At 61.8% G+C, this 230,686-nt stretch carries 211 protein-coding genes, 4 tRNA genes, 5 pseudogenes and 2 riboswitches (1 of these 222 running past the window's edge); of the genes and pseudogenes, 76 read left to right on the plus strand and 144 right to left on the minus strand.

Annotation, left to right across the window (positions count from 1 at the left end; genetic code table 11):
* Window positions 1-13: 13 nt before the first annotated feature.
* The 6 genes from SKP52_RS13820 to SKP52_RS27245 form a co-directional block, all read right to left on the minus strand.
* Window positions 14-250 (minus strand): DUF6117 family protein, encoded by a 237-nt coding sequence (locus SKP52_RS13820; protein ID WP_039575574.1) that lies wholly within the window; start codon window positions 248-250, stop codon window positions 14-16.
* A 5-nt stretch (window positions 251-255) separates the two neighbouring features.
* The gene (locus tag SKP52_RS13825) at window positions 256-1,266 is read right to left on the minus strand and encodes an SLOG family protein (RefSeq protein WP_039575576.1); all 1,011 of its coding nucleotides are present in this window, start codon (window positions 1,264-1,266) and stop codon (window positions 256-258) included.
* Window positions 1,267-1,332: 66 nt separating this feature from the next.
* Window positions 1,333-1,518, minus strand: coding sequence for a hypothetical protein (locus SKP52_RS13830; protein WP_039575578.1), 186 nt, complete (start codon window positions 1,516-1,518; stop codon window positions 1,333-1,335).
* A 69-nt stretch (window positions 1,519-1,587) separates the two neighbouring features.
* Window positions 1,588-2,067 carry a DUF736 domain-containing protein gene (locus SKP52_RS13835; RefSeq protein WP_039575580.1) on the minus strand — a complete coding sequence of 160 codons (480 nt, stop codon included), beginning with the start codon at window positions 2,065-2,067 and terminating at the stop codon, window positions 1,588-1,590.
* Between the two features lie 873 nt (window positions 2,068-2,940).
* A complete protein-coding gene (locus SKP52_RS13845; RefSeq protein WP_039575583.1) occupies window positions 2,941-3,405 on the minus strand; it encodes a MucR family transcriptional regulator in 465 nt (154 codons plus the stop codon).
* Between the two features lie 11 nt (window positions 3,406-3,416).
* Window positions 3,417-3,557: a hypothetical protein gene (locus SKP52_RS27245; RefSeq protein WP_234716212.1), complete on the minus strand. Its 141-nt coding sequence runs from the start codon at window positions 3,555-3,557 to the stop codon at window positions 3,417-3,419.
* Here SKP52_RS27245 and SKP52_RS25475 point away from each other — a divergent pair.
* Both SKP52_RS25475 and SKP52_RS13855 read left to right on the plus strand, forming a co-directional pair.
* A protein-coding gene (locus SKP52_RS25475; RefSeq protein ID WP_234716168.1) for an IS5 family transposase occupies window positions 3,499-4,199 on the plus strand; the annotation gives its coding sequence in 2 pieces (ribosomal slippage) (window positions 3,499-3,775 and window positions 3,775-4,199; 702 coding nt in all). The genes SKP52_RS27245 and SKP52_RS25475 overlap by 59 nt on opposite strands.
* A 105-nt stretch (window positions 4,200-4,304) precedes the next feature.
* Window positions 4,305-5,686: pseudogene (locus SKP52_RS13855) on the plus strand (IS701 family transposase).
* Here SKP52_RS13855 and SKP52_RS13860 read toward each other — a convergent pair.
* Entirely contained in the window at window positions 5,670-6,458 is a 789-nt protein-coding gene (locus tag SKP52_RS13860; RefSeq protein WP_228383650.1) for a GntR family transcriptional regulator, read from the minus strand. The pseudogene SKP52_RS13855 and the gene SKP52_RS13860 overlap by 17 nt on opposite strands.
* Window positions 6,459-6,553: 95 nt before the next feature.
* Complete coding sequence (locus SKP52_RS25480) at window positions 6,554-7,426, minus strand: protein phosphatase 2C domain-containing protein (RefSeq protein ID WP_081997367.1); 873 nt, start codon at window positions 7,424-7,426, stop codon at window positions 6,554-6,556.
* A gap of 122 nt (window positions 7,427-7,548) precedes the next feature.
* On the opposite strand from SKP52_RS25480, the gene SKP52_RS13875 reads away from it, so the two are divergent.
* Window positions 7,549-8,646, plus strand: coding sequence for an anhydro-N-acetylmuramic acid kinase (locus tag SKP52_RS13875; RefSeq protein ID WP_039575593.1), 1,098 nt, complete (start codon window positions 7,549-7,551; stop codon window positions 8,644-8,646).
* Here SKP52_RS13875 and gph read toward each other — a convergent pair.
* Window positions 8,625-9,365, minus strand: coding sequence for a phosphoglycolate phosphatase (gene gph, locus SKP52_RS13880; RefSeq protein ID WP_167702733.1), 741 nt, complete (start codon window positions 9,363-9,365; stop codon window positions 8,625-8,627). The two genes, SKP52_RS13875 and gph, sit on opposite strands and share 22 nt — an antisense overlap.
* A 230-nt stretch (window positions 9,366-9,595) precedes the next feature.
* Between gph and SKP52_RS13885 the strand changes: the two genes are divergently transcribed.
* Both SKP52_RS13885 and SKP52_RS25485 read left to right on the plus strand, forming a co-directional pair.
* Window positions 9,596-9,832, plus strand: coding sequence for a hypothetical protein (locus tag SKP52_RS13885; protein WP_148309128.1), 237 nt, complete (start codon window positions 9,596-9,598; stop codon window positions 9,830-9,832).
* On the plus strand, window positions 9,829-11,292 hold the full coding sequence (locus SKP52_RS25485; protein ID WP_081997368.1) for a ThiF family adenylyltransferase: 1,464 nt from the start codon (window positions 9,829-9,831) through the stop codon (window positions 11,290-11,292). Before SKP52_RS13885 ends, SKP52_RS25485 begins: the two co-directional genes overlap by 4 nt.
* Here SKP52_RS25485 and SKP52_RS13900 read toward each other — a convergent pair.
* Window positions 11,229-12,293, minus strand: a complete 1,065-nt coding sequence (locus tag SKP52_RS13900) for an apurinic/apyrimidinic endonuclease family protein (RefSeq protein WP_039575604.1) — start codon at window positions 12,291-12,293, stop codon at window positions 11,229-11,231. The two genes, SKP52_RS25485 and SKP52_RS13900, sit on opposite strands and share 64 nt — an antisense overlap.
* Before the next feature lie 494 nt (window positions 12,294-12,787).
* On the opposite strand from SKP52_RS13900, the gene SKP52_RS13905 reads away from it, so the two are divergent.
* The 6 genes from SKP52_RS13905 (at window position 12,788) to SKP52_RS13930 (ending at window position 18,146) form a co-directional block, all read left to right on the plus strand.
* Entirely contained in the window at window positions 12,788-13,699 is a 912-nt protein-coding gene (locus SKP52_RS13905; protein WP_228383922.1) for an acyl-CoA dehydrogenase family protein, read from the plus strand.
* Window positions 13,696-14,694 (plus strand): DegT/DnrJ/EryC1/StrS family aminotransferase, encoded by a 999-nt coding sequence (locus SKP52_RS13910; protein WP_039575608.1) that lies wholly within the window; start codon window positions 13,696-13,698, stop codon window positions 14,692-14,694. Before SKP52_RS13905 ends, SKP52_RS13910 begins: the two co-directional genes overlap by 4 nt.
* Window positions 14,695-14,773: 79 nt before the next feature.
* Window positions 14,774-15,763 carry a radical SAM protein gene (locus SKP52_RS13915; protein WP_081997370.1) on the plus strand — a complete coding sequence of 330 codons (990 nt, stop codon included), beginning with the start codon at window positions 14,774-14,776 and terminating at the stop codon, window positions 15,761-15,763.
* Window positions 15,764-15,775: 12 nt separating this feature from the next.
* Window positions 15,776-16,909, plus strand: coding sequence for an anhydro-N-acetylmuramic acid kinase (locus tag SKP52_RS13920; protein WP_039575612.1), 1,134 nt, complete (start codon window positions 15,776-15,778; stop codon window positions 16,907-16,909).
* Window positions 16,906-17,340, plus strand: coding sequence for a SufE family protein (locus SKP52_RS13925; RefSeq protein WP_052208308.1), 435 nt, complete (start codon window positions 16,906-16,908; stop codon window positions 17,338-17,340). The genes SKP52_RS13920 and SKP52_RS13925 overlap by 4 nt, the downstream gene beginning before the upstream one ends.
* Window positions 17,337-18,146 carry a HesA/MoeB/ThiF family protein gene (locus SKP52_RS13930; protein WP_039575614.1) on the plus strand — a complete coding sequence of 270 codons (810 nt, stop codon included), beginning with the start codon at window positions 17,337-17,339 and terminating at the stop codon, window positions 18,144-18,146. The genes SKP52_RS13925 and SKP52_RS13930 overlap by 4 nt, the downstream gene beginning before the upstream one ends.
* Here the strand turns inward: SKP52_RS13930 and SKP52_RS25490 are convergent.
* Window positions 18,098-18,349 (minus strand): MoaD/ThiS family protein, encoded by a 252-nt coding sequence (locus SKP52_RS25490; RefSeq protein WP_081997372.1) that lies wholly within the window; start codon window positions 18,347-18,349, stop codon window positions 18,098-18,100. The genes SKP52_RS13930 and SKP52_RS25490 overlap by 49 nt on opposite strands.
* A 147-nt stretch (window positions 18,350-18,496) precedes the next feature.
* Between SKP52_RS25490 and SKP52_RS13935 the strand changes: the two genes are divergently transcribed.
* Both SKP52_RS13935 and SKP52_RS13940 read left to right on the plus strand, forming a co-directional pair.
* On the plus strand, window positions 18,497-19,651 hold the full coding sequence (locus SKP52_RS13935; RefSeq protein WP_160292419.1) for a CaiB/BaiF CoA transferase family protein: 1,155 nt from the start codon (window positions 18,497-18,499) through the stop codon (window positions 19,649-19,651).
* A 13-nt stretch (window positions 19,652-19,664) separates the two neighbouring features.
* Entirely contained in the window at window positions 19,665-20,906 is a 1,242-nt protein-coding gene (locus SKP52_RS13940; protein ID WP_039581079.1) for a cysteine desulfurase, read from the plus strand.
* Window positions 20,907-20,930: 24 nt separating this feature from the next.
* On the opposite strand, the gene nagA is transcribed toward SKP52_RS13940, so the two are convergent.
* Complete coding sequence (nagA, locus tag SKP52_RS13945) at window positions 20,931-22,061, minus strand: N-acetylglucosamine-6-phosphate deacetylase (protein ID WP_081997373.1); 1,131 nt, start codon at window positions 22,059-22,061, stop codon at window positions 20,931-20,933.
* Entirely contained in the window at window positions 22,058-23,071 is a 1,014-nt protein-coding gene (locus tag SKP52_RS13950) for an SIS domain-containing protein (RefSeq protein ID WP_081997374.1), read from the minus strand. The genes nagA and SKP52_RS13950 overlap by 4 nt, the downstream gene beginning before the upstream one ends.
* A 91-nt stretch (window positions 23,072-23,162) precedes the next feature.
* Here SKP52_RS13950 and SKP52_RS13955 point away from each other — a divergent pair, with 91 nt between their 5' ends.
* Window positions 23,163-24,533, plus strand: a complete 1,371-nt coding sequence (locus tag SKP52_RS13955; protein WP_039575622.1) for an FAD-binding oxidoreductase — start codon at window positions 23,163-23,165, stop codon at window positions 24,531-24,533.
* A gap of 83 nt (window positions 24,534-24,616) precedes the next feature.
* On the opposite strand, the gene SKP52_RS13960 is transcribed toward SKP52_RS13955, so the two are convergent.
* The 5 genes from SKP52_RS13960 to SKP52_RS13980 form a co-directional block, all read right to left on the minus strand.
* A complete protein-coding gene (locus SKP52_RS13960) occupies window positions 24,617-25,690 on the minus strand; it encodes an acyltransferase family protein (RefSeq protein ID WP_052208310.1) in 1,074 nt (357 codons plus the stop codon).
* A 65-nt stretch (window positions 25,691-25,755) separates the two neighbouring features.
* Window positions 25,756-26,643 (minus strand): N-acetylmuramic acid 6-phosphate etherase, encoded by an 888-nt coding sequence (locus SKP52_RS13965; protein WP_039575624.1) that lies wholly within the window; start codon window positions 26,641-26,643, stop codon window positions 25,756-25,758.
* Window positions 26,630-28,189, minus strand: a complete 1,560-nt coding sequence (locus SKP52_RS13970; protein ID WP_039575628.1) for a sodium:solute symporter — start codon at window positions 28,187-28,189, stop codon at window positions 26,630-26,632. The genes SKP52_RS13965 and SKP52_RS13970 overlap by 14 nt, the downstream gene beginning before the upstream one ends.
* 123 nt (window positions 28,190-28,312) lie before the next feature.
* A complete protein-coding gene (locus tag SKP52_RS13975; protein WP_228383651.1) occupies window positions 28,313-30,970 on the minus strand; it encodes a TonB-dependent receptor plug domain-containing protein in 2,658 nt (885 codons plus the stop codon).
* A gap of 429 nt (window positions 30,971-31,399) precedes the next feature.
* The gene (locus tag SKP52_RS13980) at window positions 31,400-32,188 is read right to left on the minus strand and encodes a class I SAM-dependent methyltransferase (RefSeq protein WP_039575630.1); all 789 of its coding nucleotides are present in this window, start codon (window positions 32,186-32,188) and stop codon (window positions 31,400-31,402) included.
* 246 nt (window positions 32,189-32,434) lie between these two features.
* Between SKP52_RS13980 and SKP52_RS27470 the strand changes: the two are divergent.
* The 3 genes and pseudogenes from SKP52_RS27470 to SKP52_RS13990 all read left to right on the plus strand — a co-directional run.
* A pseudogene (locus SKP52_RS27470) lies at window positions 32,435-32,956 on the plus strand (condensation domain-containing protein); the annotation flags it as partial.
* Window positions 32,957-33,325: 369 nt separating this feature from the next.
* Entirely contained in the window at window positions 33,326-33,739 is a 414-nt protein-coding gene (locus SKP52_RS27020; protein WP_039575632.1) for a hypothetical protein, read from the plus strand.
* 38 nt (window positions 33,740-33,777) lie between these two features.
* Window positions 33,778-34,602, plus strand: coding sequence for a protein phosphatase 2C domain-containing protein (locus SKP52_RS13990; RefSeq protein ID WP_039575636.1), 825 nt, complete (start codon window positions 33,778-33,780; stop codon window positions 34,600-34,602).
* Between the two features lie 89 nt (window positions 34,603-34,691).
* Here the strand turns inward: SKP52_RS13990 and SKP52_RS13995 are convergent, their stop codons facing one another.
* The 3 genes from SKP52_RS13995 to SKP52_RS27250 all read right to left on the minus strand — a co-directional run bounded on the left by SKP52_RS13995 (window position 34,692) and on the right by SKP52_RS27250 (window position 36,945).
* Window positions 34,692-35,897, minus strand: a complete 1,206-nt coding sequence (locus SKP52_RS13995) for an MFS transporter (protein WP_148309131.1) — start codon at window positions 35,895-35,897, stop codon at window positions 34,692-34,694.
* A 53-nt stretch (window positions 35,898-35,950) separates the two neighbouring features.
* On the minus strand, window positions 35,951-36,724 hold the full coding sequence (locus SKP52_RS14000; RefSeq protein ID WP_148309132.1) for a cytochrome P450: 774 nt from the start codon (window positions 36,722-36,724) through the stop codon (window positions 35,951-35,953).
* 80 nt (window positions 36,725-36,804) lie between these two features.
* The gene (locus SKP52_RS27250; RefSeq protein ID WP_234716212.1) at window positions 36,805-36,945 is read right to left on the minus strand and encodes a hypothetical protein; all 141 of its coding nucleotides are present in this window, start codon (window positions 36,943-36,945) and stop codon (window positions 36,805-36,807) included.
* Here SKP52_RS27250 and SKP52_RS25495 point away from each other — a divergent pair.
* Window positions 36,887-37,587 (plus strand): IS5 family transposase gene (locus SKP52_RS25495; RefSeq protein WP_234716168.1). Its coding sequence is split into 2 segments (ribosomal slippage): window positions 36,887-37,163 and window positions 37,163-37,587, totalling 702 coding nucleotides; the frame shifts between segments, so codons are not numbered across the junction. The two genes, SKP52_RS27250 and SKP52_RS25495, sit on opposite strands and share 59 nt — an antisense overlap.
* Window positions 37,588-37,745: 158 nt before the next feature.
* Here SKP52_RS25495 and SKP52_RS14010 read toward each other — a convergent pair.
* From SKP52_RS14010 to SKP52_RS14075, 15 genes are all read right to left on the minus strand, one after another.
* The gene (locus SKP52_RS14010) at window positions 37,746-38,033 is read right to left on the minus strand and encodes a DUF5983 family protein (protein WP_039575639.1); all 288 of its coding nucleotides are present in this window, start codon (window positions 38,031-38,033) and stop codon (window positions 37,746-37,748) included.
* Window positions 38,034-38,128: 95 nt separating this feature from the next.
* Window positions 38,129-39,004: a hypothetical protein gene (locus SKP52_RS14015; protein WP_228383923.1), complete on the minus strand. Its 876-nt coding sequence runs from the start codon at window positions 39,002-39,004 to the stop codon at window positions 38,129-38,131.
* A gap of 235 nt (window positions 39,005-39,239) precedes the next feature.
* Window positions 39,240-39,446: a hypothetical protein gene (locus SKP52_RS14020; RefSeq protein WP_039575641.1), complete on the minus strand. Its 207-nt coding sequence runs from the start codon at window positions 39,444-39,446 to the stop codon at window positions 39,240-39,242.
* 39 nt (window positions 39,447-39,485) lie between these two features.
* Complete coding sequence (locus SKP52_RS14025) at window positions 39,486-39,917, minus strand: hypothetical protein (protein WP_039575644.1); 432 nt, start codon at window positions 39,915-39,917, stop codon at window positions 39,486-39,488.
* Window positions 39,918-39,991: 74 nt separating this feature from the next.
* The gene (locus tag SKP52_RS14030; protein WP_039575647.1) at window positions 39,992-41,677 is read right to left on the minus strand and encodes an ATP-binding protein; all 1,686 of its coding nucleotides are present in this window, start codon (window positions 41,675-41,677) and stop codon (window positions 39,992-39,994) included.
* Window positions 41,678-41,787: 110 nt separating this feature from the next.
* A complete protein-coding gene (locus SKP52_RS14035) occupies window positions 41,788-42,270 on the minus strand; it encodes a hypothetical protein (RefSeq protein ID WP_039581098.1) in 483 nt (160 codons plus the stop codon).
* Between the two features lie 68 nt (window positions 42,271-42,338).
* A complete protein-coding gene (locus tag SKP52_RS14040) occupies window positions 42,339-42,800 on the minus strand; it encodes a hypothetical protein (RefSeq protein WP_039575651.1) in 462 nt (153 codons plus the stop codon).
* 11 nt (window positions 42,801-42,811) lie between these two features.
* A complete protein-coding gene (locus SKP52_RS14045) occupies window positions 42,812-43,456 on the minus strand; it encodes a hypothetical protein (protein ID WP_039575653.1) in 645 nt (214 codons plus the stop codon).
* A 66-nt stretch (window positions 43,457-43,522) separates the two neighbouring features.
* The gene (locus SKP52_RS14050; protein WP_039575656.1) at window positions 43,523-43,792 is read right to left on the minus strand and encodes a hypothetical protein; all 270 of its coding nucleotides are present in this window, start codon (window positions 43,790-43,792) and stop codon (window positions 43,523-43,525) included.
* A complete protein-coding gene (locus tag SKP52_RS14055; RefSeq protein WP_158514391.1) occupies window positions 43,789-44,421 on the minus strand; it encodes a hypothetical protein in 633 nt (210 codons plus the stop codon). The genes SKP52_RS14050 and SKP52_RS14055 overlap by 4 nt, the downstream gene beginning before the upstream one ends.
* Window positions 44,363-44,839 (minus strand): hypothetical protein, encoded by a 477-nt coding sequence (locus SKP52_RS14060; protein ID WP_039575661.1) that lies wholly within the window; start codon window positions 44,837-44,839, stop codon window positions 44,363-44,365. The genes SKP52_RS14055 and SKP52_RS14060 overlap by 59 nt, the downstream gene beginning before the upstream one ends.
* Before the next feature lie 132 nt (window positions 44,840-44,971).
* Entirely contained in the window at window positions 44,972-45,211 is a 240-nt protein-coding gene (locus SKP52_RS25500; protein WP_081997376.1) for a hypothetical protein, read from the minus strand.
* A gap of 61 nt (window positions 45,212-45,272) precedes the next feature.
* A complete protein-coding gene (locus SKP52_RS14065; protein WP_039575664.1) occupies window positions 45,273-46,127 on the minus strand; it encodes a Mom family adenine methylcarbamoylation protein in 855 nt (284 codons plus the stop codon).
* The gene (locus tag SKP52_RS24675; protein WP_052208316.1) at window positions 46,124-46,513 is read right to left on the minus strand and encodes a hypothetical protein; all 390 of its coding nucleotides are present in this window, start codon (window positions 46,511-46,513) and stop codon (window positions 46,124-46,126) included. The genes SKP52_RS14065 and SKP52_RS24675 overlap by 4 nt, the downstream gene beginning before the upstream one ends.
* 56 nt (window positions 46,514-46,569) lie before the next feature.
* The gene (locus SKP52_RS14075; RefSeq protein WP_039575666.1) at window positions 46,570-47,763 is read right to left on the minus strand and encodes a hypothetical protein; all 1,194 of its coding nucleotides are present in this window, start codon (window positions 47,761-47,763) and stop codon (window positions 46,570-46,572) included.
* 521 nt (window positions 47,764-48,284) lie between these two features.
* On the opposite strand from SKP52_RS14075, the gene SKP52_RS14080 reads away from it, so the two are divergent.
* The 6 genes from SKP52_RS14080 (at window position 48,285) to SKP52_RS14110 (ending at window position 56,839) form a co-directional block, all read left to right on the plus strand.
* Complete coding sequence (locus tag SKP52_RS14080; protein ID WP_148309133.1) at window positions 48,285-49,523, plus strand: hypothetical protein; 1,239 nt, start codon at window positions 48,285-48,287, stop codon at window positions 49,521-49,523.
* A gap of 524 nt (window positions 49,524-50,047) precedes the next feature.
* Window positions 50,048-50,242 (plus strand): hypothetical protein, encoded by a 195-nt coding sequence (locus tag SKP52_RS27025; protein WP_039575676.1) that lies wholly within the window; start codon window positions 50,048-50,050, stop codon window positions 50,240-50,242.
* Window positions 50,243-50,406: 164 nt separating this feature from the next.
* The gene (locus SKP52_RS14095) at window positions 50,407-52,173 is read left to right on the plus strand and encodes a PIN-like domain-containing protein (RefSeq protein ID WP_039575678.1); all 1,767 of its coding nucleotides are present in this window, start codon (window positions 50,407-50,409) and stop codon (window positions 52,171-52,173) included.
* A gap of 17 nt (window positions 52,174-52,190) precedes the next feature.
* Window positions 52,191-53,777, plus strand: coding sequence for an ATP-binding protein (locus SKP52_RS14100; protein ID WP_039575681.1), 1,587 nt, complete (start codon window positions 52,191-52,193; stop codon window positions 53,775-53,777).
* Between the two features lie 36 nt (window positions 53,778-53,813).
* Complete coding sequence (locus SKP52_RS14105; protein ID WP_039575682.1) at window positions 53,814-55,436, plus strand: radical SAM protein; 1,623 nt, start codon at window positions 53,814-53,816, stop codon at window positions 55,434-55,436.
* On the plus strand, window positions 55,433-56,839 hold the full coding sequence (locus tag SKP52_RS14110; RefSeq protein WP_052208318.1) for an ATP-binding protein: 1,407 nt from the start codon (window positions 55,433-55,435) through the stop codon (window positions 56,837-56,839). The genes SKP52_RS14105 and SKP52_RS14110 overlap by 4 nt, the downstream gene beginning before the upstream one ends.
* A gap of 223 nt (window positions 56,840-57,062) precedes the next feature.
* On the opposite strand, the gene SKP52_RS14115 is transcribed toward SKP52_RS14110, so the two are convergent.
* On the minus strand, window positions 57,063-59,381 hold the full coding sequence (locus SKP52_RS14115; RefSeq protein WP_158514390.1) for a TonB-dependent receptor: 2,319 nt from the start codon (window positions 59,379-59,381) through the stop codon (window positions 57,063-57,065).
* Between the two features lie 144 nt (window positions 59,382-59,525).
* On the opposite strand from SKP52_RS14115, the gene SKP52_RS26150 reads away from it, so the two are divergent.
* From SKP52_RS26150 to SKP52_RS14130, 3 genes are all read left to right on the plus strand, one after another.
* Window positions 59,526-60,227: a Crp/Fnr family transcriptional regulator gene (locus SKP52_RS26150; protein ID WP_039575690.1), complete on the plus strand. Its 702-nt coding sequence runs from the start codon at window positions 59,526-59,528 to the stop codon at window positions 60,225-60,227.
* Window positions 60,228-60,310: 83 nt separating this feature from the next.
* The gene (locus SKP52_RS14125) at window positions 60,311-61,363 is read left to right on the plus strand and encodes a dienelactone hydrolase family protein (protein ID WP_039575692.1); all 1,053 of its coding nucleotides are present in this window, start codon (window positions 60,311-60,313) and stop codon (window positions 61,361-61,363) included.
* A gap of 5 nt (window positions 61,364-61,368) precedes the next feature.
* Window positions 61,369-62,382, plus strand: a complete 1,014-nt coding sequence (locus SKP52_RS14130; protein WP_158514388.1) for a taurine ABC transporter substrate-binding protein — start codon at window positions 61,369-61,371, stop codon at window positions 62,380-62,382.
* 553 nt (window positions 62,383-62,935) lie between these two features.
* Here SKP52_RS14130 and SKP52_RS14135 read toward each other — a convergent pair.
* The 3 genes from SKP52_RS14135 to SKP52_RS27550 all read right to left on the minus strand — a co-directional run bounded on the left by SKP52_RS14135 (window position 62,936) and on the right by SKP52_RS27550 (window position 70,405).
* Window positions 62,936-67,231: a strawberry notch family protein gene (locus tag SKP52_RS14135; protein WP_039575694.1), complete on the minus strand. Its 4,296-nt coding sequence runs from the start codon at window positions 67,229-67,231 to the stop codon at window positions 62,936-62,938.
* Between the two features lie 133 nt (window positions 67,232-67,364).
* Window positions 67,365-69,383 carry a ParB/RepB/Spo0J family partition protein gene (locus tag SKP52_RS14140; RefSeq protein WP_039575697.1) on the minus strand — a complete coding sequence of 673 codons (2,019 nt, stop codon included), beginning with the start codon at window positions 69,381-69,383 and terminating at the stop codon, window positions 67,365-67,367.
* A 32-nt stretch (window positions 69,384-69,415) separates the two neighbouring features.
* Window positions 69,416-70,405, minus strand: coding sequence for a DUF7146 domain-containing protein (locus SKP52_RS27550; protein ID WP_456114829.1), 990 nt, complete (start codon window positions 70,403-70,405; stop codon window positions 69,416-69,418).
* Between the two features lie 150 nt (window positions 70,406-70,555).
* On the opposite strand from SKP52_RS27550, the gene SKP52_RS14150 reads away from it, so the two are divergent.
* Window positions 70,556-70,756 (plus strand): helix-turn-helix domain-containing protein, encoded by a 201-nt coding sequence (locus tag SKP52_RS14150; RefSeq protein WP_039575699.1) that lies wholly within the window; start codon window positions 70,556-70,558, stop codon window positions 70,754-70,756.
* On the opposite strand, the gene SKP52_RS14155 is transcribed toward SKP52_RS14150, so the two are convergent.
* Together SKP52_RS14155 and SKP52_RS14160 are read right to left on the minus strand one after the other, a co-directional pair.
* Complete coding sequence (locus SKP52_RS14155; protein WP_039575702.1) at window positions 70,753-71,988, minus strand: tyrosine-type recombinase/integrase; 1,236 nt, start codon at window positions 71,986-71,988, stop codon at window positions 70,753-70,755. The genes SKP52_RS14150 and SKP52_RS14155 overlap by 4 nt on opposite strands.
* A gap of 173 nt (window positions 71,989-72,161) precedes the next feature.
* A tRNA-Leu gene (locus SKP52_RS14160) sits at window positions 72,162-72,248 on the minus strand.
* 202 nt (window positions 72,249-72,450) lie between these two features.
* Between SKP52_RS14160 and SKP52_RS14165 the strand changes: the two genes are divergently transcribed.
* The 7 genes from SKP52_RS14165 (at window position 72,451) to SKP52_RS14195 (ending at window position 82,953) form a co-directional block, all read left to right on the plus strand.
* Window positions 72,451-73,389: a complex I NDUFA9 subunit family protein gene (locus SKP52_RS14165; RefSeq protein ID WP_039575704.1), complete on the plus strand. Its 939-nt coding sequence runs from the start codon at window positions 72,451-72,453 to the stop codon at window positions 73,387-73,389.
* Complete coding sequence (locus tag SKP52_RS14170; RefSeq protein WP_039575707.1) at window positions 73,389-74,189, plus strand: undecaprenyl-diphosphate phosphatase; 801 nt, start codon at window positions 73,389-73,391, stop codon at window positions 74,187-74,189. The genes SKP52_RS14165 and SKP52_RS14170 overlap by 1 nt, the downstream gene beginning before the upstream one ends.
* A gap of 157 nt (window positions 74,190-74,346) precedes the next feature.
* On the plus strand, window positions 74,347-75,789 hold the full coding sequence (locus tag SKP52_RS14175; RefSeq protein ID WP_039575710.1) for an NAD(P)-dependent oxidoreductase: 1,443 nt from the start codon (window positions 74,347-74,349) through the stop codon (window positions 75,787-75,789).
* Window positions 75,786-76,967 (plus strand): DUF2059 domain-containing protein, encoded by a 1,182-nt coding sequence (locus SKP52_RS14180; RefSeq protein WP_228383653.1) that lies wholly within the window; start codon window positions 75,786-75,788, stop codon window positions 76,965-76,967. The genes SKP52_RS14175 and SKP52_RS14180 overlap by 4 nt, the downstream gene beginning before the upstream one ends.
* Window positions 76,968-76,990: 23 nt before the next feature.
* A complete protein-coding gene (gene gltB / locus SKP52_RS14185; RefSeq protein WP_039575715.1) occupies window positions 76,991-81,520 on the plus strand; it encodes a glutamate synthase large subunit in 4,530 nt (1,509 codons plus the stop codon).
* A 261-nt stretch (window positions 81,521-81,781) separates the two neighbouring features.
* Window positions 81,782-82,207, plus strand: coding sequence for a hypothetical protein (locus SKP52_RS14190; RefSeq protein WP_039575716.1), 426 nt, complete (start codon window positions 81,782-81,784; stop codon window positions 82,205-82,207).
* A 74-nt stretch (window positions 82,208-82,281) separates the two neighbouring features.
* Window positions 82,282-82,953 carry a glutathione S-transferase family protein gene (locus SKP52_RS14195; RefSeq protein ID WP_039575719.1) on the plus strand — a complete coding sequence of 224 codons (672 nt, stop codon included), beginning with the start codon at window positions 82,282-82,284 and terminating at the stop codon, window positions 82,951-82,953.
* Window positions 82,954-82,981: 28 nt separating this feature from the next.
* On the opposite strand, the gene ubiG is transcribed toward SKP52_RS14195, so the two are convergent.
* The gene (ubiG, locus tag SKP52_RS14200) at window positions 82,982-83,812 is read right to left on the minus strand and encodes a bifunctional 2-polyprenyl-6-hydroxyphenol methylase/3-demethylubiquinol 3-O-methyltransferase UbiG (protein WP_081997379.1); all 831 of its coding nucleotides are present in this window, start codon (window positions 83,810-83,812) and stop codon (window positions 82,982-82,984) included.
* A 158-nt stretch (window positions 83,813-83,970) separates the two neighbouring features.
* Here ubiG and SKP52_RS14205 point away from each other — a divergent pair, with 158 nt between their 5' ends.
* A complete protein-coding gene (locus SKP52_RS14205) occupies window positions 83,971-85,218 on the plus strand; it encodes an aspartate kinase (RefSeq protein WP_039575721.1) in 1,248 nt (415 codons plus the stop codon).
* A gap of 196 nt (window positions 85,219-85,414) precedes the next feature.
* On the opposite strand, the gene SKP52_RS27475 is transcribed toward SKP52_RS14205, so the two are convergent.
* Entirely contained in the window at window positions 85,415-85,597 is a 183-nt protein-coding gene (locus tag SKP52_RS27475) for a recombinase zinc beta ribbon domain-containing protein (RefSeq protein ID WP_407695032.1), read from the minus strand.
* A 241-nt stretch (window positions 85,598-85,838) separates the two neighbouring features.
* On the opposite strand from SKP52_RS27475, the gene SKP52_RS14215 reads away from it, so the two are divergent.
* Entirely contained in the window at window positions 85,839-86,480 is a 642-nt protein-coding gene (locus SKP52_RS14215; protein WP_228383654.1) for a Crp/Fnr family transcriptional regulator, read from the plus strand.
* A gap of 113 nt (window positions 86,481-86,593) precedes the next feature.
* Here the strand turns inward: SKP52_RS14215 and SKP52_RS14220 are convergent, their stop codons facing one another.
* The 9 genes from SKP52_RS14220 to SKP52_RS14260 all read right to left on the minus strand — a co-directional run bounded on the left by SKP52_RS14220 (window position 86,594) and on the right by SKP52_RS14260 (window position 94,132).
* Entirely contained in the window at window positions 86,594-87,181 is a 588-nt protein-coding gene (locus SKP52_RS14220) for a bestrophin-like domain (RefSeq protein ID WP_160292424.1), read from the minus strand.
* Between the two features lie 244 nt (window positions 87,182-87,425).
* Complete coding sequence (locus SKP52_RS14225) at window positions 87,426-87,776, minus strand: hypothetical protein (RefSeq protein ID WP_039575731.1); 351 nt, start codon at window positions 87,774-87,776, stop codon at window positions 87,426-87,428.
* A gap of 2 nt (window positions 87,777-87,778) precedes the next feature.
* Window positions 87,779-88,156, minus strand: coding sequence for a hypothetical protein (locus SKP52_RS14230; protein ID WP_039575734.1), 378 nt, complete (start codon window positions 88,154-88,156; stop codon window positions 87,779-87,781).
* 21 nt (window positions 88,157-88,177) lie between these two features.
* Window positions 88,178-89,365, minus strand: a complete 1,188-nt coding sequence (locus SKP52_RS14235) for a carbohydrate porin (RefSeq protein WP_081997380.1) — start codon at window positions 89,363-89,365, stop codon at window positions 88,178-88,180.
* Between the two features lie 59 nt (window positions 89,366-89,424).
* Entirely contained in the window at window positions 89,425-91,182 is a 1,758-nt protein-coding gene (locus tag SKP52_RS14240; RefSeq protein ID WP_228383655.1) for an amidohydrolase, read from the minus strand.
* Between the two features lie 123 nt (window positions 91,183-91,305).
* Entirely contained in the window at window positions 91,306-91,890 is a 585-nt protein-coding gene (locus tag SKP52_RS14245) for a septation protein IspZ (protein ID WP_039575735.1), read from the minus strand.
* A 129-nt stretch (window positions 91,891-92,019) separates the two neighbouring features.
* Window positions 92,020-93,117, minus strand: coding sequence for an HlyD family secretion protein (locus SKP52_RS14250; protein ID WP_228383656.1), 1,098 nt, complete (start codon window positions 93,115-93,117; stop codon window positions 92,020-92,022).
* Window positions 93,118-93,125: 8 nt separating this feature from the next.
* On the minus strand, window positions 93,126-93,542 hold the full coding sequence (locus SKP52_RS14255; RefSeq protein WP_039575741.1) for a PaaI family thioesterase: 417 nt from the start codon (window positions 93,540-93,542) through the stop codon (window positions 93,126-93,128).
* Window positions 93,539-94,132 carry a TetR/AcrR family transcriptional regulator gene (locus tag SKP52_RS14260; protein ID WP_039575743.1) on the minus strand — a complete coding sequence of 198 codons (594 nt, stop codon included), beginning with the start codon at window positions 94,130-94,132 and terminating at the stop codon, window positions 93,539-93,541. The genes SKP52_RS14255 and SKP52_RS14260 overlap by 4 nt, the downstream gene beginning before the upstream one ends.
* Window positions 94,133-94,187: 55 nt before the next feature.
* Between SKP52_RS14260 and SKP52_RS14265 the strand changes: the two genes are divergently transcribed.
* Window positions 94,188-95,789 carry a DHA2 family efflux MFS transporter permease subunit gene (locus tag SKP52_RS14265; RefSeq protein ID WP_039575747.1) on the plus strand — a complete coding sequence of 534 codons (1,602 nt, stop codon included), beginning with the start codon at window positions 94,188-94,190 and terminating at the stop codon, window positions 95,787-95,789.
* 214 nt (window positions 95,790-96,003) lie between these two features.
* Window positions 96,004-96,429 (plus strand): hypothetical protein, encoded by a 426-nt coding sequence (locus SKP52_RS14270; protein WP_052208329.1) that lies wholly within the window; start codon window positions 96,004-96,006, stop codon window positions 96,427-96,429.
* A gap of 108 nt (window positions 96,430-96,537) precedes the next feature.
* On the opposite strand, the gene katG is transcribed toward SKP52_RS14270, so the two are convergent.
* Entirely contained in the window at window positions 96,538-98,730 is a 2,193-nt protein-coding gene (katG, locus tag SKP52_RS14275) for a catalase/peroxidase HPI (protein ID WP_039575750.1), read from the minus strand.
* A 377-nt stretch (window positions 98,731-99,107) separates the two neighbouring features.
* Here katG and SKP52_RS26525 point away from each other — a divergent pair, with 377 nt between their 5' ends.
* The gene (locus SKP52_RS26525; protein WP_160292425.1) at window positions 99,108-99,251 is read left to right on the plus strand and encodes a hypothetical protein; all 144 of its coding nucleotides are present in this window, start codon (window positions 99,108-99,110) and stop codon (window positions 99,249-99,251) included.
* Between the two features lie 70 nt (window positions 99,252-99,321).
* Here the strand turns inward: SKP52_RS26525 and SKP52_RS14285 are convergent, their stop codons facing one another.
* Both SKP52_RS14285 and SKP52_RS25515 read right to left on the minus strand, forming a co-directional pair.
* On the minus strand, window positions 99,322-101,769 hold the full coding sequence (locus SKP52_RS14285) for a TonB-dependent receptor (protein WP_039581130.1): 2,448 nt from the start codon (window positions 101,767-101,769) through the stop codon (window positions 99,322-99,324).
* A gap of 154 nt (window positions 101,770-101,923) precedes the next feature.
* Window positions 101,924-102,094: a YezD family protein gene (locus tag SKP52_RS25515; RefSeq protein ID WP_081997383.1), complete on the minus strand. Its 171-nt coding sequence runs from the start codon at window positions 102,092-102,094 to the stop codon at window positions 101,924-101,926.
* A gap of 204 nt (window positions 102,095-102,298) precedes the next feature.
* On the opposite strand from SKP52_RS25515, the gene SKP52_RS14290 reads away from it, so the two are divergent.
* The 5 genes from SKP52_RS14290 to SKP52_RS14310 all read left to right on the plus strand — a co-directional run bounded on the left by SKP52_RS14290 (window position 102,299) and on the right by SKP52_RS14310 (window position 108,482).
* Window positions 102,299-103,303 carry an NAD(P)H-dependent flavin oxidoreductase gene (locus SKP52_RS14290; RefSeq protein ID WP_039575753.1) on the plus strand — a complete coding sequence of 335 codons (1,005 nt, stop codon included), beginning with the start codon at window positions 102,299-102,301 and terminating at the stop codon, window positions 103,301-103,303.
* Window positions 103,304-103,335: 32 nt separating this feature from the next.
* Complete coding sequence (locus SKP52_RS14295; RefSeq protein WP_039575754.1) at window positions 103,336-104,052, plus strand: hypothetical protein; 717 nt, start codon at window positions 103,336-103,338, stop codon at window positions 104,050-104,052.
* 562 nt (window positions 104,053-104,614) lie between these two features.
* Window positions 104,615-106,915 carry a phosphoenolpyruvate--protein phosphotransferase gene (ptsP, locus tag SKP52_RS14300; protein WP_039575756.1) on the plus strand — a complete coding sequence of 767 codons (2,301 nt, stop codon included), beginning with the start codon at window positions 104,615-104,617 and terminating at the stop codon, window positions 106,913-106,915.
* 84 nt (window positions 106,916-106,999) lie between these two features.
* Window positions 107,000-107,647, plus strand: a complete 648-nt coding sequence (locus SKP52_RS14305; protein WP_039575757.1) for an O-methyltransferase — start codon at window positions 107,000-107,002, stop codon at window positions 107,645-107,647.
* Window positions 107,640-108,482 (plus strand): hypothetical protein, encoded by an 843-nt coding sequence (locus SKP52_RS14310; protein WP_039575761.1) that lies wholly within the window; start codon window positions 107,640-107,642, stop codon window positions 108,480-108,482. Before SKP52_RS14305 ends, SKP52_RS14310 begins: the two co-directional genes overlap by 8 nt.
* A 7-nt stretch (window positions 108,483-108,489) precedes the next feature.
* Here the strand turns inward: SKP52_RS14310 and SKP52_RS14315 are convergent, their stop codons facing one another.
* Window positions 108,490-110,160: a glycosyltransferase family 39 protein gene (locus SKP52_RS14315; protein ID WP_148309135.1), complete on the minus strand. Its 1,671-nt coding sequence runs from the start codon at window positions 110,158-110,160 to the stop codon at window positions 108,490-108,492.
* The gene (locus SKP52_RS14320; protein ID WP_039575765.1) at window positions 110,157-111,155 is read right to left on the minus strand and encodes a glycosyltransferase family 2 protein; all 999 of its coding nucleotides are present in this window, start codon (window positions 111,153-111,155) and stop codon (window positions 110,157-110,159) included. Before SKP52_RS14320 ends, SKP52_RS14315 begins: the two co-directional genes overlap by 4 nt.
* A 185-nt stretch (window positions 111,156-111,340) precedes the next feature.
* On the opposite strand from SKP52_RS14320, the gene SKP52_RS14325 reads away from it, so the two are divergent.
* Complete coding sequence (locus SKP52_RS14325; protein ID WP_039575768.1) at window positions 111,341-111,757, plus strand: GFA family protein; 417 nt, start codon at window positions 111,341-111,343, stop codon at window positions 111,755-111,757.
* A gap of 1 nt (window position 111,758) precedes the next feature.
* Here the strand turns inward: SKP52_RS14325 and SKP52_RS14330 are convergent, their stop codons facing one another.
* The 6 genes from SKP52_RS14330 to SKP52_RS24680 form a co-directional block, all read right to left on the minus strand.
* Complete coding sequence (locus tag SKP52_RS14330; protein WP_228383924.1) at window positions 111,759-112,982, minus strand: serine hydrolase domain-containing protein; 1,224 nt, start codon at window positions 112,980-112,982, stop codon at window positions 111,759-111,761.
* Window positions 112,983-113,118: 136 nt separating this feature from the next.
* A complete protein-coding gene (locus tag SKP52_RS27035) occupies window positions 113,119-113,472 on the minus strand; it encodes an MmcQ/YjbR family DNA-binding protein (protein WP_039575770.1) in 354 nt (117 codons plus the stop codon).
* A 14-nt stretch (window positions 113,473-113,486) separates the two neighbouring features.
* On the minus strand, window positions 113,487-114,233 hold the full coding sequence (locus SKP52_RS14340; protein ID WP_148309136.1) for a hypothetical protein: 747 nt from the start codon (window positions 114,231-114,233) through the stop codon (window positions 113,487-113,489).
* 76 nt (window positions 114,234-114,309) lie between these two features.
* Complete coding sequence (locus tag SKP52_RS14345) at window positions 114,310-115,629, minus strand: replication-associated recombination protein A (RefSeq protein WP_039575777.1); 1,320 nt, start codon at window positions 115,627-115,629, stop codon at window positions 114,310-114,312.
* 7 nt (window positions 115,630-115,636) lie between these two features.
* Window positions 115,637-116,794, minus strand: a complete 1,158-nt coding sequence (locus SKP52_RS14350) for a glycosyltransferase family 4 protein (RefSeq protein WP_039575780.1) — start codon at window positions 116,792-116,794, stop codon at window positions 115,637-115,639.
* 44 nt (window positions 116,795-116,838) lie between these two features.
* Window positions 116,839-117,900 (minus strand): hypothetical protein, encoded by a 1,062-nt coding sequence (locus tag SKP52_RS24680; protein ID WP_148309137.1) that lies wholly within the window; start codon window positions 117,898-117,900, stop codon window positions 116,839-116,841.
* Window positions 117,901-118,076: 176 nt separating this feature from the next.
* Here SKP52_RS24680 and SKP52_RS14360 point away from each other — a divergent pair, with 176 nt between their 5' ends.
* Entirely contained in the window at window positions 118,077-118,796 is a 720-nt protein-coding gene (locus tag SKP52_RS14360) for a COG3904 family protein (protein ID WP_039575782.1), read from the plus strand.
* 8 nt (window positions 118,797-118,804) lie between these two features.
* On the opposite strand, the gene SKP52_RS14365 is transcribed toward SKP52_RS14360, so the two are convergent.
* From SKP52_RS14365 to SKP52_RS14380, 4 genes are all read right to left on the minus strand, one after another.
* Complete coding sequence (locus SKP52_RS14365) at window positions 118,805-119,743, minus strand: hemolysin family protein (protein ID WP_039575785.1); 939 nt, start codon at window positions 119,741-119,743, stop codon at window positions 118,805-118,807.
* Between the two features lie 19 nt (window positions 119,744-119,762).
* A complete protein-coding gene (ybeY, locus tag SKP52_RS14370) occupies window positions 119,763-120,269 on the minus strand; it encodes an rRNA maturation RNase YbeY (RefSeq protein WP_039575789.1) in 507 nt (168 codons plus the stop codon).
* A 391-nt stretch (window positions 120,270-120,660) separates the two neighbouring features.
* Window positions 120,661-121,536 carry a sigma-70 family RNA polymerase sigma factor gene (locus SKP52_RS14375; RefSeq protein ID WP_052208335.1) on the minus strand — a complete coding sequence of 292 codons (876 nt, stop codon included), beginning with the start codon at window positions 121,534-121,536 and terminating at the stop codon, window positions 120,661-120,663.
* Window positions 121,536-121,991, minus strand: coding sequence for a carboxymuconolactone decarboxylase family protein (locus SKP52_RS14380; RefSeq protein WP_039575792.1), 456 nt, complete (start codon window positions 121,989-121,991; stop codon window positions 121,536-121,538). The genes SKP52_RS14375 and SKP52_RS14380 overlap by 1 nt, the downstream gene beginning before the upstream one ends.
* A gap of 139 nt (window positions 121,992-122,130) precedes the next feature.
* Between SKP52_RS14380 and SKP52_RS14385 the strand changes: the two genes are divergently transcribed.
* Together SKP52_RS14385 and SKP52_RS14390 are read left to right on the plus strand one after the other, a co-directional pair.
* Entirely contained in the window at window positions 122,131-122,511 is a 381-nt protein-coding gene (locus SKP52_RS14385; protein WP_039575794.1) for a DoxX family protein, read from the plus strand.
* A 4-nt stretch (window positions 122,512-122,515) separates the two neighbouring features.
* The gene (locus tag SKP52_RS14390; protein WP_039575797.1) at window positions 122,516-122,962 is read left to right on the plus strand and encodes a hypothetical protein; all 447 of its coding nucleotides are present in this window, start codon (window positions 122,516-122,518) and stop codon (window positions 122,960-122,962) included.
* Between the two features lie 53 nt (window positions 122,963-123,015).
* On the opposite strand, the gene SKP52_RS14395 is transcribed toward SKP52_RS14390, so the two are convergent.
* From SKP52_RS14395 to SKP52_RS14445, 11 genes are all read right to left on the minus strand, one after another.
* Window positions 123,016-123,993 carry a DUF6607 family protein gene (locus SKP52_RS14395; RefSeq protein ID WP_039575800.1) on the minus strand — a complete coding sequence of 326 codons (978 nt, stop codon included), beginning with the start codon at window positions 123,991-123,993 and terminating at the stop codon, window positions 123,016-123,018.
* 21 nt (window positions 123,994-124,014) lie between these two features.
* On the minus strand, window positions 124,015-126,279 hold the full coding sequence (locus SKP52_RS14400; RefSeq protein WP_081997385.1) for a TonB-dependent hemoglobin/transferrin/lactoferrin family receptor: 2,265 nt from the start codon (window positions 126,277-126,279) through the stop codon (window positions 124,015-124,017).
* Window positions 126,280-126,691: 412 nt separating this feature from the next.
* Window positions 126,692-127,699, minus strand: coding sequence for a PhoH family protein (locus SKP52_RS14405; protein WP_039575803.1), 1,008 nt, complete (start codon window positions 127,697-127,699; stop codon window positions 126,692-126,694).
* A gap of 130 nt (window positions 127,700-127,829) precedes the next feature.
* Window positions 127,830-129,167 (minus strand): tRNA (N6-isopentenyl adenosine(37)-C2)-methylthiotransferase MiaB, encoded by a 1,338-nt coding sequence (gene miaB / locus SKP52_RS14410; RefSeq protein WP_052208983.1) that lies wholly within the window; start codon window positions 129,165-129,167, stop codon window positions 127,830-127,832.
* 7 nt (window positions 129,168-129,174) lie between these two features.
* Complete coding sequence (locus tag SKP52_RS14415) at window positions 129,175-129,963, minus strand: lysophospholipid acyltransferase family protein (RefSeq protein WP_228383657.1); 789 nt, start codon at window positions 129,961-129,963, stop codon at window positions 129,175-129,177.
* A complete protein-coding gene (locus tag SKP52_RS14420) occupies window positions 129,932-130,357 on the minus strand; it encodes a Fur family transcriptional regulator (RefSeq protein ID WP_039575806.1) in 426 nt (141 codons plus the stop codon). Before SKP52_RS14420 ends, SKP52_RS14415 begins: the two co-directional genes overlap by 32 nt.
* 134 nt (window positions 130,358-130,491) lie before the next feature.
* Window positions 130,492-130,932 (minus strand): MucR family transcriptional regulator, encoded by a 441-nt coding sequence (locus tag SKP52_RS14425; protein WP_039575808.1) that lies wholly within the window; start codon window positions 130,930-130,932, stop codon window positions 130,492-130,494.
* Window positions 130,933-131,041: 109 nt separating this feature from the next.
* Complete coding sequence (locus SKP52_RS14430) at window positions 131,042-131,524, minus strand: GNAT family N-acetyltransferase (protein WP_039575812.1); 483 nt, start codon at window positions 131,522-131,524, stop codon at window positions 131,042-131,044.
* Complete coding sequence (gene tsaB, locus SKP52_RS14435; protein WP_039575815.1) at window positions 131,521-132,138, minus strand: tRNA (adenosine(37)-N6)-threonylcarbamoyltransferase complex dimerization subunit type 1 TsaB; 618 nt, start codon at window positions 132,136-132,138, stop codon at window positions 131,521-131,523. Before tsaB ends, SKP52_RS14430 begins: the two co-directional genes overlap by 4 nt.
* A gap of 14 nt (window positions 132,139-132,152) precedes the next feature.
* Entirely contained in the window at window positions 132,153-132,746 is a 594-nt protein-coding gene (locus SKP52_RS14440) for a malonic semialdehyde reductase (RefSeq protein ID WP_039575818.1), read from the minus strand.
* A 23-nt stretch (window positions 132,747-132,769) separates the two neighbouring features.
* Window positions 132,770-133,342: a NifU family protein gene (locus SKP52_RS14445; protein ID WP_039581155.1), complete on the minus strand. Its 573-nt coding sequence runs from the start codon at window positions 133,340-133,342 to the stop codon at window positions 132,770-132,772.
* A 63-nt stretch (window positions 133,343-133,405) separates the two neighbouring features.
* Here SKP52_RS14445 and SKP52_RS14450 point away from each other — a divergent pair, with 63 nt between their 5' ends.
* Together SKP52_RS14450 and SKP52_RS14455 are read left to right on the plus strand one after the other, a co-directional pair.
* Complete coding sequence (locus tag SKP52_RS14450; RefSeq protein ID WP_039575820.1) at window positions 133,406-134,275, plus strand: hypothetical protein; 870 nt, start codon at window positions 133,406-133,408, stop codon at window positions 134,273-134,275.
* Window positions 134,276-134,292: 17 nt separating this feature from the next.
* Window positions 134,293-134,368: transfer RNA gene (locus tag SKP52_RS14455), tRNA-Thr, on the plus strand.
* A 2-nt stretch (window positions 134,369-134,370) separates the two neighbouring features.
* Here SKP52_RS14455 and SKP52_RS14460 read toward each other — a convergent pair.
* A complete protein-coding gene (locus SKP52_RS14460; protein ID WP_081997569.1) occupies window positions 134,371-135,372 on the minus strand; it encodes an MlaA family lipoprotein in 1,002 nt (333 codons plus the stop codon).
* 182 nt (window positions 135,373-135,554) lie between these two features.
* Here SKP52_RS14460 and SKP52_RS27480 point away from each other — a divergent pair.
* A pseudogene (locus SKP52_RS27480) lies at window positions 135,555-135,698 on the plus strand (hypothetical protein); the annotation flags it as partial.
* Between the two features lie 166 nt (window positions 135,699-135,864).
* Here SKP52_RS27480 and SKP52_RS14465 read toward each other — a convergent pair.
* Window positions 135,865-135,940: transfer RNA gene (locus tag SKP52_RS14465), tRNA-Trp, on the minus strand.
* 92 nt (window positions 135,941-136,032) lie between these two features.
* On the opposite strand from SKP52_RS14465, the gene SKP52_RS14470 reads away from it, so the two are divergent.
* Window positions 136,033-136,965 (plus strand): DMT family transporter, encoded by a 933-nt coding sequence (locus tag SKP52_RS14470; protein ID WP_039575823.1) that lies wholly within the window; start codon window positions 136,033-136,035, stop codon window positions 136,963-136,965.
* Window positions 136,962-137,585, plus strand: coding sequence for a glutathione S-transferase family protein (locus SKP52_RS14475; RefSeq protein WP_039575825.1), 624 nt, complete (start codon window positions 136,962-136,964; stop codon window positions 137,583-137,585). Before SKP52_RS14470 ends, SKP52_RS14475 begins: the two co-directional genes overlap by 4 nt.
* A gap of 227 nt (window positions 137,586-137,812) precedes the next feature.
* Here the strand turns inward: SKP52_RS14475 and SKP52_RS14480 are convergent, their stop codons facing one another.
* From SKP52_RS14480 to SKP52_RS14530, 11 genes and pseudogenes are all read right to left on the minus strand, one after another.
* On the minus strand, window positions 137,813-138,277 hold the full coding sequence (locus tag SKP52_RS14480) for a hypothetical protein (protein WP_039575829.1): 465 nt from the start codon (window positions 138,275-138,277) through the stop codon (window positions 137,813-137,815).
* Between the two features lie 76 nt (window positions 138,278-138,353).
* Entirely contained in the window at window positions 138,354-139,913 is a 1,560-nt protein-coding gene (locus SKP52_RS14485; RefSeq protein ID WP_039575832.1) for a fatty acid--CoA ligase, read from the minus strand.
* Between the two features lie 102 nt (window positions 139,914-140,015).
* Window positions 140,016-140,306, minus strand: a pseudogene (locus SKP52_RS14490) (DUF938 domain-containing protein); the annotation flags it as partial.
* Between the two features lie 213 nt (window positions 140,307-140,519).
* A complete protein-coding gene (locus SKP52_RS14495; protein WP_228383658.1) occupies window positions 140,520-141,869 on the minus strand; it encodes a site-specific integrase in 1,350 nt (449 codons plus the stop codon).
* Window positions 141,870-142,032: 163 nt separating this feature from the next.
* On the minus strand, window positions 142,033-143,157 hold the full coding sequence (locus tag SKP52_RS14500) for an AAA family ATPase (RefSeq protein WP_160292426.1): 1,125 nt from the start codon (window positions 143,155-143,157) through the stop codon (window positions 142,033-142,035).
* Window positions 143,158-143,400: 243 nt separating this feature from the next.
* Complete coding sequence (locus SKP52_RS14505) at window positions 143,401-143,907, minus strand: hypothetical protein (protein ID WP_148309139.1); 507 nt, start codon at window positions 143,905-143,907, stop codon at window positions 143,401-143,403.
* Window positions 143,874-144,269: a hypothetical protein gene (locus SKP52_RS14510; RefSeq protein WP_039575842.1), complete on the minus strand. Its 396-nt coding sequence runs from the start codon at window positions 144,267-144,269 to the stop codon at window positions 143,874-143,876. The genes SKP52_RS14505 and SKP52_RS14510 overlap by 34 nt, the downstream gene beginning before the upstream one ends.
* Window positions 144,270-144,348: 79 nt before the next feature.
* Window positions 144,349-144,744 carry a hypothetical protein gene (locus tag SKP52_RS14515; protein WP_039575845.1) on the minus strand — a complete coding sequence of 132 codons (396 nt, stop codon included), beginning with the start codon at window positions 144,742-144,744 and terminating at the stop codon, window positions 144,349-144,351.
* Between the two features lie 75 nt (window positions 144,745-144,819).
* Complete coding sequence (locus SKP52_RS14520) at window positions 144,820-145,179, minus strand: hypothetical protein (protein WP_039575846.1); 360 nt, start codon at window positions 145,177-145,179, stop codon at window positions 144,820-144,822.
* A 10-nt stretch (window positions 145,180-145,189) separates the two neighbouring features.
* Entirely contained in the window at window positions 145,190-145,819 is a 630-nt protein-coding gene (locus SKP52_RS14525) for a DUF4230 domain-containing protein (RefSeq protein WP_039575848.1), read from the minus strand.
* Window positions 145,816-146,352, minus strand: a complete 537-nt coding sequence (locus SKP52_RS14530; protein WP_039575851.1) for a DUF4352 domain-containing protein — start codon at window positions 146,350-146,352, stop codon at window positions 145,816-145,818. Before SKP52_RS14530 ends, SKP52_RS14525 begins: the two co-directional genes overlap by 4 nt.
* Window positions 146,353-146,497: 145 nt before the next feature.
* Between SKP52_RS14530 and SKP52_RS14535 the strand changes: the two genes are divergently transcribed.
* The 5 genes from SKP52_RS14535 (at window position 146,498) to SKP52_RS25520 (ending at window position 154,735) form a co-directional block, all read left to right on the plus strand.
* Window positions 146,498-146,716 carry a helix-turn-helix domain-containing protein gene (locus SKP52_RS14535; protein ID WP_039575855.1) on the plus strand — a complete coding sequence of 73 codons (219 nt, stop codon included), beginning with the start codon at window positions 146,498-146,500 and terminating at the stop codon, window positions 146,714-146,716.
* A gap of 149 nt (window positions 146,717-146,865) precedes the next feature.
* On the plus strand, window positions 146,866-147,927 hold the full coding sequence (locus SKP52_RS14540) for a type I restriction endonuclease (RefSeq protein ID WP_039575858.1): 1,062 nt from the start codon (window positions 146,866-146,868) through the stop codon (window positions 147,925-147,927).
* A 95-nt stretch (window positions 147,928-148,022) separates the two neighbouring features.
* The gene (locus tag SKP52_RS14545) at window positions 148,023-152,720 is read left to right on the plus strand and encodes a DUF3320 domain-containing protein (protein ID WP_081997387.1); all 4,698 of its coding nucleotides are present in this window, start codon (window positions 148,023-148,025) and stop codon (window positions 152,718-152,720) included.
* 152 nt (window positions 152,721-152,872) lie between these two features.
* On the plus strand, window positions 152,873-153,847 hold the full coding sequence (locus tag SKP52_RS14550; RefSeq protein ID WP_039575862.1) for a ParA family protein: 975 nt from the start codon (window positions 152,873-152,875) through the stop codon (window positions 153,845-153,847).
* Window positions 153,848-153,850: 3 nt separating this feature from the next.
* A complete protein-coding gene (locus tag SKP52_RS25520) occupies window positions 153,851-154,735 on the plus strand; it encodes an SIR2 family NAD-dependent protein deacylase (RefSeq protein WP_081997388.1) in 885 nt (294 codons plus the stop codon).
* Window positions 154,736-154,861: 126 nt separating this feature from the next.
* Here the strand turns inward: SKP52_RS25520 and SKP52_RS14555 are convergent, their stop codons facing one another.
* From SKP52_RS14555 to SKP52_RS14700, 30 genes are all read right to left on the minus strand, one after another.
* Window positions 154,862-155,497, minus strand: coding sequence for a DUF938 domain-containing protein (locus tag SKP52_RS14555; RefSeq protein WP_039575863.1), 636 nt, complete (start codon window positions 155,495-155,497; stop codon window positions 154,862-154,864).
* Window positions 155,494-155,943 (minus strand): ABA4-like family protein, encoded by a 450-nt coding sequence (locus tag SKP52_RS14560; protein WP_039575865.1) that lies wholly within the window; start codon window positions 155,941-155,943, stop codon window positions 155,494-155,496. The genes SKP52_RS14555 and SKP52_RS14560 overlap by 4 nt, the downstream gene beginning before the upstream one ends.
* Before the next feature lie 19 nt (window positions 155,944-155,962).
* Window positions 155,963-156,298 carry a hypothetical protein gene (locus tag SKP52_RS14565; protein WP_039575868.1) on the minus strand — a complete coding sequence of 112 codons (336 nt, stop codon included), beginning with the start codon at window positions 156,296-156,298 and terminating at the stop codon, window positions 155,963-155,965.
* On the minus strand, window positions 156,298-157,806 hold the full coding sequence (gene gcvPB, locus SKP52_RS14570; protein ID WP_228383925.1) for an aminomethyl-transferring glycine dehydrogenase subunit GcvPB: 1,509 nt from the start codon (window positions 157,804-157,806) through the stop codon (window positions 156,298-156,300). Before gcvPB ends, SKP52_RS14565 begins: the two co-directional genes overlap by 1 nt.
* A 32-nt stretch (window positions 157,807-157,838) precedes the next feature.
* Window positions 157,839-159,197, minus strand: a complete 1,359-nt coding sequence (gene gcvPA, locus SKP52_RS14575; RefSeq protein WP_039575873.1) for an aminomethyl-transferring glycine dehydrogenase subunit GcvPA — start codon at window positions 159,195-159,197, stop codon at window positions 157,839-157,841.
* A gap of 3 nt (window positions 159,198-159,200) precedes the next feature.
* On the minus strand, window positions 159,201-159,983 hold the full coding sequence (locus SKP52_RS14580) for a glycosyltransferase family 2 protein (protein WP_052208342.1): 783 nt from the start codon (window positions 159,981-159,983) through the stop codon (window positions 159,201-159,203).
* A gap of 81 nt (window positions 159,984-160,064) precedes the next feature.
* Complete coding sequence (gcvH, locus tag SKP52_RS14585) at window positions 160,065-160,436, minus strand: glycine cleavage system protein GcvH (protein ID WP_039575877.1); 372 nt, start codon at window positions 160,434-160,436, stop codon at window positions 160,065-160,067.
* 3 nt (window positions 160,437-160,439) lie between these two features.
* Window positions 160,440-161,576, minus strand: coding sequence for a glycine cleavage system aminomethyltransferase GcvT (gene gcvT, locus SKP52_RS14590; RefSeq protein ID WP_081997571.1), 1,137 nt, complete (start codon window positions 161,574-161,576; stop codon window positions 160,440-160,442).
* A 54-nt stretch (window positions 161,577-161,630) separates the two neighbouring features.
* A riboswitch (glycine riboswitch) is annotated at window positions 161,631-161,734 on the minus strand.
* A riboswitch (glycine riboswitch) is annotated at window positions 161,735-161,836 on the minus strand. It lies immediately after the preceding riboswitch.
* A 58-nt stretch (window positions 161,837-161,894) separates the two neighbouring features.
* Window positions 161,895-162,542 (minus strand): NAD-dependent epimerase/dehydratase family protein, encoded by a 648-nt coding sequence (locus tag SKP52_RS14595; RefSeq protein ID WP_039575879.1) that lies wholly within the window; start codon window positions 162,540-162,542, stop codon window positions 161,895-161,897.
* Window positions 162,535-163,707: a deoxyguanosinetriphosphate triphosphohydrolase gene (locus SKP52_RS14600; RefSeq protein WP_039575881.1), complete on the minus strand. Its 1,173-nt coding sequence runs from the start codon at window positions 163,705-163,707 to the stop codon at window positions 162,535-162,537. Before SKP52_RS14600 ends, SKP52_RS14595 begins: the two co-directional genes overlap by 8 nt.
* A complete protein-coding gene (locus SKP52_RS27040; protein ID WP_039575884.1) occupies window positions 163,704-165,551 on the minus strand; it encodes a tetratricopeptide repeat protein in 1,848 nt (615 codons plus the stop codon). Before SKP52_RS27040 ends, SKP52_RS14600 begins: the two co-directional genes overlap by 4 nt.
* A gap of 60 nt (window positions 165,552-165,611) precedes the next feature.
* Window positions 165,612-167,066, minus strand: a complete 1,455-nt coding sequence (gene ftsZ / locus SKP52_RS14610) for a cell division protein FtsZ (RefSeq protein WP_039575886.1) — start codon at window positions 167,064-167,066, stop codon at window positions 165,612-165,614.
* 152 nt (window positions 167,067-167,218) lie between these two features.
* Window positions 167,219-168,475, minus strand: a complete 1,257-nt coding sequence (gene ftsA / locus SKP52_RS14615) for a cell division protein FtsA (protein ID WP_039575888.1) — start codon at window positions 168,473-168,475, stop codon at window positions 167,219-167,221.
* 4 nt (window positions 168,476-168,479) lie between these two features.
* Window positions 168,480-169,418 carry a cell division protein FtsQ/DivIB gene (locus SKP52_RS14620; RefSeq protein WP_039575890.1) on the minus strand — a complete coding sequence of 313 codons (939 nt, stop codon included), beginning with the start codon at window positions 169,416-169,418 and terminating at the stop codon, window positions 168,480-168,482.
* The gene (locus SKP52_RS14625) at window positions 169,415-170,341 is read right to left on the minus strand and encodes a D-alanine--D-alanine ligase (protein ID WP_039575892.1); all 927 of its coding nucleotides are present in this window, start codon (window positions 170,339-170,341) and stop codon (window positions 169,415-169,417) included. The genes SKP52_RS14620 and SKP52_RS14625 overlap by 4 nt, the downstream gene beginning before the upstream one ends.
* On the minus strand, window positions 170,338-171,237 hold the full coding sequence (gene murB / locus SKP52_RS14630) for a UDP-N-acetylmuramate dehydrogenase (protein WP_039575894.1): 900 nt from the start codon (window positions 171,235-171,237) through the stop codon (window positions 170,338-170,340). Before murB ends, SKP52_RS14625 begins: the two co-directional genes overlap by 4 nt.
* Window positions 171,234-172,664: a UDP-N-acetylmuramate--L-alanine ligase gene (gene murC / locus SKP52_RS14635; protein ID WP_039575897.1), complete on the minus strand. Its 1,431-nt coding sequence runs from the start codon at window positions 172,662-172,664 to the stop codon at window positions 171,234-171,236. Before murC ends, murB begins: the two co-directional genes overlap by 4 nt.
* Window positions 172,664-173,848, minus strand: coding sequence for an undecaprenyldiphospho-muramoylpentapeptide beta-N-acetylglucosaminyltransferase (murG, locus tag SKP52_RS14640; protein WP_039575900.1), 1,185 nt, complete (start codon window positions 173,846-173,848; stop codon window positions 172,664-172,666). Before murG ends, murC begins: the two co-directional genes overlap by 1 nt.
* Window positions 173,849-173,858: 10 nt before the next feature.
* The gene (locus SKP52_RS14645) at window positions 173,859-175,076 is read right to left on the minus strand and encodes an FtsW/RodA/SpoVE family cell cycle protein (RefSeq protein WP_228383659.1); all 1,218 of its coding nucleotides are present in this window, start codon (window positions 175,074-175,076) and stop codon (window positions 173,859-173,861) included.
* 14 nt (window positions 175,077-175,090) lie between these two features.
* Entirely contained in the window at window positions 175,091-176,395 is a 1,305-nt protein-coding gene (gene murD / locus SKP52_RS14650) for a UDP-N-acetylmuramoyl-L-alanine--D-glutamate ligase (RefSeq protein ID WP_039575905.1), read from the minus strand.
* Window positions 176,392-177,462 (minus strand): phospho-N-acetylmuramoyl-pentapeptide-transferase, encoded by a 1,071-nt coding sequence (mraY, locus tag SKP52_RS14655; RefSeq protein ID WP_039575908.1) that lies wholly within the window; start codon window positions 177,460-177,462, stop codon window positions 176,392-176,394. Before mraY ends, murD begins: the two co-directional genes overlap by 4 nt.
* On the minus strand, window positions 177,462-178,838 hold the full coding sequence (locus SKP52_RS14660) for a UDP-N-acetylmuramoyl-tripeptide--D-alanyl-D-alanine ligase (RefSeq protein ID WP_039575909.1): 1,377 nt from the start codon (window positions 178,836-178,838) through the stop codon (window positions 177,462-177,464). Before SKP52_RS14660 ends, mraY begins: the two co-directional genes overlap by 1 nt.
* Complete coding sequence (locus SKP52_RS14665; protein WP_039575912.1) at window positions 178,835-180,274, minus strand: UDP-N-acetylmuramoyl-L-alanyl-D-glutamate--2,6-diaminopimelate ligase; 1,440 nt, start codon at window positions 180,272-180,274, stop codon at window positions 178,835-178,837. The genes SKP52_RS14660 and SKP52_RS14665 overlap by 4 nt, the downstream gene beginning before the upstream one ends.
* Window positions 180,274-181,965, minus strand: coding sequence for a peptidoglycan D,D-transpeptidase FtsI family protein (locus SKP52_RS14670; RefSeq protein WP_039575914.1), 1,692 nt, complete (start codon window positions 181,963-181,965; stop codon window positions 180,274-180,276). The genes SKP52_RS14665 and SKP52_RS14670 overlap by 1 nt, the downstream gene beginning before the upstream one ends.
* Entirely contained in the window at window positions 181,962-182,576 is a 615-nt protein-coding gene (locus tag SKP52_RS14675; protein WP_052208343.1) for a hypothetical protein, read from the minus strand. The genes SKP52_RS14670 and SKP52_RS14675 overlap by 4 nt, the downstream gene beginning before the upstream one ends.
* A complete protein-coding gene (gene rsmH / locus SKP52_RS14680) occupies window positions 182,570-183,538 on the minus strand; it encodes a 16S rRNA (cytosine(1402)-N(4))-methyltransferase RsmH (RefSeq protein WP_039575917.1) in 969 nt (322 codons plus the stop codon). Before rsmH ends, SKP52_RS14675 begins: the two co-directional genes overlap by 7 nt.
* Window positions 183,535-184,035, minus strand: coding sequence for a division/cell wall cluster transcriptional repressor MraZ (locus SKP52_RS14685; RefSeq protein ID WP_039575919.1), 501 nt, complete (start codon window positions 184,033-184,035; stop codon window positions 183,535-183,537). The genes rsmH and SKP52_RS14685 overlap by 4 nt, the downstream gene beginning before the upstream one ends.
* A gap of 277 nt (window positions 184,036-184,312) precedes the next feature.
* Window positions 184,313-185,452 (minus strand): Gldg family protein, encoded by a 1,140-nt coding sequence (locus SKP52_RS14690; protein ID WP_081997390.1) that lies wholly within the window; start codon window positions 185,450-185,452, stop codon window positions 184,313-184,315.
* A gap of 20 nt (window positions 185,453-185,472) precedes the next feature.
* On the minus strand, window positions 185,473-185,871 hold the full coding sequence (locus SKP52_RS14695) for a hypothetical protein (protein ID WP_039575923.1): 399 nt from the start codon (window positions 185,869-185,871) through the stop codon (window positions 185,473-185,475).
* Complete coding sequence (locus SKP52_RS14700) at window positions 185,868-186,845, minus strand: cysteine synthase A (RefSeq protein WP_039575925.1); 978 nt, start codon at window positions 186,843-186,845, stop codon at window positions 185,868-185,870. The genes SKP52_RS14695 and SKP52_RS14700 overlap by 4 nt, the downstream gene beginning before the upstream one ends.
* A gap of 193 nt (window positions 186,846-187,038) precedes the next feature.
* Between SKP52_RS14700 and SKP52_RS14705 the strand changes: the two genes are divergently transcribed.
* Window positions 187,039-189,165: a TonB-dependent receptor gene (locus tag SKP52_RS14705; RefSeq protein WP_039575927.1), complete on the plus strand. Its 2,127-nt coding sequence runs from the start codon at window positions 187,039-187,041 to the stop codon at window positions 189,163-189,165.
* Between the two features lie 61 nt (window positions 189,166-189,226).
* On the opposite strand, the gene SKP52_RS14710 is transcribed toward SKP52_RS14705, so the two are convergent.
* From SKP52_RS14710 to SKP52_RS14725, 4 genes are read right to left on the minus strand one after another with little or no spacing between them, the layout of a single operon-like run.
* A complete protein-coding gene (locus SKP52_RS14710; protein ID WP_148309140.1) occupies window positions 189,227-189,766 on the minus strand; it encodes a hypothetical protein in 540 nt (179 codons plus the stop codon).
* 33 nt (window positions 189,767-189,799) lie between these two features.
* On the minus strand, window positions 189,800-190,540 hold the full coding sequence (gene fabG / locus SKP52_RS14715; protein ID WP_039575931.1) for a 3-oxoacyl-[acyl-carrier-protein] reductase: 741 nt from the start codon (window positions 190,538-190,540) through the stop codon (window positions 189,800-189,802).
* 25 nt (window positions 190,541-190,565) lie between these two features.
* On the minus strand, window positions 190,566-191,504 hold the full coding sequence (gene fabD / locus SKP52_RS14720; protein ID WP_039575933.1) for an ACP S-malonyltransferase: 939 nt from the start codon (window positions 191,502-191,504) through the stop codon (window positions 190,566-190,568).
* 45 nt (window positions 191,505-191,549) lie between these two features.
* Window positions 191,550-192,377, minus strand: a complete 828-nt coding sequence (locus SKP52_RS14725; protein ID WP_039581168.1) for an LD-carboxypeptidase — start codon at window positions 192,375-192,377, stop codon at window positions 191,550-191,552.
* 153 nt (window positions 192,378-192,530) lie between these two features.
* On the opposite strand from SKP52_RS14725, the gene SKP52_RS14730 reads away from it, so the two are divergent.
* The 6 genes from SKP52_RS14730 (at window position 192,531) to SKP52_RS14755 (ending at window position 197,121) form a co-directional block, all read left to right on the plus strand.
* On the plus strand, window positions 192,531-193,919 hold the full coding sequence (locus SKP52_RS14730; protein ID WP_039575935.1) for a Mur ligase family protein: 1,389 nt from the start codon (window positions 192,531-192,533) through the stop codon (window positions 193,917-193,919).
* Between the two features lie 158 nt (window positions 193,920-194,077).
* Window positions 194,078-194,446, plus strand: a complete 369-nt coding sequence (gene rpsF / locus SKP52_RS14735) for a 30S ribosomal protein S6 (protein ID WP_039575938.1) — start codon at window positions 194,078-194,080, stop codon at window positions 194,444-194,446.
* A gap of 11 nt (window positions 194,447-194,457) precedes the next feature.
* Window positions 194,458-194,682 (plus strand): 30S ribosomal protein S18, encoded by a 225-nt coding sequence (gene rpsR, locus SKP52_RS14740; RefSeq protein ID WP_037517582.1) that lies wholly within the window; start codon window positions 194,458-194,460, stop codon window positions 194,680-194,682.
* 14 nt (window positions 194,683-194,696) lie between these two features.
* Entirely contained in the window at window positions 194,697-195,323 is a 627-nt protein-coding gene (rplI, locus tag SKP52_RS14745; RefSeq protein WP_039575943.1) for a 50S ribosomal protein L9, read from the plus strand.
* A 94-nt stretch (window positions 195,324-195,417) separates the two neighbouring features.
* A complete protein-coding gene (locus tag SKP52_RS14750; RefSeq protein ID WP_148309141.1) occupies window positions 195,418-196,455 on the plus strand; it encodes a hypothetical protein in 1,038 nt (345 codons plus the stop codon).
* 9 nt (window positions 196,456-196,464) lie between these two features.
* A complete protein-coding gene (locus tag SKP52_RS14755; protein WP_039575947.1) occupies window positions 196,465-197,121 on the plus strand; it encodes a Fe2+-dependent dioxygenase in 657 nt (218 codons plus the stop codon).
* A gap of 13 nt (window positions 197,122-197,134) precedes the next feature.
* Here the strand turns inward: SKP52_RS14755 and folE are convergent, their stop codons facing one another.
* A complete protein-coding gene (folE, locus tag SKP52_RS14760; RefSeq protein WP_039575949.1) occupies window positions 197,135-197,737 on the minus strand; it encodes a GTP cyclohydrolase I FolE in 603 nt (200 codons plus the stop codon).
* Between the two features lie 433 nt (window positions 197,738-198,170).
* On the opposite strand from folE, the gene SKP52_RS14765 reads away from it, so the two are divergent.
* The gene (locus tag SKP52_RS14765; RefSeq protein WP_039575950.1) at window positions 198,171-201,212 is read left to right on the plus strand and encodes a TonB-dependent receptor; all 3,042 of its coding nucleotides are present in this window, start codon (window positions 198,171-198,173) and stop codon (window positions 201,210-201,212) included.
* A 124-nt stretch (window positions 201,213-201,336) separates the two neighbouring features.
* On the opposite strand, the gene SKP52_RS14770 is transcribed toward SKP52_RS14765, so the two are convergent.
* Window positions 201,337-203,913, minus strand: a complete 2,577-nt coding sequence (locus tag SKP52_RS14770; RefSeq protein WP_148309142.1) for a TonB-dependent receptor — start codon at window positions 203,911-203,913, stop codon at window positions 201,337-201,339.
* Window positions 203,914-204,159: 246 nt separating this feature from the next.
* On the opposite strand from SKP52_RS14770, the gene SKP52_RS14775 reads away from it, so the two are divergent.
* Entirely contained in the window at window positions 204,160-205,665 is a 1,506-nt protein-coding gene (locus tag SKP52_RS14775; RefSeq protein WP_052208345.1) for a lipopolysaccharide biosynthesis protein, read from the plus strand.
* Here the strand turns inward: SKP52_RS14775 and SKP52_RS14780 are convergent.
* Window positions 205,662-206,582, minus strand: coding sequence for a hypothetical protein (locus SKP52_RS14780; RefSeq protein ID WP_148309143.1), 921 nt, complete (start codon window positions 206,580-206,582; stop codon window positions 205,662-205,664). The two genes, SKP52_RS14775 and SKP52_RS14780, sit on opposite strands and share 4 nt — an antisense overlap.
* Before the next feature lie 457 nt (window positions 206,583-207,039).
* Here SKP52_RS14780 and SKP52_RS26160 point away from each other — a divergent pair, with 457 nt between their 5' ends.
* Window positions 207,040-207,261 (plus strand): hypothetical protein, encoded by a 222-nt coding sequence (locus SKP52_RS26160; RefSeq protein WP_148309144.1) that lies wholly within the window; start codon window positions 207,040-207,042, stop codon window positions 207,259-207,261.
* Window positions 207,262-207,402: 141 nt separating this feature from the next.
* On the opposite strand, the gene SKP52_RS14785 is transcribed toward SKP52_RS26160, so the two are convergent.
* Together SKP52_RS14785 and SKP52_RS25530 are read right to left on the minus strand one after the other, a co-directional pair.
* A complete protein-coding gene (locus SKP52_RS14785; RefSeq protein ID WP_148309145.1) occupies window positions 207,403-211,860 on the minus strand; it encodes a sacsin N-terminal ATP-binding-like domain-containing protein in 4,458 nt (1,485 codons plus the stop codon).
* A 215-nt stretch (window positions 211,861-212,075) separates the two neighbouring features.
* Window positions 212,076-212,699, minus strand: a complete 624-nt coding sequence (locus tag SKP52_RS25530) for an HNH endonuclease (RefSeq protein ID WP_160292428.1) — start codon at window positions 212,697-212,699, stop codon at window positions 212,076-212,078.
* Window positions 212,700-212,764: 65 nt separating this feature from the next.
* Between SKP52_RS25530 and SKP52_RS14795 the strand changes: the two genes are divergently transcribed.
* A complete protein-coding gene (locus SKP52_RS14795) occupies window positions 212,765-215,062 on the plus strand; it encodes a DGQHR domain-containing protein (protein WP_039575956.1) in 2,298 nt (765 codons plus the stop codon).
* Between the two features lie 11 nt (window positions 215,063-215,073).
* On the opposite strand, the gene SKP52_RS24685 is transcribed toward SKP52_RS14795, so the two are convergent.
* From SKP52_RS24685 to SKP52_RS27370, 8 genes are all read right to left on the minus strand, one after another.
* Window positions 215,074-216,258, minus strand: coding sequence for a DNA adenine methylase (locus tag SKP52_RS24685; RefSeq protein WP_052208349.1), 1,185 nt, complete (start codon window positions 216,256-216,258; stop codon window positions 215,074-215,076).
* Between the two features lie 134 nt (window positions 216,259-216,392).
* Window positions 216,393-217,229 carry a phosphoribosyltransferase-like protein gene (locus SKP52_RS26165; protein WP_148309146.1) on the minus strand — a complete coding sequence of 279 codons (837 nt, stop codon included), beginning with the start codon at window positions 217,227-217,229 and terminating at the stop codon, window positions 216,393-216,395.
* On the minus strand, window positions 217,229-218,212 hold the full coding sequence (locus tag SKP52_RS14810; RefSeq protein WP_081997392.1) for a ParB/RepB/Spo0J family partition protein: 984 nt from the start codon (window positions 218,210-218,212) through the stop codon (window positions 217,229-217,231). Before SKP52_RS14810 ends, SKP52_RS26165 begins: the two co-directional genes overlap by 1 nt.
* A gap of 67 nt (window positions 218,213-218,279) precedes the next feature.
* Window positions 218,280-219,176: an abortive infection family protein gene (locus tag SKP52_RS14815; protein WP_039575960.1), complete on the minus strand. Its 897-nt coding sequence runs from the start codon at window positions 219,174-219,176 to the stop codon at window positions 218,280-218,282.
* Window positions 219,173-220,411 (minus strand): hypothetical protein, encoded by a 1,239-nt coding sequence (locus tag SKP52_RS14820; protein ID WP_039575961.1) that lies wholly within the window; start codon window positions 220,409-220,411, stop codon window positions 219,173-219,175. Before SKP52_RS14820 ends, SKP52_RS14815 begins: the two co-directional genes overlap by 4 nt.
* 115 nt (window positions 220,412-220,526) lie before the next feature.
* Complete coding sequence (locus SKP52_RS14825) at window positions 220,527-221,591, minus strand: DUF4917 family protein (protein ID WP_052208351.1); 1,065 nt, start codon at window positions 221,589-221,591, stop codon at window positions 220,527-220,529.
* Window positions 221,572-221,814, minus strand: a complete 243-nt coding sequence (locus tag SKP52_RS26530) for a hypothetical protein (RefSeq protein ID WP_160292429.1) — start codon at window positions 221,812-221,814, stop codon at window positions 221,572-221,574. Before SKP52_RS26530 ends, SKP52_RS14825 begins: the two co-directional genes overlap by 20 nt.
* Window positions 221,815-222,073: 259 nt before the next feature.
* Window positions 222,074-222,244, minus strand: coding sequence for a helix-turn-helix domain-containing protein (locus tag SKP52_RS27370; protein ID WP_321164079.1), 171 nt, complete (start codon window positions 222,242-222,244; stop codon window positions 222,074-222,076).
* Between SKP52_RS27370 and SKP52_RS26170 the strand changes: the two genes are divergently transcribed.
* A complete protein-coding gene (locus tag SKP52_RS26170; protein ID WP_228383660.1) occupies window positions 222,170-222,772 on the plus strand; it encodes a hypothetical protein in 603 nt (200 codons plus the stop codon). The two genes, SKP52_RS27370 and SKP52_RS26170, sit on opposite strands and share 75 nt — an antisense overlap.
* 4 nt (window positions 222,773-222,776) lie before the next feature.
* Here SKP52_RS26170 and SKP52_RS14835 read toward each other — a convergent pair whose 3' ends face one another.
* Together SKP52_RS14835 and SKP52_RS14840 are read right to left on the minus strand one after the other, a co-directional pair.
* Window positions 222,777-222,980 (minus strand): hypothetical protein, encoded by a 204-nt coding sequence (locus SKP52_RS14835; protein WP_039575965.1) that lies wholly within the window; start codon window positions 222,978-222,980, stop codon window positions 222,777-222,779.
* A 65-nt stretch (window positions 222,981-223,045) separates the two neighbouring features.
* The gene (locus tag SKP52_RS14840; protein ID WP_039575966.1) at window positions 223,046-223,615 is read right to left on the minus strand and encodes a hypothetical protein; all 570 of its coding nucleotides are present in this window, start codon (window positions 223,613-223,615) and stop codon (window positions 223,046-223,048) included.
* A 279-nt stretch (window positions 223,616-223,894) separates the two neighbouring features.
* On the opposite strand from SKP52_RS14840, the gene SKP52_RS14845 reads away from it, so the two are divergent.
* Genes SKP52_RS14845 through SKP52_RS26175 form a run of 4 tightly spaced genes read left to right on the plus strand, consistent with a single transcriptional unit; the run spans window position 223,895 to window position 228,832 of the window.
* Window positions 223,895-224,611: a TnsA endonuclease N-terminal domain-containing protein gene (locus tag SKP52_RS14845; protein WP_148309148.1), complete on the plus strand. Its 717-nt coding sequence runs from the start codon at window positions 223,895-223,897 to the stop codon at window positions 224,609-224,611.
* Window positions 224,608-226,695 carry a Mu transposase C-terminal domain-containing protein gene (locus tag SKP52_RS14850; protein WP_081997393.1) on the plus strand — a complete coding sequence of 696 codons (2,088 nt, stop codon included), beginning with the start codon at window positions 224,608-224,610 and terminating at the stop codon, window positions 226,693-226,695. Before SKP52_RS14845 ends, SKP52_RS14850 begins: the two co-directional genes overlap by 4 nt.
* 44 nt (window positions 226,696-226,739) lie before the next feature.
* Window positions 226,740-227,642, plus strand: coding sequence for a TniB family NTP-binding protein (locus SKP52_RS14855; RefSeq protein ID WP_228383661.1), 903 nt, complete (start codon window positions 226,740-226,742; stop codon window positions 227,640-227,642).
* A gap of 44 nt (window positions 227,643-227,686) precedes the next feature.
* Window positions 227,687-228,832, plus strand: a complete 1,146-nt coding sequence (locus tag SKP52_RS26175) for a hypothetical protein (RefSeq protein WP_148309149.1) — start codon at window positions 227,687-227,689, stop codon at window positions 228,830-228,832.
* Here SKP52_RS26175 and SKP52_RS27485 read toward each other — a convergent pair.
* Window positions 228,803-229,548: pseudogene (locus SKP52_RS27485) on the minus strand (IS5 family transposase). The gene SKP52_RS26175 and the pseudogene SKP52_RS27485 overlap by 30 nt on opposite strands.
* A gap of 119 nt (window positions 229,549-229,667) precedes the next feature.
* Here SKP52_RS27485 and SKP52_RS14870 point away from each other — a divergent pair.
* Window positions 229,668-230,396: a hypothetical protein gene (locus tag SKP52_RS14870; RefSeq protein ID WP_039575974.1), complete on the plus strand. Its 729-nt coding sequence runs from the start codon at window positions 229,668-229,670 to the stop codon at window positions 230,394-230,396.
* Window positions 230,397-230,504: 108 nt separating this feature from the next.
* On the opposite strand, the gene SKP52_RS14875 is transcribed toward SKP52_RS14870, so the two are convergent.
* Together SKP52_RS14875 and SKP52_RS14880 are read right to left on the minus strand one after the other, a co-directional pair.
* A tRNA-Phe gene (locus tag SKP52_RS14875) sits at window positions 230,505-230,580 on the minus strand.
* Between the two features lie 95 nt (window positions 230,581-230,675).
* Window positions 230,676-230,686 carry the 3' portion of a DNA gyrase inhibitor YacG gene (locus SKP52_RS14880; RefSeq protein WP_039575976.1) on the minus strand. Its footprint extends 172 nt past the window's final position, so the window shows 11 of its 183 coding nt (coding positions 173-183); its start codon lies beyond the right edge, outside the window; its stop codon occupies window positions 230,676-230,678.

Here is a 230,686-nt window from a genome sequence, read left to right on the forward strand (position 1 = left end):
GCCGCTCATTTCCTTAATCCGGATCAAAGGTTTCTCCGGTCGGCGGCACATAGGCCTCGAACGGGTTTCCGTCATGCAAATGTCCGAACGGGGTCATGACATGGCTGGAACCCTCGCGCCCCACCGCGCAGATGACATAGCGGGGCTCTCCCGACGCGGCGTCGGTGCATTCCATGAGGGCGAGGTCGCCATTTTCCGCCGCGCGGCGGAGCGTCGCGAAGTTCCGCCGATAAGCGTCGGGAATCGCCATCGCCGTCACGCCGTCAGGCGGAGGCCGGGGCCCCGCTGTGCCGCCGGGCGCGCAACACCGTCCGGCTTCTTGAAAGCATGAATCGGCACCCCGGCCTTGCGAAGGAGCTGATAAAGATTTGCCTGAAGCCCCGACCCCTCGCAGAGCAAAGCCTCGACGGGCTTCAACTCGGCGAGCTTGCGGTTGCGGTTGAAGGCGGTTTTCCGTCCCGAACCATAAAGGCCATAGGCGACGAGCGGCACGCTGTTCTCCGGACGCGCCGCCCATGCCGCCGCGATCGCGTCGGCGCCCTTGCGCTGGCCGGTCGTCACCAGCGTCATATGCGGCACGCGGGCCTTGATCTGGTCGAGCCGCGCCCAGAGCGGTTCCCAGTCGGACCAGATGGCCGGACCCGAGAAGACAACGATCGGGCCCTGCGGTAGATGCCGTTCGCGCGCGGCGAGCGCCCGCTCGCGCAGAAAATCCTGCGCCGCGATCTGGCTCGCCATCGAGACGGACGACGCCCGGCTTCCCTTCGCCGGCGACCATGGCCAGCCGGTGAGCGCGCGATACATTTCGGCGGCATAGTCGCGCATGCATTCGATGGCGTCGCGCTGCTCGGCGAGCGAGCGGCAGAGGAGCTGCTTTTCCTCGAGGCTCGTTGCATAGACTTCGCTGAGATCGGGCATGCGCGCGAGATCACCGAGTTCCTGCGCGATTGAATCTTCGCGGCGCGCAAGCTTTCCAGCCGTGAAATGGAACGAATTCACGAAGCCCCATGCGATATCCGGGGCGAACGCTTCGAGGCGGGTGTCGGTGAAGAGGTCGAAGATGGCGGCGATCACGCCGCCGCATTCGGCCTGCGCGGCGAAAGGCTCGGGCATGTCGAGGTCGGTCGGCTCGTCGCCAGCGGAGACGATCGAGAGCGGGATCGGGTCGCCGAAGGCGGCCTGAAATTCAGGGGTGGCGATGGCCTCGGCGTAAAGCTGTTTCAGGTCGGCGAAGCGGTCGACGGACGCGGGGTTGGCGTTGGTCATGATGGACCTCCGGTCAGCAAAAATGAAAAGCGGCCGGAGCGGCTGCGCCGCCCGGCCGCACGGGGATCAGTGGAGCGTTGCGCCCGCAGGCTTCCGCTGCGCCGGACTGGCGGCGATGCCCTCCAGCGGGCGCAGCCCGTTGACGACCTCCCATGCGAGGACGGGCGCGAGCGGTTCGAGCGTGGTTCCGGCAACGATGTCGAAGACAGCGGCGATGACGGCGCCGCATTCGATGAGACGAATCTGGGCCATGACGGCCTCCCAAGCTGGATGAAAAAAATGGGCCGGGAGCCGAAGCCCCCGGCCTGTCAGGCGTGCCCGTCAGAACGGGATCTGATCGTCGACGTCGGCACCGGTATCCGGGCCATTGTCCATCAGTGCGCCGTCAGTGCCCGCGGTGCTGTCACCGAAGCCGCCGCCCTGCTCACCGTCGCCATAGTCGCGGCGCGACGAGCGGATCGCGGGACCAAAGTCATCGCGGCGCTGCGGGCGCCGCCACGCGACGCGGTAGCCATCCCGCTCCGACCCGAAGAGCGCGATCGGGAGCGGCTCGGGGAGGCTCGGGTCGTCGATCGAGCCCTGAAGGAAGACTTCGCCGGTGGTATTTTTGGCGACGGCTTCCCAGAGAGCACCGAGCTGGACCCAGCGATTGCCGACGTTGAGCGCGACGATCTCATAGGCCGGGGCCCGCTCGTGATCGCTCTCGACCGGACGAAGACCGAGACGCGGCAGATCGATGGTGCGGGTCGCGATCGACCCCATCAGACGGCCGTTGTTATTGCTGAACTCACCGATATTCATGGGACTTTCCTTTGACGTTCATCGCTCCGGCCAATCCCGAAGCGACACCCGCCAAGGTCCCCCTCTCCTCTCTGTCCCGGCGCCGCGGTCCCGCGCCGCAGCCCGCGGTCGCTCCCGCCCTCGCGCCCTCACGCACCCGCTCGCTTCAGGCACGCAAATGCGCTATGCAGGGCGCATGGATGCCGAGACGATGAGGACGGTTGCGCGACTTGCGCGTTCTCGCGCGGATCGCGGAAGTTCCGCAACACATGGCGACGGGCTCGAGCGGCTTGGAGCCGCGCGGGCGCTCCGTCAGCTCGCGGTCGATCTCGAAGTCTCGGCCGATGCGTGCGAGGCCAATCCCCGGCCATCCCGCGGGCGCGGCCGACCGACCTTGCCCCGCCCGGCTCCCGCGCATGTTCCTTACGGCAGCCGATCGTTACCCGGCAGGGCCGAGATCCGGCGAAGCCGGAGCTCGGTCGGAGCGGCGCGTAGCGCCGCGGAGATAGAGCGGCGGTGCCCGCGATAGAGGGCAGCCGCCCTACAGCAACGCCCGCCAGCAAACCCGACCATCAGCGGATCAACTGCCGAGACTTGGGGCTTGGGTTCTGGGGGTTTGAGTCTTGGGCATGGCTCGAGTTCGCCGCAGGCGGGCCCCTAATGAGGCGCGCCTACGGTCGGTCGGCAGTATGAAGAATGGAGAGGCGCCCGCCTTGCAAGGCGTCAGAGCGAGCGGCAGCCCGCGGTCCCGGAGCGGCGCGGTCGCGATGCCGCTCGAATAGGCCCGCCGTCCACCGACCAACGGGCGGTCATCCAAGTGGCTAATGGCATCAAAGACTTTGCCCGGAGCCCGAGTGATCGGCGCGGCCGATCTATATGGGAAGAGGCGCCGAGTTATTTTGCCTTGGCACGGCCGCGCGGGGCCGGCTTGCGGCCGCCGCCCCGACCTTTGGTTCCGAGGCCGATAGCCTTGGCCAGGGTGCGACGCGTTTCGGCATAGTTGGGCGCGACCATCGGATAGTCCTTGGGGAGGTTCCACTTCGCGCGATACTCGTCGGGGGTCATGTTATAGGCCGTCATCAGATGGCGGCGGAGCATCTTGAGTTTCTTGCCGTCTTCCAGACACACGATGTAATCGGGTTTCACCGACGCTCGAATCGAGACGGCGGGCTCCTGTTTGACTTCCGGAGCCTCGGACGCGCCAAGACCGGCAAGGGCTTCATGCACCGACCGAATAACGAGCGGAATGTCCGATATCGCCACGCTGTTGTTGCTGACATGCGCAGCGACGATATCGGCGGTCAGCGTTACTAGGGTTAAAACCCAATCAGCCTCTTGAAATTGCTTGTATGTATTGATTCAAAGGGCCTTCACCGCAGCGGGAGGCCCTTCACGATGTCGCGTTCTTTATTCTGGTTGTCGGACGAAGCTTGGCTGGCGATCGAGCCGTACTTGCCCCGGAACCAGCCTGGTGCGCGACGGGTCGATGACCGGCGGGTGATTTCGGGCATCCTTCATGTACTGAAATCCGGCTGCCGGTGGTGCGACTGTCCGGCAGACTATGGACCATCGACGACGGTCTACAACCGCTTCAACCGCTGGTCGCGGCGGGGGTTCTGGACGAAGTTGCTCGATGCCTTGGCAGGGGCGGGTGCGGTGACGAAGAGCACGGCGATCGATAGCACCTACATCAAAGCCCAGCGCTCGGCCTTTGGTGGAAAAGGGGGCGCCAGACGCAGGCGATCGGTCGTTCTCGCGGCGGCTGGACAACCAAGATCCATGCCCTGACCGACGTTCTCGGCCGCCCCTATGCCCTTATGCTGACGGCGGGCAATGTCAGCGATGTGAAGGCTGCACCGGCACTGCTCGAACGCGCCGGACCGATGCGCTACCTGCTCGGCGACAAGGGCTACGACGCAAACCGGCTGCGGACGTCCTTGCGCGAGAATGGCACCAGCCCCGTCATTCCGGGTCGCCGCAACCGCAAGCGAGCCATCCGATACGATCAGCACCGCTACCGTAGCCGGCACCTCATCGAAAATGCCTTCTGCCGGATCAAAGACTTCCGTCGGATCGCCACACGCTACGACAAGCTCGCCGCCAACTTCCTGTCAGCCGTCGCGCTGGTCACTACCTTGGCCTTCTGGCTCTGAATGAGTCTCAGCCCTAGCACTACTTTGGCAGAAGTTTGATTTTGGGGATTCCCATTTTGGTTGATGGGTGATTCATAGGGAGCCGACGTTGGAAGGATGTCGGCGATGGATGGTGATTGGCGTGTTGATCTGGAGCGTTGGCTGGCGCCCTATCTGGAGGGCCTTGGCCACAAGGCTCGGCAACGGATGTGCCCGGCCTATGTCGCGGGCCTGATCGGTCCGGGGGATCGCAAGAGCATCCAGCCGATGGCGGCGCGGACGGGCGAAGTCGGCTATGATCGCCTGCATCACTTCATCGGTGCGGGCCTTTGGGACAGCGGTCCGCTTGAGGCGACCCTGTGGGAACAGGCCGATGCGCTGGTCGGCGGCGACAAGGCATGGCTGATCATCGACGACACCGCGTTGCCGAAGAAAGGGACGGCGTCGGTGGGAGTGGCGCCGCAATATGCATCAGCGCTGGGCAAGAATGCGAACTGCCAGACGCTCGTATCGGTGACGCTGGCGTCGCGAGAGGTGCCGATCATGCTGGGCTTGCGGCTGTTCCTGCCGGAAAGCTGGACGAGCGACGAGGCGCGCATGGTCAAGGCGGGCGTGCCCGAGCCCTTCCGCCCGTATCGCACCAAGCCGGCGATCGCTATCGAGGAAATCGACCGGGTCATTGCCGCCGGGGTGCGCTTTGGCTGTGTGCTCGCGGATGCCGGATACGGCCTCTCGGCTTCTTTCCGCCAGGGGCTGAGCACAAGAGGCTTGCACTGGGCGGTCGGCATCCCACGGCACCAGAAGGTTTATCCCGCTGATGTGCAACTGATCTTCCCCGTGGCGGGACGCGGGCGTCCCCGTCAGCACCACGTTCCGGACACCGCATCGCGCGCCGCCCACGCCGTGCTCGACGACGCAAAATGGCGACAGATCAGTTGGCGTCGGGGAACGAAGGGACGCCTGAGCGCGCGCTTTGCCGTCATGCGCGTCCGCATCGCCGACGGCCCGCCGCAACGCATCGGCGCCTCGGGCGCGCAGCACATGCCCGGGGAAGAAGCATGGCTGGTCGGCGAGCATCGCTCCAGCGGCGAGCGCAAATATTATCTCTCGAACCTGCCCGCAGATACGCCGATCCGGGATATCGCCGGCGCCATCAAGGCGCGCTGGATCTGCGAGCAGGCCCATCAGCAACTCAAGGAAGAACTCGGTCTCGACCATTTTGAAGGGCGATCATGGACAGGTCTTCATCGCCATGCCCTCATGACGATGATCGCATATGCCTACCTGCAATCCCGCCGCCTCGCTCAGGCGGGACGGAAAAAAAAGAATCGCAGGACCACCGCCGCAACCCAGTCTGCCCGCAGTCCGGCAGGCCATCCTTGATCACCTATCCAGGCCGCCGCCTGCCTGTTGCCCCCAATGCGGTCACCGCCTCCGTGAAGAGACAATCAAACTTCTGCCAAAGTAGTGCTAGACGGCCCTGTCAGTGCTTCACGAAAGTCCAGTAGAGTCGCGTCGCGATTTCGGCGCAGCGTTTGCGGCGATATCGGTGACAAATTCATATCGATCGCCGCGATATGCAGACCTCGTGAATTCGACGGGCGTCCCTTTCGCATCACGGGTCAGGCGCTCGATGCGCAATATTTCCGAACTCTGCGCAATCGAAAGCATTCCAGCTTCGGTTGGCGTCGCTAGAGCGGCGCAGATACGTTGTGTTCCGGACACAGGAAAAACCCCCGAGGCCTCAAGCGCTGCGTAGAGCGAGTCGCCGACGGCGTCCAAATTCGGAAGAAACTCCGCGGGGACGACGGCATGCTCTATTGCCAGTGGTTCGCCGTTCGCAAGACGCACACGCGCGAGCCTAGCCACCTTGGTGGCGATCGGAATCTCGAGAGCGACCGCCTCCTCGTCGGTGGCGCTGGCGTAAGCGCGCATCATCCACACAACGCCGGGATTATCGCCCCTCGACCGCGCATCCTCGGAAAAGCTCGTCAGCGTTGCGCCGCGTGCCAGGATGCGTTCGGTGACATATGTCCCCGAACCGTGCCGGCGAAAAAGCAATCCTTCCTCTATGAGCTTCTGGATGCCCTTCCGGATCGTGACCCGGGACATGCCCATTCGTTCCGATAATTCGCGTTCGGATGGAAGTGGTTCGCCCGGTTCCACCCCTCCGCTTTCGATATGCTCGCGAAGATTGCGCGCCAACTGAAGATAGAGCGGTGCATTGCTCTCCTTCAACCCGGCAAGCTTGTCTCGCATTTCCAGTCCTTTCCTGTTCATTGTCAAGGAAGCAGGCGATGAGAGAATCGCTCGCATTTTTCCGTTGCTGCTGGCCCTAACGATGAACACTCATTAGCATTTTTGGGTCGTTCGCTTCAACCATTTGGCACGCTATTGGTATACATGTCGATCCGCATGAAGCTCGCGTCGTCGGAGATTTTCGCGCGCGGATGATTGCGAAGCGACCCATCGACTTGCTCGAGCGTGCGAAGTTGGGAATAGTATTCCTCGAATTCTTCGCGACTGTTGATCGAAAGCAGATCGGACACCCCCAGTCGGCCAAACATATCGGTGAGGCGTAGAAAGCCATCGCTCGCTAAGGCGATCGCCCAGTCGTCGACGGGCAATTCGGCGCGATCGGCGCGCTCGATTGCCTCCATTTGGAGACCAAGCACCCAATAGCCGCCATCGACATTCATAAAAGCTCGATTTCGGACAAGTTGCGGCCGCAACTCCTGAAAAAGCTCGGCCGTGGAGATTCCTGGGTGCTCGGCGACGATCGATCGAGCCAGCGCTATGGTGCGCTGCTCGAAAGGCCCGATATTGCCGCCGTCTCCATGTTCGGCGAATGCTTCGCCGCCAAGGGGCCGGTAAGCAATCCGACAGTCTCCGAGCGTTGCCAGTTCAACTTTTTCGGGCAGGGCGCGGACAAAAGCTATCGCCGCGCAGGGCAATTCATGGCGCCCCGCGGGCGGGCGCCGCGCGAGCGTTGAATAGTCCAACCGGCAGCGGTCGACCACGGTGCCGAACAAATCCTCGAAGGGCATTGTTGGTTCGCTAGCCAGAAGATCGCGCAGCTCCGCATCGACCCGCTGCGCGAACCACTGCGCATCGCTGACTGCTGAGACGACGTTCTCACCAGCGCCAGAGGCTCCATCGATGACCCAAGCCGCGGCGTCCGTATATCCCACCAAATCCTCATTTGCCGTTGCTCCGGATCGGGTTTCCGCCAAACGGACGTTGAACATCTCGGCTCCACTAAATAGACGTGCGGTCGGCCTCGTGCGCGCTGGCCGATATCGTAGCTTGATGATGTGGTATCATGGTGGTAGCAAGCGTGCAACGTCGACTACGGTTAGGGGAGCGAGAGATGCGCATTCTTGGTTTCATGAGCGGGACGTCGCTTGATGGCGTCGATGCGGCCATTTTGAGCTCCGATGGCGAAGAGATTCACGACTTTGGTCCGACGCACCTCACCTCCTTTTCGACTGAAGAGCGCGCCATCGTCAAAGAAGCCACCGAGCAGTTTGTAGCGACCGGCACGGCCGAATCGAAACTTTTGGAGGAGGCCGACGATATCATCGTCGATGCGCACGTTCGCTGTGCGCGTGAACTTCTCTCCAAATCCGGAGCCGGTACGATCGAATTAATCGGTTATCATGGTCAAACTGTCCTGCACCGGCCCGATCGCGGATTGACGATCCAGATTGGCGACCCGAAAAAAATTGCCAATACGCTCGGCGTCGACGTTGTCGCGGACGTTCGCCAAGCCGATATGGCCGTCGGCGGAGAGGGCGCGCCTCTTGTCCCCATCTATCACGCCGCTCTTGCCCAGAAGATCGGCAAGTCGGGCCCGATCGCCTTTCTCAACGTGGGCGGCGTCGCGAATTTCACATTCATCGGCAGCGATAAAGAAATCATCGCACTTGATACCGGGCCGGGCAATGGGATGCTCGATCTTACCGTCCAAAAACGAGGTCTTGGGCGATATGATGATGGCGGAGCGCTGGCCGCGAGCGGAGAGATCAATCAGACTGTGCTGAGCCATTTACTGGCGCATCCCTATTTCGAACGTGAAGGGCCGAAGTCGTTGGATCGCTATGACTTTCCACTCGATATTGTGAATGATCTCTCGGCTGCCGACGCAGCGGCGACGTTGGTCGCGTTCACCGCCCGGTCCGTGGCGCTGGGCGCACAGCAGCTTCCCGAGCGACCGGCACTTTGGATCATTTGTGGCGGCGGGCGACATAATCCCGTTATAATGGAGGCCTTGCGAGAGGTCCTCGGCGACTGCGAAAGCGCGGACGATTTCGGGCTGCGCGGAGACTTCATCGAAGCCGAAGCCATCGGATTCATCGCGGCGCGCTCGGTTCGGGGGTTGCCAGTGACCTTCCCAAAAACGACGGGCGCGCCAAGGCCGACTGCGGCCGGAAAGCTATACAAGGCTCAGACGGCGACAGTCGCCTGACCAGGGCCGAGGTCGAAACTTGCGCGCTGTGCATTCGACCTGGCGGGTGCAATGATAGACCGCACGGCGCTGGGGAGCATGTCGAAATGATCGATGTGCAAATCCGCACCAAGCTGGCTGGCGCACACGTCGGAAAATCCGAAGCCTACCGCAATCGACGGCATCGCAGCCGCTCTCGCTGTCTCGACGTCGACCGCCGAATCTCCAACATAAATGGCCTTGGCCCCTTTCGCCTGCGTAATCGCGGTGAGCAACGGGCGCGGATCGGGTTTTCGGACAGGCAATGTGTCGCCGCCGATAATTGCGTCGAACATACCGGCCCAGCCGAGCGCTTCGACCAGATGATTGGCAAGTTCCTCAGGCTTGTTGGTGCAAATCGCGAGCCTGAAGCCTTCGATTCGCAATTCTTCGAGCGCGAGTTCCAGCCCCGGATAGGGCGCCGAAAAGGTACAAATATTGTCGGCATAATGTTCCAGGAACACCGGAATGGCTCGTGTGATCAGTTCTTCCGGTGCATCTCCGCTAAGCGTGAGTCCTGCGGACAGCAACGCGCGCGCGCCGTGGCCGGCAAGGGACCGAACGAGCATCGGCTCGACGACCGGCCGGCCGAGGACTTCCAGCGAATGATTGAGCGCAGCGATGAGATCGGGGGCCGTGTCGACAAGCGTCCCGTCGAGGTCAAATACCACTGTGTCGATTTTCGCGCCCCGCATCGCCATTCTGATGCCCGGCCCGGGACCGCAACACAAGGGCCAATTATGCGATCCGCCTTCCGTTCCGGCCATTCTGGCGCATCTAATGGATCTTGCGGCGTGACCATCGTGGTTCGGTCGCCGTCGCTGCATTTCCGACGGATTGCGCCGCTGCTAAAATTGGTTACAATCTGGTATTAGGTCAATCCGGGACGTGCGAAAGCAGTCGAATGGACCGACGGAACGGAGGATTCTGCATGCCGTCTGAAAAAACGTATCGAATCCATATTAACAATCACCCTCACGAGATCGGCCCCGCACCCCTACCCGCCGCGCAGGTCGCCAGGATGGCCGGGGTCCCGCTGGATAACGTCGTCATCGAACTCGAGACGCCAGCCGGACTGAAAGAAGTCGCCCTCGAAGAGACATTGGCCGCAGCTGATGGACTGAGTTTTCTTGTGACGCGCCAATTCATCATGGGCGGCGCCGCATGATACATGCGAACGGACGCGCGCTGCTCCGCCTAGCGCAACCCGAACTCGCAAGGTTGATCGCGACCGTTCTCGATGCACCCGACCCCTTGGAAGGCGGCGCATTCGCCTTGTTCGGTATGCGCGATACCGCGGCGTCCACTGTTTTCACCCTCGCCGAATTAATCGCTCCAGAGGTCGGCGAGATCGGCTGGGGGGACGGCAATGTTCGGATCAATCATCCCTACTTGCGGCGAGTCGCGAAGCTGGCGCAATCCGGACAACTCGCGGTCGGATTCATCCATTCCCATCCGCGAGGTCTGCCGCCTCGGCCGAGCAAGGTCGATGAAGAGATGGACGCCTACTTGGCGGACTATCTGGGGAGTCTTCTTACTGGTCGCCCCTTCGTCAGCTTGATCCTTTCGTACGACGGAAGCGATATTGCTGTTGGCGGTAGGGCTCTAATCGATGGAGAATGGCGCGCGATAGATCGCGTTGCGGCCGAGCGGATGCCCCAAGTCGTCGCATGGCCGGGCGGCGAGCGGCCAGCCCCACCACCGCAGCCACCGGAAAGCGTGGCGCGGATGACGAGTGCGTTCGGACTGGAAGCTTATCAGCGCCTCGCCCGTGCTACCGTCGCACTCATCGGCGCTGGCGGCACAGGCTCTGCGGCGATACCAATTCTGGCCCGCGCCGGCGTCGGCCGTCTGATTGTCATAGATGGCGATCATGTCACCATTTCTAATCTTGAACGCTTGCACGGCAGCCGTCCCTCCGACGTTGAGGCGGCCACCCCGAAAGCCCTTGTCGCCAAACGCTCAGTTGCTGAATTCGCACCGCATTGTGAGGTCCGTGCCGTGGTCGGCCGCCTCCCTCAGCGCGAGATCGTCGACCTGGTCGTTGAGGCTGACCTTCTGATGGGCTGCACTGATCAACATTCGAGCCGAATGGCCGTTGCGGACATCGCTTCCCGCTATCTTGTACCGGCGATTGACTGCGGCGGGCTGATCGAGGGAGCCGACGGCGTCGTAACTGGCCAACTGGTGCAGATTGTCCGCTTCTTGGCCGCGGACCCTTGTCCGGTTTGCCGAGGGATGATTTCCCCGCTGCGCGTCGAGCAGGAATTGCTTCCAACTGGCGCGCGTCTCGACGCCGCGACTCAGGTTGCAAAGGCGGCCGCGGCGGGCGTGCGGCACGACCCAATCCTGTCAGCAATTCCCCAGATCGACACTGTCGGCTACATCACGACGACCGCCGGAACTCTCGCCGCCGGATTTGCAATCGGATGGCTGACGGGCCGTTTCGACCCTAAGTTTCAGCGGCTGCAGCTCGACCTAGTCAGCCGCAATCTCGGCGCGGTGGACCGGCCGCAGACGGCAAATCCCGACTGCTATTGCACCCTGTCATATGGCCATGCGGATCAGAGCGATACGGCGGCGCCCATCTCTGCGCCCGCACATTGGCCGCCAGTCCGCTTCCTGTAGATTTCCCGAAGCGCCCCCAATGATCGGCGCTGGGCGCCGTTTTCGATATGGCTTTCTCCCACCGCCGGATCGACCTCCAGCACGATAGTTCCCGTACGGCCAAAGCGGTCCGGGAGCCTCTCGAAGGGCAGCGAGCCCGAACCGACCTCGAGCCCCTCGCTGACTATCGATCGCGTCAACACCGCTTCGTCGAGCGCATCCTTTGCGATCTGGTCGCGGTCGAGCAGGATCGCGTCCGAAGCATGCAGATATGGCATGTCACTGTCCACGAAATCGAAGGGGTGGAGCCACTCGACCTCCTGAAGGTCTTCCTCGCTGATCCACGCGAACCTAGGGTCATCCCGAAGCGAGGAATAGGCCACCCTCTTTCGGTTGAATAGGTTCGAAGACAGCGCGGCGTGCGCGACGTCGACGAACGGTTCCACATTGTCGAGACCCTCCTGCCGCACGAAGTCGCGGAAGCGAGCGATCTCCCAAGGGAAAAAATGGTCCAGGGGACCAGAGAGATAGTTCCTGCCATCGCGCGGCAGCAATGAATAGTGGCCGACATTCTCGACAAGTAGACGCTTGCCGCTTGCAGCGTCGGCCAGATCCCTGATGACCTCGTTGAAGGCTATTTCGGCGGAGGCCTTGTCGACGGCTCGCGGCGCGCCCTCGCCGAATACCAGCCCCCAATAGCGATGGAGGACGATCGCATCCGCACCAACCCGGTCGGCGAACTCGATGCTCCGTAGGCACTGGTCGGCGTCGAAGTCCCGCGAGGTCACCACGGCGACGGATTGCAGCGGGACGTGGACAACGAGTCCATTCACCGAATGGTCTGCTTTGAACCGCTCCACATTCGCGATCGCGGTCTTGAAGCTGTCACGCGAGTCGATGTCGCGCGCGCCGAACGTATGCAGCTCGAGATTCACGGGCAATCCAAGCTCGGTCATGGCTCGACCGCGAGCGCCGAGCTGCTCTTTGTCGATGGCCGCGGCTTTCAGGGAAAAATCGACCATTTGAAAATCCTTCCGCTACCCGCAAGCACCCGGATGAGAAGCCCTTGTCGCGGGATTCGCGAGCGTCAGCTGCAGTTGCGCCGCTTGACTCGAAAGAACAATACCACTTATAGACCGGGTAACAAGTTGTATCAAATGTGGTAACTAACCTGGGGTTAGCCTAGCATTGTGACGCGACGCGCACAAATCGGCGGAGGACATGGATGCCCATGACTTGTCGAGACCGCGAAAGCGGTACAAACAAAGGGTCCGCTTCGGAATTTATTTCCAGCGCGCCTTCGCCGTTTTGCGAGATCGTCGCCGCACACGCCGCCGAAGGCGATGCACTGTGCCGCATCAGTCCGGTCATTCTCGATGCGATGCGGAGCGAGGGCTTGTTTCGCACCCTGCAGCCGCGGCGCTTTGGCGGCGGCGAAGCTGACATCGCAGCATTTTTCGACAAGCAAATCGAGATCTCGGCGACCGACATGTCAACCGGCTGGCTCGCCGGCGTGATGGGCGTCCTCGCTTTCCATCTCGCGCTCTTCCCAGCAAAGGCGCAAACGGATGTCTGGGATGCGAACCCGGGCGCCCTCATGGCGTGCAGCTACATGCAGACCGGAAAAGCAATATTGACCAGCGACGGTTACGAGCTGAGCGGCAGATGGCGATTCGCGAGCGGCGCCGACTATGCAGACTGGTTCCTGCTCGGCGCCCGCCTTGAGCGGGCGGGCGAGATTGAGCCCGTCATCTTCCTCGTGCCGCGGCACGATGTCGAGATCCTGCAGACATGGCGCGCGACCGGATTGCGCGGAACCGGTAGTCAGGACTTGTCAATCGAACGCTGCTTCGTCCCAACCCATCGCATCCACGGCATAAGAGAGCGCTTCCTTGGAATGAGCCCCGGGCTCGAGGTCAATCGAGCGCCGCTCTATCGCATCCCTCTTCCGCAACTGCTTTTCCGCGTGGTGTCGGTCCCGGCGATCGGAGCGCTACGCAGCGGCCTCGCGGCTCTTATCGACCATAATTCGCTACGCACGGACATTACCGGGCAACGCGTCGCCGGGAATCCTGAAGTGCGCCTAACGGTCGGCGAAGTCGCAACGGACATCGAAGAAATGCTGGGCATATTGCGTGACGGCATCCGCCAACTGTCGGCGGCCGCGTCGGAGGGCCGAAACCTCCCGCTCCAAACCCGCATGATATTGCGGCTGCAGGCGTCGCGCACCGCCGAACGCTGCTGTCGACTCATGCACCGGATTTTTGTCGCGGCGGGTGCGAGCGGTCTGACCTCCGATGCGCCGTTCGGCCGCCTGCTTGCCGACATCCAAGCGTCTCGGCAGCACGCCGCCAATCAGTTCCAGCCGTTCGGGCAGTCGCTCGGAGCGAGCCTGCTGGGCATGGAAGCGGAGGACAGTCTACTATGAGTGGCGATATCGCACACCCGTCGCCCCTTCCGTTTAGCGTCGCTTTCGATCCGCGAGACGAGGATGAGGTGATCCGTCGCTGGCGCGGCTTGTTGCGTGGAAATCACTGGAGCCATGGCGCCGAACTTGAAGAGTTCGAGGCGACCTGGAAAGCGTGGAACGAACTGCCAGCGATTGGGTTCGACAACTGGGCCGGCGCCGCGGCCGCCATTCTCGATTTCTTCCAGGTGGCCGGCAAGACCGTCCTGTGTCCTTCCAACACATTTCTTGCGACCCCGCGATCGGCGCTGCGTGCCGGGGCAAGTGTCGAATTCTACGACTGCAATCGCGAAGACTTGTGCGGTTCGTACACGGACTTCGTCGAGAAGGCTGAGCGGCATAAGCCGGCGCTCGCTTACATCGTACACATCGGCGGGCACATCGCATTCGATATTCACCGTATCGCCGAATATTGCCGGGCCAATCAAATCGCGCTCATCGAGGATTGCGCCCATGCGGTCGGAGCCGAGTGGAACGGCGTGAAGCCGGGCGCATTCGGGGATGCCGGCATCTTCTCGCTCTATGCGACGAAGACCATCTCGACCGGAGAAGGCGGCGTCGCGGTCACAGCCAATCCCGATCTCGAGCGGCACGTGCGATCCTTCCGCGATTACGGGCGCGGTTCGCGATATAAAATTCAAGGAATGAACCACAGGCTCGATGAATTTCGGGCCGCACTCGGTGTCGTGCAGATGCGCAGGATGCCCGAAATCGTCAGCTGGAAACAACGATACGCGCGCGAGGTCCTGGACTTGCGCTATCCAAATCGCGTGCAGATGCCCAATGGTATGGAAAGCGGATACTATAAGTATATCGTATTTGACGAGATACCACAGACAACGGGTCGGGTATATGAGTTGCCATGCCATGAAATATTTGATTCTTCGATCAGTCTTCCTAACACTGAATGGGCTACTAATAATCATTGGTGCGTTCCAATATACTATCCGAAATAGTTTATATTCATCAAAATATTTCAAAGTCCCTAGTTAGAAAACGCCAATGCATATTATATAAATAACGAGGAGAAATGCCATGCGTGACGTTCTGGATATCAGAAGTACGACGAACATGGTGCATCCGATCTGGCTTTGGATCGATCCAACCAGCCGGTGCAACCTCGCCTGCCGCCTTTGCTATACAAAGTTCAGTCATGGCAAACTCGATCTCGAGCCGTCGCAACTCGAGGAGACGCTTGGGCGGCTCGCCGCGTCAGATACGCTTGAGGTCAAGGGAATCCATCTCAACTGGCGCGGCGAGCCCTTGATGAATCCGCGTTTCAACGAGCTCCTCGCGATAACCCGTCGGCTGCTTCCTGACGCGCCACTCCAGTGGCACACCAACGGCACGATGCTCACTGCCAAGCGCGTGAAGGAGATTCTGGCGGTCCCTTACACGCACAAAATTTTCGTCTCGCTTGATGGTGGCAATGCCCGCTCGCACGATCTGAACCGGGGGCAAGGCAATTTCCACAAGACAATGGGCGGGCTCCGACGGTTGCTCGACATGCGCGGCGACGATCGCCGTTTTGCGACCATCGGCGTGTATCAGATCGATCTCAACCAAACCGAGGAAGCCTATGACCCCGAGTTTGTCGAACTGCTCGGCCGCGTCGACGACTATGTGAAGGTTACCCCCCTCCTTCCGGGCGGGGCGCACAGCAATGTGACTGAAATCGGCGACCTCGAAAGCGACAAGACCCTCTACGACCGGATGTTGCAGGACATCAACCCGAACCTACCCGTCCCCGGAGGGTCCTGTTTCTGGGCCGGCCATACCCTTTGCCTGGCACCCGACGGCAAGGTCTCGGTTTGTGTCATCAGTCACGGCAGGGCGGGCGTCGTCGGCAATCTCTTCGACGAGACGCCCGAGGCCGTGGTCGACCGCGCGGTGGCATTTCGCCGCATGCTCGAATCCGCGGGGCGCGCATGCGTTGGCCATTGCTCGACCTGTCGCAAGCCGGAAGGCGACGTGCTTCCGAAGCACAAACAGCGCGGACAATCGAAGCTGACGGAAATCGCCTGAGGAGTTGATCGTATGAACAGAAGCGACTGGGCAGTCGGATTGATGACCGGGACGATCATTGACGGCTTCATCGACATTGCGGCGGTTCGAACCGACGGGCGCGACATTGCGGAATTTGGCCCCTGGTCGCTCTCTCCTTATCCCGACTCTCTGCAGGAGTTGATAGCGAAGGCATTCGATGCTGCTCTCGCATGGCGCTTCGACGGAGCCGAACCCGGGATATTCGCAGAGGCGGAAGAGGCGCTGACACTGGCGCAAGCCGATGCTGTGGTGCGTTTTCTCGATGAGCACGGCATCGCGCGGAACTCCGTGCGGGTGATCGGCTTCCACGGCCAGACGGTGCTGCACCAGGCGCCAGACAACGGCCGGAAGGGAAATACCCGCCAACTTGGGAATGGCCGATTGATGGCCGATCGCACCGGCATCGATGTCGTCTATGATTTCAGGACCGACGACATTCGCTCTGGAGGACATGGCGCGCCCATATCTGTTTCCTATCATCACGCGCTCCTGAAGCACTTGGGGGCGGGCTCGGACACGGCCATCATCAACCTCGGCGGCGTCGCCAATCTCAGCTGGGCCGGGACGGACGGCGAGGTCATCGGTTTCGACACTGGACCTGGCGTGGGGCCGATCAACGACTGGATCACCGCGCATGGCGCCGGCGAAATGGATCTGGAAGGCCGGGTTGCCGCTAGAGGCAGTGCGGATGAGGAACGGCTCCAGACGCTGCTGGCTCATCCCTTCCTTTCTGCAACTTGGCCCAAGTCGCTCGACCGGTTCGATTTCACCGGAGCGCTCGCCGACGGGCTCTCACTCGCCGACGGCGCTATGACTCTGACCGCTTTCACCGCCGGAACCGTGGGCAAGGCGCTAGACATGCTACCGGTGCGGCCCGATCGTTTGATCGTCTGCGGTGGCGGTCGGAAAAATCCGACATTGATGGCGGAGCTCGCCAGGCGCGCTGACGTCCAGGCCCTCGCCGCCGAGGCGGTCGGCTTACGCGGTGATGCGATCGAGGCCGAATGTTTTGCCTTTCTGGCGATGCGCAAGATTCACGATCTTCCGATCAGTTTTCCAGAAACGACGGGGGTGCCGAACCCAATGCCCGGCGGCCGCGTCGCCGCAGCCGAGCGCGTGTCGTGACCGAAGCCAGCGAGGACACGGCCTGCAATCCGATCGAGGCCGCCGCACGGGCGCTGACGTGCGAGTTTGCAGCGGCCGGCGACGTGTCGGGGCAAATCGCGCGCCTTATCGATATGGGGCGCGCGTTCGATGGCTTACCAGACGGCGACAAGAACGCGGTCACCCGCATTCACGGCTGTCAATCGCAGCTCTGGCTCAAGGCCCAACTCAACGGCCAGATCATGACGTTTCGCGCCGATTCCGACTCGCTGGTGATGCGCGGACTGCTTGCCGTCATCCTCCAGATTTACGAGGGGAAGCGCCCGGACCAGATCGTCCGGCACGACTCCGGGGCCGTCGATACTCTGATCCTCACACTCGCGCCCAGCCGTGCTTCGGGCCTTCGTTCGTTGAAGCAGCGGATTCGCGAATCGGCGGAGGCAGCGCTTTGAATGCGCAGCGAGAGATTGGCGAATATTATTCGCGGCAGACCGTCCTGCCGGAGATCGGGCTGCTCGGACAGCAAGTGCTCGCCCGATCGAAGGTCCTCGTCATCGGCGCCGGCGGATTGGGGTCTCCCCTCCTCATGTACCTCGCCGGCGCCGGGATAGGGACGCTGGGTATCGTGGATTTCGACGTGGTCGAACCCTCGAACCTGCACAGGCAGATCCTCCATGGCATCGACCGGCTCGATACGCTGAAGACTGCCAGCGCGATCCGGACTCTGACAAATATCAATCCGCACATCGAACTGATCCGGCACGATGAGCCGATCGGCGCAACGAATGCCGACCGTCTTGTTTCGCAATATGATCTGGTCGCCGACGGCAGCGACAATTTCGATACACGCGACGCGGTCCACGCCGCTTGCCGGCGGAGCGGCAAGACGCTCGTCAGCGCGGCAATCCAGCTGACCAGCGGAATATTGACGACCTTCAAATCGCACGAGCCGGGCGAAAACCCATGCTTCCGCTGCCTTTATCCCGACCGGCCGAACGCGGAGGTTACACCAAGCTGCTCCCTGATCGGCGTTCTCGGCCCCGCGGTGGGTGCTATGGGCTCGCTCCAGGCAATCGAGGTGATCAAGGAATTGCTCGAAATCGCGCCCAGTCTGTCGGGCACCTTGGCGATGTACGATGCCTTCGCCTGTGAGATCGAAAAAATCGAACTCCCGCGGCGAACCGGATGTCCCATCTGCGGAGAAGAAGCTTATCCCCCGGTTACCGGGGGGAACAGTCCAACAGTATCGGCCGGCTGAATCGGATGATCGCGCTCAACATAACGCCGGTTCACTGTGAAACGCAGGCTTCCTTCTGCGTTGGCGACCGCAGCGAGATCCGGATGGCGATCAGAAAGAATATCAATGAGCATGGAAATATTTCTACAACCATTTGGCAACTCAATATCCTCCGAAGACAATCCCGTCTTGGATCTAAGCCATGAAAAATAGGTGATTCTCATGTCTGGAACCCTCTGTTACGCCACAATATATCCGAACAATATGCACTTTATCATATTTTTTAAAGGATTCCATCCAATTTTTACTAAAATATTCCGATTGGAGGCGATTAAATGGCCGGTGCTTTAAGCGGACTTAAGGTTATCGATATGTCCCGCTACATCGCGGGGCCTTTTTGCGGACAACTGCTGGGGGATCTTGGCGCGGATGTGGTGAAGGTCGAGCGCATCGATGGCGGCGAGGAAGGACGGCGTGTCGGCGAGGCGATCGCGGGAGACACTTTTTTCTTTCTGTCTGCCAACCGAAACAAGCGTGGCTTCGCCGTCGATTTTCGCGACCCCGAATGTCAAGCCTTGCTTGCCGATCTCGCGGCGCAAGCCGATATCCTGGTCGAGAATTTTCGCCCGGGGACGCTGGAATCAATGGGCATGGACTGGGAAAGCCTGCATGCCCGCAATCCTCGTCTCATTCTGGTCCGGATCACCGGTTTCGGACAGGACGGACCGTTGGCGCAGCATCCATGTTTCGACGGGGCAGCGCAGGCGATCAGCGGGTTGATGTCGATGACGGGTCAACACGACGGACCGCCGACGATGTCCGGCGTGTTCGTCTGCGACTATACGACGGCACTCTACGCGACGATCGCGGCCTTGGCCGCGGTCCGCGCGCGCGACGAGACCGGTGTCGGGCAGGTGGTCGAGGCAACGCTCATGGATAGCGGCCTGGCGCTGATGACTACCGCCATTCCCGAATATCTCGTGAACGGCGAGTTGCCTCCGCGGCTCGGTAATCGCGACCGCTATCTCGCGCCCTCCCACTGTTTTCGCGGTCGTGACGGCGGCTGGGTCTATGTAGTCGCGGGCAATGATCAGCATTTTCACCGCTTCGCGGCCGCGATGGACCAACCCAACATCGCGCAAGACCCGCGCTATGCGACGTTCGTTGCCCGAAACACCAACGTGGACACGCTGGAAATCCTGATCAACGATTGGGCCGCACAGCATGATAGCGCGGATATCCTCGCCAAGCTGCACGCGGCGGACGTGCCTTGCGAGAAAGTCGCGACGATCGCCGATGTCGTCACCAATCCGCAAGTTCTTCACCGCCGACAGATCGTCGATGTGCCGCATCCAATCGCGGGATCAGTGCCCTTTCAGGCGCCCGCATTCAAAATGTGGGGCACGCCGACCGAAATCAGCCGCGGTGCGCCAGGGCTCGGCGAACATAGCGGAGACGTGCTGAAGGAATGGCTCGGCTATTCCGACGCGGACATCGACCGGCTCGAGGAGCATGGGCGGATCTGAGGGAGGTTTCAGTATGCTGCACCCCGAGCCCGCCCAAAAGGCCTGGAATCCCGATGCGATCAGGAGTGACTTCCCATTAATCGCGGGTTTGTCGGGGTATGGAAGGATCACATATCTCGATAATGCGGCGTCGGCACAGAAGCCACGCAGCGTGATGGACAGTATGACCGACGGTGCATTCACCCGTTATGCCAATGTCCATCGTGGAGCCCACCGGCTTAGCGGCCTCGCGACGGCGAGCTACGAAGGCGCGCGCGCCCGGCTGCAGGCCTTTTTGAACGCTCCGGGTGCAGAGCAGGTCATTTTTACGAAATCGGCAACCGAGGCGATCAATCTCGTGGCATCAGCCTTTGCCGCGATCGTTGCACCGGGGGATGAGATTATTGTCTCCTCACTCGATCATCACGCCAATCTGGTGCCGTGGCATATGCTTCGGGAACGGCGTGGCATCGTCTTGCGCTGGGTCGATCCTGACGCATTCGGCAATCTCGATCCCGCCGCTTTCGCTGACGCCATCACGCATCGCACGCGCCTTGTGGCGGTCACGCACATGTCGAATGTTTTCGGGGTATTGACGCCACTCGAGGCAATTGTTCGGCTTGCCCATGAAAGGGGCGTTCCTGTGCTCGCAGATGGAACCCAAGCCGTAGTACACCACGCAATCGACGTCTCGGCTCTCGACGTCGATTTCTATGCTCTCACCGGCCACAAACTTTATGGGCCGACGGGCATTGGGGCTCTCTATGCCAAGCCAGGCTGGCTCGAGCGCATGTCGCCAATGCTCGGCGGCGGCGAGATGGTCGCAACAGTAGGTCGCAATCACGTCGAATATGCGCCCGCGCCGCACAAGTTCGAAGCCGGAACGCCCCCAATTCTCGAAGCGATCGGACTTGTCGCTGCGCTCGACTATATCGAGAGTGTGGGACGTTCGAGTATCGCGGCCCACGAGGCCGCGCTTGGTCGCCACGCGCGGGCCCGATTCGCGGCTATTCCGGGCATCACCGTCTTTGGCGATACCGAAAAGCCCGGTCCGATCCTGACGTTTGCCTCTGCCAGCGCCCATGCCAACGATATAGCGGCAATCCTGGACGGCAAGGGCATCTGCGTCCGTGCCGGAGCGCACTGCACTCAACCGCTTCATCAAATGCTGGGCTTCAGTTCGACATGCCGCGCGTCGTTCGCCATGTACAGTACGCTGGCTGAAGTCGACGCTCTGGCCGATGCGGTCGACGAGGCGTTGACAATTCTAAAGTGAGATCAGCCGACTGCGGCGCACGCACTACTCGCCGCCAATCCAGGTCCGAACGACCTCAATGTCTTCGGAGAGGTGCACGATATCCGCGCGAGCGTGCGGCGCCAGACACCCATAGGTGCCAGCCAGCCCCAGTAAAGCCGCCGGCGTTGCGCTCGCCATCTTGCAGGCGTCCGCAAGTTCGACGCGCATGCTCGAAACAGCGTTCCGAACGGCCCGAGCCATGTCGAGGTCCGAGCCCGCCAAGGTTCCATCTCTCGAACGCAATGCGCCCCGATCGCGAAAAATCTCGGTCTCGCCAAGCAAAAATGTATCGATATCCGTGCCGACCGTCGGCATGGCATCTGTTACGAGCATCAATTCGTCGGGACCCTTTGCGCGGAAAGCGGCCCGCATTGCAGTCGGGTGAACATGGTGCCCATCGGCGATCACGCCACAGATCAACGAAGACGCCAATCCAGCCCCTGCGGCACCCGGCGTGCGGCTAGCTAACGGTGGCATAGCGTTGAACAAATGCGTGATAGCCTGTAGCCCTTCGCTGATCGCGCGGTCCATATCCTCACTTGTCGCCAGCGTGTGCCCGGCAGAGACAATGACGCCCCGAGCCGTCAATTCGGCGATGAGATCGGGCGCGACCGTTTCGGGCGCGAGGGTCACGAGCGTCTTCCCCAAACCGAGCGAGGAAAGCAGATTCACGGCCCGCTCGTCCATTTTGCGGATTTTCGAGGCGTCGTGGATGCCCTTCTTTTCGACATTCAGAAAGGGGCCTTCGATATGGATTCCCAAAATGCCGGGAATACCGATCGCGATCGCGCCGCGCACCGCGGCTATCCCGCGCTCGATCACGTCGAAATCATCGCTGATGAGGGTCGGAAGCATTGCGGTGGTCCCGAATTCCCGGTGCGCCTCCGCGATCGCCCTTATCCCGTCGATCGTCGGGGATTCGTTAAACAGCACGGCGCCCCCGCCGTTCACTTGCGTATCGATAAAGCCTGGAACGAGCATGCCGCCGCCCAATCGAACCGGATCAAACCCAGTCGGGACGCGACTATCGGATACGACATCGACGATCGTCGGTCGGTCGATCAGCAATGCGTGATCTGTTCGCCATCCGCTTTGCGTGAGAATTCTCGCGCCGATCAGAGCCTTTCTTGTCATATCGTTTCGGTTACTTTCTTGAGCAACGGCGGCGTATCGGGATCAAATCCCCGTTCAATCGCGAGTGCATTGGCAAAGCGGTAAAAAGACTGGATCATCGCGATCGGCGCTGTCACCGGATGCATATCTGCGACGACGGGCAACTCGATGGCACCCTTTCCAACCGCTCCGGCTCCCGCCACGATCGCTCCCTTTTCGACGAACAAGCCAAGCAAGGCGTCCATCCCTGCCCGGGCCTCGTCGAGCGGCGGAAAGACCAGAATAGGGAAGTTACGATCGACAACCGCCATCGGGCCGTGCGCTACCTCCGCCGTGCTGAAAGCTTCCGCGTGAATTCCGCATGTCTCCTTAAACTTCAACGCCGCCTCGAGCCCGATCCCGAATGAAGGGCCGCGCCCCAGGACGAAAAGGCTGCGTGCCTGCGTGAAGGGCGCCAGAGCCTCGTCCCATGACGCGGCCCAAGCGTGGCTCAATTGATCGGGCAGCGCAGAAATGACGGGTTCAAATGCTTGTCGGTCGATGCATTCGGACATGATTTGGGCGAAGGCTGCAAGCGTCGCGATGAAGCTTTTGGTTGCTGCGACGCTTCGCTCCGGTCCAGCGCGGAGCGGCATGACGATGTCAGCGAGACGTACAAGAGGTGAGTTTTCGTCATTGACGATCGCGATGACGATCGCCCCAGCCTCTCTCGCCACCTCGGCGGACGCCAGCAGATCGGGGCTCTTCCCCGACTGCGACACGACAATAAACGGTTGCTCCGCCATATGCTCCATAGGTACGCGATATACCGAACCCATCGACGGTGGGTGCGACGATACCGTCTTGCGAAGACGCGTCTCGAAGAGGAATTTTCCATAAGCGGCAGCGTGATCCGAACTGCCGCGGGCGCAGGTGAAAATCGTGTGCGTTGCGGGGCGCATTAGCAGCTTCGCAAGTTCTTTCGCCAACACGGCATTTTCCGACAATTGCTTGGCGACGATCTGGCCTGCCTCGCTGGCCTCGGCAAACATCAGGGTGGAGCTGGGGTGCGCGGCTGGCTGCATGTTAATACCTGTATAATACCAGTTTACCTCCATCCGCAAGCCAGATATATTCGCGGGCATGACACATCTGCGCGACATGCTTTCGAATTTCCTCGGCGACCGGCTAATCACCGCTGAAACCGCTCGCATCGCCTATACACAAAGCGAAGGGCACCATCCGGGTGAGTTACCGGCACTGGTGGCCCAGCCGGTTTCGATCGAGGAGGTTTGCCAGCTCGTCCGAGCTGCCTCGGCGCAGGGCGTCCCGGTTGTGGGCTATGGCGCCGGCACGTCTCTCGAGGGGAACGCCGCTGCCCTCACATCAGATACGCTCGTCATAGACTTTTCGCGCATGAACGAGATCGTAGAGATTGCGTCGGAAGATTTCCTCGCCGTGGTCCAGCCGGGTGTCACGCGAGAGCAGCTCAACGAACAGCTACGCGCCACAGGCCTCTTTTTCCCGGTCGATCCCGGGGCCAACGCAACGATCGGCGGGATGATCGCGACCCGCGCGTCCGGAACGACGACCGTGCGTTATGGCAACATGCGTGACAACCTGCTGGCCCTCAAGGTCGTTTCGGCAACCGGCGAGCTGATCCGGACGGGTACACGGGCCCGCAAATCGGCGGCTGGCTATGACCTTACGCATCTCTTCGCGGGATCCGAAGGCACGCTGGGCCTGATCGTGGAGGCGACCCTGCGCCTTCACGGGCAACCCGAACAGATCGTTTCCGCAAGCTGGGATTTCGCCAACGTGAAGGGTGCGGTCGATACAGTGATCCAGACCATCCAGTCCGGGGTCGCCATCGCACGCATGGAGCTTCTCGACACGAGTGCCATGATGGCGTGCAACCGTCAGAGCCATCTCGGCCTTCCCGAATGTCCGACCCTCTTTCTGGAATTCCACGGCTCCGGTCCCGCCATTGCCGAGCAATTGGAAATCGTTCGCATGCTCGGAGACGCCAACGGCGGCGGGACGCTGAGATCCGCGACAGCGTCGGAAGAGCGAAACGCGCTGTGGAAAGCGCGGCATCATCTACTTTGGGCATCGCGGTCGATGATTCCCGAGGCGCAGGCCTGGATCACCGACATCTGCGTTCCCATTTCTCGATTGGCCGAAGCCATTTCGCGCGCGCAAACGATGATCGAGGAATCGGGACTTTTCGCTCCGATTTTGGGTCATGTCGGCGACGGGAATTTCCACGTGTTCTTCATTCTCCATCCCGACGACAAGCTCTCGTGGCAAAAGGCGTCAGTCATCAACGACGCCATGGTAGACCACGCGCTCTCGGTTGGTGGGACCTGCACAGGTGAACATGGGATCGGCTTGGGCAAGCGCGACGCATTGCTGCGAGAGAATGGCGCAGCCGCCGTCGAGGTCATGCGGCAACTCAAGCAGGCACTCGATCCGCAGGGCGTCTTCAATCCCGGCAAGATATTTGCGGCATAATTCCGGCCGCCCCAACCGGGCTGGGAGTGGATCGGCGGCATCCGCTGGGTCGCAACGGCCAGGCCGGCATCATGCGGACTGTGCTAAACCCGCAGCAAAAGACCGCGGCGCTGAAGCGGTACCAGAAACAACCTGCAAATTGTTACCGCAAGAACCGCAAATAGCACCGACGACCACATGGCCGACAGACCGGCCTCCTGAAGCCCCGCGAGCAGGTGGTCCCGAATCCGCTCCTCGCCACCCGGCGGAAGGCGCAGCAGGGCGATCAGGAGCATATGGATCACATAGATGGTCAGCGCTGCCTGGCCGACCGCGATGAACTGGTTTGCCCAATTATACGGTTGCAGCAGGGGCCATGCGGCGTGGGCCACAGCATAGGCCAGCGCGCCGATCCCCGATGTCACAAGCACGAAGCTCGCAGTCCACAAATTTTTGTTGATCGGGACGATGGTCGCCGCCAACAGCCCGGCCAGTACGAGAATGGCGCCGGCGAACGCGAGGCGCCGGATGTGCCTTGGTGCACCGGCCCAACGCGCGAGCGCGATGCCGAAGAAACCGCTCGCCATCGAGGGCAACGTGGACAATACACCCTCGGGATCCCAACTGCCGCGCAATATCAGTCCCGGGAGGAATTGCCGATCCAGCAATCCGCTAATTCCCGTACCGGGAGCGAGGCTGGCAACATTGCTTCCCGCACCTGTAGCCAGCAGCACGAAAGTATGCGTCGCGATGACTGCCAACGCGAGCCCGAGCGGAATGAGCGCACCGCGCCCAATGGAGATGATTGCGGCGCAGGCGAGGTACACGATGGCGATGCGCTGCAACACGCCTGTCCATCGCAACTGCCCCCAGTCAAGTTCGGGGCGCAGGCACCAGTTGAGCGCGACGCCGATCGCAAAGAGCATCGCGCCGCGCCGGACAACCGCGACCCATGCCATCGGCCGCCGACGTCCATCAAGAGCCAGCGATGTGGAAATGCCGACAATGAGCAGGAAAATCGGAAAGACGATATCAGCAAGCGTCAGGCCGTGCCAAGCGGCATGTCGGAGGATCGCGGGCCCCGCGGCCGTCTGAAAGTTGACAAGCAACATCAGCATCACATCTGCTCCCCGCAGGAAATCGAGCGGCAGGTCGCGGATGCGCGCCGATTGAGTCACGGCGCCCGTCGGTCAGAGCCGACGCATGGTGTCAGGCAGCTCCGTGACATCGGGCCATTTCATTCCTACCCGAGCGCCGCGATTGCCTTGGCCAATATTCCGCCGTGATCTTTGAGAAGTTTGGCGGACTCATTTGGACTATTGCCCATGGCGATGAGGACCGCCCTAGAGATACTGTTTTCGCCCCGTTCCAGGGCATCCACGGCATCATCCTCGGAACATTTTGTAAGCATCTGCACGATTCCGGCCGCGCGTCGCTGCAACTTCGCGTTCGAGACGACCATGTCGACCATCTGGCCGCGATAGACCTTGCCGAGCCGCAACATGATCGTCGTCGAGATGATGTTGATGGCAGCTTTCTGGGCCGTGCCTGCCTTCATGCGCGTCGATCCGCTGATGATTTCGCTTCCGGTCCCGAGGAAGATGGCGTGCTGCGCAGCCTGAAGGACCGGAGTCGACGCATTGTTGGCTATCGCGATTGTCAGCGCCCCGCGGACGCGTGCATCCTCGATGGCACGCAATGTGAATGGAGTGTGCCCGCTTGCTGCCACAGCCACTACAACATCGGTCGCGTCGACAGCATGCTCGGCGATCTGCCTCGCGGCATCAACAACATCATCTTCGGCGCCTTCAGCGCTCTCGACGAGCGCCGGGAGTCCACCCGCGAGGAGATAAAGCAACCTCTCCTGTGGCCAGCCGAAGGTCGGCGTCAGTTCGACGCCGTCCTGAACTGCCACGCGGCCCGATGTTCCAGCGCCGACATAGATCAGGCGCCCTTGCGAAGATAAAAGCCTTTGCGCGGCCGCTTCGCACGCCGTGGCAATCGCCCCTGCCTGGCTGTTTAAGGCTTCGATGGCTTCGCGTTGGCCTTCGATCATAGCGGTTACGGCATCAACCGTTGGCCAGTCGTCTATTTCGGCGTAGCGTGGGTCGACCGCTTCAGTACCCGGCATCTATAACTTCCTTGTTCGCGTTGCCGATGAGGCAAACCAGCGTTGAAACTGTCACGCCAACGCACAAGTGCCATGGAAAGGCGATTTTCTTGAGTGCTTCGGGCAGGCCTAGTACATCGATCGTGAACGGTTGAAACAGCATGACGACGACGAAGCCCACCGCCAAGGCCGCGATGACCGACGCCGTCGACCCGCGCTTTGAAAACACCGCTGTGATGTAGACCCCCAGCAGTCCCGAATAGGCGAACGCCATCACTCCGAGGACAAATTCGAGCAGCGGAATGTCGCTGTACCGCTGCCAATAGAAGCAGACGATGGACATCAGGAAGAGGAGAATGCCCAGAATTACTGTCGCAAGACGCCCAGCAAGGATGAAGTGCCGTTCGTTGCGCGGTCCGTTGCGCTCGACGAAAGGGCGGTAGAAATCGTTGATCGCTACGGCGGCCATCGAGATCAGTCCGGAATTGATAGCGGCGGCGGCGATGACACCAACAGTTACGAACCCGCGCAAGCCCGGCGGGATTTCGCTCAGAATGAAGCTCATAAAGACGGTGATCTTTTCACCTTGGAACGTCGGTGCGATCTGTCCCGGGATGGTCGTCATCAGGTCGGGGCGTTCATAGAAGATGTAGAGCAGCGAGCCGATGAAGAGAAAAATTAGGATGACAGGGATCGATGCCAGCACAGACCAGTAGAGGGCGCGGCTGCCCTGTCTCGCCGAATCGCAAGCGAGCAAGCGTTGCGTCGTATCTTGGTCGAGACCCGAATTCGCCGCGTTAATCAGGACCATTCCCGTCACCGCTGCCAGAACCGAAAAGGGCGTGGCGAGATCGAGTGTCCAGTCAAGGACTTGCAACTTGCTCGCTCCGGAGGGAGGGTATGCAAGCGCAGTGTAGATAGCGGTGGCCGGCGCGGGAATCTTAGACAGTAGGAACAGGACGACGAAGATTGCCGCTCCGACGTAAAGCACGACCTGGACCAGATCGCTCCAGATCACAGAATTGAGGCCGCCCATGAAGGTGAAGGCAAGGCCGAAGACCAGCAAGACGAATGAAGCGACGATAATATGCTCGGGCGCAACGTCGAGGAATAGGATCATCGAAACGGCAATCGCGGCAAGATAGAGCCTAGCCCCACTGGCAAACACGCGCCCGACCAGATACATCGCCCCGGCCGCGCGCCGCGCGGTCGGGCTGAACCGGGCCTCGAGCAGTTCGTAGACGGTGGTGGCGCCCATCGCGTAAAAGCGCGGCATCAGGATGGCGGCGACGAGCCAAGCGCCGATCAGCGCGCCGATCACGCTGGTCAGATAGGTGTAATTTCCCCGGAAGCTATTGTCTGGAACGCCAAGGAAGGTGGCTGTCGATTGCACGGTGGACAGAACAGACACCGCTACAAGCCAGGTCGGCGCACGATGGCTCGCCAGAAAATAGTCGTCCGCATTTTCCATGTTGCGCCGCGTTGACGCATAGCCAGCGATGGCGAGGACCAAGACATATCCGATCAGGATCGACCAATCCAGCGACGTGAATTGTAGCGTGTGCATGTTGTCCCCCGGCGCCAATGGGCGCGATTATCAGACCTAGGTACCCGTCTGAGGAACCGCGCCCCGGGCAAGTCGTCCTGCTGGCATGGAGGCTAAGTGTCCATAAAGCCTCCAATCACGCCCTCACCGCCTCAGGGTCACAGAGAAGCCAAAGGTGGTTCCCAGTACGTCATAGGTGTCCGGGAATGTATTATAGGCTCCTGGATTGACCGGCAGCGGCGGCTTCTTATCAAAGAGATTGTCGATACCAAAGGCTAGGGTCAGCCCCTCCACGGGCGGACGAACTGCCAAGTTCAGGTCGAAATAATCATAAGCGGGAATCCGGCCGACGCTGCCCGCCGTCGAATCGCGAACCGATCCGATACGCCTCCATCCAAACTGGACCGTCAACGGTTTGCTATCCCAGGTAATCGTAGCACGCGACCGGAAGTCAGGCGCAACTAGCGTCACCAAGTCCGACGAACAGGCGGCTCCATAGGTCCCCTTGCAATTGACGGGCGTCAGAGCGGCGTTGCGCTGAATCGAATATTTGGTGACGATGCTCGCCGTATAACCGAGAGTGAGCCGACTCTCCGGCGGGCCGAAATCGAGATCGAACCCATAACGGAAATCGATGTCGATGCCCTGCTGCTTGATGAGCGCAAGATTTCGATCATCGACGAAGGCATTCAAGATGTAACCAGTGGTCGGATCCCGGGTCACCGCGGCGCACAGCGGATTGCCCGGTGTCGGGTCGGTGATGTAGCAGCTCGTGAGCGCGTCGACGGGCTGGATCTGGCCGACCGCATTCCGAATATCGATCTTGTACCAATCGACCGATAGGTTGAGACCGCGCAGGAAGGTTGGGGTGAAGACGCCGCCAAGGGTATATGTCTTGCCTCGTTCGGCTTCGATGTTTGCGTTGCCGCCAAAGAAATAGCCACCCTGCAGATTTGCGGGGTTGTTGGAATCATAGGGGCCCCGATACCCTTGCGCGGTACATTGCGCGATCGTCGCCGAATTGGTCGCACCCACGCACGGATCCCCGGCATAACGCGGGAAAAGACGGGCGACCGTCCGCAGGTTGGCGAAAGGTATCGAAAAGACCGGGTTGGCGAATTCGCCGATATTGGCGTCCCGGATGACGGTCTGACGCGTACCGCGTAGCCGCAGGTCGTCGGAGACAATCCAATTGATCCCAAGCTTGTTGGTATCGTAGCGCCTGTCGTCCCCGACCGATTTTTCATACCAGGATCGGCGATATGCACCTTCGACGGTAAGCTTCTGGACCAGCGGCAAATCCGACAGCAGCGGGACAACCAATTCGCCGAACAGTTCATTCACCTTGACGAAGGGCGGGACAAGTGGCGCCGATTCGGTGCCTTGGTTGAACGATGTTCCAAGGTCGGCACCGTAGACGAACCGGCCGGTTTCGCGTCGGAATTCATAGCCGGCGGTGAATCCGATCGGCCCGGCCCATCCAGCGAAGAAGTCGCTCGTATCACCTGAAACATATGCCGAGGCCACCTGCTGCGTTCGCTTGCGGTCGCCAAAGTTGAAATCGCGCAGCACGCTGGTGAAGTCGCCGCCCGGCCCGAAGATATCGGTCGTGTTGACGAGCCCGGCAAAGGCGGAACGCGTACCGTCGCCCTTGACGACGATCGATTCCTTGGACCGACCATATTGGTAATAGGCGTCCCAACCGATCGCCGGCGTGATGTCACCGCGCAGCCCGATCAGGCCCTGAATGGTTTCGCGATTGTTCTGCGCATAGGTCACGCCGAGTTCGCCGAGCGAGCGCCGGACGTTAACGGTAGCAAAACCGTTCACGAAGGTCAGTCGTGCCCGCGCCTGAGGGTCGAGGAACGGATTATTCTCGGCAATCTGGACGTTGATCCCGTTCGCTCCGGTAGTCGGAGGATTCTGCCCTGACCGGCTACCGCCGCGCGTCCGCAGGTCGGAATACATAACGCGACCATAGAGCTCGACATTATCGAGCACGTCATATTTCAGGAACGCGCTCGCATTGATGCGCCGCAACGGCTGGACGAGCAGGAAATCGGGCGTGTAGTCGGTCGATTGCGGCGTAAGCGTGAAATTGCCCGAGGCGTCGTAGGAAAAGGTCCGCCCGCTCGCGACGTCGGTGAAGTTGCCCCCGATCGGCAGCGTCGCAACGCCGCGGCGCGCGAAGTCGCGGTTCCCGGCAAGAAGCGAATCTCGCTCCGTATATTCGCCGTATACGACCAGATTTCCCCGACCACCCAGTGACAGACCGCCCATTACATGGCCGCCGAACTGCGAAGCACCGCCGGCCACCGCGCGATAATTGGCGTTCGCTTGCCACCCTTCGAATGAATCGTCGATGATGAAGTTCACGACCCCCGCCACGGCGTCAGCACCATACACCGCCGCCGCGCCGCCGGTGAGCACGTCTACGCGCTTGAGCAGGGGCGCCGGGATTGAGTTAACATCAACCGCGTTTCGGAAACTGAACGGAATGGCGCGAGTCCCGTTGATCAGAACGAGTGTGCGGTTCTGCCCGAGATTGCGCAAATCGAGGGTCTGCGCACCGAATGCGTCGCTACCAACCGATGTCGAGTTCACGCCGCCCGCGAGCTGCGGCATCTTGACCGAGAAATCCTCGATCGTGACCGCCCTTTGAAGCGATATCTGCTCACCCTCGACCGCGCTGATTGGGCTGGTGGAGGTCAGTCCGGGCGTACGGACGCGCGTTCCGGTGACGATGATATCCGACTCCGCGCGTGCCTCGCTCGTTGCGCTACCGGATTCTTGCGCAAACACGGCACTTGCTGACATGAGCGCAATCGATGAAGCTATCGCCGATCCGCACCGCAGGAATCCGCCTTTTATCTGGCCCATTTTGCTCACTCCCCTCTTCAAAGTTATCCCGACTATAACACAGTTATATACCATTTCAATACCAATAGGCAGATGCGCCCTCATTCCGCGTACCGCACAACGGCGGCGTGACCTCGTGGGCAGCAGCTAAAAGGGGGCGGCCATAGCCAGCCGAAATCATTTGCGCTGTTGATCCGATTCGCGATCGAGCATTCAAAACACCTCGAAATCCTCGACTGCAGAGCAGAGTTCGCGCGCGCGCCGACAGGCGGTTTCGTCATGCAATGGGCCTTGCGCCGGCAAGTGGAGCTTTTAAAAGCCGACGTGGAGTTAATACCAATCGTGTGCCGAGCAACCAGCCGACCGCTATGGCTAGGACTTTCGCAATGAAATCTGGATCAGACGCGCGGTGGCAATTAACGAGGACGGATCATTCACCTCTCGCTCCAGTCTTCGCTCGATATCGTCTAGCGCCAACTCATCGGCGATGCCTTGGCTTATATATTTGCCACGGACCTCCTTGAGGCCGAGCAGATAGAGCTGCTTGTACCGGGGCCTAGAAATCACCGGCTGCACGAAACGGATCTCGGCGGCGCTGTCGAGCGCAACCGCCTCGCTCGCCAAGTTCAGGCTCGACGAAAAATTCTGGCCAAGCGAATCGCCAAGCTTTCGGTAGAGATCCTCAACTTCCTCGATAATTCCAGTGCCCACTAATGTCCTTGCAGTGCCGATGTCGGGCTCCTCGAATATCAAGCGCGCTCCGGATCGCATGTTGGCGAAAATTCTGCCCAGCAGATCGATGCAATCGCGATTGTGACCAAAGACGAACCGGCCGTAGATCAGGTCGTACCCGGAAAGCTGCTCCAGATAATCCTTGAGATCCCCAACTCGATACTCGATGTTGGGAGAAGGATTTTCCCGTTTAGAAGTGTCGATCTGCGATGGCTCGCGGTCAATGCCGACTACGTGCGCCTGTGAGCCAAAGTGGCGCGCGAGACGGATCGTGGTGTGCCCTACACCGCAACCCACGTCTAGGATCCGTGACGGTGCGGGCAAGGAAACACCTGAAAGGATATGCGACGATGTGACCGCGTGAATCTCGTCAAGAACGGCCAACCTTTCGACAGCTGACTGCCCGACCTTCAAAGCATATTTGGACATATGGACTCCCCGTAACATCTGCTCATAAATCGTCCCGTTCTGGCCACCGATTGCAAAAGCTGGTGGATGTGATCAATATGTTCGGGATAAGCTGGGGCCTCCGACTGAACGGCGTGGGTGCCTTGCGGGCTTGCGGCTCCACCGTTATCATCTCTCGATTTCATGCGTGGAAGCACATCGTTACTATGTTTCCCGTTCGCCGATGTCCGATCTATGCGCGTTATAGCGTCCTTCAGGCCACAGGAAATGAAAATATATCCCGTCTCCCCTATCCAAAGATACTGCCTGCTCGTTTCTGGGCGAAAAAATTACGGTGCTGACATGAATGTCGGAGCCTGCCTCTACTTCCCTGTAGATCTGGATTCGAGTATCGTTATCAACCGTGTCTCGAAATGTCTGGCATTTCATCCAGCTCTGAACGCTAGGTTCGAAATTTCCCAAGACGAATGCATTTATCAGTCCATAGATGATACTGACAATTTCATTGAATACCTAGATTCCTCATATGAGGTAAAGAGCCTCATTGGGGATGAGAGCATCTTTCAGCACTATCGGGAGTGGTATGCTACGAGAGGCGTATCGCGAAATCATGCCGATCTGGTGAGCGGCGTCGTTTCCAGGAACAAGCATATCGAATATGCTCTATACGATGAGATACCCCGAAGAGTTTCGATTATTGGATCGCCGTTAGACGGGTATACTATCTGCCTGAGCTTCCATCATGCGATGTGCGACGCGACATCGGTTTCGATCCTGCACCAATATCTGAACGATTATATCTTGGGGGTGCCGTCGTGTAGCGGCATGCAGCTTGAATTTCTGGATCGATGTGTAAACGAAGATGAGCGATTGCCCTTGGTCCAATCGCGGCAATTGCAATATTGGGAGCGATTACTCTCCTCTTCGAAAGACGAATCCAATGCCTCCCTCATCGATAGGGAAGCGAGTCTTTGCCTTTCTAAAGTCATACATTCTTGCGATATCAGAAGCATGTTCGGATCGAGGAAGGTTACACAGTTTCCTCATCTTTGCGCACTTTATGAAGGGCTGGAAGCGGTAACCCGAATAAGCAGACGCAATATTATATCGACTATAGACAACAGGCGATCGGCGGAAGATTCCCGGATAATCGGATGCATGTTTCGCCATCTGATCTGGTGTTTCCCCGAAGGAGCTGACTCGAGCAGGGCCGCATTGCGTAAATTCCTCGTTGCACAGGCAATGCGTCATTATCAGAATGTTGATGTAACCCTTGATCTCATCCTAGAAGCCTACAGCACTCAACAAGGCCGATTTCCGGCTCTGGATGCGGGGTTCAGTTTTCGGATTGCCGGGATGGTCAAAACCGACGTCTTGTCGAAGTCCGAAATAGTTCCGCAATATATCGATGCTTTGTACGAACGGCTGAAAATCCACCTTCATGTGGTGATTGATGGGGACTTGGCCACCTCATACTTAGTGTATAACAAGGAATTCGTAGCTCCCAACGAGCTGGATATATTTGAAAAGAGATTCACCCATGCCTTGGATCATTTTAAAGGTGTGGATTGAAAGTTGTGTTTCCGACTTGTTATACATAGGTGTGACCGATGTTGACCTTGCTTGATGCGGTTTGCTGTGCCGGTTCTCGTGAGACTCAGAACGACGACATGTTCGGGTTTACACCCCGTCGCGCCTTTGTCGTCGATGGGGCAACGGATTTGGTCGACACACCTTTCTCTGGCGCGGCGAGCGACGCCTCCTGGCTCGCCAAGCGCGCAACCGCCGGGCTCTCTGTGTCGGATTCCGAGCCGGACACAAGGAAAGTCATTCGCGAAATTTCCAATGCTGCAGCGAACGAATGGCTCTCGAAAACGGATGGAGCTGATATCCCTCTGTGGGCCCAGCCGTCTGCGACCATGTTGGTGGTCAGCGAGATCGAGGGCGCGATCGAGATTACCCGGCTTGGTGATTGCTCCGCGTATGTTTTGGATTCGAATGGCGTTCGCTCATTCACAAGCCAGAGCAAAGCCGACGAGGAGCGCTCGGTCCGAAGCGCCGGCGTCACGGCGCGCAATAAGCTCGATTTTGAGCAGCGGCCGCAGATTGAACTCCTTCGAAGCAGGCGAATAGCGTCCGTCCGCGCCGCGCATGTTTTTGGTTTGGACTCGGCTTGCGGCGACAATGCATTCGTCGAACGCATGCCGGTTGATCGACCGGCGCATGTGCTGGCGATGACCGACGGCTTTTCAACGATTATAGACCTCTATGCACGGTATACTGGTGCCTCGATAATAGCGGCAGCCTTGGAAAGGGGGCTGACGAGCATCGTCGACGAAATACGCACTGTGGAGACGAGTGATCGTACAGGGCTGGAATTTCCAAGGTGGAAGACGTCGGACGATGCAACCGCTGTGTTGCTGCGGATTGATTGAGGCGACGCGGGCTCAAGTTTGGCTAACGCCCAGATTTCGCTTACAATAGATCGCAACTTGCTGGGAGATCCGGCGCAGCTTCACCCGTATCAGCCATGCTCGTGTTCTTTGTGGTTGGTGGCGGTCGTCCGTGCCGACATAAAGAAGCGGGCATAAATGAGCAGAGCCAAGCCACTCAGTACCGCGGCGGCGAAGAAGGGCGCTCCTGGCCATGACACGCTGCCGAAAATCGGATCACTTCCAACAAAGGCCTTGAAAAGCTGTGTCATTACGAGTGGACTCACGATTGATGCGACGGCAGTGATAGAGGACATCGATCCCTGCAGAGCGCCTTGAGATTCGCGCTCGGTTCTCCTGGAAAGAACAGCCTGAAGGATCGGAAAAATGGTTGTGCCCGCGGCCATGACGAGGATTAGCCCCCATATCAGCGTTTCGTTTGAAGAAAATGAAAGTCCCAGATAGGCAAGCGTGACGCAGGAAAGTGCGGCAATGCCAGCGACTTTAGATCCGAACAGGCCCTCCATATGACGCGGGAGGACGATTTGGGCCAAAGCAATGAAAACGCCGTAGATAGCCATCGAATATCCGATTGTCGTAGCATTCCAGCCCAGATTATTGATCGCATAAAATGCCCATATGATCGGCAGCGCCTGGAAAGACACTTCGACCAGAAAGAAAACAATGAATAGCGATCCAGACGATGACATAAAACTTGTCGAGAAACGCATAATCTTCCGGGTGCCTTCATCTGTGTTTTGACGAATATCGTGGCCCGAGAGGGTTTCGGGAAACAGAAAATATCCTGCAATCAGCGTGGCCGTTGCAATGCAGGCGGCCACCCAAAAGGGAGCTCGCACCCCATGGCCTGCGGCGAGCCCGCCGAGCAATGGCCCCAAAATAAGTCCCAGTCCGATCATGGCGTGCAATACACCGAACTGCTTTACCCGTTCTTCCGGTTCGGTGACGTCGGCAACGCTTGCGGCGGCAACCGGATATGTCGCACCGAGAGCGCCGGAGAACAGTCGGCCAACGAAGAGCCACAAAAGGGACGGCGCAATAGCCATAAGAGCGTAATTGACCGCCAAGCCGCCGATCGCAGCAAGCAGAACGGGTCTCCGCCCTAACCTGTCGCTTAGATGTCCGACAACCGGAGAGAAAAGGAACTGCATTGCAGCATAGGAAAAAAGAAGCCATCCTCCAATCGCACTCGCTTCGCCGATTGAAGCGCCGGTGAGCTCAAAAATTAGCTCCGGCATGACGGGCAAAATGATGCCCAGCCCCGCGAGATCGATCAATATAGTTGCAGAGGCGAACCCGACGACGCGCCGCGATCGTTGGCGGATGTCTTTCACGCTCCTAGCCGCCGCTTCGCTTGGCGGACAATCATGCGACGGGGTGTGCGGATGAAGGCCCTGCGCTCATATTCGATCTCGGTGACGGCAACATCGCCGAACGGCAGGCGACGGGCCAAATGCCTCCAGGCGATCTGCGCTTCCAGCTTGGCAAGATGTACGCCAATACAGAAATGGCGCCCGGCACCGAAGCTCAACGGCGTGAGGCTTCTTCGATAAGGGTCGATCTCGTCCGGTTTGTCGAAGACGCAGGGGTCTCTGTTTGCGGCCGCGAGGACGGCGATTACCATGCTTCCGCCTTTGATGAGATGCTCGCCAAGTAAAATATCCTCGGCCGCCACACGTCCGGTCATATGAATCGAGGGAGAAAGCCGAAGGAGTTCATTGATAACCCTCTCGTCATGCAGATCCGATGCGGAAAGCGATTTGTCTACGATGTTGCTGAAGCCGGCACCGATCAGATTGACCGTCGTGTCGATGCCAGCCGACAGGACAAAAGCGATGTTCGAAATCGCCTCCTCGATCGATAGAGTCCCATCCTCAATAGCTTCCCGGATGTTCGAAAGCGCGTCGTCCGGCGTTGAAATCCGTTCCAGAACGCTGGCAATGCACCGCGACAGTTCGTCGTAACTTCTTTCAGCCGTCACGAGCTCCTCAGCCTTGGCGTTTATCGGCTCGAGAAATATCACGCTATCAGAGGTGAAACGCCGGATAATGTCGCTATCGCAATCTCCAATGCCCAAAATGGCCTTAATCGTGTCCGTTGCCACGGGGAGCGCGAAGTCCTGTACTAGGGTTAAAACCCAATCAGCCTCTTGAAATTGCTTGTATGTATTGATTCAAAGGGCCTTCACCGCAGCGGGAGGCCCTTCACGATGTCGCGTTCTTTATTCTGGTTGTCGGACGAAGCTTGGCTGGCGATCGAGCCGTACTTGCCCCGGAACCAGCCTGGTGCGCGACGGGTCGATGACCGGCGGGTGATTTCGGGCATCCTTCATGTACTGAAATCCGGCTGCCGGTGGTGCGACTGTCCGGCAGACTATGGACCATCGACGACGGTCTACAACCGCTTCAACCGCTGGTCGCGGCGGGGGTTCTGGACGAAGTTGCTCGATGCCTTGGCAGGGGCGGGTGCGGTGACGAAGAGCACGGCGATCGATAGCACCTACATCAAAGCCCAGCGCTCGGCCTTTGGTGGAAAAGGGGGCGCCAGACGCAGGCGATCGGTCGTTCTCGCGGCGGCTGGACAACCAAGATCCATGCCCTGACCGACGTTCTCGGCCGCCCCTATGCCCTTATGCTGACGGCGGGCAATGTCAGCGATGTGAAGGCTGCACCGGCACTGCTCGAACGCGCCGGACCGATGCGCTACCTGCTCGGCGACAAGGGCTACGACGCAAACCGGCTGCGGACGTCCTTGCGCGAGAATGGCACCAGCCCCGTCATTCCGGGTCGCCGCAACCGCAAGCGAGCCATCCGATACGATCAGCACCGCTACCGTAGCCGGCACCTCATCGAAAATGCCTTCTGCCGGATCAAAGACTTCCGTCGGATCGCCACACGCTACGACAAGCTCGCCGCCAACTTCCTGTCAGCCGTCGCGCTGGTCACTACCTTGGCCTTCTGGCTCTGAATGAGTCTCAGCCCTAGCGTTTCGGAATCGTCCATGAGTTCACCCTTCAGAATACCAAGCTATCTAACTTGTCCAATAGCAGGCATTTTGCCGGGAACAAATGCAAGTAAAACCGCAGTCCGATGCTGAACCGTAACGAGGCTGCCAATTTCTGTGCCCTACCACGGGAAAGTCGGGAGCAAGTCTTCGGTCGGGCCGTCGCTGTCGAGCAGCACATAATCGCAGCCGTTGTCGCGGCCGAACGCAAGGATCGGGGGCAATTCTTTGGGGAGGCGGCGCTGCGCTTCGGGCGGCGGCGTCATCGTATGAAGGAACCAGCCATATTGCGTCGGCGCCACTGGCAACGGTTGCTTGTGTGGCGGATAATCCGCCCAGGCGGTGAGTATCTGCCCGGTCGCACAGCGAATATGTGCGGTACTGAGCACAAGATATTGTCCAGTTTCCATAGTGAGTTCCTTGGGTGGTGAGCTCGGATCAGAAACCATCCGATGAACAGAGTCTGCGGTTCGGGCGACGAAGTCGGGTCCGCGGTTCTCGACGGTCACGCAGCGAGCCGCATGACACCTTCGTTGAACCGGTCGATCCATTCGCGCAGCGGCGGGCGCGCTTCGACTGGAAACTGTGCCGCGACGGCTTGGAATTCGACGAGGGCGACGGGGGCGCCGTTCACGATCGCGGCAATCTCGAGGGGCGGCAAAAGGCCGCGTCCCCGGATAAATTCGGTCATCGTACCGGGACGCGCACCAGTGGACCGTCGCCACAGGCCTTCGACATTGATCAGTCGGGGTGCCGCGCGCGCTTCCATGAGAACGATCAGTCGCAGACACCAGGCGGGCAAGGTCTGCACTTCGTGCGGCTTCATGGCCGCACAGAAGAAGCAGCTCGACTTGACGGGAACGGGAAGACCTTCGGCTTTGATGCGAGCCGTGCATTGATGCCGGTCCCAGCCCCAGTCGCGTAAGGGGTAACAATAGTCATAGCGCGGGTCGACATGTCCCTCGCGGTGCGCATACCGGCGGCTGTCCGCTGGCGAAGCGTCGTAGCCGATGAGCTTGATCACCTTGTCACCGCGCGCCCAAGCCTGTTTCGCGAGATCCCAGCTCTCGACCCATTTGTCCTGCGGCTGGATCTTCCATTTCTGGCTGCAACTGTGCCGTCCGAAACTGATCGAGGGTAACGTCGCGTTGGTCAGGCAGTTTTCAAGCAACGAGAAATAGGGTGGCCAATGCTTGAAGCGCTTCGGCGCGTAGCGGACGATCTCGTGCGCGATGCCGCGGACGTCCATCCAGCGCTGGAATATCGGGAGATAGTCATAGGTTTCCGGACGCTCGCTGCCGGTATCGGCCGTCAATACGAGGTCGAGGGGCCTGCCGCGCGCGACCCACTCGATGATCATCGCCGTGCTGTCGAGTCCCATACCCCACGCGGCGATGACCGGCGTGCGTGGCAGCGCAGGATCGTCCGTAAGGCAGGGGCGTAGCCAGACACCAGACGCGAGGCGGGCGAGCGCGGCAGCCATATCAGCGGTTCCGGCAGTCGAGCGATCGCCGCAAGAAGTGGTGCGAATGATGTGGGCGTGAAGATGTCATCGGCGAAAACCCTTCAGAGGATCGTGCCAATGACCCCGCCTTCCCTCCTCCGCTTCGGGCCGGTCAGGCTACGAGGGTTGTCAAGTTTTCGCCCTTTTCGGGCGGCCGCGACGAAACCCTGAAGGGCCGCAGCGCCTCCCCGGTGCTCACGATGAACTGGATACAGCCGCTGGCGAGGCGGTTCCTGACAGCGACCGCATAGCAGCGCTCGAACGAGGCGAGTTCCGCGCGCCGCGGCGACAATTGGGTCGATGGTTCAGCGTTCGCCATGACAAGGTCCAGTCGAAGGGAATGAAGGGAGGCCCGCCTTCAGGCGCCGACGCGTTCGATCTTGAGCCGGAAGGCATCGCCGCCTTCGAGCACGATATGAATATGCGCGGCATCGATCCTCGAACTGGTCGCGATGCTGGCGATCTGGGCCTGCGTACCGAATGTCTCGGACACGATGTGCGCCGGGCGCTCGTCCGGACCGCACCCGACGTCTTCGCATTTGTCGACATGCGTCTCGATCAGTTCGGAAATGAAGGTGGCCATCGTCGAAAGGCGCGTCCTCGCGGAGCCAGCGTCGCCACCCTCGGGAGGACCGAGGTCGCGCAAGATGGGCGCAAGGGCATCGTTGATCAGGATCAAGAGATTCGACCGCCCCTCGGCATCCATTCCGGCGAGCAGCGAGGATGGGATCAAATTGTTGACCGCATGGGTCGCGTTGTCGATGAGATTGTCGAATTCATCTTCCGCCACGGGAGTGACTCCTCGGGAATCGGGCCGAGCGGGCGACCACCGGTTCGCCCGCTCGGATCAGGGTTTGGGCATGGTCATGCCGTGGTGATTTCAGGGTCAGCGTCATTGGCCGTCAGCGCGACCCGCACATCGCCTTGGTGGGCCTCGAGCGTGAGCCGCCGCCCGATCGGGATCATCCATTGAACCTCTTCGGCGAAGACGGCGCGGATATTCTCCGCCAGCGCTTCATCGGCTCCAAGAAGCAGTTCATTTGCAAATTTTCGGGCATCGCGCTCGAAATCGCGTTGCTGGGTGCGCCAGCTGTCGCTGATGCAATCCTCGTCGTAGGCGAAACAACAGTCCTCGATCTTCTGCGCAAGCGCCGCCGGTGCGATAGAGGCTCCTTCGCGAACGAAGACATGGGTTTCATCAAGACTCGTTCCGCCATTCGCGCAGACCAGCATATCGACCGGGAAGCACAGCGTCACGATCGGCTCGTCGGAGGCGGCGCAGCGGACGACTGGAACTTCGAGCGTGATCATTGGAACGCGTCCGGACAAAATGTCCGGGAAAATCACATCGCCGTCGGCGTAGTGAATCTGCCGCCCGTCAATCTCGGTCGCAAAGGACAGGCCCGTGACGCGGGGAAGGCCATCATACCATGTGTAGCCCGAGAAAGCGTCCTCGGCGCGGACGGCACGCAAGCCGAGCCGATCTTCGGTCAGCAGCGGCGCCGCGCATTGCTCGATATCGGCGTCATGATCGGGAACCAGGATCATCGGGACGGCCTCGATGCGGGCGCCCTCGGCGCCGCCACGATCGTCCGCGGTGCACGGGCGCCATTCGTAGAGCCAGGCGCTGGCTTCGGGAAGTTCGATGCCGAGGTCCGCGGCGCGCTGCCAGTTCTGGAATGAGAGACGATGGCTGCCCTCGGATCCAATCGTTCGATAGATGGCGGTCTGAACGGCGGCCCGCAGCGCGCCCAGTGCGGCATTGTCGACCACTTCCTTGCGCGCGGGGAGCACGAGCTGCAACGATGGGGCGTCGACGATATCAATCCGGGCGGTCCACGGATACGAAGCATCGACTTCTTTGACCGACGGCAATCGACAGGCGACCTTGACGCCGTGAAAATTGATGCGCGGCTCATTCACGAGGTCATAGCTGCCCCGAAAGATGCCGATCCGGCAACCATTCCATTCCTCGACGCGATGGGCTCCCTCGAGGAAATCTTCGCGCGGCAGAAGTTCGCCGTGAAAATGGATCGGAAGCGGGAAATGCCGCGCAGCGGCCTCGACCTGGGCGCGAAGATTGCAGAGCCATTCCTTGGGCATGGCGATGATGATCTCTGTCCCCGCCCGGATCCGACAGCTTTCAACAGCCAGAGGCTGCGTTCCTTCCCAGGCGTCCGCTGGGATGGTCATTGCCCAGCCCTCGTCTGCGACCCGCGAGAAGGACCGCACGGTCACGGTCCTGCCGGCAAGGCTGAACACACCCATGCCGGCCGGGTCCTCGCGCTGCGCGATCTCGTCACTCCAGCCAGAGCGCCCAAGCGTGACGAAGGAAGCAGGGTCGTCGACACCGCGGCCATCGTCGGCGATGTGGAGGCTCGAGCCGCCCTCATGATCGCGCACATGAACTTCGATCCGTCCGGCGCCCGCGCGGCGGGCATTCTGGAACAGCTCGTTGAGGACATCGGTGATCGTCCCGTTGAACAGGCGCGATACCTTCGTGATGAGTTCATCGCCGACTGATGGACGAATCTCGCTGGGAAGCGCCATGTCAGGATCTCCGGTTGCCCGGCAACATCATTGCTGCCGCATCGATCCGCTCCCCCCTTCCCTCCCGGCATTCGGGAAGCAGGCGCATAGGCCCGCCAAGATGGCGCCCGTTATCGGCTGCGGCGAATGGCTCGCTCGGCTTCGGTTTCGACATAGACCTGTTGTGAGCGACCGCGGCGGCGCTTGCGGATGCGGCCATCGACATGGGCCTCGGCCCAGCGCCGCGCCTCGGCGGCGCGCATGCCCGCCGCGCATTCGTCGGCCTGCTCGAAGATCGTATAGGCAAGCGCATATTGCTCGCGCTCGGGAAGAGCGAGCAGGGCCGAAGCGACCGGCAAAAGCCCCTCGTAGAATTCGAGAACATGGCGGCCGCCGCCATGGTGCATCAATATGGCGAGGCGGCCCTTCTTGCCGATGCCGGTCGGCCTTGCGACCATCACATCGTGCGAGGCATAGGTGACGCCTGCGCTGCAGCTGTCCGGTTCCGTCGGATAATAGACGCGTTCATCGCGTGCCGGTAGCGGGTGCGCGATAATATCGTAGCCGTCGAACGTTTCGACCTTTCGTATGTGATTATGTCCGATAACGGTCATTTCAGACCCTTTCTTTTTGAGTGACTTCATGACGAGGTTGCAGGTTTCGTGGACTCGGCCGGCCGACATCAGGCGGCGCGCAGATTGTCGCCCTGGCGCAGACCGAGGTCGAAGGCCGTGAGAATGTCGAGGTTGGACTCAAGGCGATCGAATGCGGCCGTGAGGTCCGCGATTTGGATCCAGACGCACGCATCGCCTGGGTCATGGTCGAGCTCGAATATGATCGGCACCGAGTCCGCGGTCATCTCGGGGAAGATCGAGCGGATGATCAGCAATTCGATCCTGCGGCTGAGCGCCCCGATGCGCGGCGCGAGGGCCGCACGTTCGACGGGGCTCATCATCAAATAGCGCTCGGGCGCCACGACGGGCGCCACGCGAACACATGCGATCCGCCCCGCGACCCTGGGCGCTACCGAAACGCCGCCCATTGCGCGGCGTTCAGCCGCCACGCCGTCGACGGGGACCAGGACGCGGTAGACATAATGGGGCGGCGTCCCCGCGAGGCGGGAACGGGAGACAAGGATTTCCATCGATTTACTCCTCAGGCGACGAGCCGCAGGGGCGGCGTTCCGGGATTGGGGAGATGGAGGTCGCGGCGGATGCGGACGGCGAGGCGATCGGGCTCGAGCAGTTCGCCAATGGCAGCCCAATGATTGCGGTCGCCGCAATAGTCGCGTCGTCCTGCAACACGGCGGAACATCACCTCGCGGCCCGACCCGATGCCGAGGCCGAGCTGGACATAGATGTCTTCGCCATGAAGGATGATCTCGCCGCTGACGGCGATGCCGCCCTTGTTCGAGCGCAGGTCATAGCTTCCGTCGGCGAGGCAAAGGGCGTCGCCGAGTCGCTTCAACGCCTTGCGGCCATCGCTATGGAAGAGCTTCTTGGCCTGCTCGTCATAGCTGACGCCCTTCTGCGCGAGCACCGCAAGGGCGGATTTGCCTCGCATGTCGGCAATCCGGTCCATGCAGACGCGGCGAAGCAGACTGTCATTCTCTCCCAAGTCTCTCGCTACGGCGCCGAGATGGCGCGCGAGCAAAATCACGGCCGGATCGAGATCGTCGGACTTACCGGCGTTCCGGCAATCTTTGATCGCGGTGGTCAGCGCGTGGAGACAGGCCGGAAGCGTCGACAAGCCCGAAGGATCGAGCGCTTGCTGGAATCGGAACGCGATATCGTAGGCCATGGAATAGGCTCCTGCCTCCGGACGCCCCATCGCGCCCGCCCACGCCCATCCCCCTCTCCTCCCGCTTCATTCGGTCAGCTCCGGTCCGCTATTCTCGATCAGCTCGGCGCAGCAATCCTCGTTCTGGACGCCCATCGGGCTGGTGCCGGGATCGAAGATCATCTGGAGGCAGGCGCAGATATCGGGCTTGTGCTGCGTCCCACACATCAGTTCGAAATCGGGCTGGTCGGCGATTCCGTTCGTCTTTTCATAGGCGGAAAAGGCCGATTGCCACATGATTTGCTCGTCCCACACATCGACATAGTGCGTCACGCTCGCGCTGGCGATGCCGGTCACGTCCTCACTCCCGGGCGGAGCGATCGAAGGGTTTCGTCCATCATCTCGCGGGTCGAGGCGCCGAGAATTTGCGTGTCGCTGATCACGAAATATCCGCCGCCATGCTGGCCCGGCCTGAACTTGTCGCAGGTTGAGGCCCACTCGAAACCGAATGGCAGCGCGCTTTTGCAGACCTTCTGGATCAGCGATGCGATCGCCTGAACATCGGCTTCATGTCCGCGAATGAACGCGACGAGGCCCGTATCGTCGCGCTCTTCGTCGATTGTGATGTCCGCATCGAAAGTAGGAACATCAGGATCGAGCCAGAGTTCGAGGAAGGACGCGAACGGATTTTCCTCCTGATCTTGCTTTGGGAATGTTTTGCGGAAGGCATCGCTGCAAGCGGCGCAGAGTGACTCGAGCGCCTGCATCGCCGCGCGCGATGATTTGCTGAAACCGGGGGACAGTTTCTCGGCGACAAGAAAGCATTCCTCGAGCAGCGATGCTTCTTCGGGCGTGACGGGCACATTGAAGGCCGTCTCGACATAGTTGTTGGCCATGTTCGGATTCCTTGGGGTTCGTGGCGACAGGTCATTTCTGTGAGAGGAGAACCTCGACGGCCTGGGCGAGCACATCGCCGCTCGCGCCATTGACGATGACCGCATCGGGATTGGTCGCCCGGACCGCGCTGATGATCGTGTCCACCGGGCGCTTGCGAAGCGGGAACTGGTAGATCTGACCGCGCTCGATCGTGACGAGACAGGTCCGCATCAGCCGCTTCAACCGGCGGCGTTCGAGTTCGCGGGCCAGGAGATCGCCGACTTCGACCTCGAGGTCGTGATCATAGCTGAACCTGCCGAAGGATCGCGGCGGCCGGTTCGCGAGCAACCACTGGTTGACTTCCATCTCGGTCCAGCGGCCGATCTTGTGGAAGAAGTCAGCGCCGCCCTTCCCCTGGTTGCGGGCATGGAAGGCCAGTTCGCCATCGATATAGACGTCAGCCGTGTAGGCGCTGGTTTCCTGAGACAGAGCGGAATTATAGGTGATGCGGCGAAGTTCGATTTTCATGGGTGGCGCCTCCTGAATTGGACGATCACCCAAGCCCCATCCCCCTCTTCTCCATGCAGCTGCCACGATGGCTGCGCTATCGGTCGCTGTTTGCCGAGAATTTCAGGCCGTGCTGGATTGTCGAGCCTGAGCTCAATTCGATGTGCGGAGAGTCGCTGTTCGATCGTACAGGTCGAGGAGGATTCCCATGCTTGCGGCTTCCGAATAGGTGAGATCGCGGTGGTCATCCGTATCGGGACCGATTGCCAGTTCGATTACAGGGTGAACTGAGGCAATTTGTCCTGAAGGAAGCCGAAACTGGTTCTCGATGCCTGGTATTGGAGTGGTGCCGTCAGGCACGTCGATCCGACCTTGAATCTGGATGATGTGCATTCGCTTTCTCCCTGAACGAACGGATTTTGGGGCCGCCAGCACCGATCGCTGAAGGGACCGCCTAGGCAGCGAGGTCGAGGAGCGGGAGCTTCGTGACGTCGCCTTCTGTCGCCGCCCGGTCGAGAATGGGATACGGCAGGCTCGGCACCGCCGCCTTCGTCAAAGGAAAGAGATAGGCGTGGCAGCCAGGATGGCGCCGCCGTGTCAAAAGGCCGGTGCGTTCGAGGCTGGCCAGCCATTCGCCGCGGTCCTCGCCGAAGCGCGGCGCGCGGGCACCGGCTCGGATCAAATCCTCCATCGCATATCTCTGACCGCATTCGGCATTGCGGATCTTGGATATTGCCCGCGACGATATGGGGCGGCCATCGGGCAGGATGAGGTCGGTGCACGCGCTCGATCGGCCGATATAGCGGCTTCCCATCACCGAATAGAGGCCGCCGACATGGCCAGGAAGGAACACGTGTCCGTCTGCATCGACGCGCCTGACCGGGTCGGCATAGGATATGACCGACAGAATTTCGGGTTTCTCACGGCGGAGCAGCCGGAACGCCCGTGCCACCAGGAACGATTCCGAATTGGCGCCCTGACTGTCGAGTATGACGAGACGTCCAAGATCGCACGCCGCGCGCGGATCGCCGAGACCCGCCGTTTTCGGAACGCTTGCATTATTGACCGGGTGCGAGAAGACGCAAACGCCCACGAGTTCCGATCGTCCACCGCGGCCATTGGCGAAGAGGCCGACCGAGAGCCGTGCGACCGGCATCGACCCCGCATAATGATGTTCCCTGACGAACGGCGCGGCCTCGCGCCGGGTATCGATTATATCGACGGACAGGGTTGCGGGGTCGATTTCCGCAGTGCCCGGCACCCAGCGGCACCGGCGCTTGCGCCACCGCTGGGTCCGGTCGGTGATCATTCCGGGCTGCCCGCGCCGTCATCGGTGGACTGGGCCGAAGCCCTCCTTGAAAGGTCAGGAACGCGCGGGTCATTGTAGATGCTATCGAGCGACAGATCGAGCGCGCGGTGCTGGGCGCCATTGGGCGTCGAAGCGTCGATCGTGAAGACCTCGGTCGCGAAGCAGTCATCGCCGCTGTAGAAATCGACGTCGACGACATAGGTGATGATATCTGCCGGAGCGGTCGGCGACAGCAACTTGTCGAGCAGGTCGATGACGGTGGATCGCAGACCGTCGATATCGGGATCGAAATCTTCCCACGTCACATGATCGGGGCATTCGTCGACGAGATAGTTGGACATGAGGTCCTGCATCGTCGCAAGCAGGATGTGGCGTGCGTCGGCCATAGTTTTCCTCATTCGAAGGGGGACCGCCGGACAATCGCGCCCGGCGGCGCTGGATGTCAGTGGACGGCTTCGAGGAGCTTGCGGGCCTTGCCCTCGGTATCGAGCCTGCTGTCCTGGTGGGTCTTGGTGCGGGCGAAGGCGGTGATGCCCTGCACGAAGTCGTAGATGCTCTCGGGCGGACGGCCTTCCTCGCTGAGCACGGTTGCGACGATCTTGGCGGACTCGGCCTTGGAAAAGCCCCGCTTGCGCAGGAAATCCTCGCGATCTTCGTCCTTCCTGGCGACGATGCGCTCGCGCGCCGCCTTGATGCCGTTCACGAAGCGCATCGGCGAGGAATCCGCGAAATTCTCGAGCGCCGGTGCGGCCTCGTGCGCGAAGCGGTTGGCCGCGAATTTCGAGTGGCGAATTTTGACCTCCTCGAAATTCTCGACGCCCCAGAGGTTCCGGTTCATGCAGACGGCGCGGAGATAGAAGGTCGCCATACCGAGCGTTTTGGCGCCGACCTCGGAGTTCCAGCTGTAGAAGCCGCGAAAGTAGAGATCGGGTTCGCCGTTCGGAAGCTTGCCCGCCTCAATCGGGTGCGTGTCGTCGACGAGGAACAGGAAGACGTCGCGATCGGACGCATAGAGCGTCGTCGTGTCGCGGCTGACGTCGACATAGGGATTATAGTGCATGTTCGACCAGTCGAGCACGCCTGGAACCTTCCACCGGGTCTGCCCGACGCCATCTCCGGCGATCTTCATCACCGCAGCGACGAGTTCGTGATCGAAGATCCGGCCATAGTCGGGACCGGTGGCAGCGCGCAGTTCGGTCCGTCCATCGTGGGTCTGGTAGAGTTTGACCTGTTCGGCCCGGTGCGCGACGAGCCCGTGCTGAAGGTTGATCCCCGCGAGCGCCGCGGGCAGTTCGCGCAGATAGGATGCGGGTGCGCTGACCAGGCTGCAAAGCTGGCCGAACGACCAGTTGGTTGGAGCAACGGGTCGTTCCTCGCCGGGGACGATGAGCGAGAGGCGTTCGGGCCTGTCGCTGCGCGCCTCGACGCGGATTTCCTTGCTATCGACGACGCGTGCGGTGGAGCGGTCGGCGCGGGCACGAACGGCCGCGTAAAGCTCGGTCAGCGAAAGATAGCGCTCATCGTCGGGGCGCGAGAACCATTCGGAAGATACGCGCCCGATATTTCGGCCGCGGGAGATATCGACGCGATAGGCGCCTGAAACGGGATTTCCAGTTGTGGGTGCGAGCGTGGCCACGGTGGCTCTCCTTGGTGGGATGGGTTGCGCGGAAGGCCGATCAGCCTTTGGACGCACTCCGCCCTCACCCCCCTTCCTCCTCTGAACGAGGGAAGCCGACGATCAGTCCAGACGGTCGAGATCATTCCGAATTCAGGCTAGAGCGTCATTCGCAGCCGGGCCGCTAAAGCGGCCATTCCCGCTGCCACGGCCAAACAGTCAAACTGGTCAACCGCTCACGAGTCTGTTTTGAAGCAGTTCTGGCCGAAACCGGACAGACGGGTTTTGGAGCAGAGGTGATCATAGCCGACAGGCAATTCATTGATCGACTGCAATTGAATTAATCGGTCGATTGCCGATATGGCTGCGCAATCAGTCGCAGGAGCAAGTCGTTGGCGAATTTTCTTGATACGCGGCGCGTGGTGAAAGCCGAGGAGCTCCGTGGGCCTCGCATCTATTCGACCGATTTGCTGCCGTCACACTTCAATCCGGAGCAACCGGAAGAAAGCGTCGAGCTTGCCGCACGCGCGCTCAAGGTGAAGATGATCACCAAGGGCATCGTCACGCTTAACAGCGCCTATCTCGTTTCGCCGCTCGGCGTGCTGCTGATGGACAAGCACCCCGACCTTTTCTCCGGCGAAGCGATCGTGCCAGCGTTTCGTACCGACAAGGAAAGCCTCGCTGACCTGATCGCGTCGAATGAAGGTCTCAGCGAGGCAGGCATTACGGACCGCCGCCTCGACGATCATATCGCTCGTCTTGATTCCAGCATTGTTTCCGCCATGCCATGGGCGCTGGCGGATGTCGGCGAGAAATTCCGAACACTTCTTCTGGCCGGGCTGAGGCAAGGGAATTCGCATGTCGTCGCTATGCTCCGCGCTGCGGGCCTGTCAGGCGAAGACGTCGAGAAGGTCGCTGAGGAGGTTGCAGCGCTCGATCTCAGCAATAGCGTTACGCTGAGAAGCTATATCGGCGGCCTGCCAGCCGCGGCGCGGGATTCCATGCTTCAGTTCGCGGCTACCTGCTATCATCTCGTCGGCACCGGCGTAGTGAGATGCGAGGCCGGGACCGACCTCCATCCCCTATCAGCCTTCCGAGCAGTCGATGGCATGCTGGCTGGCCGCGACAGCAGCGCCGAACAATTGTCGGAGACCGCCATATTCATTGAAGCTTTCATGGGGTTCGCGCTCGATTCGATTCACGCCATGGCCGCACCATCGCAGATCATCGACTCGCTTGACTTCGCGACCGTACACAAGCTCGGCGACGCCCTGAGGGAAACCGGGTTCCAGGACAAATATGACGGCATAATCCGCGACTACCGAAATGCGGCGGCGCTTCCGGACGGTGAAGAGGCGCTTCACGCGCTCGACGCCGAAGGCATTGCCGAGGTTGCTGCCGGCCTGGCCCGGGAATTCGAGGATCATGTCCTGACCGAACTAATCGCCTATCAACCGAGGATCGTAGAAACCGCTAAGGCTACGCTCATCGAGACGAGGAACGACATCATCAAGGATATCGGGCAAGCGACACCGGGCCTTGGAACCGTCATCTCGGTGGCGGAAGCCACCCGCGACGCCGCCCGCTTGGGCACCGCCTATAAGGAGGTCCGCGAGCTTCGCGACAAGAATGCCGCATTCGCAGCTGCAAAGGTCCGGCGGCGCGAAAATATCGAAGCAGCCATCAAGACCCTGAAGGCCGACGACACGAAGAAGGCTGTCCTGTTGAAGGCCGTCGCCTTGCTAAGCGATATCCACGGAATCCGGATCCAGCGGAGCTGATCAGTCTCCCAGGAGCTTCGCACGGATAGGCGCAGGAGCCTGTTCTTCCAGCCGAAGATAGCGCGTCGCCCACAGGAGAAAGTTCTCGTAATATGCCGCAGTCTCCCCGGACGCATTGCGGCGCTCGTCCGTAGAATCGAGCGGAGCCGTCCCGGTATCAGCCTCAAAAGTCTGTCGCATCTGTCGCGAACGCCAGGCACGATCGACGGAAATCCGCCACCCGCCTTGACGGGCATAGGCTTTCGGCACTTCTCCGGTCGCAACTTGCATGACCTACTCCGTTCCCCTTTTGATCTAGTCGATCTCCAGGAAATGTCAAGGTGCCCGTAACGGCAAGGGCTTAGATCGCGGCTTCGTCCTCGGTCGACGAATATTGGGAGGTCCTCGAAAGTTATTCGCAGCGGCTGCTCCCCGAAATCAACTGGCGGCGCACGAACCAGGGCAATGTCGACGCCCTCAACGAAACGGCCAAATATTACCGTTACATCGACTGCAGCCGCCACGCCGAGTTCCTATACGAATGCGTGGAACAGACTCTCGAGCACGACCTTCCCGAGGAGGTCCGTTTCCTCAAGGCGTTCGACGCCTTCAACGGAGCAGTGCAGCAGCTGGTCGACATGCCGTCCACCAAGGTCGAGCTCCTGCGCAAATTCCTCGCCCAAAATGAGGGGCGCCTCTCTGCGCGCGCGCGACAAGGAGTTCGAAGCGCTGACGGATGACGAGACCGAACGGATCGAGGGGATGTACGCGGACAATTTCGGCGCGCCGCTACGGCTTGACGGTGCCGGGCCCCTACATCCGAGAAAATTATCAGCAGAATTGAACCCAGTTCCCCCTTGACTCGGCACAGCCAAGCAGCCGAACAAATCGAGAGGGGGGAATTATGCTGCAGTCCCGTTCGGTAAAACGCGCCGAACTCAACGAACAATTGCGAACGGCATTGACGGCGAAGGATAACCATTTCTTCGCCGACACTTCGTTTCTGATTACGGCAGCATCGCTTAACCCCGTTGCGCGCAGCGACCTCGACCGCTGGATTGCGGGTCTCGGAAACAGATTTCACGTACCAGCCTGGGTAGGGCATGAAGTCTTTGGCAAGATATCGGCCAAGCCCGAGCTGTTCATCCCAATGGCCAAAGCGGCCGAACAGGCCATTCAAGCCGTCGAGACACTGCAGGTCGAGGCTCGGCGATACGTCGACGACGGCCGCGCCAAGGCGACGGACGAGCAGTCCGACCGGCTAAGCTATCTGGGCAATCTCGACTCGCTTGCGCGGCCGCTGCTTCGGCAGGCGGGACTTTTGCGCCAGGCAAGGCAAACGGTCGAAGACTGTAGCGACTGGATCGTCGAGGTCGTGAACAAGTCGGTTCTGCAGAGCGACATCTACCGCGGCATCGCGAATCTGGATGCGGAATTCGCCGCTCGGGCGATCGGTGGCCACCCGCCCGGCTTCCTTGACAAGGGAAAGGCGGACAAGCAGCGAGCGGCCGACAATCGATACGGCGACCTCATCATATGGCGCGAGATACTCGATCATGTGCGAACACTCGAAAGTGGAAGCGTGGTCTTGTTGACCAACGACAACAAGCAGGACTGGGTTTATACGCCGCCAACCGTCATCGAGGAAAACGGTCGCCCGCAAGGAAATGATGGCCGCAATGGCTTGAAGGTAATTCTCCCTCTTCCGCTGCTCGTCCACGAAATGAAACAGGCGCGGGAGGATGCGGGGCTCGCGATCCTCAACCTCGGCATGCTCGCTCAGACCTTGCATAGTTTTCAGGGTGACGCCGAGCATCTGTTCAACGCATATCAGCCGATTGCCTTTACCCCGACCGAACCGGTCAGCCCCTTGCCCACGACCCCTGATGGCGCCGAAACTGACGCACCCGCAGCGCCCGAGCCTGCGGAACCTGTGTCCAGCATTGATGTAGGCCAGCTCGTCGAAGCGCTCGCCAGCAGCGATCCCGCAGCCGCCACGGAAGCCGTCGCGGGGCTGCGCGACGCGCTGATGAAGAACGCCGCCATCGATGATGTCAGGGCCTTCGTGCAGCGTTTGATGATGGCTGCCGAGAGGGATGTCGAAGCCGCCAGCATCCTGCTTCGGGAAATCATCACCGAATCGTTCGGGATCAACCGCGAGGCGCGCGTGGCCATCCTACGCGCTTCGATCGAGGCGCTCTATTATGATGCGCAAGGGAAGCTCCGCGACCGGCCGCTCCGCGAGCCTCTGGAGGATGTTTTCGCACTGCAAACCGTCCCGCAAATGCGGGATGCGGTCACCAGCCTTGCAGAACGCATCGGCCCGAGCCGCAGATTCTTTATGGTGACGCCGGATCCGGCCGCGCCACAGCTCAGCCTGTCGCCCGTTGCCGAGCGGGACGCTGAAGGCGTGCGCGAACTCAAGGGTCTTTACTTCGGCGAACTTGCGCTGCTCGAAGATGTCGCGCGCGACAGCCCGCGGTCGCTCACCAGAATCATGGGCGGAGTGACGCAGGCGCGCGTGGCGGATCTGCGCCATGCACTCGCTGGCTATTTCTGCGTTCCGGAGAGCCAACTCGACGTGGGTCTGTCTCGATTTGACAGCGTCTGCTGGGACGGGCTTACCGGGTTGATCGATTGGGGCACCAGCACCGGACTGCAGTTGCGGTGATGGAGAAGGGATGAAAGATGACGAACGAAAGCGAAGCCCAGCCCAAGACGGATGAGGAACCGAAATTTCTGATCGGTTCCTATGTCCTCGAGACCTTGACGACGGGCATGTATGTCGAGCCGCGCGACGCGATCCGCGAATATGTGCAAAATGCGTTCGACGCGATAAGGAGTTCTCGTGACGGGTCGGTCGCGCTCCAGGCTCCGCCCCGCATCGATATCGTAGTTTCCGAGAGCGGCGACGGCTTCATTCAAATCCGCGACAATGGTGCGAGCATCACGGCTGAAAGGGTCTGGGAGACGCTGACCTCGATCGGATCGTCGCGAAAGACCGCGCGTCGCCAAGCCGGTTTTCGCGGAATCGGAAGGCTCGCGGGCATAGCCTATTGCGACAGGCTCGAATTTACCTGCAAGGCCCCCGGAGAAGCCGTTACCAGCATCGTCTCCTATAACTGCTCTGAAATCCGCAAGGCCCTGCGCGAAGGAAATGAAGAGCTCGAGCCCGTCTTCAGACGCAGTATTTCGCACGAGACGCGGGATGGCGAGGCCCTCGACGATCACTACACGCTCGTCACGCTCCACGGCCTCTCGGAAACGCCGGCCGAGATGAAAGACATCGCCTCGTTGGGGGACTATCTGCGCATGGTCGCGCCCGTCGACTATAAATCGCACTGGGCACCGGGCGAGGAAATCAAGCGGCACGCCGAGAATATCGGCCAGACCATTCCGACGGTTCCGGTCTTTCTGGGTCCGCCGGACGAACCGGGCGAGGAACTGCGAAAGCCTTACCAGCAGACCATCCATGCCGGTTCGAAACCCGCGACCATACGCCGCATCAATTTCTTCAACGGCGGCGAGGCTTCGGGTTCGCGCTGGTGGGGGTGGCACGCCGAGACTGCATTATACGGGATCGTCAAGGACGACTTCGGAGGCTTCCGCCTGCGCACGAAAAATATCCAGCTCGGCGACGCGGAGATATTGAGCCGCACCCTCGCAAAGCACGGCAAATCCTATTCGCGCTTCAGTGCCTGGCACATTGGCGAGATTTTCATCGAAGGCGACACCGTCTTTCCGAATGCGCGTCGCGACGGGCTCGAGGACTCGACGGCCTGGCGCGAGATAGAAGGTCAGATTCTCGCTGAAATCGTACCGCTCGCCCGCGAGGCCTACAAGGCGAGCCGGGAGCGGAAATCGAAGGATTTCGACAAGGTCAAACTGCAGACCGATACGGAAATCAAGGAGGTCGAGGAATCGCTGAAGCCGAAGGCAAATCCTCAGGCCGACGAGCCCCCACCGGATCGCAAGGCAACCGAGCGCAAATTGAATGCGGCCTTGAAGCGCCTCGAGAATCTCAACCTCGACGATTATACTGAGGAACAACAGACCGATATCCGCGAGTCCGGGGTTCGCCTTCGCGCGCTCGCCCAAGAGGCATCGGTTGTCCTGAAGCCGACGATCACGTCACGCCGGTCGTCGCCCAACAACGGCGACGTGCCCCACCGCGATATTCTCGACATCGTCTTCGACGTGCTCCAGTCGCTCCTCGATACCCGGACCTTCAACAAGGCGCGGCAATTGCTCCTGAAGCGGTTCCGGGATCTATGACCATGAAGGTAAAATTGACCGCCACAGGAGACCGTCATGGCCGGTCGTAGGATTCTGCTGATCGAGCCGGGCTACAAGAATAAATATCCGCCGCTCGGCCTGATGAAGATCGCGGCCTATCACGGCCCCCATGGCAAGGGCGACCATGTCACCTTCATCAAGGGGCAAGACCCGCGTGCCGAAGCGAGCGTGTGGGACCGCGTCTATGTCACCACGCTATTTTCCTTCGAGTACCGCAAGATCGGCGAGACGATCGACTATGCGCTGAAGCTGGTCGGCGGGCGCGCCGACCGCGTTTTCGTCGGCGGCATTGCGGCGTCGCTGATGACCGAGCGGTTCAAGACAGAGGCGCGCTGGCGGGGGGTGCGGTTCATCTCGGGCCTGCTGACACAGCCCCCGGCAACCGCCCTCCAGCTCGACGAATTTTACGGCGACCTCTACGCGGACGACCTTGGCGGAACGCCGATCGAGGATCTGATCCCGGACTATGCGATCCTCGACCAGATCGAATATGTTTACCCGGTCAAGGATGCCTATTTCGCCTATGCGTCCCGGGGCTGCATCCGCAAATGTCATTTCTGCGGGGTACCGAAGCTCGAAGGTGCGCAGCGCGACGCAGCTTCCCTCACCCACTATGTGAACGGCATTCGCGAGCGCCACGGCGAGAAGCGCGACCTTACCTTGATGGACAATAATGTCGTCGCGTCGCCGCGCTTCCGCGAGATTATCGCCGAGATTCGCGACCTCGGTTTCGAAGCAGGCGCGACGCTGAAGCGCCCGGGCGAACGCACGGCATCGAAGCGCCGGGTCGATTTCAACCAGGGCGTCGACGCCCGTATCCTGTGCAAAGATCCGATGTATCTGCAGGAACTTGCGACGATTTGCCTGAAACCGCTACGCATCGCCTTCGATCATCTCGGGCTGAAGAAGCCCTATGAACAGGCGATCCGATACTCGGCCGATGCGGGCCTTCGCGAATTGTCGAACTACATGCTCTACAATTTCCGCGACGACCCCGCAGATCTCTTCGAGCGGATGTGGCTCAACGTCCAGCTCAACGAAGAACTCGATATTCGAATCTGGTCGTTTCCCATGCGCTACCAGCCGACCGACCTGCCCGAGCGCAGCTTCGTCAGCGACGGCTGGACCCGCTATGAGCTGCGCTCGCTTCAGCTCGTCCTGCAGGCAACCCATGGTGTGGTCAGCGGCGCGCCAGAGTTTTTTCGCCGTGCCTTCGGCGCCGACGTCGATGCATTCCGGCGTATCTTGCTCCTGCCCCAGCATTTCATTTTCAATCGCGAATGGTTCGAAGCGGAAGGCGGACGAGGGCAGCTCGACGATTATGAAGCGGCGATCCGCCGACTTTCACCCTCGCAGAAGGGGGAGTTGCTCGCTAAGCTCTCGTCGCGGCATCCCAGCCGCTTCCGCGACCTTCGCGACGAGGAGGAGGATGACCTCCTCCGCCATGTTCTCGATTTCTACATCCCTTTGAGCAAGGATGCGGAGCGCGCGATTTGGGACAAGCGGGCGCGGACAACGAAGATTCCGGCCGACGCCCCTGCCCCAGATGAATTTGTCGAGGACGCCGGCCTAGAGGAAGAAGACATGTTCGTTCCATCACACACTCGCGCCGTCGGCTCCGAAAGGCTCGGTCTGTGAAGCGGGCCGCGCGCCAACCGTCGGCCTCGCCAGCCATCACCGGAACGGGCGCCTCGGCCTCGCCGGGCGACCTTGTCGTCATCGGAAAGGACATCTTGGAGCTGCTCAGCAGCGCTATGTACACTGACCCGCTGACGATCTACCGCGAATATGTACAAAACTCAGCCGATGCCATCGAGGCACGACGGCTCGACGGACCGCGAGGCAGAGGCCGGGTAGATATCCGCATCGACCATGATGCACGCTCGGTCCGCATTACGGATGATGGCACGGGCATACCCGTCAGCGAGGCTCCCCGGAGACTTCTGGCGATCGGAGGAAGCCGCAAGCGCGGAACGGATGCGCGCGGTTTCCGGGGCATCGGCCGCCTCGCGGGCCTCGCCTACTGTCGCCAGCTCCTGTTCCGGACCCGCGCCGCAGGCGACACCGAGGTTGTAGAGCTCAGCTGGGACTGTATGCGGCTGCGAGCGGCGCTGCGCGCACTCGGACAGAATGATGATCTGCCAGGCGTCGTCGACGATATTGTCACGTTAACGGTGCAGCCTGCAGATCCCTCCGACCCGCCACATTTCTTTGAGGTCGAGCTGCGCGACATCGTCCGACACCATCGACGGGATGCCTTGCTTAATGAGGAACTTATCGCTGATTATCTCGCCGAGGTCGCACCCGTCCCGTTCGACCGCGCCTTCTCCTTCGCGTCGGCTATCGAGCATCATATCAAGGCGCACGCACCGCTGCCCGAACTAGAGATCCGGATCAACGACGGCGAACCGTTGCGGCGCCCCCACCGCGACCAATTCCCGGCAAAGGCCAATGAGGACGGGCATATCTCGGAATGCGAACTTCTAACCTTCGAAGACCGCGACGGCGGTGTCGCCGCAGTCGGCTGGATCGTTCATCACGATTATCTCGGCGCCCTGCCGCGTCGTGCGCGCATCGGAGGAATCCGGCTGAGGGCCGGCGACATCCAAGTCGGCGACCACCAAGTCCTGATCGATTATTTCGCGGAACCCCGGTTCAATTCTTGGGCAGTCGCTGAAATCCACGTTCTGGACCGCCGGATCATCCCCAACGCTCGGCGCGACTTTTTCGAGCATAATGTCCATTTCAACGATCTGACCGCCCAGCTCGAGCCGCTGACCCGGAAGATAGCGAAATGCTGCCGCTCTGCTTCTGTTGATCGAAATCGAGCGAAGGCACTTCAGCAGACTGCGTCGGCGCTAGGGCAAGACATCCAGCTGCGAGACCTAAATGCCATCAACAGCGACATAAGACCCAAGCTGGAAAAATGCGTCAACGCGATGCGTGCCTTCGCCCGAAGGCACTCCAAAGGAGACAGTGTGGACGAGCCAGTTTTCGCCGCACTCAGTGAGTTGGAAGAGGCGTTGGGAAAGCAACCATAATTTTCTCGCCCCTAGCGACGAGCTTGTGCACTTTCTTGCCCGCTCCCGAAAGTCAGCTTTCAGGTATTATGCAACATCCGTTCGAATGACCAATATTGGGCGCATTTCTGCCGCATACCAAGGTGAGGTCGCGGTGATCGCGCCAAGCTTTTGACGGAGCGTGAAGGGATAAAGATGACCATATGCTGGTCGAAACCCATCGTGACGTCTATGTCAGACCCAATCAGAAGCGCCCCTTCACGGTCAGGCCGAACGTGCGGCGATCGCCCGGTATCTTGAAGAAGGGTGCCACGGGATTGGCCGACTGGATGCCGACGGCATAGATCTTGTCGAGCAGGTTGCGGCCCCAGATCTGCACCGACCAGCGATCGTCGGGATCCTTGATGCCCAGTCCGGCATTGGTCAGCCCATATCCCTCCTGCTCGCCATAGACGGACAGCGGATTGAGGAGGTTGGTCCGGCTGCGATAGCTCTGGTTCACGAATGCCGAAATGTTGAGGTTCGACGTGACCGGGGCTTCATAGTTGAGGCTGGCTTGCCCCGACCATTTCGGCGCGCCGGTTCGTTGTCCGGACAGGTCGAGGATGCCGGAACCATATTCGATCGGTGCCGGCGCGTTGGCATAGGATTTGTAAATCGCATCGTTATAGGCGCCGCTCAGCGACAGGTTGAAATGCCGATCGATGCGGTAAGCCGCATCGAATTCCACACCCCGCATACGAACCGAGCCGGCATTGCCGAGATAGGTGCCTAGTGCGAGGCGGTCCGGATCGATCTGTCCCGCCTGATAATCCTTGATGTCGTTCCAGTAGAGGTCGACGTTGAACGTGCCGCGGCGATCGGCGAAGCTGGTCTTGATACCAATCTCATAGGCCGTCGATTTTTCCGGATCGATCAAAAGCGGCCGGCCCGGCAGGGCAGAGAGATTGGCCGCACCCGATTTTTCACCATAGCTGACCGAGGCATAAGCAAGAATATCGTCGGTCAGCTTGTAGGACGGATTGATCAGCCAGGAGAAGGAGCGGTAGGTCCGTTTGCCTTCGACAAGGAAAGGACCGCCAAAAGCACTGACCAGCGCGGCGCGGTAGGGTTCCAGCCCGGCGGGGAGCGTCTCTCCGCCGAAGCTGCTGCCCGTATTGGAGGCTTCCTTGGTCTCGATGGTGTAGCGCAGGCCGCCGGTCAGCGTCGCGCGATCGGTGACGTGCCAACTCGCCTGGCCGAACGCGGCGTAACTGGTGATCCTGGCGCGGCCGAACTGGTCATATTCCACGCCGTCGAGCACCGACGCCGGTAAAAGCGGGCTGAGAAAATAGGTGGTCGCGTCCTTCTGGAACCGCGAGCGGTTGTTGCTGTCGATCTTCTCGCGCAGAAAATAACCGCCGACCTGATAATCGAACGCGCCGCCGGTGGGCGAGGCCAGGCGGATTTCCTGCGACAGCTGCGATACGTCGAGGTCGAACCCCGCCTTCAGGATCGAGAAGGGCGACAGGTCCGAGTCATGATCGGGCCGATAGCTATAGTCCCGCCAGGCCGAGACCGAGGTCAGCGTATGATCGCCGATTTCCACATCGAGCTGGTTCGACAGACCGTTGGTCTTCGATTTCATCAGGCCGAGCTGATCGGAATTGGCATTGTTGGGGAAATCATAGTTCGGGTCATAACCGAACAGGGTCCGCATCTTCCGCTCCCAGCCATTGCGGACGGTGCCGTCATTCAGCGTATTGACGTCGGCGAAGGGCGAATAGAAGTTGTTATATTCCGACGTTTCATAATGTTCGGCGATGACCCGATTGGTCACGTTGCCATTTTCGAACAGCAATTGGCCGCGCACCGCCCAGCGGTTGAGGTCCAGCAGCTTGCGGCCATTATATGCGTTGCGGGCCCAGCCATCCCCCTTCGTGTTATAGAAAGTGACCCGGTAGGCCAGCGTGTCGCCTGCAATCGGCCCTGTCGCATTGGCCCGGATTTCATAGCGATTGCGGTTGGCGACCGTGCCTTCCAGCTCAAGGCCCGGATCGAAGCTGGGCTTCTTGGTGGTAACGACCAGCGCACCGATGGTCGTGTTTTTGCCAAGCAGCGTTCCCTGCGGCCCGCGCACCAGCTCGACATGATCGAGATCGACGAAGTCCAGCCAGCTGAAGCCCACATGGGTGAAGAAGACATTGTCGACGATGAGCCCGACGCCCGGTTCCGCGCCGTCATTGTTGGCGTTGCCGCCCACGCCCCGGATATAGAGGCCGGACGTACGTGTATTTTGCTGAAGCGCGGAGAAGTTCGGTATTTTTCCAGCATAGTCGCTGATGCGGAACAACCGCTCATTGGCCACAGTGTCGCCGGAAATTGCCGATATGGACAGCGGCACATCCTGAAGCCGCTCTTCCCGCTTTCGCGCCATGACCACGATGTCACCCGGGGCGGAGCCATCCTCTTCCGACACGGCCGTGGCGGGCGCCTCGTTCTGCTGTGCCATGACAGGCGGGCAAAGCGCCAGCCAGGAAATCCCTGACAGGGCGGCAAACAGGTTGCGGTTCGGTCGGTTCATCTTATCCCCCTTGATGCTGCACGGACGGCCTCCTGCGAACCGGGATGCCTGATGCGTCCGCGCGCTTCGGGTCATCGACTTGTGCTTGTATGGCGCTACATGGCAGCATCGCCGGCGACTGTTCCTGGGGAGACAATTGGTTCGATGGTGAACAAAGCCGCTGTATTCGAAGCGATGCTGCGCAGCGGCGGCTGGCTTGCGACCCTGCCCGAAGCGGTGCGTCAGGCCGTTTTCAAAGCGAGCAGCGTGCGCACGATCGCGCCCGGCGCGGCGCTGTTCGAACAAGACGGCCCGCCGACCGGCCTGCACGGCGTTTTCTCCGGCGACATTCGTGTCGTCGGCCATTCGCGCGATGGCCGGGCGGTCATCATGGGCGTCATCCATCCCGGTGAGTGGGTCGGCTATCTGAGCTGCCTCGACGGCCTGCCGCACGCCTATTCAGGCATTGCGAGATATGGCGCCCGGACCTTGTCGCTGGCTCCTGCCGACGTGGCGCGTATCTTCGAGCGCGACGTCGCCACATACCGCTTGCTGCTGGCGCCCGAACTGGCGGCGGAGCGAAAGCTGGCTCAGTTCATCATCGAAGGCATGGGCCTGCCGCTCGTCCAGCGAGTCGCCGCGCGTCTCTGCGATCTCGGTCGATGGCCCTATGGCGAGGATGCGGGGCCGGTGTCGCCGCTGGACCATATCAGTCAGGAGGAGTTGGCGATGTCGGTCGGTGCCACGCGCCCCCGGATCAACGAGATACTGCGCGATCTCGCAAGCCGGGGCATGGTAGAGCTGGGCTATGGGCGCATCGTCGTCCGGGATGTAGCCGCGCTCGAACAATTTGCGCGTGGCGAGTGATCCAATTGTTCCCCTGAAGACAGACCCCGGCAGGCCATGCGCCAATATTCGCCTTCTTGCATGCGCGAATGGGGAGATACTCGATGTTTGTACGATTACTGGCCGCAACCTTGCTGGCAAGCCTCAGCCCGACGTCGGGCGCCGCCGGGGCGGACGCCCCCTTACCGACCGTCAGCGGCGCAAGCTTTGCTTCCGCGCCAGTCACGCTTTCGAACGGTATCAAAGGAACGATCATCTCGTTCGAAAGTCGCACGCCCACCGAGTGGGCGGCCACGATTCAAGGGGAAACAGGACCGGCGGTGACACTCAATGCGCAGATATTCCTCCCGGTCCGCCGCGAGAAGGAACTGCCCGCGATCATCATGGTGCCGGGCAGTGGAAATATCGGCACGCACCATCTGGCCGAGGCAGCCGCACTCAATTCGGCAGGCTATGCGGTACTGCTCATCGATCCGTTCCGCGCGCGCGGAATCGCGGACACCATCGCCGATCAGGGACGGCTGACCTGGGTCGCCAGCACTTATGACGTGCTGGCGGCGGTCCGCTATCTCCAGTCCAGAGGCGACATCGATCCGGCGCGGATCGGCGCGCTCGGCGGAAGCCGTGGCGGCACGGCCGTGATGATGGCCGCCGCCGCGCCCTTTGCCGAGGCGGTGCTGGGGCCAGGCAAGGGGCTGCGCGCGGTGGTCGCCGGCTATCCCTGGTGCGGGACGCAGTTCCAGTCGGCGCGCCTGTCCGGAGGGGCGGCGTTGCTCGTCCTTCAGGGCGACCGCGACGACTGGGTGTCGCTTCAGCAATGCCAGGATGCGGTTCACGCGATGATCGTCGGCGGCCAGGCGGCGTCGATGCGGATCGTGCCCGGCGCTCTCCACGCCTTCGACAGGGCAGACGTCCCGCCGACGCCGATCCCCGGGGCGATCACCTCCACGACCTTTCCGACCATCTACATGACCGATACGGGCATCTATATCGATCCACGCACTGGACAAGCCGACCCGGCGCTGACGGCGAAGGATTTCACGAGCTATGCCGCCAAGGCCGGTTTTGGGCGCAAGGGCGTGACGATCGGCAGCCGGCCCGGCGATGCCGAGGCCTTCATGAGCGAAATGACCGCCTTCTTCGCGAGGGAGCTGTGAAGCGCGTGTCTGCTGCGATCCTGATCGCCGCAATCGCCCTTGCATCACCGATAGCGGCAGCGCCCGAGGCGCCTTCCGGAACGATCCGCGTCGGCTATCTGCGCCTTGCCAACGCGCAACTGGTCAGCAAGGCGCTCGGCCTCCACGAGCGGGCCGGGCTAAAAGTCGAATGGGTGCCGTTCGAAACGGGCGGACAGGTCAACGCCGCCATTGCCGCCGGCCGGATCGACTTCGGAGCCGTTGGCACACCCCCCGCTGCGGCGGGCATATCGGCCGGACTTCCTTATCGCGGCCTCTTCATCCTCAACATGCTGGGCAGCGTCGAAGGCTTGGTCGTGCGGGCCGACCTCCCCATTTCCGCACCCACCGATCTTTCGGGTAAGCGGATCGCGGTTCCGTTCGGGTCGACGTCCTACTATCTCCTGCTGTCATTGTTGCGGCTGGAACATATTCCCGAAAATGCCGTCACGCTGGTCGACATGACACCATCGCAAGCGCGGACCGCATGGGACCGGCGAGAGATCGATGGCGCCTGGCTTTGGGAGACGGCACTTCATCAGATGGTAGCAGATGGCGGCCGTATCCTGATAGACAATCGCGACATGGCAAAACATGGCCTGGCTGTTGGCGACATCGCCGTAGTAACCAAGGCGCTAGCCGAGGCGCGGCCGGAACTGGTCGCCCGCTATGTACAAGCGGAATGCGCTGCGATCACGTTCTGGCATGACCACCCCGAGGAAACGGCGCAAATCGTCGAGCGCGAGCTGGGTGTCGATCCACAGGAGGCTGCGCGAATGATGCGCGGCACGGGAGTCCTGCCCTGCCGCCAGCAATTGACGTCGGCATATCTGGGACAAGACGGAAATGCAGGTGCCTTTGCACGATCACTCCATCCGATCGCGCGGTTTCTCTCAGGGCGGGGCAGAATCAGAGAGGTGCCGGACGACCGCAACTTTGACAATTTCTTTGACCTACGGTTCCTGAATAACGCCTACGCCGTTGAAACGACACAAAAATAGACACTTCCGGCTTCCGCCCGGCATACAAGCTGTTCCTCTTGGACCCGATGCGCTCATCGGCAACGCCGGCCTGAATTCGATGCTCGAAACTTTCTGTCCGATTTCAGAATTCTGCGACGACCGCCAGAGCAACCGATATCCGGCGCGAAGCCGACTGGTCGCTTCTCCGTTTGGAATGCTCGTTATCGCAACCGGCGCTCCTGAAGGGAGGCACTCCGGTTCGTCCGCAAAATAGATCACGACATCGACCGATTCCACGGGTTAGGTCGGCTTTCAGAATTAGTTGGGTCGGATCTGCGAGGCGAAGATCGAGACCGGCGTGGATAGAAACGAGCGTTTGCCGGAACGAAAGGGACTCGAATGGTCGCAGATGCACAGTCTGTCATGCGAACCTGCATCGTCTCGATGGCCCTGCGGACAATTCCGCCGCCACACCCGGCTCCGATTGCCTCGCTCCGGAGCGCGATGAGGGCCGTGTTGAAGCGGTCGACAAAGTCCTGATCGACCGGCAGACCCGAGCCAGACATGGCGTTCTCCTTCTTCGATTTTGGATTCACTGCGGCCGCTGGTCGATGATTGCTGCGAGGATTTCGTCGGCCTTTTCAGCCGGAAGGAAGAGCCGCGTCTTGTACTGGATCACCTCGCTGAACGCGCCGCGAGCCTTGAGCCATTCGCGATCCTGCGGCTGGAAATCCCGGACCTCAAAGCGCCGGCTACTGTTCACCATCGTGGAAACGAGGCGCGCGCCGTGGAGGCCCGGGATCAGTGTGCCATCGCCGCCACGCGCCGCCTCGATCAATTCAGCAGGGGTAAGCTTGATGGACGATTCAAGACCAAATGCGGTTTCCAGTTTCTCGAGCGCCGCGGGCATCACGATGCGTCCGAGTATCGAGGTTCCCGCTGCGTCATCGATCCGCCAGACGCGAACATCATCTTGCGGCAGCTTGTTCCAGACGGGCAGTAGGAGGCCGGTCGCAACGCTGATCGTATGAATATCGACCTTCTCGAGCGCCTCGGACACCTCTACGTCCCAGAAGGCCTTGAAGCTGTCGCGATCAATTTCCTTCCAGAAGGTCTGCCAAAGCTCGGCGAGTTGGATGCGCTTGGAACCCGTCGGTCGGACAAACTCCAGCATCTTGACTGGGCGCCCCTCGTCGTCGGTAATCGACCAGGATGGAACGCAAAGGGCGACGCGTCCCGAACGATTGTTGCGGAGATACTGGACATCTGTGGTGCCGCCCCAGATTCTGTCGAGGCGCGCCCATCCTGTAACGTGCGGCTTCAGATGAAGCTCGAGGCGGAGCAGCCGGGTTTCGGCGCCGGACACCGGGTCCTTCTTGAGCACCCGCTCCGAGATCGGGACGATGTGCTCGGCGCGGATCGCCTCGACGCCGAGATCGAGCGTTCCGGCTTCGCGCGCGGCGTCGACCCGGGCCTGTATTAGACCCATATACTCCTCGAAGATCGCATTCTGAGTCGCGATCCGCAGCGCGAGGATGCGGTTGAGCCATCGCTGGATCGGCGGCAGCTTGTCGAGCAAGGTGCCGTGCTCATCGACGAGCTTCAGACCGGTGATGATCTGGAGCTTCTCGAGGCTGACGCTCGCGAGCTTGCCCGCGTGGAGAAGGTGATACCACTGGGTCAGGGCCTCGCGGGCGTAGCAGCTTTCGAGATTATCGGCCGGATCGAACAGGTTCTGGCCGCCCGTCTGGCGTTGGCCGCGCGTGAGCGCGCCGAGCATGTCGAGGCGGCGAGCGATGGTGCTGATGAACCGACGTTCGCCCTTGCAGTTGGTCGTGACGGGGCGGAACACCGGCGGCATCGATTGGTAGGTGCGGTGGGTGCGGCCGAGGCCCTGGATCGCGATGTCGGCGCGCCACCCGGGCTCGAGCAAGAAATGGATGCGCCGCTTGTGCGCTGTGGGGCAACCCAAGTCGGCATGATAAGAGCGTCCGGTGCCGCCCGCCTCGGAAAAGACGAGGATAGGCTTTCGCCCCGACATGAAATTGTCGGTCTCGGCGATGTTGGAACTGGACGTGCGACGCTCGACCTTCTGCCGGCCTTGCCCGTCGACGACGATGCGCCGCGTGCGTCCCGTGACTTCCGCGACCATGTCGGTCCCGAAATGCGCGAGCAGGAAGTCGAGCGCAGCCGGAACCGGCGGTATCGAGCAGAGCCGCTCGATCAGCTCGTCGCGCGCGTCGACCGCTTCCTGGCACAGGACACCGTTGCCCTCGTCGTCAAGCATCGGCTCGGAGCGCATCGATCCATCGGTCGCGCGAAAGGCGCGCATCTGGCGCGTCGGGAAGGCCGTTCTCAGATAATCGATCAGCGTGTCGAGCGGCGAGACATCGATCGACAGGTTCGCGCGTTCTTCGGGCGAAAGATCTGCAAGGCGGCGGCCGAGAATTGCCTCGGCCGTGCTGGTGAGTTGGACGACGGCGACATGGCCCGTGGCGAGTTCATCCTCGATAGCGCGAACGACCGTCGGCATCTTCATCGAGATCAGGACCTGCGAGAAGAACCGCTGCTTCGCGCTCTCGAACCGGCTGAGCGCCGATCCCTTGGCCTGGGCGTTCATCGTCTGGCCCGACATGCGGTCGACGATGTTCGATGCCATAAGGACCTCGTCGAGGTTCTGGTGGATGATGGCCCACGCGTCGGCATAGGCGTCGTAGATGTCGATCTGGTCGGGCGTGAGCTGATGCTCGAGTGGGTCATATTCGACGCCGGCGAAACTGAGGGCGCGGGCCGTATAGAGGCCCATGGACTTGAGATCGCGGGCGACGATTTCCATCGCGGCGATGCCGCCATCCGTCATCGCAGCGAGAAAGCTGTCACGGTTGGCAAAGGCGGTGCCCGGACCCCAGAGGCCGAGCCGCGAGGCGTAGCTCAAATTTTCGGGCTTCGTCGCACCGGTGGCCGATTCATAGACGACGCGGGCGCGCGGCAGCGCATTTTGCAGGCGGACCCCGGCAAGGCCCTGTTCGGAACCCTTGGCCCGCCGATACTCGTCCTTGGTGCCCGCGGCGTTGCCCATCGAATGGGATTCATCGAACAGGATCACGCCTTCGAAGTTTGCGCCAGTCCACTCGAGAATCTGCTGCAGGCGCGAGCATTGGTCGTGGCGCTGGGACCGGAGCGTCGCATAGGTGAGGAAAAGGATGCCGCTCGCCATGCCGATCGGCTGGCCGAGCGGAAAGGCGTCGAGCGGCTGGACATCGATCGGAAGTCCGCCAAGCGCGCTCCAGTCGCGCCGGGCATCTTCAAGGAGCGTCGCGCCCCTAGATATCCAGATCGCGCGCTGGTTGCCGCAGTTCCATTGGTCCCGAATGATCGCAGCGCCTTCGCGGCCCTTGCCCACGCCCGTCCCGTCGCCGATGAAGAAACCCATGCGATAGGCGGGGCCTTCGGAATCCTCGATCAGCAGGTCGCCGGCGGTGTTGGTGACGAACCGGCTCGGCAGGTCGCGCGAGAAGGCATCGCCTGCGTAGATGATCGCTTCGAGTTGGGCGTCGGACAGCGACTCGCTCGCCCGCTTCTGGAAGAGCGGACGATATTGGGGGATCGGCGGCAGAACCGACGCCATGGCGAGCGATTCCACGAGATTGTCGGGGTGTGGCTTCGCGCCCGGAATATCGATGCGGGCGAGCCGCCAGGGCGCGTAGATGCCGACCGGATCGCCGACCGGCAACGGCGTATCGCGAACCGAATAGGCGAGCGGCCGCGCCGAATCATCCTTGGCGGCAATCCGTGAAGGCGCAATGATCCTGGGGCCAGCGAGGCCGGAGAAGAGCGAAGACGACGAAGGCCCCAGCGCGGGCCGCATCGGGATCACCGCCGGGGACGCGGGCGGCGGTTCGTCGGACGGGTCAAGCCGCGGCGGAAGCGCGAGCACGATCGGCAGCGCCGCCTCGATCGTGTCGACCGTGTGTCGCTCAGTTTGGCCGATCCAGCCCTTGTCGAAGACGATCAGGCGGATAGCGACGCTGGTACCATGCTTCGCATAGGGGCGGCCGAGAATCGTGATCTCGACGCGCGGGCGGGCAATTTCGGCGACGGAGACATAGCCGCTCGCACCGCTCGCATCGTGCGCGAAGGTCGGCGACATGATCGCGACGCAGCGTCCGCCCTCGGCAAGACGCAGCAGCGCGGAGCGAAGATGGCGAGCCCCGGCATGACGGTCCTGGCCGCGCGCCTCGCTACGGCTGAAGGGCGGGTTGATCAGGACGACGGTGGGCCGAACATCCGCCGGCAGTCGGTCGTTGATAAATTCGGCGTCATGGGTCGTGACCGCGCGGCTCGTCACGAGGGAAAGCAGCGCCGCCCGGCAGGGATCGCGCTCGTTGAGCGAGACGCTCGCGCCGGCGGCAATCGCGTGCGCCGCGAGCATGCCCGTGCCCGCCGACGGTTCGAGCACATGATCGTCGGTCATGATCGCCGCCGTTCGGGCCGCTAGCCAGGACAGCGCGGCGGGCGTGCTGAACTGCTGCATGTCGATCTGGTGCTCGCTGCGGTAGGTCTGGGTCGGCAGCGCCTTCTCAAACGCGAGGATATCCGCGAAATCATCTTCGGGCGCGCAGTCCGGGTTCGGTTCATTGTCGGGCGCGAGCGTGTCAGAAGCCTGCGCGGCTTCGAGCGCGTCATAGGCATCGCGCATCGACCAGCGCCCGTCGGCATCGGACCCGCCGAACGCTTCGGTCATCAACCGCTTGAGCAGGGAGCGAGTCACCGATTGCGGAACAGCAAGCCGGTCGCGCAGTGCGCGCGCGACGCCATAGAGGCGTTCGGCGTTTTCTCGGGCCGCGGTATCCGGGATTTCGGCAAGCCTCAGAAGCGGAAGGGTCATGGCAATTCTCCTGAAGAAGTTCGGGAGCAACACGCCCCCGCTGCCATCGCCCTTCCCCCTCTCCTCCCGACGCGAATGGCAGGAAAAGAGGGGCCGCGGCGTGTGGCCGCGACCCAATAGGCCGGACGGAGAATCAGGCCGCGTCGGAGAGCTGCTCGTCCTCGTCGACATCATCGGCAGGATCGCCCGCCGCCTCGGGATCGACGGCGTCGGTCATTTCGTCATCGCGATCATCGTTCACCGGTTCGGCGACCGGGTGCTCGAAGCGCATGGCGTCAGGGAGCCACGCAAGCGCCTTTTCCTTGACGTCCGCCTCGACGATGATGTTCCCGGCGAAGAGCTGTTCAGCCGAGGACGCGAGCAAGTCCTTCTTCGATGCCCCGTAGCGCTGGCTGAGTTCGCTGCCACCGATGTCCTGGAAGAGGTCGATGATGGAGCTCTTGGTCAGCCGCTTGAAGTAATTCGCGGCCGTCGGGCGCCACCAGGCGGCGACGTCGATCTCGAGCTTGCGACCGAGATGATCGACGAAACCGCTGGCGGAATCTTTCATGGGCACCGCATGGATCGTCCGGGCAATCGCCCAGGCGAGCCAAGCCGCACGCGCTTCTTCGCCGAGCGCGCAGAAGGCATCGTAGCGCCCGGCGACGCCGATGTTCGGCTGGACCCAGCTTCGATCGAGCCCCTCTTCGAGCTTCGTCCATTCGTCAGCCGCGAGCGATCCGCTCTCGAAGCCAATGACGCGCGACGGCGCAGAGTCGGCGCGAAGGTCGCTCGCGAGATCGGAGGCGTAGCGCCGCAAAGCCGCATCGACCATCACGAACGTGCCGAGATCGAGCGCGAAGCGCGGATCGCTTGCGACATGGACCCGGAGCAGCTCGGCTTTCATCGTCGCGAGTTCGTCGATGAGCCGCTGGCTCATCGACGGTTTCGCCGAAACAGAGCCTTCGGTGTCGCCGTCGTCATCTTCGTCGCCATCGATGTCTTCGTCGGCCTCGTTCGGGACCATGTAGGCCTGATGATGAACGCGGGGCTGGCCGTCTTCGCCGATGACGAGGAAGGCGAGGGCCGCGGCTTTCTGGTCTTCGGTGAGGACTGCCGGTCGATTCTGGATGCCGCTCAGTTCGGATTCGAGTTCGCGATACCGCTGTTCCTCGTCCTCGGTGATGCCGTCATCACTCTCGTCAGCGGATTCGGCGATGGAGTTCATCTCGGCCTCGATCTCGGCGCACCGCGCTTCCTCCTCTGCCGTCGGTTCGGGGATCTCGCCGCGGACCGGGCGGAGGCCGTCATAATCCGCGAACGAGATGCGCGTCATTGGGACCGCGCGAATTTCCGCGTAGCCCTCGCGCGCGCGGATCGATTCAGCTTCCGCCGCAAGCTTCTCATCGGCGAGCCGGTCGAGGACGTCGCCGTCGATCCAGTTTTCGGACGCGCTGTCGGAGAAGAGGTCGGAGTCGATCCGCCCGCCCGCTTCGACATAGGCTTCGCGTCCAACGAGCAAAGCCTTCGGGTCGTTGCCTCGATAGTTGCCGGCGGCGAGCTCACGCCGGATGGTGAACGGGTCATTACGGTAATAGCTCTCGCGATATTGCTCGAAGACACGGGCCTGTCGGGCTGTGTCCGACGTGCTGCCATAGGCTTTCGCGATTTCGAGGGTGATTTCGCCCTTGCGCAGCGCATCGAAGACTGTCTCGTGCAGGTCCGCGAGACGGACGCGACCGAGAACAAAACGCTCGGTTTTGCCGAAGCGCGCCGCTACCTGGGCCGCAGTCTTGTCCTCTTTCTCGATCATATTCTTGAACGCCATGCATTCGTCCGCAGCGCTCATCGGCAGCTTGCGATTTTCAGCATAGCTGAGTTCGATCGCGTCCTTGGTGTCGGGCCGAACCATGACCGGTACTTTGAAATCTTCCGGAAGCTCGCCCTTCTCGATCAGCGCGTGCACCCTCGTGAGACGGCGCCCGCCGCCGAAGATGCTGTACTGATCCTTCTTGCGCTTGACAGCGGTGCCAATCAGATTCTGGATGATGAAGCCGGCCTGGCCGATCATAGCTTCCAGTTCGGCATCGGCATCCGGGTCGCTTTCGGTTCGGACATTGAGCGGCGACACGACGCAATTGCGCGCGAGAGCGTATATGATGGGAAATGTCATAGTCTGTCTCCTGGCGGCGATGGCCCGACCATTCAGGCCGCTCGGCGCCGCCAGTCCCTCGCTCCCTTCCCTCCATGTCGTAGGACGTCGTTCCAGTCGTTCCGATCGTTCCATGGCCAGATCGTCTCGATACGCCGTCCGGAGACCGCCTGCGCCTTCATGGCGAGCGGCACGGCGAGGCGGCCGGCACGGTCGTTGTCGGGCAACAGGATGAGACGCGACACCGAATCTGGCGTAGCAATACGTGGGATGCGCTCATTGCCGAGCGCAGCCCAGACCGGAATGCCGAGGAGGATCATCGCCGAGATCGCTGTCTCGATGCCCTCGGCAATTCCGAGTGTATCAGTGGCGGGCGCGAGTCGAACCGCACCTGTGCGGGGGTGACCGAGCAATCTGCGAGGATGCTGGAGGTCGCGCGCGCGTCGGCCCTTGCGATCCAGGAAGGTCCGGTGGACGGCCACCAATCCCGAATCATCTGTTACCGCGGCGAGCATCGCCGGTCGGAACACGGCCAGTCGCCCCCTGCCAAGCGGCGTTCGCGGAGCGAAGCGCAGGCAGTCAGGTGCAATATCGATCGACCTATTCCGCAAATAGGTCTCCGCGATTGTCCAATTTATTGGCCGACCAATGCCCCACAGCTCACGGGCACGCCGCTGTAGCCATTCCTTAGGCAGGCAGGATGGCACACCCCTGCCGTCATGCGCGTCGAGGGCGGTCAGATCGTCGCGACGGAGAGCCCGGAGCACATCGGAAATGTCGCAGCCGGCAAAGCATTTGAACAAAAGTCGTGTTTCGCCAACCCTGACCGACAGGCTCGGCGTTCGATCGTCATGAGCAGGACAGCAGCACATGCCAGAATCGCCTGACCAAGCCCCGCCTAAGCGGCGCACAAGAGCAGCCCCGGCGACCTCGAGTTCTGGCTTTCGAGACGTTGAAAACCCAGCAGGCATGGCAAGCCTCTTCATCAGGACGGACACGCAATCCCCCCCTCTCTTCCTCCTCGCTCGGCTTGGCTGCAGCATTGGTCCGATTGCCCCCGCGGCGCAGGAATGCCGCCGACCGGCAGATTTATGCCCTAACCCTTGTGACGAACGTGGCGCCGGGAATACTCGAGCCGGCGAAAGCTGCGTTGGAACCGCGCGCAAAAATGTCTCGTTGCGAGGACACGAAAGATGCGGGATTCTGATGACGCTCCGGTCGAGATCGTATTTGTCGAGCCCCTAACGGTGCGGATTTCGACCGCCGTCAAGCTTACCGGCATCAGTCGATCACGAATATATGAACTCATCGAGTCCGGCGACCTCGACACCGTCAAGGTCGGCCGGTCCACATTAATTCCATTCAAGAGCCTCAAGGCGCTGACCGGCGGCTAGCCACTTGAGTTCGCCGGTTTCCCGAAAGCGGGTCGCAGAATTTGAGCGCCATCGCGAAGCTCGTTCAGATAGTCGGACCAATGTTGCATCATGCGGACGCGCTCATCCCAATATTCGCCTCGCGTGTAGATACGGCGGGTCGCATTGGCATCGAGATGGGCGAGCTGCCTCTCGATCGCATCAGGGTGCCACATGCCCATCTGGTTGAGGAGCGTGGCTGCTGTCGATCGGAACCCATGCGCCGTCATCTCCTCGCGGCTATAGCCGAGGCGACGCAGTGCCGCGCTCACCGTATTCTCGGACATGCACCGCCGGGAGGTCCGAAACGACGGAAACAGAAATTGCCCATGGCCGGTGAGGCCGTGCAGTACTTCAAGCATTTCGAGAACCTGCCTCGACAGGGGAACACAGTGCTGGCGACGCATTTTCATTTTGTCGGCCGGGATCGTCCACACCGCGTCCTCGACATCGATCTCTGTCCATTCCGCCTGTCGCAATTCCCCCGGCCTGACGAAGACATGCGGAGTCAGTCGCAGCGCAATCGCCGTGATTTCGTGACCGGTATATCCTTCGATAGCGCGCAAGAGCGCCCCTGTTTCCTTGCGGGTCGTGATCGCGGCGTGGTGCTTTACCTTGGGTGCCGTGAGCGCGCCGCGCAGGTCAGCCGCGAGATCACGGTCGGCCCTTGCGGTGGCGATTGCATAGCGGAAGACTCTGCTAATAACGCTGCGCATTCGACGGGCACTTTCATACCGGCCATTTGCTTCGACCTTTCGGAGAACGGCCAGAACTTCCTGGGGCGTGATTTTTGAGATCGGCCGGCTGCCGATCAATGGATTGGCGATATCGAGAAGCCAGCGAATTTTGCGAAGCGTGACGGCCGCGCGCTCTTCCCGTTCGTTTTTCGCCAGCCATTCCGCCGCAATCGTCTTGAACGTGTTGTCCTCGGCGATCTTTCGGGTGATCCGTTCGACCTTCTTTTCCGCGGCCGGGTCGAGACCGGAGACGATTTTCTTGCGGGCCGCGTCTCGCAACTCACGGGCGGCGGAAATCCCGACGTCCGGCCAAGACCCGAAGTAGAGCGTCTTTTGCCGTTCGAGGTGCCGATAGTTCATTCGCCAGAGTTTGGCCCCGTTCGGCCTTACCAAGAGGTACAGCGCATCCGAATCGGCCATTTTATAGGCCTTTTCCATGGGCTTGGCGTTCGAGATCTGGATGTGGGTAAGCGTCATGATGGTTTCACCTGCAAGAGGCTGACCGGAACCATCAAAAACACCATCAAAGCTGATGGTATGCTGATGGTTCCGGCTGGATCAGCCTGGATTCCATTCAGCGATTCTCATCGAAAAAACGGTGGAAAACCAGCCGCTTGCTGGACATTCCCGGACGTTGCCGGAAAGGTCACTGGTGCCCAGAAGAGGACTCGAACCTCCACGACCTTGCGATCGCCAGCACCTGAAGCTGGTGCGTCTACCAATTCCGCCATCTGGGCACGGGGTAGGAGCGGGCGCTTAGCGGCGCGTGCATCGGCTTGTCAACCGCGGTGCGAGCGCCGATGCACATTTTATCGCAAAGCCGCCGGTTTCGCCTCATAATCGGGTGCTCGCCCCTTGCCCCCCTTCCCGCTTCGCGGCATGGGGAAGCCGTGCGGCGCGCCCCTGCGCCCGCGAGAGAATCGATCACAGGCGGACGACATGCAGAAACTCGACGGGCAATTGATCACGGTGCTGGGCGGCGGCGGCTTCCTCGGCCGCTATGTCGTGCAGCGGCTGCTCGCGCGCGGCGCGCGCGTCCGCATCGCACAGCGCGAACCCCGCGCCGCGACCTTCCTGAAACCACTCGGCGGATTGGGCCAGACGCAGTTCGTCGCAGTCGACGTGCGCGATGCCGCCAGCGCCCTTCGCGCCGTGCAGGGCAGCGATGCCGTCATCAACCTCGTCGGCGCGTTCGGCGACATGCAGGCGGTGCAGGCCGACGGCGCCGGCCATGTCGCCGCTGCGGCGAAGGCGGCGGGTGCCGCCGCGCTCGTCCACGTCTCGGCGATCGGCGCCGACGCCAACAGCGCGTCGGCCTATGGCCGCAGCAAGGGCGATGGCGAAGCAGCGGTGCGCGCGGCGTTCGCCGATGCCGCGATCCTGCGCCCGTCGATCATCTTTGGCCGCGAGGACCAGTTCATCAACCGCTTCGCGACGATGATGCGCATGGCGCCGGTCGTCCCGGTGATTGCGCCGAAGGCGAAGTTCCAGCCCATCTATGTCGGCGACGTCGCTGACGCCGTCGTCGCGGCGCTGGCCGACAATGCCGCAGGCAAGATTTTCGAACTTGGCGGACCGCAAGTGCTGACGATGGCCGAATTGCTGCGCTGGATCGCCGACGCGACCGGCCGCTCGCCCCTGTTCGTCGACGTGCCCGACTTCGTCGCCTCGGCGCTCGCGAGCGGCCTCGGCTGGGCGCCGGGCGCGCCGATCACCAAGGATCAGTGGCTGATGCTCCAGCACGACAATGTCGTCGCGAACGGCGCCGCGGGGCTCGCCGAGCTGGGCGTCACGCCGACGTCGCTGGGTTCGGTCGCCGACGGCTGGCTGGTCCAATATCGCCGCAATGGCCGTTTCGCCGAGCTTGCCTCGCGATAATGGGTATCTGGCTGACCGCAATCATCCTCGGCATCGTCGAGGGTTTGACCGAGTTTTTGCCCGTCTCCTCGACGGGCCACCTCATCCTCGCGACCGAGCTTCTCGGCTATGACGCCGCGCGCTGGGCGATCTTCAACATCGCGATCCAGCCGGGTGCGATCCTCGCAATCGTCGTGCTGTACCGGAAACTCTTCTGGGATATGTTCACCGGCTTTTTCCGGCGCGATCCGGTGGCGATCGCCTTTGTGCGCAACCTGTTGCTCGCTTTCTTTCCGGCGGTCATCCTGGGCCTCGCCTTCGGCGATTATATCGAGGTCATGCTGGAAAATGCGGTGATCGTTGCTTGGGCGCTGATCATCGGCGGTTTTGCGATCCTGCTCGTCGAGCGCTTTGCCAAGACGACGGACGTGGGCGGCGTCGCGAATGTGTCGGTGCGGCAATCGATCCTCGTCGGGTTGGTCCAGTGCCTCGCAATGATCCCGGGCGTCAGCCGGTCGGGTGCGACGATCCTCGGCGCGATGTCCTTCGGGGTCGACCGCAAGACCGCGGCGGAGTTCAGCTTTTTCCTTGCGCTGCCGACGCTGACCGGCGCGACCGTGCTCCAGCTGTTCAAGCATCGCGATGCGATCACCAGCAACGATCTGGGCCTGATTGCCGTCGGCTCGCTCGTCTCTTTTGTCGTCGCCTGGGCGGTGATCAAGGCCTTTCTCGCCATCGTCACCCGCTATGGTTTTGCACCTTTCGCCTGGTATCGAATCATCGCTGGCGTCGCCGCACTGATCTGGCTTGGCATGAGATAGGGCCGAAACGGTATCAGTCGACGAAACATAATTGCGCGAACCTATTTTGAAGAAAATTTACGCTCATTTTAGGTTAGTAACGTTGTCCTAAATCAATATTCGCCCGTGACAGGGCTTTTCGAGCCATGCAATTCGCCCTTCCAGAAGGGGATACTGCATGGCTTCCGATCGCATGCTCCAATTTGTGGAGCGTGAACAATCCTATCCGGACAAACGCTCGGCCGAACAGCGCGCGCACGACTTTCGCGAGATCGCCGAGCGCTACGCCGCGCCCGACGCCGACGCACAGGCCGCGCGCTGCTCGCAATGCGGCGTGCCCTATTGCTCGGTGCATTGCCCGTTGCACAATCATATTCCCGACTGGCTGCGCCTGACCGCCGAGGGGCGCCTCCGCGAAGCCTATGAGCTGAGCAACGCGACCTCGACGATGCCCGAAATCTGCGGCCGCATCTGTCCGCAGGACCGCCTGTGCGAAGGCAATTGCGTCATCGAATTTTCGGGCCATGGCGCGGTGACGATCGGCAGCGTCGAGAAATATATCACCGATACCGCTTGGGCCGAGGGCTGGGTCGAACCGCTGCACCCCGGCGCCGCGACCGGCCAGTCGGTCGGCATCATCGGGGCCGGCCCTGCGGGGCTGACGGCGGCCGAATATCTGCGCGCCGCGGGGCATGAGGTGCATGTCTATGACCGGCACGACCGCGCCGGCGGGCTGCTCACCTATGGCATACCCGGCTTCAAGCTGGAGAAGGATGTCGTGATGCGCCGGATCGACCGGCTGGTCGCGGGCGGCATCCATTTTCACCTCGGCTTCGCGGTCGGCGAGGATGCGACGCTCGACGCGCTGCGCCAGAAGCATGATGCGATCCTGATCGCGACCGGCGTATATAAAGCGCGCGAGATCAAGGTTCCCGGCAACACGGCCGATGGCGTGATCGCCGCGCTCGACTATCTGATCGCATCGAACCGCAAGAGTTTTGGCGATGCCGTCCCGGCGTTCGACGACGGCCGCCTCGATGCCAGGGACAAGCATGTCGTCGTCATCGGCGGCGGCGACACCGCGATGGACTGTGTCCGCACCGCGGTGCGTCAGGGCGCCAAGTCGGTCAAATGCCTCTATCGCCGCGACCGCGAGAATATGCCGGGGTCGCAGCGCGAAGTGACCAACGCCGAGGAAGAAGGCGTTGAATTCGTCTGGCTGTCGGCGCCCGAAAGCTTCACCGCCGACAAGCATGTGAAAGAGGTCGCGGTCGCAGGGATGCGCCTCGGCGCGCCCGACGCGAGTGGCCGCCGCAGCCCCGAGGCCGATCCCGGCCGCCAATTCGACGTCCCCGCCGACATGGTGATCAAGGCGCTCGGCTTCGATCCCGAGGAACTACCGCACCTGTTCGGTTCGCCCGACCTGTCGGTCACGCGCTGGGGCACTTTGCGCGTCGATCACCAGACGATGATGACCAGCCTGCCCGGCGTTTTTGCCGCCGGCGACATCGTCCGCGGCGCCAGCCTGGTCGTCTGGGGCATCCGCGACGGCCGCGACGTCAGCGATCAGATGGCAAAGTGGTTGAAAGCCAAGGCGAAAAGCGAAAAGAAGGCGGCATGACCAATAGGGGAAGGAATTTCATGATGCCGTCGTTCAAATCGATCCTGCTTGCCGGAGCAATCGCGATCGCGCCTGCACACGCTTTTGCCGCGCCGAAGGAAGCCCCGGTGGCCGATACCGTCGCCGCGCCCGCCGAAGACGAAATCGCGACCGAATATGACAGCAAGGCAGCTGCCGAAGAGGCAAAGGCCAAGATGCAGAAGGAAATGGACGAGGCGATCGCACTCGTCGAAAAAATGTTCGACACCAGCAGCCTGCCGCCGATCGAGCCGGCGCGCCTGGCGCTCGCGCAAAAGACGATGGGCGCGCTGATCCCCGCCGGCAGCCTCGAGCGCATGATGGACAATCTTTATGGCAAGATGTTCAAGACGATCATGGGCGAGTTCGGCGGCCAGTCGGACCTGATGCTGTCGATCCAGACCGGGGTCGAAAGCGACCAGATCGCGACGCTCGACGAAGCGACCAAGGGCAAGGTCGCCGACATGTTCGACCCGCATCGCAAGGAACGCGAAGACCAGATCACCAAGGTGATCAAACCGCTGATCAGCGAAGTGCTGGGCGACATGGAACCGCCGATGCGCGAAGGCATGTCCAAGGCCTATGCCCGCAAGTTCACGGCGGCGCAGCTCACCGACCTCAACGGCTTTCTCGCGACACCGACGGGCGCGCTCTACGCCAATGAATGGATGGCGCTGCAGGCCGATCCCGAAGTCATGGTCGCGGTGGTCAAGGCGATTCCGCCGCTCGTCACCAAATTCATCGACCGCGCGCCCGAGCTCGAGAAGGATTTCAAGGATCTGCCGAAGGAAAAGCAGCTTTCCGACTTCGACGACAAGGAACTCGCGAAGCTCGCCAAGCTGATGAAGGTCGATGTGAAAGTGCTGAAGGAACAGCGCGACATGTGGAAGACCGACAGCGTCGAAGCGGCCGACGCGGTCGCGGTCGATGCCGCCGACGATTATGCGGTCGACGCGGCAGCTGATGCTGCGACCGCCGCAGAGGACGCCGCCGACGCGGTCGCCGACCCCGCCTATGACCGCAGCAACTGGTCGGCCGACGACCTGAAGCGCGTCGAGGATCTCGAACTCGCTTATGAAAACGCCTCGCTCGCGGCGCAGCAGGCCGCCGAGGAAGCGGCTGCCAACGCGAGCAAGCGTTCGAAGCTACCCAATAAATAGGCACCCAGCCTGTCAGGACAAATATGATGACCCACTACCCCACCCCCGAACACGCGCGGCTCGAAGCCGAAGGCATGTATCGCCCCGACATGGAATCCGATGCCTGTGGCGTCGGCATGGTCGCGGCGACCGACGGCAAGCCGTCGCGCCGCGTTGTCGAGGCGGCGATCGAGGCGCTGCGGGCCGTGTGGCACCGCGGCGCGGTCGATGCCGATGGCAAGACGGGGGATGGGGCGGGCATCCATGTCGACCTGCCGGTCCGCTTCTTCGACGATGCGATCGCCGCATCGGGCCACAAGGTGCGCCCGAACCGCCTCGCCGTCGGCATGGTCTTCCTGCCGCGCACCGATCTGGGCGCGCAGGAGGAATGCCGCACGATCGTCGAGGCCGAGATCATCGACGCGGGCTTTACCATCTATGGCTGGCGCCAGGTGCCCGTCGACGTCTCGGTGATCGGCGACAAGGCGCAGCGCACGCGCCCCGAGATCGAGCAGATCATGATCGCCGGGCCGCTACCCGACGAACAGTCGATCGCCGAGTTCGAAAAGCAGCTCTATCTGGTCCGCCGCCGGATCGAGAAAAAGGTGATCGCGGCGCAGATCGCCGACTTCTATATCTGCAGCCTGTCGGCGCGCTCGATCATCTACAAGGGCCTGTTCCTCGCCGAAAGCCTCGGCGATTTCTATCCCGACCTAATGAACAAGCTGTTCGAAAGCCGGGTCGCGATCTTCCACCAGCGCTATTCCACCAACACCTTCCCGCAATGGTGGCTGGCGCAGCCGTTCCGCTGTCTCGCCCACAATGGCGAGATCAACACGATCCGCGGCAACAAGAACTGGATGAAGAGCCACGAGATCAAGATGGCGAGCCTCGCCTTCGGCGAGCATAGCGAAGACATCAAGCCGGTGATCCCCGCAGGCGCCAGCGACACCGCCGCGCTCGATGCGGTGTTCGAGGCGCTATGCCGCGCCGGCCGCGATGCGCCGACGGCGAAGCTGATCCTCGTCCCCGAGGCGTGGACGACCGAGTGCGACGTCCCCGACAACCACCGCGCGATGTATAGCTACCTCGCCAGCGTCATGGAGCCGTGGGACGGCCCCGCCGCGCTCGCGATGACTGACGGCCGCTGGGCGGTCGCGGGCATGGACCGCAATGCGCTGCGTCCGCTCCGCTATACGCTCACCGCCGACAATCTGCTCGTCGTCGGGTCAGAAAGCGGCATGGTGCTGCTCCCCGAAGCGAGCATCCGCAAGAAAGGCCGCCTCGGCCCCGGTCAGATGATCGCGGTCGATCTCGACGATGGCACGCTCTACGAAGATCTCGCGATCAAGGACAAGATCGCCGACGCGCAGGATTATCCCTCGCGCGTCAAGGGCTTCCGCACGATGGCCGACCTGCCCAAGGGCGGAAAGTCGAGCCTGCCTGCCTTCGAACGCCCCGAACTCCTCCGCCGCCAGGTCGCCGCGGGCCTCACCATGGAGGATATGGAACTGATCCTCTCGCCGATGGTCGAGGACGCCAAGGAAGCAATCGGATCGATGGGCGACGACACGCCTCTCGCGGTCATTTCCGACAAGCCGCGCCATGTCGCGCAATTCTTCCGCCAGAATTTCAGCCAGGTCACCAACCCGCCGATCGACAGTCTGCGCGAAAGGCATGTGATGAGCCTGAAGACGCGCTTTGCCAACCTCGCCAATATCCTCGATGAAAAGGGGCAGAGCGACCATGTCCTCGTGATCGACAGCCCTGTGCTCGTCGGGGACGACTGGGATCGCCTGCGCGCTTATTTCGGCGATGCCGTCGCCGATATCGATTGCACATTCCCCGTCGGCGGCGATGCAGCGACCTTGCGCGAAGCGATCGCGCGCGTCCGCCGCGAGGCCGAAGACGCCGTGCGTGCGGGCCGTTCGGAATTGTTCCTCTCCGACCAGAATCTGGGCGAAAATCGTGTCGGCATGGCGATGGTGCTCGCCGCCGCGGCGGTTCACACGCATCTCGTGCGCAAGGGCCTGCGCAGCTACGCCTCGATCAACGTCCGTTCGGCCGAGGTGCTCGACACCCACGCTTTCGCCGTGCTCGTCGGCGTCGGCGCGACGACGGTCCACGCCTATCTGGCCGAAGCCGCGATCGCCGATCGGCAGTCGCGCGGCCTGTTCGGCGAACTCACGCTCGACGACTGCCGCCAGCGTTTCCGCAAGGCAATCGACGACGGATTGCTCAAGATTCTCGCCAAGATGGGGATCGCGGTGATCTCCAGCTATCGCGGCGGCTATAATTTCGAGGCGGTCGGCCTCAGCCGCGCACTCGTCAACGATCTGTTCCCCGGGATGCCGGCCAAGATTTCGGGCGAAGGCTATCAATCGCTGTTCATCAACGCGACCGAGAAGCATGAGGCGGCGTTCGATGCGCGCGTCGCCACCCTGCCGATCGGCGGCTTCTATCGCCAGCGCGCGGGCGGCGAGGCGCATGCCTATTCGGCGCAACTGATGCACCTTTTGCAAACCGCGGTCGCGACCGACAGCTATTCGACCTATCTGCAATTCGCGCGCGGGGTCGCCGACCTGCCGCCGATCTATCTACGCGACCTGATGGAGTTCAATTATCCGGCGCAAGGCGTCGCGCTCGACAGCGTCGAGGCGATCACCGAAATCCGCAAGCGCTTCGTTACCCCGGGCATGTCGCTCGGCGCGCTGTCGCCCGAGGCGCATGAAACGCTGGCGATCGCGATGAACCGCATCGGCGCGAAAGCGGTGTCGGGCGAAGGCGGCGAAGCAAGCGAACGCTATCGCCCCTATGCCAATGGCGACAATGCCAACAGCAATATCAAGCAGATCGCTTCGGGCCGCTTCGGCGTCACCGCCGAATATCTCGGCGCGTGCGACGAGATCGAGATCAAGGTCGCACAGGGCGCCAAGCCCGGCGAAGGCGGACAGCTTCCGGGATTCAAAGTCACCGAGTTCATCGCGCGACTGCGCCATGCGACACCCGGCGTGACGCTGATCAGCCCGCCGCCGCATCACGATATCTATTCGATCGAGGATTTGGCGCAGCTCATCTACGATCTGAAGCAGATCAACCCGAAGGCGCGCGTCTGCGTGAAACTCGTCAGTTCGGCGGGCATCGGCACCGTCGCGGCGGGCGTCGCGAAAGCCCATGCCGACGTCATCCTTGTCGCAGGCAACACCGGCGGCACCGGCGCCAGCCCACAAACCAGCGTCAAATATGCCGGAACCCCGTGGGAAATGGGCCTGTCTGAAGTCAACCAGGTGCTCACCCTCAACGGCCTCCGCCACCGCATCCGCCTCCGCACCGACGGCGGGCTCAAGACCGGCCGCGACATTGTCATCGCCGCCATTCTCGGCGCCGAGGAATATGGCATCGGGACATTGAGCCTCGTCGCGATGGGCTGCATCATGGTGCGCCAGTGCCACAGCAACACCTGCCCCGTCGGGGTCTGCACGCAGGACGAAAAGCTGCGCCAGAAGTTCACGGGGTCGCCGGAGAAGGTCATCAACCTGATGACCTTCATCGCCGAGGAAGTGCGCGAAATCCTCGCCAAGCTGGGGGTTACGAGTCTCGACGAGGTGATCGGCCGCACCGAGCTGCTGCGTCAGGTCAGCCGCGGCGCCGAACATCTCGACGACCTCGACTTGAATCCGATCCTCGCCAAGGTCGACGCGCCCGACGATCAGCGCCGCTCGCAAGGCCCGCATTTCCGTAACCCGGTGCCCGACAGCCTCGACGCGCAGATCCTTAATGACGCGAAGCCCTTGTTCGAACGCGGCGAGCGCATGCAGCTGACGTACAATGTCCGCAACACGCACCGCGCCGTCGGCACCCGCCTGTCGGCCGAGATCACCGCGCGCTTCGGGATGAAGGGCCTCGCCGACGACCATGTCCAGGTGCGTCTGCGCGGCACCGCGGGCCAGTCATTGGGCGCCTTCCTCTGCCAGGGCATCACCTTGGAAGTGTTCGGCGACGCCAACGACTATGTCGGCAAGGGCCTGTCGGGCGGGCGCATCGTCGTGCGCCCGACGGTCTCCAGCCCACTCGTCAGCCAGCACAACAGCATCGTCGGCAACACCGTCCTTTACGGCGCGACCGCGGGCACGCTGCTTGCGGCGGGCCAGGCGGGCGAGCGTTTCGCAGTCCGCAACTCGGGCGCGAAGGTCGTTGTCGAAGGCTGCGGCGCAAACGGCTGTGAATATATGACCGGCGGCACCGCGGTGATCCTCGGCCCCGTCGGATCGAACTTCGGCGCGGGCATGACCGGCGGCATGGCCTTCATTCTCGACACCGACGATCAGTTCGAACGCCGCGCCAATCCCGAATCGATCGTCTGGCAGCGCCTCGCAAGCAACCATTGGGAAACGGTGCTCAAGGAGCTGGTCGAGGAGCATGCCAAGGCGACCGGCAGCAAATGGTCCGCCGAGATCCTCGCCGACTGGGACCGCTGGCGGACCCGTTTCTGGCAGGTTTGCCCGAAGGAAATGCTCAGCCGCCTGACGCATTCGCTGAACGAGGAAGAGGTCGAGGTCGTCGCGGCGGAGTAATTGCAAAATCCTCCCTGTGGCGCAGCCATGGGGTGGGGACCGTTCGCGAAGCGAATGGTGGAGGGGCGGCAAGGTTGCGCCATACGCCCCTCCGTCCGCGCTTCGCGCGGCCACCTCCCCATCGCTGCGCGACAGGGAGGATCACTTATCCCGACCGAAAGGCGCTTCGCCGCAAATCTCAGCCGCGTTCACCGCAGCGAAAGCGTCGATCCTCTAAAGAACGCCACTTCGCTGCCCCTCGTCCGCCGAAAGGAACGAGCCATGACCCGTATCGCCCTCGCCGCCCTCCCCCTGCTCGCGCTCGCCGCGCCGCTTCCGGCTGCCGCCAGCGAAATGAACGATACCGTCGCGACGCTCAACGACCCCGCCACGCAGGACCGGATGGCCGACACAATCACCGCGATGGTCGGCGCGCTGATGCAGATGCAGGTCGGTCCGCTCGCAAAAGCAGTGGCACAGATCGATCCCGAATCCGACGCCGCCTATATCCCGCCCGACGCGACGCTTGGCGAGGTGACCGGCCGCGACCCCTATTATGCCGAGCGCATGGGCGACGACGTCCGCGCGACGACGCGCATGGCAGGCCATGCCGCATCGGCGCTGGCGGCTTATGCCCCGGTCCTTAAGGACATGGCGCGCGACCTCGCGGCCCAATGGGAACGCGAGCGCGCCGACGCCCGCCGCTAAACCTCCCGCTCCGTCTCCCCGCTTTGTTCGCATAGCCGTTGCGCGCGGCGCCCCGCTGCCGCTATGCCAAGCCTATGTGGCAACTCTATCAATTTCCGCTCTGTCCCTTTTCGCGCAAGGTTCGCCTTTTGCTGGGCGAAAAGGGCGTCGGTTATGAATTGGTGCGCGAATCGCCGTGGGAGCGCCGCGACGAGTTCATCGACCTGAACCCGGCGGGGCGCACCCCGGTGATGGTCGATCAGGCGCGCGGGCAGGTGCTGATGGACAGCATGGCGATCGCCGAATATTTCGAGGAAACCGTCGAAGGCAAGGCGATGATCAACGGCACCGCGGCGAACCGCGCCGAAATCCGCCGCCTGACCTCCTGGTTCGACCATGATTTCTATTATGAGGTCACGGGCCCGCTGCTGTTCGAGCGCATGCAGAAACGCATCGTCCACCGCCAGCCGCCCGACGCCGGCGCGCTGCGCGAGGCGATGAAGGCGGCGAACAACCATCTCGACTATGTCGATTATCTGATCGACCACCGCACCTGGCTGGCCGGCGCGACGATGAGCCTCGCCGACCTGACCGCGGCGGCGCATATCTCGGTCGCCGATTATCTGGGCGGCATCGACTGGACCGGGCATGAGCAGACCAAGGGCTGGTATTCGGGGCTGAAGTCGCGCCCAAGCTTCCGGCCATTGCTGGCGGAGCGGATGGAAATCGTGACGCCGCCGAAATATTACGAAGACGTCGACTTCTAATCGTCGCCTTCGCGGCGGCGACGCGTACTCAGTCTCTGCTATCTGGCCACCGCGCCGCGACCAGATAATTAAGCGCCTCGCTACCGCCGAGCTTGAAGCCCTTCGCGGGCGATGGCGACAGACCGGTGCGGTCGATGACCTCCAGCCCCGCACTTTCAAGCAATTCGGTCAATTCCTCGGGCTTCAGAAACTGGTCCCAGTCGTGCGTCCCGCGCGGCACCGCGCCGACGCGCTCGGCCGCCTCGACGAGCAGCAGCTTCGACAGCATCGTGCGGTTCGGGGTCGACAGGATCATCAGCCCGCCGGGCGCGAGCCGCGCCGCGAGCTCGGCGATAAAGGCAGCGGGATCGGTGACATGTTCGACGACTTCCATCGAAGTCACGAGGTCGAAGGTCCGCCTTCCTTCTCCGTTCGCGTCGAGCGAAGTCGAGACACCCTTCGTTTGCGCATGACCGATAGGCATCTCGACTTCGTTCGATGCGAACGGGAATTGAGAATCCAATTCTCGAAGCTCGCCGGCAAAATAGTTGATCGCGAGCCCCTGCCCCGCCGCATGGTCGCGCGCTGCGGCAATATTTTCCGGCGCCGCATCGACTCCCGTAACCTTAGCGCCCATCCGCGCCAGCGGTTCGGCAAGCAACCCTGCCCCGCACCCGACGTCGATCGCCGTCTTTCCCGCCAGCGCAAACCGTTCGCGCGCATCGACATGCCAATGCGCGTCGACCTGCGCGCGAATATAGGACAGCCGCACCGGATTGAGCTTGTGCAGCATCGCCGACGATCCATGCGGATCCCACCAGTCGGCGGCCAGCGCCCCGAAATGGGCGGCTTCGTGCGGGTTGATCGTGGCAGCACTCATGCCCTGCGATGTGGCACCGTGCCTCGCGCCATGCAAGAAATTCTATCCCGCGCATGTGTTCGCGCGCTTGCCATCGCCCTCCCCCTTCCGTAACAGCCGAGCGCCGCGGAATTGTTCGAATGTTGCGGCAGAAACCAGTTTCTTGAAAGCGGGGCGAGATGGCGCGGATCGTGATGAAATTCGGGGGCACGTCGATGGCGGGCACCGAGCGGATTCGCACCGTGGCGAAACTTGTCGCGCGCGAAGTCGCCAATGGCAACGAAGTTGCGGTCGTCGTCTCGGCAATGGCGGGCGAGACCGACCGGCTCGTCAATTTCTGCCGCGAAGCGAACCCGCGCTACGACCCCGCCGAATATGACGTCGTCGTCGCTGCGGGCGAACAGATCACCTCGGGCCTGCTCGCGCTGACCTTGCAAGCGATGGGCACTCCCGCGCGCAGCTGGCTCGGCTGGCAGCTTCCGATCCGCACCGAAGAAGCCCATGCCCGCGCGCGCATCGCCGACATCGACACCGGCGCGCTCGCCGCCGCGATGGCGAAGGGCGAGGTTGCGGTGATCCCCGGCTTCCAGGGGCTGATGGACGATGGCCGCGTCTCGACGCTCGGCCGGGGGGGCTCCGACACCAGCGCGGTCGCGGTTGCCGCGGCGCTCAAGGCCGATCGCTGCGATATCTACACCGACGTCGACGGCGTCTATACCACCGACCCGCGCATCGTCGCGCGCGCGCGCAAGCTCGACTATGTGACCTATGAGGAAATGCTCGAACTCGCGAGCGTCGGCGCCAAAGTGCTCCAGACGCGCTCGGTCGGGCTCGCGATGAAAGAGGGCGTGCGCGTGCAGGTCCTCTCGAGCTTCGTCGAGGGCGATGAGGCTCCCAAAAAAGGCACGATGATCGTCAGCGACGAGGAAATAGAGGAACATCAGATGGAACGGCAGCTGATCACCGGCATCGCCCATGACAAGAATGAAGCGAAGATCATCGTCACGCGCGTGCCCGACAAGCCCGGCGCGGTCGCGAACATCTTTGGCCCGCTCGCCGCGGCGGGGATCAACGTCGACATGATCATCCAGAATGTCGGCCGCGAAAAGGGCGAGACCGACGTGACCTTCACCGTTCCCGCCACCGACCTGATCCGCTCGATCGACCTGCTCGAGGCCGCGAAGGACAAGATCGGCTTCAACCGCATCATCAGCGACGACAAGGTCGCAAAGATCAGCGTCGTCGGCGTCGGCATGAAGAGCCACGCAGGGGTCGCCAGCACGATGTTCCGTGCGCTGGCCGACCGCGGCATCAACATCCAGGCGATCTCGACCAGCGAGATCAAGGTCAGCGTGCTGATCGACGAGGACGAAACCGAACTCGCGGTGCGCGTGCTGCACACGGCTTATGGGCTCGACGCGGACTAGAGATTGCCCAAGACCCGATATTGATCGTCACCCCGGCGAACCCGAGGCCACCGATGTTATAACTCGGTTGGCGTCGGGTGCGGGATTGTCGTTTGCGAAGTCGAGTATCCCCATCAACGACCCGTGAAGGGTAGCATGGATTTCGCCGCGCATCGCACCGGGATGCAGCACGATCTTGCCGACGCGAGCCGGTGGGTCATGCTGCCAGCGCCCGGCGCTGCAGTTCCTCAGGCCGGATTGTCCGACCGTTGGTGCAGGCACAACCGCGATGATGACCGGCGCAACCATAGCGGTCTCCTACGACAATGGCATAGACACCGCCGCAGACGCCGCATTCGAGGAGCCCCCGAGAGCAGATAGGCGGGCCGACGCGCGCCATGCAAGGCGCGCGCCTTGGCCTGCTGCCCAGCCTTGAAGACGCACTCAACCTAATCCCCTGCAGCTAGCATCGCGTGTCGCGGTTTCCCGTTCCGGCTCACAAAAAATTCGATATAAGCCAAGCAGAATCTGCGGGGGCGATGCTGGTGGGTGCAAACTTAGGATCAACCACCGACGCGAATTCGGTTGCGCGATTGGCGCACCATGTCGAAATACTTCAGCGCAGAGGCTGGATGACGGACATGCCGCCCGCGATCCGGTCCAGAATTATGGACAGTGGCCGCACGATGTCCGTGAATCGTGGGCAGAGGATTTTCGCATATGGCGATCCCCCCGGCGGCATTTATGGCATATTGTCTGGCGGCATAGGCATGGAGGCGTGCTCGGGTTACCATTCTGTGCGCCTTGGCCACATCATGAGAGAGGGCGATTGGTTCGGCCATGGGCCAGCATTGGAGCGCGGCGTTCGCAGCCTTGGCTGCCGTGCCGTCGAGGACTCCCTACTTTGGACTGTGCCACTCCCGGCTTTAATCACGCTGATGCAGGATGACCCTGAAACGTCGCGCTTCGTCGGCGAACTCGCCAGCGCGAACGCCCGCATCCTGACCTATATTGCCTGCGACCTACTCATCCCCTCTGCTCCGCGTAGAATGGCAGCCGTTCTTCTCCGCGTGACGGGGGCTCTCGAAGGCGTAAGGCCCTCCGATCCCGAAGGTTATCTTCTTACCCAGTCAGAACTTGGTGAGATGGCCAATGTGTCGCGCCATCATGTCAATCGCGTCCTTGGGCAGTTCATGGAAAAGGGCTGGGTGACGAAGAGCTATAACCGGTTGCGATTGCTTGATATCCCCTCGTTGGCTGATTTTGCTTTCCATGATGAGTAATGTGACCATTCGCGCTCATCTGCGGGGGGCCAAAATGACCGCGCTTCTCAGCCAGGGAAACTGGCCTGGACGCTTGCCATGGTCGCAGGCGCAGGTTCGAAAACGACGGCAGACTAGCTTGGCAGCTTCGCTTCGAACGCCTCGATCCGGATAATTCCCAGCCGGGGATATTCGAGATCCATTATCGTGTAGCAGACCAGAGCCATAAGCGAGGTGAAGGCGACGACGTGGAGCCAACTTCGGCCTTTACCGGTTCCTTGCGAATATCCGGTCAACACCGACGCGATGATCACGCCAATGCCGATCACGATGAAAACCATGTCGGGCATGTGCGTGGTGAGCGCCATCGCGCGAACGGTCGCCAAATCAAATAGCCGATTGAGTGCGGGGAGCAGCAGCATGTTGACGCCTGGAGACGCGTCTGGCCGCGACGCGGCTTCGACAGCGTGAGACCAAAGCTCGCGCTGCAGCGCCTGGGTCGCCGCAAAGCGTTTACGAAAAGCCGACTCATCGCCTGCGACTTCATGGCTTGCGCGCCGCGACGCCTGATACCGGTCCATCGCCAAGTTCAGGCCCGGTCGCAGGTCCTGTGGCGCCAGCGAAATGGAAAGGCGCACTGTTCCGGTTGCGTTCGCCTCCTCGACGATGAGCGCCCGGCGTTCTTCGAACTGCTTGGCCGCGGATGAGAAGGACAGTGCCAACAACAGGCCCAGAAGCGCGTAAACCGCGGTTTCGATCAGACCCGTTGTCGGAATGTCGCCGCTATTCCCCCCTGCCGAATACGTCTTCCCAGTTCGACGCAACCGAGGAGCGCGAAAAAGAACCCTGGCAACGTAAGGAAGGGAACCGAAAGGAGCGCAGCGATCATCTACACCTCATGATGGTTCGAAGACCAAATGCGGCATGAGCGAAAATCGAAGCATCGCCCGAGCCCCCGAATGGAGATCAATTGGCGATAATCCGCGCGGTGCGTCCCGCAACGACGCCTGTCACGACCGCACCCCGCCGTTGCTCGCGGTATCGGATCTCTTCACAATCGACCGGATAATCACCATAGGATCGCGCGCTCACGCACTCCTCATAATTGTCATCGACGCGCTTGTTGGCAACTGCACCAGCTACACCCGTTGCCAACGCGCCCGTCACCACCCCGATCCGCCGCGCATCACGGCGCTTTTCCCAATAATTTTCATGATAGCCGCCACCATGATGCCGCCGCTCGCGTGCATCGGCGGTTACGACCAGTCCCGTCAGCATGACGAGAGCGACGGCGCCAACCGCGCGAAGTGGGGACATGCTCACAGTTTTGTGGCCGCATCTGAGAGGCGGAGTCCGGCGTCGCTCGCCGAGCAGAGCGTGGCAAGTTTGACGACCGTGTCAGCCATCCAGCTCTTTGTCAGCGGGCGCGCCGCCGGATTAACACCGTCGCGCCCCGATAGAAAACCGTGAACCCATAACATGGTGCTCGCGAGGTCATCCTGCGCGGCATTGGCAAGCGCCTTTTGAGCCGCGGTAGCCTTTGCATCGGGCTGGGCCACCTTGATCGCTGCCATATACTGGCCGCATGTCACGTCGAGAAGGTCGGCCTCGGCGCTAGCGGGCGTTGCCCCATTCGCGGCCGGATGAAAAATCATGATCAGGGCGGCCGCGCCAGCGGCAGGAAATGAACGTCGCATCAAAAATTCCTTTTAGGAAAGTTAGAAACCGGCTTTTAAACGAAGTGAGGAAACGACAGCGGTGCGTCGGTCGGGCACAGCGCCATCGATGACCTGAACGTCGGCGGTTAGTCGAAACGGCTTGCCAATCTGGACAGTATAAAAGGCTTCGAGTCCCTGCTCGTCGCGGATACGCGCGATCGGAGCGGCGGCATCAATGATCAGATTGCTGAAGCTTTGGCGGAAATAAGCGAAGCCGAAGCGGTCGTCGGGGCGCGATAGCCAGGGTTGACCACCAACTCCCAGATGCATGCTCCAGTCGAGCGGTGTCGGATTTCCGTCGGACAGCCCAACCTGTCCGAATACACCCCAACCGCGCCCCTTCGCTGTCGGGTTCATCCACAGAAACTGCTGAAAGGCGTATGTGACGTTCCATGCCCCCTTGTTCGTGCCGGTCACGCGGGTTTCAGGCGGCAACACCAACTCGGGGAGATCGTTCAAATCGAAGCCGGTTTTGGTATTCACCGACGCTTTGAAATTCTGATAGCCGGGTTTGCCGCCTATCGTCACCGGTACCATTGCCGACGCCAGGAAGGACGTGCCGCTGCCGAACGGATCTTCGAATCCCGTTTTGTTCGTCTGGTTTGCGGGGTCGTAGACCCACAAGCCGAACACCGCCGATTTTGTCGGGATCGACAGCATCGCGCCCAGAAGCGATGGTGGCACAAGCCCGCTCGGCGGAGCGGCGAGCGCAATGTTCTGAAATCCGTCAAGTCCGCCGCCACCGACGATCGGAGTCTTCGCCACAAGATCGAACAAGTTGATCTTGCCGATATTGAGTGACGCCGATTCGCCTATTTTCACGGTAGCATGCATCGACAAGTCGAAATCCTCGCCGCCGTTGCTCGGAAACATGAGCGCGGTGTTCAAGGGCAGCACGCTGCCGTCGCCTATATCATTCACATTGTTCCCGAAGACGAATTCCGGGTGGAGGTTGATGGTAATCCGGTCGTTGATCGGCGCCGCGATGCTGACATCGAGACGTCCCCCCAGTTGCGGGTCGCTATTGCCGTCGCCAGCAATCTTGGCGCCCGTGAAAATCGTTGCCGATCCGCTCACTGAGGGTGCCTCTGCGAATGCTGTCCCCGGCGAAACGACACAGAACAGAACGGCTATTGTTCGCAAATTGGGACGGGGCATCGCTTTGCCTCCTGCAAAGAAGTTGTCCAAGCTCCGCCTTGGCCCGAAAGCGCAGTGCCCGGAGCAGATGGCCTTGTGGGACGGGCCCGTCAGGGCTGGCTGTAGATGGTTTTGCCGTCCTTCAGCGTTTCGATGACCTTGATGTCTTTAATGGCTTCCGGTGCAACTTTGGTGGGGTCGGCGGAGAGGATCACCAGGTCGGCTCGCTTGCCGACAGCAATCGATCCCTTGGACGCTTCTTCGCGGTACTGGTACGCCGCGTTGATCGTGATGGCCTGCAGCGCCTGATAGGCGGTGATCCGCTGATCGGCTCCCAGAGTCCCGCCAGACCGCAATTGCCGGTTTACGGCCGTCCACACCGTCATCAACTGGTCGATGGGGACGACAAAGGCATCGGTATGATTGGTTGGACGGAGACCGGCATCGATCGCGGCCTTCATGGGACTGATGAAGCTCGACTGCTTCGGGCCGCGATTGGCGACATGGGTATCGCCAAAAAAGAATGTGTGATCCGTGAACAGCGACGGGATGATCTTCATCTTCGCAAACGCAGCGATCTGATCAGGCCGAATGAACTGGCAGTGGATGCAGGTGGTACGCCGATCTTTGGCGATATCGGCTCCGGCCATCTCCTGATGGGTCGCGATGATGAAATCGATCGCCGCATCCCCGTTCCCGTGCATCAGAACTTGCAGATCATTATCGTAGCACGTCTTCACCATTGCCCCGATGGCATCGAGGGGAATACTGGGTTCGCCTTTCCAGTCCTTCTCGCCGCCCGGACCACCGGTCAGATAGGGCGTTGTGAACCAGGCCGTCTTGCCTTGCGGCGAGCCATCCACCGTGACCTTGCACCCACCGATCTTCAATCGCTGGTTATACTTTCCGAATGTCGACGGCGGATTGGATTTCAATATGGATTCAAGATCGACGATAAAGGGGTAGGCAATGACATCAATAATAAGCCCGTCGTTGGACGCGACCCGCTGGAGTTGCTGCAGCATGGGCTGAGTGGTGGCGCCTTCCTGAGCGGTCGTGACGCCCGCTGCGGCATAAAGAAGCTGCCCTGACCGGGCGGCCGCCATTTCCTGCTCCTCATTGGGCGACGGAAGCTTGGCATGCATGGGCAGATAGCCCGCTTCCATTACCAGCCCCTGCAATTCCTGCGTGCCTGGCCGACGCAGAATGACCCCGCCTGCAGGCGTCGGCATTCCATCCTTGTAGCCATAGAGTTCCATGGCCTTGGAGTTGATGACGGCGCCGTGCATGGAGACGTGAATCACGCCAACAGGATTGTCCGGAAACGCCTTGTCGAGGATCTCGCGCGACAGCACTTGCCCTTTAGGCATCAAGTTTTCGTCATAGCCCCATCCGAGCAGCAGCTCCCCCGGCTTCAAGCTCTTGGCGGCGGCGCCCTCTTGCAGTGCCGCGACAATCTCGTCTGGATTGGAAGCCGGGCCGACCGGGGGGCCAGAAACATTCACACGATCGGCCAGCGCGAGTGAATCGATGAAATGGCTGTGGGGATCGATAAAACCGGGCAGCAATGCCTTTCCGCCTAGATCCTTGACGACGGTATTGGTGCCCTTCCGCGCCATCGCCTCGGCGTCGCTGCCGGCAAAGACAATCTTGCCGCCGTCCACCACCACGGCTTCAACATAGGCGGGCTGATCGCCTTCCATCGTGAGAATCGGTCCGCCACGAATAATGGTGCTCGGTCCCGCCTCTTCTGTCGGAACACTAGCGCATCCAGCGAGGGCTACCGCAGAAGCAAGAAACATCGAACGAAAAGCAGTATGGACCCGGAACATCGCAGCCTCCCCCATTAAACAGAAGCTGTCTTGCATATCGATGATGCAGAGAATATCGCATTTCCAGCAAATGGCGGCTTCCAGCGATTTATAACATAAGTGCACCCGGGAAAGCGGGGATGACGGGATATGTCCTGGAAAGCGGCGGCCGCTTTCGGACTATTCGGCGGCTACCGCAGCCGAGCTACCACTTTCCATGCGACGCAGCCGCGCCTGCCCGACGAAATGCACCACCGCAATGTGAACCGCAAACAGCCCGAATTTCGACGCCAGCGGGAAAATGCCGATGAACATTGGCCACCACTGGGTGAAGAACAGCGCGACGATCAGATTGAGCCCCGCGCTCGCGAACATCAGCGCCGACCAGATCATGCCGAAACGGTCCATGACGTCGCCGACCAACGCCATCTGCGCGGGCGGGATATATCGGCTCAGCCAGCCCTTGCGCAGCATCACCATGCCGACGATCAGATAGACCACCGTCGGCTTCGCCATCACGAAGCGCGGGTCGCCGGTGAGCAGGGTTGCGGCAGCGGTGAACAGCACCGACGCCAAGCTGATCCATTGCAGTGCCGCGACCTGATGCCCGCGCGCCAGCTCATAGCCGACCACCGCGACCGCGACGACGGTGCCCGCGATCACGGCGGGAACGATCCCGGCGCCGGTGGCGAGCAGGATCGCAAAGACGATGATTCCCAAGGAATCGAAAAGCATCGGCCCCAAGGCATAGAGCAAGGTTCGCATGACCTTTCCTTCCGCGCTGCGATGTTATCGACGTCAACATGGGCGCAGTTAGCGAGTCGGGTCAAGTCAAAATTGACATTGTTAACATTGACCGCGCCGGAACGCCGCCCGCACGCGTCGAACCGAGACTTAGTCGCGCAGCCGCACCGTCGCCGTCACCGACAGGCCCGGCCGCAGCTGCTTCAGCGCCGCCTGCCCCGGGTCAAGATGGATGCGCACCCCAACGCGCTGGACGATCTTGGTGAAATTGCCCGATCCAGGCTCGAACGGCAGCAGGGTGAACTCGCTCGCCGATCCCGGCGCCAGGCTTTCGATCGTTCCGGTTACCGTGTCGCCGAGCGCGTCGACATAGACGTCGGCCTTTTGTCCGGGCCGCATCTCGCGCGTCTGCGTTTCCTTGAAATTGGCGACGACATAGATCGACCGCACCGGCACCACCGACAGCAGGCGCGAACCCGGCTGGACATAGTCGCCGACCTGGATGCGGCGGTTCCCCACGACACCATCGATCGGCGCGATGACGAGCGTATGGCCGCGGTCGAGCTTTGCGAGCGCCAGCGCGGCGCGCGCCTTGGCGGCAGCGGCTTCGGCTGCCTGCACCCGCGCCGCAAGGATCGGCCCCTTTGCCTGCGTCACCGACGCCTCCTCGATGCTGGCCCCCAGGTCGGCGCGCGAACGCTGCGCTGCCGAGGCGGCACCGATCGCGGTCGAATCGACCTGTTCGGCGTCGCGTCGGGTGACGAAGCCATCGACGAGCAGCGCATTATAGCGGCGCCGGTCGGCCGACGCGCGCGCCGATTCGGCGTCGGCGGCGGCGATCTGCGTGTTGATCGAACGAATATGCGCGGCGGCAAGCTTCTGCTCAGCGCCAAGCGAGGCGAGCGTCGCGCGCGCGGTCGCGACCTGCGCATCGGCGTCGGCGACTGCTGCCTCCGCCGCGAGCAGGCGCGAGTCATAATCGCGCACGTCGATGCGGACGAGCGGATCGCCGGCCCTCACCGCCTGATTGTCGCGCACCAGCACCGCAGTGACGAGCCCGCCGACGCGCGGCGCGACCTCGCTGGCATCGGCTTGCAGATAGGCGTTGTCGGTCGACTCCACTGTGCGCGGCGCGAGCAGCCACCAAACACCGATGGCCGCAATCAAAAGCGCGATCGCGCCGACCTTCCAAGCCTTTTTCGGAATCGACATCGTGCGGCGAACCGGCGCTTCAGCCTCGATTGTCACCGGCGCGTTCATTGCTGGATCACCAGCAGCGTCGAGGTCGCGGTCGCGAGGATGCGCCCTTCCGCATCGGTCAGCTTCGCCTCGACATAGGCGACGCGGCGGCCGATCGAGATCACATGGCCCTCAGCACGGACCTTGCCCGTCTTGCCGGTCATCGCCTTGAGATACGAGGTCTTGAGCTCGAGCGTCGTCATCGCCTGATCGTCGGCAAGCTGGGTCACGACCGCGATTCCGCAGGCCGAATCGAGCAAAGTCGCGGCATAACCGCCATGGACGATACCCATCGGATTAAAATGCTCGGGTCCGGGTACGCCCTCGAACGCGGCCCAGCCCTCGCCGGCGTCGACAAGCTGGAACCCCAGCGTCTCGCCGATCGGAGGGCGTCCGCCAGTTGCTATCAGCCCCTGCACCTTCGCCAGCGTCATTGCGCGGTCTCCAGTCCGTAACGCGCGACGATGCTCGCGTGCGTGTCGGCGAGCATCGCATCGGACAGCGCCGGATCGCCGACCGCACGCGCAAGCGCGACGCCGCCGACCAGTTGCGCGAGCAAGGCGTACGATTCCGCCTGCGCGTCCGCAAACCCAAGCTTCGCCAGCGGCGCCGCGAGGCGGCTCGCAATCCCTTCCACCCCCGCGCCGAACCGTTCGCGTGTCGCGGGTTGCGAGCGTGCGAAATCGCCCGACAAAGTTGGCAGCGGGCAACCTCGGTCGCGGCTGTCGCGGTGCTTGGCCGAGAGGTAGAAATCGACATAGGCGCGCAACACGCTGCGCGGATCACCGTCGGTGTCGATCCGCTCGGTCCGTGCGCGCGCATCGGCGAACATCGCGCCGATCGCCTCATTCACCAGCGCGTCCTTCGACGGAAAATGGGCATAGAAGCCGCCGTGCGTCAGTCCGGCGCGCGCCATGATCCCCGACACCGCGACATTGTCGGGTCCCTTGGCGCGGATCTCCTTCGCCGCCTCTTTCAAAACGCGCTCGCGCGTCTCGGCTTTGTGGGTTTGTGAATAGCGCACTTGCGTCTCCTTTTATATGACGCATATAATATAAAGACGACAGGACACAAGACCCATGGCCTCCATCCCGCTTTCCCCCGCTGCCGCAGATGCGCCGTTTAACCCGGCGGCGATGCCCGATGCCCGGAAATATCTGATCTTTGCAGTGATGGCGTTCGGCCAGTTCATGGCGCTGATCGACATCCAGATCGTCGCCGCGTCGCTCAACGAGGTGCAGGCGGGACTCAGCGCGGGGCCCGACGAAATCAGCTGGGTGCAGACCGCCTATCTGATGGCCGAGCTCGTCATGATCCCCTTCGCAGCCTTCCTCGCGCAGGCGCTCTCGACGCGCTGGCTGTTCGCGGCGTCGGCGGGGCTGTTCACGATCGCGTCCATGCTCTGCGGGCTCGCGTGGAACATCGAATCGATGATCCTGTTCCGCGCGGCGCAGGGCTTTGTCGGCGGCGCGATGATCCCGACGGTGTTCGCGACGGGCTATATGCTGTTCGAGGGCAAGCAGCGCGCGATGATCCCCGCGATCCTCGGCATGGTGTCGGTGCTCGCGCCCACATTGGGCCCGACGGTCGGCGGCTGGATCACCGACGCGATGGGTTGGCGCTGGGTCTTCTTCATCAACGTCGTGCCCGGCGCCGCGGTGACGCTCGCGATCATAGCGCTAGTCAAGATCGACAGGCCGAACCTGCCGATGCTGCGCCGCATCGACTGGGTCCACCTCGCCTCGATGGCGGTGTTTCTTGCCGGGCTCGAGTTCGTGCTTGAAGAAGGGCCGAAGCATGAATGGTTCAGCGAACCGTCGATCGCGATCGGCGCGTGGCTGTCGTTCGTCGCTTTCGGCCTGTTCCTCGAACGCTCGTTCCGCTCCGACGGGCCGATCGTGAAGCTGACCCCATTCCGCAAGCCGACCTTCGTCTTCGCCTGCGTCTTCAACCTCGTGATCGGGTTCGGCCTTTATGCCAGTACCTATCTGGTGCCCATCTTCCTCGGCCGGGTGCAGGGATACAACGCGTCGGAAATCGGCACGACGGTGTTCGTCTCCGGAATCGCGCAATTGCTCGGCGTGCCGATCGCCGCGGCGCTGTCGCAAAAGGTCGACCAGCGCATCGTCATTACCTTCGGGCTCAGTCTGTTCGCGGTGGGCCTCTGGATGTTCAGCTTCATGACCCCCGAATGGGGCTTTGCCGCGCTCTTCTGGCCGCAGGTCGTGCGCAGCTTCGCGATCATGTTGTGCATCGTCCCCTCGGTCGGCCTCGCGCTCGGCAATTTCGAAGGGCCGGAGCTGCGCTATGCCTCGGGCCTGTTCAACCTGATGCGCAACCTCGGCGGCGCGATCGGCATCGCGCTCGTCAACACCTGGCTCGGCGACAATTTGCGACTGCACATGCTGCGGCTTTCCGAAGCGCTCGGCCGGTCGAGCGAAGCCGCGAACGAAGCTGCGGCAGGGCTGGCGCAATCGATCGGCCATTATGTCGCCGACCCCGCGCTCGCGGCGCAAATGGCGAGCGGAACGCTGGCGCGCATCATCGGGCGCGAGGCGCTGACCCTCGCCTTCGACGACGTGTTCCGCCTGATGGCTTACCTCTTCCTCGCCGCGCTGGTGATGGTCCCCTTCTGCAAACCCCCGCCGATCGGCGGCCCGGCACCGAAGGATGCCCACTAAATCCGCCCTGTGGCGAAGCCATGGGGAGGTGGCAGCGCGAAGCGCTGACGGAGGGGCGAATAGCGCAACGCCGCCGCCCCTCACCACGCCCTACGGGCGCGGTCCCCTTCCCCACCGCTTCGCAGCAGGGAGGACTTAACGGCAGCTCTCCACCCCAAAGCGGACATCCGAATAATCCTTTCCTACATTATCCGGCCATGCTTCAAACTGGTCGATGGAACACAGCACCCCACCCGCTCCGCTCCTCGCGGACACCTGCCTCGCCTTCACCCCCGTCGCGCAACAACGCAACCGCGCCGACGGCTGGACACCCGAAACGCAGGCCAATTTCATCCGCGCACTCGAAGCGATGGGCTCGGTCGGCAAGGCGGCGCGCGCCGTCGGCATGGGCCGCGCCTCCGCCTATCGCCTGCGCGAGCGGCCCGAGGCAGCCAGCTTCGCTGCCGCATGGGACCGCGCGATTTTTATGGGCCGCACGCATCAATTCAGCATTGCGATGGACCGTGCGCTCAACGGCGTGACCATCGTCCGCGTGCTGAAGGGCGGCGCGATCGACGTCAGCGGTGGTCCCGACATGGCGGTCGTTAATGCCGCGCTGCGCGAAGACGCCTTCGCTAAAGCGACAAAGGAGACAGAATGAACGCGCCCGTGCGAATCTTTTGTCGCTTTAAGCAAAAAAAAGACCCGCCCCCAGACCCATGTCTCCGGGGGCGGGTCCGCGACCCGTCGTCTTTACGGCGCTAGCCGATCAGGCGAGGTCGAAACGGTCGGCGTTCATCACCTTGGTCCAGGCCTTGACGAAATCCTTGACGAATTTCTCTTCATGGCCCGTTTCGGCATAGACTTCGGCGACCGCGCGCAGTTCCGAGTTCGAGCCGAAGATCAGGTCGGCACGCGTCGCGCGCCAGGTTTCGCCGCCGCCCTTGCGGTCGGTGGCGACATATTCCTGGTCGTCCGATCCGTCGACGGCCTTCCACACGTTGGTCATGTCGAGCAAGTTGACGAAGAAGTCGTTGGTCAACTGCCCCGAACGCTTGGTAAAGTGGCCATGCCCGCGCTCGCCGTGATTGGCGCCGAGCACGCGCAGCCCGCCGACCAACACCGTCATTTCGGGCACCGACAGGCCGAGCAGCGATGCGCGGTCGAGCATCATTTCCTCGGTCTTCACCGCCAGCTTTTTCTTGCCGACATAGTTGCGGAACGCGTCGGCTTCGGGCTCCATCACCTCGAAGCTTTCGGCGTCGGTCTGTTCCGCACTCGCATCGCCGCGACCGCCCGTGAACGGCACCGGAACGTTAAAGCCCGCCTCCTTGATCGCCTTTTCAATCCCGACCACACCGCCGAGCACGATCGCATCGGCCATCGACATGTTGCCGCGCAGGCCGTCGAGCGTGCTCAGCACCTTGCCGAGGATTGCAGGTTCGTTGACGTCCCAGTCCTTCTGCGGGGCGAGGCGAACACGCGCGCCATTGGCGCCGCCGCGATGGTCCGACTTGCGATAAGTGCTCGCCGATGCCCAGGCCGCCTTGACCAGTTCGCTGACCGTCAAACCGCTCGCGGCGATCTTGTCCTTCACCGCCTTCACTTCGGCGTCCGACGGCATGGTGCCGGCCGGGATCGGATCCTGCCAAATCAGGTCTTCGGCCGGGACCTCGGGGCCGAGGTAGCGGACCTTCGGCCCCATGTCGCGGTGGCACAATTTGAACCAGGCGCGCGCGAAAGCATCCTTGAACGCTTCGTGATCGCTCCGGAACTTCTCGCTGATCTTGCGGAATTCCGGGTCCATCTTGAGCGCCATGTCGGCGGTCGTCATCATCGTCGGAACCTTCAGGTTCGGATCCCAGGCCGCCGGGGCCATATCCTCTTCCTTCTGGTTGATCGGCTGCCATTGCTGCGCGCCGGCGGGCGAGCGGACGAGCTCATAATCATAGTCGAGCAGCAGGCGGAAATAATTTTCACTCCATTCAGTCGGCGTGTTGACCCACGCTCCCTCGATACCGCTGGTCACGGCGTGTTCGCCGATGCCGCCGCTTTCGTGGCTGCTGACCCAGCCGAAACCCTGCGCCGCCAGATCGCCGCCGGAGGGCGCCGCGCCGAGCAGCGACGCGTCGCCATTGCCATGCGCCTTGCCGAACGTATGTCCACCAGCGGTCAGCGCGACGGTTTCCTCATGGTTCATCGCCATGCGCTCGAAGGTTTCCTTGATGTCGCGTGCCGACAGCAAAGGATCGGGATTGCCGCCCGGACCTTCGGGATTGACGTAAATCAGGCCCATCTGGATCGCGGCGAGCGGTCCTTCGATTTCAGCGAACCCCTTGTCGGGATCGATGCGGGTCTGAACACCCTCGTTGACCCATTTGTCCTCGCTGCCCCAATAGATGTCGCGCTCGGGCTCGAACACGTCGGCGCGGCCGCCGCCGAAGCCGAACACCGGGCCGCCCATGCTTTCGATCGCGACATTGCCGGTCAGGATGAACAGGTCGGCCCAGCTGATCTTGTTGCCATATTTCTGCTTGATCGGCCACAGCAGGCGGCGCGCCTTGTCGAGATTGCCATTGTCGGGCCAGCTGTCGAGCGGGGCGAAACGCTGTTGCCCGCTGTTGGCGCCGCCGCGGCCATCGGCGGTGCGATAGGTGCCCGCGGCGTGCCACGCCATGCGGATGAAGAAGGGACCATAATGGCCATAGTCCGCCGGCCACCACGGCTGGCTGTCGGTCATCAATGCGGTCAGGTCGGCCTTCAGCGCCTGATAGTCGAGCAGCGCGAACGCCTTCGAATAATCGAAGTCGTCGCCGAGCGGGTTCGACGAGCCGTTGGGATTGAGGATCTCGGTCGCCAGCATGTCGGGCCACCAATCCTTGTTGGTGCGGCCGAGCAGCGCGCGGACGCCGCCGGGCTGGTGGACCGGGCAACCGCTGCCGATGGGGGTCTGGTCGTTCATGCAGTCTCTCCTTTTAGGGTTTGGGCCTTTTATGGTTTGGGACGGTGGCGCGGCAGGATGACCGGCGCATGACGAGCGGGCGACTTCGTCGTCGCCGAAGGGCTTGTCGCGCGGGCATGGTGCGAGTCGATGCCGTCATCCTTTCGCTCTGAACTGTCGACGATAGGCCGAAGGTCCCAATCGACCTAAACGAATAAGGTGAATTCAGTGATTGAGTGGTCCGATCATAGACACAGCCTCCCGCTGTTCTCCACAGCGCCCATCGCAGAACGGCCACGCCCTGACGTAAGCGGGACGAGCTGCGGAACGTCGAGCATGTCCAACGGGTTGATCGGACGCCGCAATGCTAGATTTACCGCGGCAAAAGGAGATGGAAAGTGGCTAACACCCCCAACCAGCAGAATGATAAAAAACCGCAGTCGGACCGCGACCGCCAACAGCAGCAGCAGGACGGCCAGAACCGCCAGCCCGGCAGCGAACAGCGTCCCGATCAGGGCCGCCAGAACCCACAGCAGCGCTGACACCGTCAGCCTGCACGAGAAAGGGCCGCCCTCACAGGCGGCCCTTTTCATTTGTTTCCCAACCGCCGGATCAGAAGCTGAACTTCACCGTTCCACCCCACGTCCGCGGGTCGCCGACCGTGCCGGCAATCAGGCCGGTGTTGCCAGGCGCTACTTGCAACAGTTCGATATAATTCACGTCGAACGCGTTGCGCACCCAACCGAAGACGTCGACGCCCTCGCTACGGAAACCGATGCGGAAGTTGGTCAGCGCATAGCCCTTGACCTCGGTGTAGATCGACGGCGAGGCGTTCGAATTCCACAGCGAGCGATAATTGCCGTCGACGCCCAGATAGACCTGCCCTTCCTTCGCCAGCAGGGTGGCCGGCGCGTTGGCCTCGGCGCCATAGGAAAAGGCCCATTTCGACACGCCGGGCAGGCGCTGCCCCGAGATGTCGCACTGCCGCGGGCTGAGCGCCCCGGGGACGCCAGGCTGCGAATAATCGGGCACCGCGCTCGCGGGTTGAAGCGTCCCGCCCGACAGTTCGGGCGGGCACGGCGCATTGGTGAACTTCTTGTACTTGGCGTCGGTATAGGCGCCGTTGGCGTAGGCGGTGAAGCGGTCGCTCACGACCACCTTCAAATCTGCCTCGATACCCTGCGACTTCACCTTCTCGGCATTTGCCAGATAGCCGCGCACCGTGCCGAACTGGCCGCCGTTGACGGTTGCCTGGAAATTCTTGATGTCGGTGCGGAACGCCGACAGGTTGAAGGTCGCGCGGCGGTCGAAGAACTGGGTCTTGAGGCCTATTTCATAATGGTTGATCGACTCGGGTTTGACCGTGCTGGCATCGAAATTGACCGTATTGTCGGCATTGAGCGGCAGACCATTCTGGTTGATGCCAAGCGTCTTGAAGCTCTTGGCGTAGGTCGCATAGGCGAGAATATCGGGCGCGACCTTGTAGTTGACGTTGAAGTCGTACGTGAAGTTCCAGGCGCTGTCCGAAGGCGAGCTTTTCTGTGGCTGATAGACGCCGCACTGCGCCGCCAGTACCGAGCCTGCGGGAGGCGCCGGGGTGCAGGAAATGACGCCCCCTGCACCGTTGGTCACGATGCGCTGATAAAAGCCGGACTTCTTGTCGTAGTTGACGCGCGCACCCGGCTGGATGGTCAGGGCGTCGGTCACCTTCCAGCTCAACTGGCCAAACAGTGCCGCGCTGGTGCTCTTGAGATACTGCGTATTGGTGGCGGTCAGACCGTTGAGGATGCTGGGGTCGTTCGCCGGCGCCCCGGTCAGGCTCCAGCGGCTGGCATCGGTGCCCTGCTGCTCGGTGCCTTGCGTGTCGATCCGCTGCTTGAAGCCAAACAGGCCGACGACGAAGTCGATCTTGTCGCCTTCGTAGTTATATCGGAATTCCTGGCTGTACTGATCCTGCTGCGAGGGGTTCTGCGATTTCGAGACGATCGAAAGCCCCGTGAAGTCGCGATCATTCTCGGGCTTCCAATCCCAGAAGCGCCACGCGCTGATCGACGTGAAGGTGCCCGGGCCGACGTCCCACTTCACGCGCACCGACGCGCCGCCGATCTTGTTGCCGGCGTTCAGGCTGGCGTCGATGTCGGCAAGGCGATCGTAGGGATTGGTGCTCGGCACCGCATAATTGCGGCCAGGATTGGCGGCGTTGACCGCCGCAACCAGCGCGTCATATTGGCGGGCGAGCGCGCGCTGGGTCCGACCGACGCGGACATAGGTGGTGCCGTAACCCTCAGGATCCTGCTTGCTATAATCGCCCGCAAGCGTGATGCTGAGATCTTCATTGGGCTGGAACAGCAACTGGCCCCGAAGGCCAAGATTGTCCTGTTCGTTGATCCAGCGGTCGCTGGTGACATTGAAAAGCGTCCCGCGCCGGCTGGTCGCGGCGATCGCGATGCGCGCTGCGATCTTGTCGGTCAGCGGGCCAGAGATCGCGGCCTTGGCCTGACGATAATTGAGGTTGCCGACGCTCACCTCGGCGCGACCCTCGAAATCGAAGGTCGGCTGGTTGGTCGTGATGTTGATCGCGCCGGCGGTAGTGTTCTTACCGTACAGCGTGCCCTGCGGCCCGCGCAGAACCTCGACCTGCGCGACATCGAGAAAGTCGAAGGTCGCCGCGGCAACGCGCGAATTATAGACGTCGTCGACATAGATGCCGACGCCCTGCTCGAAGCCGTCGCTGGTCAGGCCGAACGGCACGCCGAGGCCGCGGATGTTGACCGAGGTATTGCGCGGGTTCGAGGTATAGACCTGCAGCGTCGGCGCGAGCTGCTGAAGCTTCACAACGTTGAAGTTGCCGGTCGCTTCGATCGAATCGCCACGGATCACCGAGATCGCGACCGGTACTTCCTGCGCGGTTTCCTGACGGCGACGCGCGGTGACGATGATGATGTCGCCGCGGCTTGTCTGGTCTTCGGCCTCGTCCGTAACGGCCGCCGACGCTGCCGCCCCGGCATCGTCGGCAATCGCGGCCTCATCGGCGGCGGCGGGGGTGGCGGCGCACGCCATCACCAAGGCAAGAGTGAGCGAAGAGGCCTGCACGCGTCGGCGGACCGAAGGATATTTCGCAGTCATGGGTCAATTCCTGTTGCATAGAAATCACCACGTCCGGATGTCCGGTCTGCGGCAGAAGGGGACATGGTCCCCGTTGGGAGCGGTTGAATCAGTTGGGGTAGCGGTGACGTTCGGTCACATCGACCTGCACCAGCCGTCCCTCATGGACGGTGAGCTGGATCGCGCCGAACTTCAGCTTTCCCAGTGCTTCGAGCACGGTCTGGACGGCGCGCGGCACCTCTTCGGGGCCGCCGTTGGCAGCCTCCTTGACGGAGCTCATGATATTCCCTTTCCCTTTTGGACTGGCCGCCGCACTTTATGCCAAGTAAATTAGTAGACAATCATTGTTTTCCTTTCTGCGCCGAAAGGTTCGGTTGTCGCGCCCAATGGACAGCGCCGAATGGATTCAGGCGTGCGACGGACCGACCGGCTGGGCGACGCGAGGGATTGCGCGCGAGTCCCAGTGCTGGCAAAGGCTGGCTCAATGAGCAAAATTAACGATCTGATGGTCCGCGGAACCGATCTTCTCGGCAGCGACTATGCCATTCTCTGCGGCGCAATGAGCTGGGTTTCCGAACGCCATCTGGTCAGCGCAATCAGCAATGCCGGCGGGTTTGGCGTGATCGCGTGCGGCGCGATGACGCCCGAACTGCTCGATACCGAAATCGCCGCGACAAAGGCGCTCGCGACGCGCAATTTCGGGGTCAACCTGATCACCATGCACCCGCAATTGTTCGACCTGATCGACGTCTGCGCAAAACATGACGTCGGCCATGTCGTCCTCGCCGGCGGCCTGCCACCCAAGGGCAGCCTCGAGGCCATCAAGGCATCGGGCGCCAAGGTCATCTGCTTTGCCCCGACGCTGGCGATGGGCAAGAAGCTCGTCCGTTCGGGCGTCGATGCGTTGGTGATCGAGGGGATGGAGGCCGGGGGTCATATCGGCCCGGTGTCGACAAGCGTGCTCGCGCAGGAAATCCTGCCGACACTGGCCAACGAAGTTCCGGTGTTCGTCGCTGGCGGCATCGGCCGCGGCGAGGCGATCGCCGCCTATCTGGAGATGGGCGCGTCGGGGGTCCAGCTTGGCACGCGCTTCGTCTGCGCGACGGAAAGCATTGCGCACCCCAATTTCAAGAAGGCCTTTCTCCGCGCTTCGGCGCGCGAAGCCATCGCAAGTGTCCAGATCGACCCGCGCCTGCCGGTGATCCCGGTCCGCGCGCTCAAGAATGCGGGCACCGAAGCCTTTACCGCCAAACAGCGCGAAGTCGCCAACAAGCTCGATGGCGGCGAAATCGACATGATGGAGGCGCAGCTCGAAATCGAGCATTATTGGGCCGGTGCGCTGCGCCGCGCGGTGATCGACGGCGACGTCGAAAATGGTTCGTTAATGGCAGGGCAATCTGTCGGTATGGTATCCGAAGAAGAGAATGTGGCAGCAATCGTCGCATCTCTGGTGCAACAGGCCGAAGCCGCGTTGCACGCTCGGGGTTGATGCTGCAGAAAATCGCAGCTGGGGAGTGGGTCATGAATTTGTCGCGTAAGATCATCGTAGCAGGCTTGCTGGCGAGCGTCGCCGCTTGTGCGCCCAAACCGCCGCCGCCTCCCCCGCCACCGCCGCCGCCGGTCGTCGTCGTCATTCCGCCGCGGCCGCTACCGCCCGGCAACGCCGCTCTGACGCAGATACTGCCGGGCCGTGCGCTCGACGGCCAATTCGTGACGGCGAACAGCAATGTGACCGGCGACCGCGCCTTCTGGCAGCTCAAGATCGGGCTCAACGTCGCCGCGATCGGCTGCCGCGGCGTTGAGGAAACGACACTTGTTTCGGCATATAACAACATAATCAAGACCCACGGCAAGGTGATCAAGTCGACCGAAAAGGCAGTGATCACGCAGCTTGGCAAGGAAAACAAAACCAACGGCGTTGCGGCGCGCGACCGCCTTTCGACACAGCTGTTCAACTATTTCGCCCAGCCGCCGGCGCAGCGAGGCTTCTGTGCGCGCGCCAACGAAATTGCCCAGCTGGTTTCGGCGACGCCGACCGCGCAGGTGATCGAACAGGCCCCCGCGCAGCTCGCGCGGCTCGATCAGCCGTTCCACGAATTTTATGAGGCCTATGCCAAATATCAGGCGGACGTCGTCGCCTGGGACGCCCAATATGCACGTCCGCCAGCGATCATGACCGCGCCAGCCGCCCCGATCACCACCCCGGCACAGCCCGCGACCTCGCCGTCCGGCGTCTGATTTACTTTCGGAGCCGGGCGGCATTGTTGCATTCGCGCAACGCCGCCCGAGCGCCGTGACACAATCTTTTTCGGTTCATCGCATTTTGCCAGTCACCCGCCGCTGGGGGGGGGTACCGTCATGGCACCGAACGCGCGTCGTTGCATCCTGTGCGGTGCGTAAAAATCCCGATCTTCCTGCCTTTTTTCGCGATCCTTTTCGCTTTGTGCCATTGTAAACCCAAGCTGTAGAAAATACTTTCCGCCGCATTTATCGCTAATTTCCTGCAACCTTTCGACTCTCCCCTGCCGCTTATCGTCTCGCTCGCCGGGATCGTCCGGCCTTGCTCGGGCGCGAGACAGGCAGCAATGGCGTCGCCGCGCGCGACCGCACCTCGACCAGCCGTTCGTCGACTTCTATAACGCCTATACGCGCGATCAGGAGGAACTCGCGGCCTATCGTGCGCAAAGCGGCCACCAGCGACGCACCGAACCGGGCGTGCAAATGGCCGCAGCCAAGCCCTGAGCGAAATTAACTTGGGGTCATAGCAACGGTGCCAAGCATCTGTTAGCAGGGCGGAGCGATGACCAATGCTCCGCCCCCTCCTTCGACCGCGGCCCAGTCGGCACGCACCATCCTGACCCGGTTGCACGAGGTCATGGCGGCGCGCACGAACGCGCAGGGCAAGCTCAACCAGGTCGTCGGCATCATCGGCGAATGCCTCGATAGCGAGGTCTGTTCGATCTATCTGCTGCGCGAAGGCGCGCTCGAACTTTACGCGACACGCGGGTTAAAACAGGAAGCGGTACACGTCACCCGTCTCGGCCTCGGCGAAGGCCTCGTCGGCATGATCGCCGACCAGATCGAGACGCTGAACCTCGACGAAGCCGCCGCGCATCCCGACTTTTCCTATCGCCCCGAAACCGGCGAGGAATTGTTCCACAGCTTTGCTGGTGTCCCGATCATCCGCCGCGAGCGTGCGGTCGGCGTCCTGTGCGTCCAGCACAGCGATCCGCGCCGCTATGACGACATCGAGATCGAGACGCTCCAGACCGTCGCGATGGTGCTGTCCGAACTGATTTCCAACGCCGACCTGGTCGACACCGCCGCGCGCACCGACGCCGCCGCGGCTGATCAGTCGGCGCAGCGGCTGAACGGACAAAAGCTGGTCGACGGCATGGGCGCCGGGGTCGCGGTGTTTCACCAGCCGCGCATCACGATCGAGCACACCGTCGCCGACGATACCGAGGCCGAGCGCCACCGGGTCTACGCCGCGTTCGACAAGATGCGCGAACAGATCGACCGCATGGCGAGCTCGGCCGATTTCGGCGTGGGCGGCGAGCATGAAGAGGTCATCGAGACCTACAAGATGTTCGCCTATGACGAAGGCTGGTCGCGGCGGATCAACGAAGCGATCGACAGCGGCCTGACTGCCGAGGCGGCGATCGAACGTGTCCAGCAACGCACGCGCATGCGCATGCGCCAGATCGACGACCCGCTACTGCGTGACCGCATGCACGACCTCGAGGATCTGTCGAACCGGCTGATCCGCATCGTGTCGGGACAGATGGGCACTGCGGCGCAAATGGGCGGACTGCGGCAAGATTCGATCCTGATCGCGCGCAACCTCGGCCCCGCCGAGCTGCTCGAATATGATCGCCGCCGCCTGAAGGGTGTCGTGCTTGAGGAAGGTTCGCTGACCGCGCACGTCATCATCGTAGCACGCGCGATGGGGGTTCCCGTCATGGGCCGCGTCAGCGACGTGCGCGCTTCGATCCGCGAAGGCGATTTGCTGCTGCTCGATTCGGCAGCGGGCACGGTGCATGTCCGCCCGACCCAAGCGGTGCAGGATGCGTTCGACGCCAAGCTGGAAGTGTCGCAAAAGCGCCGCGCCAACCTCGCAGCGCTCCGCGACCTGCCTGCGGTCACCAAAGACGGCGTGCCGATCGAGCTGATGATCAACGCCGGACTGCGTGAGGATATCGCGGCGCTCGACCTGACCGGCGCGCGCGGGATCGGGCTGTTCCGTACCGAATTCCAGTTCCTTGTGTCGGCGACCTTGCCGTCGCGCGACCGCCAGCAGCGGCTGTACCGCGACGTACTCGATGCCGCAGGCGACCGCCCAGTAATCTTCCGCACCGTCGACATCGGCGGCGACAAGGCGTTGCCCTATATGAACGTCGGCGACAGCGCGCTGGAGGAAAATCCGGCGATGGGCTGGCGCGCGTTGCGGCTCGCGCTCGAGCGCGAGGGGCTGCTTAAGGTTCAGGCGCGCGCTCTAATGGAAGCGGCCGCCGGGCGGACGCTCAACGTCATGTTTCCGATGGTGTCCGAACCTTGGGAATATGAAGCCGCGCGCGCCCTGTTCGTCGCGCAGCGCGCCTGGCTCGCGAGCCACAACAAGAAATTGCCCGTCGCGATCCGCTATGGCGCGATGCTCGAAGTGCCGGGCCTGCTCGAAACGCTCGACCTGATGCTGCCGCATCTCGATTTCCTGTCGGTCGGCACCAACGACCTCACCCAGTTCCTGTTCGCCGCCGACCGCGCGCATCCGCGGCTCGCCGAACGCTATGACTGGTTGTCGCCGACCGTCATGCGCTACCTTGCGCGCGTCGTCCGCACCGTGTCGGGATCGAAGGTTGCACTGGGCGTTTGCGGCGAAATGGGCGGGCGGCCGCTCGAGGCGATGGCGCTCCTCGGCGTCGGCATCGAACGGCTGTCGATCACCCCCGCCGGCGTCGGCCCGGTCAAGGCGATGATCCGTTCGCTCGACCTCGGCGCGCTGCGCGCCGATATGCCCGCGATCCTCGCCCAACCCTCGTCGAACCCGCGCGGCCAGTATCAGGACTGGGCGCAGCAACATCAGGTCGATCTCGGCGATTAATCCATGCTTTCGACCCGAAATTAACCTTTCAACAGGGATGTTTTGGTTAATACACTCTTGCACCCACTCGGGAGGCTGGAGAAGATGATGCAGTTGGTCAAACGGTCTTACGCGGGTGTCATGCACACGATCGCGAACCTTAGTCCGATGGAAAAGCTCGCCGAGAACGCGCGGAACAGCGACGAATATGGCTGGCGGCGCTGGTCGGCATCGCTGCTCGCAATCCACGATATCGAACGCATGATCGCGCTGGGTCTTCCCTGGTGGAACGTCGCCGCCACGCGCGAAGTCGCCGAGTTTCTCCGTGCACGCCCCAAGGCGCGCGTGTTCGAATATGGCGCGGGCGCGAGCACCATCTGGCTCGCACGCCACGCCGCCAGCGTCGTGTCGGTCGAACATCATGCCGAATGGCACCAGCGCCTGACCAAAGAGGTCGCGCATTTCCCGCACATCCAATTGCTGCACCGCGCGCTCGAAGGCGATGGCTATATCGGCGCGATCGACGCGGCGGAGGGCCCCTTCGACCTGATCGTCGTCGACGGCCGCCGCCGCACCGAATGCCTCGCGCACGCGATCCCGCATCTGGCGCCCGGTGGCATCATCCTGCTCGATGACAGCGGCCGCAGCCGTTACCGCAGCGCGATCGAAACCTGCGGGCTCAAAGAGCGTCGTCATTTCGGCCGCTCCTATTGCGTCCCCTACCCCGATTTCACCAGTCTCCTTTATGGCTGAAACGGCCGCGGCAAGCCGCCGCCCGTCCTTCGAACGGGTCGGGCGGTGGGTCGGCGGCGCGGCGCTGGCGGGCAGCATTGCCTTTATCGGCGAGCGGCTGTGGCGCCTCGACTGGTCGACGCTCCAGCCGCACGCCTCGTGGGGCCTCGCGGGTGCGATGATCGGCGCACCCCTGCTGTTTGCGGGAGCTGATCGCGCGCTGGCGAGCGCATGGACCGCCGTCGTCGATCCCGAACATATCCAGCAGCCCCGCGACATGTCGCGCATCTATGCGCGCGGTGTGCTCATGAAATATCTGCCGGGGTCGGTGTTCCAATATGTCAGCCGTCAGGTCGAGGGCGCAAAGACCGGGATCGAGCACAAGCTGCTCGCCAAGTCGGTCGTCGTCGAGGTCGGCTTGCACTTTGTCAGCAGCATGTCGGTTGCCGCCGCCTGCCTGACCTTCGAGCGATCACCCGTGATTGCCTTTGCCGCAGCCGTCATCGTCGTCGGCGCGGCATTCGCCGCGCGTCGGCCGCTGTTGACGGCCCTGGCCTTTCAAATTCTCGCCTTTGGCGGGTTTGCCGTGGCGGCCGCGCTGATCGGCGCCGCCGTCCTCCCTGCCGGAACGAGTCTCGCCCATTTTGCCGCGCTGTTCCTGCTGGCGTGGCTGGCGGGCTTTGTCGTGCCGGTGGCGCCGGGCGGGATCGGCGTTCGCGAAGCGGCGCTTCTTGCACTCGCGGGAACCGGTTTGCCGGCAGCGGGACTGATGGCGGCGACGCTGGCGCTCCGCGCATCTTCGATTGCTGGCGATCTGGGATATGGCCTCGCCGCCCTGCGACGCCGCCGCACCTAATCGGCAGTTAGAACGGCATGAACAGCGGACCGCCGGCATCGGGCTGCGCGGGAACCTGGATATCCTTGCCCCATATCAGACGCGCGCCCTTGTCGCCGGCCGTCGAAGCGCGATAGTCGCCGCGATCGAGATGGACGAACTGACCGGGGGCGAGCGTGCGATCGCCGATCGTGACGCTCGCGCCGCCCACCGTGTAGAAACCGGGCACGCGGACCTTGAACGCATGGCCGCTTGCACGCGCCGGAATATCTTCGCCCGCGATCCAGAACGGCCCCCACAGATGCACGAAGGTGTCGCGGATCGCGGCAAGATCACGGGGAAGGAAGGCGGGGACGGGCCCCTTGCCGTTCAGTGCATCCTCGAACATATAATCGTCGTTCACCATCAGGGGAACCGGCTTCGATGCCATGGTTTTCTCAAGGCTGGGGAAACCGCCAAGGAGATATTGGTCGATACCCCAAGGCGTCATGAACACATTGGCTTTGGGAAAGCTGCCGAGCATCGCGCAGCTGTCGAAATAGGCCACGCCGCCCGGGAACATCCTATCGGCGACGCGCAAAATCTGCCGCTGGCGTTCGATCATATTCGGCGGTTCGTTGTAAAAGACGAACCCCGCGCCGAGCAGCAAAAGCGCTGTGACCGATATCGAACGATAACGCGCGACCAGCGATGCCATCACCACGCCGCAAGCGACGGTGACGGGCGGCAGCATATAGACGTAAAAATAGGGCGCGGTGTTGTGATAGAAAAACAGCGTCAGGATCGGCAGATAGAATCCGGTCAGCGCCAGCTTCTCGGGCTTTGGCAGCGCGGCCTTCCACACCATGACCGGGAACGCCAATATGACCAGCGCGAGCACGAGCGACAGCTGCACGCCTTTCACCATCGACAGCCAATAGGTCACATAGCCGAAGTGGAACATCTTGCCGCCGGCGCGCGAGACGACCTTCATCGCCTCGACATCGCTGTTGCCGACAAGGCTGCTGGCGTGCGCCAGATAGATGAGCGCGAAGAACCCGAGCGCTGCCGCGCCGACCGCCGCCAGTTGAAGCAGCAAGCGCCGCTTATTTTCGGCCTCCGACCAGAGGAGCCAGGCGATGCCGAGGAATACCGGGGCGTAGAGGATCGTCTTGATCGTCAGCATCGCCGACAGGCCCGCGAGCAGGCCGGCGGCAAGGATGGGGCCGATGCTTAATCGAAACCGCAGCAAAATCCACGCCGCGGCCATCAGCAGCGCGGCAGCGGGCGCGTCGAAACGAAATGAGGTGCCGTGCTGGAGCACATAGCCCGCGGTCAGATAAATGAGCGCGCAAAAGGCCGCGGGTACGCGCCCGACGAAACGCGACGCGGCACCGAAAATCGCTGCGGCGACGACGATGATGCACAGGAACATGAACATCCGGATCGCGATGATATGGTCGACGCCGAAGCCCGGCAGGTCGACCGCCCAGACGAATGCGCGCGTATAAAGCGTCTGTAACGGTTCGGTCAGCGTGCCCTGCGCGAGTTTCTGCACCTGACTGTAATGATAAAATTCATCCCAGTTGATCGCGCGCGTCAGCGCGAGATAGAGATGGCCCGCCAAAGCGAGGACGATCCCGGCGACCGGCCAGAATAGGGAGCCGGCGCCCGGTATCCGGGACTTCCCGGCAGGCGTGCCGGCCACGGAGGATGTCACGCGGCGCCTTTCCGGCGTGTTTGAACGGCGGGCTCTTGCGCTTCGGGTGCGGCGGACAGCCGCTCCTCGATCTGCCGCAGGCGGACGAGGCTCGCCTCGATCAGCTTGCGGTTAGCGGCGATCAGGTCGGCGAGCACGCCCATCACCGCCACCATGACGCCGAGGACGAGCAGCGCCCCGCCGATCACCAGCGACTGGACATGGCCGTCGCCGGCGCCCTGAATATAGAAGAGCAGGAAGCGGACGATCGGCACGACGCCGACAAAAGCGATCGCAAGACCGAGCCCAACGAAGGCACGCAGCGGGTTGTAGGTCGTATAGGCGCGCGCCATCGTGATCCCGGTGTTGACGATGAAGCGCGGGATCGATTTGAACAGGCGCGACGGACGCAGCGTCGCGTTGGTGCGGATCGGCACACTCAGGATCGACAGCCGCTTGCGGCCCGCCTGGATCAGCATGTCGGTCGTGTAGCTGAACTCGGTCGTGATATTGATGCGTTGCGCCGCATCGCGGCTGATCGCACGAAAGCCGCTGACCGCGTCCGAAACATGAACGTTGGCGAGGCGCTGGACGACCCTACTGCCCAATTCCTGCAACCGGCGCTTGACCGGGCCGAAATGTTCATTGTTGCCGACGCCGCGGTCGCCAACGACGATATCGGCGCGCCCATCGAGGATCGGCGCGACGATCTTGGCAATGTCCTCGCCCACATACTGCCCGTCGGCGTCGGTGTTGACGATGATGTCAGCGCCAGCGGCCAGCGCGGCATCGATACCCGAGCGAAACGCCGCGGCAAGGCCGCGATTGGTACGGTGGCGCACGACATGGTGCACGCCCCACATGCGGGCGACCTGCGCGGTGTTGTCGGTGCTGCCGTCGTCGATGACCAATATCTCGATCGTGTCGATGCCGTCGATCTTGCGCGGCAGCGCGGCGAGCGTCGCGGGAAGATCCTCCGCCTCGTTCAGGCAGGGAATCTGGATGACAAGCTTCATCGTGGCGTCCCCCCGCCCGATGCCGATTGTCCCAGTCCGCTCTGATCCATGGAAGTTCCCCAAAATCCGTGTCTCTGAGGCCTAGAAGCTTGTGGTTAATATCCCGATAATACTCTGCTGCGCCGCATTGTCATTGTGGACATGTTTATGTTATGTTCTCAGTTCGATTCCTCGAGGAGAGAGTGATGACCGATCAAGCACCCCGTGCGAGCGGCCAATGCCATTGCGGCGCGATCCGCTATTCGATGTCGACCGCGGTGCAGCACCATGCGCTCTGCCACTGTCAGGATTGCCGCCGCCACGCGGGCGCGCCGATGGTCGGCTGGGGCCTTGTCGGTCTGGACGAAATCGACATCAGCGGCACGGCGAAGATTTATGCCTCGTCCGAACATGGCCGACGGCATTTCTGCGACAATTGCGGTACCGGGCTCTTCTATACCAACGAAGCGATCTTCCCGGGACAGATCGACGTGCAGATCGCGACGCTTGACGACCCCGATCTGATCCCGGCGCAGGCGCAGATCCAGACCGCCGAACGGATCGGCTGGATGGAAAAGCTTGAGGCGCTTCCATCCTTCGAGCGTTACCCGCCCTTTGAATAGGTTAGCGGTCGGCGGCGACGATCGCCTTCACGAGCGCCGCGGGGTCGAGCCGGTTCTTGTCGTCGTCATATCCTTGACGGACGATAACCAGTGCGCGCGACGGTATGACGACAAGATATTGGCCGCGATTGCCAAAGGCGCCAAAGGCGTCGGCGGGGATGCCGTCCGACTTGTTGAGGAGCCAGAAGCCCGCGCCATAGCCGAACGCGCCGTCGGGTTGCGGCCCGCTCGGCGTCGTGACGAAGCGGCGCCAGTCGGCAGGGAGCAGGCGCTCGCCCTGCCACATCCCGTCGTTCTGATAGAGAAGACCCAGCCGCGCGAGGTCGCGCGCCGTCGTCCATACCTGGCTCGACAGGATATAATCGCCATCCTTGTCATGCTCGACAAAGGTGCGCGTCATGCCGAGCCGGTCGACGAAGGCGGCGGGGTCGAGTGGCGTGCCCGCCTTTTGCAGCGCGGCCTTCAGCGACAGAGTGGCGAGCAACGTATCGTTGTTGGCATAGCGATAATGCGTGTTCGGCGGATTGAGCAGCGGCCATTGCGTGGTCCACTGGCGCACCGACGCGCCGCCCATATAGACCGCATCGCTGCGATTGCCCGCGGTATCGCTGGTCAGCCCGCTCGCCATACGCATCAGCTGTTCGGTCGTGATAGCCGCGCGTGGATCGCCCGGCGACTGCCATTCGGCGATCGAAGCGGGTTTCGTCACGTCGATCCGGCCTTGATAGACTGCATGGCCGATCAAGGTCGCGGCTATCGACTTGGCGACCGAGAAAGTGCGCTGAGCGGTGTGAACGTCGTGCCCACCCCAATAATGTTCGAGCACGATCCGACCGTTCTTGACGACCAGCAGCGAGCTGGAGCGACCACCGAAGCTTGTGATGTCCGTCGCCACTCGGTCAAATTGGGTCAGCCCTCTGGAGATCGGCGCGCGCGCATCCTTGTCGCCGAGCGGCCAAGGCTCGGCGTCGCGGTCGGGTCGCTTCTCGAACGGAACCGCAGCGTCCGCCGGCTTTGCACCGATCGGCAGCGTGACACAGCCCTCGCGCCCATTCCATTCGGCGATGCGCGGCGGCATATCGTCACGATAGCTTACGCTGACCCGCTTCGCCTTGTCGTCGACATCGGCCTTGATCGCGCGAACGTCGACCTCGATCTCGGGGTAGATGCCGGTGAGTTCGTCACGCTCGATCGCCTCGATCGGCTTTCCCGTGCCGTTCCACAACGACGAGCAGACGAACGCAGCGCGATAGCCCGCCGCCCAGGCGCGGTTCAGTTCGGCATTGGGTTTCAGTGCCTGCGCGGCCGTGGGAATTGCGCCGAAGAGAAGCGCGGCTCCAAAGAGCCGCAGCAGCAGCAGGTCAGGGGCGATCGCCGAAAGCCTGCCGCTGCCCCTTTTTCGCCCGATCCCACCAGGCCCTGCGAATGACGTCCGCGACGCGATCGGGATCGTCCGACCCGAAGCGGACGAGCAGCGCGTGCCAGCCTTCATAATGGGGCGTTTGCCAAAAGGTGTCGGGATCGGTTTCAAGCAGGATTTCCTTTTCGTCGGGCTTGCACATCACCGCGAAACTGCCGGGCTCGCGGCCCGGCGAGGCGAGCGTCTTGCCGCCCAGCTTAGGACAGGGGGTACCGTAAAAGGAAAGCATTTCGACATCGGGAAGCGCGCACGCGAACGCGACCACATCGTCCCAGCTGTCAAATGTCGCCGCCATAACGCCGGTTTGACTCAGTCTTCCAATGTCCCGGCGGTGACCTCGATGTCGCGCCCCAACGGCTGCATGGGCTGGAAGCGAAGGCGCGTCAACACCAGCCGGTCGCTCTGAATGTCGAGATCGTAGAAGGCGTTGCCGCCGCGCGGGCAGCACTCGCCGTCGCCCTCGCGCGCGACCGGGGCCGAGGCGAACATCTCGTCAAAGGCGAATTGCGCCGGGCCGCGCAGCCAATAGCCCGTCGGCAGCAGCTTGCCGCCCTGCTCCGCCCAGTCGGAGAGGTCGACGCGGCGCCATTTGGGTGGGGCGGCGTCGCTGACGAACAGCGCATCGGCATTGCCAGCCCCGCTGCCCGCGAGCGTGCCGCCGACGTGGATCAGCCGCCGCTTGTCGCCGTCGACGACCAGATCGGGCGTTCCGATCGATCCCGAACTTTCGGTGAACCCCGCGAGCGTCGCCTTCCCCGCCTTGTCCTGCGACAGCAGCACCAGCATGCGCGCCTGCGGCCCATCGCGCGGCAATAGGAGCATTTTCTGCCAGAGGAGGCTGGTGCCGGGATCGCTGCCGTTGATCCGCCCGCTCGCCTCGACGGTGCATTTCCCGCCAAAGTCATAGAGGCATTTTTGCGCGATATTGGTGACCCGCGCGCGCGTCAGCGCGATCTTCGCCGTCACCTCCGCGGCGGTGCATTTCGTTTCTATAGTGCCGCCTGGACAGGACAGGATCGGTGTCGCTGCAGCGGCAAGGACAAGCGCCAATGCCATGATGACTACCCCAGTTCCGGCGCGACCCGATTGGCTCCAAAACTATACCCATGCGCGGTGCGGGGCAAGGGTGACGTCATTCCTTCACGCGGCGTCTTTCGTCCCACCAGGCGAGGCGCTCGGTGATGCGCTTTTCAAAGCCCCGATCGACGGGTCGGTAAAAGTCGACCGGCGCCATTTCGTCGGGCCAATAATTATCGCCCGAAAAGCCGTCAGGCGCGTCATGGTCGTAGCTATAGCCTTCGCCATAACCCAAATCTTTCATCAGCTTGGTCGGGGCGTTGAGGATGTTCGCAGGCGGTGCAAGGCTGCCCGTTTCGCGGGCCGCCGCCCACGCCGCTTTCTGCGCCGCATAGGCCGCGTTCGACTTGGGCGCCGTCGCGCAATAGAGGCACGCCTGCACGATCGCGAGTTCGCCCTCGGGTGAACCGAGGAACTGATAGGCGTCCTTGGCGGCGAGGCATTGGACCAGCGCCTGCGGGTCGGCGAGACCGATATCCTCACTCGCGAAGCGGACGATGCGGCGCAGAAGGTAGAGCGGCTCCTCACCGGCGACCAGCATCCGCGCGAGCCAATAGAGCGACGCCTGCGGGTCGGAACCGCGCAGCGCCTTATGCAGCGCGGAGATCAGATTATAATGGCCGTCGCGGTCCTTGTCATAGACCGGCATGCGCCGATGGAGAAACTGCGCAAGCTCGGCGGGGTCGAGCGGGGTGTCGATCGCGGTCGCGAACAGCGTCTCGACCTGGTTAAGCAGGAAGCGGCCGTCGCCATCGGCGCTCGATACCAGCGCCGCCTTGGCATCGTCGGTGACGGGAAGACGGCGGCCGACTTCTGCCTCGGCGCGCTCGACCAGCGTCGCCAGCGCCTCTTCGCCCAAGCGATTCAGCACCAGCACCTGCGCGCGCGATAGGAGCGCCGCGTTCAGCGCAAAGCTGGGGTTCTCGGTCGTCGCGCCGACGAGCACGACGGTGCCGCGTTCGACGTAAGGCAGAAAGCCGTCCTGCTGCGCGCGATTGAAGCGATGGATCTCGTCGACGAAGAGCAAGGTCCGCTTGCCCGCCGCCGCCATCTTTTCGGCATCGGCGAAAGCTTGGCGAAGGTCGGCGACGCCCGAGAATACCGCCGATAGCGGCGCGAAGCGCATGCCGACGGCCTCGGCGAGCAGGCGTGCGATCGTCGTCTTGCCGGTGCCCGGCGGCCCCCAAAGGATGATCGACGACAACTGCCCCGCCGCAACCATGCGGCCGATTGCGCCCTCTGGACCCGTCAGATGTTCCTGCCCGACGACCTCCGCGAGCGTCCGCGGGCGCAACCGTTCGGCGAGCGGCACCGGCCCTGTCGCACCGCCCTGCTTCGCCGCGGGCACATCTTCGCCGAACAGATCCCCGGCCATCGGCCGCTCAGCCCCGCCGCCGCTGTTTCTGGCGGATCAGACGAATATAGGTATCGGCGACCGCCTGGTTGATCGCGTCCCACTGATAGGCGCCGCTTTCGAGCACCGCCGCCGCGCCATGCTCGGCGCGCAGTTGGATGTCGCGGCAATAGCGTTGCAGATGGTCGGCAAAACCCGTGATCGAGCCGGGGGGGACCAGATAACCCGTCTGCCCATGCTTGACGATGCTCGCGCTGCCGGTCGCGCGCGCCGCAACGACGGGCAGGCCGCACGCCATCGCCTCCAGCGTCACATTGCCGAAGGTCTCGGTCACCGAGGGATTGAAGAAAATGTCGCACGACGCGAGCGCATGCGCCAGGTCCGCGCCGCCCTGGAAGCCAACGAAATTGGCGTCGGGCAGGCGCGATTCGAACCACTCGCCAGCGGGCCCCTCGCCGATCACCACCACTTTGTGCGGCACGCCGCGCCGCTGGAGCACGTCGATCGCATCGGCGAACACGTCGAGTCCCTTTTCCATCACCAGCCGGCCGAGGAAGGCGATGGCGGGCACGTCGTCCTCGATCCCGAGCGAGCGGCGCCATTCCATATCGCGCCGTCCCGGATTGAAAACCCCCTGCTCGACGCCGCGGGTCCAGATCCCGATGTCGTAATTCATCCGCTGTTCGCGCAACACCTGCGCAAAGCTCTCGGACGGCGCGATCAGCGCATCGCACTTGCGATACAGCTTGCGCAGCCACGCGACCATCACCGGTTCGAGGAACGACAGATTATAGTAGCGGACGTAGGTTTCAAAGCGCGTGTGCACCGAACAGGCGACCGGCAGCCGCCGACGCCGCGCCCATGCCGCCGCCTGTCGCGCAACGCGATCGGGGCTGGAGATATGGACGATATTGGGCGCGAAAGCAGTGATATCCTCCCGGACGCGCGACGAGAAGGACACCGGGATGCGATATTCGCTGCGCCCCGGAATCGCGACCGACGGCACACTGACGAGATCGCCCGTCGGCTCGAAAGCCGGGTGCGCGATCGTCGGCGAATAAACGCGGACCGCGGCGCCATGATCCTGAAGATAGCCGACAAGTCGGTTTAGCGCCTTGTTCGCGCCGTCGGTGGTCATGTTATAATTGCCGCTGAACAGGGCGATGCGAAGGTCGGAGACGTCCATCGCGCCTGCGCTAATCCCCTCGCGGCGCAAACGCAACGCCGCCGTCAGGCCATGATGCTATATGGTTCGCCCGGCTTGGCGCGGCACATGCGTTTCGACACGCGCGTTTCCTCGCCTTCGACGATGGCGATGTCGGTGATCGACAGGCATTTGCTGCCATTGGGTTCGGTGTTGAGCGCGGTGATCGTCGACGACCCCGCCACGCCTTCGCGCGTCGGGCTCGTCCAGTTGGCGGTCGCGCCGACCTCTTCCTTTTCCGTGACCGCGACGGTCGCCTCGGCGGCGACCTTTTGCTCCTTTTCGTCGAGTTGACAGGCGATTTCGGCGACGAGCACCGCGCCGACCAGCCCCGACACGAGCGTCCCGACACCCTTGAGCCCCACGGCACTGCCCGCGACACCGCCGATGAGGCCGCCCAGCGCGCCGCCGCGCTTACGCGCGCGTTTGCATTTGGGATCGGGGGCGTCGTTGCTCGCCCGCTTCGTCTCGTCGCCCTTCTTTTTGAACGGCTTCTCGGCCGCTTCGGGGGTTGCAACTTTGACGCCCGAGGAGGGAACCGGATAGCCGTTGCAGCCCGTGTTGAAGCAGAAGCGGTCGGCCAGATAGGCGCGATCGGTCTGATACTGCGCCTCGAGCCCGCGATAGGCGGCGAGGTTCGCGCCTTCGGGATCGGAGGCCGCGTGTTCCGCCATAACGCTCTGATAAAAGCGGTCCTGCGTTGCCGGGGAATAGCGCATATTTCCGCCGACCTTGGCTGTATAAAGCGACGAAAGCGCGTTTTGATAGACGATCATCGCCTCGCGATAGGGCAGCATCTTCTGCGTATAATAGGTGTCTATCGCGATCGTGCAGCGGTTGATCGCCGCCGCCTTGTCGAACGGCGCGTCGATCTTTTTATAATCCTCGCGGCACTTGGGGTAGCTGCGGATGTCGAGCACGGGCCGCTCGGGAAGCGAGGGCAGCGCCGGTTCGGCGACCGGCGCCGGGACAAAGGCCTTGTCGCCTTCGCTTGGCGCGCCTTGCCAGGCCGCGGCGACGGCGCTGCTCGACAGCAGCACCAGGAAGATGGCGCTCCACCCTGATCGATATCGCAGCTTTGTTCGCATAGCCGAACTCCCACCCTTGCCTCCAAGGCTAAGCCCGAATGGGCGCCCCCACAAGCCGGGTCAATGACGCGGATCACAACGTCCAACGGACATGGCGCGATATTGTTTTGGCCGTGGCGATGACCTAGAATGACCGCATCGGCGGTCGGGGGTCCGCATCATTTGGGGATGATCGGATGAACCGTTGGATCAAATCGGTCGCTGCGCTTGTCGGGGCGCTCGCGTGCACCGCCGCCACCCCGCGCGGCATGGACCCCGACAACCCCACCTGCCCCGCCGCCCCCAATTGGTCCGACTATAAGACCATGGTGCTGACGCCGTTCCAGCGCAGCGGCGAAACCGTGCTGCTGGCCGAGGGCCGCGTCGACAGCGAGCTTCCGGCGCGGCTCGAAAAGGTACTGACCGATAATCCGTCGATCAGCGAGATCTGGATCCGGTCGCCGGGCGGCGATGCGCGCGCCGGCAATGCGGCGGGATTGCTGATCCGCAAATTCAGCAAAGAGCGCCAGATGGTGACGCGTATTCCGTCGGGCTGGACCTGTTTCAGCGCGTGCAATTTCGTCTTCATGGGGGGCCGCGCGCGCACGATCGATCCGGGCGGCTATTTCATGGTCCATATGTTCACCATGACCGGCGACAAGAACGCGATTCAGTCCAGCGTCGCGCTGGGCACCGAATCTACCACCGAGTTGATCAGCGACGTCGAGCGCGAGGCGGCGCTGATGGCGACGGAGGACAATGACCTGCTGATCCGCCTCGACGTCTCGCGCGACCTGCTGTCCGACATTATGTACCGGCAGAAGTCGATCGCGACCGGGAGCGACCGGTCGACGCGCCGCTGCCTGACGCGGAAGGAAGCGCTGAAATATAATGTGGTCAACGTCGACCCGGATTAGCGGAAAAACTAGTCCCCGGTTTCGGATGGCGCTTCCAGATCGACGACGACGGGCGGATGGAGCCGCAGGCGATGGACGCGGCGTTCGTCGGCCTCGGTTATCTCGATGCGCCAGCCACTCGGATGCTGCAGGATCTCGCCGACCTGGGGCACATGGCCCGCGAGCACGGCGGCAAGGCCGCCCAGCGTGTCGACATCTTCGTCGATCTCGGCGAGCCGCGGGTCGATCGCCTCGCCGACATCGTCGAGTTCGGCGCGCGCGTCGGCTTCCCAGCAGCCGCCCTCGCCCGGCGCGAACAGCGCGGTCGGTTCGTCGTCATGTTCGTCCTCGATCTCGCCGACGATTTCCTCGACCAGATCCTCGATCGTCAGCAGCCCCTCAGTGCCCGAATATTCGTCGATGACGATCGCGAGGTGCGTGCGCTTGGCGCGCATCTCGGCGAGCAGGTCGAGCACGCCCATTGACTGCGGGACGTAAAGCGGCTGGCGGATCAAGTCGAGCAAGGGCGGCGGCGAGCGCCCCTCGGCGAGCACCGCGAACACGTCCTTGACGTGGATCATGCCGACAACCTCGTCGAGATTTTCGCGGTACACCGGTAGGCGGCTGTGCCCCGCTTCGGCGAAGGACGCGACGACCTCGGCAAAGCTGGCGCTTTCGGGGATGGCGATAATGTCGGCGCGGGGAACCGCGACGTCGTCGACCGTCTGTTCGCCGAAATGGAGCAGGTTGCGCAGCATCTTGCGCTCGATCGGCGAGAGGTCGCCGACGATATGGCTGCCGCGCCGATCGTCGCCCTCTTCCTCGGCCTCGTCGATGACCTCTTCGATCTGCTCGCGGAGCGAGGGCTCCTTGTCGCCGCCGAACAACAGATGCCTCAGCCCGGACAAGAGTCCGGGTCTACTACTGTCCTCTTCCGATCGGTTCGAAGATCCCTGGTCGTCGGGCATAGATACTGGCTTTTCCCTGTTAATCCTGATCCGCATATGGATTGGCGATGCCCAGCGATGCAAGTGCTTTCACCTCGAGCGCCTCCATTGCCGCTGCGCTGGTGTCGTCCATATGGTCGTAGCCGACGAGGTGGAGCGTGCCGTGGACGATCAGATGCGTCGCGTGATCGACGATCGAAATCCCCTTTTCCTCCGCCTCACGCGCGCAGGTTTCGCGCGCGAGCACGATGTCGCCGAGCAGGATTTCGCCGTCGTCGCTGTTCGCGAGACTTTCGAGCAGGTCATCCTGCACCTGCGGAAACGACAGCACGTTGGTCGGCTTGTCCTTGCCCCGAAAATCGCGGTTGAGCGTGTGGACCTCTGTATCGTCGGTCAGCCGTACGGAGACTTCGACCAACGGTGCCGCGTCTGCAAGACCTGCGTAAGGCGTCAGCGCGAGCGCGGCGGCAACCGCCTCGCCTGCCCGTGCCTCCCAGTCGAGCGCATCGGGCCACGGCGACGCGGCGTGGGTTTCGACACTCAGCATGCGAAATGCCGACGGAGAAGAATGGCAGAAAACTGCGCAACTTCACGCGCAAATGGCGTTTTTCGGACGGCGGATACGGCCGGGACAAGATCGATGAAAATCATGCCGCGACGCTATAGCGACGGCACAATGTAGGACAGCGATTTTTTTTGAATCGGCTGACGCCTGCTTAGGGGTGAGAAGCTGCCCTAAACGCCTCTCCCCTTGAGGGAGAGAATAGCGCAGCTTGCTCCGTCAGGAGCTAGCGAAGCTTGGAGAGGGGTGCCCGCCCGCAGGCTTAGCCCCCTCTCAACTACGGCTAGACAGCAAGCTGCCAAGCCTTCGTTTCTCTCCAGCAAGGGGAGAGAGGAAGTAGCTTACGGTAGCAACCGGTCGCAATCGGCAGCCTCGCTCAGTGCATATGCTTGAGCTTGTCGGGATTGCGCATGACATAGATGCCGGTGACCTTGCCGTCCTCGATCTCGAGCGCGGTCGTCTGGAACTCGCCGTCGGCCTCGCGCGTGACGAAACCCGGTAGGCCGTTGATCGTGCCCGTGTGAACGAGCGTCGAGCCATATTTGCCGAACAGCACCGCCAGGCTGCGATGCAGTTTCAACACGATATCGTGACCTAGGATTGGCTCCATCGCCGCGGGCCGCTTGCCGCCGCCGTCGGCCCACATGCCGACATCGGCGGCGAGCAGAGCGCCGAGCGCACCCATGTCGCCGCTGCGCGATGCGGCGAAAAAGGCGTTGGCGATCTGGAGCCCCTGCTCTTTCTCGAGCTTATATCGCGGGCGGGCGTCGCGAACATGGGTCCGCGCGCGTGCCGCGAGCTGGCGCGTCGCGGCGGGGTCGCGGTCGATCGTCTTTGCGACTTCCTCGAATTCGACACCGAAGACGTCGTGCAAAAGAAACGCGGCGCGTTCGAGCGGGGACAGGCGTTCGAGCGCGAGCATCAGCGGCAGCGAGACATCGTCCTCCTCTTCCTCCTCGACGAGCGGGTCGGGAAGCCAGGGGCCGACATAGGTTTCGCGGCTGTGCCGCGCCGACTTGATCTGGTCGAGGCAAAGCCGCGTCACGGTCCGCCGCAGGAAGGCCGCGGGCTCGCGTACTTCGCTGCGGTCGGTGCCGAGCCAGCGGATGAAGGCATCCTGCACCACATCCTCGGCATCGGCGACCGAGCCGAGCATGCGGTAGGCGACGCGCGTGAGGAGCGGACGCAGCGGGTCGAAACTGACCGCCGCGTCCGCCGCATCGACGGCGCTCCGGATGCCCTCGGGCGTCATCAGGCGGCCTTCAGCGCGCCGTTTTCGTACCAGAGGTCGAAACCGACTGCGATACGGTTCCAGCCATTGATGACATTGATCATCACGGTCAGGTTCACCTGTTCCTCCGGAGTAAAATGCGCTTCGAGCGCGTCCTTTGCGGCCTTCTGTGTGTGCCCTTCGGACAGCTTGGTCAAGGCGTCGGTCCACGCGAGCGCGGCGCGTTCGCGATCGGTGTAGACGGGGGCTTCGTGCCAGGCCGACAGCAGATAGATGCGCTGTTCGGTCTCACCCTTCGCGCGCGCTTCCGTCGTGTGCATGTTGATGCAGTTGGCGCAGCCGTTCAGGATCGACGAACGGATCTTCACCAGCTCAATCAGGCTCGATTCGAGGCTCTTTTCGGCGGCGAGGCTGACCGCCATCCACTGTTTCATCAGCTGCGGCGCGGCGGCGTAGGGGTCGGTTACCTTGGTCATCTCATATCTCCTTCGTGGGGGTTGTGATGACATGACGAGACAGGATCGGCAGGTGTGACATGACCGGGAAAAAAATTTCGCGCCGACCAAAAAATCAGTTAGCCTGCCCGCCTCGGCAATCAGAACAAGGGGGCAATCCATGAAATTTCTCGATAGTTTCGGCGAACAGGCTTATGCGCTGCTGCGCATTGTCGCAGGCGTCTTGTTCCTCGCACATGGCGTGCAGAAATTTTTCAATTTCCCCGTCGCCTTCCCGATGCCGCTCAACCCGATGATGTATGCTGCGGGCACGATCGAGCTGGTCGCGGGCGGGCTGATTATCATCGGCCTGTTCACGCGTCCTGCGGCGTTCATCGCGAGCGGCATGGCGGCGGTCGGTTACTGGACCGCGCACGCCACCCAGGGGCTTTATCCGATCGTCAACGGCGGCGAGACGATCATCCTCTATTGCTTCATCTTCCTGTTCATCGCGACGCGCGGCGCGGGCATCTGGAGCGTCGACGGAGCGAGGAAGAAATAGGCGGTTGCGCTATTATCTCGACGCCGAGTTCAACGGGTTCGGGGGCGCGCTGATTTCGATTGCGCTCGTTCCCGAAACCGGAGGTTCGGCGCCCTTTTACGCCGCGGTCGACTGTACCGACCCAACGCCATGGGTCGCGGCGCATGTGATGCCAAAGCTCGACGTCGCACCGGTGTCCTATGCCGAGCTGCAATGGGCCTTTGCCGATTATCTGGCGACGGATCCGGATCCGGTACTGATCGCCGACTGGCCGGAGGATATCGTTCATGCCGCGCGCCTGCTCGTCACCGACGACGGGCGGCGGCTGATCATTTCGGCGGTGCGCTTCGAGCTGGCCGAGGTGGTCAATTTCTCGACATCCGAACTCAGCCATGTGCCGCACAATGCCTATCATGATGCGGTCGCGCTGCGAACCTTCTGCATGGCGCGCCGCCACGTCACCGCAAAATAGGGGGCGGCGCATTCGCGTCACCCTCAGTTTCGGGCTTCACATGGTGAAGGTCGTCAAAGCTTTCGCGTGTTCATCTCGATCAGCGTCTTCGCCTCGCTGATGGCTTTCGCGGTGGTCAGACTCTTTTCCTGAACCTCGTCGGCCATTTCAAGCAGGCGGCCGCTGATCACGGTGCCGGTGTCGGCCTTTTCGTTGATCGCGATGCCGCCCTTGGCCCGCGCAACGCGGTCCCATTCGGCGCGAACCGCCGCCCAATAATCCTTGGTCGCGGCCCAATAATCGTCGGCGGCCTTCACGTCATACTGGTCATATTTGATATAGGTGTTGAGGACATATTCCTGGACGATCGGCACCAGCTTGCCGTCCTTCGTCCCCATCTTGGTATTGTCCTGCCAATGGACCCAGCCGTCGGGCGAGGGCTGGTGGCGGTTGATCGAGAGGTAGCGGTCGTAGACGGGGGCCCGGACGGCGTCGCGGCGCGCGAGCGGGCGCCACGTCCAGTTGGAGCGCCAGCGGCGGACGCCGCCTTGCGTTTCGAACTGGCCCCAGCCGGCGTACCGCGGGCTGTCGTCGACCTGATAGACGGTCTGCGACCAGCGGCCGGTGCGCATGCGTTCGGGGACGTCTTCCCACGTCCACGCATTGCGATCCGAATAGACGAGCAGCTTGGCGGGCTCATATTCCCAATCCTGCCGCCAATGCTTGATGATCATGCTCTTGTCGTCGTCGCCGGTGATGACGAGCATGTGCTGGAGGACGATCTTGCGACCCGTGTCCTCGATCACGCGCACGACCTCGTTGCCCCCCGAACGCTTGGGTTCGAGCACCTCGTAATCGGGGTCCCAGCGCGTCGATTCCTGCATGTTGAAACTGACGCGGTAATTGCCCGCCATCGCGAGGATGTCGGCACGGTCCTGCTCGAAATTGGCCGCCGCCGCCTCTGCAGCGATCGGCGGATGCGCCGACGCGGCGACGGGCAGCGCGGCGGTGAGCAGCAACAGGCTGGCGGCAAGCTTGCGATAGGTCTTCATCAGTGCAATCCTTTTCGTCTTTTAGAAGCGGAAGCTGAGCGAGACGCTCGCGTTGCGGCCGGGCTGAGTATAGGCGTCGGCGATCACGTCGATCGGCAGGGTCTGGCCGCCGATGACCGTCGTATTCGCGAGGCCGCGCGCGTCGCTCCACCAGCTGTATGTCTTGTCGAGAATGTTGAAGACGCCGCCACGCAGCGTCAGCCCCTGGGTGATGCGGAGATAGGCGGTCGCGTCGAGGATGGTGAAATCGTGGGGCCGGTAACCGCCGTTCGTCCGCGATGCTTCCTTACGTGCGCTGTGCGTCATGATCAGCTGACCGCCGAAACGCCCCTGCGGCTGGCGGTAGCCGATGCCGGCGACGAGCTTGAGCGGATCGATCGATTCGAGCGGCGAGCGGACGCCGTCGGGGTCGATGATATCTCCCTTCGCATAGGATAGGGCGAGCGTCGTATACAGGCCGGACGACGCTCGCCCCTCGAACCGCGCCTCGGCCCCTTTGACCCGGACGCGATCGAGATTCACGAATTGAAAGATGGCGGGATCGGCGGGCGTAAAGCTGCCGCCCACCTGCTCCTGGCTGATGAAATCCTTGTAGCGCGCCGAAAAGCCCGTGACGTCGAGGCTGATCGCGTCGGCCGAAAAGCGCAGCCCGCCCTCGAAGCTCGTGCTGCGTTCGGGGTCGAGATCCGAGTTCGGCATCGAGGTGTAACCCGACGCGAGGTTCGAGAAGAATTGGTTCACCTGCCCCGGCTCGGGCGCCTTGAAGCCGGTGGCGTAATTGGCGAACAGGCGAACCGCGTCGGTAATCTTCCACACCGCGCCGAATTTCGGCGACAGGCGCGAGCCGTCCTGCTTGGCGCCCGCAAAGGTCGGGAGCAGCGGATCGTCGTCGGGCGACAGGTCGTACCAGTCGAAGCGCAGCGCCGGATAGAGAAGCAGGCGGCCGTCGGCGATCGAGATTTCGTCACCCGCGAACAGGCCGGCGCGGGTAAAATCGGTGGTCGGGAAGGCGCGCGTCGGATAGACCTCGCCGAACGGCGGGACGGTGCCGTCGCGCAGGCCGCGCTGGCGCGTCTGGCTGATGTCGCCGCCGAAGACGAGGCGGTGCGCGATCGCGCCCGTCGCGAAGTCGGCCCGCGCGTCGGCCGAGGCACCGATCACGCGGTTCTCGAAGGTGTTGAGCCGCGTGCGGTCGGCGAGCGGCGTCCGGTCTTCCTCGGTATATTGATTGTCCTCGCCGTCCTGCCAGTAGAGCGCGACGCGCGCGAAATCGACCGCCCCCTCGCCTTCCCAGCTCCAGTCGAGCGACACGCGCTTGCGTTCCCCGCTGTCCCACGCTTCGAGCCGGTCGACGCTGGAGGTGACGACGCCGAGCGTGTTGCGCGTCGCGGTGACGCCCGTAAGGCCGTTGGTGTAGAGGTCGGTATCGAGATATTCACCGGTCAGACGGATCTTGTGGCCGTTAGCGGGATCATAGACGATGCGCGCGAGCACGGCGTTCGAGCGGCCGTCCTGCGGATTGGGCAATGTGCGGAGCGGCCCGGTGGTCGGGTCCTTGCCCGACGTCCCGGTCGCCGTGGCGCCGCCCGCGACATTGCCCTTGTTGTCGAGTTCCTTGTAATCGCGGCGGGTGTAGGCGGCCATGATCGACCAGTCGCCGCTGCGCCCCGCGAGGATCGCGGTTTCGCTGAACTCCTCGTCGGCGCTGCTGTAAGCGGCGCGGAGAAGGCCGCCGACATTCTTGCCAGGTTCGAGGAAATCGGCGGGGTCCGAGGTGATGAAGCTGACCGCGCCCGCAAGGCCGTCGCTGCCATAGAGCGCCGACGACGGGCCGCGGAGAATCTCGACCGACTTGACGAGACCGAGGTCGACATAGTCCCCGCGCCCCGCCGCCTGCGCGCCAAAGGAGAAGCCGTCGGGAACGCGTACGCCGTCGACCTGGACGAGCACACGGTTCCCGCCGATGCCGCGAATGTTGAAGCTGTCGTTGCCGGCGCGGCCCGTGGTGCCCAGCGCCGCGCCGAACCGCGCGGGCTGGCGCTGGACGCTAACGCCGGGTTCGAAGCGGACGAGGTCGCGGATGTCCGTGACAAGCTCGTCGGCGATCTGCTCGTCGCTCTTCACCGTGACCGTGACCGGAATATCCTCGGCCCTTACTGCGGTGCGTGTCGCGGTGACGACGATGCGGTTCTTGATTGATACCCAATATTCGCCGTCATTATCCTGCGCAAAGGCCGGCGAAGCGGTCGCGGCGAGCGCAAGGCCCAGCGCGGTTCCGGCAGCCAAGCGGGATACGGACGGCAAACGATGGCTGTTCAATTTGATTCCCCTGATTATTTTGCGATTGATTCGCAATAGCGCCTCTCTAGGCGCGCAAAATCTGAGGGTCAATATGCTATTGCGAATCGTTCGCGTAAATATCGATGAGAGGAGAGTGGGTGACGGCGTGACCGTCGGATTTCACGGGCCGTCAAGTCGGAAAGAGGCTTGGAATTATGGAAGGGCAGCTAACGACCGGAAGCGGACGTTGAAGGATTTGTTCTCTCCCCTTCAGGGGAGAGATAAGAAGGCTTGCCGGTTTTACCGGCTAGCCGCAGTTGAGAGGGGCTTGAGCTGCTTCCGCCCCCTCTCCCAACCCTCTCCCCTGAAGGGGAGAGGGCTACGTCCGCTCACCACCCCTAAGCGGACATCGTTTGCGTTACGCCTCCGGTCCTTCATAGGCATCGACGATGCGCCCGACGATCGGGTGGCGGACGACGTCGGCGCTGGTGAAATAGCTGACGTTGATGCCTTCCACGCCTTCGAGCCTGCTCACCGCGTCGGCAAGGCCCGAGCTTGCCGGGATCGGCAGATCGACCTGTTTCGGGTCGCCGCACACGACCATGCGGCTGTTCGCGCCAAAGCGCGTCAGGAACATCTTCATCTGCGGGATCGTCGTATTTTGCGCTTCGTCGAGGATGATGAAGGCGTCGGCAAGCGTGCGCCCGCGCATGAAGGCGAGCGGGGCGATCTCGATCTCGCCCGAAGCGATGCGGCGCTCGACCTGTTCGGCGGGCAGGCAGTCGTGAAGCGCGTCGTAGAGCGGACGCAGATAAGGATCGACCTTTTCCTTCATGTCGCCGGGCAGGAAGCCGAGCTTTTCGCCCGCCTCGACCGCCGGACGCGAGAGGATGAGGCGCTGGACGCTGCCGGTGATGAGCTGCGCGACCGCCTGCGCGACCGCGAGATAGGTCTTTCCCGTGCCCGCAGGGCCGAGCGCGAAGATGATGTCTTCGCGCGCGAGCGCCTGCATATAGGGCACCTGCGACGGCGCGCGCGGAACGATCGTCTTTTTGCGCGTGCGGATCATGATCGGCGGCGCTTCGCTGGCGTCGTGCCGGATGATGCCTTCCAGCGTCGGCTGCGCCGACAGTGCGATCACCCCATCGACCATGCCACTGTCGACCTCCTGCCCCTGTTCGATACGGTTGTAGATATCGACGAGCACGTCGCGCGCGCGGGCGGCGGATTCGGCCTCGCCTTCGATCTGTACGCGGTTGCCACGGGCGGAGATGTAGACGCCGAGCCGGTTTTCGATGGCGACAAGGTTGCGGTCGAACTCGCCGAAGAGAATGCCCAAAAGCTGCGTTCGCTCGAATTCCGCGGTCAGTCGGACGCGGTCGCCGGGTTCGGCGGGGGTGGAGGCGGTCAGCGGGCGTTTGGACATATAAGCAAGGCTCCTTCGATCGACGCCACGACTGTACTCCCGCCTGAACGGGAGTCCATGACTTGCAGGCTGCGAATGCGACGGAAGGAGACGGAGTGTGTCTTCGGGGAGACAGCTTCCGCCAGGCGCACTAGGCGGCTTCTTCCATCAACGCTTCGGCGGCAACGCTGTTGGCGCCGGCCGAGGTGATCTGCACGTCGATCATATCGCCGATCTGGAGCCCCGGTGCGATGACGTGCGCCGACTGGAGCCAGGGCGTCTTGCCGATCAACTGACCGTCCAGCTTGCCCATGCGTTCGAGGAGCAGGCGCGTCGTGCGGCCAACGGACGCCTCATTGAATGCCTGCTGCTGTTCGTTGAGCAACGCCTGGAGGCGCTGGAGACGTTCGTTGAGCAGAGCTTCGTCGATCTGGCCGTCCATCGTCGCGGCGGGGGTACCGGGGCGGCGCGAATATTTGAAGCTGTACGCCATCGCATAATTGGTCGCACGGACGATATCGAGCGTCGCTTCGAAGTCCGCATCGGTTTCGCCGGGGAAGCCGACGATGAAGTCGCCCGAGATCGCGATGTCGGGGCGCACGGCGCGCACGCGTTCGATGATGCGAAGATAGCTTTCGACCGAGTGGCTGCGGTTCATCGCCGCAAGGATGCGGTCGCTGCCCGCCTGCACCGGCAGGTGGAGGAAGGGCATCAGCTTGGCGATCTCGCCATGCGCCGCGATCAACCCGTCGGTCATGTCGTTGGGGTGGCTGGTGGTGTAGCGGATGCGTTCGAGGCCGTCCTCACGCGCGAGTTCGCGGATCAGCCCGTCGAGGCCGATCACCCTGCCCTTCTCATCTTGACCGTCCCACGCGTTGACGTTCTGGCCGAGCAAGGTGATTTCGCGCGCGCCGCCGGCGACGAGCGCGCGCGCCTCGGCGATCAGGTCCACGAAGGGCCGGCTGATCTCGGCGCCCCGCGTGTAGGGCACGACGCAATAAGTGCAGAATTTGTCGCAGCCTTCCTGCACCGTCAGAAAGGCGGTCGGACGCTGGCCGCCCGCGCGCTTCGGCAGCGCGCCGAACTTGCTTTCGAGCGGCATGTCGAGGTCGACGGCCTTCTCTCCCCGCGCGGCGCGCGCGATCATGTCGGGCAGGCGATGATAGGCCTGCGGCCCGACAACGACGTCGACCGTAGGCGCGCGGCGCGCGATTTCGGCACCCTCGGCCTGCGCGACGCAGCCCGCGACCGCGATCGTCGGGCGGCTGCCGTCGGCTCTCTTCAGCCGGCCAATGTCCGAATAGACCTTCTCGGCCGCTTTCTCGCGGATGTGGCAGGTGTTGAGCACGACGAGGTCGGCGTCGGCGCCGTCGGCGGCGGCGACATAGCCCTCGGCGCCCAGCATCTCGGCCATACGCTCGCCGTCATAGACATTCATCTGGCAGCCGAAGGATTTGACGTGAAAAGTTTTGGGGGAGTCGGATTTCATCGGCGCGCTATAGGCGATGCGGCGTGCCGACGGAAGACCGCGCAATTTCCGCCGCGATTGTGGCGCGCGCGGCCTCGGCGAGCAGCTTGCGGTCGCCTTCGACAATATCGGGCAAGGGATCGAGATAGTTGACCGTAAGATGTATTGGGCGTTTGCGCGCGAGCAGCCGCTTGAAATTGTCGAGCCCGGATTCGGGATCGAGCCATGCAATGTCGTTCGCCTCATTTCCATAATCGAGAAACACCGGCTGGACCCGCAGGTTGGGCGGGGTCGGGATCACCGCTTGGAACAGCGACGCACGGAACGGCAGCAACCCGTCACCGGGGCCCGTCGTTCCTTCGGGAAACAGCGTCACCGGGCGACCGCGCGCCAGCGCCGCGCGCACATCGTTCGCCTGATTATGGATCTCGCGCCGTGCCTCGCGCTGGACATAGATGGTGTGGTTCTGATCGGCGAGCCAGCCGACAAACGGCGTCGTGCCGACCTCGGCCTTCGACACGAAAGCCGAGCGTGCGGCGCCGCCGAGCGCGAGGATGTCGAGCCAGCTGACATGGTTCGACACGAACAGGACGTCGCGCCGCAGCCGCGTCCCTGTCGTGCGGATGCGCAGCCCCGCGATCCAGCCGGCGGCGTTAAGGAAGGCCATCACCATCGGCGAGGGACGACCGACGGCGCGGTAGAGCAGATGCGGGACGATCAGGAACAGCAGCGTCAGCACCATCAGGGCGAGACGGGCGACCGTCCGCCAGGTAATCGCGCTGCGATCAGTCGCGCTTGCGATCGATGGCGACACCATAAAGCTCCATACGATGGTCGACGAGGCGGAAGCCCAGCCGTTCGGCGATCACCTTCTGCAACGCCTCGAGCTCGGGATCGACGAATTCGATGACCTTGCCCGTCTCGACGTCGATCAGATGATCGTGATGCGCCTCGGGCGCGGCTTCGTAGCGCGAGCGGCCGTCGCCGAAATCGTGGCGGTCGAGGATGCCGGCTTCTTCGAACAGGCGCACGGTACGATAGACGGTGGCGATCGAAATGCCGCTGTCGAGCTTCGACGCGCGTTCATAGAGCGTCTCTACGTCGGGATGATCCTCCGAATCCGAAATGACGCGCGCAATAATGCGGCGCTGCTCGGTGATGCGCAGCCCCTTTTCGTGGCACAGGGCTTCGAGATCGATGTTACCGGACATGCGGGCCTTTCCTGCAAGATGCAGTCGGATTTCTATTCTTCAAACTGTATAAGCACGCCCCGCGGATAGGACAAGGGCGGCACCCCTACGACGCCGCCCTTCCCTGCTCCGGTTGGAGCGATTGATTGTGGATGTCAGACCTTGGTCTTGGGCTTGGGCTTGCGCCCGCCGCCGCGACCCTTAGTACCCAAGCCGATTTCTTTTGCCAGCGCGCGGCGCTTTTCGGCATAGTTCGGCGCAACCATCGGATAGTCGGCGGGCAGGCCCCACTTCGCGCGATAGTCGTCGGGGGTCATGCCATAATGCGTCATCAAGTGGCGGCGCAGCATCTTCAACTTTTTGCCGTCTTCGAGACACACGATATAGTCGGGCTTGACCGAGGTGCGGATCGATACCGCGGGCACCAGCTTTTCCTCTACGACCGCTTCGGTACCGAGACCCGACAGCGCGGCGTGCACATTATTTATCAGAATGGAGAGATCGGAAATGGCGACGCTGTTGTTGCTGACATGCGCGGCGACGATGTCAGCAGTTAGCGTGACGAGCATCTCGTTGGTATCGGCTTGGTCGGACATGAGACTATTCCTTGATTTTCATTACCCAGAAGCATGAACGGCGAATATTGGATTTGTTCTTTCGCCAACAGGATTACTGCCACTTTGGATGGAATTCCGCAATGACCGATCAGTCAGGCTTTCGTTCACACGCCGATCGCCGCATCGTAATTGCGTCGCGAACAACGCCGTCGTTGCCGCGATAATAGGCCGGCCGGCGGCCGCATTCCGAAAAACCGGCGCTCTCATAAAGATGAACCGCGTCATTATCGGCCCGCATTTCAAGGAAATAGTCTTCAGCGCCCTGCGCGGCCGCCCATGCCCGCCAGTCGTCCATCAGTAATGCACCGATACCGCGGCCGCGGAACAGCGGATCGACCGCGAGCAACAATAATTCGCTTTCGGGTCCAGCGATGCGCGCTGCCGAAAAGCCGCACGCCTGCTCGCCGTCCCACGCCACGCACACGCGCGCCGAGGGCAGCGCGAACAAGGTCAAGAGCTGCGCGCCGCTCCACGCCTCGCCAAAGGCGGGATCGAAGGCGGCATCCATTACGCGCATGACCGCGGCCAGATCGCCGACGCGTGCAGTGGCGAGGCGGATCGAACCCGTCATGCCGGTGCCATCGGCTTGGCATCGGGGGCGCGTCCATAGATCGGGCTGGGCTGGTCGACCAGCGCCGCGGGCGGCAGCCGCAAAAAGGCACGCGCGTCGGGCAGCATTGCCAGCGCAAGCCCCGTGCCGCGACGCGCCACAAAGGGTTCGGCGCGATTGCCGACGATCAGCTCGTCTTCAAGCCGGACGGCGTCATCGGGCAAAAGCGAGCGGATATCGGCGCGCGGCGACAGGTCGGCTGCGAACGGCTGAACGAACCATTGACCGTGGCCGCCTTCCATCACGACGAGAGCGCCCCCGGCCGCTGCGATGTGATCGGCGGCGCCCGCCGCGACCAGCGCGAGCGTCGAAAAGCCCTGAACAGGCACCTGCCAGCCGAGCGCGAGTCCGCGCGCCGCCGCTACCGCGATCCGCACCCCGGCAAAGCTGCCCGGACCGCATCCCACAACGATGACGTCGGCGCGGCCGCCGCCATTCAGTTCGGCTATCAGCGGGACGAGCCGCTCGGCATGGCCGCGACCGATAACCTCGTGACGATAGTCGATGACCGCCCCCGCCTCCAGCAACGCCACCGAACAGGCCTCGCTCGCCGAATCGATGACCAGATGCCGCATGAGGATGGGAACGATCAGGCGATGCTGTTGAAGCGGGCGAAGTCCGGACGCGGGCTGCGTTCGAAGATCGTCGCGGGATCGCCATAGCCGAGCGTCGAGATGAAGTTGCTTTTCACGCTGGGTTGGTCGGCGAAGAAGGCTTCATCGACCCCGGCATTGTTGAACCCCGACATCGGCCCGGTGTCGAGCCCGAGGGCGCGTGCGGCGAGGATGAAATAGCCCCCCTGCAGCGTGGAATTGCGGAACGCGGTGGTGTGCGCCAGCGCTTCATTGCCGACGAACCAGCTCCGCGCATCGGCATGCGGGAAGAGTTCGGGCAGGTTTTCGTAGAATTCATTGTCGCTCGCGATGATCGCGGTGACCGGTGCCTTCAGGATTTTCTCGGCATTGGCGGGGAGCGCGAGCGCGGCAAGCTTTGCCTTCGCTTCGTCGCTCACGCACCAGACGATCCGTGCCGGAAGGCTGTTGGCGCTGGTCGGGCCGAACTTCACCAGATCCCAGATCGCGTGCAACTGCTCGGTCGATACCGGCTCGTCGCTGTAGCCGTTATAGGTACGCGCGGTACGAAACAGCTGGTCGAGGGCGCTATCGGAAAGCGGCTCGCTCATGGGCTAACTCCTCAGGGAAATGGTCAGACGGCGTGAACTGCCGTTACCTCAGGCACATAATGTTTCAAGAGGGACTCGATGCCATTCTTGAGCGTCGCGGTCGAGGACGGACATCCCGCGCACGCACCCTGCATTTTCAAATACACATTGCCCTTGTCGAAACCGCGATAGACGATGTCACCGCCGTCGTTGGCGACCGCGGGGCGGACGCGCGTTTCGATCAGTTCCTTGATCTGGTCGATGATGTCGGCGTCGGCGGGATCGTCGGCAAAGCCTTCATCCTCCGCCGGAACCGAAAAACCCGCGCTCGCGGTGTTGAACAGCGGCACGTCGGCAAGGAAATGGTCCATGACGATACCGAGCACATCGGGCTTTGCGTCGCTCCATTCGGCACCGGGCGCGATCGTCACCGACACGAAATCGCGGCCGAAGAAAACGCCGGTCACGTCGCCAATCGAGAAAAGCGCACTCGCGAGCGGCGACGCCTCGGCCTCTTCGGGGCTGGCAAAGTCGCGGGTTCCCGTCTCCATCACCGCCCGGCCGGGCAGGAATTTGAGCGTCGCGGGATTGGGCGTCGATTCGGTTTCGATCAGCATGGCTTGCATGTGGGGCGCAGCGAGGCTTTGTGCAAGATGATAGGGATGCGCTAAGCCGCGCCGATGCGCCGCTTCACCCATTTCGCCGCCCTCGACTGGTCGGGCGCTCGTGGCCCGCGCCAGCGCGGGATCGCGCTGGCGGTCGCGAGCGGCACGGCGGCGCCGGCGCTGGTGCGGCCGGGGCATGTCTGGTCGCGCGCCGAAATCCTCGATTGGCTGGAAGGGGTCGCGGCGGACGGCACCGATATGCTGATCGGTTTCGACTTTTCGGCCGCCTTCGCCTTTGCCGATCACGGCGCTTATTTTCCCGGCTGGGCGGATAGCCCCGCCGACATGCGCGCGCTGTGGGCGCTCGTCGAACGGCTGGCGGACGGCGATCCGCATTATGAGCCGGGCGGGTTCCTCGCGCATCCCGAGGCGCGGCGGCATTTCCGCCACCGCGGCGAGGCGGGCGATCTGTTCGAAGCGGGCGCCGGGCGGCTGCGGGTCGTCGAGCGGCACCAGCGGGCGACGAAACAGGCCGCGAGCGTCAGCAATTTCAACCTCGTCGGCGCGGCGCAGGTCGGCAAGGCGAGCCTGTCGGGCATGCGCCTGCTCCACCGGCTGGCAGGGCGCATTCCGTTGTGGCCGGGCGACCCGGTGCCCGGCGCGGGCCCGATGCTCGTCGAAATCTACACCAGCCTCGCCGCACGCGCCGCGGGACTGCGGCCCGGGCGCAGCAAGATCCGCGACGGCGCGGTGCTCGACGCGGCGCTCGCGGCCTTGGCCTCGCCGCCGTGCGGTTTTACGGGGATGGTCAGCGACCATGCGAGCGATGCGTTACTCACCGCCGCATGGCTGCGGGCGATCGCGTCGGACCCCGCATCGTGGCGACCTGTCCCACTCACCGACACCTTGGCAAAAACCGAAGGCTGGACCTTTGGCATCATTTGAAGCAAAGGGCGCTAAGCGCCGGCTTAGCTCAGTTGGTAGAGCACCTGATTTGTAATCAGGGGGCCACGGGTTCGAATCCTGTAGCCGGCACCACGCTATTTCTGAATGCAGGCTTTAATAGGCTCGCCGACCGCGATCGCGCTCGGATCGACCGAAGGTTCGGGCTGACTGGTGACGACCACGGCGTCAGGGTCGGCCTCATCGCGCCCCTTACCCTTCAACGCGTCGATCTCGCGCTGGCGCATTTCGAGATAGAGGGTGCGCGTTTCGACATAAGGATCGGCGCTATCTTCCTGCAAGCATTTGATCGCCGCGTCGCCCTCGATGCGATCATTGAGCTGCTTGATCACCGTCGTCGGGACCGCGTAGGCCGTGCGGTCAAAAGGCGCGCCGACGGCAGTCGGCAGCACGAGCAGATCGAGGCTGTTGCCGGCCATGTCCCGCAATGTCGTCGGTCCGACAAGCGGGAGGTAGAAATAGGGACCGGGCTCGACGCCGTAAAATCCCATCGTATTGGCAAAGCCATTGCGCCGGTAAGGCAGGTTGAACGGTTCCGTTTTCGCAACATCGAAGAGCCCGCCGACACCAAAGGTCGTGTTGACGGCAAAACGGCCGAGCGTTTCGGCGGCCTTGCCAATTTTGAACTGCAACAGGAAGTTCAGGAAATTGATGGGCTCGCTGAGGTTGCGCAGCGCATTGCCAAGCCCGTCGCGAACGGGTTCCGGCACAATGCCTTGATAACCCGTGGCGACCGGGGCCACCAGCGCCTTGTCGACCGACTGGACCACGCGGTACGACGTGATGTTGACCTCTTGCAGCGGATCGCCCGGCGGCGCCTCTCCGCGTGCGGTCACGACGATATCATCGGGCGACGGCGGTCCTTCGGCTGCGGGCTCGCTACCCGTGGTTGCGGGTGCGACTGGCGAGGGAGATGGGATGGGTTCGATCGTCGGCACGACGACCGGCGGTTCAACGTGCGCCGGATCATTATCGAGTTGCCGCGGCTCGATCTCTGTCAGGTTCACGGGCGCAGCATCGGAAACAGCGGGCGGTGCCCCGGACAGCAAGAGAAGTGCAGCGACGGCCGAAATACTCATCGCGCGCGCGGTCCCGCCATTACAAAATTCATGAGCATCGATCGCATATGTCAAACTCCTTGCCGGGGATCTCAGCCCGAAATCATGATCAAGAGACGCCCCTCCCCTTCATCCCAAGCCGTCTGACCCGCGGTCGCGGGCACGGTTGCCTTACCCATCCTCCGCCGAGAGGGAAGGAAAAAATGCTGTGCACGCACGCACGATCGCCTCGGAAACGGCGGACCCGGCCAGCGATCCAAACGACTCCAGCGTGGCAGCGTCATCAGGAACAGGGCAATTTCCCAGTCCCCGACGATAGCTGGTTCGCCTGTCTGCCAATCGGGAGCTTCGTGCGAATCCTGCCCAATTATGCCTGCCCGACCTGTGCGGCTTACGCATCCTACGGCGCGCTGCGCGACGGGACGGTAGCCGGAAAATGGCCACGTACCAGCGGATGGCGAACATTGTCCCAGATCGAGATGAACGGCATGAAATCGCGCGGACGCCTTGGCCTGGCAGGGGCAGTAGGACTCGAACCTACGACCCTCGGTTTTGGAGACCGATGCTCTACCAACTGAGCTATACCCCTAGGCCGGAGTGCGCCACTAGCCGGATTGCAGGAGCGGGGCAAGAGGGATGACGGGTTGCGCGACCGGACGGGCCTGATATGCGCAATTTCGCATGAACGCCGCCCCATCTTCCGCAGCGCCGCAGAATTATCTGGGTGGCATCGGGCTCCGGTTGCTCGCGATGGCCAGCCTGTCGCTGATGTTCGTGCTGGTCAAATATATCGATGCCGCGGGCATCCATATCGTCGAAAGCCTGTTCTGGCGGCAGGCGCTTGTGCTCCCCTTCCTGCTGGTCTGGGTGATGGCGACGAGCGGCCTGCCGTCGCTGAAAACGCAGCGTATCGGCGCGCACGGCCGGCGCATGATGATGGGCCTGACCGGCATGGCGTGCAATTTCGGCGCGATGATCCTGCTGCCGATGGCCGAGGCGACGACGATCAGCCTGTCGGTGCCGATCTTTGCCGTGATCTTCGCCGCGCTGCTGCTCGGCGAGGCGACGGGATGGCAGCGGTGGAGCGCGGTGATCGTCGGATTCATCGGCGTTCTCGTCGTGCTCGATCCGATTTCGAGCTTTGCGGGCGGGTTCGGCGGGACGCATGGCCTCGGCACGGTGGTTGCGCTGACCGGCGCGATCATGACCGCACTCATTACCATCGCCGTGCGCGACCTTGGCCGTACCGAAAATGCGGGAACGATCGTCTTCTGGTTCAGCCTTTTGTCGATGATCCCGCTCGGCATCGCCCTGCCCTTCGTCATCACCCCGCATGACGGCCATGAATGGTTGCTCCTGATCGGGCTCGGCTTCCTCGGCGCCGTCGTCCAGATGTCGCTGACCGGCGCGCTTCGCCTCGCGCCGGTGTCGGTCGTGATCCCGATGGATTATTCCAGCTTGCTGTGGGCAATCGCCGCGGGCTGGTGGTTCTTTGGCACGCTGCCCGCCGACACGACCTGGGTCGGCGCGCCACTCATCATCGCATCGGGCCTGTTCATCGCCTGGCGCGAGCATCGCCGCCACATCGACCGCCCGAAGGAGGTTGCCGCATGACGCGCCCGATATTGTATCATTGCCCCGATGCCCGCTCGCTGCGCTGCCTGTGGGCTGTCGAAGAAGCCGGGATCGACGTCGATCTGCGCCTGCTGAAATTTCCGCCGCGTGCGTTCGAGCCCGATTATCGCGCGGTGAACCCGCTGATGACGATCCCCGGCTGGGTCGAGGACGGGCGGCTCATGACCGAATCGGCCGCGATCTGCGAACGCATCGCCGAGGGGACGCCACTCGCGCTCCGCCGCGACGAGGATGATTATTGGACGTGGCGCAACTGGCTGCACCGCAGCGACGCGACGCTTACCTTCCCGCTCGCGATCATGATCCGCTATACGCGCGTCGAACCGGAAGAGCGGCGGCTCGCGCAGGCGGTCGACGACTACAAAGCCTTCTTTGGCGGACGCGCGAAGAGCATCGAGGCGGCGCTGGCCGACGGCCGCGAGTGGCTGGTGGCCGGGCGCTTCACGATCGCCGACATCGTGGTCGGCTATGCGGCGTTTCTCGCAACGACATTGGGCGCCGACGATGTGCTGGGCGATGCTACGAAGGCGTGGCTCGGCCGCTGCACGGCGCGCGAGGGCTTTCAGCGCGCCCGCGCGCGGCAGAAAGCCGAGGCCTGACACAAAAGGGCCCCACCAGCTGGTGGAGCCCTCCATGTTCCTCGTGCATGGGTTGCAACAACAAGGAAAATTCATCGGCCTTTCGGGGTGTAAGGTCGCTTGAAAGGCCGAATGTGAGGCGAATTTATGCTGCGCCGGAGAGGTTGGCTTTCACATTCTCACGGCGAGAGATTTGAGGCTGGTTCCTATCTTACGGCGGCTTTGGGGTGGGAAGCGGACATCTAAATTCATTCACGGCATCTCAGGTATTTAACCGTGTCAATGCAGCGGTCAGTCGGGGTGCGGGAGAGAAAATCTTCTCCGAATTTAGAAATCCATTCTGACTTACTATCCGGAAGCGCATTCAGGAGGTCGCGTATCTTCCCAAAAAAGTTCCGGTCGACCTTGCCGTCGATGATCTCCGATCCAGCGATGGTGGACGGAAAGTTCGCAGTTGGCATGAAGGTCACAAGGCCGCCAAATTTGAACCGCTTTGATGGTGGACGCAGACGCTCGAGATCTTCCTCGAAAACCACTATCAGATCACCCTCGACTCTGCGTTTCTGAGTGCTTCCTCCAAGCATTCTGCTCGACCGGGGAGAAAACATCTTCAACGTTTGGCCGCGCTCGAAGACGAGACAGTCAAAGTGCTCAAACGAGACTACCTCTAATCCGCTCTGAACTGCGAGCTGCGCGGCAAGCTTCCGCTGCATTACTCTTTTCTCCAATGCTGCCGGATCAGCCTTATGGGGCGCAGAGCGAACGTCGGCAATCGGTCGTTAGCTGCCCTTAATTCACCATCCGCTCATAACCCTCCCAATAGGGCGCGCGCAGGTCTTTGCGCAAAATCTTGCCGCTCGCATTCCTCGGCAGCGCGTCGATCACGTCGATGCTGCGCGGGCATTTGAAGGGGGCGATGCGCTCGCGCGCCCAGGCGATTATGTCGGATTCCTCGACGCTCGCCCCTGGCTTGGCGACGACGACCGCCTTCACCGCCTCACCCCATTTCTGATCCGGCACGCCGAACACCGCGACTTCCTGCACCGCGGGATGGCCGAAGATCGCGCTTTCGACTTCGGCCGGATAAACATTCTCGCCGCCGGTGATGATCATGTCCTTCATTCGGTCGTGGATATAAAGATAGCCGTCCTCGTCGAGATAGCCCGCGTCGCCGGTGCGGATCCAGCCGTCGTCGGTCATCGTCCGCGCGGTCGCATCGGGCAGGTTCCAGTATCCGAGCATATTGTTCGACGAACGCGTGACGACCTCGCCCACCTCGCCCTGCGGCAGCGGCGCGCCATCGCCATCGACGATGCGGATTTCGACGCCCGGCAGCGGCTTGCCCGCCGAGCGCATGCGCTTGTTGCCCTCGGGATCATGGTCCTCGGGCGGCAGCATCGAGATGGTGCCGGTGGTTTCGGTCATGCCATAGGCCTGGATGAACTGCGCGCCGAACATCTTGATGCATTGGCGCAGCAGGTCGAGCGGGATCGGGGCTGCACCGTAGAGGATATATTTGAGTCGGCTGTAATCGACGCTGGCGCAGCGCGGGTGCATCAGCAGCATCTGCAGCGCGGCGGGGACGATGAAGAAGCGCGTGACGCCATGCTTCTCGACCGCATCGAACACACCGTCGGGATTGAATTCGGCGAGGATGATGCCGGGCAGGCCAGCCGCGAGCGCCATGATGCCGAGCCCGGTACCGCCGATATGCGCGCACGGCATCGCGACCAGCACCGCCTCGTCATCCTCCCATTTGGTATAGGGCAGGTCGAGGCTGTTCGAATGTTTGCGCAGCGCGAAGAGGTTGCGGTTCGACAGCACCGCGCCCTTGGGATTGCCGGTCGTGCCCGAGGTATAAAGCTGGAGCACCGCATCGTTGGCGCCCGACGGTTCGAACGGCACGCGCGGCGCCGCGTCGATCATCGCATAGGCTTCGGCCGCGGTGAGGATCGCCGGATCATGCTGCAATTTCCCGGCGAGTTGGTGGGCGAGCGTATCGAACCCCGGCCCGCCGAACACCATCTTAGCCTGCGTGTCGTTGACGATGAAGGCCCATTCGGCCGGCGACAGGCGCCAACCGATCGGCGCCATCACGATACCCGCACGCGCCGCGCCGAAAAAGAGGGTGAAATAGAGATCGCTATTCTTGCCGATCCACGCAATCCGATCGCCCTTCTGGAGCCCTGCCGCGAGCAAGGCCGAGGCCGCGCGCGCCGTATGGTCGTCGAGACTGGCGTAGGTGTAGACGCGGTCTTCCTCGCGCATTGCGACCCGGTCGGGGCGTTCGGCGGCCCAATGGGTCAGGAATTCGTCGAATGTGAAAAGGTCCGAAACATCGGGGGCCATCGGCTCTCTCTCCCTCGAATCGCATCTATGTCGTGCAATTGCGGGGAGGCTAGCGGCTGCGGGCGCAACGTAAAGTGCCGATCGCCCACCCTGTCAGGTTCGTCAGGTGCGGCGGAAGAGCAATATGAGGTTGTTTGCGGGCATCGCGCGGCGTCCGGCGAAGGCGAAGCCGGCATCGGCCGCGACCGCCTTGACGTCGTCGGTATCGCGCAGGCCCCATGCCGGATTGCGGCTGCGCAGGCTGGCATCGAAGGCGAGATTGCTGTCCGCCGTCGGCACGTCGGCTTCGATATAGGGGCCGTAGAGGATCAGCGGCGCACCGGCGGATAGCAGCCGTTCGGCTCCCGCAAACAGGCCCTGCGTGGCCTCCCACGGGCTGATATGCACCAGATGAGGTAGACGTTTCGATATTTTGAGGAAACCCAAGGCGTTCACGCTGCTTTTTCAGTCCGGCCGGGATGTAACCCAGCGCCTACCCACCCTGTCCTGACTTCCAGATTGGACGTTTCGAGGCGATCACGCCTTGGCAAAGTCAGTTCAAAAATCGCGCCCACCGTCCGCCCAAACCACCCTGATTGAGGAGGCCTGGACGAAACGGTGGATTGTTCAGGTTGCGGATTTGGCCCAGTCGATTCCGGTCGCGGCGGCACCGGCATCCACAGCGACGAGCAAGCTTTCCTGACTGAGATGCGAGTACCGCTGGCTTGTCGTCACGCGAGCGTGGCCGAGGACTTGCCCGACGACGTACAAAGACTGTCCGCTCGACACCATGTTGCTCGCGGCGGTGTGCCGGAGATCATGAACGCGAACGTCGGGCAGACCAGCTTCGATCCGCGCCTTGTTCCACACATAGAAGATGTCCTTGTAAGGCTTCTTCGTTTGCGGATTTGGCACCACGAACGGGCAATCATCCCAGCGAGGAACCTGCGCCAGAACGTCCAGCGCCGACTGCGACAATGGCACATGCCGCGCCTTGCCGGACTTGCTGTTCGGAATACGCCAACGCCGCTGATCAATGTCGAAATGCTCCCAGCGCGCATCGAGCAATTCTCTTTTGCGCGCGCCCGTCAGCAACAGCAGCGGGATGATGAAACGAAGCTGCCGATTGGGGCTGGCTTCGATCGCCGCCTTCACCCGTTCGGTCTCCGCCGCCGTCAGGTAACGCTCGCGCGCATTGTCGACCTTGAAGTGCGGGACCGTGCCCAAAGGGTTCACGTCGGCGCCGGGCACCTTCCATTGCCGGGCCAGCTTGAACATATAGCCCAGCACGACATGCAGGAAATTGACCGAGGCAGGCGACAAGCCCTCATTGACCTTCAACTTGAACCAACCCGCGATCGTTTCGGGCTCCAACTCATCGAGGCGCATCTTGCCGAACCGGGGCAGGATGTGCAGGCGCAGCGCCCGCGCGTCATTGTCGTGGCTGCGCTTGTAGGTGCGAATATAATCAAGATAGCGGACCGACAGTTCGGCGACGGTCGGCACCTGTCGCTTGACCTGCTTGTCCTCCAGCGGGTTTTCGCCGACGACGACGCGGGAACGCAGCTTCAAGGCTTCGCGCTTTGCCTTTTCGTAACTGATGTCGGGATAGGGACCAATGCGGAGTTGCCGCAGGCGCCCGTACTTGTCCTTGTATCGAAGGTGAAACGATTTGCCACCGTTCGACCGGACTTCGAGAATGAAGCCGGACAGCTTATCCGAATAGTAGTCTACTTTTCGCCGATCCGGCGGGCAGGTGGCGGTGAGGACGAACGTGGCGTCCATTGTAACAACAGGCATTTCAATTTCCTTTTTGAATGATCGATAGATCGAGGTCGCCAGACGGCGCAGGGTGTTGGTGAGGGTTGGGGTAGCCGGGCGGCCGGAATGGCCCTGAGGCCTTTGGCAAAACTGCCGAGAGGGAAGCGTGGGGGGTGGTAGTCGAAGGCCCCCGCCGCCGAGGTCGCGGATCGTCATGCGATGATCGTTGACACCCGGCCGCATGTATCGGGAACGCAACTTGGGGTTGGCCCCGACAGAGGCATAGCCGCATGTTGCTCGGCGGCCGGTCGCAGGAGATGTCGGTGGACTAAGTCAATGAAAGGGTAAGCAATTCGATCATCGTTGCCATGACGGACGATCAGCGAGGGTCGCCCTGGAAGCTGAAAACTGAATTCTGGCTTTCATCCGGCCCACCCGGCGAGGACAGCATATCAGTGAGGTCGTCGATCGGCCGGATCAGCTCGAACACATGAAGGCCGCGAGCACGAACCACATATTGCCAGAAATGTTTGTCCGGGTCTTCCCCGACATATTTCTCCAGCAGCTTAAGGACGCGGCGCTTTGAGACTTTATCGTGGTCCGCAATACTCCGGACAATTTCCATTTTCCCGCGCTCGCCGCCGTGGTGGATCGATAAAGCCAACGCCTGGAGAATTTCATTGTCTTGAGTTTTGTAGTCCAGGACGTCGTCGGCTCCCCCGTCGTAGCCATCGGTTTCGTGGACCGAGGTCAGGCGTGCTATGTACGACAGTTCGGGTTCCGGCGAGTAAGCGTAAGCAACCTTGTCGGGGACGTTTCCGCGCCGCTTCTTATTCGTCAGCTGGGCAATCCGCTTTCCGTCTCGGCCGTCCTGGACGTCAATCACATAAGCGCAGTCCAGATCATCAATAATGTCGCTGACGCCAGCGAAGACGTTCTTACCGTTCGCATCGGTATGCTTGTTGGTGTGAGCAAGGCTGAGCAGCGTTCCGCCCGCGAGGACGAAGCGGCGGATAACTTCTGTGAATCCGCTGGTTTCGCTCTTGCTCATGGGCTGCGTGAATTTCTTGAAAGTGTCCAGGATTAGGAGCTTGCCGTTGGCGGTCCCTTCTCGGATCATCTCTTCGATCGCTGATGTCAGCAGACGCGCCTTGAACCCCTGATAGCCTTCGGCAACAACGTGAACGCCGTACTCATCCAGAACGCGAACCTTGTCAGCCACGCCTTGGGTTGTGTCGTCAGCATCCACATAGAAGACATCGCTGCCAGCTATGCGCCCGGTTTCGATGGCCTCGATCAACATGGCCAGCGTAATAAGAGTTTTGCCTGCATTAGGCGGCGCGCACAGGACAGTTCCCTGCCCTGTCAGGCAAAATGAGCCAAGTAGCGGCTTCTGTTCGATGGCCATCTCTTCGAGCTTGGCCGCCTGTCCCTGCAGCGTATATTTGAGCAGGGGATTCTTCTTTTTGAGGGATGGTGCCGGTTTGGCACTGGGATCGCTCATACATATCTCCATCAGAATTAAGTCTGACCGGGTCGCCATGTCGGCGTAGAGATGTCGTAGAGCTGTCCTAATTCGCAAAATCCGGGCTCGGTCGAGAAGCCACTGCGAATGAACTCTAAATGTGTACCCCGCCCGCCGGTGTCAAGTCAGCCGGGCAGTTTTCAGTTTTCAGGTTCCCATACTGCCGCAGGTTTGGGGTGCGACAGCGGTGGGCCTGCACACGCCGCACGATATGAATTCAGCTTAGCGTGACTTACCCAACTTGCCAATTTGGAGCGCCGCGAGCCGCTTTTGCCTCGCCCCGTCCCACTCTGGCTGATGCAGTTCGATCATCCGCGATTTGAGCGTTTTGATGCAGTCCACTGACCCCTTCGACGCCGGAAACCGAAGAATTTCGAGATCGAGGACGTCGATGTGCCTCCTTATCATCTGCGCTCCGAAACCCTTGTTCCCCGTTTGCGGCTTACCTCGAATGCGTTGCAAACCCTTCTGAAGGCCGCGCTTCTCGGTTGCCCGCAGAATGTACTTCACTTCTCCATCAAGGAGAGCTCGCGCTAAGCCGGGAACATCGACGAGCTGGCTGTGGTCTGCCGCAAAGCCACCTCTCACCTCCTCCCAAACTGCGTCCCATTCTTCAAGTGACCGACCGCAGACGACCAATGAAAGCAGTTCGTCTCGCGTTCGCTTGGCCACTTCCTGCGCCTCCCCTCTCTTTGCTACGCCTCTGAAATCAGAGAGAATGATAAGCAAAGCTGTTGCAAAGGATCATCGTCGTCATCAGTCCTTTGAACAAGCACGATATAGGCGAATGCACTGCCGAAAGTGAAGATGAATTCAAACCAGCGGTCGTGCGCCGCCAAGTAATCCCAGTGCGGTAGGAAACCCGGCTCGCCAAACCGGATACCGTCCATCGGTTCGATTAGCGGCGACAGCCCGATGTGCCGGATGATGTCGGCTTCGGTGTCACCCCGCTGGACGACAAGATATTCGGTGTAATCGATCAGATCCTCGGTCAGTGCCCCGATCCGTTCGGCGAGAAGGCGATGAAGGTTTGTGTCCAGGTCGAGCGTCAGCGCGCGCGCGAAACTGGCGCGATCGTATAAATGCAGCATGGTAGGATTCCTTTCAGGCAAAGAAAAAGCGCCCGAGGGGTCATCCCTGGACGCTTGCGATTGTTGGCGGTGGTTGGGGTCAGGCGTGGTCGCGGACCAGCTCAAGTAAGGACGCGTCGATGTCCGGTCGATCGGGAACGAGCAACACAATCCCGAAGCCGTCGTCGCTGACGATCGTCACCGCTTCGAACCAAGCACCGTGGCGCTCGACATACTCGAAGTTTGCAGTGAAGCCGGGATCACCATATTTGCTGCCGTCCACGAGGTTCGTGGCCAAAGGCACCCCGACCACCCCCTCAATCGCAGCGACCGTATCAGCGGGTTCCGCGACGAGGAAATGGGCAAGCTCACCCAGATCGTAATCGTCATATTCGAGAAGCTGGTCACGCCGAAGCGCCAACAGCTCAAGGATATCGGGTTCGAGTGGTAACGCCAGCGCGCGCGCCATGTCGGCCGAGCTGTGGATGGAAATCATTATCGGTTCTCCAAATAGAGAAGGCCCCCGGAGTTTCGTCCGGAGGCCTCTTGGGGTGGGTTTATTGGCTGTTATTCAGCCGCTGTTAGCAAGTTCGATACAGGGTTGGATCCGGCGCAGGATCTTCTCGCGCCCCCAAAACGTCATCTTCGTGTTCTCTATGCCGTCCAACTGAGCTGCGGCGCTGACACCGCCGACGCCGCCACCGCCATCCCACACAAACAACGTGCGCTGAGGGCGATCGGGTTGTCGATAGACATGGGGCATAATCGGAGCATCCACCTCGATCATACACCGTTCAAGATCGTAAATGTTCTTGTTGGTCTGAGTTGAAAACACTGGCTTCGCCTTCATCAACCCGGCGACGTCAGCGCCCAACGCGGGCACGGCAATTGTTGCAGCGACGATCGCTGCGACGATATAATTTCTTCTCATTGGCTTCCTTTCAAAATGTCGCCGCCACCTTCACGTCGGGTAAACCGGCGATGCGTAGCGGGATTGCGAAGTAGTTTTCGACACTGGTGCGGGCTTGACGCTTTGCCGCGTCGAGCAGGCCCGGTTGTTGCGCCTGCGCAACCATCGCGCGGCGGGCATTCGCGTAGTTCGCTTTTCGAAGCGCCTCGACCTGCTCGTCCGAAAAGGTCAGTACGCCGCCGTTGATAGTGGTGGCATTCTCCGGCTGGAACGCAATATCGCCCAGCGTGACTTTGGGCAGCTTCACCGTCACCAGCTTCGCCTTCTCATCGTACCGAACGTCGGCAAGGCTGAGATTGGACAGGTCGAGATAATAGGTCACGACCGCAGGTAGGATCAGTTCTTGCTCACCACCAAAGAGCCAAAGAACGGTGCGACCCGCCTGAACCTTGGCCGTGCCCTTGTACGAGTAAACCAGCAGCTTGTTTTCGTCCCGCAGGCTTTCGACGGTGGTGGCGAGCACCTTGGTGGTTTCCACCGTGAAGAAGCCGGTGTGTTTCACCTCACTGTCCAGAAGTTGCCTCGGCGCGGCGACGTAACCAACACCGAGGGCGACGACGTGTGTTGCGGCAAGAAGTCCGATCGTGCGGCGCTCGATCATTTGAGCGCGAACAGCGGTTGCGAGGGCGTGTCCAGCCGGACCTTCCATGTAGTCTTGTCGAACGCAGATTTGTCCACTTTCCACGCCGTTCTGGTTGTCGCAGAAACGTTGGGATTCAGGTCGGACGTCATTCCGCTTGAGTCGTCCATCAAGTGGCTAGCTTTCATGCTCGCGATGTCGTCCTCGGCGTAGCTATTCCCTTCGGCATCCAGCAGCGTAAGTTCTGGCCGCTCCATGTAGACAAGCGGAGCCGATCCCACGTTCTTAAGGGTGTAAGTGACGACGACAAACGTCTCTCCCTGTTCAGCCTTCGAGCCAGATTCAGCACTGCCCACTTGGATAGGTGTTGCGACGTCCGTGATGGTCAACTCGACGCCGTCTGCCCCGCCCGTTCGACCCAGCGCAATCATCGTTGTGTCGACAGCGGCAGCCGCTTTAGGTCCCTCCGCCGTGGGCTTTTCCGATTCTCCACAGGCTGTGAGACTGGCGGTCAGTGTCAGCGCAAGCAGCGCGGGCTTCAGTATGGTAATCATATCGGTCTCCTCTTGGTGATGCCCGATCTTGGGCGTGATGAAGCCATCACCGGCGGCACACGTTACCGACGGCTTTGGTCGATGCCAGTGAATTTGACACGATTGGTATACAGACGCGAGAAGCGCTCAACGTCCACATCGGCACATGGATGTGGTTCGGCTTCTCGGCGTCAATGTCCGGCACCAACGCAAGCTGAAGGGTATGACCCAGGAGCAGTTAGCGGCGGCGGCGGAGATGGAACGCAGCTATGTCAGCGACCTTGAAAGGGGTACGCGGAACCCGTCTGTGGCTGCGCTCGGCAGGATCGCTGATGCGCTCGCGATTGAGCCTCACGTCCTACTTGTGAAGAAACCTATTATCTGAGCCTCTTCATATAAGATGGCAACTTTCCCGCGTCAGGATCATGGACGCATTGATCTAGTCGGAGATAGGTACTCTTCCGGACCAAGCGTCGATTGCTTTTATCCCCTTTTATATGCAAGTTCGCGACGTCGATTTGAGGGGGAGTTTTTATGGATTTGGCATCGCGCCTAACGGAGCTGGCGAAGAAGACTCAGCAGCATCGCGAGGTGCTGCTCACTGAACAGGCTGCCAAGACAGCACTCGTCATGCCCTTTATCAACCTGCTCGGTTATGATGTGTTTAACCCTTCCGAGGTCGTCCCTGAATTTAATGCGGACGTCGGAACTAAGAAAGGCGAAAAGGTCGATTATGCGATTTGCATAGACGGCAAACCCTCAATCTTGATCGAGTGCAAGCCGTCCACCGGCGAACTTACGATCAATCATGCCTCTCAGCTTTTTCGCTATTTTAGCGTGACCGATGCTCGCCTCGCAATCTTGACCAATGGCGTGATCTACAAATTCTTTTCCGACATTGACCAGCCCAACAAGATGGATGCCCAGCCATTTTTTACGCTTAGCCTAGATGCGATCAGGAAATCCGACGTCCGCGTCCTTGAAGGCTTCACTAGAACGGGTTTCGACATAGATGCGATCGTGAGAGAGGCTTCGAACCTGAAGCTAGAGTCTCTCGTACGCAAAGAGCTTGAGAGTGAAATGGCAACTGCGTCCGAGGAGTTCGCCCGACTGATCGCGAAACGCGTCTACTCCGGACAGGTCACTTCTCAAGTGAAGGATAATTTCACGCGCTTGATCGCTAACTCTTTCGCCGCGATCGTGCGGGATCATGTAAATGATCGTCTGACCTCGGCCCTGAATGCAACCGCTGTACCCGAACCCGACAATGGCCATGTTACATCGCCGGAGGAAGTCATAACGACCGAAGAGGAAGTGAGCGGTTTTCGCATCGTACAGGCTATCGTCTCAAAACTGGTCGATCCCAAGCGAGTTTTTATGCGGGATGCGAAGTCTTACTGCGCCGTTTTGCTAGACGACAATAACCGAAAATCGTTGGCGCGCCTTCATTTCAACGGGATCACTACAAAGTATGTAGGGACATTCGTTGGACAAACGGAGACTCGGAACCAAATCAATGACCTGACGGACATCTACAAGCTTTCGGCCCAGCTAGAAGCCCGCATTAATGAAATTGAAGGCAGTAAGAGCAAATAGGGCTGGTCGACATTACATAAACATTTGGCCAATTTTTGGCGCACTTCGCACGAACGCGGCTGGGCCCATGAAGCAGTAGTTTGAAGGGAAGAAGCATGGAATCCGGTCGCGACGACGCGCAATCAGGTTCCGCTCGCGTGTCGATTCAAAAATTGTTTGACGACACTCGCAAGCGATTGGTTGAGACTGGGACACGTAATAGGCTTGTCCACGTCAATCGCGCCAACACGCGTGGGAATGTTGTCAATGTCATAAATGAGCGCTCCGATGACATTTGGGCGATTCTCCTTTCCGGCAAAACGATGCGTTTTCGTGCGCTCGGGCATGACGTACGCAAAGGCGATCAGGTCTCTGAAATTATCTTAGCGGAAGAACCGGAGGATGATGGAGGGGCGGATCGCTACGTCGACAATCAGTTGGATACGCGCTTGGGCCCCGACGGTCTTGCGAAGAAACTGCTCAAAATCGCACGCGAGGCGAAAACAGCCGAGGAAGAGCAAGGCGTCAACATTCTTTACCTCGCGCTGGGTTTCCTCACGTGGTTCGAAGACCAGACTTCGGCAGTAGCGCGAGAAGCCCCGCTGGTGCTGCTTCCCGTAGAGTTGGTTCGAAACGCTCGCACATCGACTTATGATTTGCGAATGCGTGACGAAGATCTGATTACAAATCTGCCGTTGCAACAGCGCCTCATGGAAGATTTCGGAATTAAGCTGCCGACGATTGAGGTTGGTGAGAATTGGAATCCGTCCAACTATTTTTCACAAGTCGATGCAGTAATTGCAGATCGCGCCCGGTGGAAGATTGATCGCGACGCGATGCAACTCGGATTTTTCTCTTTCTCGAAGTTGCTAATGTATCTTGATCTCGCGCTCGACGCGTGGCCAGACCAAACTCTGGAATCCCATGAACTAACCCGCGGCCTTTTGTACGAAGGCTTCGATGTTGAACGACCGCTGTTTGGGTCCGATGACCGGCTTGACGACGTCCTACCTCCTGATCAAATGTTTCACGTGGTCGACGCGGACGCAAGCCAAGCGCGCGTTATCGAAGAAGTTAGAAGCGGGCGAAATCTAGTCGTCCAGGGGCCACCCGGAACCGGCAAAAGCCAGACGATTACCAATATCATCGCGGCGGCTGCCAAGGAAGGCAAAACCGTCCTTTTTGTCGCCGAAAAAATGGCGGCCCTCTCGGTAGTACATGACCGCTTGGTTAAAGTGGGCTTGGGCGAAGTCTGCCTCGAATTGCATTCAAAGACGGCCAACAAAAAGGCCGTCCTTGCCGAGATCGCCCGGACCCTCAATGCCGCCCAAGCGATCCCGGCCATGCCACAAGCGCCGCTGGCGTTGACGGAAACGCGCAATCAACTCAACCAAATCGCCGCAGCATTGCACGCCCCAATAGACGGGACGGGAGAATCGCCATTCTCCGTTCTCGCGCGTCAGGCCCGTTATATTGGAATGGACGCTCCGCCTCCGACATTCGACGCTGATCTTCTGACAAAGATGACACGGAGCCAAGAGCGGGCTTTGTCCGATGACCTCCTTGAGTTTGGCGCACTTTTACAAGTTGTTGGAGCTGCAAACCTCCATCCGTTTTGGGGGGTTCGCGCACTGGATTTGCAGCCTGTCGAGCTGTCTCGCCTTGAAGGCGATCTCGCAGCCACTGCAGACGCCGCGCGTTCTTTGCGGGATGCGCTAGACGATCCTCTTGAATTATTCGGCCTGTCGCTAGCTCGATCGCTTTCATCCATACCGGCCGTTTCCGATACGCTTCGCTGTATTACCAACTTACCCTCAGGTGAGGCAGCACTTGCGCGTGCAATCTTCGACATATCCGACGCACCAAGGCTCATTGAAGCTATTGAGACCGCTCAGGCGTGGCGAACCTTGCGCGATGCCGAAGCCTCCGAGTTTACCGATGTAGCATTTGAAGGCGATGTTGCTTCTTTGCGAGCCCCGCTGGTCGCAGGCACCACTTCATTTTTCGCGCGGTGGGGCTCGGCATATCGCGGCGCATCCCAGCAATTGGCCGGGATGCTTCGGAACCCACTGCCAAAAGCCGCTACGGCTCGTGTCGAACTCGTCGATCGCTTGCTCGAAGTTAAGCGTCTTAGGTCACGTTGGGGAGACGACGAGGCATTCATGAGCGCGGCACTCGGCGAAATCTGGCGCGGTGAATGGACCGATTTCAACCGCGTCAACGATACAGTCGGATGGGTCGCAAAGGCTCGCAGTGCCCCACTATCCATCGGCGCGGATCAGGCGGTACAGCTTGGCTCCGATGGATCAGCTTTGACAGCGATGATCGACCGCTTGGATCGACAAGGGCAAGTAGCGCATGACGCAATCCATAGGGCCATCTCGATTGTGCAACTGGATCATGCGGTATTCGACGGCGGCGTAGATGGTGTGGATCTGATCGACATTGCCGCTCGCCTCGCAACGATGGCGGAGTCTACGGACCGTTACGCCGAATGGTCGCGATTGTGCGGATTGGAAAAGCGTCTCGAAGCAGGGGGTGTGGCCGGACTGGTCGCAAGAATAGCTGACGGTAGCATCAACGGCAGCGCCGCAGTTATCGAACTCAAATTTGCCCGCGCCGAAAGGTTATGGCGAGAAGCAATCATGACTTCGCCGGTTCTCAAGGAGATCGGAACGCTCGACCGTCATGCCCTTTCGCGAGAATTCGCCGGTCTAGAGCGCAAAAGATTGAAGGAAAACGTCACCACAATCTTGGCCGAACACCTTTCCCAAGTACCGCAGGGGGCATTGGGCGAGATGAAAGTCATAAGGGGAGAAATCGGGAAAAAGCGCGCGCATATTGCGCTTCGGCGCTTGTTCCAGCAAGCACCTACCGCGCTCCAGCGGATAAAGCCGGTGTTGTTGATGAGCCCTATATCGGTCGCGCAATATCTGACGCCGGGCCGGTTAAATTTCGACCTGCTCGTTATCGATGAAGCGAGCCAAGTGCGGCCAGAGGATGCTTTGGGAGCAATCGCACGGGCTCGGAAAATTGTCGTCGTAGGCGATCAGAAGCAACTCCCACCATCATCATTCTTCGACCGCTTAGTTGCCGACGATGGGGATGGAGACGACGAACCGGAAGAGGGCGATGAGGATTTGCTGGGCGGAGCAGCGGCGCTGGGATCGCTCGAAAGCATATTGTCTTTATGCGAAGCCCGAGGGCTCTCGTCCCGAATGCTTCAGTGGCATTATCGGTCGCGTGACCCATCGTTGATACGGGTCTCAAACCGCGAATTTTACGATGACGGGCTGATCCTTCCTCCATCACCCCTGCAGGAAGATCCTGAATACGGGCTCATTTTCACGAAGGTTGACGGCGTTTACGATAAGGGCGGCAAACGTGACAATCGCAAGGAAGGGGAAGCCATCGTGCGGCGTGTTGCTGAACATGCACGCGCGCACCCCGATTTGTCGCTGGGGATTGTGACCTTTTCGTCGGCGCAGAAAAATACAATTACTGAATTACTTGAGCTAGCACGGCGCGCCGACGGGCCGCTCGACGTCTTCCTTCGGGAAGGACAGTCCGAAGACCTTTTCGTGAAGAACATCGAAAATGTGCAGGGTGACGAACGCGATGTGATCCTTGTCAGCGTAGGCTATGGCCCCACAATCGCAGGCGGACGGCTGACCAGCATGACTTTCGGCCCAGTCAACGGCGAAGGTGGTGAGCGGCGTTTGAATGTGCTTTTCACGCGCGCACGTATCAGGTGTGAAGTGTTCGCTTCCTTCGATCCCGGAGACATCGACGCCAGCCGCGTATCGCGCGAAGGCCCTCGCATACTTCGACGCTTCCTAGAGTTCGCCAAATCAGGGAAACTCGAAGAAGCAGTTGTGACGGGCGAGGAAGCCGACACACCCTTCGAAGAAGATGTTGCCGACGTCATCCGATCTTTCGGATATCTCGCCGACCCTCAAGTCGGTTCGGCAGGCTTCCGGATCGATATTGGTGTGCGTCATCCCAACAAGCCGGGCACCTACCTTTTGGCGGTGGAATGCGACGGCGCGACCTATCATTCCGCCTTATGGGCGCGGGAGCGCGACCGGCTCCGGCAGGATGTCCTTGAGCATCTCGGCTGGCGGTTTCACCGGATTTGGAGCACCGACTGGTTCTATAATCGTCGCTCGGAAATCGAACGATTGCGAATGGCACTTTCCGAAGCGCAGGACAAAGGGGCAGTGGTCCAAATTTCAGGCGCCAACACGCCACGCGATGTTCCCACCATCGAAGCGCCAGCAATGGAAACTTTCGTTGTTCCACCAACAGTTGAACGAACCATGCCTCCGTATGTTCGTGCGCATTTCCCAGTAAGTAGTCACCTCGAGCCTCACGAGGCACCAATCTCTATATTAGGCCCGTTGGCTCGAAAAATTGTCGAGGTTGAGGGACCGATCTCTGCCGACGAGGTCGCACGTCGTATCGCAGCCTGCTTTGGGCGTGAAAAAGCTGGGCGGAGAATATTGGCTGTGGCCAAACAAGCGCTAAGTGCGCAACGGCGCATCGCTCCCGATTTGCACTCCGAAGAGAATTTTTGGTTCGTGACTGCTCAGCGCGAGGCTCCTCCCGTACGGGATCGTAGCGCGGAATATGGTGCAACGCTCAAAGCGGATGCTATTTCCATGATTGAAATTCGCGCTGCGCTGGCGATTGCCCGCGATGACAATGCTGGCGGGACTGATGCAGACCTAATACGGTTTGCCGCTCGATTGCTAGGCTTCCGCCGGGTTGGATCAGATTTGCAAACACGGTTGGCGCAAGGGCTGATAGGCTAGCAAATCTTTTCTCGCATGTAGGTCCTTTCCATGTGTCCGCCTCATGCCCGATGTATCTTGGTTCCCTCTTGCTAACCAGAAAATCGACATTCATAGATCATCGAACGGCGACTTCCTCTCCCCGGAGGTTTTTTTGATTTTTGGAGATCAGAATGAAGGCCATTGCCTTTTTTAACAATAAAGGCGGCGTGGGAAAGACCACGCTCCTTTGCAATGTAGCTGCCTACTTTGCTCAGGAGGGTCTAAGGGTTTGCGTAGTTGACTGCGATCCGCAATGCAATGCCTCACAGTATCTGTTTCACGACGATTTCTTGGAAAGCACATTTGACGATCCCAAGCAGAATATCGAGAGCTTGTTCTCGGGATTGATGGCTGGTGAGGGGCACGCCACTCAAGTTCCTATGAAGCACTCTGCCGCCTTCGGCGTCGACGTCGTTTGCGGAAGCCCAGGCTTGTCTATGGCCGAGGACTTTCTAGCAGAAGAATGGGCTAGCCTGAACACTCAGCGTGGACTTTCGAGCACCATGGTTTTTCAGAGAATGCTTAAATCTTTAGAAAACTATGACGTTGTTTTCTTCGATGTAAGCCCATCTCTTGGAGCTATAAATCGGACGGTCTTGTTATCATCTGATTATTTTGTCAGCCCAATGTCGATTGACATTTTTTCGCTAAAGGCTTTTGAGAACATTAGCCGTTGGATGGACAAGTGGCGCGCGCATTGGGAGTACTCCGTAAATAGCCCACTACTCGATGCCGACAATCCTGCCGTAGTTGATGCGAAGTCGCTGACCGGCGCAAGCTTTATCGGCTACGTGTCGCAGCAATACATTGCCAAACGCGACGCCACGGGAGAAAGACGGCCCGTGAAGTCTTATGACGAGATCATTCAACAAATTGACGGCCAAATTGACCAATATTTCAAAGGCTCATTGCTGCCACCGAAGCCTTATGAGATCGGCAAAATTCCGAACTTGCATAGCCTTGCCCCAATGTCGCAATCCCGAAGAAAGCCCATATTCTCTTTAGTGGCTGCTGACGGTGTCGTAGGGGCTCATTTTGCCAAAGTTAAAGAAGCCAAAGAAATTTTCGGCGAAGTTTCAGATGAAATTCGCAAGCGGCTCGCCTGAAACATGCTTAGAGAAGAATGGCCAGAGCCGCTGGTGAAGGACATTGCTCGCAGACGGGCAATCTTTGTCATAGGGTCGGGTGTGTCGCGTCACGCTTTGGGAGCCGATGGATCAACAAGACCGCCGGTTTGGAAAGGCTTTCTTCGCGATGCCGCCGAGCGGTTCCCGCGAAACCGCGACACTGAGCATATCCATCGAGCCATCGACGACGGAGACCTTTTACATGCCTGCGAGTGGCTCAAGAATCGGTATGACGAAGACTGGACCACATACCTTCGGCACCGCTTCACAGATCCCCGATATACGCCTGGTCGATTGCACGATTTGATCGCCCTCTTAGATACTCGCGTGGTATTTTCACTAAATTTCGACGACATTTACGAAAATAAAAGCAGAGAAATATACGAGGCATCTCAGTTTACAAAAAATTACAGCGACGCTGATGTTTGCGAGTTCTTAAGAAATGATGCGAGATATGTGGTAAAGGTTCATGGAAATTTAGCTTCGCCAGCTACACTAATATTTACACAAGAAGACTATGCACGTGCTCGCATTAAGCATAGCTTGTTCTATTCAGCATTTGATGCGGCCCTAATGACCCATACATTTTTATTCATAGGGTGCGGATACGGCGACCCTGATGTTAATCTACTCCTCGAAAATCAAGCATTTAGCTTTCAACCGGGATCGGTTAACCCGCACTATTTTCTGACAGCAGAAGATATCGCGGATGACATGAAACGCTCTCTAAGAAAAAATAGAAACCTCAAAACACTCTGCTACGACAAAGTCGATGATGAACATACCGGTTTGATTTCAGCTATTGAACAACTACACTCCAAGGTTACCGACTCTCGATCTGCTCTTTTGGAGAACGCCAATTGGTAAATGCCAACATCCCTCTTAATTGATAAGCGATCTCAATCTGTATCTTAGATTTATCAATTCGTGAGTTTTGATAAAGCTCAGAGCGGAATAGAAGATGCGGATACCCAGCTTCCGCCCACACGCGCGTCACTTCGGCCGATACAGCAGCATCAGATTGTTCGCGGGCATTTCCCGAACTTCCGCCAACGCGAAATCTTTGGTTTGAGCCAGTTCGGTCACATCTTCGAGCCAGCGGACGCCCCATTCCGCATTCCGCGCCCGCAGACTGTCGTCAAAGGCCAAATTGCTGGGTGCAGTTGGGTGATCCTTACGAAAGTAAGGTCCGTAAAGGATTAGCGGCGCACCCTTCTGGAAAAGCTTCGCGCCCTGTGTGAAAAGCCCGACAGTGGCCGCCCATTCACTAATATGCACCATGTTGATGCACAGGATCGCGTCGGCGCGGTCGATGGGCCATTCGCTCGCCGACGCGTCGAGAGCCAGCGGCGCCGCGATATTGGCGAGCCCCGCCTCGGCGCGATAGGCGGCGATCGAGGTCAGCCCGGCGGGATCGGGATCGCTCGGCTGCCAATCGAGATGCGGAAAGGCGGCGGCAAAGTGGACGATGTGCTCGCCCGATCCGCTCGCGACCTCCAGCACGATGCCCGCCGCGGGCAGCCAATCGGCGAGCCCCGCCGCAATCGCATCGCGGTTGCGCAACGTCGCGGGGGCGTGGCGCTTGTCCTCGCTCCCACCCTCACCCGGCGTCCAGGGATCTGAGGTCACCCGGCCTTCGCCTGCGTCCGCGCGCGGCGTTCGCGGACGATCAGCCATGACAGCAGGCCGACGGGGCCGACTATCAGGGTCAGGAACAGGAAGGGGAATTGCACGACACGGCTGAAACCCTTCTGGTCGGCATCGCGCGCGATCCACATGCCCGTGAACAGGTCGAATGCAAGATAATGCGTCCAGCCGAGCGTCGCGCCGCCGGGGCTGTCGAACAGCTTCATCACGCCCTTGAGCGTGGTGAAATCGCCCCCGCCCGGCCCACCCGCATCGATGCTGCCGGTCAGGAAACCGACGATCATCACCGTATAAGCGAGGCAGAGCAGAAACACGCCAGCATAGAGGATCGCCGCGAGGATCTTGGGAGTGCGCGGCAGGAAGGCGAGCGCGATCCAGCCCGCGAAGGCCCAGTAATTGGCGAACAGAAAGATAGTATCCCAGCTCATCACGCGCTCCCCCGCCTTGTCAGATCAGTCCGCCGAGCCCGAACAGCACGACGCCTGCCAGCAAGGCAATGGCGCCGGTGACGGTGATCAGCAAGGTCATTCGCGCCGCCGATGCGCGGCGGGAAGCGAGAAACGCCGTCGCCAGACCAAGCCCGATGGCAAAGAGCGGCGCCCAGAGGAAGACCCAGTCGTAACTGAACTCGCGGCGAACCTCGATCATCTCCCATTGCTCGACGACGAGGCCGTAAGCGGTGATCGCGATCAGCCAGCCAAGGATCGCAACGATCGCGAACAACGCGCCGGCCGCGACGCAGCCCGCGCGGGTGCGTTCGGGGCCGGGCGCCGGTTCGGCCATCAGTCCTCCCAGGCCAGCACGGGCTTGCGCGCCGCGAGCGTCTCGTCGAGCCGTCCGCGCGGTGCGAAATGCGGCGCCGACTTGAGCGCCGGGTCGCCGTTCTTCGCGCGCATTGCGATACTGCGCAGCGCACCGATAAACTGGTCGAGCGCCGCCTTGCTTTCGGTCTCGGTCGGCTCGACGAGCATCGCGCCATGGACGACGAGCGGGAAATAGACCGTCATCGGGTGATAGCCCTCGTCGATCAGCCCCTTCGCGATGTCGAGCGTCGAGAAGCCTTCGGCGAGGCCTTTGTCGCTGAACAGCGCTTCGTGCATGCACGGGCCCGATGCCGCGAAGGGCGCATCGAGCACGCCCTCGAGGCTGCGCAGCACATAATTGGCGTTGAGCACCGCGTCCTCGGCGACCTGTTTGAGGCCGTCGGCGCCATGGCTGAGGATATAGGTCAGCGCGCGAGTGAACATGCCCATCTGGCCATGGAAGGCGGTCATGCGCCCGAAGGTCTGCGGATGATCCTCCCCCGCGCTTTCTTCCTCGATCAGGCGGAAGCCATCGCCCTGCTTCGTGACGAAAGGCAGCGGCGCGAAGGGTGCGAGCGCCTCGGACAGCACGACCGGGCCCGAACCGGGGCCGCCGCCGCCGTGCGGGGTCGAGAAGGTCTTGTGGAGGTTGATGTGCATCGCATCGACGCCCAGGTCGCCGGGACGCACGCGGCCGACAATCGCGTTGAAGTTGGCGCCGTCGCAATAGACATAACCGCCCACCGCATGCACCGCATCCGAAATCGCCTTCATATCGCGCTCGAACAGGCCGCAGGTGTTGGGGTTGGTGATCATCACCCCCGCGACGTCGGGGCCGAGGCGCGCCTTCAGCGCCTCGAGGTTGACGCGGCCAGCCTCGGTCGCCGGAATATCCTCGACCGTGAAGCCCGCAAAGGCAGCGGTCGCGGGGTTGGTACCGTGCGCGCTTTCGGGGACGAGGATCACGCGGCGGTCCTCGCCGCGCGCTTCGAGCGCCGCCTTGATGCAGAGAATGCCGCAAAGCTCGCCATGCGCGCCCGCCTTGGGCGACATCGCGACGCTGTGCATGCCCGTCAGCGTGATCAGCCATTCGGCAAGCTCGTGGATCACCGCATAGGCGCCCTGGACGGTTTCCTGCGGCTGCAACGGGTGCGCGTCGGCGAAGCCGGACATGCGCGCGACCTTTTCGTTGAGGCGCGGATTGTGCTTCATCGTGCACGAACCGAGCGGGAAGAGGCCGAGGTCGATCGCGTAATTCTGCCGCGACAGGCGCGTGTAATGGCGCACCGTTTCGGATTCGCTGAGCCCCGGCAGGCCGATCGGCGCGGTGCGCGCGAGCGCGCCAAAGTCGGCGGCGGGCGCCGTTTCGTCGAAATCGACGCCGGTGGTTTCGGTCGAACCGATCTCGAAGATCAGGGCTTCCTCCAGCATCAGCGCGCGGTTGCCGGTGAAAGTGACATTGTCGTCGGCGCCGCCGACGGCATTCATTTCGGGGCGCCAGCCGGCGCGGTTGAGCGCGGTCATGCCAGCACCTCCTTCAGGGCAGCGGCGAAGGCGGCGATATCCGCCTCGGTAACGGTTTCGGTGACGGCGACGACGAGGCCGTTCGCGAGCCCCGCATTGTCGGGATAGAGACGGCCAAGCGAAACACCGCCGAGCACCCCCCTCTCCGCAAGCTTGTGGATCACCGGCCGCGCCTCGGTCGGGAGCAGCAGCGTGAATTCGTTGAAGAAGCCGGTGTTGAGCACCGACACGCCGGGGACCTTGGCGAGTTCGGCCGCTGCCGCCTTGGCGCGGCTATGGTTGATCGCCGCAAGCTGGCGCAGCCCGGCCTCGCCAAGCAAGGTCATATGAATGCTGAAAGCCAGCGCACAAAGACCTGAGTTCGTGCAGATATTGCTCGTCGCCTTCTCGCGGCGGATATGCTGTTCGCGCGTCGAGAGCGTGAGCACGAATCCGCGCTTGCCGTTCGCGTCGACGGTTTCACCGCAGAGGCGCCCCGGCATCTGTCGGACATATTTGGTCTTGCAGGCGAAGAGGCCGACATAAGGCCCGCCGAATTGCAGTCCGACGCCGAGCGACTGGCCCTCGCCCACTACGATGTCGGCGCCCATTTCACCGGGGGATTTGATCAGACCCAGCGCGACAGGTTCGGTGACGACCGCGATCAGCAGCGCGCCCGCAGACTGGCACGCTTCGGCAAGCTTTGTCATATCGTCGATACGCCCGAGAATGTCGGGATATTGGACGACGACGCAGTTCGTTTCCTTGTCGATGCTGTCCGCCAGCGCCGCCCAGTCGGTGCCGGCTTCGAGGCTGGGGTCGCCATCAACGAGCACGTCGCCGGTATATTTCGCCATCGTACGCGCGACGCTGCGATAATGCGGGTGAAGGCCGGTCGAGAGCAAAGCCTTGGCGCGCTTGGTGATTCGGCGCGCCATGACGATCGCTTCCCAACATGCGGTCGAGCCGTCGTACATCGACGCATTGGCGACGTCGGTGCCGAGCAGGCGGGCGACCTGCGACTGGAATTCGAACAGCATCTGCAGCGTGCCCTGCGCGATTTCAGGCTGATACGGCGTGTAGGCGGTGAGGAATTCGCCGCGCTGGATCAGGTGATCGACGCTCGCCGGCACATGGTGGCGATAGGCACCCGCGCCGAGGAAGAAGGGACCGTCACCGGCCGCGCGATTCTGGCGCGACAGCGCCGCCATGTGGCGCTCCACGGCGAGTTCGCTGGCGTGCATCGGCAGGCCCGCGATCGGACCATCGAGCCGCGCTTCGGCGGGAACGTCGACGAACAGGTCGTCGATCGAAGATGCGCCGATGGTTGCGAGCATCGCCACGCGGTCATCGGATGTCAGGGGGAGGTAACGCATGAACTACTCCGGAGAAGAGGCTGAATTTGCGGAAAGAAGCTGCGCGACATCGGCCAGCGAACCGCGGAATATCGCGGGACCGCTGTGCGTCGTGCTGACCCAGGGGGCGAGCCAGATGCGGAAGCCTGCGTCGCGCACGCGTCGGCAAAAGGCATAGTCGTCGGACAAGAGCGCCTGCGTTTCGGCTTCGACCATCGGCGAGAAGCAGGCGGCTTCATATTCGCCGACGCCATGCGCATCGCGCTCGGACGGATCGGGCCGGAACGCGATGCCCGGAAGCGTATCGCGCAGCGTTTCGAGCACGTCGCGGCGGATGAGCATCATCGCCGTGCCGAGCCGCGACAATTCGACGAGATCCGTCAGGGCGAAACTTTGGGTCGGATCGAGAAACTGCAGCGCGAAATCGCCCGCAAAGCGTGCAAGATCGGCCGGGTCCTCCCTGCCAAATCCCCGCTCAACCGCGAGCGCGACGTTGCGCCAGTTCACCATCCGCCGCGGATAGGCGGCGCCAAGCACGGCGCATTCGGGCCGATCCGCCATCGCCCGTACCATCGAAAACACATCGTCCGAGGCGAAGTCGATATCGGCATCGACGAACAGCATATGCGTGCAATCGCTCGCGAGGAACATCGCCGCTAATATGTTGCGCGCCCGCGTGATCGACGGTTGATAGAGGATGAATTCGAACCGGACCGAAATGCCCTGCGACTGCGCCTTCAGCGCCAGATCGAGCGCCGAGCGCACATAGGTGCCCTGCGCCCCTTCATAGATGGGCGTCGCCACCATCAGGCGGCAGTTGGCGAGGGCGGGATCGGTTGCGATCAGATTATCTCCCCCCTCCCGCGTGCGGGAGGGGCCGGGGGATGGTTACAGCGCGTCGCAGAAAGCCTTGTACGCTTTCGCGTCCATCAGCCCGTCGAGCTGGCTCTTGTCGCCTAGCGTCATGCGGAAGAACCAGCCTTCGCCTTCGGGGTCCGAATTGACGAGCGCGGGATCTTCCTCGAGCTGGCCATTGCCTTCGGTCACGGTGCCGTCGACGGGGGCATAGACGTCGCTTGCCGCTTTCACCGATTCGACGACCGCGGCGTCGCCGCCCGCGGTCAATTCGGCACCGGTGTCGGGAACCTCGACAAAGACGATGTCGCCGAGCTGGCCTTGCGCGAAGTCGGTAATGCCGACCGTCGCGACGTCGCCGTCAACGTCGATCCACTCATGCTCTTCGGTAAAATAACGCGGCATCACTCAACCTCCTGTTTTACGGATGTAATTATGCGGAACAAAGGGCATTGCCGTCACGGTGCAATGGACCAGCTTGCCGCGCACCTCGGCGGCGATCGCGGTACCGGCTACGGCATGGTCGCGCGGAACATAGCCCATCGCGATCGGCGCGCCGACGCTCGGCGCAAAGCCGCCCGACGTCACGACGCCGATCTCGTCCTCGCCGTCGAACAGCTTCGCGCCTTCACGCACCGGCAGCTTGCCGTCGACGAGCAGACCGACGCGTTTGCGCGGCGGACCGTCTTCGAGATGGCCGAGAATTCGCGCCGCGCCGGGGAAATTTTCTTCCTCGCGGCGGCGCTTGCTGACCGCGAAGCCGAGGTCGGCTTCGACAGGGTCGATCGCGGGAGTCAGGTCGTGGCCGTAGAGCGGCAGGCCCGCCTCGAGCCGCAACGAATCGCGCGCGCCGAGGCCGATCGGTTTTACCTCCGCCATCGCGCAGAGCGCGTCGGCGAAGGCCTCAAGCGCCTCGTTCGGCAGCGAAATCTCGAATCCATCTTCACCGGTGTAACCCGAGCGGCTGAGCCCAATCGCATGACCGTTCCAGATCGCGCGCGCCGCCTGCATGAAAACGAGGCTCGCCGCCTCGGGCACCAGGCGCGCCAGCGCATCGACCGCCTTCGGCCCCTGCAGCGCGAGCAGGCCATAATCCTCATTGTGATTGAGCGTGATATCGTCAGGCAGATTTTCGCGCAGATGCCCGATATCTTCCCATTTCACCGCGCCGTTGACGACGATGCCGAACTGGTCGCCTTCGTTGGTGATCATCAGATCGTCGAGGATGCCACCGTCTTCGTCGAGTAACAGCGAATAACGCATGCGGCCGGGCTTCAGCCCCACGATATCGCCGGGAAGGAGCGTTTCGAGCGCCTCGGCGACATTGTCGCCCGACAGCGCCAACTGCCCCATATGGCTGACGTCGAACAGGCCAGCGTTTTCGCGTACCCACAAATGTTCGGCCATGATGCCTTCATACTGGATCGGCATCCAGTAGCCCGCGAATTCGACCATCCGGCCGCCCTTGGCGCGGTGCCAGGCGTCGAGCGGCAGCGTCGCGGTGTCGATCGCCGCTTCGTCGCCCGTAAATTCCGTGTCGGTCATGCCAGTCTCCCGCGGTTGCATAGCGTATGCGCGGCCCATCGCCGCGCCTTGCGCCATGCCCCCTCTGTCACGGGAACCTGAGAGTTTTCCCCCATATCATGGGGTTACCCCTTCGGTGGTTCCGGTTTAGGGCCGGAACGCTTTCCAGAGTGTCCGTTCCAGCCTGCGCGGTCCTTTTGACCTGAGAGTTTCCGGGGCGGTTGCTCCTTCGGTGGTGAGGCGCCGGTTGCCCTGCCCTCACGCTCTCCCGCGCGGCCGGTCGAATCCCTTGGCGAGACCCGACAGACGCCCGAGCCTTGGCGCCGCCCTTTTGCGGAGTCAATCGGCGAGCGCGCGGATATCGTCGTTTTCGTGGATATGCACGCCCGAACCACCCCGCCGCGCCAGCGCGACGATCGCCGCGGCGACGGTATCGCCCGAAATCGAACGGTAGCGGCGAAAGGCGCCGTGGAGCAGCGCGTCGGTCAGTGGTGCCGCGATCGTTGCGATCCCCTCGCCCAATCGCTGCGGCCCGGGCCGGTCGCCGCGGAGCAGGCCGGGGCGGATCAGGTCGAGCCGGTCGAAGCCGAGCGCGCGGAGGTCGTCTTCGGTCTGCCCTTTGGTACGGAGGTAAAAATTGCCGCTTTTCGCCGCAGCGCCGACCGAGCTGACCAAGATCATATGCGGCGTCCCGGCGCTCTTGGCCGCGCTGGCCGCGGCGAGGACGAGGTCGTGATCGACGGCACGAAACGCCTCCTGCGATCCGGCCTGCCGGATCGTGGTGCCAAGGCAGCAGATCAGGACCGCCGGTTTTTCGGCAGCGATGGTTTCGGGCCAGCGGTCGGTGGGGGCGATTAGCTGGTTGTGATGCGGCGCCAATCCATCAACATCGCGGCGTGCGAGGACGGTGACCGGCGTGCTGCCGAACCGTTCGATCACCGCGCGCCCGACAAGCCCCGTCGCGCCGACGATCAGCGCGTCAGGCATGCGCCAGCGCCGTGGGCACCGCATCGCGGCCGAAGATGTCGGCGTAGCGGTCGATGGCGAAACGGTCGGTCATGCCCGCGATATAATCACCGATGTGCCGATTTGTCGCGCATTCTTCTCCCGGCAGACGCCCCGACCAATCCTCGCCCATCAACCGCGGGTTGTCTGCATAGGCGGCGAACAACCGCCCCACGACTTCGTTAGCCGCTTCGGCGGCGGCGACCTGTTCGGGGTGGTGATAGAGATTGGCGTACATGAAACGCTTGAGATCGCGCTCCTCCGCCGCAAGACCCGGCGAGAAACCGCCGAGCGTGCGACCCGCAGCGCGCACCTCGTCGACGCTCGCGGCACCCGCCGCGCTAACATTGGCCCTGGTCGCCGCGATCACATCATTGACCATCACGCCGATCTGGTCGCGGACAAGCTCGCGGAGCAGCCGGTCGCGCGGCGCGCCGGGGAAACGCCTTTCAACGGCGCGGAAGTTGGCCGCGACGAAAGGCTGTTCCATCAGCTGGTCAAGGCAGAGCAATCCTGCGCGGAGGCCGTCGTCGATGTCGTGATTGTCATAGGCAATATCGTCGGCGACCGCGGCAATCTGCGCTTCGAGGCTGGCATAGCTACCCAAGTCGAGCCCGAAATTGCCGTCGATTTCGGCAAGCGCCCAGCCGGGGTTCGTCACCGGGCCGTTATGCTTCGCGAGCCCCTCGAGCGTTTCCCACGTCAGGTTGAGTCCATCGAAAAGCGGATAAGGACATTCGAGCGCCGCCAGCGTCCGCAGTGTATGACCATTATGATCGAAGCCGCCATGCGCCGCCATCGCGGCCTTCAGCGCATCTTCGCCGGCATGGCCGAAGGGCGGATGGCCGATATCGTGCGCGAGGCACAAAGCTTCGGTCAGATCCTCGTTCAGCCCGAGCGCGCGCGCGATGCCGCGCCCGATTTGCGCAACCTCGATACTGTGGGTCAGCCGTACACGATAATGGTCGCCGTCCGGGGCAACGAACACCTGCGTCTTGTGGCGCAGGCGCCGAAAGGCGATCGAATGGATGATTCGGTCCCGGTCGCGCTGAAAATCGTCGCGCGGGCCGCGCACCACACGGCCGAGCTCGGCGTGAAGACGCCCGCGGCTATATGCGGGATCGCTGGCGCAGTCGGCAACGCTCACTTGATCGGATCGACGGCTTGGCCCGCCTCGCTGTTGAAGAGGAAGCCGTCGCCGCCCGCCTTTTTGTAATCGCCCAGCCAATCCTGTGCCGCCTTGCGATCCTTGAACGGACCGACGAGCAGGCGCCGCGTCTTGCCCCATTCGGTCGTGGCACCCGCCTTGCCCTTGAACACCGCAGGGCTCTTCTTGGCGAATTTGCCGAAGTCGGTCGCGAGCGCCTTGGCATTGGCGCCGGTCGCGACCTGCACCCAGATGCGCGCGGGATTAGCCTTTTTCTCGGCCGCCTCTTCCTTTGCCTTCGCGTCCGCTTCGGCCTTGGCTTTCGCGGCTGCGCTGTCTTTCTCGCGCTTGGCCGCTTCGGCGGCATCGGCCTTGCGCTTGTCCGCGACCAGCTTGGCAAGCATGTCGGCCCCGATCGCATTGTCGGTCTGGGCCAGTTCCTCAGCCGGAATTTCGATCGAACCGACGATGTCGGCGAGCGAAGCCAGCGGTGCCGCCGAAACCGGTGCACGCACCACCGCTCCAGCAGAAGACGGCGGTGTAGTCGGCTCGATCGTGCTGGGCGTCGGCGCCGAACTCGGCACTGCGGCGGTCGAGCGGCCCATGTCGGCGATCGAAAAGCCGGGGCCAACCGGCCCCTTGTGGGCATCGACGACCGTGCCGACGGGTTCCGGCCCGGCCGCGGGCAGTGCGGATGCCGGTACCTGCGTCGGCGCTGATACGGATGCGGCGGGAACCGGCGCCGGTGTGGTCATCGGCGTCGACGAACTTACCGCCGGTCGAATCGACGAGCCGGACGACGGCGTGGCGGTGGGCCATTTGGCGGTCGGAGCGGTAGTGGCCGATGCAGTCGAAACTGGCGGCTTTGCTGCGGGCAAGGTAGCGGGTTTCCGCACGGCCGTCACCGGCGTGGGCGCCGCAGACGCGGCCGTTTGCCGCTTGCCGCCCGTCGCTTGCCGCTTGCCCGTTGCTGCCGACGGCGACGAAGGCGGCGGCGTCGCAGCGGCGACCTGGACCGGTTGGCGTTTGGGACCAAGCTGGCCGTTCGGAAAGCGGCCGAAATGCGCGGCCGCCGCCTGCTGCGCTGGATTGAGCCGGTCCATCTGGACCAAATAGGGCATGATATTCTGTGCCATCGCGGGCGGCATCGTCGCGTTGACGATCTCGGTCGCCTCCTTGTCGCGGCCGTTCATCGCGAGAATCATCGCGCGGAGCCGCCAGGCGCCGCGGTCCTGCGCGCGCAGCTGCGGTGTCAGCATCTGGATCGCGCGATCGGCCTCGCCGCTGATCCCGAGTGACAGTGCATAGCGCCGCGTCAGTTCGTCGTTCGGGGTGATCGACAGCGCGAGCTGGTAATCGCGCTGCGCCGCATCCTGTTGGCCTAGTAGATCGCGCGCGAGACCCCGATCGGCGAGAAACAGCCGTTCCGACGCGCCGAGGAGCTGGGCCTCGCCGAAATAGTCGAGCGCGCGCGTTGGATTTTCGGAATGGACCATTGCCGAACCGAGCGCGGCCTTGACCGCCCCGTCGCGCGGGCTCGCCTGTTCAGCGCGGACAAGAAAGCCGATCGCGGCGCGGTAATCTTCCAGCTCGATCGACGCACGACCGGCGTCGAGCAGCGCCGCGGTGTCGCTGTTGTTCGATGCGATACGCGCGAGGGCTGACGAAAGGAGCGTGCGCGCGGCCGTTCGCTTCTGCATCGCCACGCGGGTCGCGGCATCGGGAGGCGTCACCTGCAGCGCCTGGGCAGGCTCGATAAGAGCCGCCCCAAGCAACAGCGCGCCGAGCACGCAGACAATCCGCCGTGCGCGCGCCGGCTTCGCCGTCAATTTCGCTTGCCGCATGGGCAACTCATCCCGATTTCCGGCCTGCCGTGCCCGGCGGGCGGCCGCTCGATAGCCCCGTTACTGGTTGTTCTGACGCCCCAGGAAGCGCGGGATATCGACCCCGTCTTCCTTGCCACCTTCGTCGCTTTCGGGTGCCGAAGCCCCGCGCGACAGGCGCGACATGCGCTCGAACAACGTACCGCCGCCGATCGACCGCGCGGGCGCTTCGTCGGCAGGTGTCGGATCCGCAGCGGGCGCCGAGCGATATTCGGCCGGTGCTTCGGGCGCGTCGAGCACGAGTTCGTCCGCGGTATCGTCATAGGTCGCGGCGACCTGCGACAATTCCATCGGCTCTTCTCCGGCAACCGCTGCCGGAGCTTCGGGCTCGGCATCGCCCAGCGAGAAGCCGGGGGCTGGATCCTTGTCTTCGGCCGCAGAGGCTTCGACGACTGGCTCTTCGCGAACCGCGGGTGCGACGGCCTCTTCCGCCACCGGTGCGGGCGTCGCCGCGCGCGCGGGAGCGAAGGAGAAGCTGCGCGTCGCAGGAGATGCCTGAGCGACTTCGCCATTGCTGTCGATGCCGGTGGCGACCACCGATACGCGGATCTTGCCGTCGAGGCTGTCGTTGAACGCGCTGCCCCAGATGATGTTGGCGTCGGGGTCGACCAGTTCGCGAATGTGGTTCGCAGCCTCGTCGACTTCCATCAGGCGCATGTCCTCGCCGCCGGTGATCGAGATGATAACGCCCTTGGCGCCCGCCATCGACACGCCGTCGAGCAGCGGGTTGGCGATCGCCTTTTGCGCGGCTTCGAGTGCACGACCGTCGCCTTCGGCTTCACCAGTGCCCATCATCGCCTTGCCCATCTCGCGCATCACGCTGCGCACGTCGGCGAAGTCGAGGTTGATCAGGCCGGGCATGACCATCAGGTCGGTGATGCCGCGAACGCCCTGCTGCAGCACTTCATCCGCCATCGTGAAGGCTTCTTTGAAGGTCGTGTTCGGATTGGCGACCAGGAAGAGATTCTGGTTCGGGATGACGATCAGCGTGTCGACATGATCCTGCAGCTCAGCAATGCCCGAGTCCGCTGAACGCATGCGGCGCTGGCCTTCGAAGGTAAAGGGCTTGGTCACGACGCCAACGGTCAGAATGCCGCGGTCGCGCGCTGCCTTGGCGATCACAGGCGCCGCACCGGTGCCGGTGCCGCCGCCCATGCCGGCCGCGACGAAGCACATATGCGCGCCGTTCAGCGCCTCTTCGACCTGCGCAATGCTTTCCTCGGCGGCCGCGCGGCCAACCTCGGGCCGCGAACCCGCGCCCAGTCCCTGGGTGATTTGCGTCCCCAGCTGGATGCGCCGTTCGGCCGGCGAAGCGTTGAGCGCCTGCGCGTCCGTGTTGGCGACGATGAAATCGACCCCCTCGACGCGCGCCGCGATCATGTTTGCGATGGCATTGCCGCCCGCGCCGCCGACGCCGATCACCGCGATGCGCGGCTTCAGCTCGTCGACCTGCGGCGGGCCAATATTGATGCTCATCAGAAAGTCTCCCTGCAGCGGCGGACAGGTGCCGCTTCCCCAACCTTGCGACCCAGCCGGGCGGTAGTCCGTCCGCCCGGTTTTCTATTACCGCATTGCACTATTGTGACGTGGGAATCATCCAAAAAATTAACCTTTTCGTCGCGTATCATCTAAAAACTGCTTTTCAATGCGGCCATCAGCCGGTGGAGGATCGAGGTTCCTGCCGGCTTGTACACATCCTGTGCCATCATCGGCAGATCGCGGAGGTCGACGGGGTCCGACGCGGCATAGAGAACCAGACCCGCGAGCGTCGCGAAAGCAGGGCCACTATGCGCATCGGGCAGTCCGTGCAAGCCGCGCGGTCGCCCGACGCGTGCGGCGCGGCCGAGCGCGCTTTGCGTGTAGTCGGCGATGCCTTTGAGGTCGGCGCCGCCGCCGACGAGCACGACCTGGCGCCCGATGGGACCGACGAAATGCAGATCCTTGAGCGTCCGGCCGATCTCGCCCATCATCGCATCGAGCCGCTGGCGGATCACCGCGACCAATTGCGCGCGCGTGATGCGCGGGGAATCCCCGTTGGCCTGCGCGCCGGGTTCGAGCTCGATGATCTCATTATTGTCGCGCGGACTGGCCGAGGCCGAGCCGTAGAAACTCTGGAGCCGCTGTGCCTGGCTGCGCCGGATACCGAAGGCCGAGGCGATGTCGTCGGTGATGTCGCTGGCGCCAAAAGGCAGCGACGCCATTTCGACGAGCATCCCGCCGGCATAGAGCGACACGGTGGTCACCGCCGCGCCGAGTTCGACGAGCGCGACGCCAAGGTCACGTTCCTCGTCCGAAAGACAGGCGAGCCCCGCCGCGATCGGGGAAGCGACGACGGCGTTGACGTCAAGATGCGCCTGGCGGACTGCGGCCTCGAGATTTCGCACCGGGGCGCCGTCGGCCATGATGATATGGATATCGACACCGAGCCGGTCGGCGTGGAGGCCGATCGGGTTCTTGACCCCGGTCAGCCCGTCGATCGTGTAGAGCGCGGGCTGCGCATGAAGGATCATGCGGCCTTCGGGATCGATGCCCGCGCGCCCCGCGGCGAGCAGGTCGTCGACATCTTCCCGTTCGATGCGGTGACCACCAAGTTCGCTTTCGATCGGCGCGACGTCGCTGAGCAGCCCGCCCGCCGAAAAGCTGACCCACACATCGTCGATATTAAGCCCGGCGATGCGCTCAGCCTGTTCGATCGCCTCGCGCACGATATGCTCGGTCTGCTCCATGTCGGCGACATAACCGCGCTGGACGCCGCGGCTTTCGCGCTGCCCCGTGCCGAGCACGTGGAGTTGGCCGTCGGCGGTTTGCCCCGCGATCAGCGCGCAGACCTTCCACGACCCGACATCGAGCGCGGTGATGATCTTTTCGATGCGCGGCGGCGCCATGGCCTTATCCTTCGTTCGACGTCGCGGCGGCGACGGCATCGACCGCGGCGCGCGCATCGTCGAGCTTCGCGGGAGCCACCTGCCCTTCGTGCGGCAGGCGTAGCACGAAGCGCGCGGGATCGCGCATATCAAAACGCAGGATGCCGCGGCCGAGCAAACGATTGGCACCGTCCATATGCGCGAATTTGGCGAGCGCCGCCTTGGCCTCGGCTTCGCCTTCAGGAAGCGATAGCGTCTCACCGCTACGGAAGCGCAGGTCCCAACGGCGGTTGCCGACCCACGTCGCACCCGCGAGCAATTCCTTGAGGCTGCTCGCCTCGGTCAGCAGACGGTCGAGATCCTGCGAGCGCTGGTTCGCCTTCGGTCCGATGACAAGCGGCAGGTCGGGCATCGTCGCAACGGTGACGGGTTCGAGCACGACGCCCTTTTCGTCGATCAGCGACAGGCGATTATTATGCTGCCAAATCGCCGCCGGGGTACGCTCGACGATGTCGACGACAAGCGTGTCGGGCAGGCGGCGCGACACGCGCGCATCCTTGATCCAGCCGTAGCGCATCAGGTCGGCGCGCACGTCCTCAAGATCGACCGCCGCCATCGAGCGGTCCTTCTGCGCGAGCGCAATGTCATAAACCTTCAGCCGGTCGATGCGGTCGGCCCCGACGACTTCGACCTTCTTGACCTGGAAACCGGCGCGCCCGACCGCCTGAGCATATTCCTCGTGGATCTTTGCGGTCACGCCCGTCGCGTGCGCGGCAATGGCGACGACCGCGCACAAGCTGAGCCCGATCGTCCAGTTGGCGACCTTCTGTAACCGCTGCGGGCTGATCGGCAGCGCGTTGATGATCGCGTTGAGGCGCGAGGTCTGCACCTTCCGCCGCTTCTTCGGCGCGCGCGTCGGCCGGCGCGGCGGCGCCTTTCCGCGCTTGATCTGTGTCTTGCTCATGATAACGCTTCCCCCACGATGCGTTCGACCAGTTCGGCATAATCCATGCCCACCGCGCGTCCCTGTTCGGGCACGAGGCTGAGTGGCGTCATGCCCGGCTGGGTGTTGACCTCGAGCAGGAAGATACCCGCGAGGCCATGTTCGTCGTCCCAGCGAAAATCCGAGCGCGAGGCGCCCTTGCAGCCAAGCAGGCGGTGCGATTGCAGCGCCAGATCCTTCATCCGCTGCGCGACGTCATCGGGGACGTCGGCGGGGCAGACATGTTCGGTCAGACCGTCGGTATATTTGGCATCATAATCGTAGAAGCCCGACTTGACGCGCAGTTCGGTGACGGCGAGCGCGGTGTCGCCAAGGACCGCGACGGTAAGTTCGCGCCCTTTGATGAAAGGCTCGGCGAGCAAGCGGTCGAATTCCTGCCACGGCCCCACGGCCTCGCGCGCGATCGGGTTGCCATAATTGCTGTCGTCCTTGACGATCGCGACCCCGACCGACGATCCTTCGTTGACGGGTTTCAACACATAGGGGCGCGGCAAGGGGTCGATTGTAAAGAGGCTTTCGCTGTCGACCATCGTCCCCGTCGGCATGGGGATTCCATGCGGCACGAGCGCCTGCTTGGTCAATTCCTTGTCAATCGCGATCACCGAGGTGACGAGGCCGCTGTGCGTATATTTGAGACCCATCAGGTCGAGCATGCCCTGCACGGTTCCGTCTTCACCCGGAACGCCGTGGAGCGCGTTGAACACGACATCGGGTTTCGCCTCGGCGAGCCGCAGCGCGACGTCGCGGTCCATATCGATGCGCGTGACCTTGTGGCCGCGCGATTCGAGCGCATCGGCGACACCGTTGCCGCTCATCAGCGATACTTCGCGCTCGGCCGACCAGCCGCCCATCAGGACGGCGACATGCCACGGACCCCGGCTCACTTCGCCACTCCCACGCGCTGGATCTCCCATTGCAACTCGACGCCGCTCTTGTCCTTCACGCGGCGGCGGACTTCCTCGCCGAGTGCTTCAATATCGGCGCTCGTCGCGTCACCGGTGTTGATCAGGAAATTGGTGTGCTTCTCGCTCACCTGCGCGCCGCCGACGGCGAAACCACGGCAGCCGGCCTCGTCAACGAGCTTCCACGCCTTGTGCCCATCAGGGTTCTTGAAGGTTGAGCCGCCGGTCTTCGAGCGCAGCGGCTGCGACGCCTCGCGGCTTGCCGAGATGCGGTCCATTTCGGCCTGGATGGCTGCGGGTTCGCCGGACTGACCGCGAAAGGTCGCGCCGATCACGACGGCGCCTTCGGGCAGTTCGCTATGGCGATAGGTGTAGCCGAGATCGGCGAGCGGCAGCGTCTTGCGCTCGCCCGAGCGTAGCACAACGTCGCAATCGATCAGGATATCCTTTACCTCTCCGCCATAGGCGCCGCCGTTCATGCGCACGAATCCGCCGACGGTGCCGGGGATCGAGCGGAGGAATTCCATGCCGGCGATGCCCGCATCGCGCGCGGTCGAGGAGACGAGGATGCCCGATGCGCCACCACCGCAACGCAGGGTCGTCGCGTCGATCGCCTCCACCTTGGCGAAGGCTTTGCCGAGACGGACGACGACGCCCGGAAAGCCCCCATCACGGACGATCAGGTTCGATCCAAGGCCGAGCGCCATCACCGGCACCGCGGGATCGAGATCGCGGAGGAAATCGGCGAGATCGTCGGCGTCCTGGGGTTCAAACAGCCAGTCGGCGGGGCCGCCCGACTTGAACCAGACGAGCGGTGCGAGCGGGGCCTTCGCCGTCAGCTTGCCGCGCACGGTTGGGAGGGTGTCGGTCGCGCTCATGCCGCCTCGACCGCAGCAGCCAAACCCGCCGCCATCTTGGTGATGTCGCCAGCGCCAAGACAGATGATCTTGTCGCCCGCGCCAAGATCGCCCGCAGCGATGCTCGCGGCGATGGCGGAGGCAAGCGCGCCGACGTCGGCGACGACGTTCGCCTGACGGTGGCCGCGGTCGCGTAGGCCTTCGACCAGCGCATCCGAAGACACGCCGTCGATGGGCGCCTCGCCCGCAGTATAGACGGGCAGCGCGAGCACGATATCGGCGTCGTTAAACGCCTGCTGGAAATCGTCCATATGATCGCGAAGGCGCGTGAAGCGGTGCGGCTGGACGACGGCGACCACGCGCCCTGCCCCCGCCCCTTCGCGCGCAGCCGACAGGACAGCACGGATCTCGACAGGGTGGTGCGCATAATCGTCGATCACGGTAACGACACCCTCGCCCGCCGCGATCTCGCCGACTTTGGTAAAGCGGCGCTTTACCCCGGCAAAGCCGTGGAAGCCCGACACAATCTTGTCGTCCGACACGCCCATATGCAGCGCCACGGCAATCGCCGCGAGCGAGTTCTGGACATTGTGGCGGCCCGACATCGGCAGATGGATGCCATCGATCGTCCGGCTGTGGCCATCGCGGTCGCGCACGACGACGTCGAAGCGATTGCCGTCGGGGCCCGGCGTCACATTGGTGCCGCGCACGTCGGCCTGCGCCGAGAAGCCGTAAGTGACGATGCGGCGGTCGCGGATGCGCGGAATGATCGCCTGCACCTCGGGATGGTCGAGGCACAGCATCGCCGCACCATAAAAGGGCACATTCTCGATGAACTCGACGAATGCGTCCTTGATCGCGTCGAAGCTGCCATAATGGTCGAGATGTTCGGGGTCGATGTTGGTGACGACCGCGATCGTGCCGTCCAGGCGCAGGAAGCTGCCGTCGCTCTCGTCGGCCTCGACCACCATCCAGTCCGACGCGCCGAGGCGCGCGTTCGAGCCGTAGTTGTTGATGATGCCGCCGTTGATCACGGTGGGGTCGATCCCGCCCGCGTCGAGCAAGGCCGCAACGAGGCTGGTCGTCGTCGTCTTGCCGTGCGTGCCGGCGATGGCGACGGTCGATTTGAGGCGCATCAGCTCGGCGAGCATTTCGGCGCGGCGCACCAGCGGAATCCGGTGCGCAAGCGCGGCCTCGACTTCGGGATTGCCGCGCTTGACCGCCGTGGAGGTCACGACGACCTGGGCGCCGTCGACATTATGCGCCTCGTGGCCGATCGCGACCTTAATGCCCTTCTTGCGCAGGCCTTCGACGACGTAGGAGTCGGCGATGTCGCTGCCCTGCACCTGATAGCCGAGATTGTGCATCACCTCGGCAATGCCCGACATGCCGATGCCGCCGATGCCGATGAAATGGATGGTGCCGATGTCGGTCGCGACGCCGCGCATCATTGCTCTCCCGTGCGGGCGGAGGCCATGCCGCTGGCAGCCGCACGCTGACTCGACGACGCGCCAACGCGAATGACGTCCATCATCGGCGGCGCGGCGAGCGATTCGACGAGATCGGCGAGATCGCGCGTCGCGTCGGGCAGGCCGCAGCTCGCGGCACGCGCGGCGGCATTTTCGAGCGCGCCGGGTTCGAGCGCCATGCGCTGGATATGTTTCGCGACCTCGGCCGGCGTGAAATCGGGCTGCGCGAACGAAATCGCCCCGCCCGCTTCGACGAGGTCGACGACATTATAGGTCTGATGATCGTCCATCGCGCTCGGATAGGGTACGAAGATCGCGGGCCGCCCGGCGCAGGCGAGTTCGGCGACGGTCGAGGCGCCAGCACGCGCGATCACCAGATGCGCCCAGCGCAGCCGCTCGGGGAAATCGGCGATATAGGGGGCGCATTCGGCGGCGACGCCCAGGTCCGCATATTTGGCGCGCACCGTCTCCAGATCGGCCTCGCGGCACTGCTGCACGATTTGCAGACGGCTGAGCAACGCGGGGGGCAGCATCGCGATCGCGGCGGGCACAACTTCGCTGAGCACCGTCGCGCCGAGGCTGCCGCCAACGACGAGAAGACGAACGATGCCGTCCTCGGGCAGCGGTGGGTAGCCCTCTTCGCGGATCGCGACGATCTCGTCGCGCACCGGGTTGCCGGTGATATGCTTCTTGAGTTCATGCCCCGCCGGATAACGCTGGATATTATGGTAAGCGACCGCGACGGCATCGACGCGCGGCGCCATCATCCGGTTGACGCGGCCGAGCACGGCATTTTGTTCGTGCAACACGCGCGGCCGCTTGGTCGCGCCCGCGGCAAGCAGGCTGGGAAGCGAGGGATAGCCGCCAAAGCCGACGACGACCGCGGGGTCGAACGCGCCGATCAGGTCGATCGCCATCCGGCGCCCCTTGAAGATCGCGAGTGCCGCCTTGATCCAGCCGATCGGCCCGCCCGACACCCGGCCGGCGGGCAGGACGTGCGTTTCCATTTCGGCAGGAGCGCCCGGAATCTTGAGCCCGCGGTCGTCGCTGACCAGCGCGACGCGATGTCCGCGCGAAATCAGTTCGCCTGCGAGGGCGTAGGCGGGCAGCATATGTCCCCCCGTCCCGCCGGCAGCGAGAAGAAAGTGGCGCGTCGCGGTCATTTTTTGGCGCTCATTTCTTGTTCCAGTTTCGGGTCATCGACACCCGTGCCGCATAGGGGTTCCGCCGGGTCAGCGACAAGAGCAAACCCATTCCGATCGACAATGCGATGAACGACGAGCCGCCATAGCTGATAAACGGCAGCGTCATCCCCTTCGATGGGAAGATCTGCGTATTCACCGCCATGTTGATCACTGCCTGCCCACCGAACTGCGCGATCAGCCCTGCGACAGCGAGGATCAGGAAGCTATCCTCTTCGTCGAGCAGGCGGACAAGGACGCGGACGATGATCGCAAGATAGAGCACCGCGATCCCGATACACGCAATCATCCCGAATTCTTCACCGATCACCGAAAAGATATAGTCGGTGTGCGCCTCGGGCAGTTGGAACTTCGCCAGCCCCGCGCCGGGGCCAGTGCCGATGAGGCCGCCCGCGGTCAGCGTCGCATGCGCCTTGTCGACCTGGAAGCTGTCGCCCTCGGCAAAAAGCCAGATGTTGATGCGCTGCTGCGCCACCGGATAGAAGAAATAGGCGAGCACAAGCCCGACCACCCCCGCCCCGGCAAGCCCTGCAAGGATACGCATCGACAGCCCCGCGACCATCACCAGCACCAGCCAGGTCGCGACAAAGATAACCGTCTGGCCAAGGTCGGGTTGGCCCATCAGGAGCAGCGCAATCACGCCGGTCAGCGCAAGCGCGAGCGGCACGACCGGCAAACTCTGGTCGTGTAACCGCAGCGACAGGATCCATGCGAGCGCCACCGCAAAAAAAGGCTTCAAAAATTCCGACGGCTGGAGCCGGAACACGCCGCTGCCTAGCCAGCGCTGCGCGCCGTTCACCGTGGTCCCGACGAGCGGCACCATGAAAAGCAGGAAAAGAAAGGCGATCGTGCCGTAAATGGCAAAACGCCGCGCCTGCGGCTTGGGCAGCATCGACACCGCGAGCATCACCGGAACGCCGACCACCACCCACATCAGCTGGCGATAGAAATAATAGAGCGGATCGAGCGACGCAGTCGAGGTCGACAGTTTTTGCGCGGCGACGGGCGAGGCGGCGGCCACGGCGACCAGTCCGACCGCGACGAGGATCGACACGAGCAGCAGCAGGACGCGGTCGATTTCCCAGAACCACAGGCCCAGCGGGGTGCGGTCGGCGCGGCTGAGGCGCGGGCCGCGGCGTTTCGTCGTGCGCGTGGCAGCGATCACCGGCCTTTCGGTCGTGGTGTCCATATTGTCTCCCCCGCTCATGCCCCGAGCGCCTGAACAGCCGCACGAAACACATCGCCGCGCTGCTCATAATCCTTGAACTGGTCGAACGACGCGCAGGCCGGCGACAGCAGGACGATATCGCCCGGCTTCGCTGCCGCGGCGGCTTGTTTGACAGCCGTTGCGATGTCGCCCGAGCGCTCGACCCGAATCGCATCGCCGATCTCGGCCGCGAACGGCTCCATCGCCTCGCCGATCAGATAGGCCTTTTTTACATGGCCGAACCATGGACGACACGCCGCGAGGCCGTCGCCCTTGGCCTTGCCGCCCGCAATCCAGTGCAGACGCTGGTCCGGCGCTGGCGGAAATGCCGCCAGCGCCGGTGCAGCGGAAGCCGCATTGGTAGCCTTGCTGTCATTGAACCAGCTGACCCCCCCGACTTCGCCGACCAATTCCATTCGGTGCGGCAGCGACTTGTAGGTCGCGAGACCGCGTTCAATCTGTTCGTCATTCAGCCCCAGCACGCGGCACACCGCGATCGCGCACACGGCGTTCTGCGCATTGTGCGGCCCCTGCAAGGCCGGCCAGCGCGCTTGGTCAACCGGGTCGATATCCTTGCCCGACACGCGGTGGAGGCGGTGGTTGATGCGACTCGCGATCATCTTCGACGGATCGTCGTCGACCGCGACGATCGCGACCTGATCGCGATGCTGCAGGCCGAACAAGCGCGCCTTTGACGCTGCGTAACCGGCGAAACCGTCATAGCGGTCGAGGTGGTCGGGGCTAAGGTTGGTGAGCACCGCGACATCGCAAGCGAGACTGTGCGACAGGTCGATCTGATAACTCGAAAGTTCGAGGACATAGACACCGCCTTCCGGCAGCGGGTCGCGGCTGAGGATCGGCAGGCCGATGTTTCCGCCCATCAACGTCGGCACGCCGGCGCTTTCCAGCATGTGCGTGATCAGCGCCGTCACCGTCGACTTGCCGTTGGTGCCGGTGATGCCGACCACCTTGTGCGGCGGCAGGTCGCCGCGCGCCTCGGCGAAGAGTTCGACATCGCCGATCACCGGCACATGCGCCTCGCGCGCATGCGCGGCGATCGGATGGCGGTTCAGCGGCACGCCGGGCGAGACGACGACGCCCGCAAAGCCGATCAGGTCGATTTCGAGCGGATTGCCGATATCGGCGCCGAGCGCCATCGCGTCGTCGCGGGCTTCCTCGCGGTCGTCCCACGCCGTGACGCCCGCGCCGCTGGCGACGAGCGCCTCGACGGTCGCCAGACCCGAGCGCGCCAGTCCCAGCACCGCATAGCGGCGGCCGGCAAAGACGCGCGAGGAAATCACCGCAGTTTCAAGGTCGCGAGTCCGGCGAGCGCGAGGACGATCGAGACGATCCAGAAGCGGATGACGACGGTGGATTCAGGCCAGCCCAATTGTTCGAAATGATGATGGATCGGCGCCATGCGGAACACGCGCTTGCCGGTGCGCTTGTACCAGAAGACCTGGATGATCACCGACAGTGCCTCGACCACGAACAGCCCCCCGATGAGGACGAGTACCAATTCGTGCTGCGCGGTCACCGCGATGGTCGCAAGCGCGCCGCCGAGGGCAAGGCTGCCGGTGTCGCCCATGAAGACGGCGGCAGGCGGCGCGTTGAACCAGAGGAAAGCGAGGCAGGCGCCGATAATCGCGGCGGCGAAAATGGCTAGCTCACCCGCCCCCGGAACATGCGGGATCCCCAGATATTCGGCGAATTTCACATTGCCCGACAAATAAACGATGACGAGCATCGCCATGCTGGCGATGATCACCGGGAAGGTCGCGAGCCCGTCGAGCCCATCGGTAAGGTTCACGGCATTGCCGAAACCGACGATCAGCACCATCGCAAAAACATAATAAAGTGGCCCGAGCTCGAGCACGATCCCGCTGAAAAAGGGCAGATACAGGTCGGTGCCGGTGCGCGACACGATCAGGAAAACCGCGACAGCCGCGATCACGAATTCGACGAGCAAGCGGACGCGGCCGGGAATGCCCCGGTGACTTGACTTGGTTACCTTGTCGAAATCGTCGAGGAAACCGACGATGGCAAAACCGCCGGTCACGAACAGGCATGCCCAGACAAAACGGTTCGACAGGTCCATCCAGAGCAGCGCGGAGATCATCAGCGAAATGAGGATCATCAGGCCGCCCATCGTCGGCGTGCCCTTTTTAGCCAGATGACTTTGCGGGCCGTCTTCTCGGATCGGCTGCCCCTTGCCCTGTCGCATGCGCAGCATCAGGATGAAGCGCGGCCCGATCCACAGCCCGATGATCAGCGCGGTGGCGACCGCGGCGCCCGAGCGAAAGCTCAAATAGCGAATGAGGTTCAGCACCCCCGGAAAGCCTAGCCATTCCGCCAGCCAATATAGCATCAATAGTCCCCGTTGGTCAGCGCCGTCACGACATGCGACAGGCCGACGCTGTTCGACCCCTTGACCAGCACGGCGTCGCCCGGACGGATCAGGTCCTTCAGCCGCCCTACCGCGGCCGAGTGGGCGGGCACATGCTCGAAATCGATGCGGCCCTCAAGCGCTTTGGCGAGCGGCGCCATCTCTTCGCCGACAAGCAGGGCGAATTGCACCCCGGCCGCGACGAGCGGAGCCGCGAGGGCGGCGTGATAGTCATCGCTGCCCGGTCCAAGCTCGCGCATCGCGCCGAGAATCGCGATGCGACGGTCGCCGGATTCGCTGCCGAACTGGCCAATCGTCGCGGCCATCGAGGCGGGGTTGGCGTTATAGCTTTCGTCGATGACGAGGATATGGCCGCCGCCGAACGGGACGCGGTGGCGCGCGCCGCGGCCCGTAAGGCCCGCCATTTCCGCAAACGCCAGTCCCGCCGCGGGGAGGTCACCACCGACAGCCTTCACCGCCGCGAGCACGGCGAGCGAATTGGACACCCAATGCGCGCCCGCTTGCGCGATGGTGAAGCAGAGCAGCGATTCCTGCACCTGCGCTGTGACGAGCGAGCCCCCCTTGCCATCGGACAGCCAATCGACCGCGCGGACATCGGCACCGGCGCCCAGGCCGAAGCTGACAACGTGCGCGGCGTGCTTTTCGGCTTTGGCGCGGAGGCACGCATAATGCGGGCTGTCGAACGGGACGATCGCGGTGCCGCCGGGTTCGAGGCCTTCGAAGATCTCGCCCTTCGCATCGGCGATCGCTTCTTCACTGCCGAAAAATTCCATATGCGCGGGGGCGATGGTGGTGACGATGGCGACGTGGGGGCGCACCATCCGCGTCAGTTCGGCCAGTTCGCCGGCGTGATTCATCCCCATTTCGAACACGCCATAATCGGCAGTCGACGGCATGCGCGCGAGACTCAATGGCACGCCGACATGGTTGTTATAGCTTTTGACCGAGCGGTGCGCCTTGCCGGGACGGAAGCGATCGAGCGCCGCGAACAGCGCTTCTTTCGTTCCGGTCTTTCCTGCCGAGCCGGTCACGCCGATGATGCGGCCATGGCTTCGCGCACGCGACGCGGTGCCAAGTGCGTTCAGCGCCGCGGCGCTGTCGGCGACGCGGACGTGCGGATGATCGATAGCACTTTCGCAGACGATGCCCGCGGCGCCCGCGGCGATGGCCTTGTCGATGAACGCGTGGCCATCGGCGACCTCGCCCTTCATCGCGACAAACAGGTCGCCGTTCGTCACTTCGCGCGAATCGAAAGCGACGCCCTGGACGGTGAAGTCAGCGCTCGCCTCGCCGCCGGTGGCGGCTGCGATAGCGCGGGCTGTCCAGAGCGGGTTCATGCCGCCTCCTCGCGCGCTACCGTCACATCGTCGAAGGGGACGACGCGCATATCATCGCCGCGGCCGATAATCTGACCCTGTTCGTGGCCCTTGCCCGCGATGCAGATGATGTCGTCCGCGCGCGCTTCGGCAATCGCCGCGGCGATCGCGGCGCGGCGGTCGCCGATGACTTTTGCCGCCGGAGCGGCGGCGGCGATCGCAGCACGAATGACGGCAGGGTCTTCGCCGCGCGGGTTGTCGTCGGTAATGATCAGCACATCGGCTTTTGCAGTGGCAATTCGGCCCATCTCCGGCCGCTTTGCCTGATCGCGGTCGCCGCCAGCGCCGAAAACGAGGATCAGGCGGCCGGTCGCGTGGGGGCGCAATGCATCGAGCGCCGCCTCTATCGCGTCGGGGGTATGAGCATAGTCGACATAGACCGGCGCGCCAGCTTTGGTAATAGCGGCACGTTCCAGCCGACCACGCACCGGCTGGAGCCTTGCAAGATTGCCAAGCGTTTGCGCGACATCGCCGCCTGTCGCGATCACAAGGCCCGCCGACACGAGCGCGTTGGCGACCTGATAGGCGCCGATCAGCGGCAGTTCGACCTTCTGCACCAGATCGCCCGCCGCGATGACAAGCGACTGGCCGAGCTGCGTCGGTTCGCGCGAGACGAGGCGGAGCGTTTCGCCATTCGCGCCAACGGTGAGCAGTCGAACGTTCCGGGCCTTTACGGCGTCGATGACGGCGGCCGAATAGGCGTCGTCGGCCCACACTACAGCGGCACCGTCGGGCTCGACGACTTCGGAAAACAGCCGCAGCTTGGCCGCCAGATAGGCGTCCATCGTGCCATGATAGTCGAGATGATCGTGGCTGAGATTGGTGAAGGCGGCAGCCTTCACTGGCAGGCCCTCGGTGCGATATTGGTCGAGGCCGTGGCTTGACGCTTCGAATGCGGCGTGGGTGATGCCTTCGGCGGCAAGGCCCGACATGTTCGACAGGAAGGTCACGATGTCGGGCGTCGTGAGGCCCGTCGAGGCGCTGTCTTGCGACGTCGTGATGCCGAGCGTGCCGATCGATGCAGCGTTGAATCCCGCCATCCGCCACAGCTGCCGCGTCATTTCGACGGTCGAGGTCTTGCCGTTGGTGCCCGTCACCGCGACGCAGATCGCGGGAAAGCGGTGGAAGAAGCGCGCCGCGATACGCGCGAAGGCGCGGCGGGGATTGGCGTCGGCGATATGCACTGCGCCCTCCACCTTCGCCTGGGGCCGCGCGACGACGGCAATCGCGCCCTCTTCGACTGCGGCCGCAATAAAATCCTCGCCGTTGAATTTTTCGCCGACGAAAGCGCCGAAGACCGTTCCTGGCGCCACCTTGCGATGGTCGATGGCGAGGCCGGTCACGACCGGATCGGTGCCCACAAGCCCTTGATCTTCGAGCAGCGCGGACAGGCGCATTATTCGGTTTCCCCGTTTCTCCACAGCAGCGGTGTCAGTTCGGACACATCGACGTCGCGGCTTTCGTCGGGGAAGACGCCCAGCATCGGCCCGGCGCGGGTGACGACCTTGCGCACCACGGGCGCGGCGGTCCAGCCGGCCGTGCGCTGCCCCGAACTATAGGCGTTGCCCTTTGGCTCGTCTATCATGACGAGCACGACATAGCGCGGATTGTCCATCGGGAATGCGGCGGCGAAGGTCGACACGAGCGAATGGCGGCGATAGCCGCCCACGCCCGGCTTTTCGGCGCTGCCCGTCTTGCCGCCGACGCGAAATCCCGCCGCGTCGGCCTGCTTCCCGGTGCCGTCGGAAACGATCAGGCGCAGCAATTGCCGCATCCGGGCGCTGGTCGACGCCTTGAAGACACGGCGGCCCTGCGGCGGCGCCTTGTCGCCGAGCTTCATCAGCGTCGCCGGACGCCAGATTCCGCCGTTGACGAGCGCGGCATAAGCACTCGCAAGATGCAGCGGCGTGACCGCGATACCATGGCCATAGCTGGCCGTCATCGTGGTGACCCGGCCCCAGTTTTTCGGCCACAAGGGAAAGGCGCGTTCCTTCAGCTCGATGTGCGGCCGCCCGTCGAATTCGAGGTTGCGGAACAGCTCCTCCATCTTTTCGCGGCCCAGTTGGTCGCCGATCTGCGCGGTCACGATGTTCGAGCTGTGGATCAGCGTCTCGGGGACGTTGAGCCAGCGGTTCATCATGTGCGAATCGCGGATGCGAAAGCCGGCGATCGCCAGCGGCTTGGTCGCATCATAGCGCTTTGCCATGCTGGTAACGACGCCATTGTCGATCGCAGCGCCGATCGACAGGGGTTTGAAGGTCGAGCCGAGCTCGTAAAGATTATAGGTCACGGCGTTGCGGCGCGTCGCGGGATCGCTGCCGGTCAGCTTGTTCGGGTTGTAGGTCGGCAGCGAGGTCATCGCAGCGACTTCGCCGGTGTAGACGTCGAGGATGATCCCCGCACCGCCGATCGCCTCCAAATTTGTGACCGCCGCGCTCAGCTCGCTTTCGAGCACGCCCTGAACGCGCGCGTCGATCGACAGCGCAAGCGGCTGCCCGCGGGTCGCCTTGTCGATCAGGCGCTGGTCGAATGCGCCCTCGACCCCGGTGACGCCATGACCCTCGGCATTGGTAAAGCCGAGCACATGCGCCGCGAGCGTCGACTGCGGATAGAGACGTTCCTTTTCCCGCGGAAAGTCGAAGCCGACGTCGCCGATCGCATTCACCGCGGCGACCTGATCGGGCAAAGCGCGGCGGCGGATATAGGTCGGGCGCGATCCGCTGACCTTGCCCAGCAATTCCTCGCGCGACATGTCGGGGAAAATCTTGTGCAGTTCGTCGGCCAGATACTGCCGGTTATTGAGCAGCTTCGATGGAACGACGCGGATCGAATAGCCGTCGATCGTGCGCGCGAGCGGCACGCCGTTGCGATCGACGATGTCGGCACGCGCCGGAACGAAGGCCGATGCCGGAGCGCGGCCCGACGCGGTATCGAAAAGCGCGAAATAGACGAGCCGCACCGACACAACGAAAAATGCCGCCATGAACAGCAGCATCAGGATCATCAAACGCTGTTGTGCGGTCAGCAATATCTGCTGCCGCACCCCGGCGGTTCGAACGCGCGTTGGACGGACGACCAGCGTATTCATCGGCCGGACTTGCCTCCTGCCGCTTCGACCGCGGCCGCGCGCTTGAGGTCGGCGAGCGTCGATTCGGCGAGCAACTGGTCTTCGATCATCTTGAGCTGTTCGCGGCGGCGCGTCGGCGCCATCCGCGGCGGCGTGTCGCTGCGGATCGCAGTGTCGGCCTGGGCAAGGACGACGGGCTTGGCGGTGACCGGCTTCACCGCTGCGGGCTTGCCGACGACCGGGCTTTCTTTTGGTGCGCTGACGGCAGGCGTACCGACCGGCGACACCATCGCCATCAGCACCGGCGCAACCTCGTTCGCGCCGCGCGCGCGCGGCAGCCGGTCGAGCGACGCGAGCTGGCGTTCGCTTTCCAGATATTGGCCGGCGTCGGGCGCCGAATAGCCGAAGGTATCGGCATTCCACTGTTCGAGCTGGCGCATCGAGGCGCGGACCGCGAGTTCGGATTCGAGATAGCGGATATTGTCGCGCGTGCGGTCGATCTGCTTTTCGATGCGCGTCAGCTCGCTGCGCGTCGCCGCGACTTTCAGCGACACGGGATAGAGCATCATCGCAAAGATGAGCACGAGCAGGACCAGGCCGATTCCCTGGAGCTTGCGGGCCGCCATCAGCATGACATCGCCTCCTTGATCGAATGGGCCGGAGCTGCGGTCCGGATCGCACTACGCAGCGTTGCCGAGCGGGCGCGCGGGTTGCGTGCCTCTTCGGCCTTGCCCGGCCGCACCTTGCGCGCCGGGGTTTCGAAAGTTGCGGCCCGCGCCAGAGGGGTAGGCGCGGGCCGGTGACGCGAACCCGCGGCATCGCCACCGCTCCGTTCGCGCAGGAAGTTCTTCACGATGCGGTCCTCGGTGCTGTGGAAGCTGACGACGGCAAGCCGGCCGCCGGGACGCAACAGCCGTTCGGCGGCGTTGAGGCCGGCCATCAGCTCGTCGAGCTCGCTATTGATGTGGATGCGGATCGCCTGGAAGCTCTTGGTCGACGGATCCTTGGGCGCGCCCGGCGGATGGCGCAGCGCCTTGCGGATCACCGTCGCCAGCTCTCCGGTGCGGGTAAGCGGCCGCGCCGCGACGATCGCGCGCGCGACGCGGCGCGACTGGCGCTCGTCGCCATAATGAAAGAGCACGTCGGCGATAACATGCTCGTCGGCGCTGTTCAGCCAGTCGGCGGCGCTTTCGCCCTCCTGCGCCATCCGCATGTCGAGCGGGCCGTCCTTCTGGAACGAGAAGCCGCGCTCGCCCTGGTCGAGCTGCATCGACGACACGCCGATGTCGAAGGTGATGCCGTCGACCGCGTCGATTCCGCGCTCCGCGAGAAGCCGGTCGATCTGGCTGAAACGGCCGTGGATCAACGTCAGCTTGCCACCGGCCTCCTCGACCAGCGCCTGCCCTCCGGCAATCGCATCGGGGTCGCGGTCGCAGGCGATGACATCCGCGCCCGCAGCGAGCATCGCGCGAGTGTAGCCGCCGGCGCCGAAGGTCGCGTCGACATGACGCTCGCCGGGGGCAATGGCGAGCGCGGCGAGGACTTCATCGCGAAGGACCGGATCATGGCGGGGATCGCGCGGCAGGTTGGTCACTTGCGCCCCTTCCCTTTGGCGGCATCCCACGATGCCGCGAGGCGCTGGAGCACCGGGTCGGCATCGGCACATTCGGCAAGCGCGGGCAGCCACCAGATTTCGAGGCGGCGGCCCGACCCCACAAAAGCCGTCGCGCCGGCATCGCCGACGCGGTCGCGGTGAATGAAGCTGGGCAGGAAGCGACCGCTGTCGTCGAGCGTATAGGGCTCGGTATAGCTGAAGCGCTTCTTGAACTCGGCATCCTCGTCGAAGTCGAGGTTGCGCTGCCGCGCGGTGTCGCGGTCGCGTTCGATCTCGCCGTTCAGCCGGTCATACTGGTCCTGGCCATAAGCGACGAGGCACGGCAGTTTTTCGTGGAAACCGACCCATAGCACGCGCTGGCCGTCCGCAATGAGGGGCACATTGTTGCGGAACTGCGAGGGGACGGCGATCCGCCCCTTGCCATCGATCGCGGCGAAACTGGTGCCCGCATACTGGCCGGGCGTCACAATTGCCATCGCTCTGCCCCCCGTATCGCGCCACCGGGCAAAACTTCCCCGTCCCCGGAATCGCAGGATTCCAGCTATTTCGGCGCGGGTGGAGAATGCCCCTCTCCGATTCTGTGAGTATCAACTATAGATCGGGGTGAAAAGGGGTAATTTAGGGTAGATTAGGGAATCTAAGCCCCATTTGCCGCAAAAACGGCTCTGAATTGGGTAAATACCCGTCCTACGGCGCACAGCGGCACCGAGAAGCATGCTTCGATCGGGGTGAATTGGGGCGAATAGGCCCGACTCAGCTGGTTCGGGCGCGAATCCACAGCGGGCGGAGTCGGCCATATCCCGTGTGGGGCCACAGGCGAGCGGATAGCCATTCCATCGTGTCGGCTTGTCGCAGATGATGCGCCCCCGGAACGAGCGGACGCCATAGCGGTGTAAAGAGCAGGTCGGCGTCGCCGATTAGCCAAACGTCGCCCTGCCCTATTTGGCACTGGGCAGCGCGCCGACGGGCATAAGCGCGGCATTGCGGCGGCAAGCGGTCAAAGCGCCCCGCACTGAACAGGCGCAGGCGCGCGCCATCGACATCGACCGGCAGCGCCTTATCCTCGGCGGCGGGCGCGGCGGCCAACGTCACACCCCAATGGTCGAGCAGCGGCGTCAGCAAACTCGTCACCGGCGGATTGCGAGGATCGCCGAGTGGATGGCGCACGGGCCAACCCGACAGCGCATCGGCGAGCACGACCGCATGCCCACCACCACGAACGAACGCATCGATCGCGACCAGTTCCTGCGGCGCCAACGCGCGGGGATGGGCGATCAGCAGCGTTCCGCCCGACGATGGCACATGATCGGCGAGGCTGTCGACCAGCGACACCGGCCCTGCCGCCGCCAGCCGCGCGAGCGCGGGATCGTCATTGGTGCCCTCGGCAATCATCGCCGCGATGTCATGACTCGCCGACCAGCGCAGCGGCAGGCCGGTGAGAATGGTGACGGCGGGCGCATCGGCCGAAACCGGCGCGGGCCTGTAGAGGGCCGCAAGCAACGCGTGCCCCGCCCCGAACCAGCCGATCACGAGCATCGATCCGGCAAACCACGGCAGGATACGGGACCGGCCGCGCCACTGGATGACCAGGTCGGCGAGCCAAGCCGCGACACCCCCAGCGACGATCGTCAGGAGCAGGGACAACCATCCCGCCGATCCCGCCAGGACGATCGCGAGCAAGCCTTGCATGACTGCCAGCAGCGCGAGAGTGAGAAGGCCAATGCGCCACCGCAGCGCGATGGGCTCACCGCGCTGCCACCGGGCGAGAAACAGCATCGGCGGCCCGAGCAGCGGGATCGCCAACGCCGGATCAACACGGCCGAGCAGCGCCTGCCCGCCCGCGACCCACGCCAGCGCAGCTATCGTGGCGGCAATTGCAAAAGCGCGCAGCAAATGCCGGCGCGATAAAGGCTTCACTGTTTCGACTGGCGCGCGCGCTGAAGTGCGGGGTCGGGCTCGAGGTCGGGCACGGTCGACGACGACGGTGCGGCCTGCGGCACCTTCACCGGCGTCGCGGCATTTTCATCTTTCGACGAGGGCGACACCGCTTGGACGCCGAGTTCCTCCAACGGCGCGCCGCTGGTTTTCTCTTCGTCACCCGGCATCTTGACCTCGGCAGAGGCCGCCGCGTCGCTGGCGGCGCTTTGGCGTGCGCGATCGCCGATCAGCCCCGCCATGCCGACCAGCAACAGCACCGTTAGCACCCCTGCAATGCCGATCTGCAGGCGCCGCATCGTGTCGTTGACGGGCGCCGTTGTCGGCGGTGGCGGCGGTTCCTTGGGGGCCGAGGGAATGTCGATCCGCACGCTCATGTGGGGCCCCCCAGTCCTTTGCTCGCCAGCCATTCGGGATTGTAGAGCGTCGAGAGATAGCGAAACCCGCTGTCGCAGAGCATGGTTGCGATGCGCTTGCCCGGACCCAATTGCCGCGCGAGCGCCATCGCGCCAGCGACGTTGATCCCCGACGACAGGCCAAGGCACAGCCCCTCCTCGTCAAGCAACTGGCGGACCACCGCGAGACCCTCGGCATCCGAGATGCGGAACTGCGTGTCGATCGGCGCGCCGTCGAGATTGGCGGTGATCCGGTTCTGGCCGATCCCCTCGGCGACGCTGCTGCCTTCGGGCTTCAACTCGCCGCATTGATAGTAATTATAGAGTCCGGCTCCGTGCGGATCGGTGAGCGCGACGACGATGTCGGCCCGCTTCGCCTTGAGGCCCAACCCGGTGCCCGCGATCGTCCCTCCGGTGCCCGCCGCGCAGGTGAAGCCGTCGATACGGCCGTCCATCTGGTCCCAGATTTCCTCCGCGGTGCCAAAGATATGCGCTTTGCGGTTCGCGATATTGTCGAACTGGTTGGCCCAGATCGCATTGTCGGTTTCCTCGGCGATGCGGCGCGAAGTGTGGACGAAATGGCCGGGGTTCGCGAAGGGCGCGGGCGGGACGAGCACAAGCTCGGCACCGAGCGCACGGATCGTCGCCATTTTTTCGGCGCTCTGGTTGTCGGGCATGACGATGATCGTCTTGTAGCCGAGCGCATTGCCGACGAGCGCCAGGCCGATGCCGGTGTTGCCCGCGGTCCCCTCGACAATCGTGCCGCCGGGGCGAAGGCTGCCGTTCGCTTCGGCATCGCGGACGATATAGAGCGCGGCGCGGTCCTTCACCGATCCGCCGGGGTTCGCATATTCGCACTTGCCCCAGATTTCGCAGCCGGTGGCTTCGCTCGGCCCTTTCAGTAGCACCAACGGGGTGTTGCCGATGAGGTCGAGGCTGTTTGCAGCAATAGTCATAAGCCTGATCTAGGGCGCCGCCTCGCCCCTCGCAAGACAGCTTCGTTTTGCCCCTCCCATGTCCGCCTTTGTCGACCAACGGGGCATGAGCGCCGACCAACGCCCATTCATGAGCATGCGAAGGGCTTGTCACTGTAACAGTATATCATTACTGCGGCCCCATCGGTTCTCCATAAAACAGGACTCTCCCCTTATGCGTTTGCTTTGCTCCGCCGGATTTACCTTCGCACTCTTCCTCGCCGTCCCGGCTTTTGCACAGGACCGCGCCGCCGCGGGCAGCGACGATGATGTGCACACCGGCGAGCCGATCATCGTCACCGCACCCTATGTCCGCAGCCTCGACATCCTCGGCAATGTATCGGTGCTCGAAGGCGACGAGCTGGCGCGCGACATTCGCGGGCAGATCGGCGACACGCTGACGCGGCAACCGGGCGTATCGGCGACCAGCTTCTCCCCCGGCGCGTCGCGCCCCGTCCTGCGCGGCTTTTCGGGCGAGCGCGTCAAGGTCCTGACCGACGGCATCGGATCGATCGACGCCTCGAATACCTCGGCCGACCATGCGGTGACGATCGATCCGCTGACCGTCGAACGCATCGAAATCCTGCGCGGCCCCGCGGTGCTGCTGTTCGGCAGCCAGGCGATCGGCGGCGCGGTCAACCTGTTCGACCGTCGCATTCCCAGAAAAGTCCCCGCCGACCATGTCCATATCGATGCGATCGGCGGCTATGCGACTGCGGCGAACGACCGCAATATCGGCAGCTCGATCGACGTCGCGCTGAGCCCGCAGATCGTCGCGCACCTCGACGGCAGCTGGCGCAAGACCGGCGACGTCCGCACCGGCGGCTTCGTCTATGCCCCCGATATTCGCGGCGACCTGCTCCACCTTGCCGAGCATGAGGTCGAGGAAGGCCATCTCGACGAAGCCGACGAACTGACCGCACAGGCAGGAAAGCGCGGCAAGGTCGACAATACGCAGAGCGAAACCTGGACCGCAGGCGGCGGGATTTCGTTGATCAACGACGGCGGCCAGCTCGGCATTTCGGTCGGCTACTTCGACACCAATTACGGCGTGCCCGACCGGCCGAACACTGCGCATGATCATGGCGGCGAGGAAGAAGAGGGCGGCCACGACCATGGCGAAGGCCCCGTCACGATCGGCATGAAGCAATGGCGCGCCGACCTGCGCAGCGAAGTCGAGCTGGGCGACGGCTTCTTCGACAAGCTGCGCATCCGCGCGGGCTTTGCCGACTACAAGCACACCGAGTTCGAGGGCGACGAAGTCGGCACCGTCTTCACCAACCAGGGCATCGAAGGCCGCCTCGAGCTGGCGCAGAACGACCGCGGCGGCTGGCGCGGCGCGAGCGGCGTGCAATATAGTCACCGCGACTTCGACGCGATCGGCGCCGAGGCGTTCGTGCCGCGCAACCTGACCGACCAGCTCGCGCTTTTCACGCTGCAGGAATATACGATGGGCCCGCTCGGGCTCGAAGCTGCGGCGCGTTATGAAAAAACCAATGTGCGCGCGCAAACAGTCGGTTTCGAACGCAATTTCGACAGCTTCTCGGGCGCGCTCGGGGCGACTTATGATATCTTCGGGGGCGCGAAATTCGGCGTTTCGGTATCGCGCGCGGTGCGTGCGCCGTCGGCCGAAGAGTTGCTGTCGAACGGTCCGCACATCGCAACGCAGAGCTTCGAGCTGGGCGACCCGAATTTGAAGCGCGAATCCAACTGGGGCGCCGAAGCCTCGTTCAAGTTCAAATCCGACGCGTTCAACCTCAGCCTGACCGGCTATTCGAACTGGTTCGACAATTTCATCTATTCGGCTGCGACCGGCGCGGAACAGGATGAACTGCCCGTCTTCCAATATTTCCAGCGCGATGCCCGCGTCTATGGCTTCGAGGCTGAGGCGAGTGCGCGCCTGGCGCAGATCGGCGGGTTCAACATCGTCGGCGATGTCACCGCGGACATGACGCGCGCGAAGATCAAGAATGCGGGGCTCGACCGCAACGTCCCGCGCATCCCGCCGCTCCGCGTGCTTGGCGGGCTCGAAGCGCAGGGCGAACGCGTCGATGCGCGCGTCGAGGTCGAATGGACCGACGACCAGACGCGCACCGCACAGTTCGAGACGCCCACCGATGGCTTCACCCTGGTCAACGCCTCGCTCAGCTGGAAGCCGCTTCCTAATAGTAAGAATCTGACGCTCAGCCTGTCGGCGAACAATATCTTCGACGTCGAAGCGCGCCGCCACGCCAGCTTCACCAAGGATTATGTGCCGCTGGCCGGCCGCGATTTCCGGCTGACAGCCCGGGCGAGCTTCTAACCCCTCTCTCCGCTCGTCCCGGCGGCCGGGTTCGGTTCATCCGGACCCGGCCTGTCGCGGTTCAGAAGGGAAGCAGCTTGCGCTTGTTCCAATAGATCGAGGTCGCGGCGGCATAAGCGCCGACCTTTTCCCAGGCGGTGCCATCGACCTTTTCAATGTCGACGCCGCTCTCGATATAGGCCTGAACGATCTTCATGATCTGATTTTCGGTCATGTCGCCAGACAAATCGGGGTTTGCGCCGCTCGGGCCGAAATCGAGCGCCTTGTCGACCACCGCCGGCGCGAGATCGAGCTTTCCGATATCCGCCGCAAGCCATTCGCGCGAAATGCGCGCAAGGCTGTAGTCGAAATAAATGCCCTTCTGCTCGGCGGTGATGCCGTGACGCGTCACGCACGCGTCAGTCACCGTCCCCAGATCTTTGAACAGGGCCTCGCGCGAAGCTGTATCGCCGCCACCCGCCATCGCGTCGCCGATCGATGCCCGCGTCTCACTCGGGATCGACGCGACGACGCAATCGAACTTCTCGCCTTCCTGCGCCGATGCGGTGCCCGGCAAAGCCGAAGCCGCCAGCACTGCCGCAGCCATCAAAGTCCTGAACATCGGCGAATCCTTCTACGCTCGAGAGATCGACCCTCAGGACAGCATGGCCATCCCGCCGTTCACATGCAACGTCTGGCCGGTGACATAGCCCGCCTCTTTCGACGCAAGATAAACGACGGCGGCAGCAATATCGCTGCCCTCGCCCATCCGGCCGGCCGGAATGCGCTGGTTGAGTGCTGCCTTCTGCGCGTCGGGCAGATCGTCGGTCATCGCTGTGGCGATGAAGCCCGGCGCGACGCAGTTTGCGGTGACGCCGCGGCTAGCGAGTTCCTGAGCGAGCGCCTTGGTCATGCCGGTAACGCCTGCCTTCGACGCGGCATAATTCGCCTGCCCCGGATTGCCCGTCGCGCCGACGACGCTGGTGATCGAAATGATGCGCCCGAAGCGCGCCTTCATCATCGGCTTGGCGGCGGCGCGCGCGAGGCGGAAATTGGCCTCGAGGTTGATACGGATGACGTCCATCCACTCCTCGTCCTTCATCCGCATGATGAGGTTGTCGCGCGTTACCCCCGCGTTGTTGACGAGGATATCGAGCTGGCCGAGCGCCTCGACCGCTGAAGGCACAAGTGCATCGACCGCAGCGGCATCGCCGAGGTTGCAGGGGAGAGCGACATGATCGCCGCCGAGCGTATCGCGAAAGGCATTGAGCTTTTCGGCGTTGGAACCCGACACCGCGAGCCGCGCGCCCTGTGCAGCGAGCGCCCGCGCAATGGCCGAACCGATGCCGCCCGAAGCGCCGGTGACGAGGGCGGTCATGCCGGTGAGATCGAACATCTGAGTTTCTCCTGAAATCTTTGAATTAGAGCGTCTTGAGCAGTGCTTCGATGTCGTCCATCGAAATGACACTAACCGTCTCGATTTCGCCCGCCGCGCTGCGCTTCACCATCGGCGAGAGCACCTTACCGCCGAATTCGACGAACTGCTGGACGCCGATGCCTTCCATCGCGCCAACGCTTTCGCGCCAGCGGACGCGGCCGGTGACTTGCTGGACCAGCAGGTCGCGGATCGTGTCGGGGTCGCTGACGGGACTTGCAGTGACGTTGGCGACCACGGGGATCAGCGGCGCGACGGGCGGATTGGCGCCGAGCGCCTCGGCCATCGCATCGGCGGCGGGCTGCATCAGCGGGCAGTGGAAGGGTGCCGACACCGGCAGCAACACTCCGCGCTTGATGCCATAATCCTTGACCAGGGCGACCGCGCGCTCGACCGCGCCCTTGTGGCCTGAGATCACGACCTGCGAGGGGTCATTGTCATTGGCGACGGTGCAGATTTCACCTTCGGCCGCAGCGTCGGCAAGCTTCTGCGCGGTGTCGATGTCGGCGCCGAGCAACGCCGCCATCGCGCCGACGCCGACCGGCACCGCCGCCTGCATCGCCTGCCCGCGCGTCTTGAGCAGCCGCGCCGTGGTCGCCAGGTCGAACGATCCCGCGGCGCAGAGCGCGCTATATTCGCCGAGGCTGTGGCCCGCGACATAATCGGCCTTCGCTGGCAGCGTCACGCCGCCTTCCTTTTCGAGCACGCGCAGCGTTGCGATCGCATTCGCCATGATTGCGGGCTGGGCGTTTTCGGTGAGGACCAGCTGATCCTCGGGCCCTTCGCTCATCAGCTGGAACAACTTTTGCCCGAGCGCGTCGTCGACTTCCTGAAACACTTCGCGCGCGACCGGCGAAGCATCGGCGAGCGCCTTGCCCATGCCGACGGCCTGGCTGCCCTGACCCGGAAAAATAAATGCGCGCATGATGCGTCCCTTCGCATGTTTTTGAATTGGCCCGCGCCTATTCCTTCACCCCGCGCGATGCAAGCCGAAGGGCACGACCTTGTTGTTCGCGTCATGGCCGATGTCGGCACGGCCGAGCCACGGGATGCCGGCGCGCGCGCACCAGCCATGGGCGATGTCCTCCGCCTCCATACCAAAGGGGCGGTCGTTTTCGCGAATATCGCTGACACGCCCCAGGCGCAGCCCTGCCAGCCCGCGCGGGCCGAGATAGGTTGCAACATGAAAGAAGGCGCGGTCGAATGCATAGAGATACTCGCTGACCTCCTCGACGAGCAGGACATGGCCCGAGAGGTCGGGTTCGAGCGGGGTGCCGAGCAGCATCGACAGCGTCATCAGGTTGAACGCGGCGTGGCGCGCGCCGTGCTGCAAACCCGGCTCGCACGCCCCCGGATCGCGCGCGACGAGCCAGTCGAGCGCCCGCAGCGCCGCGGCATCGCCGCCCTCGCGCCGGATATCGGCGACCATCGGGCCGTGCGCGACATGGTCGAACCCCTCGCGATAGAGCGCGCCGAGCAGATTGCCCTGATCCGAATAGCCAAGAAACGCCTTGCCCCGCGCGCCATCGGTCATCGCGGCGACTGCATCCTCGGCGATGCGACATGCGCCATAACCGCCGCGCGCGAACCAGACTGCGTCGATGTCGGAGCGGTTCGCCATTTCGACGAGCGCGGCGAAACGATGCCCGTCCTCCCCTGCGAAATGGCCGTGCGTCGCGAAACATTGCGGGTCGAAAACGAGCTCGACGTCGGGGTAACCGAGGCTCGCGAGCGCACGCACCGCCTCGGCATCGTCGGGCAGGATCGGGGTCGAGGGAGCTACTATTCCGATGCGCATGGAGCGACCTTTAAATCCGTTCGTGTCGAGCGAAGTCGAGACACCCATCGCCGAAGCGCCCAGCCGAGGGGCATCTCGACTTCGCTCGATGCGAACGGGAAAGAGAGTGCCGCTCTGGTTGCAAACCCTTCATCAAAGCCATATCGCGCCGCGATGGCCGAAAACAAATCCTATTTCTTCTGCGGCATCGGCGGGTCGGGCATGTTGCCGCTCGCGATGATCGTCGCGGCGCGCGGCGCGGCGGTTTCGGGCTCCGATCGCAGCCGCGACCAGGGCCGGACACCCGAGAAATTCGCCTGGCTCGAAAGCCAGGGCATCGCTTTCTATCCGCAGGACGGCAGCGGGCCGCAGGCGGGCCAGATTCTCGTCGCCTCGGCGGCGATCGAGGACAGCGTACCCGATATCGCCGCCGCCAACGCGCTCGGCCTCGCCCGCATGGCGCGCGCCGACCTCAACGCCGCGCTGTTCAACGACGCCGAAAGCGCAATCGGCGTCGGCGGCACGAGCGGCAAGTCGACCGTCACCGGGATGATCGGCTGGATCCTGGAAAATACCGGCCGCAAGCCGACGGTGATGAACGGCGCCGTGATGCGCAATTTCTCGGGCGAAGACCGGCCGTTTGCTAGCGCGCTGGTCGGCGATGCCGCCATTTATGTCAGCGAGGTCGACGAGAGCGACGGTTCGATCGCACTCTATCGCCCCGATGTCGCGGTCGTCACCAACATCAGCCTCGACCACAAGAGCCTTGAAGAACTGCACCGGCTATTCGGCGATTTTGCCGCGAAAGCACGCGTCGCCGTGGTCAACGCCGACGATCCCGAATCCGCCCCGTTGATGCGCGGCGGCAATGTCCTGAGCTTTGGCTTCGGGGACGCTGCGGCGGTGCGCGGCAGCGATTTCGAGGCCCTCGCCGACGGTTGCCGCTTTGCAGCGAACGTCGACAGCTACCGGTACGAGATACGCCTTCGCATGCCCGGGCGCCACAACGCCGCCAACGCCCTCGCTGCGATCGCCGCCGCACGCGCGGTCGATATCCCGGTTGCCGAAGCGGTCAACGCCCTGGCCAGCTTTGCGGGCCTGGCGCGCCGTTACGAGGTGCTGGGCCAAGCGAACGGCATCACCGTCATCGACGATTTCGCGCACAACCCCGACAAGGTCGCCGCGACGCTTGCCGCCGTTGCTGAATTGCCGGGGCGTGCTTTGCTGTTCTTCCAGCCGCACGGCTATGGCCCGCTCCGCCAGATGGGCAAGGAACTCGCCGCGAGCTTTGTGGCCGGGATGCGGCCCGACGACAAGCTGTTCGTCTGCGATCCCGTCTATTTCGGCGGCACCGTCGACCGCAGCATCGGCAGCGAAGCGCTAGTCGCCGATATCGTCGCGGGCGGTGGCGACGCCGTGCATCTGACGACCCGTACCAACTGCGGCGCCGCGATGATTGACGAAGCGAAACCAGGCGATCGCATCCTGATCCTCGGCGCGCGCGACGACACGCTCACCGAATTCGGTCGCGAACTCTTGGAAAAGCTGGCCGTCCGCGCTTGATTTCCTCCCGCGAATCTGTATAGGCCGCCGCTTCGGGGCGAGGCCACGTGCCATTCGCCCCGTTTGTTTTGCACCAATTCGCGAAGCAGAGACGACAGCCGGAGGGGTTTCGCGATTGGCGCGAAACCAGCGATCGGCCAAATCGAAGGAAGCGCACCATGCCGTTTTACGAGCATGTTTTTATCGCGCGTCAGGACCTGAGCCAGGCTCAGGTCGACGCGCTGGCGGAAACCGTCACCAACGTCATCGGCGAATTTAAGGGCACGGTTCACAAGACCGAGACCTGGGGCCTGAAGCAGCTCGCCTACAAGATCCAGAAGAACCGCAAGGGTCATTATGTGATGTTGTCGGCTGAAGTCGCAGGCGAAGCCATTGCAGAGATCGAGCGTCAGGCTGCGATCAACGAAGATATCATCCGCTGGCTCACCATCAAGGTCGACGAACTCGAAAAGGGTCCGTCGGTGATGATGCGCAAGCAGGAACGTCGTGGCGGCCGCGGCGGTCGTGACCGCGACGGCGAAGAATAAGGATAACGATCATGGCACGACCCTTTTTCCGCCGCCGCAAGACCTGCCCCTTCAGCCAGAAGGACGCACCGGTCATCGATTACAAGGACGTCCGTCTGCTCCAGGGTTACCTGTCGGAGCGTGGCAAGATCGTCCCGTCGCGGATCACCGCGGTGTCCACCAAGAAGCAGCGTGAGCTGGCGAAAGCGATCAAGCGCTCGCGCCACATCGGCCTGCTCCCCTACATTGTGAAGTAAGGAGGGCTGGTCCGATGGAAATCATCCTGCTCGAACGCATCGAGAAACTCGGCGGCATCGGCGATGTCGTCAACGTCAAGAACGGCTTTGCCCGCAACTATCTGTTGCCGAACAACAAGGCGCTTCGTGCGAACGACGCCAACAAGAAGCTGTTCGAAGCGAACCGCGGCAAGATCGAGGCCGATAACGCCGAACGTCGCACCGACGCCGAAGGCCGCGCCAGCGGCATCAACGGCAAGCAGATCGTCCTGATCCGTCAGGCGTCGAACACCGGCCAGCTTTATGGTTCGGTTTCGGTCCGTGACATCGTCGACGCCCTTGCCGAAGACGGCGTCGAAGGCATCGGCAAGTCGATGGTCGAACTCGAACGCCCGATCAAGTCGCTCGGCTTGGTCGACGTCAAGGTCAAGCTGCACCCCGAAGTCATCGTGACTGTCGGCGTCAACGTCGCGCGTTCGCCCGACGAAGCCGAAATGCAGAAGCAGGGCATCGACGTCATCGCTGCGATGTTCGAGGAAGAACAGGCTGAAGCGGTTGCGACGGCTCTGGAACCCGACAGCGAAGACGAATTCGAAGACGCGACGCCGCCTTCGGAACTCGCTGCCGAAGCTCCGGCTGCGGACGAAGCCGAAGAAGCTTAAGCTTCCTATGGCCAAAGCCTTTTGAAAGGGCCGCGTTTCCGAAAGGGAGCGCGGCCCTTTTCTTATGCGCCGCCCTTTCCTATGGCGGCAGGTGATGGCCGACGATCCCTTTCAGTCCCGCTTCGCCGCCGATGCGAGCCTGCTGCCGCATATGGCGGATCTCGCGAACGACCGGGTGCTGATCGCGCTGCTGGCCGAGGCCGATTATCGCGCGGCAAGCTTCCTCGACCAACGGCTGCTGACCGATCGCATCGGGCGCGAATGGATGGCGTGGAACGCCCTGCCCGATCTTGGCCCGGCTGCTCCGCGTCCCGATTTCATCTTTCACATCGGCCATGTGGGATCGACGCTGGTATCGCGCCTGCACGCCGAGGCTGGCGACGTGCTGCCGCTACGCGAGCCGATGCTGCTGCGCACGCTGGCGCAGGTCGCCGAACGGATCGACCGGCTGGAATCACTCTGGTCGCCCGAGCTTTACAAGACGCGGCGCGCGCAGCTACTCAGCTGGCTCGGCCGCAGTTTCGCGCCCGGCCAGCGCGCGATGGTTAAGGCGTCGAGCGTGATCACGGCGATTGCCGATGACCTGACAGGTGCCGACGGCCACGCACTGTTCCTGTACGTCCCGCTTCCCCGCTATATCGAGACGATCGTCGCGGGCGAGGCGTCGATGGCTGAGACGTTGGCCCAAGCCCCAGGCCGTATCGCGCGGCTCGCCGCCCTGCTTCCCGACTTCCCCCACGCGCTGTGGCAGCTGCCGCCGGTCACGCGCGTCGCGATGAGCTGGCTTTGCGAAATGGCGACGGCGCAGCGAACCTTGCCGCGCGCCGATCGGCGGCATCTGTGGGTCGATTTCGAGCAGCTTCTGGCCGATCCCGCCGCCGCGCTTGCCGCGCAAAACGAACATTTCGGGCTACCTGTCGATCGAGCGCGTATCGACGCCGCACTCTCCGGTCCCGTCATGCGCCAATATTCGAAGGCGCCCGAGCACGGCTACAGCCCCGACCTGCGCCGCGAACTGCAGGCACAGGCGGCCACCGAACACGCCCCCGCCATCGCCGAAGCGATCGCCTGGGTTGAAGCGCTCACCGCACGCTATACAAGCCTTGGCGACCTGCCGATCCGCGGCGCATAGGAAATCAGGATGTTCAAACTCGTCCCACTGCTCGACGATGGCGCGGTCCGTGCGCTCCGCGAGATCGCCGCCAACGGCAAGTTCGTCGACGGAAAGATCAGCAATCCGCATTCGACGGTGAAGAACAACCTCCAGCTTCACGACGCGGGCGCCTATGAACGTTCGTCGAAGATCCTGCTCGACGCGATGGTGCAGAACCCCGATTTCATGGAATTCTCCTTTCCCGCGCGGATCGCGCCGCCGCTGATGACTCGCTACACGCCGGGCATGCATTATGGGCTGCACCCCGATGCCGCCTATATCCCCCTGCCCGACGGTCAGCTTCGCACCGACGTCAGCTGCACCATATTCCTGAACGACCCCGCCGATTATGACGGCGGCGCGCTGCGTGTGCAGCTGGGCAATGCCGACCTGCGCTTCAAGGAAGCGCCGGGCGTCGCGGTCGTCTATCCCTCGCACACATTGCACGAGGTCGAGCCGGTGACGCGCGGCGAGCGGCTGGTTGCGATCACCTTCATTCAGAGCCTGATCCCCGACGTCGCGCACCGCAACCTGATGTACGAACTGAACGAAGTTGCGGCGATCGAGGGCGGCAAGATGGAGCCCGCGAATTTCACGCGGCTCCAGGCGATCCAGTATCAGCTTCTCAGGATGTGGCGGCGCTAAGGCCGCCGCCCGGTCAATAGCCCATCAGCGAGAGCACTTCCTTGCGACTGCGCTCGTCGTCGAGGAAGCAGCCAAGTAGACGACTCGTCACCATGCCGACGCCGGGGGTGCGCACCCCGCGCCCGGTCATGCAGCCATGTTGCGCATCGATGACCACCGCGACGCCATGCGGGTGGAGATTGTCCCAGATGCAGCGCGCCACCTCGGCGGTCAGCCTTTCCTGCACTTGCAGGCGCCGCGCGAAGCCGTTGAGAACGCGCGCGAGCTTGGAAATGCCGACGACGCGGTCGCGCGGCAGGTAAGCGATCGACGCCTTGCCGGTGATCGGCGCCATATGATGTTCGCAGTGCGACTGGAACGGAATGTCGCGCAGCAGCACGATCTCGTCATAACCGCCCACCTCCTGAAAGGTGCGCGACAAATGCAGCGCCGGATCCTCACCATAACCCGAACAATATTCCTTCCACGCGCGCGCGACGCGGCGCGGTGTATCGAGCAATCCTTCGCGCGCCGGATCATCGCCCGCCCATTCGATCAACGTCCGCACGGCGTCGGCGACATGATCGGGGACGACCACCTTGCCGTCGGGTCCCAACTCGGTCTTGCTGTCGCTCATCGCCCCGCTTTCACTGTTGCCATCTTGTCGCACATCTCGCCCTCCCAGAGCCGATAAGCAAGGCCTGGACAAGTAGAATTTGTGACAGCCCAGCAAGTTTACGTTGCGGAATCTTGGCTTTTTGCGAATTCCAAGAGGCGCGGTTTCGCGTCCTTTTTTGGGCCGAACAAGTCACTTGACGCTTTCGTCAACTCGGCGCACCTTTGCGGCATACAGAACTCGCTCAAGCGGGTCGTATTCCGGAGAGGCCGGCGTTTTCCCCGACGCCGGTGGGAGAGGACGATGACCAGCACAGCTGGCAGGTGGGATATTCAAAAGCACATGGCCGCTTTGGCCCGGTGCTCTTTGCCATGTCTGGTCGTTTCCCCTCCCCTTACCACAATTTGACGTTGGGCGGCCCCGCATCTGCGGGATCGAAAAAGGGAGGCTATAGATGAAGTTCAAGGCACTGATCGGAACCTCGATCCTTGCGATGACGGTGGCGACGCCGGCATTTGCACAGGACGCGGCGGATGAAGTGGAACGCGATGCTTTCGGCGGCGAAATCGTCGTCACGGCGCAGCGCCAGTCGGAACGTCTGCAAGACGTGCCGATCGCGGTCAGTGCCTTCTCGACCGAGGCACTCGAAGCACAGCAGATCAAGACGCCGTCCGATCTTCAGCTGACCCTGCCGAACGTCACCTTCACCAAGACCAACTTCACCGGCGCCAGCTTCACGATTCGCGGGATCGGCGATCTTTGCGTCGGCACGACGTGCGACAGCGCGACCGCGATCCATCTGAACGGCGACCCGCTGTTTTCGACCCGCCTGTTCGAAACCGAATTCTATGACCTGGAACGTGTTGAAGTGCTGCGCGGGCCGCAGGGGACGTTGTTCGGCCGCAACGCGACGTCGGGCGTGGTTAACGTCATCACCGCCAAGCCGAAGCTGGGCGCGTTCGAAGCTGCCGCCGAAGCCGAATATGGCAATTTCGATTCGATGAAGGGCAAGGCGATGGTGAATATTCCCATCGGCGACACCATGGCCTTCCGCGTCGCGGGCATCTATCTGAACCGCGACGGCTATACGAAGAACAGCTTCCTCAACACCCGCATCGACGACCGTGATCTCTATTCGGTCCGCGGATCGCTGCGCTGGGAACCCTCGCCCGACACGACGATCGACCTGCTCGGGTCCTATTTCCGCGAAAAGGACAAGCGCACGCGCATCCAGAAGCAGCTTTGCCAGCGCGATCCGACCGGCATCCTTGGCTGCTTGAACAGCCGCCTCGACAGTTCGCCCTTCAACGGTAACGCGACCTTTACCGCCGCGCTTACGTCGAAGGAGTTTCTGGCGATCCGCGGCATTCCCAACGGCACGGTAACTCCGACCAACCCGGCGGGTCTCGATTTCTCGCTGGGCAGCCTCTACGGCCCCGATGTCTATGCCAATACGACGATCCCGAGCGATCCGCGAACCGTTAACACCGCCTATACGCCCAGCTATTTCACGAGCGAGCTGACGCTGCAGGCCCAGATCGAACATAATTTCGGTCCGGTGTCGTTGCAGGTTTCCGGCCAGTATCAAAAGGTGAAGCTCGACGCGTCCCAAGATTACAACAGCAACGTCGGCAACCGCGCGCTCTATGGCACCGGCCTCGCGAACCTGCAGGCAGCGGCCAGCGGAGCCTTCGGCCCCGGTCTTCAAGCCTATTTTGCTCCCGTCGCCGCAGCGATCATTCCCGACGGCCCGACGGGTCAACTCTGCACCTCGCTCGCCGAGGAAACCGGCTACGGCAGCTTTGGCGGCAACAAGATTTGTAGCGACCAGTCACTGCAATTCGACCGCTCGAACCAATATAACAGCAGCTGGTCGGTAGAAAGCATCCTGTCGAGCGACCTCGACGGGCCGTTCAACTTTCTGGTCGGCGGCATCTATGCCGATTATCACCTGACCGAAAACAGCTATTATGTGAACGCCTTCCCGATCGATTATCTGGCCGGTGTGCTGGGCGCATTCACGGCAGCGAATAACCGGGTGCCCGATCCAAACAACCCCGGTCAGACGATTGCCGCCCCCTTGCCGCCATCGTTCCTTGCGACGCCATTCTTCCGCAACAATACCGATGATCTGAAGATCAAGTCCTACGGTCTGTTCGGCGAAGCCTATTTCGAGTTCAGCGATCGTCTGAAGCTCACCGCGGGCCTGCGTTACAACAACGACAAGAAGACCGTGATCGCACGGTCTACGCTCGCCGCGTTCCTCGCCCCCCACGGCGGCGACGGAACGGTGTTTGACTCGCCCTTCGTCGGCTCGTTCGATGCCGATCCCGGCACGCCCGGCAACCAGCTCGTCCAGGAACGCACTGTCAAGTTCAACAAGCTGACGGGTCGCGCGGTGCTCGACTTCAAGATCACCGACGACAATCTGATCTACGCCTCCTATTCGCGCGGCTATAAGTCAGGCGGTATCAACCCGCCGCTGCAGCCGATCTTCGAGGTGCCCGAATCGTTCAAGTCCGAACAGGTCGACGCATTCGAAATCGGATCGAAGAACAGCTTCGGCAACGGCGCGCTGCAGCTGAACCTGACGGCCTTTTACTACAAGTACAAGGATCTCCAGCTCAGCAAGATCGTCGCCCGCACCGCGGTCAACGACAATGTCAGCGCCGATATCTACGGCTTCGAAGCCGAGGCCATCGTCCGCCCCGATCCCGACGTGGTGGTCAACCTCGGTTTCAGCTATCTGCACAGCAAGGTCACCGACGACAAGTTCACCAGCAATCCGCGTGACTTTGGCGGCGGCCGATCCGATGCCGTGATCATCAAGGACATCACCAACGCCGCCAACTGTGCCGTCGCATCCTCGTCGGGTAATGTCGCAGGGGTCAACGCCTTTGTGAACGGGGTCCAGCAGGTCATCAACGGCGGCTTTGTTCCGGGTGTGCAGGGCGGCGCAGGCTTGCGACCGACCACCGCTTTTCCGGCCGACGGCGGCATCGCTTCAACCGGTGCTTTCAGCATCTGTTCGGTGATGGAAGCCGCTGCGGGCGGGGCCTTTGCGGCCGCAGGACTAACACCTGCGGACTTTGGCGGGATCGAATATTTCTCTGCCGGTGTCCCCGTCAACATCAAGGGCAACCAGTTGCCGCAGGCGCCGAACTACAAGTTCAGCGCGGGCATTCAGTACACCGCACGGCTGGGCGGCGGCGACATGTCCCTCGTCCCGCGCGTCGACCTCGCCTATACCGGCGAAAGCTACGGCAGCATCTTCAACGGCAATGTGAACCGGATCAAGGGCTATGCCCAGGTCAATGCCCAGGTGCAGCTGAACGGCGCCGACGACAAATGGTATGTGAGGGGGTTCATCCAGAACGTCTTCGATGCCAACAGCGTCACGGGCCTGTACATCACCGACCAGTCATCGGGGAACTACACCAACATCTTCACCCTCGAACCGCGCCGCTATGGCATCGCGGCCGGCGTGAAGTTCTAGGCGTACCGGCGGCAACGCCAACAAAAAAGCCCCGGCCTCTCCATCGGGAGGCCGGGGTTTCTTTTTACCTGCTGTCCGGGCTCCGACGCCTGGATGACGCCAGAGGCTCGGACCAGCGCGCCGATCAGAACTTGGCGCGCAGCTTCACGCCATAGAGCCGCGGCGGCGCCGGGTAGACCGCGAAGCTCGCGCTCTGCTCGGGGATCGGGAACGAGGTGACGTTGTAATATTTGTTGAACAGATTCTCGACGTAGAATTCGACGGCGTAGTTCTGGTCGGGACCGAAATTCACCCCGGCCCGCGCGTTGACGATCGAATAGCCGTCGTTGGCCGTGAACGGCACCGCGACCGGATCGTTGATCGTGTTCGCGTCGCTGTTCATCCGCCAGTCGATGTGCACCAGGCCGCCGACATTGCTGCTGATCTGCGGAGTCCAGGTGACCGCACCGGTGACCACATGCTTGGGCGAATTGGTCAGCGGCAGGCCGTTGTCGTCGCCGGCTGCCGGATCTTTCACTTCGGTATCGACATAGGAATAGCCGAGCGTGAAGTTGAGGTTCGGCGCCGGGCGAATGATTGATTCAAGTTCGACGCCCTGCGCAACCACCTTGTCGAAATTCTGGACGACGAAGTTGTTCCCCTCGAAGGCTAGATTCTGATAGCCCTTGAGCTCGGTATAGAAGAGGTTGGCGTTGAACTGAAACGCCGAGCTGAAATCGGTTTTCACGCCGACTTCATAGGAGTCGACGTCCTCGTTACCGAATTCGAGGTCCGAAGCCTGCGCGCCGTTGCCGCCCGGCAGAAACGCGGTGTCGAACGAACCACGGTCGAGGTTGTAACCGCCCGACTTGTAGCCGCGGTCATAACCGCCATAGACCATCACCCGATCGTCGAGCTTGATCGACAGCTTGGCGGTGCCGGTCAGCTTGCTCTCGCTACGCTTGTCGCGATAAATCCCGTTGAATTCGGGATTGACCACGGGGTTGCAGACCAGATTCGTGATGGCGTTGCCGAGGCCTGAGGGCAGCCCCTGCAGCGCCTGACGATAGAGCGCGTAACGGGGACCCTGCAGCGTCGAGCAGCCGGGTAGGTTCGACTGCAGATCGGCGTTCAGCTTCTTCGTTTCATGATTGTAGCGCAGACCGAGGGTCAGCGAGACATTGTCGTTGAAATCGATGATGTTGTGCGTGAACAGCGCGAAGGCTTCGGTGTTGACGCGATACGCGTCGGCGATCTGGCCCTGTCCCGCCTGCGGCGCGGGCAGCGGCGTCAGGAAGGTATCGAGCACGCCCGCCTGTGCGGCAGCGGCCGCGAGCTGCGGGTTAGAAGCCAGCAGCACCTGACCGACCAGCGGCGAATTCGGGATCGACTGGAAGATCTGGAAACCCGTCGGTCCGGGCACCGCAGAATCGGTCAGCGCGTTGATGAAGGCGTCGACATATTGCGCGCCCTGCGTGCCGAAGCGCGTCCGTTCGGTATATTTCAGCTTTTCGTTGAGGTAGAAACCGCCGATCAGCCAGTCGACATGATCGTCGAAGGCCGTGCCCTTGAGCCGGACTTCCTGCGTGAAGTCGCGCATGTTGATCGGCATATTTTCGCGATAGGCGCGGTCGATGCCCGAGAAATCGACGTCCATGCCGCGGATCGCCTTCCAGTCGCGATATGCGGTGATCGAGGTCAGTTCGACGCCGCCCAGATCCCAATCGAGCTGGCCCGAGACGCCCCATTCGCGCATTTTTTCGGTGAGGTCGCGGTTGGGCGAGTAAGCGACTTCGCGATCCTTGGGGTTGAAGGGCGCAACGATGCCGGTCAGGCCATTGGCGGCCGCCAGTCCCTGAATGACCGCGCTCGCGGCAAAGGCGGGCGTGCCCGGCTGTGCGAAGCCCGAGTTGGTGTTGAGCGCGCCGCAGCATTGTTCATTGGTCTTGGCGTAATCGGCGATCAGGCGGAACGAAACATCGTCCTTCTCGAACAAGGCCTGCCCGCGTACCGACCAGCGGTCGAGATCGTTGAAGCGGCGATCGCTGTTCACATCTTTGATATAGCCGTCACGCTTGTGATAGCCGCCGTCGAGCCGCAGCGCGAAGGTTTCGGATACCGGGCCGGTCACGCCGGCTTTCAGCTCGATCTCGTCGAGGTTGCCATAGCTCGCCTCGGCATAACCGCCGAGCGTGAAGCTCGGCTTTTGCGTGACGATGTTGAGTGCGCCTGCCGAGGTGTTGCGGCCGAACAGCGTGCCCTGCGGCCCACGCAGCACTTCGACGCGGTCGATCGGCGGCAGGTCGGCGAGAGCGAGACCGGCGCGGGCGCGGAAAACGCCGTCGACGAAGACGCCGACCGAGGGTTCGAAGCCGGGGTTGTCACCCGCCGTACCGATACCGCGGATGCGAAGCACCACACCGCTCGCCGTCGACTGGCCCGTCGTGGCCTGGAAGCTCGGCGCGATCTGGCGGAGGCCGCGAATATCGCTGATACCAGCATTTTCCAACTGCTCGCCGCCGACGACGTTGACCGCGATCGGAATATCCTGCGAACGCTGCGCGCGGCCCGTCGCGGTGACGATGATGTCGTTGCCATAATCGGTGTCGTCGGTCGCGGTCGCCGCATCATCGGCGGGGGCGGCGTCCTGGGCGAAGGCGATGGCGGGAGTGGTGGCGGCGCACAGCATGGTGGCGCCCAACAAAATGTTGCGCAAAGTCATGACGATATCTCTCTCTCCAAAACCCACCGAGGCGCAGCCAAAGGCTTATCGGGAGATGCCCGGCAGTGAATGGCCGGTCTAGCGCACCGCCCCGCCGCGTCAACGCGCACGCGCGCGAGACTGCCGATTTTCCGGTGATTCGTGACTAAATAGCAACAGTTTACGTTACGGCGCCGCGATGATGCGCGCGTGCAATGCTTTGCCAATGAATAGTTGCTAAGGCTTACCGCCATGTCAGGTCGCGCAATGCCCCCCGAAACCTCCATTGGTCCAGACACGCCTATTGCGCCCGATTTCGGCCAGCAGGTCCGCCGTGCGGTTATCTGGCGCTCCGGGTCGCAGATCGCCGGGCAAATCATCGCCTGGGGCTCGACCTTCCTCGTCATCCGTATCCTCACGCCCGAGGATTATGGCTTGTTTGCGCTGACCCAGGTGATGCTGATGCTCTTCACCTTGCTCAACGGCTATGGCCTCGCGAGCGCCGCGATACAGCGCGACAAGGTTAGTCGGCATGAGCTGAGGCAGATATTCGGGCTGATGCTGCTGCTCAACGGCGCGCTCGCGCTCGCGCAAACCCTCTGCGCCCCGCTCGCAGCGGCCTATTATCGTCAGCCGATGGTCGCCGACCTGCTCCGCGTCCAATCGCTGATCTACCTCACCATTCCCTTCTCGGCGCTTGCCTATGCCCAATTGGCGCGGTCGATGGAGTTCCAGCGTCAGGCGCAGGTCAATCTGGTCTCGGCGCTGATCGGCGCGAGCGTGGCGCTCGGCGGCGCGCTGGCGGGCTGGGGCGTGTGGGCCCTGGTCTGGGCGCCGATCGCCATGTTCGCGGCGCGCGCGCTGGGCCTGACGATCGCGGCGCGCAGCTGGATGTGGCCGAGCTTCGATTTCCGCGGCGCGGGCTCGATCGCGCGCTACGGCGGCCTTATGGCGGTCGGACAATTGTTCGGCTTCGTGCAGAGCCAGGCCGATATTTTGGTCGCGGGCCGCTGGTTCGACGCGCATCTGGTCGGCATCTACACCACAGCGCTGCTGCTGACGCAGATCTTCAACAACAAGGTCGTGCCGCCGCTCAACGAGGTGGCCTTTGCCGCCTATGCGAGGATGCAGAATGACCGGCTCGCGCTGACCGCGGGCTTCACGCGCTCGACGCGCGCAATCATGGTCGCCGCGATGCCCTTTTTCTTCGGGCTCGCCGCGGTGGCCGAGCCACTTGTGCTCACCCTGCTCGGCGAGAAATGGCGCGAGATCGTGCCGCTGCTCCTGCCGCTGGCGCTCGCCATGCCGTTCTGGACGCTGTTCACTCTGCTCCGGCCTGCAACCGACGCGCTCGGTCGGCCGGGCATCGCATCGGGCAATGCCGCCGCCGGCGCGCTGCTGATGCCCGTCGTGTTCCTGGCAGGGGCGCAATGGGGCATTATCGGGATCGCGTGGGCGTGGATGGTCGCCTATCCGCTGCTGCTCGGTTTTGCCGCCGTGAGGTCGTTGCCGATCATCGGGATCGGATCGATCGCCCTGCTGCGTGCTGTTGCGCCGCCGGTTCTCGCCGCGGCGGTCATGGCCGCGGCGGTGATGCTGGTCGACCGCATGCTGCCCGCGATGCCGCAAGCGTTGCGGCTGGGGGTGCTCGTCGCGACAGGGGGGCCGATCTATTGTCTGTGGCTGTTCCTGTTCGCACGCGAGACGGTGCGCGACCTGATCGCACTGGTGCGGGGCCGACGCATGCCGACCGATGCGGAAGTCGCCGTTTAAGTCCGGCCCAGCCCAGCGATCGCCGCGCGCGTCGCGTCGAGATACGCGCTACCGCTGAAACGATAGCTGCCGATGAAATGAACGAAGCGCGCGTCAGACGGCACCCCTTCGTCCCAGAAATTGAGATAATGGTCATAGGGCAGCAACAGAGCATCGGGCTCGTTGGCGATGACCATGTTCGAGGTCACCTGTTCGCTGCCCCATCGCGACCAGCGCTCCGTTCCAAGCAAGCGCTCGGCCTCGATCGAAAAGGCTTCGGCAAGCGCGCGACCATCACCGCCGCGCGCAAACCCGGCGAAGCCCGAACATCCCCGCACATAGAGGGGGCTTGCGAGCATCGGCAGCGCAACCCGGTCGAGTCCGCTCTCGATCGCACCTTGCACATGCGCATCGGGATTGAACAGGAAGGCCGCATCATCGGTCTTTTCCGCCATCTCGGCGAAGGACAACAGCCGCGAATCCGGATCGCCGCGCAATGTGAAGCTGCGATTCTGTGCGATCGCCGCCGCGATCTCGGGCACGGCGCCCAGCGCGACCGTGTCCGAATCGAGCTGGATGACATAATCATTCGCGCGCATGTCCAATATCGTAAGGAGTCTCTCCCATGTTCCGCCACGGGGGCACGGGCCGGTATCGACATCCGCGAGCGAAAGGATGCGCGGATTTCCCAGCTGCTGGGCAAGTATGTCCCGATCATCGGCGGTCAATGTGCCGTCGTCGAGGATCACGATGCGCCCGCGCCGAAGCCGCGCATGCAGCGACTTGACCGCAACCAGATAGGGCAGCAGCACCCGCGTGCCGATCATGGAAAACAGGACCAGGCCGTCGTCGGCCGGCACAACCGGCGGCGTATCCAGCACCGCACGCGCCGCGGCGCGGTGCGCGCTTTCCTTCCATAACCGCTTGAGTTTGTTCACGACCCTGTTCATCGCGCGGCCGTAACACGCGTGGCAAATCAATGGTAGTGGCGAAAATCGGCGCATTTGCGCCCTTTCAGGACGATTCTTGCCACCGATATCGGGGTGGTCGCGGGCGATAGCGATCCGCGCGTGCCGTGCGTCATGTCCAATTGTCGCATTTCACGGAAGCTGACTCAAATTCCAAATAAGTGACTCAGGACGCTCCCACGTCGTGCCGCCAAGTGTATGAAGATAATCAATGCAACATTCGGGAAAAAAACGGCGCGGATTGTTGACGCAGCCGAGTCTGCAAACCATATCATAGCCTGCATCGCATGACGGCCGATTGCCTGTCAGCCCGGCTCCAGCCGAGGTCCCGTCGTCTCAACATCGAGAATGACCGGCGCTGCCCCTTGGAGGGGCGCGCTTAGCGACTGCTTCTCCGAGTGGTTCGATCCAACTCTCGGAGATACAAATGAAAAGCAGAAAAAAGAAGCCTCGTCCTTATACCGCAGAGGAAATTGCGTTGGCAAAACAGCTATTCGAGCGAGCGAAGGAAACCGGAACTTTGAAGGAACCACGCGGCCTTTTCGCACTCGGCTTAGCCAATGGCTATCGCGCATCAGAAGGAATTCCCGTCACCTACCGCGATTATCTTCCGGAGGCGCGACTGATGCTGGCGAGGCGCAGTGCCTAACCTCGCTAGAGGTAGTCTGACTCACCCGAAAATTCCGTTCGGCTAACAATGGAAGGCCGTTCCGAAAGGAGCGGCCTTCTTTGATAAATGAGCAATCCAATCTTCGGGATCCTAGCGGCCCACCCTTTGACACCAAATCAGCTAGGAATTCTCGTCGTCGGGTAGGACGATTTCAATTCCCCCGGCTTCCGCCAATCCGCTCACGCGCACGCTTTCTGACTGGGCAACGGTTGCGGTTCTAACGGGATCGAATATCAATTTGACCTTGGTTTCGTAACCTTCCTCGGCACCGGAAGTCAGCGCGAGAATGTAGTCGTGCCCTTTCTCGACAGCACGAGCATATTCAGATAGCGTCATTTGAACAGAGGTCGGCATCGAGCGCGCGCTCGCCTTGAGCTCCACAAAACGCGTCCAATCGAACGCGCCATCCGCACCCACATGATGCCGCCGACGAAAATCAACGAGTTCGGGGCCATCGGCGTCAGACAAGACATGCTTCACGAGTGCCCAGCCGAAATCCTCAAGTTCGATATTAGTATAGGCGACATTCGCCTGCGGTGTGGTGCTCGACGACGTAGAAGAACGAGAGGGTGCTGACTCGAGCGGATTCTTCCTTTGTGTGTTCGCCGGCTTAGGCGGGACACCGACAATGATCTTTACTTCCCCAATGCCGGCGAGCGCGCTTTTTAGCTTCCGGGGCGGAAGAGGCGTGGGTTGCGGCGACGGGCCGGGCGACGGCGCCCCTCCCGGCAAAGAAACTTTCCCCTTTCGAGCAACGCGGATCCGCGCGGCTTCTTCCTCGGTACGGCGACGCCGCTCTTCCTCATCGGCAGCAAACCGCAACCCTTCAGCCTCTCGCCGCTCGGATTCCTGCCAGGCTAACGCCCATTCGCCGTCGAAGCCCCAACTCGCCGGTTTTGCAAAGAAGGAACCCATCGCGCGTCCGCCCTCCCCGCGGACGCCTAACGCATCTGCAACGATATGGAGCTCGAGGGGCTGTCGAGAAACATGCACGCGCAAATTGAGCTGCACGCGGCGAGAAAATGCGGGATCGGAGACTACCACCGGCACGCCGTCGTCATACACAAACAACTTCATATCGGTGAGTTGATCCCAACTGACTTTAAGAGTGTTTCGCAGGTTTCCAGCCGCCCGCGCCAGTTGATCGGACAGGTGTGTAACGGCTTGCCGGAATCTCTGGCTCAGATCATCACCCACTTCCTCCGCGCGCTTGCTCGGGACCGCACGGACGATGGGATCAAGAGATACCACGCGCAGCGCCTCGACAAGCCTCGGAATGGTAACCGGGTCGCACGGAGGATCCCAAAAGAACATGGACGGAAGCGCCGCACGCAGGCCTTCGCGCAAATCTTCCTGGCCCACAAGATAGATCGGACCTCGCGCGCGCCAGTCGACGCCGCAAGCCAAGGGTACATGGCGAATCCGATCGGCGATACGAGCATCGGCGGAGGCAAGAAGAGAATCGAGAAAACGGTATACCTCAATCAATTCACCGATTTGCTCGGTGGTGCGCAAACGCTCGGCATGTTCCTTTAGAAACTCGATGCAGTCGGCGGCACGAGTTTCCGGCACTTCGAGCAGGCGCCAGAGCTTGCCATAGGTACCGCCTTCAGGAACGTAACGCGCCGACGATGGCAAAACGCGACGACCTCGAAGAACCTGATTGGGTCGTCGCCATGCCGGAGTTCCATCTGCATCTTCGACCATGATCAAGCCGCCCCCGCCACCAAAGCGACTGCGGAGCCACGCGACGCTCATGTCGCCGACTGGTTCCCACACCTGTCGCGGTGCCAGTTGATCGAGATGACGATAGGCAAGCTTGACCTTCCCGCGATCGAAGGCAATTGCACCGTCCCGCATATTCTCGAGCATTTCAACCAAATCGCTAGCCCGCACGCGGCGAACAAAGCCAAGCGATTCCGCCATTGCCTCCGGGATATCCGCCGCTTCCACACCCTGCACGAAATCGTCGGGGCCATAAATTGCTTCGGTGCTCGCATTCTTGAGAACGGCATCAACTGGTCTGCTGAAACCGTACCGGCCAACAGGTATCCACTCGATCTCCCGCAGCCTGCTTAACCAGTGCGCGGTGACCAATCCCCTGGCGTAGACATGAACTCTCCCTCTTTTACGCGACGGCACTTTGGATCCCGCCGCCAACTTCTCCCAGTCGCGCGCCATTGCACGAATTAGAGAAATTGCGCGCAGACGCCGTTCCTTGACCGTTATCCGGCCGCTCGCACCCGTTATAATCCGTAGGAGTTCGTCCAGATCTGGCGAGATCAGATCGGTTTCGATATCGTTGGCGTCAGCGACCGAGAGCTCGCTGCGCTGCGACGCGGTCCGGCTTGTTCCCTGCGGAGCAACAACGAGCCGAGGCGACGTTCCTGCCCCTAGCAAGGAGAGGAAAGTCTTCGCACCGCGCGGCTTTACGCCATCGTCGCGCTTCTTAGCTTTGCCGAGACCCGTACGCAAGCGCTCCTCATAGGTTGGCAAAAGCCAGAGCATCGATTGGATCCCGGCCGCGGCATTCGGCCAATTTGGCGTATCTTTGTCGATCGCCTTGGGAAGATATGCCGCATGAGCTTCCACCAGCTTAACGGGGGCCCGGCGGCTGCCGTCGCTGGCCTGCAACAAGATGGCTCGACCGAGAGCCGCCCCGATTTCCTTTGCTTTTGACCCGGTTATTGGATCGAGCATCGACTTGATCTGCACTAGGGTCGGGTCACCGAGCTCCAAGGGCTCGCCTTCATGCTTCTCCGCAAAAGCGCGAAGAGCCTCTTCATTCGAACTTTTGGTTGAAAAATCGGCATGGACTTGGAGCCATTTTATCGCAGCCTGACCCCGCTCGCATTCGAAAGCCGAATGCAGTCGATTGAACAAGCCATGCTCCTCGGCGAAGGCATTGTCGCCCCGCCCGAATATAAGCTTGCGGCTGGTCGTGCCGCTTGCCGAAGAAGCAGCGATCGTTCCGTCGGCACATAGCCACAGGGAGCGGCCATGGATATCCCCACTAAATAGTTCATCAACGATCGTCGCTGCCGTCTCGACCCACCAGTCTGGCAACTTTTCGGAAAAGGTGCCGCTCTCGATCGCGTCGAGAATGTGGATTGGCCACACCTTGGCGGTTTGGTCGAGTGCATCAAGTACACGTCGCCACCGTCCATCGCGATCACGTGCGGCGGGTTCGACCGCGGCCGGCCGATCGGCCAGGAGAGCGATGTCGTGGGATTCCAAAATGTGGGTCAGCGCGGCGTCTTCGTACGATAGGGCGTCTAGCCCATATTCTCCCGATGCCACCAGTAACCGGGCTTGATCTGAGAAGGCGGCTCGACTTTGAGAGAAACACTTCTCAAATGGCTCGCGTGGCCACTGCGTTCCCGCATCACCGATAGAATCCTCGGGAAGCGGCACGAACCGCCAAGCTTTGGAAGGCTCCGATCGAAGTATGATCGTGGCCGCCGCCGCCAGTACGTCCGCGCAGCTTTTAATCAGCCAATCATTCCAGCGATTTTCCAGAATGCTTTCCCGGGATGAGGTCGGATCGAACTGTGCGTCGATAGCGAATGGCAAGGATGTAGGAACGCGTGTTCGGAAGCCGACAAAGAGACCTGCTCGCTCCTCCTGACCGCAGGTAGCGATCGAGATCGGCGTCGAGTAGCCAGCGCGCTTGTGCGACCGATGCTGACCCTCCGGAACGGGAACATGGGCGCGCATCACCACCCATGATTTGCGGCCTGACTTGACTTTTCGACGTTCAAGATCGGCGTTGAGCCCCTCAACTGTGCCAAGGGGCATCCACTCAGCCGGTTCTACCGACGCAGAGGCGTGAAGGCCATCTTCCTTCTGCCACGTGACATTCCGAACGAAGTCGAGAAAAATCAGACTGTCGTCCGACCACGTTTCGAACCAGCGATGAAAAGCTTCCTCGTCGAAATTATCCAGGTCGATCACCAGCAAGGTGTCGGTCAATGCATCGAAAAGGCCCGGAATTGGAGCTTCCGGGTCAGCAGTTCTTATTTCGACGCCTTGGCCGCTGCCAAAATGATACGGCCCGCTATGAACCGTCAGTCGGCGAGATATCCTTCGCAGCGTCTTCAGCCCGATCCCAAACCGACCCCGCTGATCTGCTTCGTCCTCCTTAGTGGTAACATATGGGAGCATCATTCCAGGGACGTTGCGGTAGGTGACCGGAAACCCATCGTGGGCGATCAGAAGCTGACGTCCGCCTGGTCCGTCGCGAAGCGCGAGCCGGACCGATCGAGCTCGCTGGTCATCGGCATTTTGAACTACTTCAATGATGCCATGGAAGGGATCGACATTTGTTCCTTCGGCGCTCCGCGACGCCCCTTTGATCGCTTTTTTGAGAAGATTGCCCGTTGCTTGAATGTGGCCATTTAACGCGTCGATGAACGTCGTCGCGAAGATCGGACTAAATGGATCTTCGGGGACCGAAACCTCCGGGTTGGGCTCCGCCTCATCATCTTCGTCCCACACGAACTGCGCAGCCGCTTTAGCGCGTTCGACCAGCAGACGTCGTTCATTCTCAATGTCAGCGGTTTTTGATTTTGCATTCATCCGGACAAACCAAACAGAACCTTAGCGCGTCCGCAAGTAGTGTCTGCTGCCAACTGACCCGAGCGAGGAGAAGATTTCGCAAGTTCCTACTTCGCTCAACGGATGTTATGGAGGTCGCAGGCCGTTTCAGCGTAAATTTTTTTCTTTCCAAGCCAACGAAAAGCGAACCATGCGTCGACCGAGCCGATGCCGGTGAGACAAACCGCTGATACAACTCACAACAGTCGACACCGTAGGTCCTCGATAGAAAGCGTGCCGGACCGGTGCAGCATTCGATGGCAGTTTGAACAAACGGCGGCGAGATCTTCTATCCGCGTCGCTGCACCTGGTTCTAGCTCAGAAACTGGGACTTTATGATGAGCCTCGATAAAGCCGTGGCCCAGTTCTCCATATGTTTTTCCGAAATCGAAATCGCATACCGAGCATGCAAGTGTCCGCAACTGCTTTTTGAAGCGATTCACGAGAGACTTAGAACGCTCGCGCCGCAGATGCGTGCGCAGCGTGGCGGCACCTTCGAATGCCATGTAACTTTCTACAGAGTCGGAAAAGCCGTCTCGGTTCACGGGATTAAGCGGATCCATGTCGCGCAACCCCCAAACTCCACCGCCAATTCCGTGTACGCTGTAAAATAGATCACGCTTCTTTTTCCAGTGATGGGAATCGGAAGAGCATTCTTGGATTCGTCCGCGCACACTTTGAAGTAGATTTCCCGTGTATGATCCGGGGAAGAGCCGTCGAACCTCATCTGCGATCTCTACGGGCCGCGCCTGACCGCCAAGACTACGCAACGCTGCGGCGACAGTTTCAAAGCGCGACACGGGAGCCGTAATTTCAGTCATTAGTCCGCCGATCCTGTTTGACACACTGGCATCCATTTGCCTTAATCGGCTGTGGGGGTGCAAGGATGATTGGGAATTTAGTAAAGGATTTCGGGGAGAAGCGTGCCGAGTACGCTCGCCGAAGCAAGCCGTTCGATGAAGAGACCGTCGAACTCCCGCTTCGAGCGACCCGGGAAGCGGACGGGTGGTCTCTTCAGCGCGAAAACAAGAATTCGTTGCGAATGCGGCGGCCGAAGCGCTTCGACGAACTCATCGAGAATCGTTTCTGGAATATCCTGTACCGCTTCGGCTACGCTGAGCTCAATAAAGGACGCCATTTTCGCGTCGTCGTCGGCAAGGGTGACGATGCGATTGAGAAACAGGTCGATGTATTTGCCAAAGATGACGAGACAATCGTCATTGCCGAATGCAAGGCGTGCAAAGTTCCGACAAAAAGGTCTTTGCAGAAGGATCTCAACGAATTTGCCGGGCTAATGAAGCCGATGGCCGACGCCATCCGCAGACATTATGGCGATGGCTTCAAGCCGAAGATCATTTGGTGCTTTGTCACAGACAACATCCGGTGGTCGGAAGAGGATATCAAGCGCGCATCCGATCACAAGATCAACGTCATACAAGGGCTTGAGCTTATCTATTTCGAGGAATTCTCGAAGAAATTAGGTCCAGCCGCCCGTTACCAGTTCCATGCCGAATATCTCGAAAACCAAAAAGTCCCAGCACTCGCCGGCCGGAAAGTTCCCGCAGTTAAAACCAAATTGGGCGGAAAAACAGCCTACCTGTTCTCCGCTCTCGCAAAAGATATTCTACGGATTGCCTTCGTAAATCACCGCGACTTGCGGGATCCGTCAGGTGCGCCCTCATATCAAAGAATCGTCAAGCCTTCCCGGCTCAAACAGATTGGCGAGTTCCTGGACGGGAAAAAATTCTTCCCCAACACCATACTTCTCAATTTCCACCGCAAGCCTTTGTTCGAGCAAACAGCAAAGGATGACATTTCCTCTGTGGCGTTCGGTAACCTCGTGCTTCCCGATCGATACAAGAGCTGCTGGATCATCGACGGACAGCACCGCCTTTACGGCACCACCTACACCACCGAAGACTATACGACGCCATTATTTTTTATCGGCTTTGACTCGGTCACCGCGTCGGAGGAGGCCAACATCTTTGTCGAGATTAACTCTAAACAGGCGACCGTTCCGCCGACGCTTCTTTCCGCCTTGGAAGGCGAGGTGAAGTGGGATTCGGAAATCCCCAAAGAACGCCTTTCAGCAATTGCCTCCCGTGCAGTTGACCTTCTAAATACGCGCGGCGGCGGCGCCCTGGAGGCAAAGGTCGTGTCGCCGGGTATCACGGCTGGAACTAGCCAACCTCTCAATGTCCGCAGCATCCAGGACCGGATCAACCAATCTGGTTTAGTTGGAACGATCAATCCGCGCACCGGAGAAATCGTTCAAGGCCCGTGCTGGGATGGCACGTCCGAAGCGAGTCTCAGGCGCATAGTCACTCTTCTCGAACTGCATTTCGAGGAAGTGCGCCTAGCAAATCCAGAACGCTGGGAGGCTGGAAAGGCAGGCTTACTGTGCACCAACTTCGGCGTGGGCAGTCACATTCGCCTTCTCAGCGAATTGATCGACCACGCTTCGAAGAAGCTTGGCTTTGAACCCCAGGCCGCCGAAGTCCACGACCTCTATATTGGCATTAAGCCTTATATTGATCCGGTGCTCTCATACATCGGAACGGCTACCGACGCAGAGTTCGAAGATCGGTTCAAAGTAATATTCGGCAGCAGCGGCTTCCACGAATATTTCTTCAGTATTGTCGATTTGGTAGTCGCGGTGGCACCCGACTTCGCTCCAAAGGGGTATTCAGAGTTTAAGCGGCTCTCGTCGGCAGAAGTGGTGGACCTAGCGGATCGGCAAGTGAAATGGATTCAGCAGGTCGTCATGGCATATTTGATCGACCGCCTTCGCGCGATCTATGGCGACGACTTCTTCGATCTGGGCGTGCCCAAGGAAATTCAGAAGGCCTGCCAAGCCAAGCGTATCGACGATGAGGCCGGCGAAAAGCACTCTGTCGAAACCTACCTCGACTGGATTCAGCTGCAGAAAATCGCAGTCCAGAAAGAGGTACGAGAAGCAGTAAAGGAGGTGCTCAGCATTCAGTTGCAAGAAGAAGGGGGAGGCAAGCATTTCTACAGTGGCTGGTTCGACGGGTTCAACCGTATCAGGAGGATTGTCGCTCACCCTGGCGGTCGTTCCTATAAGGACGAGGACCTGAAGACGTTGTCGCTGATTTCAGAGCATCTTGCGAACACCCTGCCCGGGAACTTCATTTTAGGAGAGTTCGAGCCACCACTAATCTGAAACTTCCCTGGCTATGCGCGCCCCAAATAAATACACTCCGAGACGCTGGCTGTTGCGCTGCCCTTAGAGGCACCCATGGTAGAATGGCTGTGCTCGATCTGGGCAATCAACTCAGCATTCGGGTAGGCATTCTGCAGTATTTCGAGCGGGTTTCCACCAACATCATGCAACAGTCCGTTTGAAGGATAGCTCAGGACGAGATCCGCGCCCGTCGACGCAACTTCCTCAACAAGCGCCTTGAATGCCCCGGTCACCTTGCTTCGGAGCGAGAAAGGCGTAGTGAATCGGTCAGGCCGATAGAGACCCGCGCCGGTGACCGGTGGGTAGTCGTTCAGAACCAACGTCTCCCAAACATGGTAGTAGCGTGAATATTGATCATCGGTGTACGGCGGGTCGCAGTAGACAACGCCAACGTCGCTCGAGCTATGGAGCCTCTTGAGCAAGGCGTCGCAATCAGACCGCGTGGCAAGGTTGGAGGACCGCCATTCCGTTGTGCCCGACGGCTTTAACGTGTCTAGGCTCACCAGCCACTGATCGAAGGCGGAGCGTCCGAATTGTTTCGAAACGCGCTTAAAATTACTGGCGCTCGGCGTCAGGAACTGAGCGAAATGCCCCGTCGTATTAGCAATCCGAAGAGCGGCCTGTCCTAAGGTTAGAACAGCCCACTCAAATTCACCCTGAGTCAGGACTCCACGACCGCGAAGCGTGTCGATCGCGCAGCGGACTGAGTCTATTTCCGCACATTGCGGTAGCGAAAAGTAGGCATTCGCATAGGTTGCTGTGAAGCAGCCATATGCGCCCTCATGCATGAGATTTTCCTGAGACACTCGGTCAAAGACGAACTCGAATTCTTCGAAAGTCGCCGCACCCGGCAATTTTTCTGCCAGTGTCCAGATCTTTTCGTTTTGCTCTTTCAGCAGGCGCATGTTCTGCTGATAGATTGGCGCGACCAGCTCCCGCATGCGGGAGGCTGGTAATGGGCCGTGCGGGTCGGTGAAGCGGCACCTGCCTGCGAGATAGGCGAAATGCTGGACATCATTTGTCCAGACCTGCCGTCGCCCCGCGTGGGCATCGGCCACAGCTCCCATACCTGCAAAGGCATCCAGAAGCCGTCCGGGGCGGCAGCTGGCGATAACCTCGGCCACGCGATCAGCGAGGTCGTGTTTAGTACCCATGTAGCTGATGCGACTAGTCATAAAATTCCCCGGCGACGCCGGAGGATCGGAGTCATAGTTCGGTTTGGCAAGCCCAAAAACCGGATGGCATGAAACCTCGTCTCAAGGATCGAGCGAATGGTCAAGAAGGATAGCTTAAATTGGAGCATCCAATGCTAAGCCGCGAGTAGGTTGCGAGGGAAGAGACCTTCCCAGTGCTCGTGATTAGCATGTAGAATTGGGATCGTATTGTTTGGCGTTTTATGACTGAGAATTAGCGTCAGTCCGCAGGCTCCAAACCCTTTTGGGTGTGCCGCCCACGCAATCTTTCCATAAGCGTCCAGTATTTGCCGTTCGTTATCGTCGAACCGGTCGCATTCGGCCGCAAAGACGTTTGCAGCTTTTCCAAGTTTCAGAGGCGCCCGGATTTCCAACTCTGTATTGTCTTGGATGGCTCGCTCTGCATCTTCGGTGAGCGCCGTCAGCAGCAGATAGCAAGTCGCTTCAGAAGCAACGAGCTCCTGCATCAGCGGCCAGTAGGAGGTAATCTGACGACCGGTGCCGGCAAAATCATCGACAAAGACGACGTGGTCGTACGCCGTCAGGGCGAGCCGGGGTAGCTCGCGCGGCATTTTGAAATAGCTTTGCCAAATCGCCGACGTGAGGCCGTTCGCTTCCCGGAACATACGAAGCATGGCAGGCCCACTCTCGCCGGCTCCGCCTACGCCGACGAAAAACCAACGGCCCTGACGAATTGCGGGCGACTTACTCCAACCCGGGAGGGATGTCAGCGCATCCCGGTAGCCCTGATGAATTTCGCGTTCTGCGACCACGATTACGGCATCGAGAACCTTGTGAGCTGTCGAAAGATGTTCGGCATCAAACCGGCCCAGCCACTTGCGCAACTCATCTTTCGTTGGCGGTTGCCGATATCCGGCGAAGCTTTTTACCCATGCTTCGAGTTGTTCGTCGGATGCTAACTGCTCACACCCAGCCTGCTTGTTTCCCGCCATCAGTTTGACCGCCGTTCGCCAGCTGCGAGTTTGGCTTTCACGTCGGACAGCAAAGCCTCAAGCTCTTCCCACAGGCCTTCCTCAGCAATAAACTCCTCGGGATCGAGAGCTGTGATAATCGAACGTAGGCGGCTTATCTGCCTTGTCAGGGTCTCCGCTTCTGTGTGAATCCTTGCTTCATCGACTTCAAGATCTTGGATCATCATATCAGGATCGCTGATAAACCGACGCAACTTTGCGAGAAGTTCAGTCTCAGTTCCTGATTTCCGCGCAGCCGTGAGATAGGATTTGATCTTGCGGAAGTCTGTTACCGCACGAAAGCCGGACTTGAGATTAAGATACTTGTCCATCAATGCCCGTATGAGTTCCGCCCTGTTGTACCAGTCAGCGGAGCGCACAGTCCGATCTGTAATGATCGGATACATTTCGATAAATAGATCCGCGTTTAGCCGGGTCTCAGGATCTGGATCGAGCATCCGGTCCTGGAATTCTTCCTCAAACGAAAGCAGCTTTTTGCACCGCGTCACCACCGCCACATCTAGGCCAGTTAGGTCAGCCAAAGCAGCCTCTCGGCTCTCCTCTAGCTGCTCTATGAGGACGCCCAACTTCAATGCAGTTGGCATAAGCTCCCAATCTTTGCGGAGCTTATGGATCTGGAACATTGTGACGATATTTTGCGCCAAGGTCGGTTCAGTGACCTGGTTGATCGGGACTTCAGTGAGGCCGATTCGTTGCGCACAGATCCACCGACGCTGTCCGTCGAGGATTGTGAAAATGTCGCTGCCTGCGGCTTGATAGACAGTGAGAGGAACCAACACACCGACCTTTCGGATCGATGCCTCAAGCGTTTGCAACGGGGCTTCGTCGAACAACACTCGCGGGTTGTGCGGATTGGCCTTTAAAGAATTGGTCGCGACCGTTTGCGGTCGGGGTGGAACGACGGGGGCCGGCTGGACCGCGTCCGCAGGTTGCTCTTTTGTCATCGTTCGCCCTTACAGGGATTGCTATGCGGCGGCAATCGAACGGTATGCGCATCGGCCCAATGACTCTTCAATGGATTTCGGGATGTTGTGGTAACGATCGATGCTCCTTGCGTTCCCAACTTTCGATCAAGAAGAGCGCAATCGAACTGGCAGCGTTGAGAGTCAGACGCGCGATGCGGGCGTCGATGCGGCGAAAGCCCTTTTCGCGTCCGTGGGCATCGCCGCCATGCGTCCGAAGGGCGCCTACGCCCTTGATCACCGTCGTCAAACCACCCAGGATCTGCCGCACATCAGCCTCGATTTCCGGCGCGAGGTCTGATCGGCCTGGCGATAGTCCCAATGGCTCCTGAACAGCGCGGAGCAAGCTGTCGATATCTTTCTTGGGCGGCAGCGGGAGCTTGAGTTCGACCAATATTGAACGGCAGACTGCTTCAACCAGAGAACAGGCGGCTGTCACCGCGTCCTCTGGATCATTCTCAAGATTGGGGAGCGCGCGCGCGATCTCGATCTGTACCGTGTCGAAATCCAGTGTCGCTACCTTCTGGATGAAAGGCTCGACAATCGTCCCTGCTCCCGATCGCTCTACGAGGACGGCCTTCCCGCCAACAACAGTCACCGCGAACCCGTCGGCCCCGAGCGCCCCATTGAGATGATCCCTCACCGCGGCCGCCTTAGCCGGATAGGCCAGGTAGTCGCGCGGATCGCAGACACGTTCGATCACGCGCGTGATATGAAGGTCCCCATTGCCGTCATGGTACACGGCCATCTGCCGAAGAAAGTCGGTGGTAGCAGGCACGCGAGAACTGGCACCGACACGCATATCCAGTCCGCAATCGAGGAAGAATTGCTCGATTTTTGGGCCGGATCGATAAATCCCAATGGGTGCGGTGCCGTCATTACCAGCACCGCCGGTGATGGCATCGACGAGGGCTTTGATAACAAATGGCGAGAATTTTCCGCTCATATCTTCCGCCGTGCGCCATTCTGTAGTTGTTCGACCGCGACCGATAGATTGGGCTGCCCGACCCTGGACAATCCCGCAATCAGCCCGTCAAGGAAATTGGTTTTGGACATGATGTCATCGACGACCGCAGAACGGTTCGGCTCGAGACGGTGAGCAATTAGCGTGCCGTCGAGCTTCCGTTCATAGAATTCACCGAACAGCTGATCGCGTCCGATATAAAAGACGGTCTCCAAGTCGGCGAACTCCTCGACCGATAGGCGATCGATCACCCAATTATCGAGAGCCGCCACGGCTTCGCCATGAGCTACCATCTCTTCGAAATCGATTTCGTCTGCGCTGATGATGATTGGCTCAGAATTGAGCGTCGGCGGCGGATATGTTTGGAGCCACCTCGCAGCAACTTCGAGCACCAGTCCTGCAGTCAAATGCGCGAGCGGCGCTTCTAGCCCGATTAGCGTCCTTAGCTGGCGCCCTTCCCGGATCGCTGTCAGCGCTCGGGATAGGCCATTGCCCGAAAGTCCGAACGTAGCCTTCGCCTCGGTCTTTCGATCGAGAAAGCTCTCCTCGATCCACCTCGCTTGTGGGCCTACGATGCGGGCGATATCGACCAAGTCGGCTCGCGAGCACTCGTTCGTCATCGCGCCCGCGGCGACCTCCTCTTTGAGCTGGAATACGCGATTGATCAGGTTTCCCAAGATGTCACGCAAGCCTCTTATACTTGCCTGAATCAGCGGGAGATTGACGACTGCTTTTTCGGCGAGGCTTTGTTTGCCGTCGCGGCTATCGAAATAGCGCAGCTCCTGCCCACCGGGATCGATGCAGCCAAGGCTCAAAGCGAAGGGCTGCAGCTCCGCAATCAGCGCCCTACAATGCAGATCGCCGATGGGCTGACCCGAAAGCTGCTCCCAATATGCCTTCACATCATGATCAGCCGCCCCCCCGCGCGGAACCGCCATGTTGATCGAAGAAAGCTCGCGTAAGATGAACTTGAGCGCCAGTTCGAGCCCATGGCGGGCATTGTAGAGGATCGGCATGGCAAGCGTATCGCGTCCCCGGTAATTCTCCTGTTTGATCAACGTGTCGACGAGGATCTGCGCCGCATCCAGATATCCCTCGACGTAATTGAGATCATCGCCCTGTTTGCCGATGCAGGCATTCCATTCTCCGTCATGGATCACTTGGAAAAACGGGTCGGTTATCGTGCCGTCATCCAGTAGCGAAGCAATTTCGGACATGGAGGTACTTTCAATGGTCGGGACACCGCGAGCATTTCGACGGATCAGGATATACTAAAGCGAATTGCCATAAATGCGCCCAAGAATAGGCCTGCCATTTTCGCAAGTCCGAAAACTAGCCCCAAACCTGCGCGCTCTCCGCATCGTAGAATGCCACATCCAGCGGCCACTTCTCATGACGAAGGCTCGCCAACCACTTGGCTCGAACCATAATCTGCTCGTTCCATTCCTCGAGCGGATCACCATAAATGCCAACATAGAGCTTCTTGAACCTGCCGCGACCGATCCGCGTGAGGATGTGGTCGTCGTTTGCAGCAAGTGAATGTCCAAAGATGAACCAACAATGCCTGCCTTGCGTCACATTGCTCGTGAGCTGCTTTAGCCCTTGATAAAGATAGGCATTATGTCGGATCTTGTCTTTCTTCTGGGAGCTGGTCCCCTCGGCAACAAACAGCGGAAACTTGTCGTCGGCGAGCGCCGCGCGGGCCTGGTCCACCAGAGGAACGCCCTTTCTGACCCATGTGTATTTGAGCAAATCCTTGCCGGAATCGAACAGGTGTAACGCACCGTGCAGGAACATGACGTTGGCGCTATGTGCATTCGTCTCTCCCTGCCACACGACATATTCCGCGTCGGGCTCGTCCTCGTCGTTTCCGAAGCCGTCGTTCTTGGCGAGGTTGATAGGATCGCCGAAAGGTAGATCCTCGTGCATCAGGGTCCAGTAAAGGAGGAGATCGTAGTTCAGCGTAAATACGCAGCCCGCCTTTTCGCCTGTGAGGAAGTGCGAAAGGAAGCGTCGGCACGCCCAGAACTTCGCGTCGGGAATGTCTGACGGAATATGCGGATGGTTGCCCGCTATCGTCTGAACCAAAATCTCCTTCAGCATGCCGGCGTGCTGGAGCATCTTGGCCGGTGCCGCACTGCCATCGGCTATATAAGCTGGAAGGATGGCCGCAGCGCTCTCCAAAGTACGGATAACTGCTTCAAAATCTGTCGTGCCAAGAGCCGCGAAAACGGCCTCGACCTCGGGCGCGCCGGAGAAATCGGCCTGACCGTAAAGTGAGCCGTAGTGAAAGATGTCCGCACGACAAGCGATGCTGAAGCCATTGCCCAAGAGCAAGTGCCTCTTCGAGAATTGTCGGGAGTCGGCGATTGCCTGTTCAAATGTCAGTATCGGCAAAATCTTCTCCCCTGGGCATCGATAAGCACCACCCGTCCCTAAAGATACATAGGGTATGGCCCACGTCGTTGAGGCTCGCGATCTGGCAGTAGGTTTCCTGAATGACGTCTTCGAGGTCTTCGGGATTGAGCGTGCGACGAAGCCAGGCGCGCACGTCGGCCTCGTGGGGAAGTATCTCACTCCCCACCCAAGCCATGATCCGTGCGCGCTTTTCCCTGTTCACGTCACTTTCTTCGCGCCTCCATTCAGAAGTACGATGCACGACCGGAATTTTCCGTTTTTATGTCGTGCAATTATTTTCCGCGATCGCATCGACATAGCATGATGCAGGCGCATTGGGGCCAGGAAAGCAGCGGATATCGATAACTGCGCACTCCCATCGGGCCGTTGAAAACTTCGGTTCAGCCAAGCCCAAATGGTTCCGCAAGGGAGCTCAATTATCGGGTCTAAGCACTCGCGGCCTGGCGCGAGCCGCCTCAATGCTATTCTTGCTGCCCTGCCGGAATGCTCGTGGTCAATGCGGCCACATCGCATTTCAGAGCCCGACATAACCGCACCAACGCAATGAACGTCAGATTATGTTCGCCACGCTCGATCCGGCCAACATAGCTGCGATCCAATCCTGCCTCATGAGCAAGCCGTTCCTGCGACATGCCAAGCTCGCTTCTGCGGGCGCGGATGCGTTTGCCCAGGATGTCGAGATACGGGTCCATGCCCGCACCTCGTGTCAGAGGGGAGTATCAGTCCACGGAGTAAGAATCCCCTTGTTAACCTTTTGCTCCTACTTAGGCCTCGAAAGGAACATCGAGATGAAAATGCTGACTGGAATTGCAATGGCGTCCGCGGCTGTCGCGGCTTGCTGGTCGGGAGCGGCGTGGGCGCAAACAGGTAGCGAAAAGCCAACCGATCTGTCTTGCAAGTTTCTGCCGCCCTCGGCGCCAGAGACATTCGAGCTTCGGATCGACACATCCGCGAACACCGTTTCTTGGGAATCCCGTGGCGGCCCTCAAGCAGCGCGGGCGGTGTTCACGGCGAACAATATCGCGTTCCGCAACTTCTCGATCGACCGCGAAACGCTCAAATTGACGCGGAAGAACGATAGTCTTTACGTGCGGGCTTGGGGTCTTCCCCCGATCGAACATGCCGAATGCGCAGTCGTGGAAAAGAAAACGAAAATCTGACTGCCTAGTCTGCCTCGATCACGCATTGAATCCGGCCGGTCGCAACCATGACGCCCCGACAGACTCCATGGTCGTCGGCCATGGGCATGTGACCGGCCAGGAACTTGGTACGGGATGCCTCAGTCATGAGATCTCCAAGATCGCGATAGGGCAGATCAAGGGAGAGGGGATGGCTGTGGCCCATCAGATAGACTTGGTAGATCGCCATTATACAGCAACTTTCCGTTTCCCCGTTGTTAGTAGCCGCGCCCCATTAGGGGGCGCATGCTGCTATCAGCGACCCGGCTTAGCCGGCTCAAACGTGAAAAGATCGCTGCGATAATTCCGCAGTTTGTCGGCAATCTTTTCTGCGTCCACAACTTTGCGCGCGACGTGGTCTCCGCGCTCGAAGGCTCCGTCTTTGTCGTTCGTGGTGAAGCAATCTTGTCCAGCAACCACCAAAAACCGGTTCGCTTCGCGCTCGTGGATGTTCAGCAATTCGTGAAGCCTGCGCTGATCGAGGTGTTCGTTGCCCGTTTCAAACCACTCAATAAACTGGGCCAACTCTTCGGGGGTCCCCTTGAAGCCTGACCGGAGTGATGTCCGAGCCAATTCCGAGAGCACGTAATACATAAGTGCACGGAACGGGCCGGAACCGACGTCCAAAGGAATTCCGGCCGCGTCCATGGCTGCGAAGCCAATGGCACCGATTGCAGTGTCGACATTATATTCACGCCCGGCGATGGGACTCGACCGCTGATACCGTTCCACCAGCGTCCGGCACCGATGATCGTCCTGACCCGTCAGCGTCTTGAGCGAACTCAGGTTGAAGGCGGCCTGTTTTACGATCCAATTCCTACTCATAATACTTCTCTCTCTAGCTGCGCGCGCGTCAACTTCGGACGGGCTCGAAAGCCGATCATTTTCTGCAAATGCGAATCGGCTCGATCAGACAGCTACAATTGCAAGAGGAAACCTTCAAGCAGGTTACCTTTTTTCTCACTTCACTATTCATTTAAACTCAGTGACATTCTGGATATACATTGAATGATAGTTTCACTTTACATTGAGGCCATACCATCATTAGTTGAAAATTCTACCGATATTCGCAATCATTATGGGATTGCGATTCGGAGTAATTGGTTGTCTGAAAAATTTTCCGTAAGCCTGAGCTTGCCTTTGGCCGACACTCAGATCGAGGACGTGCGAGTTGTGCGCCGCCAAGGCGGCGGCCACGTGAGGATCTCGAACGGGCGCCGCGCCCGGGCGATGGGGCGCTATTTCAGCGTCAAAATGGGCAATTCGCTGCCGTGGGAGTCACGGCTCGAGTTGCGCGACCTCTACCGCTGCGAGGTCGATCCGAAGATCACATCCTATGCCGTGCAGCCGGAAACGATGCACTGGCGGTGGGCAGGAAAAGCTCGTCGCTACACGCCAGACCGTATTGATCTCATTGCGGGCGGCCAGCGGAGGATTGTCGAGGTCAAGGACACCTTCGATCCCGAAAAAGATACCGAGTACACCGAGAAACTGGAGCAAGCGTCTCAGATATACGCTGCATTGGGTCTCAGTTTTGAGATCAGAGACGGCTCATCGATTTTGGACGAGCCTTCCTTTTCGGCAATCGAAGAAATCCAAGCTTATCGCCGAACCGCAATCACCCCGGCTGACATCACCTCTGTTCACCGCGAGCTGCGGAGCGAGAGCAAACCGCTGCACGACATTCTGTCAAGACTGGGGGGCGCTCATTCCAAAGCCACGCTATTCGCAATGGCGGTTCGCCGGATCTTAGATATTGACGTGACCAACGGGCTCCATGATGAAGCAGCTGTATCCCTCCTCGAAGGAAGGTCGCCATGAGGGGCCTCAACAATTTCGAGGTCGGCGAACGCATTACAGTCGATGGTGACGATCTCACTTTCCACAGTCTCATCCCCTCGTTGGAGCCTCGCGCCGACGGTTCTGACGATCTCCAATTCCTCGGTACCCGCTCGCGGCGAGCGGTGAATTTCACACCGGATGAATTTCTGACGGCATATTCCGACGGCAGAATTCGTCTTCATCGAGCTCAGGAAAAGCCGGGCGATAATGTTGGGGACGACGAATCCCCCACCAAGAAAATTGCCCGGGCGTGGAGGTTCTATTGGGTGAGCGAATACGACAAATCGCCGGTCCCAAAATCCACATCCAAACTGCTGGAGTTTATCAACGCCAACAAGGCGCGGCAGCCCCATCAGATCGCTCCGCCTAGCCCACATACACTTCGCAGGTGGTTGCGCGAGCGCGGGCAGGAAGGTGACCGTCGACCGAGGCAGATGGGCGATAGGCGGCCTACGACTGCTAGTCGCCGACCCTGTCATCCGTCTGTGCAGAAGGCTTACGAGGTGGCGTGTCGGCGGTACTGGTCAAACTACAGGGTGACCTTTGAGGATTTCCAGACAGAAGTTCGCGCGGAATTGATTTCCGAAAACCAACGTCGCCATGAAGGTGGGCAATCGCAGTTAAAAGTGCCTGGGCGCACTACGTTATGGCGTTGGCTCCGGCAGGAGCGGACATATGACAATGTTGCCATGCGGCAGGGAAAACATATCGCAGATCGTCACTTCAAAGCGATTCGGGACTCGCTCAGTGCGAAGCGGATCTTGGACGTTGCAGTTATCGACCAAAAGAGGATGGACGTTCACGTTTGCGACGCAAGGAGTGGGCTGATAATCGGTCGGCCGTGGCTCGTCGTGTTGATCGACGTAAAGTCGAGGATGATCCTCGGATACTTTCTGTCGTTCGAGGATCCGAGCGTTCTGTCAGCGATGGCATGTATTCGTGCGGCCGTGCGCGGCATGCCGGACCTCAAGCTGCGCTTTCCCAAAATTGAGGGGCGATGGGAAGCGTTCGGCGTACCGCGAACAATTCTGGCCGATAATGCGTGGGAAAATACTGGCTCGTCGTTCGTAGATGCTTGCGCAGATAGTGGCATTTCGATTGAATGGGCACCTGTGAGGCGCCCAGAGTATAAGGGAATTCTCGAGCGGTTCTTTTCGCGAATTGACGATCAGCTCGTTCACAAATTGCCCGGTGCCGTGGTCGACCATCCGTTTGCGTTGCGGGAGCGAAGGATCGACCCACAGTCCGATGCCGTTCTGACTCTTGAGGAACTTGACGAGTTGGTCTGTACCTATCTCGTAGATATCTACCCGAGCGATAGGCATCTCGGCATTCATGATACGCCTCTCAGGGTTTGGCGCGAAGGGGTCAAACGCGATGGTCTGGAGTTGGCCCACGACCTCGCTGCCTTAGAACATGCGATGGGCACATTGGTCCGCGATCGCATGCTGAATCATGAGGGCGTAAAGTTTAAGGGCCTTTCATACCGATCCGATGCGGTCGACAGTCTGCTAGCCGATCTGCTCCCCATTCAGGCAGCCAATTTGCGTCCAGGATCGGTGAAGGTGAAGATCAAATATCATCCCGAAGATTTGTCCCGCATCTTCGTGTGGAACGAAGCAAAAAATACATATGTGCCCTTGCCGTGTACGAACGAGAAATATGCCTACCGCCTTAGTGAGCGCGTCCATGTTGAGCTCCAACGCCACAAACGTGAAGATGACGAAACCTTTATTACGGACGATGAGCTTTGCACCCGCAAAGCCGCCCTTTTGCGCAGTATCCAGCAGAGTTACGACAAGCTCCCCCTGAAGGAACGGCGTCGCAATGCGCGCATGAACAGCTCGTCCGCAAACTCGGAAGAATCCCTTATCAGGATTGATCCGACGGGGAGCCGCGTGGGCGGTGACAAACCTGAAAAAAGTGCGGTTCGATCTCGCAAGCAAAAGGCGAAGATGACGGCAACTCATGTTGTAGAATTCGAAGAAAGAGCGTCTTTCGATCCCTTCGCGGATCGCGACCGCTCAAAGTCGATCGAGCAGTCCTTTGAGCGCCTCGCATGACCTGTATTGTTGACGCCCCGTCTCCGGCCCACCGCCGCGCCTTAATGGACAGCATCGTGATTGATAATCCGAGGGCAAGGGCAGCGCATAAAACGTTTGATTACCTTGTCGAGCTCAGCGGCTTGCAACCCGGCCAGCCGAAGCGTTGCGCAAGCCTGATTGCGCCTGCACAGACCGGAAAGACGACTATCATTGATAGCTATATTCAGAAGCTCAACACCCCCGAGGCATTGAAGAGCGGCGAAATTCCAGCACTCAAAGTGACACTCGGAGCCAACATTACTCGCCGACAGTTTGCTCAGGATATTCTGGAAGCGTTCGAAAACTTTGGCTGCAACGCCTTGGTAGAATCCGGCACCGAAGCTCAGCTTTTGAGGCGGGCGGCAAACTATCTCGCTGCGAGGAAGGTCCAAGTCCTATTCCTCGATGAGTTTCACCACCTCGTGCACAGCGACAACCGCAAGGTCGTCATGTCGGTCAGCGAGACCGTCAAACGCCTCCTGATCACGGGAAGCTGTCCGATCGTGGTGTCGGGGCTTGAGGAAGCCCGAAAGCCTTTCAATGGGAACCCTCAATTGGCGCATCGTACCGAAGACCATATCGACCTCCATCCTCTCGATCCGACATCGCCTGCCGATCTCGACCTATTTTGGACGTTTTTGTCGGATTATTTAGTGAAATCGGAACAGGTCGGGGCCGGCGAGCTTCACCATCTGCTTACGGATGAAATCCCGGCAGGCATTCTGGAAGTCTCGCAAGGCGTCCTCGGAGCTGCGTGTAACCTCGTCAAGGATGCGGTCCATATTGCCGCGACCAAATCAAAAACGATTGTAGAGAAGGCTGACTTAATTGGGGCAACTGATCGGGCAATTAGCAAGGGCTTATACCACCGCAACCCTTTGCGTGACGGCCTTGGCCCGGTTCGTCGCATGGTTGCAGCGCCGTGACACGAGCTTTGTGTGCCCCAGTTGCAATCCATCCGGATGAAAGCTTGCTTTCGGCAATCGCGCGTTCGGCTGATGCAAATGTAATACCTGCAACAGCCATATTGCTTCAGCATGCGAATGTCACAGCGCCCCGCACCGCCTATGTGCCGTTCACGCAGTCAGGGGCCTCGACAGACATCGGGCAACTTATTGGTGTCTCGCCGACCGAGGTTGCTCTTCGGATGCTGCCTCGCGTCGACGGTCCGACCGCCACAAGCATTGATTGGTTTGGTACATCGCTTGAACGACGATTTGTCGAAGCAAATGTCAGACGCATGTCATTCGCCGCGGTTCAAGCCGCGCCGTATGCGCGAAGCGTCTGGATGATCAAGCCCCTTCGCTACTGTCCGGAAAAGTTCGACCTGCTTCAATCAAATTGTCCGTCATGCGGCAAATTGCTCGGCTGGACCCGATCGCTCGGTGTTTCGACATGTGAGCATTGTGAACAGCCGCTTCTTGGCTTCGCACGTAAATTGCCGATTGCACGCCGAGCAGCGTATCGAGATATCGCCGCGCTAGTCGACATGGATGACGAGCGGCGTAAAAATTCTGCCGCATTACTTCCTTGCCCCTTTCGCGACTGGCGCCATGGCGACATTTTTGCGGCCGTGGTCGAGTTGGGCGCACTGGCCCACAACGCCGACCGCGCCAGTTGTCGCGACCTTTGGCGTAAACTGGCTGCCGGTGATTTCTCCTCACTAGGAGATAAAGGAATTTTCCAAGGCTGGGATTTGCTGAAAGGTTGGCCTACCGCCATCGACGAGTTGTTGAGTAAGATTATAGATACGCGCAGGAGTTCCGGCAATCTCAGACAAGTTTTGGGACCAATTGGGCGGTTCTGTTATTCGAAATCCAAAACTCCGCTCTGCTATCTTGTCGAGGAGCGCGTAGGCGTCATACTCCGAGAACTCAATTTGCCTCTTAAAGTATATTCGCGGTCACGCGCGCTGTGCTCCGAGCGAACAAATTCAATCGCGATGTGGGACGCTATGCGAGAGTTCAACGTCAGTGACAAATTGCTGAAACGACTTTCCGCAGGCGGGGACTGCCTGCTCGAAAAATCTGTCGGCGAGACCGGGGTCCATCTGTTTGATCGCGCCAGATTGCAAACAGCTGTCGAACTAGGTTTCGTGGACAAAGGGTATCCATAGTTTGACTGAGGCGAGTGCGACGAAGCCGAGGTAAGATTCCTTGGTTTTGTCGTAGCGGGTGGCGACACGCCGCCAGTTCTTGAGCTTGTTGAACAGACGCTCGATCAGGTTGCGCCATTTGTATTTCGCGCGATCGTGCGGGGCGGGATTGCGCCGGTTGACCTTGGCCGGGATCACCGCCTCTACACCGGCTGCCTCGATCTCCTTGCGGATGGCGTTGGCATCGTAGCCCCGATCAGCCAGGAAGGCCTCGATCCGGTCGCTAATCATGCGGAACAGCGGAGCAAAGCCCTGCACATCGTGCGCCTGTCCGGGTGTCAGCACGAAGCCGAGCGGGAGACCTCTGGCGTCGCATCTGGCGTGGAGCTTGGTGGAGAAGCCGCCTCGCGATCGGCCAAGCGCCTCGGTTTGCTGAGTCCCCTTTTTATGCCGACGGCACAATGATGTGCCCGGACCACCGTGCTATCGATCATGTCGGCGGATGTATCGCGCCCCGCCAACTCGCCCAACGTCTCGAGCATGGCATCGAACACGCCGGTCGTGACCCAGCGTCGATAGCGCCGGAACACGCTGTTCCACTTGCCGTACTCATCGGGCAGATGCCGCCACTGCGCGCCGGTCCGGGCGATCCACATCATGCCTTCGAAATACGGGCGGTTATCCTGTGCGGGGCGGCATCCACGACCATGTTCAGGCGGCAGAAGCGCCCCGATCACTTCCCATTCTTCGTCTGTAACGCCGATCCGCTCGCCCAAGGTTGCCTCCAAAAGCCAGCCTTGAATCAGCGACCGAGTCCACAGTCAAGCTTTGTCCACGAAACCTAATGAGATCAGGCATGGGCATTTTCAAATTCTCAAATGAAATGGGTGTGCCTGCGTATGTGATCAGTACGCTTATCGAACACGGAATTGTTGATCAAATTCTAAATCCGAATGTGCGGGTCCTCTCTCGGCAACCACTGCTGGATTCCGCATCTGTCGCGTCGGTGTATCAATTATTGGCGGCACTACCGCCACCGATCGATGACGCCAATCTAATCAGCCTCTCGGACCAATTGGCGGGCGATCTGTCTCCGTTTGCGTGGTCAAGCGTATTTCTGGCCATCAGAAGTGGCGAGGTGCAAGCGTTTCTAGCTGCTGAGGGCAAGAGCTGGAGCGAAAAAGTGGTCGCGCATCCCGCCGCGTTGCATAGCCATCTCGCCGCAGCGAGAGCTCTTCCGCTTCCGGACTTTCACATTCCTGCTTGTACGGCAGCGCCCATAATAGGTGTAAATGATGTTGTGCTTGGTCGGGCCGTCGAAGGCGGTCTCCTGCGTAAATACACCAACGGGTTTTTGCTCAAGGACCTTGACGCATTTCGCACGACCTACATCTTTCCAGCCGAGATTTCGAAATGGTTCGACGGCTCAGGGCGAAGCTTCGCTAAAACGATGGCGGAAGCCGGCTTTTGCCCAGCGGCTACGCTTCACAAGAGCAACATTTGGCGCCGGTCTGAAGTCGTTCAGACATTCGGGAGTCAGCAAATGCGGAATTCTAAGCCATTTGAGTCAGCGAGGCCGGAATAAAGAGTCCGCGCCCAAAACAGCACTTAGCCGAAAACTCGGTGAAAGCCTTGACTTGTCGACACTGTGTTGAGTCAGTGAATATGGAACGCGACACCAATGTCAGGAAAGTGGTGCCCGGGGACGGGGTCGAACCGCCGACACTGCGATTTTCAATCGCATGCTCTACCAACTGAGCTACCCGGGCACGGCCGATGCGACCGGTCGGTCGCGCTGGCGAGCGGCGGCTATAGGCAGGGCTTCGCATCCTGTCCAGAGGCTTTGTGACGCTCGATTTCAGCGTCAGTTATCGT

It is taken from the genome of Sphingopyxis fribergensis (assembly GCF_000803645.1).
Classification (GTDB): domain Bacteria; phylum Pseudomonadota; class Alphaproteobacteria; order Sphingomonadales; family Sphingomonadaceae; genus Sphingopyxis; species Sphingopyxis fribergensis.

Coding starts and splice junctions, on each gene's coding strand:
- SKP52_RS14100 (WP_039575681.1), top strand. CDS start 52,191: ATGACGAACGAAAGCGAAGCCCAGCCCAAGACGGATGAGGAACCGAAA.
- SKP52_RS14810 (WP_081997392.1), bottom strand. CDS start 218,212: ATGACAAAAGAGCAACCTGCGGACGCGGTCCAGCCGGCCCCCGTCGTT.
- SKP52_RS14450 (WP_039575820.1), top strand. CDS start 133,406: ATGCGCCGCTTCACCCATTTCGCCGCCCTCGACTGGTCGGGCGCTCGT.
- miaB (WP_052208983.1), bottom strand. CDS start 129,167: ATGAAATCCGACTCCCCCAAAACTTTTCACGTCAAATCCTTCGGCTGC.
- SKP52_RS24675 (WP_052208316.1), bottom strand. CDS start 46,513: ATGGCCGACGCACGCCACATCCTGCTTGCGACGATGCAGGACCTCATG.
- gcvT (WP_081997571.1), bottom strand. CDS start 161,576: ATGACCGACACGGAATTTACGGGCGACGAAGCGGCGATCGACACCGCG.
- rpsR (WP_037517582.1), top strand. CDS start 194,458: ATGGCACGACCCTTTTTCCGCCGCCGCAAGACCTGCCCCTTCAGCCAG.
- SKP52_RS14340 (WP_148309136.1), bottom strand. CDS start 114,233: ATGGCATTGGCGCTTGTCCTTGCCGCTGCAGCGACACCGATCCTGTCC.
- SKP52_RS26160 (WP_148309144.1), top strand. CDS start 207,040: ATGAAAAGCAGAAAAAAGAAGCCTCGTCCTTATACCGCAGAGGAAATT.
- SKP52_RS14405 (WP_039575803.1), bottom strand. CDS start 127,699: ATGTCCAAACGCCCGCTGACCGCCTCCACCCCCGCCGAACCCGGCGAC.
- SKP52_RS14510 (WP_039575842.1), bottom strand. CDS start 144,269: ATGCTGCATTTATACGATCGCGCCAGTTTCGCGCGCGCGCTGACGCTC.
- SKP52_RS14195 (WP_039575719.1), top strand. CDS start 82,282: ATGTGGCAACTCTATCAATTTCCGCTCTGTCCCTTTTCGCGCAAGGTT.
- SKP52_RS14175 (WP_039575710.1), top strand. CDS start 74,347: ATGGCTTCCGATCGCATGCTCCAATTTGTGGAGCGTGAACAATCCTAT.
- SKP52_RS14255 (WP_039575741.1), bottom strand. CDS start 93,542: ATGACGCTGGCGAAGGTGCAGGGGCTGATAGCAACTGGCGGACGCCCT.
- SKP52_RS14010 (WP_039575639.1), bottom strand. CDS start 38,033: ATGGAAACTGGACAATATCTTGTGCTCAGTACCGCACATATTCGCTGT.
- SKP52_RS14365 (WP_039575785.1), bottom strand. CDS start 119,743: ATGCCCGACGACCAGGGATCTTCGAACCGATCGGAAGAGGACAGTAGT.
- gcvPB (WP_228383925.1), bottom strand. CDS start 157,806: ATGAATGCCGTCGGCGGCGCCGACGACAATGTCACTTTCACCGGCAAC.
- SKP52_RS25490 (WP_081997372.1), bottom strand. CDS start 18,349: ATGAGAATCACCTATTTTTCATGGCTTAGATCCAAGACGGGATTGTCT.
- SKP52_RS14140 (WP_039575697.1), bottom strand. CDS start 69,383: ATGACATTTCCCATCATATACGCTCTCGCGCGCAATTGCGTCGTGTCG.
- SKP52_RS14520 (WP_039575846.1), bottom strand. CDS start 145,179: ATGAGAAGAAATTATATCGTCGCAGCGATCGTCGCTGCAACAATTGCC.
- SKP52_RS14840 (WP_039575966.1), bottom strand. CDS start 223,615: ATGAGTAGGAATTGGATCGTAAAACAGGCCGCCTTCAACCTGAGTTCG.
- ftsZ (WP_039575886.1), bottom strand. CDS start 167,066: ATGAGCATCAATATTGGCCCGCCGCAGGTCGACGAGCTGAAGCCGCGC.
- SKP52_RS14670 (WP_039575914.1), bottom strand. CDS start 181,965: ATGAATACGCTGGTCGTCCGTCCAACGCGCGTTCGAACCGCCGGGGTG.
- SKP52_RS14030 (WP_039575647.1), bottom strand. CDS start 41,677: ATGGCGCTTCCCAGCGAGATTCGTCCATCAGTCGGCGATGAACTCATC.
- SKP52_RS14795 (WP_039575956.1), top strand. CDS start 212,765: ATGATTGGGAATTTAGTAAAGGATTTCGGGGAGAAGCGTGCCGAGTAC.
- SKP52_RS25485 (WP_081997368.1), top strand. CDS start 9,829: ATGATACATGCGAACGGACGCGCGCTGCTCCGCCTAGCGCAACCCGAA.
- SKP52_RS26170 (WP_228383660.1), top strand. CDS start 222,170: ATGTTCGCCACGCTCGATCCGGCCAACATAGCTGCGATCCAATCCTGC.
- SKP52_RS13970 (WP_039575628.1), bottom strand. CDS start 28,189: ATGCACACGCTACAATTCACGTCGCTGGATTGGTCGATCCTGATCGGA.
- SKP52_RS14035 (WP_039581098.1), bottom strand. CDS start 42,270: ATGACCGTTATCGGACATAATCACATACGAAAGGTCGAAACGTTCGAC.
- SKP52_RS24685 (WP_052208349.1), bottom strand. CDS start 216,258: ATGACTAGTCGCATCAGCTACATGGGTACTAAACACGACCTCGCTGAT.
- SKP52_RS14430 (WP_039575812.1), bottom strand. CDS start 131,524: ATGACGGGTTCGATCCGCCTCGCCACTGCACGCGTCGGCGATCTGGCC.
- SKP52_RS13830 (WP_039575578.1), bottom strand. CDS start 1,518: ATGGCCCAGATTCGTCTCATCGAATGCGGCGCCGTCATCGCCGCTGTC.
- SKP52_RS14425 (WP_039575808.1), bottom strand. CDS start 130,932: ATGTCCGACCAAGCCGATACCAACGAGATGCTCGTCACGCTAACTGCT.
- ybeY (WP_039575789.1), bottom strand. CDS start 120,269: ATGCTGAGTGTCGAAACCCACGCCGCGTCGCCGTGGCCCGATGCGCTC.
- SKP52_RS13825 (WP_039575576.1), bottom strand. CDS start 1,266: ATGACCAACGCCAACCCCGCGTCCGTCGACCGCTTCGCCGACCTGAAA.
- SKP52_RS14765 (WP_039575950.1), top strand. CDS start 198,171: ATGAAGTTCAAGGCACTGATCGGAACCTCGATCCTTGCGATGACGGTG.
- ptsP (WP_039575756.1), top strand. CDS start 104,615: ATGACCAATGCTCCGCCCCCTCCTTCGACCGCGGCCCAGTCGGCACGC.
- SKP52_RS14230 (WP_039575734.1), bottom strand. CDS start 88,156: ATGCGACGTTCATTTCCTGCCGCTGGCGCGGCCGCCCTGATCATGATT.
- SKP52_RS14240 (WP_228383655.1), bottom strand. CDS start 91,182: ATGCAAGACAGCTTCTGTTTAATGGGGGAGGCTGCGATGTTCCGGGTC.
- SKP52_RS13860 (WP_228383650.1), bottom strand. CDS start 6,458: ATGAACAGGAAAGGACTGGAAATGCGAGACAAGCTTGCCGGGTTGAAG.
- SKP52_RS27370 (WP_321164079.1), bottom strand. CDS start 222,244: ATGTCGCAGGAACGGCTTGCTCATGAGGCAGGATTGGATCGCAGCTAT.
- SKP52_RS14580 (WP_052208342.1), bottom strand. CDS start 159,983: ATGGTGGCGACGCCCATCTATGAAGGGGCGCAGGGCACCTATGTGCGC.
- SKP52_RS26165 (WP_148309146.1), bottom strand. CDS start 217,229: ATGGCGGGAAACAAGCAGGCTGGGTGTGAGCAGTTAGCATCCGACGAA.
- SKP52_RS14500 (WP_160292426.1), bottom strand. CDS start 143,157: ATGAGCGATCCCAGTGCCAAACCGGCACCATCCCTCAAAAAGAAGAAT.
- SKP52_RS14180 (WP_228383653.1), top strand. CDS start 75,786: ATGACCAATAGGGGAAGGAATTTCATGATGCCGTCGTTCAAATCGATC.
- SKP52_RS14870 (WP_039575974.1), top strand. CDS start 229,668: ATGGGCATTTTCAAATTCTCAAATGAAATGGGTGTGCCTGCGTATGTG.
- SKP52_RS14445 (WP_039581155.1), bottom strand. CDS start 133,342: ATGCTGATCGAAACCGAATCGACGCCCAATCCCGCGACGCTCAAATTC.
- fabD (WP_039575933.1), bottom strand. CDS start 191,504: ATGCGCGCATTTATTTTTCCGGGTCAGGGCAGCCAGGCCGTCGGCATG.
- SKP52_RS14850 (WP_081997393.1), top strand. CDS start 224,608: ATGAGGGGCCTCAACAATTTCGAGGTCGGCGAACGCATTACAGTCGAT.
- SKP52_RS25515 (WP_081997383.1), bottom strand. CDS start 102,094: ATGAGCTCCGTCAAGGAGGCTGCCAACGGCGGCCCCGAAGAGGTGCCG.
- SKP52_RS13905 (WP_228383922.1), top strand. CDS start 12,788: ATGGGCGTCCTCGCTTTCCATCTCGCGCTCTTCCCAGCAAAGGCGCAA.
- SKP52_RS24680 (WP_148309137.1), bottom strand. CDS start 117,900: ATGCGAACAAAGCTGCGATATCGATCAGGGTGGAGCGCCATCTTCCTG.
- SKP52_RS13990 (WP_039575636.1), top strand. CDS start 33,778: ATGTTGACCTTGCTTGATGCGGTTTGCTGTGCCGGTTCTCGTGAGACT.
- SKP52_RS14530 (WP_039575851.1), bottom strand. CDS start 146,352: ATGATTACCATACTGAAGCCCGCGCTGCTTGCGCTGACACTGACCGCC.
- SKP52_RS14095 (WP_039575678.1), top strand. CDS start 50,407: ATGCTGCAGTCCCGTTCGGTAAAACGCGCCGAACTCAACGAACAATTG.
- SKP52_RS14375 (WP_052208335.1), bottom strand. CDS start 121,536: ATGACGCCCGAGGGCATCCGGAGCGCCGTCGATGCGGCGGACGCGGCG.
- SKP52_RS14460 (WP_081997569.1), bottom strand. CDS start 135,372: ATGAGTATTTCGGCCGTCGCTGCACTTCTCTTGCTGTCCGGGGCACCG.
- SKP52_RS14535 (WP_039575855.1), top strand. CDS start 146,498: ATGGATGTGGTTCGGCTTCTCGGCGTCAATGTCCGGCACCAACGCAAG.
- SKP52_RS14685 (WP_039575919.1), bottom strand. CDS start 184,035: ATGGCAATTGTGACGCCCGGCCAGTATGCGGGCACCAGTTTCGCCGCG.
- SKP52_RS14595 (WP_039575879.1), bottom strand. CDS start 162,542: ATGCCTGACGCGCTGATCGTCGGCGCGACGGGGCTTGTCGGGCGCGCG.
- SKP52_RS14295 (WP_039575754.1), top strand. CDS start 103,336: ATGAATTTGTCGCGTAAGATCATCGTAGCAGGCTTGCTGGCGAGCGTC.
- SKP52_RS14495 (WP_228383658.1), bottom strand. CDS start 141,869: ATGACGATCCGCGACCTCGGCGGCGGGGGCCTTCGACTACCACCCCCC.
- SKP52_RS14310 (WP_039575761.1), top strand. CDS start 107,640: ATGGCTGAAACGGCCGCGGCAAGCCGCCGCCCGTCCTTCGAACGGGTC.
- SKP52_RS14055 (WP_158514391.1), bottom strand. CDS start 44,421: ATGGCGCGAGCGGCGATGTGCTCGCCCAGGCCGTCGAGGTTCTCCTCT.
- SKP52_RS14485 (WP_039575832.1), bottom strand. CDS start 139,913: ATGGCCCCCGATGTTTCGGACCTTTTCACATTCGACGAATTCCTGACC.
- SKP52_RS14710 (WP_148309140.1), bottom strand. CDS start 189,766: ATGTTCAGGACTTTGATGGCTGCGGCAGTGCTGGCGGCTTCGGCTTTG.
- SKP52_RS14285 (WP_039581130.1), bottom strand. CDS start 101,769: ATGGCGTGCGCCGCCACCCCCGCCGCCGCCGATGAGGCCGCGATTGCC.
- SKP52_RS14040 (WP_039575651.1), bottom strand. CDS start 42,800: ATGGAAATCCTTGTCTCCCGTTCCCGCCTCGCGGGGACGCCGCCCCAT.
- SKP52_RS25480 (WP_081997367.1), bottom strand. CDS start 7,426: ATGTTCAACGTCCGTTTGGCGGAAACCCGATCCGGAGCAACGGCAAAT.
- SKP52_RS14820 (WP_039575961.1), bottom strand. CDS start 220,411: ATGTCCGAAATTGCTTCGCTACTGGATGACGGCACGATAACCGACCCG.
- SKP52_RS13875 (WP_039575593.1), top strand. CDS start 7,549: ATGCGCATTCTTGGTTTCATGAGCGGGACGTCGCTTGATGGCGTCGAT.
- SKP52_RS27245 (WP_234716212.1), bottom strand. CDS start 3,557: ATGCCCGAAATCACCCGCCGGTCATCGACCCGTCGCGCACCAGGCTGG.
- SKP52_RS13915 (WP_081997370.1), top strand. CDS start 14,774: ATGCGTGACGTTCTGGATATCAGAAGTACGACGAACATGGTGCATCCG.
- SKP52_RS14380 (WP_039575792.1), bottom strand. CDS start 121,991: ATGACCAAGGTAACCGACCCCTACGCCGCCGCGCCGCAGCTGATGAAA.
- SKP52_RS14165 (WP_039575704.1), top strand. CDS start 72,451: ATGCAGAAACTCGACGGGCAATTGATCACGGTGCTGGGCGGCGGCGGC.
- SKP52_RS13980 (WP_039575630.1), bottom strand. CDS start 32,188: ATGTCCAAATATGCTTTGAAGGTCGGGCAGTCAGCTGTCGAAAGGTTG.
- SKP52_RS14350 (WP_039575780.1), bottom strand. CDS start 116,794: ATGGACGTCTCCGACCTTCGCATCGCCCTGTTCAGCGGCAATTATAAC.
- folE (WP_039575949.1), bottom strand. CDS start 197,737: ATGAGCGACAGCAAGACCGAGTTGGGACCCGACGGCAAGGTGGTCGTC.
- SKP52_RS27550 (WP_456114829.1), bottom strand. CDS start 70,405: ATGCTGCAGCCAAGCCGAGCGAGGAGGAAGAGAGGGGGGGATTGCGTG.
- nagA (WP_081997373.1), bottom strand. CDS start 22,061: ATGACAAGAAAGGCTCTGATCGGCGCGAGAATTCTCACGCAAAGCGGA.
- SKP52_RS14665 (WP_039575912.1), bottom strand. CDS start 180,274: ATGCGCCTGTCCGCGCTGCTCGAAGATCAAGGGCTTGTGGGCACCGAT.
- SKP52_RS14270 (WP_052208329.1), top strand. CDS start 96,004: ATGGAACACAGCACCCCACCCGCTCCGCTCCTCGCGGACACCTGCCTC.
- SKP52_RS14775 (WP_052208345.1), top strand. CDS start 204,160: ATGCCCCCCGAAACCTCCATTGGTCCAGACACGCCTATTGCGCCCGAT.
- katG (WP_039575750.1), bottom strand. CDS start 98,730: ATGAACGACCAGACCCCCATCGGCAGCGGTTGCCCGGTCCACCAGCCC.
- SKP52_RS14170 (WP_039575707.1), top strand. CDS start 73,389: ATGGGTATCTGGCTGACCGCAATCATCCTCGGCATCGTCGAGGGTTTG.
- SKP52_RS14835 (WP_039575965.1), bottom strand. CDS start 222,980: ATGGCGATCTACCAAGTCTATCTGATGGGCCACAGCCATCCCCTCTCC.
- SKP52_RS13935 (WP_160292419.1), top strand. CDS start 18,497: ATGTCCCGCTACATCGCGGGGCCTTTTTGCGGACAACTGCTGGGGGAT.
- SKP52_RS14265 (WP_039575747.1), top strand. CDS start 94,188: ATGGCCTCCATCCCGCTTTCCCCCGCTGCCGCAGATGCGCCGTTTAAC.
- murG (WP_039575900.1), bottom strand. CDS start 173,848: ATGACCGCGACGCGCCACTTTCTTCTCGCTGCCGGCGGGACGGGGGGA.
- SKP52_RS14125 (WP_039575692.1), top strand. CDS start 60,311: ATGTTTGTACGATTACTGGCCGCAACCTTGCTGGCAAGCCTCAGCCCG.
- SKP52_RS26150 (WP_039575690.1), top strand. CDS start 59,526: ATGGTGAACAAAGCCGCTGTATTCGAAGCGATGCTGCGCAGCGGCGGC.
- SKP52_RS14560 (WP_039575865.1), bottom strand. CDS start 155,943: ATGAGCTGGGATACTATCTTTCTGTTCGCCAATTACTGGGCCTTCGCG.
- SKP52_RS14480 (WP_039575829.1), bottom strand. CDS start 138,277: ATGCAGCGGAAGCTTGCCGCGCAGCTCGCAGTTCAGAGCGGATTAGAG.
- SKP52_RS13835 (WP_039575580.1), bottom strand. CDS start 2,067: ATGAATATCGGTGAGTTCAGCAATAACAACGGCCGTCTGATGGGGTCG.
- SKP52_RS14135 (WP_039575694.1), bottom strand. CDS start 67,231: ATGACCCTTCCGCTTCTGAGGCTTGCCGAAATCCCGGATACCGCGGCC.
- SKP52_RS14730 (WP_039575935.1), top strand. CDS start 192,531: ATGGCCGAAAACAAATCCTATTTCTTCTGCGGCATCGGCGGGTCGGGC.
- SKP52_RS14325 (WP_039575768.1), top strand. CDS start 111,341: ATGACCGATCAAGCACCCCGTGCGAGCGGCCAATGCCATTGCGGCGCG.
- SKP52_RS13820 (WP_039575574.1), bottom strand. CDS start 250: ATGGCGATTCCCGACGCTTATCGGCGGAACTTCGCGACGCTCCGCCGC.
- SKP52_RS14440 (WP_039575818.1), bottom strand. CDS start 132,746: ATGAGCGAGCCGCTTTCCGATAGCGCCCTCGACCAGCTGTTTCGTACC.
- rplI (WP_039575943.1), top strand. CDS start 194,697: ATGGAAATCATCCTGCTCGAACGCATCGAGAAACTCGGCGGCATCGGC.
- rpsF (WP_039575938.1), top strand. CDS start 194,078: ATGCCGTTTTACGAGCATGTTTTTATCGCGCGTCAGGACCTGAGCCAG.
- SKP52_RS13920 (WP_039575612.1), top strand. CDS start 15,776: ATGAACAGAAGCGACTGGGCAGTCGGATTGATGACCGGGACGATCATT.
- SKP52_RS27250 (WP_234716212.1), bottom strand. CDS start 36,945: ATGCCCGAAATCACCCGCCGGTCATCGACCCGTCGCGCACCAGGCTGG.
- SKP52_RS14785 (WP_148309145.1), bottom strand. CDS start 211,860: ATGAATGCAAAATCAAAAACCGCTGACATTGAGAATGAACGACGTCTG.
- SKP52_RS14060 (WP_039575661.1), bottom strand. CDS start 44,839: ATGAAAATCGAACTTCGCCGCATCACCTATAATTCCGCTCTGTCTCAG.
- SKP52_RS13910 (WP_039575608.1), top strand. CDS start 13,696: ATGAGTGGCGATATCGCACACCCGTCGCCCCTTCCGTTTAGCGTCGCT.
- SKP52_RS14345 (WP_039575777.1), bottom strand. CDS start 115,629: ATGGCCGGGGATCTGTTCGGCGAAGATGTGCCCGCGGCGAAGCAGGGC.
- SKP52_RS14105 (WP_039575682.1), top strand. CDS start 53,814: ATGGCCGGTCGTAGGATTCTGCTGATCGAGCCGGGCTACAAGAATAAA.
- SKP52_RS14225 (WP_039575731.1), bottom strand. CDS start 87,776: ATGTCCCCACTTCGCGCGGTTGGCGCCGTCGCTCTCGTCATGCTGACG.
- SKP52_RS14360 (WP_039575782.1), top strand. CDS start 118,077: ATGAACCGTTGGATCAAATCGGTCGCTGCGCTTGTCGGGGCGCTCGCG.
- SKP52_RS14190 (WP_039575716.1), top strand. CDS start 81,782: ATGACCCGTATCGCCCTCGCCGCCCTCCCCCTGCTCGCGCTCGCCGCG.
- SKP52_RS14385 (WP_039575794.1), top strand. CDS start 122,131: ATGAAATTTCTCGATAGTTTCGGCGAACAGGCTTATGCGCTGCTGCGC.
- ftsA (WP_039575888.1), bottom strand. CDS start 168,475: ATGGCGCCGCCGCGCATCGAAAAGATCATCACCGCGCTCGATGTCGGG.
- SKP52_RS13900 (WP_039575604.1), bottom strand. CDS start 12,293: ATGGTCGATTTTTCCCTGAAAGCCGCGGCCATCGACAAAGAGCAGCTC.
- SKP52_RS13950 (WP_081997374.1), bottom strand. CDS start 23,071: ATGTTTGCCGAGGCCAGCGAGGCAGGCCAGATCGTCGCCAAGCAATTG.
- SKP52_RS14705 (WP_039575927.1), top strand. CDS start 187,039: ATGCGTTTGCTTTGCTCCGCCGGATTTACCTTCGCACTCTTCCTCGCC.
- SKP52_RS13940 (WP_039581079.1), top strand. CDS start 19,665: ATGCTGCACCCCGAGCCCGCCCAAAAGGCCTGGAATCCCGATGCGATC.
- SKP52_RS14045 (WP_039575653.1), bottom strand. CDS start 43,456: ATGGCCTACGATATCGCGTTCCGATTCCAGCAAGCGCTCGATCCTTCG.
- SKP52_RS14205 (WP_039575721.1), top strand. CDS start 83,971: ATGGCGCGGATCGTGATGAAATTCGGGGGCACGTCGATGGCGGGCACC.
- SKP52_RS27035 (WP_039575770.1), bottom strand. CDS start 113,472: ATGGCGGCGACATTTGACAGCTGGGACGATGTGGTCGCGTTCGCGTGC.
- SKP52_RS14395 (WP_039575800.1), bottom strand. CDS start 123,993: ATGAAGACCTATCGCAAGCTTGCCGCCAGCCTGTTGCTGCTCACCGCC.
- murC (WP_039575897.1), bottom strand. CDS start 172,664: ATGCGCGGCGTCGCGACCGACATCGGCACCATCCATTTCATCGGCATC.
- SKP52_RS14020 (WP_039575641.1), bottom strand. CDS start 39,446: ATGGCGAACGCTGAACCATCGACCCAATTGTCGCCGCGGCGCGCGGAA.
- SKP52_RS14245 (WP_039575735.1), bottom strand. CDS start 91,890: ATGCGAACCTTGCTCTATGCCTTGGGGCCGATGCTTTTCGATTCCTTG.
- SKP52_RS14155 (WP_039575702.1), bottom strand. CDS start 71,988: ATGACGCTTACCCACATCCAGATCTCGAACGCCAAGCCCATGGAAAAG.
- SKP52_RS14525 (WP_039575848.1), bottom strand. CDS start 145,819: ATGATCGAGCGCCGCACGATCGGACTTCTTGCCGCAACACACGTCGTC.
- SKP52_RS14565 (WP_039575868.1), bottom strand. CDS start 156,298: ATGGCCGAACCGGCGCCCGGCCCCGAACGCACCCGCGCGGGCTGCGTC.
- SKP52_RS14115 (WP_158514390.1), bottom strand. CDS start 59,381: ATGAACCGACCGAACCGCAACCTGTTTGCCGCCCTGTCAGGGATTTCC.
- SKP52_RS27040 (WP_039575884.1), bottom strand. CDS start 165,551: ATGCGGCAAGCGAAATTGACGGCGAAGCCGGCGCGCGCACGGCGGATT.
- SKP52_RS14415 (WP_228383657.1), bottom strand. CDS start 129,963: ATGGTGTCGCCATCGATCGCAAGCGCGACTGATCGCAGCGCGATTACC.
- SKP52_RS14475 (WP_039575825.1), top strand. CDS start 136,962: ATGACGCGCCCGATATTGTATCATTGCCCCGATGCCCGCTCGCTGCGC.
- SKP52_RS13885 (WP_148309128.1), top strand. CDS start 9,596: ATGCCGTCTGAAAAAACGTATCGAATCCATATTAACAATCACCCTCAC.
- gcvH (WP_039575877.1), bottom strand. CDS start 160,436: ATGCCGCGTTATTTTACCGAAGAGCATGAGTGGATCGACGTTGACGGC.
- SKP52_RS14540 (WP_039575858.1), top strand. CDS start 146,866: ATGGATTTGGCATCGCGCCTAACGGAGCTGGCGAAGAAGACTCAGCAG.
- SKP52_RS14015 (WP_228383923.1), bottom strand. CDS start 39,004: ATGGGACTCGACAGCACGGCGATGATCATCGAGTGGGTCGCGCGCGGC.
- gcvPA (WP_039575873.1), bottom strand. CDS start 159,197: ATGCGTTACCTCCCCCTGACATCCGATGACCGCGTGGCGATGCTCGCA.
- SKP52_RS14700 (WP_039575925.1), bottom strand. CDS start 186,845: ATGACTATTGCTGCAAACAGCCTCGACCTCATCGGCAACACCCCGTTG.
- gltB (WP_039575715.1), top strand. CDS start 76,991: ATGATGACCCACTACCCCACCCCCGAACACGCGCGGCTCGAAGCCGAA.
- SKP52_RS14150 (WP_039575699.1), top strand. CDS start 70,556: ATGCGGGATTCTGATGACGCTCCGGTCGAGATCGTATTTGTCGAGCCC.
- SKP52_RS14645 (WP_228383659.1), bottom strand. CDS start 175,076: ATGGACACCACGACCGAAAGGCCGGTGATCGCTGCCACGCGCACGACG.
- SKP52_RS14065 (WP_039575664.1), bottom strand. CDS start 46,127: ATGATCACCGACCGGACCCAGCGGTGGCGCAAGCGCCGGTGCCGCTGG.
- SKP52_RS25530 (WP_160292428.1), bottom strand. CDS start 212,699: ATGACTGAAATTACGGCTCCCGTGTCGCGCTTTGAAACTGTCGCCGCA.
- SKP52_RS14695 (WP_039575923.1), bottom strand. CDS start 185,871: ATGAGCGTGCGGATCGACATTCCCTCGGCCCCCAAGGAACCGCCGCCA.
- murB (WP_039575894.1), bottom strand. CDS start 171,237: ATGAGCGCGACCGACACCCTCCCAACCGTGCGCGGCAAGCTGACGGCG.
- SKP52_RS14080 (WP_148309133.1), top strand. CDS start 48,285: ATGATCACCAAGGGCATCGTCACGCTTAACAGCGCCTATCTCGTTTCG.
- SKP52_RS14725 (WP_039581168.1), bottom strand. CDS start 192,377: ATGCGCATCGGAATAGTAGCTCCCTCGACCCCGATCCTGCCCGACGAT.
- SKP52_RS14750 (WP_148309141.1), top strand. CDS start 195,418: ATGGCCGACGATCCCTTTCAGTCCCGCTTCGCCGCCGATGCGAGCCTG.
- SKP52_RS27475 (WP_407695032.1), bottom strand. CDS start 85,597: ATGGCGCGCGTCGGCCCGCCTATCTGCTCTCGGGGGCTCCTCGAATGC.
- mraY (WP_039575908.1), bottom strand. CDS start 177,462: ATGCTATATTGGCTGGCGGAATGGCTAGGCTTTCCGGGGGTGCTGAAC.
- SKP52_RS14305 (WP_039575757.1), top strand. CDS start 107,000: ATGATGCAGTTGGTCAAACGGTCTTACGCGGGTGTCATGCACACGATC.
- SKP52_RS14320 (WP_039575765.1), bottom strand. CDS start 111,155: ATGAAGCTTGTCATCCAGATTCCCTGCCTGAACGAGGCGGAGGATCTT.
- SKP52_RS14545 (WP_081997387.1), top strand. CDS start 148,023: ATGGAATCCGGTCGCGACGACGCGCAATCAGGTTCCGCTCGCGTGTCG.
- gph (WP_167702733.1), bottom strand. CDS start 9,365: ATGGCGATGCGGGGCGCGAAAATCGACACAGTGGTATTTGACCTCGAC.
- SKP52_RS14550 (WP_039575862.1), top strand. CDS start 152,873: ATGAAGGCCATTGCCTTTTTTAACAATAAAGGCGGCGTGGGAAAGACC.
- SKP52_RS25520 (WP_081997388.1), top strand. CDS start 153,851: ATGCTTAGAGAAGAATGGCCAGAGCCGCTGGTGAAGGACATTGCTCGC.
- SKP52_RS14620 (WP_039575890.1), bottom strand. CDS start 169,418: ATGAGCAAGACACAGATCAAGCGCGGAAAGGCGCCGCCGCGCCGGCCG.
- SKP52_RS14675 (WP_052208343.1), bottom strand. CDS start 182,576: ATGCTGATGGCGGCCCGCAAGCTCCAGGGAATCGGCCTGGTCCTGCTC.
- SKP52_RS14855 (WP_228383661.1), top strand. CDS start 226,740: ATGGACAGCATCGTGATTGATAATCCGAGGGCAAGGGCAGCGCATAAA.
- SKP52_RS14215 (WP_228383654.1), top strand. CDS start 85,839: ATGCCGCCCGCGATCCGGTCCAGAATTATGGACAGTGGCCGCACGATG.
- SKP52_RS25500 (WP_081997376.1), bottom strand. CDS start 45,211: ATGCACATCATCCAGATTCAAGGTCGGATCGACGTGCCTGACGGCACC.
- fabG (WP_039575931.1), bottom strand. CDS start 190,540: ATGTTCGATCTCACCGGCATGACCGCCCTCGTCACCGGCGCTTCGGGC.
- SKP52_RS14470 (WP_039575823.1), top strand. CDS start 136,033: ATGAACGCCGCCCCATCTTCCGCAGCGCCGCAGAATTATCTGGGTGGC.
- SKP52_RS13955 (WP_039575622.1), top strand. CDS start 23,163: ATGACACATCTGCGCGACATGCTTTCGAATTTCCTCGGCGACCGGCTA.
- SKP52_RS14290 (WP_039575753.1), top strand. CDS start 102,299: ATGAGCAAAATTAACGATCTGATGGTCCGCGGAACCGATCTTCTCGGC.
- ubiG (WP_081997379.1), bottom strand. CDS start 83,812: ATGAGTGCTGCCACGATCAACCCGCACGAAGCCGCCCATTTCGGGGCG.
- tsaB (WP_039575815.1), bottom strand. CDS start 132,138: ATGCGGCATCTGGTCATCGATTCGGCGAGCGAGGCCTGTTCGGTGGCG.
- SKP52_RS14770 (WP_148309142.1), bottom strand. CDS start 203,913: ATGACTTTGCGCAACATTTTGTTGGGCGCCACCATGCTGTGCGCCGCC.
- SKP52_RS27020 (WP_039575632.1), top strand. CDS start 33,326: ATGTTTCGCCATCTGATCTGGTGTTTCCCCGAAGGAGCTGACTCGAGC.
- SKP52_RS13965 (WP_039575624.1), bottom strand. CDS start 26,643: ATGCCGGGTACTGAAGCGGTCGACCCACGCTACGCCGAAATAGACGAC.
- SKP52_RS14755 (WP_039575947.1), top strand. CDS start 196,465: ATGTTCAAACTCGTCCCACTGCTCGACGATGGCGCGGTCCGTGCGCTC.
- SKP52_RS14815 (WP_039575960.1), bottom strand. CDS start 219,176: ATGAGCGGAAAATTCTCGCCATTTGTTATCAAAGCCCTCGTCGATGCC.
- SKP52_RS14515 (WP_039575845.1), bottom strand. CDS start 144,744: ATGATTTCCATCCACAGCTCGGCCGACATGGCGCGCGCGCTGGCGTTA.
- SKP52_RS14660 (WP_039575909.1), bottom strand. CDS start 178,838: ATGAACCCGCTCTGGACAGCCCGCGCTATCGCAGCCGCCACCGGCGGC.
- SKP52_RS14420 (WP_039575806.1), bottom strand. CDS start 130,357: ATGTCCGGTAACATCGATCTCGAAGCCCTGTGCCACGAAAAGGGGCTG.